This window comes from Pseudomonas sp. ATCC PTA-122608 (genome assembly GCF_001952855.1).
Taxonomy (GTDB): domain Bacteria; phylum Pseudomonadota; class Gammaproteobacteria; order Pseudomonadales; family Pseudomonadaceae; genus Aquipseudomonas.
The window spans coordinates 228,309-419,422 of the sequence record NZ_LPNO01000052.1 but is presented as its reverse complement, the minus strand read 5'-3'; the positions used below and the strand labels follow the sequence as shown (position 1 = coordinate 419,422).

Genomic DNA, 191,114 nt, shown 5'->3' with positions numbered 1-191,114 from the left:
AACACCGCCATAGCGCCTTGAAGTACGTGACGCCGGACGAGCGCCACGAGGGTAAGGCGCTGGCCTTGCTGCTAGCCCGCAAGGATCTGTACGAGTCCGCTAAAGCGGCTAATCCCAGCCGCTGGAGCGGGAACACACGTAACTGGCAGCTTGCAGAAGCTGTTTATCTGAACCCGGAGCGACCGGATGCTAGGGCCGCAATGGCTTGCTAAAACAGTAGTAAGGCGACAGATACATTGACACGTACCGTCTTTTCAAAAGTGACCCGCCGTAAGGGCGGAACCCATACAAGCCATCACTCAAATAACGGATATGTACTCACCCCAAGGCCCCGCCAATCATCCCCCAGCCTTATCGCGCACCATTCACCCCCAACCGTATTTATTGTGACCACAAGCCCCGTGCCTGACACTCAACCCATCCACCCCTAACCACCCCTGGAGTCCCCAATGAGTGAGCCTGTGCAGTTCCAAGACAAGGTCGTGATCGTCACCGGTGCCGGCGGCGGACTGGGCCGCGCCCATGCACTCCTGTTCGCCAAACACGGCGCCAAAGTGCTGGTCAACGATCTTGGCGGCTCAACCCAGGGCGAAGGCGCCAACGCCTCAGCGGCGGACCGCGTCGTAGCCGAAATCCGTGAAGCAGGCGGTATAGCCGAAGCCAACCACGACTCCGTCACCGACGGCGACAAAATCGTCCAGAACGCCCTCGACGCCTTCGGCCGCATCGACGTCGTCGTCAACAACGCCGGCATCCTACGGGACAAAACCTTCCATAAAATGGAAGACAGCGACTGGGACCTGGTCTACCGCGTTCACGTCGAAGGCGCCTACAAAGTCACCCGCGCCGCCTGGCCACACCTGCGCGAACAAGCCTACGGCCGAGTGATCTTCACCGCCTCGACCTCGGGCATCTACGGTAACTTCGGCCAGTCCAACTACGGCATGGCCAAGCTCGGCCTGTACGGCCTGACCCGCACCCTGGCGCTGGAAGGCCGCAAGAACAACATCCTGGTCAACGCCATCGCGCCTACCGGCGGCACACGCATGACCGAAGGCCTGATCCCGCCGCAAGTCTTCGAACGCCTCAAGCCGGAATTGATCAGCCCGCTGGTGGTGTACCTGGGCAGCGAGGCATGCCAGGAAACCTCCGGGCTGTTCGAGGTGGGCGGTGGCTGGATCGGCAAGACCCGCTGGGAGCGCAGCCTGGGTGTTGGGTTCGACCCTGAGGCAGGGTTCTCGCCGGATGACGTCGCCGCCCACTGGCAGCAAATCTGCGACTTCGACGGGGCCGCTCACCCCAAGGACAACATCGAAGCCTTGAAAGAGATGATGGCCAATCTGCAGAAATACAGCCTGTGATCGTTGCATGAAAAAGTTTTAATCAGTCGGGGCGCCATGGCGCCCCGGTTTATTTCAGGCATAAAAAAAGCCGCTGCAAAGGCAGCGGCTGAAGTAAGACGTTTGATCAAGGAGCAATAAATCAACGTCAGTGAACGCGGGTAACAGATTGAAAATAGTGATCAATCCATAAAAACTTGCTGTTCTTCCAGGTTCTGGAAGCGGGCGGTTTGCCCTGAAAGCCAAACAAGAATAGGCTTTTGTTACAGAATGAAAAATAGCGATTCGAGACAAGGACTGTTACCAAACTAGCAACAGTGGCAATAACTCCCTATCCATCCTCCTGATAATCCTCCATCCATCTCGTCCATACCCTCGCCAATACCCCGGCCAGAGCGCCCTTTCATCCTTTCGAGCGACAACACGAATACCTCCTTGGTGCGCTTATCGCTCCTGATCGCGGGCAGTAGGGTGGGGCCTTCTGTCACACCACCGGGGAAGACGCATGACAAGAACAACAATGCGCGCCATCTTCAGGCCACAGGCGCTGGCCGCTGCGGTTGCTTTGGGTTGCTGTGCCCAGGCGCAGGCTGTTTCGTTCAACATCGGCGAGATCGAAGGGCAATTCGATTCCTCGCTGTCGGTCGGTGCCAGCTGGGGCATGCGCGACGCCGACAAAAAGCTGGTGGGCGTTCCCAACGGCGGAACGGGCCAGGCTTCCACCGGCGATGACGGTCGCCTGAACTTCAAGAAGGGCGAGACCTTCTCCAAGATCTTCAAGGGCATCCACGACCTGGAGCTCAAGTACGGCGACAGCGGCGTGTTCGTGCGCGGCAAGTACTGGTACGACTTCGAACTGCAGGACGAAGACCGCGAATTCAAGCAGATCAGCAATAACCACCGGGACGAGGGCGCACGCTCTTCCGGCTACGAATTACTCGACGCGTTTGTCTATCACAACTACTCCATCGGCGATTTGCCGGGCAACGTGCGCGTCGGCAAGCAGGTGGTCAGTTGGGGTGAAAGTACGTTCATCGGCAACTCCATCAACAGCATCAACCCCATCGACGTTTCCGCCTTCCGCCGGCCCGGCGCCGAGATCAAGGAAGGGCTGATTCCGGTCAACATGGTGTTTGCATCCCAAAGCCTCACCAACCAGTTGAGCGTTGAAGGTTTCTACCAGTTGAACTGGGAAAACACCGTGGTGGACAACTGCGGCACCTTCTTCGGCAACGACGTGGTGGCCCACGGCTGCAACGGCAACTACACCGTCGGCAGCCCGGCAATTGCGCCGTTGCAACCGGTGGCGGCGGCGTTCGGCCAGGGCTTCCAGGTCACGAACGAGGGCGTGGTGGTGCAGCGTGCAAAAGACCGCGAGGCGCGCGATGGTGGCCAGTTCGGGATGGCGCTGCGCTGGCTGGGGGATGACACGGAGTACGGCCTGTACTTCATGAACTACCACAGCCGCACGCCCACCGTCGGTACCATCACCGCCAACACCAACCTGGCAACCATTGGCCGCATCGTCAGTACCGCCAACGGGATCGCCCCGGGGTCCGGCTCCGGCCTGGCGCAAAGCACGATGCTCGGTCGCGGCCAGTATTACCTCGACTACCCGGAAAACATCCGCCTGTTCGGTGCCAGCTTCTCCACCACCTTGCCCACCGGCACGGCCTGGACCGGCGAAATCAGCTACCGCCCGAATGCCCCCGTACAACTCAACACCACCGACCTGACGCTGGCCTTGGTCAACCCTATTGCCGGTAACGCCGCGTCACCGATCGCCAGTTCCTTCGGTTCCGATAACGCTGGCTATCGCCGCAAGGAAATCACCCAGATCCAGAGCACCATGACCCAGTTCTTCGACCAGGTACTGGGCGCCGAACGACTGACCCTGGTGGGTGAAGCGGCTTTCGTGCACGTCGGCGGGCTGGAGGCGAAATCCAAGCTGCGCTATGGCCGCGATTCGGTCTACGGCCAATACGGCTTCGGTGGCGACACCGACGGTTTTGTCACGGCCAACTCCTGGGGTTATCGCGCCCGGGCCATCCTCGATTACAACAACGTGTTCGCCGGGGTCAACCTCAAGCCCAACGTGTCGTGGTCCCAGGACGTCAGCGGCTACGGCCCCAACGGCCTGTTCAACGAAGGCGCCAAGGCCCTCAGCGTTGGCGTGGACGCGGACTACCGCAACACCTACACCGCGAGCCTGAGCTACACCGACTTTTTTGGCGGTGACTACAACACCCTCACCGACCGCGACTTCATCGCCCTCAGCTTTGGCGTGAACTTCTGATTTGGCTTAAAGAAGGACAAAAGACTATGCGCAAGATGATTCTGCAATGCGGCGTGTTGGCACTGAGCCTGTTGGCGGCCAACGTGATGGCCGCGGTGTCGCCGGAAGAAGCGGCCAAACTTGGCACCACCCTGACCCCGGTGGGTGCCGAAAAGGCCGGTAACGCTGACGGCTCGATCCCGGCATGGACCGGTGGTATCCCGAAAAACGCCGGAGCTGTGGACAGCAAAGGTTTCCTCGCCGACCCGTTTGCCAATGAAAAACCACTGTTCGTGATCACCGCCGCCACGGTCGACAAGTACAAGGACAAACTGTCCGAAGGCCAGGTGGCGATGTTCAAGCGCTACCCGCAAACCTACAAGATCCCGGTGTACCCAACCCACCGCACGGTCAACCTGCCGCCGGAGATCTACGAGTCGATCAAGCGCAGCGCGTTGAACGTGCATGCGATCAACGACGGCAATGGCCTGGAAAACTTCACCGGTAACCGCTACTACGCCTTCCCGATTCCGAAAAGTGGCGTGGAAGTGCTGTGGAACCACATCACCCGTTATCACGGCGGCAATCTGCGCCGCATCATCACCCAGGCCACGCCGCAGACCAACGGCAGCTACACGCCGATCCGTTTCGAAGAAGAAGTGGCCGTGCCGCAGTTGATACCGGACATGGACCCGGTCAAGGGCGCCAACGTGCTGACCTTCTTCAAGCAATCGGTGACTGCCCCGGCGCGCTTGGCCGGCAACGTACTGCTGGTGCATGAAACCCTCGACCAGGTGAAGGAGCCGCGCCTGGCCTGGGTCTACAACGCCGGCCAGCGCCGGGTGCGCCGTGCGCCGCAAGTGGCCTACGACGGGCCGGGCACCGCGGCCGACGGCCTGCGCACCTCGGACAACTTCGACATGTTCTCCGGCGCCCCGGACCGCTATGACTGGAAGCTGGTGGGCAAGAAGGAGATGTACATCCCCTACAACAGCTACAAGCTCGACTCGCCGACCCTCAAGTACGATGACATCATCAAGGCCGGCCACATCAACCAGGATTTGACCCGCTACGAGCTGCACCGGGTCTGGGAAGTGATCGGTACCGTAAAACCGAGCGAGCGGCACATCTACGCCAAGCGCCACATGTACATCGACGAAGACAGCTGGCAAGTGGCGCTGGTGGACCACTACGACGGCCGTGGCCAACTGTGGCGTGTCGCTGAAGGTCACGCGCAGTTCTACTACGACCACCAGGTGCCGGCCTACACCGTCGAGACCCTGTACGACATCATCGCCGGACGCTACATCGCCTTGGGGATGAAGAACGAAGAGAAGAGCAGCTTTGTGTTCGGCTTTGCGGCGAAGGCGGCGGACTACACGCCGGCGGCATTGCGTTCTGAAGGCGTGCGCTAAAACCTGATTGGAACAGGGTCAAACTGTGGGAGCGGGCTTGCTCGCGAAAGCGGTGTATCAGTCAATATATCCGGTGACTGACACTCCGCCTTCGCGAGCAAGCCCGCTCCCACATTTACGGTGTTCCACCTTTGGAACATATGCCCGGTAATCAGCCTGCTGAATACTCCTCAACAACCGCCAGACACAGGACTAGGGTAGGGCGCACGCCGCCTAATAATAAAAAACAGGGACGCAGTAATGACCGCCATGACCCGTTGTCTGGATCGTCCTGGATTCATGCCACGCTTGTCTCCCCATCATCTGTTGCGCCCGCGTTTGTCCGGGCCGTTGCTCAACGCCTCGGCGCGGGTGAAGCTGCTCTGCGCCCCGGCCGGCAGTGGCAAGAGCGCGTTGCTTGCCGAATGCGCATTGCAGGCACCTGCGGATTGCCAGGTGTATTGGTTGCCGCTGAATGGGGCGGCCCTGGATTTGTGTCAGCGTCTGGCCCAAACCCTCGGCCTGGTGTTTGTCGATGAACCCACGCTGCTGCTGGCCCTCAACCGCTGGCAAGCGCCGGCCTGGCTGTTTCTCGATGACTTCTGCCGGGTGCCGGCACCTGAACTGGACGCGCTGCTCGATCGCATTCTGGCGGCCAGCAGTCCCGTTTTAACCTGGTGGATTGGCGCGCGGCGGCGGCCGGCGTGCAACTGGCCACGGCTGTTGCTCGACGATGAGTTGTGGGAGTGCAACGCAGCCGAGTTGGCGTTTGATCACACCGAGATTCAGCACTTGGCCGGGCCCTGCGCCGACAAGGTGCTGAAGTTCAGCGCCGGCTGGTGCGCCGGCGTGCGCATCGCATTGCTTGAGAGCGACGGGCACCCCGAAAAAACCTTGCTCGACTACCTGCAACACGAGCTGTTCAGCGGCCTGGCGCCGGAGCTGGCCGAAGCCTGGCGCGTGCTTGCGCACTTGCCACGTTTCAACCCGAGCCTGTGTGATCACCTGTTCGGCTTCGGTGATTATCTGCGTGACTTGCAGACGTTGGGCGCCTTTATCGAACCCTGGGAAGACTCCACCGACTGGCTGCAAATCTTCCCGCCGCTGGCGCAACTGTTACTCGACGAACCGTGGCCGGCCAAGCGCTCCTGGCACCGTCGCGCCTGCCAGTGGTTTACCGCCGCCGAGGACTGGCAAGCCGCGTTTGAGCAGGCGCTGCTGGCCGAAGAGTACGAAGTGGCCGTGAGCCTGTTGCAGCACTTCAGTTTTGAAGACCTGTTCCGCCAGCAAAATGCGGTGCTTTTGTTGCGCCTGCATGAGCAGCATGGCGATGAATTGATGCTGGGTTCGGCGCAGCTGGTGGGCCTGGTAACGGCGGCGTTGCTGTTTGCCGGGCGCTTTGACCAGGCGGCGTTATGCATCGATCAACTGGCGCGTTTCACCCCGCAACCGACTGCGCATTCGCAGCGCTATCTAGTGGCCCGCTGGCAGGCGCAATGGGGTTGGTTGTTGCACCTGGGAGGCGAAGCCGTACGCGCCCGGGAACATTTTCTGGAAGCCCTGCAAGACTTGCCCGAGAGTGCCTGGACGTCGCGCTTGATGTGCCTGTCGGGCCTGACCCAGCAAGCCTTGCTGCGTGGCGAGTTGGACGTCGCCCAGTCGTTGAACCGTGAAGCACTTTGCCTGGCGCGCTCCCATGGCTCGTTGCTGCTGGAGGCGTTGCTGGAACTCGATCATGCGCAGTTGCTGGAGCAGCGCGGCGCGCCGTATCGGGCCCAGAGCCTGCTGGAAAACGTGCAGCGCATGCTGGTGCAACAGCGGCTTAAAGCCGGGCCGTTGATGGGGCGGATTTCCTTGCGACGTGGGCATCTGGCCTTGCGCCAGGGGCACGACGCCGTGGCCGCCGAATGCTTCGAATCCGGCCTGGGCATGTGCCTGCATAGCCAGGACAAACGCGTGCTCTACGGCTACCTCGGTCTGGCTTTATTGGCCGCCAACAAAGGCGATTACGCCGAGGCGTTTATCCAGTTGCGGGACGCCGAGCGCCTGATGCAGCAACGCCAGGTGCCTGACACTGTGTACCGCGCCGTTTTGCTGTTGCTCAGCGGGCATTTCTGGCTGCAACAGGGCCGCCCCGAACTGACCCTGGAAGCGGTGACCCGCGTGCTGCGGCACTACCGCGGCCCGAAGGCCAAACAAGCACCGCCGGCCACCCTTGAATTGATCCCGCGCCTCGAGTATTTGCAGGTGCTGGCGGAAGTGAAATTACGTCGCGCCGAAGAGCCTGTCGCCCGCCTGAGAGCATTGCTGGAGACCGCCCGTCAGCGCGGCATGCTGTGCCTGGAAGCGGAATTGCAGTTGGTGTTGGGAGAAGTGGCCTGGCAAGTCGGCGATCGACCGTTGGCCGTGCGCTCACTGGAAGCCGGGTTGGAACTGGCGGGGCGTTGCCAGGTGCAACAGGCGATTCGCGAGTTGCGCCTCAGGCAGCCGGGGTTGTTGAGTGCGTTGGGGCTGGAGCCGCAAGAGTGTCTGGCGACGGCGGGGGAAAACCCTCTGAGCCAGCGCGAGCTTGAGGTGCTGCAATTGATTGCCCAAGGTAATTCCAATCTGGAAATTGCCGGGCAGTTGTTTATCTCGCTGCACACGGTGAAAACCCATGCGCGGAGGATTCATAGCAAGTTGGGGGTGGAGCGGCGTACCCAGGCGGTGGCCAAGGCTAAAACCTTGGGATTGATGGCCTGAAGCCAAGCGCCCTTTCTCAAACAATGAAGATCAAATGTGGGAGCGGGCTTGCTCGCGAATGCGGTGTATCAGTCACTGATGCTTTAACTGACAGACCGCATTCGCGAGCAAGCCCGCTCCCACATTTTGCTTTGTTGTGTGCCTGATACTGGGAGTCAGGGCTGATAACCCATGCGCCAACTCACCGCCTGAGTTGCCGCCAACAAGCGCTTCGCCGCCGGGCCGTCTTCGTCGGCATGGAACAGCGACGTCGGCCCAACCACGGTCAATACCGCCGCCACCTGCCCGACCGCGTTGAACACCGGGGCCGACAATGCGTCCACACCCGGCATCAGCAAGCCGTGCACAAAGTGCAGGCCACGCTGGCGGATCTGCTCGCAGGTGGTGGCGTAGGCCTGATCATCCGCCAACGCATGGGCGATACCCGCCTGAATTTCCCGCTTGCGCAAGTCCACGGTTTCCCGCGACGGCAGAAACGCGCTGAACACCAGCCCGGTGGATGAACTGAGCAGCGGCAACACCGAGCCCAATTGCGTCACCACCGTTACCGCGCGTACCGCCGGCTCGATGTGCACCACGGTCGCGCCCTGGTTGCCCCAAACGGCCAGGAAGCAGGTTTCATTCAACTCGTCCCGCAGTTCCGCCAGGGGCAGGGCGGCGACTTTCAGCACGTCCATGCTGCCCAGCGCGGCCAGGCCCACGCGCAAGGCTTCGCGGCCCAGGCCGTAATGGTTGGTGGCGGTGTTCTGTTCGGCAAAACCGGAGGCAATCAGCGCCTGCAAATAGCGGTGGACCTTGCTCGCCGGCATTTGCACGTGTTCGGCCAGACGCGACAACGAGGTGGCCGGCGACAGTTCGGCCAGGGCTTTGAGGATGTCGGTGCCCACTTCAGCCGAGCGGACTTTCTGTTTACCGGTGTCGCGGGGGGCGGGCGGCTTTTCCATGGAAGGCATGAATCCGAAAGACGAATGGGCGTCTTTATAGCTTGACGGTCAACAGGTATCAAATTACGTTATGCGTAACTGGATTACGATAAAAACAACTTCCGCTCAGAGGACGATCCATGACCCTCGAATACCAATCAGGCTTCGGCAATGAATTTGCCAGCGAAACCTTGCCCGGCGCACTGCCGGTCGGCCAGAACGCTCCGCAAAAAGCGCCCTACGGGCTGTACACCGAACTCTTCTCCGGCACCGCCTTCACCATGGCCCGCAGCGAAGCCCGGCGCACCTGGTTGTACCGCATCCAGCCGTCGGCCAATCACCCGGCGTTCGTCAAGCTGGAACGGCAATTGGCCGGTGGCCCGCTTGGGGCTGTGACGCCTAATCGCCTGCGTTGGAACCCGTTGGATATTCCCGCTGAGCCGACAGATTTCATCGATGGGCTTGTAGGCATGGTCGCCAACTCGGGGTCGGAAAAGCCCTCAGGCATCAGCATCTACAACTACCGCGCCAACCGTTCCATGGACCGGGTGTTCTTCAACGCTGACGGAGAGCTGTTGATCGTTCCCGAGCAGGGCCGCCTGCGTATCGCCACCGAACTGGGTGTGCTGGACGTCGAGCCGCTGGAAATTGTCGTGCTGCCACGCGGCCTGAAATTCCGCGTCGAGTTGCTGGATGCACAAGCCCGCGGCTACGTCGCTGAAAACCACGGCGCGCCACTGCGCCTGCCGGACCTCGGGCCGATCGGTAGCAATGGCCTGGCCAACCCACGGGATTTCCTCACCCCCGTCGCCCATTACGAAGACCTCAAGCAACCGACCACGCTGGTGCAGAAATTCCTCGGTGAACTCTGGGGCTGCGAGCTGGACCATTCGCCGCTGAACGTGGTGGCGTGGCACGGCAACAACGTGCCGTACAAATACGACCTGCGCCGCTTCAACACCATCGGCACCGTGAGTTTTGATCACCCGGACCCGTCGATCTTCACCGTATTGACCTCGCCCACCAGCGTGCACGGCCTGGCCAACCTCGACTTCGTGATCTTCCCGCCCCGCTGGATGGTCGCCGAAAACACCTTCCGGCCACCGTGGTTCCACCGCAACCTGATGAACGAATACATGGGCCTGATCCAGGGCGCCTACGATGCCAAGGCCGAAGGCTTCGTGCCCGGCGGCGCGTCGTTGCACAGCTGCATGAGCGCCCATGGCCCCGATGGCGAGACCTGCACCAAGGCCATCAACGCGACGCTTGAGCCCCACAAGATTGATAACACCATGGCCTTCATGTTCGAGACCAGCCAGGTGCTGCGCCCTACACAATTCGCGCTGGAATGCTCACAGCTGCAACCTTCTTACGACGCTTGCTGGGCCTCGCTCCCTGCAACCTTCAACCCGAATCGGAGATAACCCATGACTCAGCCTAATCTCACCCGCAGTTGGGTGGCTTCCGCCAACGGTCACCGGGATTTCCCGCTGCAAAACCTACCCTTGGGTGTGTTCAGCGTTAACGGCGCTGAACCGCGCAGTGGCGTGGCGATCGGCGATCATGTTTTCGATCTGCATGCCGCGTTGGAATTTTTTGACGGTGAGGCTCGCCGTGCGGTTGAAGCCACCGCTGGCGGTCAACTGAACGCGTTTTTTGAACTGGGCCGTGGCCCGCGTGTGGCCCTGCGCGAGCGCCTGCTGGAACTGCTGGCGGAAGGCAGCGACCTGCAAGGCAAACTGCAATCAGCGCTGCACCCGGCTGCCGATTGCCAGATGCACCTGCCGGCCAAAATCAATGATTACACCGACTTCTACGTCGGCATCGAGCACGCGCAAAACGTCGGCAAACTGTTCCGTCCCGATAACCCGCTGCTGCCCAACTACAAATACGTGCCGATCGGTTATCACGGCCGCGCGTCGACGATTCGTCCGTCGGGCACCGACGTTCGCCGCCCTAAAGGCCAGACTCTGCCAGCCGGTCAAACCGAGCCGACCTTCGGCTCCTGCGCCCGCCTGGATTACGAGCTGGAACTGGGCATCTGGATCGGCCAGGGCAATGCCATGGGCGACTCGATTGCCATTGGTGACGCCGCTGATCACATCGCCGGTTTCTGCCTGCTCAACGACTGGTCGGCGCGGGATATCCAGGCTTGGGAATACCAGCCGCTGGGCCCGTTTCTGTCGAAGAGTTTTATCACCAGCATTTCGCCATGGGTGGTGACGGCTGAAGCCCTGGAACCATTCCGTAAGGCACAACCGGCGCGCCCTCAAGGCGACCCGCAACCCCTGCCGTACCTGCTGGACAAGCGCGACCAGGCCGCCGGTAGTTTTGATATCGAACTGGAAGTACTGCTGACCACCGCCTCGATGCGTGAGCAGAACCTGCCGGCCCATCGCTTGACCCTGAGCAACACCCAACACATGTACTGGACCGTCGCACAAATGGTTGCGCACCACAGCGTCAACGGCTGCCAGTTGCAGGCCGGCGACCTGTTTGGTTCGGGCACCTTGTCGGGGCCGGAAGCCGGTCAGTTCGGCAGCCTGCTGGAAATCACCGAGGGCGGTAAAAAGCCGATCGAATTGGCCTCCGGCGAAGTACGTAAATTCCTCGAAGACGGCGACGAAATCATCCTGCGCGCGCGCTGCAGCCGCGACGGTTTTGCCTCCATCGGCTTCGGCGAATGCCGGGGTACCGTGGTCGCAGCGCGCTGAGAGGGCAGGGCCATGGAACTCTATACCTACTACCGCTCCACTTCGTCGTACCGGGTGCGGATCGCGCTGGCCCTCAAGGGCCTGGACTTCACCGCGGTGCCGGTCAACCTGCTGGTGCCCAAGGGCGGCGCCAACCATCAGCCGGAGTACCTGGCGATCAATCCGCAAGGTCGTGTACCGGCCTTGCGCACCGATGATGGGGATGTGTTGATTCAGTCGCCAGCGATCATCGAATACCTGGAGGAACGTTATCCACAGGTGCCGTTGCTCTCCAGGGATCTGGCAACCCGCGCCCATGAGCGCGCGGTGGCGTCGATCATCGGTTGCGACATTCACCCGCTGCACAACTCCAGTACCCAGAATCTGCTCAAGCAGTGGGGGCACGATGAAGCGCAGGTGCTGGAGTGGATCGGGCACTGGATCAGCCAGGGTCTGGCGGCGGTTGAGCAGTTGATTGGTGATCAGGGTTATTGCTTTGGCGACCAGCCGGGGATAGCGGATACGTTCTTGATTCCACAGTTGTATGCGGCGCAGCGGTTCAAGGTCTCGTTGGCGGCGTATCCGCGCATTCAGCGGGTGGCGGGATTGGCGGCGCAGCATCCGGCGTTCATGGCGGCTCACCCCGCCAACCAACCTGATACGCCATAAGTCTCCAGGCTCACACCGGCCAAATGTGGGAGCGGGCTTGCTCGCGAATACGGTGTATCAGTCAGCAGATGTATTAACTGGCATACCGCTTTCGCGAGCAAGCCCGCTCCCACATGTGATCTTCAGCGTTTCCCAAATATATAAAAACAATACAGGTCCCTTGCCATGCACAATCAGATTGCCAGCTTTCGTGCGGCACTCGACGCCCGCCCGGTGTCGCGCTACCAGTGGTTGATTCTCCTGTTGCTTGCGCTGTTACTGGTCACCGACGGCTACGATGCCCAGGTCCTGGGCTACGTAGTACCGGCGCTGGCCAAGGACTGGGGCCTGGAGAAAGCCGCGTTTGGCCCGGTGTTCAGCGCCAACCTGCTGGGGCTGACCCTCGGCTCCCTGGCCGTCACACCGCTGGCGGATCGCTTCGGGGTGCGGCGCATCCTGCTGTGCTGCGTGCTGATCTACGCCAGCCTCACGGTGCTGATGGTGTTCGCCAATTCCCTGAATACCCTGATGGCCGCGCGCTTTATCTGCGGCATCGGCATGGGCGGTGCAATGCCCAGCGCCATGGCCTTGATGTCGGAGTATTCGCCGCCACGCTTGCGAACGTTGATGGTGACGCTGGCGGCCTGTGGCTTCTCTTTCGGCGGTGCGGCCGGTGGTTTTGTCGCGGCCGGGTTTATCGACAGTTTCGGCTGGCAGGCGGTGTTCCTCGCCGGGGGTGTGACGCCGTTGCTGTTGTTCCCGTTTCTCGCCTGGATGTTGCCTGAATCGCTGCCGCGCTTGCTGCGTGATGCACCGCCCTATGCGCGCCTGCAGAAAGTCACCGCGCGGATGCTGCCCGGCTGGCAACCACCGGCGGCGAGCGAGGAACAAAACCGCCAGGAGCAAGGCAGCAAATTGACGGTGGTGGAGCTGTTCCGCCATGGCTACGCGCGCCCGACCTTGCTGCTATGGGCGACGTTTTTTGTCAGCCTGATCCTGTTGTATTTCATGATCAGCTGGTTGCCTTCGCTGTTGCTGGAAAGCGGCTTGGGCCTGAACGAAGCCAATCTGGTGACCTCGATGTTCCTGTTCGCCGGGACACTGGGTGCCATCGGCATGGCCTGGTTTGCCGACCGGTTGAAAAGCAAAGTCCGCCTTTTGTCCGGTGTGCTGGCAGCGGCGGCGGTGTGCACCATTTTGCTGGGACTGAACCACGACAACCCGCGTTATCTGGTGGCCTGCGTGTTTGCGGCGGGCTTCTGCATCATCGGTGGCCAACTGACCCTGAACGCGTTCGCCAGTAACTTCTATCCGGCTCACGTGCGAGCAACCGGTACTGGCTGGGCGTTGGGAGTCGGGCGGTTCGGCTCGATCCTCGGCCCACTGTTCGGCAGCATGCTGCTGGCGATGCACATACCGGTGCAGCAGATTTTCTTTTTCTGCGCGATTCCGGCGGTGATAGCGGCGTTGCTGATTATTCAGGTGCGTTCGCCCAAGGGCGCAGCGCCAACAGGCCCTGATACGTTATTGGCGCCTGGCGCTGATCACGCGTAATCCCCAGCCGGTGGACACGCTGCCATCGTTCTGCCGAAGGTGAGCGATGGCGGCCAGGAAGCGTTCTTTCAGGCGGGCCTTGGCAGGGATTGTCAGCCGGTCGATATCGTAGGTTTCTTTCAATGACGTCCACAGTGCCGCTGGCTGAGGCTGCCAGTGGACGTCGATGTCTTCGAAGCGGATGTCAGTGAAATGATCTGCCAGCAAGGCTCGCCAGCCGTCTTCGTCGCGCGTGCGCGGGTCGCCCATTGGCAAGTGCGGCAGTTGGTCTTCCTTGGCGATTGGACGAAAGGCGTCCAGAAACGCATCGCCGACAGGGCCCAGTAGAAAACTCCTGCCGATCAGCACCGCCAATGTGCCGCCACTGCGCAGTACCCGCTGTACCTCTTGCAGTACCTGTTCAAGATCATCCATCAGCATGATCGCCATGTGCGACAGCAATACGTCGACGCTGGCCGTGGCCACGCTCAATGCCTGGGCGCGTTCCTTGAGCAGGGTGACCTCAACTGGAAGACGCTCGCGGGCGGCGTCGAGTTCGGCCTGGCTCATGTCGACACCGATCAATTGCAGCCCGGGTTGCTGGCGGTCAGCCAGCAGCTTGAGCAGATAACCATCACCGCAGGCCAGGTCCAGCACGTTCAACGGGCTTTGCGCGGTGGGCACGTGCGCAGTCAAGGCAGCATAGGAGGAGCTGTATTTCACCGCCGGCAGTTCGGCGAATGCCGCGCTGGTGGTGCCGGGCTGGCGCTGGTGAAAATCTTCGAGGTAACGTTCGGCGGGGGAGCGCAGGGGCATGACAACCTCATCCATGGGGCGGTACAGCTTACGCCATGCGGATCAATGCACCACAGAGTTGGGCGGCAAGTGCCCCAGCCGTTCGGTCAGGCGCAGGCGCTGGATCGGGTCTTCGCTGAGCATCAAGGCATGCTCAAGATCAAAACGCTCAGCATTCGGGCAATCCAGACGCTGATACAAACTGGCCCGGGCCAGGTAATCGGCGGCGCTGGCATTGCCCAGCTCCAGCACCCGTTCGGCATCTACCAGAGCGGCCAGGTGGTCGTCGTTGGACAGGTGCAACTGGCGCAGATTGCGCGACAGTCGCTGCAGGATCGAACGCGGCTCGGCAGTGTGCAGGTGGTCGGCCTGCAACTTGAGATTGGGCCCGTACTGGCGAGTCAGCAGGTCGCGGCAATCATTGGGGTACAGGCGTCGGCCGCCGCAGGGGTCGAGTAGATGATCGGCGCCCGGTACCCGCAACAGGAAGTGTCCCGGAAAGTTGACGCCGACCAGCGGAATGTCCAGGCACCGCGCCAGCTCCAGGGCAATCAGCCCCAACGCCAGCGGCTGCCCGCGCTTGCGCTTCAACACCTTGTCCAGCAGCGCGGCGGCGGGGCGCAGCGGGGTATGGTCATCCTGGGCGAACCCCAGGTCATTCATGCGCCGCAGCAAGGGTTGCCCGAGCTCATCCGCCGGCAGCATCGGCATGCTGAGGCTGACCAACTGTTGCAACACCTTGAAGTCCTGCAGGATGGCCGCCGGGTCCACCGCCGGGTCGTGCTCGGCCGCCATCCACAGCGCGGCTTCAAACAGCGCGGGCGGTGACCGTTCAAGGCAGGCAAAAAAGGCGTCGCGGGGCTTCATTGGGTTCTCCGGCGGATGTCTCGTTTTAGCCTTGCTGCGAACTTTCGTCCAGTACCTTAAGACGTGTCCTACCTGTTTATGTCGCAAACCCTTTAAAACCGGTGGCCTTATTCCTGCACGCTCGGGCAGGGTTTCGCTGGCAGTCCTATACTTGGCGCCTACCAGAAGTGATTCGGGAGCTCGACGATGTTTGCGCTCATGCACAGCACCCGCCTTGAATCGCTGCACCTGAGCGTTGACCCGGCCACCGGGTTAAAGGCGGTCATTGCCATCCATAACAGCCGCCTGGGCCCCGCCCTTGGAGGTTGCCGTTACCTCTCTTACCCCGACGATGAAAGTGCCGTGGAGGATGCCGCGCGCCTGGCCCAAGGCATGAGCTACAAGGCCGCACTGGCGGGGTTGCCGGTGGGCGGCGGCAACGCGGTGATCATCCGCCCCGCCCATGTGGAAAGCCGCGCCGCGCTGTTTGAGGCCTTTGGTCGCTGCATCGAGCAGCTCGACGGTCGCTACATCACCGCCATCGACAGCGGCACCTCGGTGGCCGACATGGATTGCATCGCCCAGCAGACCCGCTATGTCACCAGCACCACGGCGGCTGGCGATCCGTCGCCCCACGCGGCGATGGGCGTGTTCGCCGGCATCCGCACCACCGCCATGGCCCGTCTGGGCAGCGATAATCTGGAAGGTTTGCGCGTGGCGATCCAGGGCCTGGGCAACGTCGGTTATGCACTGGCCGAGCAACTGCACGCCGCCGGCGCGGAATTGCTGGTGAGCGACATTGACCATGGCAAAGTGCAACTGGCCATGGAACAGCTGGGCGCGCACCCGATTGCCAACGAAGCCCTGCTCAGCACCCCGTGCGATATCCTCGCGCCGTGCGGCGTGGGCGCGGTGTTCAACCGCTACACGGTCGCGCAGTTGCGGTGCGCGGCGGTGGCCGGCTCCGCGAGTGCGCAGCTGACCAACCTGCAAGTGGCCGATCAACTGGAAGGGCGTGGGATTCTTTACGCGCCGGACTACGTGATCAACTCCGGCGGGCTGATCTACGTTGCCCTCAAGCACGGCGGCGCGGAGCTGGAAACCATCACCGCGCACCTGTCGAACATCGGCACCCGCCTGACCGAAATCTTCGCCCATGCCCAGGCTGAAAAACGCTCACCCGCGCGGGTGGCGGATGAGCTGGCGGAGCGGTTGCTGTACCGCTGAAGATAATCGCCCCTTAACGGTCGACGTGTAACTGTCAGGCGCCCTGCGTGGGAAATAGATGGTTACATCCGCACGCCCGCGCACTTTACTATTGTGGTTGAACGCTTGGTTTCTCACATCCCGAGACAGAGGTTTGAATGTCCAAACAAACAGCAGGGCGCTCCAGCGGGCGCATGATCACCTTCAAACGCCCGGATGGCGCAGACGTTAACGGCTACTTGGCCAGCCCGGCGGTGCTCGAAGGTGCGCCGGCGATTGTGGTGATTCAGGAATGGTGGGGCCTCAACGATCAGATCAAGGGCGTTGCCAATCGACTGGCCGAATGCGGCTACCGGGTGCTGGTGCCGGATCTTTATCGCGGCGCGTCCACGGTGGAAGAGGAAGAAGCTCATCACCTGATGGATGGCTTGGATTTTGGTGATGCGGTTTCCCAGGACATCAAGGGTGCCGTGCAGTACTTGCAGGCGGACTCGACAAAAGTCGGCGTGACGGGTTACTGCATGGGCGGGGCGTTGACTTTGCTGGCGCTGAACGCGATTCCGGAAGTGGCGGCGGGCGTGGTGTGGTACGGCTTCCCGCCGCTGGAATACCTGGATCCGTCGAAGATCAAGGCGCCGCTGATTGGGCACTGGGGCACACAGGATGCCTTCTTCAACATCGACACCGTGGCGGAGCTGGAGTCAAAACTGCACGCAGCCGGTGTGGACGCGACCTTCCATCGTTACCTGGCGCGCCATGCGTTTGCCAATGAGACTGCGATTGGCGATGGGCGTATTGCGGACACGCAATACGATGCTGCCTGGTCGCAACTGGCGTGGGATCGCACGTTGACGTTCTTCGGCAAGACCTTGTGGCAGGCATGACACAGGTAAAAGGCATCAACGCATAACCTGTGGCGAGGGAGCTTGCTCCCSCTGGGCTGCGCAGCAGACCCAAAAGCTTGGGAGCGCTGCGCACTCCAGCGGGAGCAAGCTCCCTCGCCACAGCAAGCGCCCTCGGCCACAACAAGCCCTTTCGCCACTACCGGCAATGCATCACTCAGCCGCTGGCTGCCCAATCTCCGCCAACGCACTCGCATTGTTCTTGAACGCCGCCGCAAACGCCGCGCGGTTCTTGGCCATGAAAATACCGGCATCTTCTGCCTGCTTCTCGCTCAAGCCTTCGACGTTTTTCAACAGCACTTCCATCAGGGACTCTGCCAGTTCAAGCATCTGGTCGTGTGCGTCGGCAAGTTTGCGATCCACGAATGTAGTCTCCAGGTCACGGGTACTGCGATACAGGGTTTCAACAGCCATTTTTCGGCCTCGTCATCGGTGCAGTATTGAAGGGAGTTGCCCTTGGTTCGGGTGTCGCCAAGCGTTCTCGCGACTACTGTATTTATATACAGCTAAAAGCATAAGCCAATCCATGGGCTTTGGGTAGTGGCTTTTCAATGTAGTTGGAATCCGGGGGTTTGCAGCAAGAGAAATTTCTGACAACTTGCCGGGGTTGCGCCGGTTTCGTCCGTTCGCTTACCTTCCTCGGGCGCTGCAAATGCAGCGAACGGGCTTGGCGGCTCGGTAACGAAAGGCGTAACAACGTCCCAACAAGATTGCAGACGCTTCCTGGCGTTTGTATTCCTGTGTCATGACGGGTTGCGCATGGACCCTTCGGGGTGCCGGTTTTCTTCTTTCGTACCGGTCCGCCAACCTTGTGCAATCCGTCACCCAATCTGCTTGGCGGCAGATGGGGACGGCCCTTAATACGAAAGAGTCTGTGCCATGAAAAAGCTTACCCCAAGTCCCCCTTACGATTCACACACTGACACCCGTCTTCAAGCCGCAGCCAACCGCGCCATTGATCACTATCTGCGCCCTGAAACACCTGAACCACCTCCCGAATCCTCCTCGATTCTTTTCAGCGTTACGCCCAATGCCGACACGGAAACGTTACTCGCCAACGCCAGCGAAACCTTGAACAGTGCCCGTGAAATGGCCTGTAGCCTGGCTTTTGAGCTTGAGGGCCCACAGCGAAGTTTGCTTCTGGCGATCCACCAACTGCTCGAAATGAGTGGGTTATTGGTCGATCAAGCGTTGGATCAAGTCGCCCCGACCTGACCTAAATCACCCGGTCACCTGGATCATTCCCACGCTCTGCGTGGGAATGCATACCGCGACGCTCCGCGTCACCTCTACTCGAAACCATTGGGCATGGGACGCGGAGCGTCCGGGGCGGTATTCCCACGCAGAGCGTGGGAACGATCATCAAGCAGCAAGATAAGTGCCTCATATCACCCCGCCACCATCTCACTCCCTGTTCCCTGGCCTTTTTTCTGCATGCAGGGAAACCGTCACGTCCAACCCGCATTATCCGGTCGAGCCGACCTAAGGAAGTATCATCGTGAAAATCAACTGGGCTGAAAACCTGCGCAAGACCGTGCACCAACTGGCCGAGTCCTTGGGAAATCTGTTCGTCGAGACGTTCCACTACCTGGCGCTGTTCGCCATTGGTGCGGTGACCGCCTATGCAGCGGTTATGGAGTTTCTGGGGATGCTGGAAACGGGGCACATCAAGATCGATGACATCTTGCTGCTGTTCATCTACCTGGAACTGGGGGCGATGGTCGGGATTTACTTCAAGACGAAGATCAACGTTTCTAACAATTTATTTGAGTCGCTGAAAAACCGTGCAAGCCCCGTATCTGCTGGGTTATGGTCTGCCTGACCGATTTTCTGGCTGAAAAACCGTCTACCAAATTTGGTTATTTTCTATACAAGGTGCTGTGAGCATGTCAGAAGTCAAATGGGCGGATTCCCTGCGCAAAAAAATCCACGGCGGGGCTGATTCTGTCGGTAATTTATTCGTTGAAAGCTTTCATTATTTAGCACTTTTCGGAATTGGTGCTGTTACCGTTTATGCGGGTGTATCGTCATTCTTGGGAATGCTCCAACAACCAAAAATTTCTGTTGATGATATTTTATTGTTGTTTATTTATCTTGAATTACTGGCGATGACGGGCATTTATTTTAAAACAAACCATATGCCTCTGAGATTTTTGCTTTATATCGGCGTAACGGCTTTGATTCGTTTGCTGATTAGTGATGTTTCTCATCACAATGCGCCAGACATGGGAATCATCTATGTTTGCGGTGGTGTTTTGCTATTGGCAATTTCAATTCTTGTCGTTCGATATTCTTCCTCAAAATACCCAAGCATAAAAGAAAAATCAGAAAACTAAGTCAGTATATATGGAGTCCGTATGAAATCTTCAAAGGAATTCTTGCTAAATTTTCTTGATTTGTACCGCGAACAACGTGTTATGCATGTTGAAGCAAAACTTGTAGATAAAAAACCTTTGATTAAAAAGTCAGAAAGTGTTCTGGTTTGGGATAATCGCGGGATTTCAGAAAATTTAGCTATAGCCATTCTCTGTAGTGATTCATCCTTCAAAATAACACTGCATGAAAAAGATAATGAATTGTTGATTTCAACATCTAGCTTTACTGATGGTCATGACCTGCACAATCATTTATTTGAAAGTAAAGAAATACGATTTGAAGAAAGTGATGGTGAATTTGTATTTTTACTGGATAACAATAAGTTTGTTGTGAAAATGGTTGTAAAAAAATGGAAGGAATCGTTAGAGGAAAGCAGGAATACCAGAATTGAACGATTCAATGGTGATGAATATAACAATAGACATTTTGTTCATCATTTGTCCCTTCTTGAAGATCTGAAATGGAAGCTGAATTACCATTTTGTTGATGTTAAATTCACTAATAAGAAAACGAGTGAATCACAGATTTTTGAAAATCTCAAAATTGGGTCTACCTCTCGAAATTTTCAAGACATGCATGCAATTGGCATGGACAATATTGACGAAGGTACTTGTCTCGGACAAAAAATCAGGATTTCGACAGTCCCTTATTCTATGGTGCAGGATGGTGACTATTTAATTGATGATTTGCATAAAATGCATGTTCGATTCTTCACAGTCGTAGAGCGCGATAAAGCACCAGTCATAGGTCCAGTTGTTCTTAACAAATATTATAGTGAAAAAATTGGAAAAGATGATGCTCAATTTACGATTGAAGACGATGATTTCAAGGTTGATTTTGTCATAAACTATAATAAGCCCATAGATGAGTCTTGGGGTAATATGTTTAATAATCGTTATACCAAGGCAGATAGTTAATGAGTCAGTCAAATATATTTCTTGAAGAACTTGTCAGATCTTACAAGTTAGAAAGAATTTTGTCTGTTGAGATTCAGCATTCCGGTCTTGACACCTATAAATCAATACATCATAAAATTCAGTATTTTGATAATTCTGGAATTTCAGAAAATCTATCTGTATCAATACAAGACCTAGAAGGATTTTTTGGTGTAATTCTTCATCAGCAAGATTGCGCGATAAAGCTGGTTTATAAGAACAAAAACAAAGTGAAAGAAAAATGGGATGATGAAACTGACGATACTGCTCGGTTTATCATTCCTGATGGTACATACCGCTCCTATGATTTTGAAGAGGACGATGAGATTTATAGAGTTTTTGAAATTCCTTGTGAGGCTTGCACTATTAGGATTTACGTCAAGGTAAACAGTGAAAGCGCTTATAACACTGCATTTACAAGGTTCCGTGGAAAACTCAAAGACCTACATCACCACATGGAATTTTACCCGATAGAAGCGTCATTTAAAAATAAGCTGAGTGGCGAAACCGTGTCAATGCATGGAATGCGAGATAATGGATTTATGGGGCGTGACATTCCATATATTTATTACACGAACCAAATTTATGAACTCGATGATTCTGAAGAATATCTTGATCCTGAACGGCAATATGTTCATATTCGTGCTGAATCCTCGGACACACGAAAAGATATTTCTTTTAGATACAAGATATCAGTAATTCCTGAATTTCATTTCCCTAACGACGAATCGGCAAAAAAATACAGTTTCGTGGTACATGACTTTGAAGAAGCTTTTGACGAAGCTGGCTGCTGGGTTGTATTTGAAGATGAAAATTACAGCCTGACCTTTTCCATAAGGTTTGATGCGCCTCTGCAAGATCGAATCGAAGATATTGCAGAAAGATTTAAAGAGTAGAACTAGTAATTTGTAATTATCAAGTGTTGCACGCCTTGTTGATTTCTGTTTTTAAGATTCACGCTATAATTTTTATCGAACCGTACTACGTTGAATCTTTCTGAATAGAGGCTGAAAATTATATCAGTCTCTTTCACTAACACCATCACGTTAGCTTTGTATTTCAAAAGCGTGTCTCGCAACCTGATCTGATCTTCTCTCGTAAAATCTCTATCTGAATTGTATTTACTGAATCCATCATCGTAAGGTGGGTCAATAAATACAAAATCATTCTCGGCAAAATAATCAAAGTGCTTGAAAAACTCTTCGAAATCACTTGTATTGAAGTGGGTGTTTTGGAAAAATTGCGAATTGTGAGCGGATTCCATAGCGTCTAGGTTGTGAATCAATGAGCGGGAATCGTATGAGATACCAGCATAAGGCACGTTGAAATTGCCGGATTCTGAGTAGCGTGTCATGCCTGAGAAGGCAAATTGCTTCACTGCGTACCAGTGAGCGATGTGATTCACGTCAAGTGCGTTCGCGTGGTGGGCTTCGTTGTATATCTCACGCCAGACATAGTACAACGCGCCTGTGACGCTCGTTCTGTACTGAACAGCCACTTCATCGTATGAGAGTGGCGAATCGTTCACAGAGGCTCTGGCGAGATTCAGCTTGTCGATACGTGCAAGCTTCGACTTGAATTCACGGTTTAGATATTTCTTGAAAGAATGGTGTTGGTTGATTTTAGATGCAACGTCTAAAAAAGTATCATTTACCTCCAAATTTAAAGCTTTGAGCCTTTCATTGTGTAATTGAGTGAGAATTGACTTAAATTGCTCAAATTCGCTTGATTTGATGATTTCGTAAAATCTGATTAATTCACGGTTGAAATCATTCAGGATTGACTGATTCGATTCTAATGCTAGAAATACTGCGCCACCACCCACGAATGGTTCTATTACTCTGTCGAATTTTTTTGGTATGTGTTTTTTGATGATTTGTAGCTCTGAAGTCTTACCTCCTGCCCATTTTATAAGTGTTCTCAATTTGGTTGTGGATTGTTATTCCACAATTATACCACACGAGAATGCTCATATTTACTCTTTAGCTAAATCATTCTAAAAACTAATAAGCATTTAATCGCTTTTGCTTTAATCTTGAAAGAGTCAGCTGGGCGGGTAGGGTTATGGGTTTTAACTAATTTAGCATGACTTGTTCTCCCTTGCCGCGTAGCGAGTGGTTTCTAATAAGTAGTATTTCTAAATCAAACAATATTTTCTTTTGGAAAGTCTGCTTTCCAGTTCCCATTTTTTTGTTCCCTATATCAAGTTTTCATATTTGAATAAAAGTGCCATTACATTTCCACGGTCCTAATGTTTTTAAGATGTTGGCTTTTTCTTTAGCGCGTGATGCGTGCGCCCGCGTATATCAAGCACCCCCCTGAATTTAAAGGGCTGGACTATCGGTCAAAGTAACGAAAATTATGTTCAAAGTTTTTTTGCCTTAATTATGAACATTATAAATTTGACGTTGAAAGGGCATTTAAATCACAAATTTGAGGTTTGCTGTTTTTTTGAGCATAATAATAATGATGTTCAAAGTCACTTTATGTGTTCGGTTTGCACAGATTAATAAGGCTCTGTTATTTAATTAATAAAATATTTTCATTAATACACAGAAATGAGGATTTAATATGTTATATTTTTAAGACAGTCACAAGAAAGGTAAATAAATGAACTGCATAAAAATAAAAATGGACCTGAGTACACAAACGGCTTTGGCGGATTTAGCTAAAGAAAGTCAGAATGCCTATGTATTGCTAATGTATATTTGCATGAATTCAGAAGCTGCTAAGCGAACTGATGTAAAGATTACGCAATTCATTACATATGTGACTGCCGTTGAAATGGCTGAGTACATAGGTAAGTCAGAAGAAACGGTAAGAAGGGCTTTGGTTATACTTAAAAAAAGAAATCTAATAAATTGCGATATTCATGTCAAAGGGACTGAGATTAGTCCCTTGGTTTACATCGTAGAAGCTAAAATCAATAGATATTAAAAAAGACTGCTTGTAACAGTCTTTAAGAATAACTCAACGAGAAAAGAAAATGAGAAATCCTTTTATTAGTGTAGCAAATAAAAAAAGCAAATCAAGGTTCTATTTAAAAACCTATGATACTGCAACCGATGTATTGTCGGCGGTAGCTTTATGTAATGGATTATCCAGAGCAATTTTAGATATGGCAACCGTAGCTATGAATGTTAAGAATGAGTGTGAAGTAGATTTGCAGGATTTGGATAAAGCTCTTGGAATAAAAAGTGCAGTAACAAGGACGAAGGCACTTAATATTTTAAGGTTGATGAATTTAATTGAAACGTCAACCGGCAATCGAAGCGGCATTACAAAATTCAGAATTAATTTTCGTGCTTTTACAACTGATGTGGAATCGGACTTGGCGAAAGGCAAGGGTTTTAACGAGCCTTTGAATTTTGATGCATTGGACGCCGATGGCTTCATCAAAGAAAAAGCTATCAAATCCTATAAGGCTAGAAAGCCAGCGAAAGTAGATATTTTCTCTGATTTGGATGATTTTGCTGTAGATGTATCAAACTATATCTGAACACCAGTTTTATAGCGTTCAATCATAATCATAAATTATTAAAATAATAATTGTCTTTTATGCGTAATGGGTCTTATTTTTAATTATCAATATGGTATTATTAGTTAATAACCAAATAAATAATTATGAATACCATAAATCGATATTTAGATTGTCTAACAAAACTCTACAAGCTTCCGTCTTATTCCCCTGCATTGATTGAAGAATTCCTAAAGCTGGTTGATGCTGACGGTATCATTGAGCTTACCAAGTGGAGAAAGGAAAATATTGCTGAGGCAATTGGTATAAACGTTTACACTATAAACAATGCCTTGCAAGTTTATAAAGCCAAAAAAATAGTTAATTGGGAAGCTGTCAGTGTTTTTACTCTAAATAAAGAGCTTTTCGGCTCGATCTTTAATAACGCCTACGATGATGGTTTTCCTGAATTTGAAGTTGTGTTTTGCAGAATTATTGCGTGCAATAATTCGATAGATAAGGTTGTGATTAGAAAAGTGGGTGCAATATGAATCTCTCAATCAACGAAATTAAAGATGGGGAATTCGATTCTTACATAAAAGTTTTTGGCTATGCTTATAGAATGATTGCGGCGGTAAATATGGCTAATCGATTATCAGGCGTGATTCTGATGATAGTGACTCATAAGATGGATGCCAACAACGAGCTGATGTTAAGCACTGCTGAATTAGATAAAGCATTGGGTATTGGCGATGCTTCAACAAGAACGAAAGCAATGAATATTTTGCGTTTATCAAACCTCGTTGAGATCAAATACGATAATAGGTTTGGTATTTATAGAGTTAGGGTCAACACAAAAGCGTACCAGCGTGGCAGAAAAAAACGCACACCTAATAAAAATAAGCTTTTCAGTGAAGATTTAAATTTTGATATTTTGGGAAATGACGGGTTAATCAAACAGTCAGCTATTGATGGATACAAGGTCAATCCAGCAAGGAAAGTCAAAAACGTAGGTGCTGTATGACCTTCGTCAGACTCTCAAATACAGAGCTTGAGACCAAGCGTATGAGTGAGGCTACTAATCAGCTTCACGCTCTCCAAGCAGATCGCTACATCGTCATCCTAACACCTTCCAAAGCGCTCAAAGCGAAGGGTAGGAGTGCTTATACGTTCGGGATACCCGGCAACCTAGGCAATAGGGCCAAAGGCTACACACGCTCAGAGCTTCTTGACCATAGTGTGTTGTCTTCCTTGGCGCAAAGGAATGCCAATGGTTATTCAGTCGGGATCAAGTGCAAATCCACGCGCTACCACTACGCGAGCCTCTATGACGTGTCACACGATGAGCTATTGAGGCTGAAAGACAATGACGTGCAAGCTTGCCTTGTGTCTGTCGTGCGTAAGAATGTGCATTGTGAACGCTTCTTCGCTGTTGTCATGCGCTTCGAGAAAACAGACGCTGCTGGTGATGTGTTGTATGCGGCTAAGGTTAGCGGGTCATACCAACTCGCTTATGGCGAAAAGACTCAAAAAGACTTGGAATGCTGTATCCCTTTGTGTGGTTTCAAGGACTTGAAAAGTGGCATGTTCGTGAATGCCAATTGCTTCAAAGATAGGAACTGCCCTACGTCGAAGGAGCGCTACCAGACGTTCGCAAGGATTGGCTATGCCAGTCAACTCCAGGGTGATGCCCCAGCGTTGATTCGTGAATGCGGTAATGATTTATATTTTGAATCCTGTCGTGAATTGATTATTTTCAAAGCCTCAAAAGCTGGTGACAGAATTTATCCGATTGAAATTGATAAACGTTTGGTAAATCAGCTTGTGAAAGAAAAATATGATTTTGCTGAAATTCAAAATTTCATGGCGAACCGTCTAAAACCAAAGGTCTTGGAGTCGGTTGATTTTTGATCAATTGATCTCTTGCACTGCGTTACGGATCGATCAATAATTTGCTCATACCCGAGGGAATGAGCCAAATGAACCTTCCAGAAAACGTTTTTGAAAACCCCTACAAAGCTGGTCAATACCTCCAATTCACGATGGATGTGCAAACCATCGTCCCCCATCTGATTGCTACCCTCGCTTTCTACCAAACCTTTGTGATTTCCGAAGATCTGGCTATGACCAATCATGAATTGGCTTTGAAAGAATTGATTTATGAAGAAACGGCGTTGGCTGAATTCTTTGCCATTCATGACGTTTTGGCTTGCTATTTTGGTCAGTATGGTGATCTCGACATCGAAGCAGTGTGGCTTGATTACGTGAAGGACTTCACTGAACAAATCACTGATGCCGATGTACAGGACGCTGGTCAGGTTATTTTCAAGTCCTTCTGTTTTCGCGCTTACAAGGAAGAATCTGTTCGTTCTGAATGGAGCGATGCAGAAATAATTTAAATATTTCCCTTAAATGTCTTGTTTTCTTTTCCGAAATGCTATTATAGATAAGTAGGCAGATAAAATAGTTATTTGGTTATAGATTTTCGATTCTGCCTATTATTTTCATATATATTGTAAATAAACTTCTCCGAGTTTTGAAACCGCCACCCGTAGGCGGTTTTTTTTATTTCTTGTTTTTATCAATCACAAAATTCGTTTTATCCTATTGCTTAAGCTGGTTGATCGATCAATCATTACCCATAGCGAATTCATAGAGGCCAAACCTAATGGCTTGGACATTCAAAGACCGATACAAACCAACGCGCACTGTGACTGTCGATTCTGACGTTCCAGCCAAACTGAAACGGCTTGCTGAAACCTTTGAGGCTTTCCGTCAATTCAACGGATTCACGCCTTCTGAACAAAAGCAGGCAATGGAATCTATTGGTGGTGATTACTCAACGCTAATCAAGATGCATACCACCATTTCTTTCTGTCTTGGCACTTACGATGTCGAAGATGATTTCTACTACTCGTATTATTGCAATGCAGTGCAAACGCATTTAATAGATGTACATCCAGCCTTTGCTGCAAAGAAGTTTTCAGAATATATCTGCTTCATGCGTCATCAAAACGAACTTTTGGAGGAGTGTCAATTTCTGAAAGACAATGTAGAAATGCCGTCGTTTGACCTAATTATAAAGGAGTGTACAGATTCCTTCGACAAGCAATAAACGTACTATAATATTTATTTAAAATAGTTTGCTTATTGCATCGTTTTACTATTTCGAAATGATATAATTTCGATATAACCAAATAAAAGAGACAAAATGAAAAAAATTATCGCAGCAACAATCATGATTTTAGCTTCATCAGTAGCAGTAAACGCAGTAGCCGGTAATGGTAGCGGCAATCCGAAGAACGATGATTACTATTACGTTAAGCCAGATCCTACGCCTGTGATGATTTGGAAAGATGGCAGCCTTGTGCGTAATCCTGCTTACTTCGACAAAGATTCCTTGTACATGAAAAAATAAAATTACCTTTAGGAAGCCACACTTTTGTGGGGCTTTTTTATGAGCTTTATTTGAGTAGGTTGATTGCGGTTGTTATTTTCGTTGTGTTAGCGAAGAAAAATATAGGGGTAAAATGGTATAATTAGCACATGACTACATAACAATTAACATGAATAAAATAGCAATAATAAGTGCGTTGGGATTTTTTGCTTTTTCTGAACAAGCGTTGGCTGGAATCAATTCTTCTACCACAAACATCGTGAGCCTTGCTTGTAAAACCGGCTTCACCACCGATCCTGCTGGATACGAATTTGGAGGAGTTGACCGAGGATATGCTTATTATCACGAATATTACGATAGATTTGTAACGCCCCCTCATTACCTTATTTTAGATTCCGTGTCGGGTGATTATTCTGACGCGCCCGGACTCACACTCGAAGGCAAAACGACCGAGGAATTAACAGATTTCGTCACTCGTTTTGGTTATGAAGATCCTGCCGCTCCATTGCTTGCCTGCTACCCAAAGGTTACTGCGCCCGTGGTGCCTGTTGATCCAGTGGCTCCTACGTTTTCCTTTGACAATACGATTCTTGCGGCATGCCCACTCGGTATGACCGTAGGTGGTGTTGCCGGGGCTTCGACCTATCGAACTGGGACTATTCCTTTCTACACAAAGTATGACTACAACACAGGCAAAGGCTCGTATTTCTTGAAGAGCTTTAACGGCGTGTTTTCACCTATTCCTGAGACTGACAATGGCGATGGAACGACCTCATTTCCTTCATTCGGAGCAAATGATGTTGATCTGTATGGGAAGTGGAATGAAGGCTCTGTTGAAGCCTGTGTGACTCCTCCTGCGCCGGTTGATCCTACGCCTCCAACTGAGCCTGTTACGCCCACAAATCCGACTAACCCTGACAAAGGATACGAAGCGGTTTCGGCATTGGAATTCCGTGAGTATTGCCCTGTTGGTTACTCGGTTGGTGGTGGCGCCGGGGCAAGCCTTCTTCGCCTCGGAACCATCCCGATTTTCACAAATTATGTAGGTGAGACAAACACCACGTACTGGTCGATGCGTAGCAACAAATCGGGTGCGTACACCACGTTTTACTCTGCTCAATCCGCTGTGGGAATCATCCCTTATCCAGAGGCTACACAGTCCTTGGTGAACATCTATGGTTCTATGAATCCGGGTAGCGAGCAACCTTGCTTGCCAGTCTTTGAGACTCCTGCAGTTCCCACGTACAGCTTCGATTTGCCGTACAACGAATACTGCTCGTTTGGTGAAACGGTGGGTGGAATCGCGGGTGGTAGCACGTCGAGAACAGGCAAGGTTCCTGTCTATTATCTCTTCGATTCTGTGACCTTCACGTCAAAGAATTATTTCTTCGACGGCTCTGATTACGTGCCTATCAAGATGGTTGAAATGAACGGATTTTCTACGTTCCCGACTATCACCAAAGAAATGGTTCAGAAATATGGTGCGATGGACACGAACAGCATTGAGATATGCAAAGCCGTTCCTGCGCCTCCTGTTGAGCCGATTCCGCCACAAGCTGGATGGACTGAATATGGCGATGAAACCTGCGCCGTGGGATCGACTTCTGGCGGGATAGAAGGTGGTGCGACAACACGTTGGGGCGAGGTAGCCGTTTGGGTTTCTACTGACCAGTACAGCAAGACCCACTACTTTTTCAAGGCTGCTTCCAGTGGTGCCTTGACTGAGTTCAGGTATGAGGATTTTCCGAATTATTATGTGAATTACAGCTTTGGTCCAAGCGTTATAGACCAGTACGGCGTGTGGGATTCAGACAGCGTTCTGACGTGTTCGCCAGTGCGTACATCAACTGACCAGATTGAAGTCGAGACAGTGGCTTGTGAGGCTCCGTTGACCGGCTTCATCACACACGAAAGAACCTACAAATCATGGTCGGATGGTGTGAAGGATTCTTACTCTGAATGGAAGACGACAGCCAATCATTGCATAGCGCCTACACAGCCTCCCGTGGAGCCACCTGTAACTAAGCCTACGGAGCCGGAAGAACCGCCAGTAGTGACGCCACCAGTCACTGAGCCTGTGGAACCCATAGATCCTGTTGAACCTATCGATCCTCCTGTGACTGAGCCAGTGCCGCCAGTGGACGATAAATTCACTCACTTATCTGATTTCAGAAGCTCGTCCAAGGCTTGTGATGAGGCTCAAACTGGCTCGATTCAGTACAACGAACACAGATCATACGACTTCTATCCAAACCCACTGCCAGACGGAACCATCAAGAATGACACTGGCTGGGTGATGACTGTTGTGAACACATGCAAAGACATCGAAGACGATGTGATTGACGTTGAGGAGGGTGAGCAAAACGAAGAGTGCCCTGCCGGTGCTGTCGGTCAAATCGTCGTAAAAGGTCAGTGGATAACCAAGGCTTTGAGTGGCAAAACGTGGCATGAAACGAGTCGCTTGGACTACTGCGTTTTTGACATCGATAACTTCATCACTGAATCGATTTCTGAGGATTGCCCGGATGGTCAGACTGGTACGATTACTAAGGTCCGCTACCTTGCGATTAAAACGGATGGGACGACCTCGTATCCCTATGGAGAAGACTACAAAAGGGCGAGTGACACATGTGTAATGGCTGGCTCGTCTGACGATTCTGCTACGCCTGCCGATCAGTCAAAGCCCGTGGGATTGTTGAGAAATCAAACTGTCCGTGCAGAAGACACAGCTCAAATTCAGAAAATGACTGATTACATTGATTCTGTGAGTATTAATGCAGATGGTGCGTATAAGCTCAGTATTGTAGCGAGCAAAATTGGTACGAAAGGCATTGATGCTGCACGAATTGGAACGTTGATTAATTCTTGGTATGGAAAGACAAAAGGCACTGTCAGTTTTGTATTGATGACTCCTGCGTCAGATTTTGTAGGATTTGGCGATATAACATCTGCAAATGCAAAATCCATTATCTTACTGAATTCCACATTCAATCAAAAAAATGGCGCACTGGTAGTCAGCTATAAAGAGACACAGAAAAGCCTGAAATCTCAGGATGTGAAAAGTTTTGAAATCCCATTCATAGACCTTTCGAAAACCGGAAAGTCGCTCAAATACATTCGACTGGGAGACAAGCAACTGGATTAAAAAGAGCCTCGTATGAGGCTTTTATGTTAATTGATTATCAGGTCTGGTGGGTATCCAAGCATTTGTGTTTCTGGTTCTGGAACGTCAAACTCTTCAATCAGTCCGCCTTCCTCCATCATTTTTCGAAGAAATGGGATTTCATCGCGTATCTCTTGCTCGATTTGTTCGTGTGATTTTTTCATTGGTTATCTCTTGTAGGTTGATTTTTTGTAGGTTTTCTTCACTGCCTCGTTTGAGGCTTCTTGTTTTTCCGGTTCAGCTTTGGCTATCAGCCTTTCCTTTACTAATTCACTGATCTTCAAATCAGGGTTGGCTTTGAGCTTGAGTATCAAATTTTGCTCGATCAGGTGGATGATGCTCGACGCCGTTCTGTCAGCGTCATTTGCAGCCTTAAAAACCTGAGTCGTGTCCTTGCTGTACGCCCGTTTAGCCCAACCGGCGTCATACGTGGTGTGGTTCTTCATGAACCCTGCATCAAGGTCTTTTTGGGTCGATGGGTCTATGTGCAGGTCGAAATACTTGACCACTGCCTGTGCTGACAGATTGGCTACCAGCTCTTCATACGCTCGATGCTCGATCCCTTCTGAGTAGTGACGTAGAGAAGGGCGGTTCTTGCGTGTTTCATGCCCGTAGGAGTGCGAGGTTTCGTGTAGGAGGGTGTTCGTTTCGTGGAGACGGCTCTTGAAGTGGGAGCTTGGATTCATGTAAATCGTGTCTTCTCCGGGACGATAGTGATTCGTGCCAGCCAAGCGCTTCAAGGGTGTTGGTATAGTCTCTAAAAGGGCTTGATAGACGGTTTCTAGCTCTTCTGGTGTGGCTTTCTGCTGATACTGGCTCATCAGTTTATGAACAGCTTCTGGACGTTCGCCGGTAAATTGGCCGAGGTTGAAGACTGGGGTCAGTTTCGAAGCCCTGCGGTAGATGACCTTACCTTTCGAGTCTCCGACACCGAGCAGATCTGGCTCCTTGGATTTTTCATCTTTGAAGAAGCCAATGGGTGCTCCAAATCGATTCACTATGAAGTCACTTTTCTCTCCCTTGTTGCTGAGTCCAGCGGTGAAGCCTTGCTTAGCAGTGAGGTAAAAAGGCAGTTCATAACCCTTGTCGTTGGCAAGCTGGGTCAGGAGAATTGTGTTTTCGAGGTTGTAAACGGTCTTGGTGATGGGGTTCATGTATTTTATTTTAAAGGTTGGGCTATTCCAAATCAGATCTTCGTCACTTGCCATTGCATCCGCAATTTTTTCGACCTGAGATTTAAGAAAGTCATCGGTTCTGATATTCCCAGCTTCAATGAAATCGGTTTTTTCTTTTGGTTCTAACGCTTTTGTCATTTTATTATAGTATTTGTTTGTACTCTGATTTTACCATTTCAGTAAGCTCGTATCTGGTAATACAAATACTCTTCATTGAAAAAGTCGCTTAGCATGAAGTCAACAAAGGTAGTCGATTCAGGTTCATCAATGGATGAATAGGTAGCAATGGCTTCGTCAAACTCATATTCATGACCATTAAGGTAAAATTTGAAAGAGACTGATTCGTGAAATGCTTTACCATTCAAGGGAAATAGTTGTCCTGAATTCGGTTCGTATAGAAAATCGTAATTGGTTATTGGTGTTTCGTCATGCTCATCAAAAACATTTGAAGAAATTGAAAAGATGTGTCGGTCGTGGATTTGAAAGCCGGTTAACCTGCCTAGGTAGAAGGAAGTATAATCAGCGCTTTCTTTTTTGTATTTGCGGTGTAGATCGTAGGTGGCGCGCTTTGTCAGTGTGTCGGTGGGCAATGGATGGTCTGTTAGTAAATAAAAGTCTTTACCCAATTCAACGCCATTTTCCAAAAATGCTTTTTCGCTTGTGTATAATTTCATGGTTCTCTCTGATCTGATTATTTCCCTTCACTCCTGCAAAGCAGGGGAGTGGCTGTTTAGTATTTTAAAAGTGCGTGTAAGGCTACGGCTTCTTCAAAGGCTGGATGATGAGCGAAATCATAAAAGCATTTACAGTCCAAATCTTCTGAACCAAAGCAATAAGCGCTGATAGCGTCTCTATAATCAACATTCCCAATCCTCCTAGTCGTATCCTTTGAGCCATCTTTTAGGTTGAAGTACCTTATCAAAAGTTCTTTCTCTGCCTTGTCTTCGTAAACTGCATGCACAACCACTGAACCATCAGGGTCTGTCCTACCTTTATAGCTTGCAAGGAAATAGAATTCTTGAGTTTCTTCATTCATTGTGACGCTGTGTAAAAATATTAGCTCCGTTGGTATGTTATTGGTGTATTCATTTTGTGCGTAGAATTGTAGGTAGCTGCGCGTAGTATTTTCTGCTTTGTTTTCTCCATCATGTATTTCGAAGGGGTCGAGTTTGCACGCTGTATTACCAAGTGTTCCAACGATGGGATTTTCTGCAAAAGCATTCTTTAAGCGGATTTGCTCAGTGATGAATTTCATTTCAACACCTCCGCGCCTTCCTTTAAGGTATCTTTCACTTCCTGAATTTTATCCCTGGCTCTTTCTTTGATCGTCTTGCCGAATTTCACATCACCGTTTGAAAGGAGATAATTTCTGATATTTCTGTTGATTCGTTTAACAAGTACGAAGTGAACTTTACTGACGATAAACGTAACGATGAGCATTAGGATGATTGAGCAGAAATAAGCGACATGGATGATTGCTGTTGAACCAGTGCCGCTTGCTGTCATTTCGATGTTTACGTACAGCAAGATTCCTTGCCAGATACTCTCTATCGTCATGATGGTGATAGGTAAAGCCATAGCGTTTTTCAGAAATGGATTTCTACGTATGTATATTTCAATGATGTAAAACCAAGCAAGCCAGCCGATTGGAGCTGCAACGGCACCAAAGAAAAGCAGGGCGTAAATTTTTGGAATGCTTTTAGTCTGTTCTACCCATTTCTTAAATTTGGCTATCGTATTAGCTTTTTGTTCATCGTATTCGTATTCCATGTTGTTCGTAGTTTGTTTCCTTAATTATATCATTTGAAGATACAGAAAAAGGGCGCTAAGCCCTATTATCTTTATACGCCTTTCGAAGCGTCGATTTCTACATCGTTCTCGTAAAGTGGCGCTCTTGATTTTGCTCCGTAAATCCATGCTCTTGTCATTCCAGTTAATCCATATGCTCCAAATTTCATAATTGCAGCGATGACGAATGAAACGAAGACAAGGTACAGACACAGCATGATTATCGTGTCCACGGCATTGGCAATGGTGCTTGCATTGGCAGATGCGATGTACGTATTAGAATAAGCTGAGAAGGGAATCGCTTGATACATGAACAGTGTATTCACAAAGTAAACACCCAATAATACGACTGGCCCAAACAAAGCCCAACTGGTGATGTAGACAATCAGTGACTCGAAAGGCTTCCATGTGTCGGTTTCAGGGTCTACTGCGTTTTTGCTTTTACCCAACATTAAGATAAAATGTGGAATAGAAGCAATGTTTGACGCTGTTAATTTGGTCCATAGGTTCATGAAGAACGATATTATTATCATGACGAATGCTATGCCGATTGAGAATTTCAAGTACATCCCCATCAACCAAAGGTATTTGGCTGATTCATTGGCAAATGCTGCAACGTCTTCATTTGCGTAAACCGCTGCTATCAAATACGCCGCTTCGGGACCAAAATCCGTACCGTACTCGCTGAAAACATCACTAGCCTGCGCATTGACCGTGGAAGCGATGGCAAACGCTACCATCGTGTCAGTACCGCCATACATCTTCGCTGAGGCTTTCATTGTGGCTTCTGCCAGTTCAACACCGGCTTTTGCCTTGGCTTTTTCGGTCGGGGAGACGTACATGATTTTGGCTGCTTTCGTCCCGGCGCGTAACTCTGCGGATGCTGCCAACAAGCGATTTCCCAGCATGTCCAATTCTTTGAACACGCCTGCGCACACTCTGCCCGATGGTGATTTCTGGCTTGGGTAACTGATGCATTCGATGGTTCTGTGAATGCTGAAAGGACCGTCATTGCCGTTTGTGAAATACTTATCCAATAGGCCAAAGAAATCGAGGTTCATCGACGCTTCTGCTTGATATGCGCCCATGATTTGGGCACTGGTCCAACGTCTTTCCTGATTGGTTGTGCCCTTCGTATAAGGCACTGTGAAAGCTGGTGTACCTTGCATTAGGGGCCGCTGATATTCGTTGCTCTGGTAGCTGTCGATTTTGGTTGAGTTCACCAATGCTTTGCCCGGATCTGCGAAGTTTGAAGAGGCGTATTGGCTCTGTACGAACCATCCCATCAACGTCAGGTAAGAAGGATTGGTGACGTAGCGGTTGCCAAGCAATCGGCTGTAATTATTGATCTGTGCGCTGCACATGAATGGACTGGAATCACTGGCACACATTTGTGCAGCACATTCTCTTTGAGTGTTCTCCAAATCAGCCATGTTCGAATTGGTTTTGCACACCTGAACCCATCTGTCCTTGGCATCAACAAGGCTCTGTTCACTCACTCCCGGCGCTCTGGTTAAGCGCTGTAGAAAGGCTTCTCCCATGCAGTTTGCGGCGGCGTAAACGTAGGCTTGCATGCCCGTAGGGTCAGTACGTCCGAGGTCATAGTTCTTGATGGCTTCACACGTCATATCCTTGTTGAATTCTGTTGCCGTTGCGCCTTCCGGAAGCTCTTCATGGTTGCTGAGTTTCGCGGCTATTTGTGCAGCATCGACAAGTGCGACTGTGTAAGCGTCTGTGAGTGCTTCTACCTCTAACTGATAAAGGTCAGGCAGTCCGTTTGAGGATGCTGCGAGGATCGTTCCCTCATCTATTTCATGGTCGATAGTGAGTACACAATTCCCTACCTGAGCGAATGCCGACAGGTGTCCTTCATAGCGATTGAAGGTTAGGTTCTGCTGGGATTTACCCGGTTGCTGATTGACACACATCATGAAGTCGATGAGGTTTAGGGATTCCCTTGTGATCTGATTTTTAGCCTTTGGAATCGCCACGAATGGTTGCTCAATCGACTGCTTCGAGAGAATAGCTTGAAGGTTGAAATTGCCTGCCTGTAACGCCCATGCCACTGCGGTGTAGCTCATGACCATGAGCATGTTGGTGTCGTTTTTCTCAGCTTCTGGATCTGACTTGTAGATCGGTATGAGGCACATGACGACGAAGGCAATCAGAATGACATGTCCGATAAAATCGCTTGGCTTCTGTCTGCTTTTTTCATCCTCAGATTCTCCGGTGCTTATCATTGCCTCAAATATCCCCATCAGCGGCATACGTATGACCAATCCGCCGAAGATAGAAGAGAAGAAAATCACTATTAAATAAACTGGTCCTGTGTACATACGCCATGAATCTGAGTTGAACAGATTGGACGCGCCAAGGCATTTGTATTCCCCTGTGAAAAACCAGTGATAATCTAATGGCCCGTTGCGAATGATTTGGACCATGTTGCAGCCAAGCACAGATTCAAGCATTGGGAAAACCAACGCCTGTGTACGTTCATAATCGTTGTAGCTCACTTCTAGATTTTTGCTGGCTGTGTTGTAGCCTAATGGGGAAGAGACTCCCCATGCTTTCACATCAGTGGTTTGCGCAAAGGCTGGTGAAACGGCGCTAAATGAAAGCAGTAGAAGAAGTGAGTAAAGAAAACGTTTCATATGTAGTTTGTGTTTTTTTATTCACTTATTATACCATTGTGAGCGTTCCTTATTTACGGTTACGTCTCAATTTGCGTCCAAGTTTCCCGAATAGGTTATACACGCCTTTCGCCGTTTTTCTGTCGATTATTTTACTAACGACGAAGTAAATGCCACCAGTTGCTGCAACACACATTGCCTCGATTCTGCTTAGGAAGGTTATTCCGTACTGAAGGTATGGCATTGGAATACCCATTACATGTGCGGTTTCTTGAAGCGCCTTCAACGCGTAATTCGTGCATGAGATATTTACGATGAAGAAAATTATGGCGGTTACGAAAATCTCCATCATTTTTTGAAGAATGATATTCGTGTTTTGTCCAATTTCTGCTCCAAGACCATTGGTAGCGTGTTCAGTGATGATCCTGTTGAAGATTCCAGCTAGCTCCCAATTCGTAATGTAGAAAAAGGTAATCAATGGTCCACAAACGAGTGCGCTACAAAGAATTCCCAGCATCGTTGCACCAATCCTTTTGAGGTTGTTCAGGTCGTTTAATTTAGCGAAGGCTAAAATAGCAAACGGCATGGTCACTAGTAGCAACATGAGATACATGATGTTCAGAACGTACAAAAGGTAAAATGGTCCAGTCATGATTGAGATAACCAAGAATTTGAAGGCGGTTGCAAGCATGTATCCTTTCAAAGCCCATCCAAACATTATCGTAGACAATCCGCCTGTAATAGCTCCCACAACCTGCATGAAATTAGGGCTTGATTTCATCGCTTTCTTTTTCTTGCTTATGCCGGATTTTGAAACGCCTGCCTTTTCTTCTGCCTTTGCCTGTTCAGTGGTTACACGGTCTTTCTTCTTGTCTCCGTAGGACGTGGCTGCATAACTGATTAGTTTGGTAGTGGCTGCGAGCATCATGATTTGAGTCATGGTTTCAGAAATCTGCTGACCATATTTCTGCATGCATGTGACAGGGTATTTGGAAGACTTTATGCAAGCGTCCATATCTGTTTTGGGGCTTTCTAGACCTACTCCTACGGCTTGGTAGAAATCGGCTTGTTGGGCTGATGCAGTAGCGTTCGTGCTGTATGCTTTCTGCATGATTGCAGAGCTGTCAGAAAGGCTTGGGGTGCCGTCAGAGTTAGGGATTAGGTTCAGTTCTCTGACGATTTCGCCCATGTTCAAATCGTTGTCGTTAGAGTCGCCATAGCCATGCGCCACCGCCCAATCATCAACGATGTAGCTGCCTAACGCCTGAGTCTGCAATGTTCCCATTGGAGAGGATGTGCCGAACTGATTCTGCGTCGTAGCTGCGAAATTCGCATCGTCCATGATTCCCGGCATAACCCACACAAGGTGCAAGAATCCTTTCTGATAGGCTTCAAGCATTCTTTCAACCAGTTTCTGATTAATCATTGAATTGTGGAACTGAGTGTTTATTTTCAAACGAACATTATAGTATTCCTGAATCAATGCATCGCTTTGTTCCTTGATTTGGGTAGCGTACTGCTCTGTTTTGCCTAAGCCCATTATTTTCCAATCGTTGCTTACGCATGAAGCGTTGCCTGTACTGGCGTTACCTTTTCCACTGTGAGCGTCTATGAATAACTGGGCTGACATTCTAGGCGAGACTGATTTAGAGCAAGCGTAATTGACTATTAAATCCGCAATGGCATCTGATTTAACCATCCAAGGCAAAAAATTCTTACGCATGATGTTTGCTTGTGCGTCCTTGAAGAAAAGTGACAAAGCACTTTGCTTGATTTCAAGGAATCCAGCTGGATTGTCATAGAAGGAAGAGGTTTCAATGTCTGTCATCAATTTCGCGGCTTGGTTTGTAAGTCCTTCGATGTCATCGAAATCACGGTACGATTTGTTGTAATTTATCGCTTTGAGGTACGGTAGAGTTTCGCCTATGTCGGTAGGGTTCTTGGCAAAAGTTACGGCATCCGTCGCCCACATGATCTGGTTAGGGTCTTCTGAAAATCTTTTTTCGAAAATAATATCTTGGTCGCTGTTCGGTTGCCATACATCTGCCGTAGCGTCTCTTATCTTCCAGTCCTGTGAAGGCTTATTAAGGTTGTCGATTGTGTTGTTGAATGCTGATGTGTTTGAGATAACCAGTGACGTAGCGATTAGACCAGCTACGGTGGCTTGTGCTGAGTAGTACGTGTGACTATTTTCTTTCTTTGCTCTGTAATCTGCTAAAGATTCATTCTGAGGCTGTGTTTCCATGTTGCCGGAAATAATGTCGTTGATAAAACGTCCTATAATTGACGCTTCTACTTCTGCACTGCCGTTTGAGGCTGAAAGCAAAGCGTAAGCACCAGTGCTCAAAGAATTGTTAACGCCAAATAATCCCGGCATTAGCCCACCCAAGGCTACGACTGAGATACCTATTGATTGCAAGCCATACGCTCTGTAACGAATTGGCTCATTACCCTTTTCGTGAAATTCACCAGCGAGGACAGCTTTGAACATCGTTACAATCATTGGATAAAGCAAGAAGCAAACAATGCATAATGCGATTCCGTAAGAGAGGAGCATTATGGTGCTGAACATTTCCTGATTTGATGCATTTATGTTTTTCTGGCCTTCCGACAATTCGTCTTCAATTGCCGTCGATTTTGTCACTACACCTTCGCTGTTATTGATCTGACCAAAAATGGCATTGCCTAAAAAACTGTATTTTATCTTTTGGGCGATGTTCTGCGGGCAAACCATGAATTTTGTGTCTATTGATTTACCGTCTTGGGATAAGCCGCATTTTGATGAGTCTGAATCAGCAAAGGCTGAACCTGCAAAAAGGACGGAAAAGAATAGAAGAAAGGGAATTAAACGTTTCATTTGGTTTGTTGTAGTTTGCTCATATTATAGCATTTGGGAATTGAGATTCCGGGGGTTAACGCTAGGCAGTCACAACCACTCCCCAAATCAGAGATTTGGAGTGAAAGGTGTCCTCTGTGGGTGGGATGTTCCTTGGCGGTGTGCGGATTCCTGGAGATCGTGGATCTGCGTTAGGTAGAGCAGGTAGGAGCGTCTTACAATCCAGTCCTTCGACTCTCTTCCAGCATTACTGAGCCTTCCTGCCTATGAGCCACCTCGATCCCATCACTCTCTTCACACTGGGTGACTTTAAGAACGACCTCTTGAAGATCCTGAACACGTTCCCTTCTATCTATATGTGCGAGCAGTCACCAGAGGGCGTGTACGTCGTCCAGCTCGACAAGGTGAACAACCTCGTCGTAGACGACAGACAGCCGTGAATATCCGGTTTGGTGACTTCAAGGCATCAGTGAAGCCGTCGAGAGACGGCGGGATACTCGAAATCCGCTACCGTGCGGTTGAGTTGGACGTGTATGGCGTGCATGACAAGGCTTCTGTTGTGCTACCAGAGGGTGAGGGCATCGTGTTCAGAGAGAGTCAGAAGGTCGTCATGGTGTTCGGCTCACATGCTCCTATTGAATCTGGCGTAACTGATGTGTTGAAAAAAGGGATTGGGAAGGTCGCAAAATGGCGAAAAGGAGAGATGATATTCAAGTCCAACTGATAGCGTTTAATGATTCAAGGTTGGGTTTTGATGCAATATCAAGCGATAACCCAATTATTTTCATGAATTGAATAGATCGATTGGCGCAAGCTGATCGATTTAATCTATCGATTTTGCGCCGTTTCAGTGCGTGTCTCTCCCTCGTTTTTACAAAAAACTCTAAAAAGCTAAATTTCAATTACGCCTATTTTCTTTAAATTGGTTTGCCGATGACCTTCAAGCTCAAGCGGAATAAGGCTTGTAGCCATTTAGCGAATCCTCTCTGAGCTTATAAAATAAACGAAAATTCAATTTAAAGATTTTAACCTAAAATAAAATTCGATTTTTAACGTTGACTTTTGAAGTTTAGGGTGCCTTGACAAATAATTTAGATTTGATATCTTTTGTCTCGTCGAAAGCAAATACGCAATTGATTATGTGCATTACCTAAACCGCGTTTATGTATTTGCATATAGTGTACAAGTGGTTAAGTAGCAAATGTAACACCGCAACACCTTAACAGGCGAAAGCCTCCTTATACGAGAATAGGAAATTATGAATGGTTTAGAAATTATCAAAGCAGCACGCACAGAGTTTGGCATCATTGAAAGCTTTAACTTTTACCCTGAAAAGAAAGCTTTATTGGAAAGCACGTTGAGCTATGCAGTTACTGAATTGCTTGAAGAAATTGATATTGATGAGGATGATTATTTTACAAGATCCCCATATCTTATTCATGACGCTATAAGTAAAAGCTTTAATCCATATGCTTGCTTTCTTTATTTTACACTCACTGGTCGACACAAAATACTCAAACCTATCCCTCATGTCGAAGGCGATGAGCTTGTGTATATCTACAATGATATTTTGAAATCTTTTAAAAAAATATCCAATAAGCAGATTATGAACGCTGCAGATGCTGCATTAGATCATGGTTTGATTAAAAAGGTTTTTTGTAAATAAGATACGATAGTTATTGCTTCACCCTACGTGCATTAACTGAAACGCTTTCACGTTTCTAAAAGCAGTTTTAAACAATACTGCAATGCACACCAAAATAGTTAAAGTCTATTTCTATACATCGAAAGAACATTAACCATCGATGTTGTAGCACTGCTTCGTGTGTTTTTTGAGTATTAAATACCTAGGATCTAAAACAAAACTTTTGGGATTCATTGATTCAGTCGTAACTGATTGCCAAGTCAAAATTAACAAACCATCCGATGAGATCGTTTTATGTGATTTATTCTCTGGTTCAGGGAAAGTCGCTAACCATTTCAAAAACCGGTTTAAAGTCGTTGCAAATGACTTGGAATATTACAGCTACGCTATCTTGAGTAATCTGTTGAACAATGATTCATCCACTGCTTATGAATGCCAGCCGATTATTGACTGGATGAATTATGCGATGGATGCCCATGAAGGTTTTATTTTTGAGAATTACAGTGAGGCTGGTGGTCGCAAGTATTTCACTAACGACAATGCTTTGATGATCGACGCGGGAATTGAACTGATTTACGGCATGTATGCTCGTAAGGAACTGACTGACAATCAGTTCTACTACTGCCTTTGCTCGGTCCTCGAAGCGGCTGACCGTGTGAGCAATACGACTGGGTTTTACTCTGCGTACCTCAAAGAATTCAACAAGGTTTCGCTCAAACCAATTGAGTTCAAAGGGTTCGATTTGAAAGATTCCGTTGCGAGTAATGACGTGTACTTAGGAGACGCCAACGACCTGCTGCAGGAAGTGAGCGGTGACATCCTGTACCTCGATCCGCCTTACACGAACATGCAGTACAGCAACGTGTATCACGTACTCAACACGATTGCGCAGAACGAGAAGCCTGTGATTGCTGGCATTACTGGTCGCCCGGAAGGTCGCAACGTCTCTCCGTGGTCGCACAAAAAGAAAGTGGAAGCTGAATTCAGAACATTGGTTGAATCTGCGAAATTTGAGTTCTTAATTATGAGCTATTCGAACGAAAGCATTATGTCGTCAGAGCTGATTGCTGACGTTATGAGTTCTTATGGCAAATATGAGAGCAGAGAAATACCGCATAAGAGGTTCAACCTTGGAACAAACGTTTCAGATAACAAACAGGTTGTTGAATATCTGCATGTGCTTCACAAGGCTGGATGAGTAAAAAGTAATATCGCAACATCTTAACTTAACAGGCGAAAGTCTATAAATCGGAGAAGGCACCATGAACAAGAAAATGAACAAGAAAATTAAAGAAGTAAATGAATTTTGGGCGAAGGTTTGCCAGATGTACGATGAATCTACAAGGGAAAAAAGCCTATTCATTTTTCAAGACAATTATCACGCCGAAGAAATCGTGAGTATTGAGTATTGAGAATTGGGATATTGATGAAGATGAAGGGTTGAATTTTATCACCAAATTGCAATGGTGTTCATTCGATCATGGATGCACTGCTTGGGAATACGATCTTTCAGAAATTGTCGATGTAGATTGCGAGAAAATGGTAATGATTATGGATAATGGTGCGAGATATAAATTTCGAGTTGAAGACGAGCATTACAGCTTCAGTCATGAGTTTAATAATCGCAACTACTACCCGTTCTAACTGATTACCCATTCGGTAATTATGTTGGTGACTATCGGACATTTTTGTTTTACATAGAAGAAGTACAATAATTTAATAGGCGAACGCTTAAAGACGGAGACGAATAACATGAATAGTGGAATGAGCGATAAAATTAAGAGTGTAAACGAATTCTGGGCGAAGGTTTGTCAGTTATTCGACGAAACAGAAATCGGCGTAAAAAGGCTTTTTATATTTCAAGAGAACTATGATTGTGAAGAAGTGTGGCATATCGATAGTCGAGAAATCTCCGAAGATGAAGGGGTGAGATTTACAACCAAGCTTCAGTTCTGTTCTGTCAAGCATGGATGTACGTCTTGGGTTCTCGACCTTTCTGAGATTGTCGATGTGGATTGTGAAAGTCTGATTATGACGATAGCCGATGATGGAAGATATAAATTCAGGGTAGAAGATGAAGATTATGATTTTGGACATGAATATATGAACAAGGATTATTTTCCATTCTGAATAATTTCGAAGTAAGCCCCTGCCAGCAATTCTGCTGTTCAGGATAATAATAATGGTGATTTATGTTACAAGTGCAACTAAGATTTGAAGGGCAGCAAGAGATTATTAATAAGTTTGTCGCGGATAATTTTCCAGAATGGGATGATGAATCTGACATAAATGATTATGGGGGTGAGCTTTCTGACTTTTTTGATGAATTAGGACTTATCTATCACATAGATAATTATAACGAAAAATCGTTTGGCATCTGTTTTGTTAATCACGGCATTGATGATGAGTGGTCGCAAGATATTTTTGAGTATCTGACCGCATTAGGTATGAATGAAATTTGCATCGATTACGCTGATGAAGACGGTGAATATGCAGGTTATCAAGATTTTAGTACTGGGGTAAGGGAAGGAGAGGAATTTCACGGTGGGGACTTGAATGAAGTAAGCGAGTATTTGCTTGGTGTTATTGAGTCGTGGGATTCCATGCACCATTTATTTGAAAACGAAGAATAATACCTTTCAGTAATTCTGCTGTTCAGGATATTAAGAAGAGTGATTTATTTTTCGATTTTTGAAAAATGGTATAATAATTGGAATGAAGCAATTCAGCTTCATAACGGAAGGTAAATATATATGAGTACACCATTCACAAAAGATAATCTTGATGACATAGTAATAGAATCAATAGCTGATACATTGGATTTCAATAACCAGCAAGCTGTGCTGACGGTTAGGGGCGGTGCTGGTCAGTTAGACCAAACCTATTTTGAAAGATATTCGAATAATAAGGATAAAATACTGAAAAGCGCTGGAGTTACAGAATCATCAATTCCTAAAAGCATAAATGTCGAGAATTTATTGATTGCAAAACAGATAGCTGATTTAGTGAATTTGGATTCTGGTTTGAAAGAAATTAAACGCCATTTCTCAAATGGTCACGTTAAGATCGATACATCAAGCACTGTCACAACTCTTAAATTGGCTAACGAAGATATGATAAAAAATGCTGCTAGTGAAGTGTTGTTGCGTGTAAGCGCTATTCAACATGAGCCAATTGGCAAAGGATACTCAGTAACAATCCCTGCTGTTCACGGTGGTGCTGTTTCAGCCCGTAATTTAGTAGACGGTTTGAAGATTGCTGGTGAGTATGTTACTGAATCATTATCAGCGGTGAAGAACAAGGTTGACTTGAAGCAAAATGAAAAGCCAACGGCAAAAACCAAACTCAAAATGTGAGAAATCCCATGCGATACAAACAGACCGCCCCCAAAGGCGGTTTTTTATGGCTAAAAATAAAGCCCTTATGTGGGCTTTATTTTGATGGTTCAGCCTTTCGACTTCGTTGGGTCAGCGCTTCGCGGATACGTCCGTTCTTCCTGAATCGTACCATCCTCCTTGTGTATTTTCAGGGAAGCAGTTTTGCCTTCAAGGAATTCAGTCGCAAGCTTGATGATTTCCGCCTTGGTATCAGCAGTCTTGGAGGCTCGTTCAGCACCCTGCTTTTTGAAAATCCAATGGTCGCCAGATTTGGTGATATGGTAATTATCCATGTCGATCTCCTATTTTTTGAGTCCAATTCTTCGACGCATTTCAGTCGTAATAGTTTGTTTTGTTTTCTTATAATCCTTCCAAGGATCGTCTCCAAGCTGACCTAGACGCTCATGAAGGTTGTGGATGTTCCAGACATTCGCGCCTTTGATTTCGTGAATTTCTTCTTTAAAAATCGGCACTGAAACCGGCAAATCTTCGCGTGTACGCACGGCATAAGCATTGATTGTTGTTGCGCCTTTACCGTTGCGAAGGTAGTCGATGAAGATCTTGCCAATGCGATTCTTCGGACCTAGCACCGACGAGAAGCGGTCAGGAATCAGCTTTGCCATGTACTGGACAATTGCCTGACTGAATCGCTTCACAGTATCCCAATCGTCCTTTGGAGTCAGGGGTACAACTACATGGATTCCCTTACCGCCACTAGTCTTGATGAACGACTTCAAGCCAAGCTCATCCAGAATCGTGAGAGTCAGTGTGGTGGCTTCTACCATCGATTTCCACGGTAGGGCAGGATCAGGGTCAAGGTCCAACACAAACCGGTCTGGACGGTCCAGATCCGGCGCTTGGGCATTCCAAGAATGGAACTCAATGGTGCTCATTTGCACTGCTCCAACGAGTGCTTCGGCGTTGTTGATGAGCATTACTGATTCACCTTCGACTGTCTCAATGCCGGGTATCGGTAGACGTTCAACGTTCTTCTGAAAGAACAGTTCACCAGCGATGCCTTCGGGCGCACGTACCAAGGTAATGGGACGGTCTTTGAGGGTAGGAAGAATCCAGTCAGCGACACTCACATAATATTCAGCCAACTGCATTTTGGTTGAGCCACTGGACGCATCTATGACACGTTCCGGGTGAGTGATTCGGATCTTGCCGGACGAAGGAGAGGGTGCCTTTTTGACAGATTTTTTCTTCGATGCAGGTTCAGGTTTCTCCGCTTCAACTTCTTTTGCCGGCACTGGTGTTTCTTCTGTGATTTCTTTGGCTGGTTTGTCGTTCCTCAAACCGTGGAAAACCGAGTGACGTACAGATCCATCCTTGGTGATTTCGGCATACGCTACTTCTGCCAGTAGCTCAGGTTTGAGCCAATGGACTCCTTTTGCGTCAACGCCTTTCGGTGGGTTCACGACCGCTGGCTTTTCTATCTCCAACGGTTGGAGTTGAGCAAGGATGGTTCGTAGGGTCTTGTCATTGAAGCCTGTGCCGACTTTCCCAGCATATCGAAGCTCGCCACTGTCCTTATCGTGTAATCCCAGCAGGAGCGCCCCAAACGACGTTCTAGAGCCTTTTGGCTCGGAGTAGCCGACCACTACGAACTCTTGGCGATGTTTGCATTTGAGCTTGATCCAGTCATCACTGCGCCGGGATACATATGTACTCCCCGCACGTTTTCCTATCAAACCTTCCATGTTCATCTGGCAAACGCTGGTGAGAAGGTCGCTTGCTTCCTCGCCAAAGTCCTCTGAGAACCTGATTATTTCGTCCTCCGACCGCTCCAGAACCTTTGCCAATGCTGACCGGCGTTCTTCGACTGGAACATCTCTGAGGTCCACGCCGTTCAGGTAGGGCATGTCAAAAAGGTAGAAAACTATTGATCCGCTTTTGCCACTCTCAAAGGCATTTTGGAGCATCTGAAAGCTGGGTACGCCGTTCTCGTCAGCCGCAATCATTTCACCATCGAGCCACGCCGATTCGAGTGCCAGGCTAGCTAACGCTTCCGCCTGTTTTGGCATTTTGGCAGTCCAGTCATGACCGTTTCTGGTGAACAGTTTCACGTCACCATTCTCGATTCGAGCCATCATCCGATAGCCGTCAATCTTGATTTCGTACCGCCAGTCACCAGACGGTGCAGTCTCCACCAGCTTAGCGAGCTGGGGTTTTATAATATCGGGAATCGATAAAGGTTTCGCACCAGTGAGCTTGGTGGATTTGGCTCGTTTGCGAGGTTCAGGAACCGTCTCTACTGGCTTGGGTTCTGCTGCTTTACCACGCTTTTTCGGGATGATGGTTCGGTCACTGATGACGGAATCGGGCAACTCTTTCACTACGTCATAATCAGCTTGTGGCTTCGCTGCTGAATCCTGATGCTTGATAAGGAACCAAGGCTTCGATTTCCCTTCCTGATGGGTGCGAACAAGGTTCCACAACCCTCCGAGTTTTTCACCTTCTAGCTCGAATTTCAGCTTCCCTTTTTTATAAGACTCAACTGGATCGCCAATGCATTTCCAGATCCCACGGTCCCACACAATTACATCCCCGGCACCATAGTGACCTTCTGGAATGTGGCCTTCAAACGTGGCGTAATCCAAGGGGTGGTCTTCAACCTCCATCGCCAAGCGCTTCACCTGTGGATCTAGACTCGGACCCTTGGGAACCGCCCAACTCTTCAACGTACCTTCGATCTCAATCCGAAAATCGTAGTGAAGCCTTGAAGCATCATGCTTCTGAATGCAGAACTGCAGAGCATGGTCTTCAAACTTCTTCTTGCGAGTCGTTTTCCTCGCTCCAGAAGGCTCTGGCGTTGCGTCGAAGTCACGTTTCTTGTTGTACTCGTCCAGTGCGTCAGTCATCACTATTTTCCTCTCAACTCTTCGTTTAAGAGGAATGCGGAGCGGTAGTAGTTCCTGCCAACGATGACGAAGGAATGGGTGAAGCCAAACGGTCTGAATTTCTGCTCCGTGGTGGCATCAGAATACTGTCATCTACGGAAGGTCTGACCCATGAGCAAAGACAGCAAAGCCCTTGTAGCCGGGATTTTTGACCAGCTTCGCACGCTGCGTGAAACCGTTACTGACCTCGAAACGGTTGACGAAAAAGAAGTGATTTCTCTACGTGGTGCGCAGACTGTCGATGTGGATGGTGCTGTTCATTTATCGTTCATGAAGCTTCAAGACCAGATCGCTGCGATGGAAGAAACCTTGGCGACGATTGCCGAGGCTACCGGCGAAATCCCCAAGCTCTAGGAGAAGGCTATGTGCGGTCGATTTGTGATGTTCAGGTCTATGGATGAGTACGTTCAGGAACTCGACCCGCAAGGCGATCTGTTCGCCAAAGTCGATAGGACTCCCATCGCTCGATATAATATTGCGCCTTCCACTGACGTTCAGGTCATGCACGTTGAGCCTGATGGACCTCAGATCCATGCAGTGCATTGGGGCTGGAAACGCGAGGTTCAGTATCCGAAACCCAAGGTCGTTCAACCGATAAATGCGCGTATAGAAACCATTGCTCGCGGTCGGTTTTACAAGACGCTGTTCCCGGATCACAGGGCTTTGATCCCGGCAGATGGATGGTACGAGTGGGTGAAGGAACCCGGTGATGAGAAGAAGCAACCGTTCTTCATACGGTTGAAGTCTCACAAGCCAATGTTCTTTGCTGGTCTGGCTCAAATTGAGGACGGTCCCACTGCTGATGAGCCTGCAGGGATGGTGATAATCACTGCTGATGCTGCGGGTGGTCTGCTCGACGTACACGACAGAAGACCGGTAGTCCTTTCCCCGGAGCTTGCTCGGGAGTGGCTTTCGCCTGACATGACCAAAGATCGCGCCAAGGAAATCGCGAGGGATTGTGGTCTGCCACCTGACGAATTTGAGTGGTATCCAGTGTCAAAGGATGTGGGTAATGTGCGTAATAAAGGTGAGTATCTAATCAAGTCGATAACGTGAATAAGCGACAAGGGGGTGAAGGGTTTACTGATGCAGTCATGATGGGTTTTGATCTTGTGGGTTCCTTCCATTCCGAAAGAAGAAATGTCCATAACTGTTTGATGGGAAAGAATGCTTGAGGGGAAATATGAGTGTAAAATTATAAGGTCTACCGTCTAACAAAAACTAGAGAGATAGGTTCCTAACAGTTAAGACTCTAATCCCATTTCAATAGATTACCGGAGGGCTCGTTGCGTCGAGTATCTACTCGTATCAATTTGTCGTTGATAAAAAGCATGTACTGATATGCCCCGCCGTTTGGACCGTAGACTAAAACCTCTGTTTTCTGCGCCCCTTTTCGTGGCACTCCATTATTTCGCATTACAGGCCCATCACTATCCTGTGCGACAGGCTGCCCGCATGTCTGAAGAACGTTTTCAAGCGTGTCACCTGAATTTACCAGCTTTGCTCCACAGCGAGAAGCCGCACTCGCTTCATTTAAAATAGAGCAAAGCAGAACAATTGCCGCTAATCGCTGGGCTAACATAATTTGAATCGCCCTTAGTTTGGTAGATATTCATTTCCGGCTTACAATAGACATCTTTAGAAAGCACGTTAGGCAGCTTGTAGGCAATCTTGGTATTGAGCTTGATGAACGGGTTATACGTGCTGGGCAGTCAGCTTCACGCCAAGAGCATTCATAACCTTCAAAACCGTGTCATACCGAGGCTTCGCGCCCGGTGCCAGAGCCTTGTAGAGCGATTCCCGGTTGATGCCCGCATCCTTCGCTAGCTGGCTCATTCCACGCGCTTTAGCGGCTTCTTTAAGCGCCTGCAGGAACACGTCAGGGTTTGGGTCTTCCAAGGAAATGCTCAGAAATTCTGCAATTTCTGCATCGTTGTTCAGGTAGTCAGAAGCCTCAAAAACCTTCAACTCTCTCATTTTCTTTCTTCCTTCTCGATCTCATCGAGGATGGATTTCGCTAGCTTAATGTCACGCTTCTGAGAACCCTTGCTACCGCCGCATAGTAGCAGATAGACGACTTCACCACGGCGCGTGTAGTACACACGGTAGCCCGGACCTACGAAGATACGCATTTCGCTGATGCCGTCTCCTACTGGCTTACAGTCACCAAAATTGCCGTTTTGTGCCTGCAAGATGCGGTTCGTGATTCGCAGACGTGCAGTCACGTCCTTCAAGGCTTTCAGCCAGTTGTCGAATTCGTGGGTTCTGATGAATGTGTTCATGGATCAAGTGTAGCCGAACGGCTACACTCTAGCAACTGATGACCGACGGTATGAAAAAGGCTATTAGAACCTTTGTAGAAAGACGTTTTGGTATCTGATTATGATTTCATCAATTCGAGCTAAGTCATTTGATTTGTGAGTTCGGTTTGGAGTGCTGAAATGTTCAATCAGAAATTTCTTAGATAGTCCTCTTTCGAACAAACCCTTGGCAATCTTTTTTGCAATGTGGATTGTCATGTCTAGGTTTTCACGTTCTGCGATTGTTTTGAGTGAATCGACTTTGTACATTGCGTAAAGGTGGCGAACTAATGCTGATTTTTTTGCTGCGTCAGATGCCCTTTCTGATGATGCTGAATAATGTGCCATGATAATTAATGATTGTTTGATATTATAATTATAGCATTCACAAATATAATATTACCGCATAAGGACATGTCCTTTTTCTATGTTATTGCTTTTCTGGTTCGCCAAACTTCAAGCGTATCATTTCTTCAAGGTCACTCTTGAGCTGATTGAGTTCATTTAACTCTTTATTCATTTCCTCCGTGGCTATTTCGTGGGTCATTGAAAGGACAATCGCCACGGCTAAACTCGTTTCGACACAAGCCAAAAGCGACCTTTCATATTCAAAGCTGTTGGTATTATATAAAGCCAAAGATTCAAATAGGGTCATGCCTGACATTTCATCGTCAGTGATTCTGGTATGAAGCGTGACCGTTTTCGCGTTTGGATGAGCGCCAAAGTCGATTGATGCAAGGTAGAGAGCGTACATCCACGATCCAAGCTGGTTGGGATGTAGCAGGTCAATCTTGTCCCTAGCATCAGCAATGGGTTGTTTGAACGCTTTCTTACAGGCTCTAAGGTGATCTGATGAAACGTCGCGTTGCATCCACACGTCAGACAGTGCTTCATCCTTACTCATCAGGTATGCATAACAAGCGGTTTCCAAGGCTGTGCGTAACGTAGGAAAGACGCCAGCCGCATGACCAGTCAGGCCAATCCTGAACCCTGTCATCAGTAGGTAGCGAGCATTGAGGCGCAGTGTGTGAACAACCAGATCATCAGGAACGTTTTCGGGTCCGGTGATGTGCTTGCGAAGGTATGAATCTAAAGCATCCATCATCGCTACGTAAGGCGAATCTCCTGCCAAAATCTCGTCTTGGTTCTCGTTGCAGGCAGTCAGGAACGACCGAAACGAGTCATCGCCATTGCTCTTGAACATGGAAATTCCTGGGTGTAGGTTCTGAAAAATTTATGAAGTATGTCAGAACAGGATCTGAACAACGTCAGAAGGAGGTCAGAAAGGGTTCGGATGTGCGTCTGACGTAGAAATGCTGCCAGTTAGGTAGCGCGTAACGTAGATTCAGATTTCGCGTGGAGCTGGGTAGTGGTGGTCAAAAAGTGAGCTATAACTGCCGAAAAGAGCATTGTAATTTTCCCAAGCAGTTGCTCCGCTGGACTCATAGAAGGTGAGGGTGGTTTCTTTGCCCATTGCTTTCGGCTTCGTCAGCACCTTGTTAGCGAGCTTCCAATATTCACCTAGCTTCTGGTCGTCCGCTTTTCTAGGAATTGGGTAGCGTCCCGCCCACACGACTGATTCTTGATAGAACCTGAGAATCCGCTTCTCGTTCACGTTTCGCTTCATGCCTACCAGTGTTGCTAGCTCATTCAGATCGTGGATCTCAGGTGCTGGTTCGCCCCGGCTCACAATAACGGCTTTCATGATGACTTCCAGAGCTAGTCCACAAAGCATGTGATAGACCGGGAAGCAAGCTGTGGACATGCTGAAGCCATCACTGAACCCAAGCGTTTCAGTGATTTCACGATGATTCCCACCGTGCATCGAGTACCAGATTGCGCCTGCAGATGCGTTAAGGTCGCTGGCACGATTCAGCCAGTGGTTTCGGTGGTTCCTATCCTCAACGAGCGAAGGACGTTCATAGAAATCTTCGTAATCATCAATTTCATCATTCATCGAAAATCCTCTTATTATATGCCGAACACAAAAAAGCCCCTGTGACGGGGCTTCTTGTTTGTAGCGTGTATCAGGAATGCAGGGTGAAATCCGAAAGACCAGTTTTCTCGCTCAGAGCTTTAATGATGTTGACGCGAGTGGCTGGAACCTCAGTGTTGTCATTGAGGGTGATGGTTGAAGGGTTCAAAACGTCCTTCCCATCTTCTTTCTCAATTTTGAAGCCAAGGAACTCAAAGGCTTCGCGGTCTTGTTCAAGGTTCGGAATGGCACGACCGGCACGACCGGCGAACGTGATTTTCTCGCCTTTGTTGTTGCCGATTACGTGGTCAACTACAGGACGGGATGCGCGTGTCCCTTTTGTTGTTTCGCCCGACTCGCCAGCATTCTTGGATTTGCGGGTTTTGACGCTCTTCAGGGCGCTGTCAGTACCTTTGATGACTTCGGCTGCAATGCTATGAGCCAAATCACGGAACTCATCGCCGTAGGCAAGAAGAATCGTTTCAAACGTGTTGCTACCGCGAATGGCTTTGTACTGATCTTTGATGTTCTTTTGATCGTTGCGAGCTTTTTTCAACTCGGAGTACAGAGTGTCAACCAATGCTTCGTCTTCTGAAGAACCCGAAACTGCTGCCGATGCTGAGGCTTTCGACAATTTCAGTTGCAGTTCAGAAAGCGCATTGTTGTTGCTGCGGGAAGTGATTTTTTGGAAAATCGCATTACCAAGCGATTTTGCTGGCTCTGCAAAATTGCCAGCCAGTGCTTCATCAAAGCTGGTTTTGGCTGCGCTTGGAGCTTTTTCGGTGTTAGCCATGTTGTGAATCCTTCCGTTTTAAATTGCGAAATTTGGTTTTGAATTGCTTGGTGCTGAAGCTAATTCAAGACAAAACCTTTGTCAATTCCATTTCTTTGGAAATCCAAAAATTTCATAATCAGAAAGAAAATAAAGCCCCAAAACGGGGTTTTCATGAAGATTCCGCTTTATTCGACAGCTTCTTTAGGAACGATTGAATACCCATCGAAAGCTGTTTTTTCTATGATAGCCCTAACGATGGAGGAACGTGCTGCTCCGTGTTCAGCGCCCACTTTATCTGTAAATGTTGGTGGTACAAGCACTTCCTTTCCATCTTCATCGGCAATGGTAAAGCCCAAGAATGCAAAAGTCTCAGCATCTTGTCTGAGATTTGTTGCACCACGTCCCATACGCAAGGTTAACTCAATCGACTCATCGCCTTTCGATATTATATAAGCATTTGCCAATCTTGGACCTTTATCGCTTGGCGCCTTGTCAGTCTTGTTGCGTGGGGTTTTAGTCTTGGTTGGATTGGCTAGCGCTTGCTGGGTCTTGTTCAAAACTTGCAATGCGAGACTGTAAGCAATCTCCTCAAATGCTGGGTCTTTCGAGTAAGAAGCAAGGATTTGAGAGATAGAAAACTTCTGAGAAATTTCGGCTAACGCAGCGGTGTTTTTTTTCTCTTCATCTTTGATAGTTTTGAGTTCAACCATCAGTGAATGTGCTGTGTCGTCGTCAGCATTGCTGATGGCTGTTTTGATTTCTTCGCGTAGCTCACGAATTTTTTGACTTTCGCCAGAAGAATTTATAAGTGCGTCAAGCACGAATTCTCCCACTACTTTTGCGGCTGGAAGATGGTCAGACTTTTCAATAACAAGTGAATATTGTTCTTTCGCTGAAAGGTTTTCTTCTGTGTTAACTGTCGAGTCAGTCATTATTTATCCGCTTAAAGAGCATGAAATTTTGGTGCGACAATGTACCAAAATAAAGGGTTCTGTTCAATTGAAGAATGCATGACGCAAATTTTGAGCCCTAAAAATGGTAAAATACGGGTATAACAAAATTACATTAAACATGGCAAAGCTAAATTCACTCGCGTCCTCAATGGCAAATTTATTTAAAAAAGTCTACAACCCTCCGGTTGATCATATTTCATTTGGTGATGTTGAAGATGAGTTGCCGGAAAACGGTATGAGTTCAGAAAATGACCCAATGAATGAGTGGGGGAGTATTTCTGGTCATCGCATTACGGCGGGTATTTCTAAGTTGAAAAAACAATCGGAGGAAGCGTTAACAGAAGAGGAAGATAAAAAATTAAGACAGAAGTTACAGGAATACTGTACTGAATATAATCTGACTCTACATCCTGTATTTATGACGGGTAATTACGTGTTGAAAAACGCTCAAGGTGTAGAGACCTTCAATTTCAAACCAAGTGGCTCTTTTACTCACAATGGCTATGACTTGGTAGGTCAACACTATAAGGACATGTTGATTATCTCTGCTGGTCAATTCAAAGGTAACTCCAAGATTGTCTTTCCATTCGTGGCAGAAGATGACCCGAAAATCCCTAAGGAATTGCAGGAAGCAAATCTTCGATTGGCGATAGTCACCATGCTCGAAGAAGGCATAGAGATAGACAGAATAAAAATAAAAAGCAAAACTTGGGCGCATTTGGTTGGCGAGTATAGAAAAGAAGATGTTAAGAACGTCTCTGCCAATGAATCAGGTGTGCAGGCTGGTGAGGATTATAATAAACCTGAATCGCAAGCCCCACCAAAAGTGCTAGAACAGTCTGCATCAGAGGTAAAGACAAAACCTAACTCAAACGAGTTAAGCGGTAAGCAAGCTGAAAAACATATTGACTCATTGCTGGATGTTAATTCGCTTGTGAATATGGAATACGCAAATCAAACTAAAACAGTTCAAATTCCTGAAGATTTTAAAGCGTTGTCAGATGAGCCAGTTTTGAAAAGCGATGCTTCTAAATTCAGCGTTGAAGGAGAAAAGTCGAGGCTGGAAAAAGAGTTGCGTTGGGCATTAGAGACTGCAGGAGGAGATGCATCTATGCTCATGAACCAAAATCATAGTTTTGCAAAACGAAATTATGAAATAGCTTTTGAATTAGATGGAGAGACAGTAACGATTACAAACGATGTTCCTGCAAAGGATGGAAATATACATAACGTCATTCTGCAAACAAAAGACTTGAACGATGGAAAGCTTTATAGAGAAAAGGCTATTGAGTATGCTCAGGATAAAAAGTTAATTGGTAAGAGGATGGGAGGTGATGTGCAAATCGCAGTGGAAAATATCCTTGCTGAGTCTAATGGAGACTATGCAATTTTCAACAAGGATATCGAAAGATTTTCTAATTCATACAGGGATAAAGAAGGCAAGGATTATTCGAGCGGGTTCACGCCAGACGGAAAGCATTACATAGTCAGCACAGAAGTGGACTATCACAGGGCTGAAACAAAGGTTTCACTGGATAACGAAATAGGGCGCGCATTGGTGAAAAGCAAAGCGGCTAGTGAAAATCCAACCGTGAGGGCGGAATCTCCGGCTGCGAAAAATCAAGATAGTTTTGACTCGATGTTTGAGCCAAGCGTTCATGCAGCGCCAAAAAAAGAAGCCGCAGCAAACGAGCAGGAAGCGGATAAGAAAAAATCTGCGAAATTCAAAATATGATGAGCCTGTTCAGAAAATCGGGTAAGCCCGAGAGGGTGATTGATGAGAGTGTCTTGACTGATGCTTTCACCAAAGCTGCGAAAGACAAGCTCGTAAAATGCCTTTCAGTCGCTACTCAGAGAATTCCCATCGTAGTGGCGGTATCAGAAAMTCACTCGCCAAACGGGCGGGAGTGGCTTTTAGCGTCAGGTGAGAACTACCACATCCGAGACATTTCCCATCTACAAGCACGCCTTCTGAAAGCAATGCAGATCAATCTTGCTGAGGAATTTTCAATCAGTGCCACTGATGAAGGTCAGTTTGCTCTGTCAGTGTTGCTCGATGAGGCTCCAAGCCTCATAGGGACGTTGATTGGGATTGTTGATGAGGTAGTGGGCGATTTGCCCGAAGATCTTGCCAGCGGAGCCTTGGAGCCGTTGCAAAAAGCCTATACGGATATGCTTGGACGCTACCTTGCGAAAGACCTGAGTGACTTCTTCATAGAGAATCCTCGCCTTGTAGAAGCGGTGGCTCGACTGGAAGGCTCGAAAGGTCCGCACCTTGTCAGCGTTCAAGGAAGCCTGAAAAGCATGCTGGACCGGACACTGCAGAAGGACAAGCCTGTCCTGTTCGATGACCTATACATCCGAGACACGTCTACCACATTCAAAAAAGAAGCCCTGTAAGGGGCTTTTTTCATAACTGCACGATTTCATCACTCTGAGCAACGGATGGAAGCCGATCAGCAATCAAGTCGTCCAATAGTGCTGCAAGGTGATGCTTTCTGATGTTCCTACCACTGAATAGCTCAAGAACGTGGAATGGCGTCAGATAACTCAATTTGACGATTGAGTAACCTGTTCCTACATATGCTCTATCCAGAGCCAGCAAATTATTACCGTAGTGCGGGTTTACGTCATTTGGTTGTAAGAGCGTGTGCTTGAAAAGGCTATATCGTGCATCCAATAATTCTAGATATGCTCTGATAAGTACCTCTGCATCTGCGGTTTGACTTCGATTGAATTCGGGGTTTTTTCGTAGGGTACGCATGATTTCTGCTATTTTGCTACTGGATATGGATTGCTCGACTGGCAGAAACGAGAATTGGTTATTGAAGTGCTTACATATAGTGTCGTCATAAACGTCGATTTGACTGGTAATAACCAACTGCTTTTTCTCGAATTCAGTCTGATGACGATTTGGCGTTACTATAAGCTTATTTTTTAACTGGGTAATTTGCTCTTGAATGGCTAATCGTTCTGCGTCTGCTAAATTCAGTGCGTCATACGTGTCGATGTCAGGCGCATCATCGAAAGAAAATGCATCAGCGCTGAGTTGAACCAAAGTTTTAGAAGTCTCTCCATTATCTGCCATTATATTTCCTCCCTTTTGAAGCGTGTTAATGTCTTCGAGATTGCTATCCCAGCGCCGATAGGTAAGACGATGTAAGCCAACATTCCTAGAATTACCATTGGCATTTGGGAATTGAGCTGTGTGAAAGTCACAAGCCAATCTACGAATGAGAAATTATAGGCGTGTTGAAAGAACTGGCTGATGCATATCAATGAGCAAAATGAGAAAAAGGCTATCTTCAAAACCTTGTCTGTTTCGACGTTCATCATCAGATGGTAGATGATGTTTGCGATTAAGATGAGTAACCCTACTTGAATCAATCCATTACGGTTCATGTCCATCCCCTTTGTTAGGTAGAAGAAAAGGATGGCATTGGCAATAGTAGGATAGAGAAAATCAGCTCTGGTGAATAAATCTCTTGCTCGTAGAAATGTGGTTTTGATGCTGTTTAATAAAATCATTTTATGTAGTTTATTGGTTATACTTGCAATTATATCATTTTATTTTGGTAATCCATGTCTTCCGCATTTAATACGTACAAAAAGTATTTTCGTTCGGGACAGTTATCTGACGTGAATACCCCAACTGGTTTCTGAGTGACGGAATCCATAATGAGGAAATAACTCAACCGTTCATCCTCAGATTCAGCAATCGCTATGAGAAAATGTGGTCGCCTAGTCATTCTCATTCCAGCGATGAGAGGTAAAAACTCAGTGCCTTCTTCATTACAAATTTCAATTTTTGGGTTTATGACCTGAGACGTATAGATTTTGATTTTCTCGAGTATGTCAGAGGTGTAGAGAGCGGCTGGTTCGGTTAAGGTTGGCTTATAGGCTGAATCGTAGCGTGAGGCTGAGTCAAAGTTTTCGCTGTACCACTGATTGCCCGTATCCAAATCCACGATTTTGGAGAAGAACTGACTGAATCCTTCGCGTAGAAAAAGCTCTGTATCGCACGGTATGCATCCGTTCCAGTTTCTTTGGAAATGCCATTGGCTATGACCGTTGGTCTTGACTCTGTACCCAATGTCCAATCGGTCAAGGTGAGCGTCTAGAATTTCATCGCAGAGAAAATGACAGACAATAGTTTCATTTTCTGCGATTAGCGGATTTCGAAAGCGCTTGAAAAGTAACAAGGTCTTGGGATTGCATTTGTAATTGCTGAATTTCGAAACTTGGATAATTCTTTCTGCTGCCTTTGGTTTCGGTCTTGCCCCCGGCTTGTGTGTCGAGAAATGCCTAAAAGATATGTCAGCAGTTTCGTAAATATCATCATTTATGTTCGTCATGTTCAATATATTTTTGGTTTAGCATATTATAGCATTTTCAAATGCTATAATTAAATGAAACAAGCTAGTAAAACTATGAATGATAACGAACCAAGATCTTTGCCCGATATGATTTTTCAAGACTATGACAGTGGTGTCCCAATCAAGAAGCTTGATTTTGGAAATCCTGAACCTAAGGTTGAAGAAAAACAACAGGCTGAAATCCCTCGAATTGATACCAAAACCAGCCAAATAATCGACAAGTTAAACTCCTTCATATTGAGAAGTGGTTTCGCTTCCCAGTTGAAAATAAGTTCCAGTATCAGCCCTCGCGGTGAGTACGTGGAAGGCGATTTGCTGTCGAATCATGAGCCAGTGGATGAAGTCCTTACCCTTGCAGAGCATGAAGCACTGAACGCGCCGGAGGCTCGTTTTGAAGGGTATACGGCTGGCATTGTTGGCTCTGACGATGATGAAGAGCAGGAAGAGCAATTTGAGGAGGTGGTAGCAGAGACTGATGTGGTTGATGAGCCAGATGACTTTTTTGATGAAGAGGAAGAAGCCCCACAGACCAACGACGTTCACACAGCGGTTGAAGCCGATGCAGATGAGTACGTGTTTGAAGATGAGCCCTACGAGTCGTTGAGTGGCGTAGGGGTGGTGTCAGAGCCAGTGGCTGTTGAATCCGTTCAGGCTGGGTCTGAGCAAGTGGCTGAGATCAAGGCAGAAGAGGTCGTAGATGATGAGCCTGAGGTTTTCGTTCCCGTAGAGGATCTGACTGTACCCGGCGTTCAGGATGGTGAGACTGAGTATGAGTCGTTCATGCCAGCCAGTGACATCACAGTCCCTCCACACGTTGAGGACCAATTCCATGAAATTTTGCCTTTCCTTGCACCACCCGAACAGGAAGAGGTTCAAGAACCTGGAGTAGAAGCTTCTGAGGTCTTTGAAGCTCTTGTGTTTGCTCCTACGCCTATACGTAAGCCAGTGCCTACACAGCTCGAAAGACACATCAGAACGGTCGAGAAAGCACGTCAAGCGCGCCTTACCATCGAGAACAAGCCTGAACATCTATCAGTAACTGCTTTAGAGCGTTTGAGGGTGCTAAGCGACAAGTCCTATCAGGGTAAAATCGGAAAACTCTATGCGATTAAAGAAGCTCTTCCATACGCAGAGGATTTTAGGCATATGCTCGAAACCTGTGATTTTGAAGGATTGAGAGAAATTCAGCGCTTACTCAACAAAACCTTCGATTTGAAAAAGCAGGAAGAAAATTCTGAAATTGCGAAAGAGAAGCTTTGGTATGGTAGTTACAAGAAATTCTACAAGGACTGAAAAGTCAGTTAAAAAGAAACCCCGTCACTGGGGTTTTTCTTATTATATTGATACGCCAAGCTTTTGGAGCGTCGTGATGAAAACGGTTGCGGTGTGAGGTAGATCGATGATGAGCGCTGAGAAAGCCATAACTACTAAGGGTTTTGCCCACGATTCTCTACTGTTCCCATCTGCAAATTTCTTTATCCCGTTTAATCCAATGAAGAAATAAACAAATCCAATACCTTGACATAGTAATAAAAACGTTTTTAGGTTTTCCAGAAATTTGGCTTTTGCGTCACTGTCGGTATCCATCAACCTATCTTTAAGCGCTCCTGATATTTCGCTTGACGCAGTGTCCCAGCATCCGCTGTTGCTCGCGAATTTATCAACCAACTGGCTTTCTGTTAACAGGCACATCTCTGTGCTATCGCCACGTATTGTGTGTAATGCGGTGTTTACTGTCTGTGATGCCGACAGCATGAATACACCAACAAAAATGAATATCAATGGTCCTTTCTTCGATTTTCTTGGTTCGTCTGCGATGAGTTTTAGGTTGTAAAGACCGCTTAGCAATGTGCCTAAGCCAATCAGAACGACACCGGCATGCACTGCAAAGATGAGTGAAGAGATTAAGGCTTCCTGAGCATCCCTTGCGGATTGGGTGGTTGGAGTTGTGCTGTCTGCTCCATCCAGACCACCTGAGTGTTCTATGGGTGCAGGGTCTGAGACTGGAAAGGTAATTACGCCTGAATCATCGGCTTTTACCGCTATTGAGAATAGAAGCAGACAAGCCATTATTGCAATGAATGCAATTGTTTTTATTTGTATGTATGTCATTGTAGTTTGTATTTATTTGTACATATTATAGCATTTGGCCTTGTCTAATATGCTAAAATATGGCTTATAACAAACAGCACACATAATGTACGTATTGAGCGAAAGCGAAGAACTTAAAAAAACGAAAGAAAAAGCATTGGTTGAACTGAATAAAAAGGGAGTCTTTGAAGCGGATGTAGTCCGTGCAGGGTTTTCATTGTGGGTAAAATTCCTACCATCACTAGATAAGAAGAATTATCCAAGACTTGCGGCAAAGTTAAAGTCAATTACCAAAATGCACAGCATAAGCCCGAAATTCCATGACGGATTCAAGGTGGATAACGACATGTCGAGCTTGAGCAAGCTGAATGAAGTGAGCGATGAATTAATAAGAAAAGAACTGGTGGATTGATGATTACTAAATTAGAAAGCCTAGCCTTGGAGAAGGTTGAACGTGAAAAGCTTCTAGAAGCCGAAAGAGAAAAGAGGGCTTTGAGGGAAAAGATGAAGCAGAATGACAATACACCTATTCACATAGATCAACGTTGGAGAGCGAACAAGGCTGAATTCGAGTCCCTGAAACCCTATATCAGAACCTTGCGTAAAAAGAAGACGTGGAACGAAATGCACAAGGACGTACCGGTCTAAAATTTATTGGGTGAATTAATTTTGTTAAGTTAAATTCTGGTAGCCCAAAATGCTATAATTCGATTATAAAACCAGATAAAGTAAATCGAAATGAAATATAAAATAAGAATGGAAGAAGTAGATGCAAGTGAATTGAAGAAAAATAAGCCTGTTTACAATGGCATTTCTCTGCTGAACGAAACCGGTAAAAAGCGCATTAAAGATATGAAGGGTTCAAGGCTGGACATGGTTGATAAAGCCTTGCTCTACGCTTATGCATTTGAAAAGCATTATCTCAATGAAGATGGCGAATTTGATTTGAGACTCGATGGGACGCTAGCCCTTGAACCCCCATCAAAAATTGAGTGCTTTAAATACGCAAAATCTCAGATGAAAGAATTTCATGGAATCGTATTTGCCGACTTTGAAATCAGCGAAATAAAAATGATTTTCTTCGGAAGATAAAATAAAGGCCTTAAATGGCTTTTTCTTCGTTTATTAAATGCTACTATTTGTAAGCAACATAAATAATGTAGTTATGTAGTTTGCAAACACAGAGTCGAAAGGCTCTGTTTTTGTTTCCGCCATTTGGCAAATGGTATGATTACTTCATAAAAAACAAAACACTATGGCAGATCTAAAAACCAAGTACGGTATTTGCATTGCCACTAACCACTCAGTTGATTCGTACTGACGGTCCGGCTGCTTTCGACTGGACCAGCGCTTACCACAATGACGACCGACTAAAAATGGTCAGAAATAGTCTCCGCGCCTAACGTTTGGTCAGCGAACCTTGCGTACCTCACGCTCTCGGAAAGCACGGACCTTGGCTATCGTTCCGCAGGCGCGCCCTTGTGGCCCCCCTTTAGACATGCCGCACCAACGCTTACTGGCGCTGCGTGTGTGATCGTAAAATGCCCACTGGCAATCGCCACAAGTTTTTAGCCGCGACCATTGAGCGCAGTTGATGGCATTCGCGACGATGGCGAGGATGTACGCCACGTAAGTGTTTTGCGACGGTTTCAGTTGGGTAGCCGTGCCGCCATCGGTGGACCTCACAAGGGCAATCAGAGGTGTCTGCTCAAACCATGGGTTTAGTGCATCGCGGTCTTCGCTATGGCCTGCACAGGTCCTACGAAGGTCTGTGCGCAGTGCCAGAAGTGTCTCAAGGCTATCTCCGGATTGGAGGGGGCACACTGATACTTCGCGTTCCCACGCAATTGGATCGGAAACCAATGGCGGCAATAGGTCTGTTTCGATGCGGGTTTGGTTGGGTATGGACCATGTATTGATGAAGCGTCTGACCTCTTCGAGCTTACCGGGGGCTGCTTGGTTATGGATCTGCACAGTGTAACCCTTGATTGCAATCGCTAAGGATCTGAGTAACCATCAAACTATCATTGATGGTTACGGAGCCGCAACATGCTCAATCCCCCGATTGCCTCATCACAAGCATTGCCCGCCGCCATTCGCAGGTTGTTGGTGATGCAGGGGATGATGAACACCTCGCACTTCATGACCATTCCATTGCTGGCCATCTATATGTCTGCACAGCTCCAATTCGGCGCTGCTGCTCTGGCTGCGGTGATGTCGGCGAACCTAATATGCGCGCAGTTTCTTCCGCTATTGACGGGGGTCATTGCTGATCGTTTAGGCTCGCATGGGCTCGTTACAGTTGGGCTCGGTCTGCGCGGCATAGGATTTCTAGGCTTTTGCATCTTCGACTCCGTAGTCGGGTGGGTAGGCTCCGCGATGCTGGCAGGAACCGGTGTCGCGTGCTACGAAGGCGGGGTATACGCTGTGTTTGGCAAGCAGCCCAAGGGACTACTCTCTCGGGTTTTTGCGGCCAATAACCAGATGCTGAATATTGGTGCGGCAGCGGGGCCTATCATCGGTGGCCTTGCGGGAATGCTGGATATTCGCTGGGCTTTTGCGATAAGTGCGGCGTTGTTCATAGGACTAGCGTCCGTTTCAGCGTTAACCAAACCTGCATCCACCATTTCGTTTGAATCTCAACCGATCTTGAAGGCATTGAAGGCTGCAGGTAGTCATCGAGGCTTATGGAGATTGATGCTGGCCGCTCTACCGTGGTTTTTTCTATTTCCACAGCTGTATGTCGCTTTTCCCGTTTACGCCGCAAAGATGGCGGGGCCTCACGCAGCGTCAGCGTTGTATGTGATTAACGGGGTAGTCGGGCTAATCTTCCTAACTGCTCTCAAGCGACAATTGGTGGAATCAAGACCGGTATCGCTAGTGATGGGTGCCTATCTGGCCGCCGCTGTTGCGTTCGCAAGCGTGTCGATGCTGCCAGGAATTATTTGGTTTCTGATGTTTATGGTCGTCTATACGATGATCGAGACGATCCTGCTTCCTGCATTTGAGACAATGACTGCATCGCTAGCCCCAGAAGGGAGTCAGGGCGCTTGCTTCGGCGTATTGAACGCGGCGGGAGCGCTGGGAGGCAGTGCGGGGTACTACGTGGGAAGCTGGCTGGTGTTAAATCGAAGTCCTGCTGAGACATGGTTGTCTTTCGGGGCAATAGGCCTGCTTGGATTAATACTTTCTTTATTTCTACTGCGGTCGCACGGCGTGTTGGATGCTCGAACAAGTCTTGCTGAAAGTCGAGATGGGATCTAAGTCAGGGTTTCAACGTAACGCTCCGGTTTTTAGCTTTAAGAACGAATTCATCGTGCAAAACAGATTTGCTGATTTTGAGAACTCCTACGCCAAGCGTGTGATGGACGTTTTTGCTGAGCCAGCGCTGGTCGAGAAGAACCAGATAGGCCAAAAATGAAAATGTGATAAATGATTCGCTTTAACGGCGAATTTTGCATTCTTCGTTTGGTATAATTTATTTCATAACCAAATAATTTACCCATGATAAAAATGACATTCAAGTCTGACTCAGACTACGAACAACGCTTTGTACCAATCCTTAATATACTTACCGAAATCGCTACTGAATACGGCTACCAATGCGATGGCGATTTCTGGAAGGATTGTGCAGGTGAAGTGGTGATGATGCTGGAAGGATTCAACGTAAAGGTTTGGGGTGGAGTCAGTAGATTGATGATTATCGATCTTGGAGTTAAATTACGTAAACTGAAAAATAGACAGATTCAGATTTTCTACGGTGGTGAAATCATTACTCCTAAGCAAATAAAATCGTTGATTGAAACAGAAATTGTAGCCTCCTAACGGGGAGGCTTTTTGGTACCTGTGATAGCTCTATGCCAGATTCATTGTCTCCTGTACCCTTGCGCAATTCGTCACTGCATACAGGGAAAGACGCTTTGAAACCTACTCATCCGATTCAACGAATTTTGGCGCAAGGTCACTTTGACGGTCTGTGCCTGATTTACTCGTTGTTCAATGCTTACAAGGCACTCAGAAGCCCAAGCGAAAAAGCATCAGATTTTGTGTTCAGGAACATGAATTTTTGGAGGAGGGTGATTGGCAATACCCCTTCTCTTCACAATTTCGTGCTGGGCGAAGGTAGCGATTTTGGCAAGCTGAGACACGTGACAGATGCAAAGGTGAAGCAAGTGTTTGTCTCTACCAGCTTTGAGGTCATGACTGATGGTTCAGGTGTGTCACCAGTGGTGATTCCATCTGACATCCAGTCGCTCGCTACGTTGAATTTCGCTGAGTCTGTTGCGATTCTCTGTGTTAAGGAAAAGGCTGAATTCGAAGAAGGCGGGATGGGAGATCATTGGGTAGCAATTGTCGGTCGTGATGACAAGGCTGGTACGTACCTTGTTGCCTGCTCCTACACGAATCACCAGTACGGCTTTCATGAGAGACAGGATGATAAGACCGGGCGGTTTTTTAACACGACCATCCCAGTGTCTGGCATCACCAAAAACACTGTCTACCCGGACAACATCAACGTGGTTAGTTTCGTCCCACGACCATAAAAAAGCCCCGGTAATGGGGCTGTGGAAAATTGCATTCCACTTGACCACCCGTTTGCAATGACAATGACCAGTCTCTTGCATTCGACCTGACTAGACGTTTGCGTCGGATTTGACCCGCACACTTCGTGTCCTTGACCGCCTGCGGTCGAACCAAGGCAACCACCACTTTAGGAATATCACATGGATGCAATCGGCATGTTCCCCGCATTGTCAGGGAAAAGGAGGTGGGAGAGCAGACTGCCACTATACTCTATATGACATATTCCTAGATGGTCTAGGGCAAGTTGAGGCGCTAATGCCTAACAAACCGCACAAATTAATACCTTTGTCTCGGGATATCTTCGCGCTCAGCTCCGAATCTTAAGAGGGTATGTCCATGGCTGTTTGATTGGGGAAGAATAATTAAGAGTAAAAGTGCAGCGTAAAAAAGATAAGGCCTACCATCTAATAAAAACTAGAGTGATAGGCTCCTAACAGTTAGCGGTCTAATCCCATTTCAATAGATTCCCGGAGGGCTCGTTGCGTCGAGTATCTACTCTTATCAATTTGTCGTTGATAAAAAGCATGTACTGATAGGCTCCACCGTTCGGACCGTAAACTAAAACATCTGTTTTCTGCGCCCCTTTTCGTGGCACTCCATTATTTCGCATTACAGGCCCATCACTATCCTGTGCGACAGGTTGGCCACAAGTTTGGAGAACATTTTCAAGCGTGTCACCTGAATTAACCAGCCTTGTTCCGCAGCGAGTAGTCGCACTCGCTTCATTTAGGATAGAACATATCAAAAGCATTGCTGCTAATGGCTTGACAAACATATAGACCTTCTTGAAAGACGTTGAGTATCATCCCGCCGCACTTAGAATTTTAAGGTAGTTATCAATAGAGTAGCTACCATCCCCGACAGATGTCACGGTGATTATGGTTGTCGCAGCGGCAACCTCAATTCCACGCACCACTACGTTACCATTCGCATCTGTATCAGAAAGCTGACCGCCATTGTATGCGACAATCAAATTGGTATTGCTTGAGTTCTGAATGATAGGTAGCAAGTAACTTAGGGGTGGGTACTGGGCTGTATTGACAGTGATTGTGGTTAGCATATCGGATGCTGCTACCGCCTGCTGAAGCTTGTCTCCGTTGACAGGATCGACTCCCAGTTGTCGGCCATTGAACTCTAGCGACAGCCTTTTTCCGGATGTAAGTTGTCTAACCTGTGTAAGTTCGGCGGTAGTGAATGTATGGGCCGAAGCTATCGAGACGTCAGTGTTTACCCCAGCGACGCCTAGCACTGCAAGGATGCCAGTGGGGTTAAGATCTAGTACGTCAAGTGCAAGTGATGCCTTCCTGATACCTACTGAGCTCAAAACTTGAGAAAGGGTTGAAACTGACAAAGAACCCCCGTTGGTAATCGATAATTCAAGATTGATAGCCGTGAGCTTAGTCACACAATCGATAATCGCTGCTGGGGTTGATAGTTTTCCGTCAAGGGTAATGGTGTATGGCTTAGTGCCGATAGCCGCTATTACATCGTTCACCCCTTCGGCCGTCAGTGCATTAAGTCCAACAACTGTGCACGACGTGCTAGGATCCGTAAACATATTAATTATAGCAACCGCACTAGCGGAGCTAGCCGTAGCGCAATCTATAGAAATAGACCTTTCTTTCCCAGCCAACAAGGCGGCAACCTGTGGAAGCGTGGAAAGCGGCAGACTGTTAATGGAACTAATGTCAGCCGTGGTGGCAGGGCCAACCGCAGCACTTAGCAATGCGATTAGCTGAGCCGTGTTCGCGGTTAGACCAGAAAATTGAAGCGAAAGTTTCTTCGGGCCGGCTGACATCAACAAGTTCTGGAGTTCAGCCTGAGGGAGCGCCTCGGGCATAGTTAAAGATGTATTCGTATTAGTGCCAGCTGCGGAAAAAATAGACGAGAAGTTATTGAATGATATTGTACTGCCAACACGCATCATGTTTAGTTCTTTCATTTCCTACCTCCAAGCTATGAGTTATCAGACTAGTCCTTCATCTATGTGAATGCAAATGCTTTGGGTTCATTGGTCAGTGGCCCACCTTAATGGCTTGTGTCCAATGTCTAATGCCTCACGATTCTTATTGAATTTGTATTTGTCCCTCGCTCCCGGAAGACACGATTCCAAGTGGTTAATTACTAACGATTAATCAAGTTCACGCTGCAGGAAACTGACAAAAAGGGATTAACGCCTTAAACCTTATCGAAAATAAGTTCACGGGCTTGCTTGAAGCTTGTACCTTGTACACTGCGACTTAAGGGAGTAAAGGAAACGTAGTGTGTTAGTCAAATCCGATGCCAATGCCCGGTCAAATCATGCAATTACGCAGCTTGTCTCATATCTTGTTTTTGCCAAGTGGCTTGGCTCCATCCGAAGGTGGTATGACCTTCTCAGGCTCAGTCTTCGTGGTGGTTGTCGCATGTTCCTTGGCAGGCTCGGTCCTGAGCGGCTTGAAGTCAGGGTTGATGACTGATTCAGGCTCACTGATGACATCCGTGACAGGGCTTGTTCTGATGTGAAGGTTAGTCGTTGTCGTCGAAGGCGATAGAGGCTGTGATGGCTTCTGAGGTTCTTTAAGCATTGGTTCCCCATCTGTATCGATACCTAGCAGGCGCAAGATTCTTCTCAACTCGACAGGGTTCACCTCTTCCGCGCTAGCGAAGTGTTCAATGACCTTTGTTTTTTCCTCCTTGGTAATGGTGATCTTGTCGATGTGAGCAAAGTCGTCAGGCACAAAGCCTTTGTGCAAGCCGTACATCAATCCATAGAATTTTGGGCGTTCATCCACGTCCACATCGAGCTTGCGGTTCGTGCGTAGGTAAAGAAGGTTCTGCTTTTCGCGGGTGGTAGCGTTCGGATTTCTGAGCTTCACATGAGCATTGATCTTCACTTTGTTGGCTTCAATCAGCTTGTCACGCTCGGCATCGAGCATGGCTTGCGCTTCTGCTTTCAGTTCTGCCGATGGTATGTAGTTCGTGATTTTCACGTTATGCAGAACGGACTGGATGTACATCATGCGTTGGATTTTAGCGTTGCTGACTCCCTTGAATTCCATCTCGCAAAATCCCTGCGCGACGATTGCCTGAATCGCTGCCTTGGCTGACGACATATTTTCTTGATAGACCTTCACCGTACCGTCTGGATCAATGTCGAGCTGCCTGCCGTTGTTCCACTTGCTGTTGAGTGAGTCGCCGGAAGCGATTCCACTGGTTAGGGTCTGCTTGTAGGCACCAGCGTTGTTCAAGCGGCTGATGAAATTCTGAAGCGTCTCTTGTTGCAGGAATCTGAATTTGGGGATGATCTTCCTATCCTTGTGGATGTACTCCTTCGTTCCCTTGGCACGTTGGACCTCGCGGCTGATGTTGATGAGAGTCTGAACCTCATCGTGCATTGCTTGGCTTTCTTCTGGTGTAGCAATGAGGTTTTCAGGGTTCTTCACTCCTGCTTTCAAAGCAGGGAAGGTGATGTTGTCTCTCGTTGAATAGAAGGACCAGCTACCCACATATTTCCTGCCATTTGAGTCCTTTTTGTAGACTGGTGTAAGCAACACGCCAAGATGTTGGTATAGGATTTTGTTGAGTTCCTTCACGTTCGTTACGGTTGTTGAGTTCGTCAACTGCACGGCATTGGAAATGATTTTGGACACGTCACGACTGATTTTCAGATCCAGCTTGAAGCGCTGGTAGGTCTGGAAATTTTCAAGTACACGCTTGTCATACGCAGGAAGATTTGCGAACGAACGGAATTCTTCGCCAGCGTCTTTGTGAAAGATCTGTATGTCCTGAAATTTCGATCCTGACTTTGCTTTCGTATAGCGAAACTCAAAGCCAGCCGCTTCCAATTCTTCTGAAATTTTTGGGTGTGAGTAGTGTTCCCCAAGGTGTGCGGTCAGGATCGAATGAAGCTTGTTGTAGACCTCGGCATGATCTCCAGCGGCTACCTTCGTGACCTTATCAACCTCAACCTGCAGCCTCTGGTTCAGGCGCTTGTCATGCTCCATACGAAGAAGGGTAGGGTGTTTCTTTTCCAGTTCGTATTTCACATCGTCAAACATTTTTATCAAGCCGTGGTCCTGCTTGCCACGATAAAACTCGAAATATTGACCATCGATGGTGTAGCTGCTCATCATGATATGGATGTGAGGGTTGCCATCCTTCAAGTGAGGAACCATGTCGTAATAGAAATTGATGTCGGCGCTTGCAGACATTTTCTGTAAGACAGATTGGCCCATGAGGATCAGGAATTTGGCTTGCTCTTCATCCGTTTTACAGTGGGATAATTCTTCTGGCTTGCATGAAATGATGAAGCGAAAAGCATCCATCTGCTTACCCTTGGATCTCGGGCGGTTATTGTTTCCATCAGCGGCGTGGTTGTGAAAAAACTCAGAACGACCTACTGAGAATTCTTTTCGGTAGACAATGATTTCCTCTGGTGACATCAACCTTTCAGCTTGAGAAGGGTGTGGCGTGTCGGAAGGAATATTGGTGACTGCCCACTGGCGACCGTAGTGAACGTCTTGTCCGGTCTTCTTGGAAATCTTAGGCTCAATCAGGTACTCAGAATGTTTCTGCAGGTTTTTCTTGCCTCGAATTTCTGGCGAACCTTTGCTGGTCTTCGCTGGTTGTGCATCTGTCAGTTTGGTGGATTGGGTGGTCTCCTTGTTCGTAATGTCGATGATCATTTATGTCTCGGTTATTATAATTATTTCAATCCGCGAATCTTTTTAACGAGCGCTATCGCTTCGTTTTTTCTTTGTGAAATGGCCTTGTATAAATCAAAGACAGGTGATTTATTTTCCTTAATGGCAAGGTGAGCTGCACCAATATTTTTGTTCAGTCTTTGATAGATCTGCAAGGCTTCAATAATTTGTGGGTCATTAATTGGCGCGCCTTCCTTCTTCACTTCGGTAGTCTTCATTAGCTGTCTAAGCGCCGGTTTTATCTCTGACCCATCCTCTCTCAATTTTTGCTCAGTCTCTAAATTTGTAACGAAGGTCACTCTATCTTTCAGTAATTCCGTATCGTTACTTGAACCAAAATCCCTCATGGCTTTTATGAGAGGACCATCATTGACATCGTTAAGAGTTTTCTTTTCGAGAATTTTATTAACTTCCTTTCCTAGCTCGACCCTAACTTTAAAAAAATCATCGCATAGAGCTTCTAGGCTATACGTCTTTCCTTTATGTTCGAAAGATTTTCCCTCTGATAAATCTCTGAGTTGGGACATATTCGAATTGGTTTGATTGAATTTCCTTTCCAAATCTCTCATGTCTGATTTGTCTGCGCCGTTGATTTTTAGATACTCATTTGCATAAATACTCATAATCATTTCGCTCACGCCTTGCTTCCTTTCAAGCATGGAGAATCTTTCCAGCGGTTCAAGAGTTGACGCCTCGATTTGAAATCCGTCCTTGCCCACTCTTTCAGTTTTCACTTTCTTCACGTACCCCGAAAGGTACGCGATGTCAGTGAGCTGTCTTCTGAATTCAGACGTACAGCGAATGTTGAATTGGACTTTGTTGTTTGACTTAATCATTACTTACCCCCCTTATTCGAACGAGGTAAATTTCTTTTTAACGTCAGTGATGAAGTCTTGGAAATTATCCGTGTTGGTGATTTGCAATAGGTAAACGATGCCTTTCTCAACGTCAGAGATTTTAGTTTTTGTGATGGTCTCGATGTTGATTGCGTACATGCCTTTGCTATCGTTTATCACTTCTTCTTTGAGACGATTGATTTGTCTCATGAGAGATGCGTTAGCGGTGGTTTTGGTTTTTATCGAAACGGAATTTTCATGAATAGTTTTTTTCAAGGTCTCACGTTCAGCTTTTGCTTTCTCAACCTCGACAGGAGACCCATCGAGAATAACTGTCGCAAGACGGTCAATTTTTGACTGGTCATTTAATATCTTTGTTTCTTGGTTTGAAATGGTTTTGCTAACGGCGTCGTACTCACTTTGTTTTTTTAATACGAGCTTTTCTTTATCGCCAAGAATTCTTTCTTGTGTCGAATTTGCTGGTTTTGAATTTATGTCAGTCATTTTAATGAATGGTTGTTGGTGATTTTATTATAGCATTATGAGTAATTCAGATTTCTGATTAGCCAAAATACGCTGAATTTTGATTGTGATTTTATGCCGTGAATGCCTTTAAAATAAAGACTTTAACAAGCGGAGCACGTAGCCTTAGTAATTAACGTGCGCGCACTGTTAATACTCCGTCCTTGCTTGCTTTAAATTTTTTAAAAAATAGCCTTTGAAAACGCTAACAGTGCAGCCAGATTTGGTTCTTCGACCCCCTGACAGTGCAGCGCTTTTTCGTTTTTCGCACCCCTAACAGTGCAGAGGAATGTCCCTCCCAAAAAGCTTAACAGTGCAGAGGTTTTTGTTCCTTGGGTCTGACGCTTGCTGTAAAAATGGATCAATGCTTTTCGATTTTTCTAATTTGTAATTATTTCGGTTATGAGGAAATCTGATATACCCATAATGCTATAATTAGGAAACAAACAAACACATTTATCATGAGCAATTACAAATTACCGAACGAACCTGAGCAGGAATCCGAAGCGTCCAAAAAAATAATGAAGGATCTTGAAGAGCATTGGAAAATAGAAGATGAGAAATCACCAATCGAGGAAATTCCTCTGAGCAAGAAATTAATTTGCCATAATTTTGTAAATGGTCTTCCCATTAATGTGCTTCGTCATTTGATCCTACCTTCGGCTTTGGGCTTTCTCCTGTACAGGAATCTTCTTGCACTCCTCGGTGATCCCTCGGTAGCCGTGATCCTGCTGGCTGTGATTTCTTCGCTCTTTTTTTCATCCGTCGCTGTGTACGCTTCCTTTAATTTTCTAAAAGCACAAATTGCTTTTAAAGTCAGTAGCAGAGAATTCAAATTAAGAATTACGCACATGACGCTTCAATCAGTTTTGTTTAATCACTCCGAAGCTGGCACGCCATATTTTCTAAAACGCCAGTGGTTCATCATCGATCTGTTGATGGGGCTGGTCGTCCCTACGGGTGTCTTCATGCTCGTCTTCATGCTGATGTCCATAGGTGGTGTGTTCGCTACCAAGATCGTCTACGTCATCCTTCCACTCATCATCGTCATGGGCTTCTTGAATGAGCCGGTGAACAACATGAGAGACAGAGCAGGGGAGGTGGTGAAGCGTCTTGGGTGATACCTAGGAATCGGAGGAAGCCAGATCATGTGTCTGGTTTTTTTGCGCCTGGGGATTTCTTGGCCGTCTCGATCTCTAGGTTCTTGGAAGCGCTATGTTGACGTGTGGGTTGTGTCGCTGGTTGAGCCTGCTGGTAGGATGCCGGTCACAGAATTCAGACTGAGACGTGAACCCGTGAGCTACGACAACAAGGATGACAAGCTGCAGTGGATTTGGATCTTGATGGGCTTCGTCATCTTGATTGTTGGGTGTGTGCTGTTCAAATTGTACGGTCACTACCTCGGACCTATCTCAAACGACCACGCTGCATGGAGTAGCTTCGGATCTCTGTTGAGTGGCTTCTTCACACTGACTGGTTCGGTCGCCACGATTGCCACACTTCTGTTCCTTTCAAAGCAGAACAAGGACCAGCAGAAGGTCACAGCCGCTCAACTCTCTGCCATGACGTTTGAGCAGTACATCAACCATCGTCGCCTCTTCATGGATCGTCTAGCAGAGCTTCAAGCAACCCTTGGGCAGACCTTTGTGTTCGATGATGGCGATAAGCTGTACAGCAAAATCTTTCCGAACAATAGGCCTACCAATCTTGAGTTCACTGCTGTCCCTGACAGTGATGAGGCTTCTGAAAATCTCCTTGGTCGAATGCACGCACACCTGACAAGCCTTGATGAAATGCTTTGGAAGCCACAGTGGAAGGAGGAGGATAGTCATGACCTAGCCAATCTCTTGATAAGAGTTTACGACGATCTTCACATCAAGTGGATTGGCGAAGCCTTCGATGGTGATATTCAGTTCTTCGGAAAAAACACAGGCATCAATATTTACTCTGTTGATGAATTCACTCATCGTGCAAAATCTATTTTCAACTCATTGCTTTTCTATACTGGAAATTCTCAGTTCGAAGGTTTCAATAAAGGTAACTCTCGATTCGCTCGTGAAGCTCTGATGAATCTGTTCAATGGTAATCACAGATTGAGGGAAGCCTTCAAGGTGGTGAAGATAATTCCCTGTCTTGAAATAATGGAGCGGTTATTTTTTATCACCGATGACATTCGTGGCCCTGACCATAACTGGATTATGCAGCACACTTTCAGAACTCTTGAGTCGGCTTTCGCCAGCCGTGAGGATGTGATGACGCTACGTGATGGTTTGTATGTGAAGGAATTTTCAAAATTTGGTTTGGAAACAGCTCTCAACGCGATCCGCAATGCCGATGAGGGTGATAGTTATGTTGAATTTCTAAAACTGTGTGCTACTGAACTTGACACTCTGCATTCGAACTATCGTTAGAGTATGCTCCCATTCTTTATATGAAAGCAATCTTTGTTGGCTTTTATTCTGACTACGATAAATTATTGCTAACTACATTTTGAAAACCTATTGACGAATATATTGACAGCGCTGAACGATTGAAATTGATTTTGCTTAACGTACAAATTGAGAAATACTGTGTGATATAATACAGGTATAATAAACTACATTTAAAATGAAAATAACAAAAACTGCTTTAAGTATTATTTCCATCGCAATCTCTTCATCTGCATTCGCTGCACCCTCTCCTGATGGTCAACCGTCGTATGACATAGTTGCAAACGCGGCTGGTCAAAATATTTATGAAGGTGCAAGGGGTGAAAGCGCAAGACAAGCTTTAAGGTCAGTAGATGAAGCATTTTATGCTGGAATACAAAAATCAATCAATGATTATGAGGCCAGCAAAGTTCTTGCGAATCAATTGGCAATTACTGAGCCACCCGCAAATATTATATTTGGTACAAAGGGTGATCCTGTATTAATCTCTGAAGTAATGAATCACCTTATCGAAAGAAACAATGCGGAAAGCTTGAAGTCTTCTTTAGTATTTGCCTTGTCTGAAAAAGCAAAGCAGGGTTTTCTAGGAGCTAGGTCGGCTGACTTGGATATATCCACATATTCGAACGCGAAAGAATCGACTGCAAGAGCCTTGAATGGCACTCTGTTTTTCAAAGATCCAAAAATCAGCTTTTCAGAGCATTTGTTCGGCGTAGATTTATCCACAGCAAATAATGAGTTCTCAAAACTGTATAATTATGCGGGTAGTCTTCAAGACAGAGAAGGTTCTGCTGCAATGGTTGGGAATATGTATGGAAAGCTTGTGCTTGGTGAAATTTCATTGAGTGAACTACATAATGTCTTTTCCGCATTAAGCCAGAAAGAAGCTTATGACGCATCAGTAAGAAAAAATATTATTGCTAGGGTATCATTATCTAATAAGGTAAAACTTGAGGATAATTTAAACCTAGGCGAATCAACTATAGGAACATCTGATTTCAAAACAAAAGAAAACGCTGATGCAATTTCTGAATTTAACGCCTTGCAAGAATTAGCATTGAAGCAATCTGATCCTCAGGTGAAGACTTTGATAAAGCAAGCGGCTGATTTGAAAATGGAAACCTATCGTGTGGCTGCAGCAAAAAACTAAAATGTACTATAATAAGTGACCGGCTCCTGTGCCGGTTTTTTATTTCCTTAACGTGCTGGTTTAGAAAATGATAATGGTATAATCTGAGAATAACAAACTACATCTAATATGAAAATTACCAAATTAGCCTCATGCCTTATCTTCTCAATGTTTTCCATTTCATCTATACAAGCCTACGCTACTGAAAACAATGCGCAATCGTCTGATTCCAATGCTCCTGTGGATCAATCTGTGCTGGTTGAAGAGAAAGGTGTCTACGATGGTTTAAGACACGCAATCAGCGGCAAGATAGCAAGCCACGTCGTTTCCGAAAATGCTGAGACTGGCGTGACGGTTTATGCCGTACCTGACACTGCGCCAATCCAGATAAATCTGTAAAACGAAACGTAAATTGGCCGACAATTGAGTCGGCTTTTTGCTGTCTGGTCAGTGGTGAAGGGTGTGCTCGATGGCTTTACTGTTGAAGTCTTCAAGTACGCCTCGAACCAGATCCATCGCATCAAAGCTGAAATTGAGAGTCCTGCACGAATGCACGTACTGAACGTCAAGGCTGCGAATTTTGACTCGTTTCCCTGAAGGCAGGACGATGAAAGTGTTTGGCGGTGAAAGCGTGATGGTCAGCGGTATGTTGATCTGAGTTTTATCGAAAGGTACGTTTCGGTCGAGCCATGTGACTGCTGGTACAGGGGAATCGGTGCCTTCTTGGAAAATCATTTCCAGCGAGTTCACAGAGACAGTTTTGTCTTCCCCCATGGTCACGACTGACTCTTCATCCTTGCCATCAATCTTGAGACTAAAATCGACATACTCCGTGCGGTGTAGGGTGCCTTCGATCTCAACCTTCTGTATGAACCCATCCCAGTCAGAACCTTGGGGATCGCGCAGTCGCTTGAGGCTTATCCCGTAGAAGTTGCACAGGTTCACTACGCCTCTTTGGAAGCCTTTAGTGGTGAGCAATACGCCTTGGCTGTTAGGAATGTCATTGAGCAAGCCTAGGAGGTTCCGGGCGTGAATGAGGTCGATGGTGGTTTTGTAGTATTTACACTCCACCAGTACCTGATGCTCTATACCGTATTTAAGATAGCGCCAATACACGTCGATCTGATGAGCCACACCTGAACGCCCGGTGATTTGGACGTTGTGCAGTACTTCAATCGTCTCAACCGCATCAGTCGCTAGAATCGCTTGGTAGACCTGCTGGGCAACCTTCTCGTATTCGGTACTGTTCTTCACGTCGAGCATTGCGATTGTCCTTATCAAGAATGGCAGTGAGATGACGCCGGAATTCATCTCCCATGACATGCCTTGTATTTCTTCCCGGAATTGCAGGCGCACAGTTCGTTTCTACCTTGCTTAGGATGGTCTGTGATGATGCCTAGTGAACTCAAATGTCCTGAGGTATTTCTGCCTGCTCTGTGGGATTTGGAAATGTCCATGATCATTGCCTGACGTTCAGCCCTGCTCCTGTATGGGTAGCCTTGGTCATCATAATAAGCCGAGACTATGATTACCGACTCTATCAGTTCGGGTCTGCTGGCCAGCTTGGGAATTGACTGACGTATCTCTGTGATAGTCCTCCTGCCAAGCGTGACAGATTCCTTGGAAAGCCCTGAATGTGCTGGTTCACTCTCAAAGCATTCTTGGAACATCAGTGCTGCGCCAATCATTCCTTGAAGACCCGGCTCAAACTCCAGCAGAAATTTGGCATAGGCAACCTTCGCTTCGTTTTGAAGGTCAGGGACGTGCATACACAGGTTCAAGTATTTCTTGGCGTCTTCGATTTTGAAAGCCGTTGTTTTCCTGCTGATGATGGCGTGGGCGAGAATAAACATCGCTTTGGGATGGAGCTGCTCTGCTGACTTGGCAAGCCACTCGGCGGCAAGTACCTCGTCTTTTTCAACACCCGTTCCTTCGGCGTAGCATTTTGAAAGGTTGAACTGTCCGTCTGGATAGCCTGCCTCTGCTGAGCGAACTGAGCAATCAAAAGCCTTGTTTTTATCCACCGGCGTTCCCAAGCCATTCGCATACATATCTGCCAGTTCTGCTAGTGCTCTCGGGTGATCAAGTTGAGCCGCTTCTGTGAAGTTCCGTAGAGCATCGGGAAGGTCTACGTCGAAGTTATTCGACCCGTAACGTAGGTAGATACCAAGCTGAACCTGAGCCTCGGCATAGCCCATTCCGGCTGATCGAGCGATGCAACCTTGACCCATGGCGATCATTGACTTGTCACGACCGTTGGCGAGCGTCATACCATACTCATAGAGGCTTTCACGGTGGTCCTGATGCTGGGCGAGCTTGAACCAAATCTGGGCCTGTTCTAGGTACGAATGATATTCCTGACCGAGATAGCCTTGTCCTGCTTTCCTGATGTCGTCATCGTATTTTGCTGCTCTGCCTTGGAAATACTTTCCCGCTAGGTACTGAGACTCTGCATCACCTTCTACCATCGCCTTGTAGCTCATGATTTGTAGAAAATCACCGACAGGCTCAGTCACTCCGTATGTAGGGACAGAGGCTGTCCCATGCATGAGCTGGTAGGTGTAATCGAGCAGGCTCAAACATTCCTTGATAGCCGAGTTAGCAATTTCCAGATATTCTGAATCGGTTAGTTTGTATTCGTCAGGATGAGCGCCTTTGTTCCCGTTTTTCCTGACTATGGAAAGGGAATCGGCAATGTCGAAATTAATCAGGTTGGACTTTTTTAGCTTGGAAATTTTGTAGTCAAGGTCTTCTCGAAGATCGATTTCCGCTGAGGTGCAATTTATTATAATGTTGCAGATGATCACAGCCAGCGAGCGCTGACTAATCAGCGAATGATCAGGGAGGCTAATGAGTCGGGATTTTGCCTTTCCGTAAAATTTCCCAACCTCTGCTGAAATACTTTCAGCGAATTCGAAGTCGTTCATTTCTTAATCCTATTAATCTGAAAAAACATCAGTTGCCGTTCAAGCCACTGTCACGGGTGAGGAGGCGGCGTTTCCAGTGGATTTCTTTAAGCTTCATTTCGTCTTTGCCAGTGTGCTTATCTGCGATTTCGAGGATGCTGAACCTGAAATTTTCCGCGAAGGCTTCACCGCGTTTCTTGTGGAGATCGCTAATTCGGGTGTTATCACCATGCCCATTCTTCGAGTACGTAACCCACCGATCCCACAAACCACCTGTCCCTGTGGCTGAGCCAACGTATAGCTGTTCTTCACCTTTGGTACGGTCTGAGATTAGGTACACGCCAGCAACACTGGACAGGGCTGTCTGCCACGATTCCAGTCCTTCACGAACGATGGTTTTCAGTTCCTTGTGGCTAATGTCTACTTCCTTGTAGCCGGGGAATTTGCCGACTGTCATTGGCTGTTCAAGGATTGATGATACGACCATCGTTGGTAAGCAGGTTCTGAGGAAAAGGTAGTTCCCGCGAGGCTTCTTGTAGGCAAGCACCAAACGACCTTCAAGCTCTGAAAACTCAGGTACGCGCCTGTACTCGTACACGATGTCTCGATTGGCTTTTTCACCCTTTACTTCGATGGCTTTGAGCGAGTCGTATACGCCTGCTAATAGCCATTTCTTGGTGCCGGGAATCTCGACAAGACCTATGACGTACTGACACTCAAAATTGCGCTTGGACTGCCACGATTGCCACTCATCAAACTCGCCGGACAGGTACACGTCCATGGGGTGTTCCAAGCCGTTGTGTTGGGCTAGGTGGACCTTTGTGTTCTGAGGCGTGATAGCAGGGAGAAGGCTGGTCAGAAGCTGGATTAGCATGGGGTATCCATTCTTCTGTTGGTGTGAATTTCTAGAGACGCAATGCCTTGAAGCTCAATCAGTCCTTTGTTCATCGCTACTACTCATGTGGGTCCATAAAGCGCATCAGTCTAATGCTTATGGAAAAGGTCCATGAAGCCATTTTGCAAAGGCGTGGGTATGTGAAATCTGGTGTGTTGATGGACACAGAGAGCCACACAATTGGTCTGAGCGCGCAGAGCTTCTAAGTCGTTATTCAGGGATGGCTGGTTGACTGTCTCGAATGTCAGGCTAGCGATCTGGTTGATGGTCTGGTGATTGGCCTTGCTGGTGATGGCCGTCTGGATGGCAAGAGCCAGGTCTTGCTGTGATGAGAAGGTGTGGACGTGTGTCTGTGCAGGGCGAAGCCGCAGGATGTTCCGTGGCGTGTGCGTCTCTATGGTGTACGGGTTAGAGAACACTCGCCTGTGCAGGCGGTAGGCGCTACTCACCAGTATATCTGCTGTCGCCTCCGGGAATCGCCTGATCAGTCTGTTGGTGTGTATATGAAGAGCATCAAACCCAGTCTTCACAGCTTGATCTGATGGGTAGAACCTCAGGTAGAGGAGGTACATCGCGTCTTCGAGGTCTATCAGTCCATTGCTCATAGTGCTTTGCCTTCCTATGCGTGAAACGTCCTACACTCATGGTAGCCCATCCTCTGCCGCTTGGCAGAAGTGTTCCTTTTCATTTCTGCTTAGCGGTAAATCAGAGATATGCGATTTGATATAATATGAGCATTAACCAAATAAACTCACATGAAAAACAAATCTGCATTTCTCTTTCTCGTCGGTAGCGTAATCATCGTTCCGCAAGTCGTACCTTATTTAATCAGCGTAAAGCTTTTCCAAGCAATGGGCGCTTCCGAAACCGTAGCCAAAATCTTCTACCTTTCGCTTTCGTTCTTCGTGATTACGGTCATGATTTTCCTGTTATTCGTTTTAGGTGCGAAAATATCTAAAGGTCTGAACAAGCGAAAATCTGCTGCAAGCATTCTTGAACGAGTGGAGCCACAATTGCCAGTGACGGGTAGGAAAATAGAATTATCCAAAAAAGGTGATGCACCAATCAATCTTTCAAAACGTGGTGATTCACGCAAATCCGCAACCTCTGACAGCAGTAACGATTCCATCCATCCTGTAACGAGCTATGCCTTGTTATCAAGCTCGAATTCATGTGGTTCAAGTGGTTATAGCGATAGCGGTTCATCGTCTGGCTGTGACAGTGGTAGCAGTGGTGGCGGGGGAGATTGTGGCGGTGGTGACTAAGAATTGATAGCCGGTTTATCGCCGGTTTTTACTGCCTGATTATTTTGTCATAATGGTAAATTGGCTTGATGTAATTTGGTATAATTCGACTATAACCAAATAATACTACTATGAAATACTCAAGATTTATAATTTCTGCGCTAGCGGCCCTCTTAATAACAGCTTTTTACCTTATTAATTACAAGTATCAGTTGTCTCTTGATATTGTTGAAAATTCAGACCTCAATAAAAATTTCGATGCGGGATTTTTTTCTTACCTTCTATATTTTTTATCGATGGGTGCAGAGCTTCTAGCCTTGTTTTCATTGTTGTATCTGCTCGGGTTTGTTTCTGAAGAAATTAAGTCAAACAGAATTAAGTGCCGTGTAGATGAAAGAGCTTTTTGCGATAAATATTTCTTGCATTTGTACGCGACTTTACTTTTTGTTGGTACGGTTGCATGGATGACAGCATTGACGATTACCGACACCAGATTTGTTATGTCTGCACAAGAATTGTTTATACGCCTAGCGTCAGTTCCAGTTGATATTTTCAGTGGTGCAATATCCGTAGGTATATATGTAATTTCATTTCTTTTGCCACTTGTTTACGTAGTCGCAAGCCTTTTATGCGTTGTGGTGTTTTGGATGTGTTTTGTGCAAGTCATAAATTTAATCGAATTTACGCATGACAAAATTGAGGATTATCCTGTGATGATTCGCAAAATAAAATGCGTCATGTGCGTATCAGTAATTGTTATTCTTTTTGCCATTACACTCTATTTCCCTTTGAGAATTATCTTCGGGTGATTTAGGCTTAACCAATAAACCGACCTAAAAGGTCGGTTTTATTTGTCTAACGATTAGCGTTTCCTAATTCATTTGGTATAATCTGCTCATAACCAACTATTTACACAATGACAAATTCTATAATCATGGAAACGCCTTCCAATCAAGATCCACATACCTCACATACCATTGTCTTCGCCTTCTTTGTGGCTGTCTTCCTGTACACAGGGATGGTCCATTTCTTCACATCCGCTGTGTTCAACCATGCACCTGATACCCATAGTGCGTATGAGCGGTTTAACGAGCTGTGTCCGCTTCCAGTCCACTCAGTCAGCCAACCCTTAGCATCTGATGCCGAAGCCTCCGCAATCGCGTTCTAGTGCGCAACGTGGCTCGATAACTCTCAGGTCATCCGCTTCTGAACGATGGGTTTCCTTGCCATGCTGGTGAACTGCACCTTGCCCTGTTTGAGAAGAGTGCGAGTCGATTTGAAAATACGCGTGTGGTTCTCTCGGGAATCGGTGTTGGTGCGTACTCGTGGCTGTATGAAGCGATGCCGACTGTGGCTGAACGTGTGGCAACCATCCAAGGAATCCAGAGCGGTGCGATTGCGGTTCAGAATCACCCTGCGCACATGAACCTTGAGTGGTGCTTCCCTCTGTATCCAGCGGCTGGATTTTTGGGTGCTGACGATTCTGGTTTTCAAGCTGATGAAAATCACGGCAAATTGATTCACTTCGTCGCCTGCTGCCGAAGGTTGTTTTTGGCTACAGGCGATCTGCTAAGTGCTACCGAGTGTTCTTAAACCTTATATTTAACTTCGAATACAGCAACTGCCATATGCTTTTCCTCGTGTTTGGCATCATCCTTAGCCCAATGTGGCACTGTCTCGTATCTCTTCAGCTCGTAGCTGGTTCTACCTCGCGCACGGGGGAACTCTGCGCGATGCTCTGCTTCCTGACTAGCAAGCATGTTACGCAAGCCACCTTCTGTCTTCTTTGTGGTAAATACAAGATAATTGGTGACTAGCCGTTGATCGTCTCGGACTGTATTGCTCACATATGAAAGACGTACCAAATCTTTGTACAGGTGAGAATTGCGCGAGCCACGCTTAAACTCTACTACATGAGCAGGCACACCTCTGCGACCAGTGCGGAGGACTAGATCGAATCGACCATTGCCACGCAATCTTTCATTTTCTAACAAGTCATTTATATCGCCCTCGCTAACGCCTGCATCTAGCAAGGTATCTTTGACAGAAGCCTCCAAGCGATAACCAAAGTTGCTGAATGAGTCAGCAAAATGATTGGCAACATGCACCGCCATAAAATATTCAGGCATCCGGCTTAATGGCATATCGGAGTGTTCGACTGCCATATCGCTTGCACGGGTTAATGCCTGCATGATTGCATCAAGACGGTTGTTCGATGAAGATTTTAGCAATGTTCCTGTCAATTGAGTCTCCTTTTGATATGTTGGGTTGCCGACTGCAATGTGAGTGGAATGGCTTTGCCTCATATAGATCGGCAGCCATAACAATTTCTTGAGACGCCGTTCAAAAGATCTGTCAATTTAGTTTCCATTTTTACGAGTGATTCTGATCCGTAGCTTAAAGTAATGATTGGCTACTTTATTAGTAGGTCTCCAGTCTAAATGCCCGATCCAAAATGCTATAATAAGTAGCACATAACTACAAACAACAAAAATGCGTAAAATAACCCATTTAATACTCTTCGCAGTGCTTATGTGCGGCGGTGTACAAGCAAACGCTGCATCTGGTTTATGGTGGGGAATGGGGGTAAACCCTATCTGTGATTTACAGCCCGGATTAAAGAACACAGATAATTTTGACTCTTCAAAATACGCTAACAGCAATGGATTCATTTGTGATGAAGATTCGATCATGAATAACATTGCGGCCATGTTTGGCACGGAAAGCGCAGACCTTGCGCCGCTCAAACCCATGCTTGCGGATGCTGGATTTAAGGTCAGTACACCAGCTAATAACGCATGGTCATCGCTGATGAACACCATATTGCTGCTTCTTTCCGCCGTCTTGGTTCCCGCCGGGTTTTGGGTTCTCATCAAATTCGTATTCGAAGGTGTGAAGACCGGAGAATACCTAGCGACTGTTGGCAAATATCCAGCACGTTTGCTGGCTGTCATTCTTGTGGTGATTTTTCTTCTGTATGGTGGGGCAATAATTCTCTATTTCCCCATTTTGGGCATTTTCTTGGGCAACGGTCAGTTCGCTGAAAAATTAGAAATGACCTTCGAGGCAGGAAAGCTCAAAAATACGTTAGAGAAAAATGAGTTATTCATGATAAGCGCGAATACTGCCTCTCAGGTGAAGATGGCGGCTGAGGAAAGCATTACTACCCAAGCGCTTTTCCAAATGAACAAATACTTTATGACTTCAACGGAAGGTGTGGTTTATGGGTCGAATAAAATTACCAAAGATGAAGCCTTGGAAGAAGCCGTAAAGCAAGGGCGTTTAACCGTCGAGCTAAACTCAGAATCTAACCTTAATTTCGATGTTACTAAAAATATCAGTAATATCATCAATGCCTATAAATTGGGCCGTCGTTACACGCTTACGAAAACCGCTCCATACAGTGCCGAGTATCGAAATGTCTATGGTCATGAAACAGTTTATGGAACCGTGGAAGTCGGTTCAAACGGTAACAACGTTGAGCAACAAGCTGGTGGCGAATCGTTAAATGACGGTACTATGCAGAATATGTTGCGTGCGGCACAGCAACAAGCGGCTGACACATTGGGTCCAAAATATGTTCCATATTTAGAAGGAAAATACACAACCATATTGAGTCAGTTGGAAAAAGGCTCTTACGTAACCTCTGACGTTACCATTGATGAAGCCATTCGTAAGTCTTCGAGAGAATCTGCAAATACAATTCGTTCTAATACAATCCGTACTGAAGAGTTGAATATTTCAAGCCCTGCGACTTACGACATTATTGCCGGTGTTGGTGCTGCAAATATTTATGCTGGTGCGCGTGGGCATGACATGACGAAAAATGGTGTCTCCATTCGTGAACAACAAGATTGGTTCGTGAAAAGAGTGGTTGTGCCTATGAGAAGCGCGGTGTGTACTGAAAACTGGCAGGCATACAGAGGAGAAAAAATTGAGATAGATAAATTCAACGGCATTCCCGGCGAAACTCCTATGGATGATTTCACCAGAAATAATAAAATCAGTGGCCTTACCCTTGGCTGCGGAATGATAGACGAAAAGGCACACAAGATAAATTCCTTAGGGACCGAAAATCTTGCTGATTTGGAGTTGTACAAAAAGCAAGCATTGGCTGCAAAGCTGGCGAAAGACACAGTTGATGCGAGTATTTATCTCGGCATCAAGGATTCCTTGGCTGATGATAAAACCCACGAAGGTGCGTTGAAATATTCCGTTTATCTTAAAGCAAAAGAAGGGCTATTGGGTCTTGGTTTAGCCGATGTTGAGGTGTCGAATTATCTGAATGCTCAACAAGTGAAAACCAGATCATTGAATAGCAGTTTGTATTTCACCTTCAAAAACGGTGGAATTCCAGACTACAATTTCGTAAATATGGACATGCTTTTTGGTGCCAAAGACATCGACCTTTCTTCCGACCAGTATCAAAGAGTCGCTGACGGTTTCCCAATTATCCCATTCAACATGCTTATGATTTCATCCATCACGAACGTTGCTCCGTCTTCGTTGACCAGTGACCATTCTGCTGCCAGTGCTTTCAGTGTGGCTAAGGTGATTGGTGATTTACTGGCTGTTGAGAGTAATGCGATCAAGCTAATGGGCGGAATGGATCAGGATAAATCGATGCTTGATGGGGCTACGGAATGTAAGAACGATCCATCCGTCTGTGAAGGCAATCCAACTGTCAATTACGAAACTGGTATGAGATTAATGGGGCAGGAATCCATGGATTACGCTAACAAAGTAATCGGTTTGTACATGGTTTCGAAGACTTTGAAAGAAGCGAAGGATATGGTTCCTACCGTTCTCGAAACGGTTACGTCTGGAATTGGTTCTTCGAAGGTAGCAACATTCTTCAAATTCGCTTGGTCTGCTGGCACAGCATTATTCACCGCTGCAGTTTACGGTGGGCTTGTGATTTCCAGTGCGCTTCTGCCAGTGGCTTATTTAAATTACGGCATTGGCTTGTTCTGTATCTACTTCCTTCCCATCGTTAAGATTTTCATTATGATTGGTGTGATTATTGGATTTGGTTGGGAAGTAGCTGTGTTGAAATGCTTCCATGCGCCTTGGTTGTTATTCAGAGCATTGATTGCGAACGATGACAAAGAATGTATTGATCACCTAAAAATGTTAGGCATGAGAGTATTCAGGGTAGCAGTCATGATTCCTACCTTCGTAATGGTTTATAATTTCCTTGGATTTATGCTTGAAGCCTTTGTGCCAAGAAGAATTGTTTGGAGCATCTTGACGATGGGCGATGGTAGCTTGATTTCTCAAATTGTCCTCTCTGGAATGGTTGCAATAGCGTTACTTTGGATTTATTTCTCATTCGTGAAAGCAATGAAAACGTATAACGACGAAATCATGAAGGCATTGACTCAACAAGAAAGCGCAAGAGACGACAATACCTATAATAAAATAGTGCAGATTATGAACAACTCTCATGTTATTTCTGCTGTTCAACAAGCTCAACATCTGATTGTTAATTCCCCTAGCCAAGGATTGAGGTCGATGAATGAGGTTCAGAAACGTAATGCGAGAAGCCAGTTCAATTACGACAGACCTCCTGTAGTGCCACAAGATGCTGGTGGTACGAAGAAAAAGACGTAATTGGTGAGATTAATTGCAAGCCCCGAAAGGGGTTTTGTTTTGTCCCTTAGGCTCATAAATTGAAGGGGTAAAATGATATAATATAGAAAACAAACTACTACATATCATGATTAATATTGAAGAAGATCCTTATGGTAAGCAGGACAAATATCCGATTCAGCGTTTTGTCCCTCTCGCTTTGGTTTTCCCCATTACCATTATTTTTCTCCTTCGCAGCGTTGGATGGAAAAGCGCACTCGCTTACGCGGGAGTAGTTGCACTGGCTTTGGTGGTTATTTTCTGTTTATTAAAATTGAAAGGCATTGCAAAGGTTAGGATTGGAGAAACACGCGCTAGATTGGATAAGGAAAAATCTGACAAAAAAACAAAAGAGGATTTGGCAAAGATTCGTAAAGCAGTCTCGACTGGTAAGGAGGAGGTGAATCTATGATCCAGCTCAGTCCTATCAGAGCCTCAAGGTTGGCAGTGGCGTGTCTAGCGTTGTTCTGTCTCACAGGGGCGACCAGCGCCAAGATTTTGAAAGACGATGCTCCTACGCGAGATCTGAGCGTTTCTGTGGCTCTACCCTCACTGGATTTGGCTGTGTGTACAAATCCTTTCGTCATGCAGGAATCTGAGAAGACGAACGTCCTCAGAGCGCTTCTTGGTGAAGACGTTGAGTCTTTACGTTTAGCGGGGCGCTGATATGAACCTAATCCAACAAATCAAAGCTTTTGGGAGGTTCGGCGTAAGGATCTCCAGGTTCTCTGGTAACTCTGAATACCAGTGCCTGTCGTCACAGGTTGTCACCCTAGGTGGCTCGATCAAGATTCCCCTCGGTGCCAATGACGCGCTAGACGTGATGCCGGACGGCTTGGGCTTCTACTTCTGCCTGTCCATGGGTGAGATCGATCCACATGGCGCTGGACGCTATGAATTTGGTGAAACCAAGGCTCGATATTTTGCATACAAATTTAGCGATACGCTCGTTGAGTTCTTGAAAGTAGAGGGTGGGGCTGGTGATGTCGTGATGGCGCTACCAGATCCGCTGAAGCCTGATGACGCTCCTAGCCGTCAATGGAGTGGGGATTACAGTGATGAATGGCGCTATGACCAACGATGTGCTGGTAATGGGTATACGCGAGCGGCACATACCCACAAGAATTGAAGACACAAAAAATCCCTGATGGGCTATTTTGTTCTTTTGGGATTTCAATGCGTAGCGGTAAAGGCTTCTAGCTGAGATTTCGTGCATGTGAAACGTTTGCTGAAATAGTTTTCGATGTTTCTTATGCCTTTGTGCGTGTGTTCCATTGTGTAAGCGATTTCGCCTGAGTCAGTCAGGATTTCGATTTTCCCAACTGACATGATGATTTGGTAGATTTCTTGGTTATTGATTTGCAATGTGTTCATATTTTTATTATCCGTTTTGTTATTTTGTGGAGTGATTGGTTTCACTCCTAAGATTTAAATTTCGAGTTACGCTAAACTTTCTTTTGCTGCACTTTTCCACACTGCTCTGTGACCTTCTACCAGTTCAGCAAGACATTCCTGCCAATCATTGCTTTGTTCCTCGGTGGTCGCTATCACTTGCCCGCACCAGTCGTAATATTCGTTTCCTCTGTCGTTAAGGTCTACAAACCATTCCTCTCTTTCAGAGTCATACTCCGCTGCTGCGTTGAACGAAACCACTCCTTCGTTTTTATAGATTAATTCAATTTTAAGAATTGCATAATTGTCTTGTGTTATTGTTTCTTCTATTACTACTGTTGCTATTTGGTTTTTTAGATTGTTGAATGTTGTCATGTTTTAATCTCCGGTTTCGATTTTTGGAATGAATTATTTCTTTCCATATATTAATAATACCATTTAATTTTAAAATACAAGTGATAAGCGAAAGAAAATCACATTTATTTTAAATATATTTTATTTGTTCGTTAATTCAATTAGGTTACGCTCAAATGACTTATTAAGTTCTTCTGTTTTTTTCCATTCAACAAACTTCTTGTACAGATTGTTTATAGCTTTGTTGGCACTGCCGTTGGTGCTTCTTGGAAAACGAAGGCTTTCAAGGAATCCAGTTTCTGCGCAATAGTCCTCAAAAATTGGCTCCTTTTTCAGAATGAGTTTAGTTTTTGTTCCGTCCATTCTGCTGTAATAGCCAATTCTTTCGTTTTGTTCGTTGATAATGTAAACGCGATTCTTATTTGAGTGTGAGCGCATTTCCTCAATTTTGTAGCCTTGTTTTAGAATTTCTTCGTATAGATTCATGATGTTTATTTAACGTTGTTTTTAACATTTTACCATTTATATTAATTTTGCAAGTGATTAGCCTAAATTAATCACTTATTTGCACAATTTTTTTTCTGTCAGTGCATTGAAGCACCTGATTCGGTTTTGGTTTTCGAATATTATATTCGTGTGAGCTATTCGAACCCTCTCAAAAAGCTTCTCAGGCGTCTTGATGACTACCATTGATTTGCTGTGAGGCTTCGTTTCTGTGAGTGTATTTGAGCAAGTGACACGTAGCTGATGAAGGTCTTGCTCATGCACGACAATGCTTGCCACGAACTGCAGGGCTGCTGCGCAACACATGGATGGATCTATGTCATTAATTTCGAGATTGATGAGTCTGGTTTTCTCTCTTCCTTTCCCTGCTTCGATAGCGACTCTTGGTAGCTGGAGGCTACCTGCTCCGCATGTAGAGTCGTAGAACGTCCATGCATCTGTTCCTGTGGTTCTCTTCTGGCTTTCCAGTGTGTGGAGCAAAGAACCTATAAGGCTGGAAAGGTCACTTGGTGTGAGAAACTGACCCAAACCATCACCAGATCTGCGAGCTAACGCTACCTCTTCGATGAGCATTGTCAGCACGTCTGAGAACGGCGGTAGGGCTTCTACAACCTCTTTATAGAGACGGACTGACTTTGCTAGCGCTTCGACGTTGAGCGTGCTGAATAGCTTCTCATCAAGCGCAAAATGGGTGTCATCGATGAAGATGTGTTCTTGTAGCTCCAGGTCCGTGATTCCGTAGTGGCGATACCGGGCAACGAGCTGGTTCAGCATCACGCCAAGGCTGAATTTCAGGAAGACTAACAATGCTAGATCCTGCTTCGCTCGCTCGCCACCAGTGTGGTGGCTGGTGATCTGGAAGATGGATGATTTCAGGGCTTTGATTTTGAGATCGATTGAATGGCTCATTTTGCTTTCACCATTTCACAAACGGTCTTTTCAGGACGTGGAATCAAGCGGTTTATTTCTATTTTTTCCTTGTCTCGCAATTTCCCTGAATACCCTGATTCTTTCCGCTTATCGATTCGAGCAATGGCTACTGCTTCAAAAACCGAGTGTGGTGTAACGATATTCAGGACCAGAGGTTTTTCGTGGTTGTACTGGGTTATTGCATGCGAGCAGGTAATACAATATTCGTATACGTCTACGTTATGCTGGTTCAGATTGGTTAACACTTGAAGCGTTGTGATATTGCACATGAAAGGGTCAATGTCGTTAACCCAAATCCTCATCAGCTGTGTACGGTTTCTGTCTATTTTGAATTCATATGATAACTGGGCAAGTAGAAGTGCGCCATTTCCTACTGCTGGGTCATGGAAATAATATGGTGCAACGAAGTTTTTTTCCATGTTTACAAATTTGGCTGCACCTTCAGCAAGCCGTTTTGGCGTCATGAACTGACCTAGTTTTTCGCCACGGCGTCTTGTTAGAAATATTTCTTCCATAAGCATTGATAGCGCATCAGTGAATGCCGGTGCTTCTTTGACGATTTGAGAATATATTTCTACTGCTTCCTCCAGTGCTTCAAGGTTAAGCGTCTTCAATATCTTTTCAGCATTGTCGAATTTTGAAAATTCTGGACCGATCTGTATTGCGCTTCTCACTTCATCATTTGACGAGGCATAGTGCTTAAACCGTGCTACGAAAATAGTGAGGTGACATTGAAGCGCAAGATGAACGAAGGCTTCAAAGGCAAGCTGCTTGTTGGCGCTTTCGGAATTCCTGCAATTTTCGGTTATTTTGAATATCGAAGATTTCAGCGCTTTGATTTTGAGATCGATAGGCTGGCTCATACGGCACCTACCGATTCACTGATGGGATAGGCAGACCGGGCTTCAATCATGCTCGATGGTTTGATGGTTTCAGGTTCGTCAACAATGTCGTAGTAGCCACATGCTCGAAGCTCTTCCTCGCGAATTTTGGCGCGTGCTTCGAATACCTTTGCCGGGGTTTTGAACCTGATGACGTAGGGATTCCCTTCTGTCCATTCTGTAATCACGTTGGAGCAATGCTGAGTGAATTCACAAAGGTCTATATCGTGAACCACTGTGTTTGTGATGATCTGTAGGGCAGTTGTGCAACACATGATGGGGTCAATGTCGTTCGCCATGACCGTGGCATTCTTTGCGTGATGTGGATTCCTGCTCATCATCAGCGCCAGTGGTGCCAACAACAACGTTCCTGCTCCACAACAAAATTCACCCACTATGAAGGGTTTGTCTGTGTTCTGCATTGGCATGAGTTCAGCGAGAAATCCAGCAAGCCAAGGCGGCGTAAGGAACTGTTCAAGCCTATTCTCTCGTTTGCCAGCGATCATTATGCTTTCGAGCAGATATGAAAGAACGTCTGTGTACGGGGGATTAGTGGTGACTATTTCGACGTATTGCAGCAATGCATTGGTAAGCGCGTTAGTGTCGCAATCATCAATCTGTTTTTGAGTGATTTCGAAGATTTGATGGCGTATCACTATGCATTGAACGGTTTCAGCCTCTGACAAACCGTAGCGTTTATAACGAGCAATGAATAGCTGTAGCTGACAGTTGAGCGATGCCTTAACGAAAAGCTTGAAGGAATCTTCTTGATTTGAACTGTAGCCGTCTGGACGATTTTCGTAAATCTTAAATATTGTTTTTCTAAGAATTTCGATTTGGTTTTTTAGATCATTCATTTTTCACCTATTCAGTAATGAGGTGCCAAATGTAGATCGAATTAAATACGTTTGTCAAGGATATTATTATAATGTCACGCCAAAAAATAAAGCCCATAAAATGGACTTTTTATTTCTAAGGAAAATCTTTAAATTTATTTAAATAAATCAATGGTAAAGGTTTTGTCTTTTCCTTGCGTTAAGCCTTTGGTCAAATCTGTATAAGTCACAACGGCTTGATTTGAACTGTTCAGCTCTGCGCTTTTCAGAATCTTATCTTTGTTGTTCGCTGCCGTAATATCTCCGTTACCAATGTATTTATCTAGGCTTTGTGGCAACGTAATGATTGGATTTGCACCTGTTACAGATTTGAAAGAATTGACGGTTTTAATGACATTCGCTTTGTTGTACATACCCTTGCTTAGGTCGTCTACGATTAGGTATAACTTGTAATTCGAGTCTCTATTCATTGTGGATTTATCCAGCGTTTTTATAAATGTGTCCATGTCGGTTTTTGTAGATAGTGAGGTTGTCTTGATTGTGTTGTTTTCCAGCAAACCTTGTGGCGCAGAGGGTTTGACAATAGCAGTTTCTTCAATTGCAGCAACTATATCGGCTGCACAAGTATTGCTCACTTGATACCATGAATTGGCACCATTAGGATAGGTTTTAGTGGTTGTCGGATTTTTATTAGCGTCAAATGTCGTAATATTTTTCACGTTAATAAATGAAACAATTGAACCAGAAATTCCATTTGGGCAAGCTTCGTTTTTTGATTCTGTGTTTTCTGTGTTGATTGCACATGTGCTGTTATACGAAACGGGAACGTTTGACTGAAAAGAAGCAGTGGTCTTCTTTGTAGCACTGCTGTACGAATAAACATTTGTTCCGGTTTCGATTATCTGACCGATAAAAGATGAAACGTCACCACCGTAAACCGAGCTACATGTTAATATTCGGGTTCCCGGCTCTTTAATAATCGTATCAGGAAAATCTTTGCACGTATTTGAAACGACGATCAATGTCCACACTGTTGAGTATTGTTCATTCAGTGCTGCATTTTCAGCGGGGGTTTTCGTTGAGTCTATGCTGTACTCTTTGTGAGTTCTTCTTAATTCAGTAACTATTTTGCCTGTTTGACCTTCTGCACAGATATTATCTCTGGTGTCCTTAACGTCAGCAACAGTTTTAAAACATGAATTAGAAACTGTTACCCAAGGCGTCCAGCTTCTTGCTCCATCTGACCAAATTTCTCTAGAACTGCTTTGTCCTATTCCATTGCCACCTTCCGCATAAGGAGCAAAACAAGCTACGTTTTGAGAGCGTGATTCATTTCCTTGAAATGCTGCGCTGCAATTATTTGAAATTGCTGACCATGCCGAATAATTTCTAATGGAGCCATCAGACCAAACCTCATAGCTCTGTTGTAGATTAATGACTCCGTTTGGCTGTGTTGAAGGGCAAGCTGAGGTTGTGTTGTTATAGCCTGTGTACGAATAAATAACTGCAGGTGGCGCAGGTGGTGGTGGCGGAGGCGGCGGAGTAACAGCAATTGGTGAACAAGAACCTCCAGTGATTTGGGCGAATTTGTTAGTCCATGGGTCAATTCTTCCGTTATTTACAGCTTCTTGAACCTCCTTGCAGCCGTTAAATGCTGCTCCGGTTGCTGAGTAAGACAAAATCACGGAACCTGTCTGACCGGCTGGGCATGAAGCTGTTAGGTTTTTACAGGATATTCCGCTTCCTCCATCTGCGAAGACAGTTGGTGTCAAGAGAAGCATTGATGCTAATGCTAAACTGCTAAGTGATATTTTTGTTTTTATGTTCATCAGATGTGTCGAATGTTAATACCTTAATTATAGCATTTTGTTTCAGAATTCCTTGGTTTCGGTAATCGATAATTTAGTATAATTACTTAGGTGAATATAAAAGTGCCCTTGGAAGGGCTTTCAATTTCTTTACAGTTTTACACCAAAGGGTTTCAGGATATCAAAGTATTTCAATAGGCAGAAAATAGCTATCAATACCAATGCACTAATTGTATACGCCTTTTCTCTAAATCTAGGCATCGTTGTGAAGAAGAATTTGTAGCCTAAAATTAGCACGAAGACGGCTGGGAGAATGAAACCTAGCCCAGTCATTACAGAGCCACCCTTAAACCACATTAAGCCCATTCCAACCAAAAACACTTCAAGGCAAAACCAAATTAGTAAGCCAAAGCCGTCTACCTTCGTGAGTGTATTCACGCCTTCGAATTCACGGTCCTGAATTTCTTTCTGCAGCGAGAATTCGGCGTGGGCTTCTGAATTATGTGAACCACCCACTGTGTCTTTCCATTTCCCATCTTGTTTAAATACAGGGTTCCCGCCTGAGACCACCTTTTTGACTTTGCTCATCATTTGTACTCGGTAAAATAATAGCCGTCGCGTTGGAGGATTTTATTCGTGGAGAAAATGTATTGTGGCGTCACCATCTGGTCAATTCCTTTTCTGACGATGAATACCTTGATCGCTGACACCGTTCCATCTTCTAATTCCGTGGTGACTGCGCTGTACGTTCTTCGGTCCTTTTGCTCACGCTCAGTGATTGCCATTGTGTCGATTTTGGAACCCGGCACTGCGCCGTTGGGAAGCCTGATAGTGAGGTTAGGATAAAGGGGCTTCTTAATCTTCTTCCAAGCATCAGGTTCCACTATGTAGTTGAAGTACACGGAAACGTTGTGGCGCAAGCCCTTTTCAGGCTCTGAGCAAGCGTAGTGCATCATCACAAAATCTTGGATCTCTTTTGAGGTCGGCAAGCTGAGATCTTGATAGACGTTCCAGTCCTTGATTTTCAGGACGGTGGGCTTGGCTTGGTAATAGTAGTAGCGGTCTGCGCACCCGGCGTTTGCCTGTGAAGCCAAGCAAGCGAGGAGGGCGGTAGCAAGTAGTCGTTTCATCGTCATGGATTCCGTATCTGTAGACGCAAAAAAGCCCCATTACTGAGGCTTGTAGTGACTATGTAGGTTCGCCGGTTAGCGGCTGAACAACCCACGAACTGTGGACCGAACGCCTGACGTTGCTTCTGATTTCAGGGAATCAGTGGCTGACTTCACCATATCGCCCATGAAGCTCGGTTCTTCTGCGTTTGCGTTGGCTTGATAGCTGGTTCCGGCGCGTGTCGTCGTTACGTTTTTCCCTGTACCAGTGCCCGGTATGTACTGAACTGGTTGACCACCTTCAACCGCTACCTGCGCTGGTTGTTGGCTAGTTGAGCCGGGTAGGTAGGTGCTGGCTTGCTTTTGCATATCTGCACAGCCAGTGAGGCTCAGAACAATTGCTACTGCGGCAAAGCTGATTGCACGTTTCATGTCCATTTTCTCGCGTGAAAAACATCAGAAGGAAGCCAGACAGGCGGCTGAGTTTTTGATTCTACGTATCGCGTAGAATTACTCAAGCGGAGTCTACGTTGTGCGTTGTTACGAGCGAACGAGAAAAGGAGTTAACTGCTTGTTTCGTTTAAGAAATGTGACAGATGAGAAATTTACAATTGGGGCAAACAATTAAGCGTTTGCGCGGGGCTTCTGGATTGAGCCAAGGCGAATTGGGTCTGCGGGCTGGATTTGATCCAAATACGATCTCTCGCTTCGAGCTTGGAACCGTCACGCCAAGCGTTGATGCTCTGTACAAATTGGCTGTGCAACTGGATTGTGAGGTTCGGGATTTCTTCGTGGATTTCGATGATGATTCAGAGAAGAGGGCATTTCTGTTCAACGTCATTTGCAATGCAAAATCTGATGAACTCAACCGTCTAGTGGATCTGGTGAGCCAGCCGGTCAAAAAGCCCTGACCATAAAACTCAGGTCTGACATCGGTCGGACCTTCGTCTGACGTGTGTCCTACCTCAGTCAGAACCTCCCTCGGTCGGCGTCCTCTTGCCCGATCCCCGTCTCTACTCAATACTGTCCAAACGTACAGTAGTTGAGTAACAGGCATGTTCGACATCCTTGGTCCCGTAGCCCCTTCTCCAGATCCAGTCAGGAAGCCTATTACTGGGCGCGTGAGCTGTGGATTCCCGTCTCCGGCACTCGAATATTCTGAGCCACCACTAAGCATCGATGAGCTTGTGTCATTGCGTGAACCAAGCCGTTGGTTGCTGCGGGCGGATGGTGATTCACTGAAAAATATCGGGATCTATGACGGTGATGTTCTTGTCGTGGACAAGGCTTTGGAGCCGTTAGACGGTGACATTGTGGTAGTGGTCATTGGTGCTGATTTTTGTTGCAAGGAATTCCGTGAAAGGTGTGGTCAGTCGCCATTACTGATTGCTCATAATCCTGCCAATGCTGATGTTGAAGTAGGTGAGTGGGAAGACATCCATTTGTGGGGCGTGGTGCTCTGGAATCTGCATCGAGTCTCACGATGAAAACCGTCTTCTGTCTGGTTGATTGCGACTGCTTCTATGTAAGCGCTGAAAGGCTATTCGACCCAACGCTGATTGGTGTTCCAGTCGTAGCTTTAAGTAACTCGGATGGCTGTGTCGTTTCGAGGTGTCCGATAGCGAAATCAAAGGATACGGGTGCTGGTGGATTGGGCATAAAGATGGGTGCGCCATTCTTCGAAATAAAGCATCTGATGAAAAGTCATGGGCTTCGAGTGGTGTCCTCAAATTACGCTTTATATCAAGAAGTCAGTAACCGTGTAATGCGCGTCCTAGAAGGGTTTTCGCCTCGAATTGAAGTGTATTCGATTGACGAAAGTTGGTTGGATTTCAGCGGAATTACAGGTGATCTCGAAGCGCTTGGCCGTGAGATTCAGACCGCCGTGAGACGCCAGACTGGCATTGGAGTTGGTGTAGGTTTTGGGCCTACCAAAACGCTCGCTAAGACTGCTAATTTCAGCGCAAAAAAATGGCGATCTCAGACTGGTGGCGTCGTCGTTTTGATGGACGAAATTCGTCGGGATAAGCTTCTGCAATGGATGCCGGTTGATGAGATTTGGGGCATTGGCAGGAAGCTCTCAAAGCGGCTCGAACTGATGGGCGTGAAGAAGGCCATCGATCTTCAAAGGTACGACAGAAAATCGTTGAGGAAGCTCTTCAATGTGAACGTTGAGAAGACCTCCATGGAGCTTGAAGGTGTGTCGTGCTATGCGCTTTCTGAGGGTGCTGAACCGAAGCAAACAATCGCGTCTACAAGGTCATTTGGTGAACGAGTCACAGAACTCCAGGGTTTACGTGAAGCGGTTGCCACATACGCCAGTCGAGCATGCGCCAAGCTTCGTTCAGAGGGTCAGTTGGCTTCGTGCCTGCAAGTGTTTATCCAAACGTCGAGGTTCGATGACAAGCCGTATTCACGCGCTGTGATCTGCGGTCTGGTGGCTCCAAGCAATGACACAAGATTGTTTGTCGCGGCTGCTCTTGAAGGTCTGAGTAAGATTTTCGTACCGGGATACAGGTACGCCAAAGCGGGAATCGTGTTGAGTCAATTTGTCTCCGGCGAAGGCTACCAGCCAGACCTATTTGCACCTGAGCCACGCCGAAATTCTGAGGTGTTAATGAGCGTTCTGGACGGCATCAATGCACGATATGGGAGAGGCTGCATCAGGCTTGCAGTAGTGCCACCCATTCCCCAATGGGGAATGAAAAGGGATTACCTCTCAGATAGTTTCTGCACTGATTGGAAACAACTCAAACGGGTGAAAATGACGTGAAGGAAAAGCGGTTAAAGTCATTTCAGTTTAGGCATTATGATAAATCGAACTTCTAGATTCATCTGAGCATAAGGACATGAAACCGATGGATGATTTTATCGACCGTTCTGATGAGCTTCACATCGAAATACTGAGCCTGCTGGAAGGGGTCCAAGCGTTCACAGGTATCAGGTTTGAGGTCGCCTTAGTCGCCTGTGGCATGGCTCTGGAACACGCTCTAAGCCTGCGCCTGCTGGTCAGAACCTCTTGCTATACGACTGCGTTATCACTGATGCGCTTGCAGTACGAAGCACTCACAAGGGGCGTGTGGCTACTGTACGGCGCTACCGATCTGCAGGTCGAAACTCTGGCTTCTCCACTCACATTGGAGACTGAGAAATCTGCGAAGAAAATGCCGATGTTCAAGGATATGCTCGATCAGATTGTGAAGACGGCTCCTCCTCAGGCGTCGAGGATGCTCATGGGCTTCAAGGACGTGAATTACCATGCAATGAACTCATACGTTCACAGTGGAATCCATCCCCTCAGAAGGCACGTAGAAGGCTATCCTGCTGGGTTGATTGAGGATGTGCTGAGGAACAGCAATGGGCTGAACGTGATGACGCTTCAGCTTGGTGTGGTACTGACTGGCGTTCAGCGTTATGCCGGGGCTGTGAAAGCCATTCAGGAAAAATACCATCAGATCCTCCCCGGTCTGATTTCACCACTCAATTGATAAGGAAGAATCATGGGTAGCACCAAAGAATGGATGATGGATCAAGAAAATCAAAGTATGCGCAAATGGATGAGTGAGGCATTTGATGTGTCTGAGGATGTTGATGAGGAAACCCCGGAGTGGGAATACATGGCTAACGCTTATCAGAATAAAATAGATGCCGAAGATTATGAGGCGGAAATGCAGTGGTTTGCAGAGCATCCATACCACGAAATTTACGAATCATATAATATCAAAATGCATCAATTGCAGGGCATGTTATCCAATGATTCTGACTCGTATGTAGATCAGATGAAGCATCAAATGATGTACTCTCATGCCGTCACACTTTTCGAAGCAATGGTAGGAGATATTATCAAGGCATCTGTAAAAACGTTTCCTCACATGATGACTCTTCTCACGCAAGGGCATGCTGATATTGAAACAGAGAAGTACACGCTGAAAGATATAATTAAGCATAATGGTGTTGAAGGTATCGCCATGCTAAAGCTAAACGATTTGACATTTCATAACATTAAGAATGTCGAGCAATACGTTAATATTCTCAGTGCGAATAAGCTAAGCAGTGTGCATAAATCTGACATGTTTAAAATCACATCAATGCGTCATGATTTTGTTCACAGAAATGGTGCAACCAAAGATGGCGTGGTTCACAAGATCAACGGCAAGACAGTGGATTCAACAATTGAAAAAATACTTTTGTACTCAGTCGATGTTTTCAAAGCCATAAGCGATGCGGCAGAAAAAAGAACTGATAAATTTTGAATTGATAGACAAATCCTTCGGACAAGGGCTTAGCACGATTAATTTCGAAATTATTATAGTGTCTGAAAGTAAACTGCAAAATGCTATAATAAGAGCAATACTACATACCCCAAAATGAATTACATAAAGCCTTTCCTCCTTTTCATGTTGCTTTCAATATGTGCAAATACAGCATTTGCGGATGATTTTAAAGACTGTTACAGACCTGATTCTAAGAAGACAACAAACGATTGCATGAACGAATCTATGGCTAATGCACCGTATGTCGGTCCGTTGATGAATACGCTAAAAACAAAAAACTCGGTGATGGTCGTAAACTTCGCTGGCAACAAGCTGGCGAATTTTAGAGAAGATTCTCAATTCACCATTACCTATGATGAAACCGCATCTGATTACATGTCGAAAAACCGCGACAAAATGATTTGGGGCGGGTCATTTGCTTTCCTTTTTATCTACACCACCTTCGCTTGCTACATGATTTTCAAAGGTCAGAACGCTGGCTTCATCGGTAAAGATCGTAAGGACGTTGTGTACTTCGCGCTCACGTCCTGTGGTGTGTTGATCCTGTTGGGGTTCGGTGTCCTATTCGATCTCTACGCTGGTGCCACGCTTACTGGGCTTGTGGTGGGGATCTCGTTCGTTGTGAGCATGTGCCTGAAGCTCTGGACCTACACGCTTGTTGACATGGGTTTCTCGACTACCCACGCGAACGTCGTAGCAAGGGAGGAATCCACTCCCATCATCATGAAGATGGTTCAGCAGAAGGCTGAGGAATTGCTTTTTGTGAGCAAGCAGCTCAACACCTACAACTACGACGCGAACGAGAAAGGCGTAAGGATCTTTAAGGAGACGGCTTATTCGACCTGCATGAATCAGGAGGCAGAGCCTTCTAGGTTCTTGGCTACTCTCCTGCTCGATGGCTACACACAGAAAAATCAGAAGTGCTTAAAGGAAGCCGGATTCTCGATGTTCAGTCTAGGGAATGTGAGCTATTTCGGTAAAGACGAATCGACAAGACAAGCACTATTGGAAATGAACGACATGGCTCAGATGGTTGCTCTCGATGCTATCAAGCTCATGTGCGGCAATGCCCTGAACGTTGAGAACCGTCGCTTCGATTGGGCACCATCCGCCAAGGTCTATGACCAATGCTTGAACAGGATTGCGAGTGGTGGCGTTCAGAATGGTCCAGAGGGAGAGATTCAATTCTTTCCGCAAAACGATGGGATAACAAAGGCTTCAATACAGGCTCAGATTGAGCAGATGCGTCAGGTCTACATCAAGGCGGCTGGTCAGTTTGTCGTGAATCACGCCAAGGAAGCCAAAGAGACTGTGAAGCGTCCCCTTGCTGATATGGCTAGCTTCATGCTGGCGTTCACAACCGTTAACCGTGTGGCCGGTGATCTGGAAGCACAGATCAACACTGAGTTCAAAACTAACGTTCAGGCTGTGTATGAGCCAGTGATTTTGGGACATAACACGATGGCAAGCTTGGCTCAGAATTCGAATCTTGATGATGAGAGGATCGTTGCTGAGGCACTGAAAACGGTGAACGTCTTTGACATTAATAGAACCATTTCAATTCTCGTTCTGCCTACAAATGCAGAGGCGCATAGGCTAAAACTTAAAAATTCAATGGAGTATACCGCCAATGCTTTGTTTGGAAATCTTTACATCACGTCAGGTTTTACGTTCGAGGATTGCACCAAAGAAATCAATACGTGTGTTGCACCGGTCCTTAATCAGAGCGCTGCCATGTTTTCAAACGGCATGTCTGTGCTGCAAAGGTATTGGACGGCATACATTGTATTTAAAACTGGTGAATTGACATACGACCAAATAGAAACACCAAAAGCGAAAGTGATCGCTCGTTCGCTGGGATGGGTTGCTAGCGTGATTTCAGGAGCAATTGCTTTCCTCGTAATTTCCTTGATTATGCAGGCATTGGTGAGCACCTTATTTTTCTTAGGGCTTTACGCTGCCAGCATATTCAGCCTTATCAGTGATTTCATCATTATGTACATTAAGCTGTTTAAATTAATTATTCCGAGCGCCCAAAATAGGAATCAAGAAAAATCCTTTCATGTGTTCCTAGACCTTATCCTTTCTTTGATTTGGCGTATGTTGCTCCCGCTCATACTGCTAACCTTATTCGTGGTGAACATCGCGCTTGAGGGGATACTGATAGTTTTTGTGAGTAGCGCAACATATTTTCTTGTCATGCCGCTGGTGAAGAATGGTGGAATGATTGAGACGGCAGTTGGAATCATTTTCATGTTGATGGTCTTTTCAATGATTACAATTTATGTGAAATTCAAATTATCAGTAAGCAGTATGAATACCATCAAAGCCATTCAGAAAATATTCAAAGCAGAAAGCGTTTCGGATTATGCAAGAGATGTTCAGGAGAAATACCAAGAAATCGAAAGCAAGGTAAGAGAGATTCATAGCAAACTGATTAGGTGATAAATACAATCAGATGGGCGGATCTTGTATTTATTCTTTACTGGAGTTATAAAATATTATAAATGATATAATTGCAGTAAGGATGCTTTCCCCGGAGAATTTTATGAATCAGGATTTAAAAGAGTCAACAAATCGTTATTTGAATATGTCACTAATTATGGTTTTGTACGGAATGCTGTCTGTCTTTCAGGTCGGATTTTACGGCACATTCACCAATGCCAAATACCTATTGAAATACGTCGTCCCAGCAATGGCATTTCCAATGGCGATGGTGATTGCTATCGGTCTCACACTCTTAGCCTTCACGAAGATTGACAATGCGTGCAATAGAAACCGCGCTGGGAAAAGCACAACTGCTGAATTGAACGTCTATCGCCTGATGGGCTTATACAAGGGTGCTTTGGCGTTGATAGCGCTATGTGTGACGTACCGCTTCGCAATCGTCCATTTCTACGGCGTGAATTTCTTCGACTTCGCCATTGAGCAGAGTTGGACTGAACAGGCTTACACACGGGATACCGTTCGTGACGCACGTAGAGCATTCTTCTCTTCTAGCCAAAACGCCATGTACATCAGTCTTTACTCGTTCCTGTTGGTGTATGTGGTCGGTGGAACCCTTGGGTATGCATGGCTCAAAGGCAAGGCTGATGAGGCTCGCAGAGTGGTAAGCAGCGGTATTGTGGCTCGCACAGCCTACTAAGACAGTATACAGATGCTTATCATCGTGAAACATCAATGCTGACTAGTTTGCCGTCTATGAACTTGAGCTTGTAATAAGCGCCATTTCTGGGACCGTAAACCCAGTTTTCAACCGTCACAGCATTGGATTTTTCACCGCGAGGTGCTGCTGCAGCCGGAATGATTTGCCGGTCAGACGGAGCGCCACATTGTCTTTCTACATCGGACGAGGTGTCGCCTTCCGAAATTAGACTGGTGCTACACCGCATGTCAGCGAATGCGGAGGATTGACCGGCCATCATCGCTAAGGCCAATGAGAATGCTAGATAAAGTCCTTTGCCCGAGTGGCGATTACTCATTTCATTTCGCTTCTGTAAAAAGTCATGTCTAGGATTGGTTGCAATTAAGCCTATCACCAACTGACAAAGCCAGTGTAAGCGTGTTTTTCGGACGGCTACAATTGAGTGTATTTTTACGCCTGCGTTTTTATTGAAAATTGGGCATTGAAAGGACAAAAAGAACACTCCCGCATGAAGCGGGGAAAGGATACTCAGTGAGGTTTTTGTTCGGTCAGTTTTTTGAGCGTTTCTGGTGAAATGCTGGTGCAGTAAAAATCGGCTAAAAGATTAATCGGTTTTAGGAATGGTTGAGGAATTCCTGGTTTTGTAGGTGCTTGGGTAGATTTGTTCATGATTAGTATTAGTTGGTTATACCCATAATTATACCAAATCAGATAGGCTGAATTTACTGATAAGGGCATTAAGTCTGACGAATATAGGATTTATTTCCTACGCACGTAGGACTTTATTCTGACGCTCGTCCTACCTCAAATAGGAGCCTTTCAAGCGCGCTGTGTTGAATTCTAGACGGCTAACCCTCTGTGAGTTCTGCGGATTTCATGAGAGAGCGTCGGACGTAGAGCGGTATGAAGGTCAGATAGGCGTAGGACATTCGTCTGACATGGATCAGAAAATAATATGACGATGATAGGACGTAAGTGGTAGCTGCGTCGTATTTTTCTTGGATCTGCAATTGTTCAAAAAACAGGCACAAAAAAAGCCCGATTAGGGCTGTTCTGTATTTCTAAATAATCATGGAAGAATGCTGCAAACCTCAACAAATCGGCTCTGTGCGTTTTCTGCGGTAATCACCGTGTCAATCATCAAACCCATGTTTATCTGAAATTCCAATTTTTCGATAATCTGAGACTTGCTGTAGTTGCTCGTTTTTCCAGACTGTGCGTTTTTCAAAATGAAAGCCTTGTCGTTTACTGCGTGAATGGTTCTGTCTTGGAATGGTTTAATATCGTTCTTGAAATTCCCAAGGTCGTTTAAATATTTTTCTGCTAAGGATTTTTTTGTAGTGTTCATAATATAATCTCCGGTTAATTTTGGTTATAGTTGAAGTTTTTCTTCTATACCTAAATTATATCATTCTGTAAACTGTCAATTTCCAGTTAAATGAAATATTTCTGACTTTTTTCTGATTATTTTCTGATTTACGTAAGACGAACGTCAGACGTAGGTAATACAAGGGTGTGCGGGATATTTTGGTAAGGTCTGATGTTCAGATCACGTAAGTCAGACGAATGTAGGACCTAAATTCTAGGCAACAAAAAGCCCCGGTTAAGGGGCTTTGAATGGTGGATCAATTTCTCTTCTGTTTCTCAGTAAATGTCTTGATTACACGGTCTCCTTTATTGAACGAATCTTCGACTTCAAGGATGGCTTCTAAGACGCTCAGGTGGGGCTTGGCGATAGCCAACAAGCGGATTCTGTTGAGCATGTCTACGTCTGTGCCGAATGCGTCAAAGCGAGAGGTTTGGTAGCGAGTAGTGCCGGTCAGCTTGATCACTGAGTCTCTTGCAAGCTCGCAGTGGCTGGTGAACTTCAAGGTTTCGCGTCTGTTGGTGTTACCTGCTTCCAGTACGTTCAGTTCGTGCAAGGCTTCATCCGCCAAGGATTCCGGTGACTGGGCTTCAGTTGCCAATGCGAAGGCACCAAGCTGGTTAGCTTGGCTGTCAAGCTGTGTGTTGAGGATACGGGTGTTGAGTTCGTTAAAATCGATTAATTTTGACATGGGGTATTCTCCGTTTTGGTTAGTTGAGTGTGTTGATGATTTGTTGAACTACTGCGTCGAATTCTTGCTGAGCCGTTTTAGCCTCAACTGATTCAGAGCTGTAGATTGAACGCGCTTCGCTGATTTTGTTCGGGTAGAGGGAACGGAATATCATGGGTGCAAGAAGCGGTGGAATCGTATTACTGAAAGTATTGGCAAACCCCACCATTGTGTCAGTAATTTTGGTTAAACCTTTTCCGCCTCTATATTTCGATGACTCGAAGCAAAGCATGGAACGAAATTTCGTGTTAATGGGAATATTCTTTGATTGGCAAAACTGAATCAAATTGGCTACGTAGTTACCAAGCTTCGGCGCGGTCTTCAATTCCTGTGGCTCTGCTTTGACAGGAAAAATCACAAGGTCTGAATCTACGAACAATTTGCTGATTTCAGGCTTGATTTCATCAGCGCTTGTGTAAAGGTTTGCTGGAATGTCGATCAAGATGTAATCGATAGTGGGGTTCGTGTCTTTAACAGTTTGTAGCGAGAAGGCTGACAACGAAGAACCGTAGATATTGAGAGTGAGCTTCTTGTTCCAAGCACTAATGCTGTTGGTGTAGCGCTTTACATCGCCAAGTCTGTTGTCTTTGAGGCTTTCCGTTACGAGGTTGGTCAGGTTGTTGATACGGCTCTTAACGTTCATTTCGTTGAGCTTGTAGAAATCTTCTGCTGCACGGATAGGGTCCAAATCTACAATCATTACCGTCTTGCCTTCTGCCATTAGCTTCGAAGCAAGGTTCAGTGCGAAAGTCGTTTTGCCGCTGCTTTTGTGCTGGGCGAATGTTATTACTTGGGTTTTTGCCAAAGAGGTTTGATTGAAATTGAAGGTTGGTAATTTTGCGTTCATGCGATTATCCCTATTAATTATTTGGTTATACTTAAAGTTATACCATTTGATTTTACGAAAATAATACGTAAGTCAGAAATAAATAGGATTATTTTCTGATTTTTGTAGGACGCCTGTATTACCTACGTCTGACGTTCGTAAGACGTGCGTCAGAACTGAAATGGATCATGAATTAATGCCAACCTTTAGTAAAAGCATTGATCGAGTGTTTTTAGACTGAAGGGATATCAGAAATGAGGAATCTTGAATAAAAGGATATCAAAGAATGAATTTGCTTTAGTCAATAAAAAAGCACCTTAAGGTGCCTTTATTACGGTCTGAGGGATTTTCGTTTAGGTTTTTCCACGGAATCGCTTGCAGTATCAGAATTCGCTGCAACCGCTGGGTATGCATGACGAAGCCAGCTATAAAGGCTACGGTCTGCTTTTGCTAAGGCTAGATTGTCATACCCATTCATAACCCCGTTCTTTTGACTTAGGTCGCTTGCTTGATGCACGCCAAGGCTATATTCCTTCACGGCTTTATAGAAGGTTGGGGCTACGTTTCTGACGCTCACAGCAATGCTCAGAGCATTGATATGGGCTTGGGTTAGGTGGTCGCTGCCATTTTCCATTTTTCGATAGATTAGCGATGCAATATTGTTTGAGTAAAATTCCTTAGACTCCGGTGCAAGCATTTGCTTTGCAACGGATTCCCCGCCGATGATTTTTAGGGCTTCAATCAGATGGTCAGGGAAAAGGCTTGTTCTTGCATCATTTGGATTTATAGATGAAGCAATTGCTGAGGTAACGTACTCGATTTCGTTTTTCATAAATTAATGGTTTGTTTTTATAATATTACCATTTTGCTATTGATTGATTTTCACACTGGAGCTATTTTGCTGGCTCATTGAGATCATTGGGTAGTGCGTCATGAAAGGGATTCTGAGCGGTTTGGTAGCTGTTGCGTGCTTCGCTGGTGCAATGGGTGCAGGTGCTGATGAGAGATACAAATTTGAGGCTTATCCAGCGTCTGCTGTGGCTACGAAGGCAGTGAGCAAGATCGATTGGAAGTCGAACAAGGATCTGGCGAGCTACTGGAAAGCGAAAGAAGCTGTTGAAGCGACGGTGGGTAAGAATCCTGACTTTGCCGGTCATTTCGTCGTGACAAGCTACGGCTGTGGATCTGGCTGTACTGCCTCTGCATTCGTTGATGCAAATGACGGTAAGGTCTACAAAGCACCGATGAACGAGACAAGCACTCAGGACGGAGCGCACAAGGTAACGAGCAACATCATCTTCATGAGTGACTATCGATACGTGAATGGCGGTCCTCAGATGATGGAAACGCCTGGTGTTGTGGCGTGGAACGAGAAGTCTTCGAAATTTGAGATCCTTCACAAAGACAAGCCCGTGAAAGTCGAAATGGAATAATGATGGTAGGGTGGCTTCTGGATGATGCAATGTCTTTTAGAAGCCACTCCGCTTCGCGGGAATTCATACCATTTTTTGTGACAAATCTTTGAATTTCAAAAAAGCGAATAAAGCTTAAATCGTTTTGGCAATTAACATATCAAACCATTAATTTGAATTCTTCCCCGAGATTCCCAAACCCATACTGTTGCAATGCATCAATATCTGTCTTCATGTTGTAAGTCGCCATTACTTCTTTATGGACAGCCACATTGGTTTTAAGATTTTTTGTTGATTTTTCAAATTCGAAGAAGAAGGTCATTCCGTTTGATGCTAAGAAATTGATAATCTCAAGTCGTCCATGTTCCGTTTTGAACAGGTCTATAAAATCATCAACGGTTTTGACTGCAAGCTTTGCCGATGTATCTACTGAATTCACGGTCAATATTTCTAGTTCTTCCTTAGCCTTTGCTACGTCTTCTTCTGCTTTCATAAGCATTTTCATAATTAAAGCGGGTACTGTTCCATCAGTGATAGATTCTACTGACTTTTCTAAGTTCTCCAATGTCATTTTCTTTTTAGAATAAATTATTTCCTTTTCTACTTTTTCTTTGTGAGTTATCTTATTCTCGTTATTTCCTTCAAGGAATTTCATAAACTGCTGCCCAAGTCTTGAGTAATTATCCATTTCTTGGGGGGATTCTTTTTTCCAGCCTTCCGCATTTGAGACATAAAAATCTGCTTTCTTTGCGGCTTCAAATAGAGCGGGTTTCTTTGAGAGATAATCCCAAAAGAACGTCGAACCTATTATGTGCAGTAAAACAGCTACTGCTGAATCATACCTAAAACGATTTTTGCATTTATTCTCTTGTTCGAAATTGCTTCGGCAACTCATGTAGAAATAACGCTTCGTTTTGTTGCCGAAATTATTCATGAAAAACATAGATTCCCCACAAATTCCACAACGCGCTGTGTGGCGGAAAATGTTTGAGTTATCTTGACTTGCACGTCCTACACGTCGATTTACCTTGCGGCTTTTCATTGCTTGCCGTGCTTGCTCGAAAAGCTCAAAGCTAATTATTTGCGGATAATAGTTTTCTATGTATTTATCAAAAACCATTTTTCCGTCTTTTTTCACCTGTGAATACATATAGCCAAGCGGGTATTTCTTCTCAAGAATATCTTTGACTCGATTTTGAGTCCATTTCACAGATGAGGTCTTGTTGATTTCTTTGATTGTTGCTGTCACACCTTGCAGGCGCAACGACTCAAAAACCCGGTTCAGTTCTGCGGCTTGTTCAGGATGTGGCTCGAACCGGTCAGTGATAGGATTATATTGAACCCCAAACGGTGGGCGGTTTTTATTGAAGATCTTTTGTGTTTCATCAGCTGAGTTTTTGGCTTTTGCCCAAGCTGATTTTCTACGTATGGATTTAGTTCTTGATTCTTCGTGTGCACGTTTGGAGATCACGCTAAGCAAAATATCTTGGGAAAGATCATCGATCCCGTTGATATCAGACGCTTTTTCATAACGCTGATTGTCGATGGTCGTGACAAGGATGATGCCTTTTTCGAGGATTCCATTGACCAATTCCTTCGCCTGCAAGAGTCTCTGACGTGACAGGCGGTCGATGGATTCAACGAACACGTAATCACCCGGACGAATACGAAGACTAGCTATCTGGTCAATCAGATCCTTGAGCTTGCCGTGTGTGAGGTTCTTACCGCTGTATGCAGACACGCCATTTTCATAAAAGAAATTTTCGTCAGGTATCTCTACTTTGTGATGCTCTGCAAGGGCACGAATAGACTCCTTCTGACGGGTCACGGAGTCCTTGTCATCGCCACCTTGCCGCTTTGTCGAATGGCGGATATAAGCATAGCCTGCGGGGGTTTGGGTCGTCATGACACACCTCTAACGGGAATGTTAGAAATAGTACCATTGTTCAAGACCAACCACATGCCGGTGCGCTTCCTGATCTACGTGGCGATCACCGCGCTGACCCGCTTGCTGATCTCCAACGTCTCCCACCACAACCCGCCAGACATCGGCATCATCTACCTGTGCGGCGGGATTTTGCTGTTGGCATTCGCGATTCTGGTGGTGCGGTATGCGTCGTCGGCGTTTCCGTCGGTGAAGGTCGAAGGCCCGCGCCGCAAGGGCGAAGCGAGCCTTGAAACAGAGAAAGGCGAGGTTTAGAACCCGACGTTCAGCGGCGGCCGGGTGACGGGCGGCCGCTGCAACACTTTGTGACTGTCCCCATCGGTCATCACCGCCAATATCTCGATCGCGCTGTGCCCCTGCTCGATCGCAATCCCGAATTGCACACTTTGCACCAGGCGTTTCAGGCGCTGTGGGTCGTTGCGTTGTTCGGCGCTGATCATGCGTTTGGCCACGACGCCGTCTTCATCGGACAGGGTCAGCATGATGCTGCCGTCCAGCCGCTGGATGCTTAAATTGACCCGGTATTTCGGGGCGAAGGTGTCGGTGATGATCTGAAAAGGGTTGTCCATGGTGCGTTACCGCCTGATAAGAACATGCAGTCATTGACGACCGGTGTCGGGATTAGTTCGCGTTTCCTGACCACCGGCCATTCGCTCGCTGAGGCTTTCACAAGGTCCGTTTTCCTCAGTAGCTGTACAGCAAAGGGCGTGCCGTACAGCAATCTGCCTGCCATCGAATGACCCCTGTGGGAGCGGGCTTGCTCGCGAATGCGGTGTGTCAGCCAATGAATCCTCAGCTGAACGACCGCTTTCGCGAGCAAGCCCGCTCCCACATAGGGTTGGCGGTGTTTTTGCGCGCGGTGATCCGTTTCAGGGCATCACGGAAAAAACGATCGCAGACAGCGCAATCAAGCCGACCAACACCACAAACACGTTGGACGCCTGGCCCGAGTACTGGCGCAAAGATGGCACCCGGCGGATGGCGTACATCGGCATCAGGAACAACAGGCAGGCTATGATCGGCCCGCCCATGGTTTCGATCATGCCGAGGATGCTCGGGTTGAAGGTGGCCACGGCCCAGCAGGTGAGCACCATGAACAGCGCGGTGCAGCGCTCCAGCCACTTGGCGGACATCGAACGGTTACGTCCGCGCAGGGATTTGACGATCAGGCCCTGGAAGCCTTCGCTCGCGCCGATGTAGTGGCCCAGGAAGGATTTGGTGATTGCCACCAGCGCGATCAACGGCGCGGCGTAGGCGATCACCGGGGTCTGGAAGTGGTTGGCCAGGTACGACAGGATCGAGATGTTCTGCGCCTTCGCGGCAGCGAGGTCAGCCGGCGACAGGGCCAGCACGCAACTGAAGCAGAAGAACATCACCGTCAGCACCATCATGCTGTGGGCCATGGCCAGGATGCCGCTGCTTTTGCGCTCGGCTTGCGGGCCGTACACGCGTTTCTGGTCGACGGCGAAGGCGGAGATGATCGGCGAGTGGTTGAAGGAAAACACCATCACCGGGATAGCCAGCCACAAGGTCTTGAAGAACGCCGGCAGCGGCATGCCTTCGCTGGCGGAGGCGAAGAACGCGCCGTTCCAGTTGGGGATCAGGCTCACCGCCAACAGCAGCAGGGCGGCGACGAACGGGTACACCAACACGCTCATGGCCTTGACGATCACGCCCTGGCCGCAACGCACAATGGCCATCAGGCCGAGGATCAACACCAGCGACAGGATCGCCCTGGGCGGCGGCGCCATGTGCAGTTGGTGTTCCATGAAGCTGGTCAGGGTGTTGGTCAGCGCCACGCTGTACACCAGCAAAATAGGGAAGATCGCGAAGAAGTACAGCAAGGTGATCAGCTTGCCGGCGCCGATGCCGAAGTGTTCTTCCACCACGTCGGTGATGTCGCCGGATTTGCCCGACAACACAAAGCGCGTCAGCCCACGGTGGGCGAAGAAGGTCATTGGGAAGGCCAGCAGCGCCAGCACGATCAACGGCCAGAAGCCGCCTACGCCAGCGTTGATCGGCAGGAACAGGGTGCCGGCACCGATGGCGGTGCCGTAGAGGCCGAGCATCCAGGTGGTGTCGTGTTTGTTCCAGCCTTGTGTAACGGTGGTCGGCGTCAGGTCTACAGCGGGATTTTCGGCAGCAGGTGTACGTACATCGGTCATCGTTATTGCCTCGTTATTGTTTTTGCGCGGGCTCACGTTGGGGCGATCAGGGAATGCTCCTCAGCACTCCACCCAGCTGACCGCCAGGCCGCCCCGTGAAGTTTCTTTGTATTTGTCGTGCATGTCGGCGCCGGTGTCGCGCATGGTGCGGATCACCCGGTCCAGGGAGATGAAGTGCTTGCCGTCGCCGCGCAGGGCCATTTGCGTGGCGTTGATCGCCTTGACCGCGGCGATGGCGTTGCGCTCGATGCACGGCACCTGGACCAGCCCGCCAACCGGGTCGCAGGTCAGGCCGAGGTTGTGTTCCAGGCCGATTTCGGCGGCGTTTTCCAGTTGTTCCGGGGATGCACCGAGTATGTCGGCCAAACCTGCGGCGGCCATGGCGCAGGCCGAACCGACTTCGCCCTGGCAGCCGACTTCGGCGCCGGAGATTGAGGCGTTTTTCTTGCAGAGGATGCCGACGGCGGCCGCGGCGAGGAAGAAATTCACCACGTCATCGTCGGACGCGTCCGGGTTGAACTTCATGTAGTAGTGCAGCACCGCCGGGATGATTCCCGCCGCGCCATTGGTCGGCGCGGTGACCATGCGACCACCGGCAGCGTTTTCTTCGTTGACGGCGAGGGCGAACAGGTTGACCCATTCCATCGCCGACAAGGTCGACGTGATGACGTTGGGTTTGCCGATTTCCAGCAGGCTGCGGTGCAATTTCGCCGCGCGCCGTGGCACATCCAGGCCACCGGGCAAGATGCCCTCGTGGCGCAGGCCTTGTTCGACGCATTCGCGCATCACCGACCAGATATGCAGCAGGCCGCTGCGGATCTCGGCGTCACTGCGCCAGGCCCGTTCGTTGGCCATCATCAGTTCGGAAACCCGCAGGCCGTGCTTGTTGCACAAGGCCAGCAGTTCGACGGCGCTGGAGAAGTCGTAAGGCAATTGCACTTCGCTGGTCGGCGCGATGCCGGATTCGGCTTCCGCTGCTTCGATGATGAAACCGCCACCCACCGAGTAGTACGTCTGCTCGCTCAACAGGCCGTTTTCTCCGTAGGCGTGCAGGGACATGGCGTTGGGGTGGTAGGGCAGGCTTTCGTCCAGCAGCAGGAGGTCGTGCTGCCAGTTAAAGGCAATCGGCGTGCGGCCGGCGAGCAGCAATTGGCCGGACTCGCGCAATTGCTGGATGCGAGGGCCAATGCTGGTGGGGTCGATACTGTCTGGCCATTCGCCCATCAGGCCCATCACGCAGGCGCGGTCGGTGGCGTGGCCAACACCGGTGGCGGACAGCGAGCCGTATAAACGCACTTCTACGCGACGGGTTTCGTCGAGCAATTGCTGGTCGATCAGCGCCTGAACGAAGGTCGCCGCCGCCCGCATCGGGCCCACGGTATGGGAGCTGGAAGGACCAATGCCTACCTTGAATAGATCGAAAACACTGATAGCCATGCTAAACCCTTACAAGCAATGGAGTAGGAATCGCTGCCATCTTTTGTAGGACAAGCGGAATTCGCGCGATACTGAGCCTCTGGATCGGCAGTGACCAACGAATTATCCTAAGACACCCTTTAGCAGGACTAAACCCTATGGCTCGCCCGCTTCATGGCCAGACTTACGTCTGGTTGCACGTTTTTTCCTGCGCGGCACGGCATTTGTCGTTCACCCGTTGCGCCGAAGAACTGCACATCACCCCGGGCGCGGTCAGCCAGCAAATTCGCCAGTTGGAGGAGCGTTTGGGCTTCCGGCTGTTCCATCGACGGGCACGCGGGGTTGAGCTGAGTGCAGAAGGCCAGCGGCTGGCGATTACCGTGGGTGAGGCCTATGGCAGCATTGATGCCGAGTTGCAGCGCCTGGACGCCGGGATGATCAGCGGCACCTTGCGCTTGCGTTCGATCCCGTCGTTTCTCGGTAAATGGCTGACGCCGCGTTTGCCGCGTTTGCAGCAGCGCTTCCCGGACATCCAATTGCGCATGGTCGCCGAAGACAGCAGCATCGCCTTGCACGAGGGCGACTTCGACCTGGCCATTGACCTTAACGACGGCAGCTACCCCGGATTGTTATCCACAGCCCTGCTGGATGAGCAGATCTTCCCGGTGTGCGCACCGAGCCTGCTGCGCGGGCGGCCGCCGCTGCATGGCCCCGCCGACCTGGTGCATTTCCCGCTGCTGCACGACATTACCGCGTGGCGTGGGAGTTATGAGTACGCGGAGTGGGAGTTCTACCTGAACGCCATCGGCTACGACGCTGCCGACGTACGGCGCGGGCATACCTTTAACCGCAACCACCTGACCATCGAGGCGGCCATTGCCGGCATGGGCGTGGCGATTGCCCGGCGAACCTTGCTCAATGACGAACTGGAACGTGGCACGTTGATCGTGCCGTTCGGCCTCGCTGTACCCAATCACAAACGTTACGTGCTGCTGTATGCCCCAGGCGCGCTGAGCCATCCGGGTGTGCGGGCGGTGCATGACTGGCTGGTAGAGGAAGCGGGGATTTTTCGCGGATTGCACCCGTTGGGAGAGGGGCAATTGTAAGGAAGTTGGCGGTAAGAAGATGTAACCAACTCCCCACCCTAACAGCGTTTTTGGTTGTAGTCAGGGTTAATTTGTAATGTGGGATTTATCTTTGCAAAGGGCTTGAAATGTTCCTCCGTCTGCTCAATTGTGTAATCAGAAGGTCATGGTTTTCACCCATCCGGTGAAGCAGGAATGGCCTTCGGCGAGCTAGCTGAAATAAGGGAAAACTATGCAAATCCAAGTCAATAGCGATAACCATATTGAAAGCAGCATCCGACTGGAGGAGTGGGTACGTACCACCATTGAGAGCACGCTCGAACGTTATGAAGAGGATCTGACCCGCGTCGAGGTTTACCTGCGGGACGAGAACGGTGACAAGCCCGGTCCACATGACCTGAGTTGCCGACTGGAAGCACGGCCAAAAGGCCATCAACCGATTTCGGTCCTCCATAAAGCCGATACGCTGGAACAAGCGATCGATGGCGCAGCTACCAAGCTGGAGCATGCCCTGGAGCATCTGTACGGCAAACTGCGCGGCAAACCACGCGCCGCGGGTCAAAGCCTGCCTAATACCAAGGCCGACGAGGCCGAGCTTGAAGAGGAATTTCTGGAAAACGAACAGGCTGCGCTTAACGGCTGATAGCTGATACTTTTTCAACCCCACTGAAAACGGGCCTGCAGATGCAGGCCCGTTTTTCGTTTAAAGCGTCAGCGCGGGCTGCGCCGGAAAAAACAGGCGCTCAAAACTGCCAGTGCGCAAGCGCCCAAGCCTGCATACAACATGGCCCAACCGGCACCGTTGCGTAGCGCGGCCTGGGCAATCAACGAGCCCTGCGGCAACACGTCCAGCTTGCCGGCGGCGATGTCCTGGCTGAGGGTGGCCAACTGCGCCGTGTCGGGCAATGCGTTAGCCAGGTGGTGAGCGATCCCGAGTATCAACACCAAGCCCATCAACGCGATATTGAGCGCCAGGGTAATCAGCCGTGCACTGAAGTCGATGCCCGACGCCATCCCCGCGCGGTCGGATGAGACTGAGCCAGTGGTGGTGTTGGTGGTGGGCGAGTTGGTAAACGCCAAGCCGCTGCCGGCAATCCCACAGGCGATCAGGATCAACACCACACTGGGCTGGTCGCTATGGTTGATCGCGGCCATGGCCACAAAACCCACGCCCATCAGGCCCAGGCCCAACGGAATGATGCGTTCGGCGCCGTAGCGCAGCGCCAGGCGTTCGGCCAGGGGCGGTACCACCAGCGTGGGCAGGGTATAGGCGAGCAGGGCGAGCCCGGTGAGCATGGTGTCGTAGCCCAGGCCGGCCTGGAAATACAGCGGCAGGTAGATCATGAAGGGCCAGAAGCTGAAGTTCATGCCGATCGAACCCATCAACGCGCCGTTGAAGCGCGGGATGCGGAACACCGAGAAGTCGAACATTGGATGCGGGCTGCGCCGCTCGACAACCACGAACAACAGCAGGCTGGCCACTGATAACCCGGCCCAACCGAGCATCGCCGGGGTGGCAAAGCCGCTCTCGGTGCCCTGGGTGATGAAGTAAACCAGGGCGAACACCGCCAGGGTCAGGGTGGCCATGCCGGCGATATCAAGGCGATGGGCCGCCGGGTCGCGGGACTCCTGCACGCTGATGCGCAGCAATACCAGGGTGAACACGGTCAGCGGCGCATGCACCAGGAACACCCAGCGCCAATCCGCGACTGCCAGGATCAACGCCCCCACCATCGGCCCGAAGCCCAGGCCCACACCGGCAATCACACCCCAGATGGCAAAGGCTCGCGCCCGGGCCGCCGGTTCGCGGAACTGGTGCGACAGAATCGCGAACTGGCAGATCATCATCGCCCCGCCACCCACGCCTTGGACAAAACGCGCCGCGATCAGCGTAGACGCATCGTTGGCCAGCCCACAGGCCAGCGATGCCAGCCCGAATACCCACAGGCACAGCACCAGCATGCGCCGCCGGCCAAAGCGATCGGCCAGTGTGCCCGCCGCCATCAGCACGCTGGTGCAGGCCAGGGTGTAGGCATTCATGATCCATTGGGCGTCCTGGAAGCCGGTGCCCAATTGCTGTTCGAGGGTGGGCAGGATGACCGGCACGCTGGAAATCTCCAGGCCGAACATCAGCGCCACCAGGCACACGGCGGTGAGCGCCAGGCTGTCTCTGGCGGTACGCGGCGGGTGGATGGCGGATACAACGGCGTCGGATGACATGGCCTCTTCCTTTCGATGGGGGAAGCTGTCATTTTCACGGGAATGCAGTTCTTTATTAGTGATACTTATTCCATGGATAAGGGATCTAAAGGCGACAATCGATCATGGCCACTCCGCGTTTTGATGGTGTTGAACTGTTTTTACAAATCGTCGAGAGCGGCAATCTGACCGAGGCCGCCGAACGGCTGAACCTCACGCGCTCAGCGGTGGGCAAGGGGTTGGCGCGCCTGGAAGCGAGGCTGGGGACGTCCCTGTTGCAACGCTCTACCCGGCGCCAGCGTCTGACCGAGGACGGGCAGGCTTATTACGAGCATTGCCTGCGTGCGCTGGCGGAACTGGAAGCCGCCGAATCCGTGCTGGAAAGTGGCCGCCAGCAGCCTCGTGGACGGTTAAGGGCCAGCTTGCCTTTGGCGTTCGGTCACCACTATGCGGCGCCAGCGTTGTGGGGACTGATGGACCATTTTCCGCAACTGGAGATCGAGATTTCTTTCTCCGACCGGCTGATAGACCTGGCCCAGGAAGGCTTCGACCTGGCGGTGCGCATCGGCGCATTGCCCGACACCGACCGCTTGAGCGCAAGGCGCCTTGGCGAGCAGGCGATTGCCCTGGCGGCGTCACCCGCGTACCTGCAGCGCACCTGTCGAATCGAATCCATCGCGGACCTGGCCGGGCATCGAGGCATTGCCTATCGCAGCAATGCCCCGCACCGCGAGCGTGTGGCCTCGCCGTTGATCCTGGACGACCTGCAGGCCGTGGCCGATGCCGCAATCGCCGGAGTCGGCCTGGCCTGGTTGCCCAGTTGGCTGATCGCCCACTACGTACTGCGCGGGCAACTGCAGGCGGTACTGCCGGACCACCGCGAGCAACCGATGCCGATCCATGTCATCTGGCCCACGGCGACGCACATGCCGGCCAAAACCCGGTGTGCCATCGACGCGTTGGTGGCCGGCACACCGTCGTGCCTGGCGGGTAGCTGATCAGAACGCGATGGACGTCTGCACGTACAGCGTGCGCGGCTCGCCGACGTATTTGCCCTTGTTGTTATCGTCAAACGAGCGGGTGTAGTACTGCTTGTTGAAGATGTTTTTAACACCGACCGCCACGTTCAAATCCGACAGCTGCGGGCCAAAGTCATACGCCGCGCGGCTGCTGAACAACATGTAGCCGGGGATGCGTCCGGTGCTGCCATCGGCGCTTTCCGCTTCAGTGTTGGCGTTGTCGGCGAACTGGCTGCTCTGGTAGCTGCTGTCCACATTCAACTTCCAGCGACCTTCGGTGTAACCCACGCCCAGGGTGCCTTTGTGCTTGGATGAGAAGGGCACGCGGTTGCCTTTGTTCGGGCCGTCTTCACGAATGGTGGCGTCGACGTAGGCGTAAGTGGCGTACACATCAAAACCGGCGAGCGCCGGGCTCAAGCCGTCGAGGGCATAGTTGATGCTGGACTCGATGCCCTGGTGACGGGTCTCGCCACGGGCGATCACCGTGTCGTTGGTCTGGTTGCTGTCGTACTGATTGTCAAAGTTGATCAGGAACGCGCCGATTTCGGCCCGCAGGGTGCCGTTGTCGTAACGGGTGCCGAGCTCCCAGGTGCGGGCTTTTTCCGGCTTCACTTCGCCGCTGGTCACACGGTTGGGCATCTGGCTGTACTGCACGCTGCCGAACGAACCTTCGGTGTTGGCGTAGAGGTTCCAGTCGTCCGTCAGGTGGTAGAGCACGTTCAACGCCGGCAGGGCGGTGTTGTAGTCACCCTTGTATTTGACGTTGCTGAGGTTGTTGGTCTGCTGGGACTCGATCATCTCGTAGCGGATGCCTGGGGTGATGGTCCATTTGCCGATATCAATCCGGTCATCGACGAAGAATGCATTGGCCTCGGTGCTGCCCCGGGTGTCGCGGTCGTTGCGGCTGTCGGTGGTGGGCAGTTGCTGGTTGGCGGTAATTGGCGTGCGGTAGCGCATTTCGTGGCCGGCTTCGTTGATGTAGCGATAGCCCACGCCCACTTCGTGGCTGGTCGGGCCGAGGTCGAAGCCTTGGGCGAAACGGGTCTCCAGGCCGCGCACCCAGTACTCGCGAGGCGACAGCGAGAGGAAGTTGCCCTGGTCGAGGTAGCCGCTACGCAGGGTGGTGGTGAAGAAGCTGTTGACGGTGAATTCCCGGCGATCTTCCTGGTAGCGGTAGCCTGCGTTGAACATGGTGCGGCGCCCCCAGAACTGGTCATAGGGGCGGGTGGACTGGTACGGGTCGGCCTTGTAGGCCGCGGTGCTCAAGCCGCCGGGCATATCGGCCTTGCCTTCGTAGTACTGCGCCATGGCGTTGAAGCTGTTGGCGTCGTCCAACTGGTATTTGCCCTTGAGGATCAGGTCGTCGATGCGGGTGTCGCTGTTCTCGCGCCAGTCACCACCACGGGTGCCGGAATACAGGATCGCGCCGCCCAAACCGTTGTCTGCGGTGCCGCCCGCCAGCAGGTTGCCGGTGGTCTTGAAGCCATCGTGGCTGGAAGACGGGCTGGTTTCGGTCTGCAGGCCGCCTTTCACCGTTGGGGCGTCGGGAATCGCGCGGGTGACGAAGTTGACGATGCCGCCGACGTTCTGCGGGCCATAACGCACCGCGCCGCCGCCGCGCACCACGTCCACCGCGTCCATGTTGCCCATGCTGATGGGCGCGAACGACAACTGCGGCTGGCCATACGGTGCAAACGGCACCGGGATACCGTCCATCAATACTGTGGAGCGCGAGGCCAGGCGTGGGTTGAGCCCGCGAATGCCGAAGTTCAGCGCCATGTCGTGGCTGCCGGTGCCGTTGTTTTCCGGAGCGTTGACCCCGGGAATGCGGTTGAGCACATCGCGAGCCTGGGTGGCGCCCTGGCGTTCGAATTCTTCGCGACGGATCACGTCCCGCGCGCCCGGGTGTTCGAAGACGTTGGTTTGCGCCGCGTCCCCCAGCCAGTCGCCGACCACGTTGGAAGTGCCCAATTCGAGGGTGGCCGGAGCATTCGCCGGTTGCAGGCTGAAGGCGTTGTTGCCCTCGGCGCGGGCTTGCAGGCCGGTGCCTTTGAGCAACGCATTCAAGCCTTCTTCAGCGGTGTAGTTGCCCGACAGGCCGTGGCTTTGCACGCCGGCGGTCACATCGGAGCCAAACGAAATCAGCACGCCGGCTTCACGGCCAAACTGGTTCAACGCCGCTTCAAGTGACGTAGGGGCGATGCGGTAGGGCTTGGCATCGGCCGCCATCACGTAGGGCACGGCGCTGAAACTGAGGCTGGCCCCCAGCAACAAGTGGCGCAGGGTGCGGGCGAGGGGCGTCAGGCGAGTCGGTTGCTGGGGCATGAAGTGCGGTCCTGAGAAGGAAGGATCAAGGTGGCTTTCCTTCTCTGTCACGCGAGGTGCGGAAAACGGCTCACGGTTTTTGAAAATAATTCAGACGCGGGCTTCGACGGTCACCCAGTAGCGGGTAAACCGCCGAACCTTCACCGGCAGGCTGACTTGCAGCAGGTCCAGGATCCGCTCGCTGTCGTCCAGCGGGTAGCTGCCGGAAATCAGCAGGTTGGCCACTTGCGGGTCGCAGTTGAGCTGGCCGCGACGATAACGGCTCAGTTCGGCGAGGAAATCTGCCAGGCGCATGTGGGCCGCCACCAGCATGCCGTCGGCCCAGGCACCGCTGCCGGCATCGGTGGGGCGTGCAGTGTCCCAGCCTTTGCGGGTGAAATTGACCTGATGGGCTTTTTCGACGGTCAGCGGCAAACCGCTATAGGTGTTGGGCATCACGTCAACGTGCCCGTCAAACACCGCCAACTGCGTGTGATCATTGAACTGCCGTACGTTGAGCCGTGCCGCCTGGGCGCTGAGCAAGCCCTGGGCGGTGACGATCCGCAGCGGGGCGTTGCCGGTTTTGGCGGTCAGCTGGATTTCGCCTTCGAGCAGGCGGATCAAGCGTTGTTGACCCTCAAAATGCACGTCCACTGCACTGCCGGTGTTGAGCTGCAACTGGCTGCCATCGGCCAGCTGGAACTTGCGCCGCTGGCCGATGGGGCTGCGGTAGTCGGCGCTCAACGGCGGCAGGATATGTTGCTGGCGCAAACCCCAGGCCGCTGCCGACCCGGCGCCAAGTATCAGCAACAACTTCAGGGCCTGGCGGCGACTGTTGGATTTCGGTGCATTCAAGGCGGCGTGGGCCAACGGTGATGGCATCCCGCGCAGCCGCTGGTTCACTCGCTGGATGTGCTCCCAGGCCCGCTGATGTTCGCTGTGGGCGTCCAGCCAGTGTTGCCAGGCCGCCTGTTTGCGCGGGTTGAGCGGGCCCTGCTGCATTTCCATCAGCCAGTGCACCGCTTGTTCGGCGACTTGCGTTGAGAAACTCATAGGGCGAAGTAGCAGCGCATCGCCGCTTTATGCAGGTGACGCTTGACCGTGGCGATGGAGATCCCCAGTTCCGCGCCGATTTGCGCGTAGGTCAAGCCGTCGAGCTGGGCCAGCAGGAACGCGCGTTTAACCTGGGGCGCCAAGCCATCCAGCAACTGGTCCAGCTCCATCAGGGTTTGCAGGATGATCGCCCGCTCTTCTTCCGACGGCGCCACGTGTTCGGGCATCTGCGCCAGGGCGTCGAGGTAGGCGCGCTCCAGGTCCTGGCGGCGGTAATGGTTGAACAGCACACGCTTGGCGATGGTGGTAAGAAAGGCGCGGGGTTCGATCAGCGTCGGGGTTTCACGCGCGGTCAGCACGCGAATGAAGGTGTCCTGGGCCAGGTCGGCGGCGCTTTCCGGGCAGCCGAGCTTGCGTCGCAACCAGCCGGTGAGCCAGTGGTGATGGTCGTGGTACAGCACTTCGACGGTGTTGGACGGCTGCAACGCGCACACTCCGCAAGCATGGGCATGCTTTAGAGAACAAGAATTGTTCGCATTGTAGGGCGCGTAGGCGGGTTCGGCAATTACCAGTGATGCGTTCTCTTTTGCTTATGAGAACCTTTATCATTAATATTGCGTGCTGACGAACCTGGCGCCCTGTGCATGAAACGCAAAACCTCACTTCCCGTTTCCTACCGTCTTGCCGTGACTTCGCGCGTGCTGGCGGCTGTGGTCGGCGGTTACTTGCTGGCGTCCCTGGCCAGCGTGTGCATGACCTTGTGGCTGCCCACCAGCCGCGCTGATGCGGTGATCAGCGGCATGCTGAGTTCGTTTGTGTTCTATCTGTTGGCGGTGATCTGGTGTTTCGCCTGCCGTACCGCCTGGCGCGCCTGGTTTGGCGTGTTGCTGCCCAGCGCGATGCTGGCCACGTTCGCCGGGTTGACGTACTGGATGACACGCACATGAAAGACGGCTTCCGCCAGGCTATGGCCTGGTTGCACACCTGGGCTGGGCTGATCTTTGGCTGGCTGCTGTTTGCGATTTTCCTGACGGGCACCTTGTCCTATTTCAAGGACGAAATTACCCACTGGATGCAGCCTGAAGTGCAGGCGCATCCCGTGGACGACGCCCGTAGCCTGGCCGTCGCCCAAGCGTATTTGCAGCAACAGGCACCCAACGCAGCGCGCTGGTTTATCAACGTGCCGAGCCCCCGTGAACCCGGCCTGTCGGTGATGTGGCAAGACAAGGTCGACCCGGGCAAGCGCGGCAATTTCGTCGAGAAACTCCTCGATCCCGTCAGCGGCCAGCCGGTCCACGCCCGGGAAAGCAGGGGCGGCGAATTCTTCTATCGCTTCCACTTCCAGCTGCAAATGCCGTATCCGTGGGGGCGCTGGCTGTCGACCATCGCCGCGATGGTGATGTTCGTGGCCCTGATCACCGGGATCATCACCCACAAGAAAATCTTCAAGGACTTCTTCACCTTCCGCCCGCGTAAAGGCCAGCGCTCCTGGCTCGACGGGCACAACGCCGTGGGCGTGCTGGTGTTGCCCTTTCACTTGATGATCACCTACAGCAGCCTGGTGATTTTCATGAGCATGGTGATGCCGGCGAGCATCCTCGCCTCTTACGGCAACGACACCCGTGCGTTTTTCAACGATGTGTTCCCGGCCACCGACAACGCGCCGGCCCTTGGCCAACCCGGGCAGCTGTTGCCGCTGGGGCCGATGTACGAGCAGGCGCGCGAGCAGTGGGCGGGCGGGCATGTCGGGCGACTGGTGGTGAATAATCCAAGCGATGTGAACGCCTCGGTCAATGTCTTCCGCGCCGGGTCGGATCGAGTGGTGCACGACTTTGGCAGCACCGTCTCATTCAACGGCACCACCGGCGAACTGCTGCGGGTGAGCGGTGAGCAGTCGCTGCCGGCGGCGATAGGTGGCAGCTTCTACGGTTTGCACATGGGCCATTTCGCCGGTCCGGTATTGCGCTGGCTGTATTTCATCTGCGGCCTCGCAGGCACCGCGATGATCGGCACCGGGCTGGTGATGTGGCTGGGCAAGCGTCAGCTCAAGCACACCAAAACCGGGGTGATGCCCTTTGAACTGCGGTTGGTGGAAGTGCTGAATATCGCCAGCATGTCCGGCTTGATGATCGCCATCGCCGCGTTCTTCTGGGCCAACCGCCTGTTGCCGGCAAGCTTTGCCGGGCGCTCGGACTGGGAAGTACAAGCCTTCTTTATTGCCTGGGGCTTGAGCGTTGTGCACGCGATTGTCCGCCAGGGTCGACGCGGCTGGGTTGAGCAATTGGGCGTGGGCGCGCTGCTGTTTATCGGCGTGCCGGTGCTCAACGCGCTGACCACGTCGCAGCATTTGGGCGTGTCCCTGGCCAACGGCGATTGGGCCATGGCCGGCTTCGACCTGACGTGCCTGGGCAGCGGCGTGTTCCTGGCCTGGGCTGCGTGGAAAATGCAGCACCGCCGCGTCCCTCAACCCAAGGCCGAACGCGCCCGGCCGTTGACCCTCAAGGGCGAGGTGAACTGAATGTTCCTGGCGCTGCTGCTGTGTTACGCAGGGTTTACCGCGTTGTGCCTGTCCATGGACAGGCACCATGGCGAACTGCTGCGCAGTAAACCCTCACCCCGCCGGCGCCTGGGTTTGCGCGTGGGCGGCTGGCTGCTGTTGATCGTCTCGATCTGGCCGGCGGTGCTCGCGACCGGTTGGAGCCAGGGCCTGGTGGAATGGTGCGCGGTGTTGATGCTCAGTGGATTGCTGCTGGTGTTGCTGTTGCCGTATCGGCCAAGGCTGGCTTTGATTCTGGCGGGCGTCGGCCTGCTGGCCAGCCCGGTTGCGGCCTTCGCGACCCTTTGAGTCCACCGTTGATGATCATCACGCCTCCCGAATCCAAAGAGCAGCACGCAGACGCGGCAGGCGGACGGGCGCATTTCCTGCAAGTGTTCCTGTCCCAGCGCTCGCAGATGGAAGCGCTGGTCAGCCGCCGCGTGGGTTGCCGTGCGACGGCGGCGGACCTGGTGCAGGATTTGTTCCTGCGCTTCTGGCGCCGGCCACTGGTGCAGGTCGAGGAGCTCAGCACCTACCTGCTGCGTTGTGCCGGCAATATCGCCATCGATCACCTGCGCAGCGAAGGCGCCCGGGTGCGCAGCAGTGAAGGCTGGCTGCCGGAACAACAGGATAACCAGGGCTCCGAGCCCCAGGCTGCGCTGGAGGCGGGCAATGATCTGCGCCATGTCGAAGCGGCCCTGCGCAGCTTGCCGGAGCGCACCCGACAGATTTTCCTGCTCAACCGCATCCATGGCCGCAAGTACGCGGAAATCGCCAAGGCCATGGGCCTGTCCCAAAGTGCCGTGGAAAAACATATGATGCGCGCGCTCGAAGCCTGTAAGGCCAGCCTTCGTGAACCATCGCCAAGGAAAGCCCCGTGAACGCCACTGCCCGCGTCACCCCGACGCCCGACCAGGAACAGGCCGCATTGGCCTGGCTGAGCTTGTTGCACGACCAGCCCAGCAGTGGCGACCAGTCCACGTTCAGCCATTGGCTGCGGGCCGACCCGGCGCATGTCGAGGCCTATGCCCAGGCCCAGGTGCTGTGGGAATTGAGTGAAGTACCGGCCAGAACGTTGGCGGATGAGGATGCCCTGGCGCTGCAGGGTTACTTGAACGCGATGAATACCTCAAAGCGCTCCAGCGTGCGGCGCTGGTCTGGCGCCCTGGCCATGGCCGCCTGCCTGCTGGTGATGATCTCGATGGGCGCCGGCTGGCAGCCGTCACGCTGGGTCGATGACTTCGGCGCGGATTACGTCACCGCGCCGGGTGAGGTGAAGACCGTGACCCTGGCCGATAAAAGCCTGGTTACCCTGGACGCCGACAGCGCGATCTCCGTGGATTTCAAGCATGGCGAGCGCCATATCCAGCTACGCCGTGGCGCCGGTTTTTTCAGTGTGACCCACACGGGCGAATCCTTCGTGGTCGAGGCCGGCAGCGGCGAAGCGCGGGTGCTCGGCACGCAGTTTGAAGTGCGCCTGCAACCGGCGGGTGCGCAGGTGACGGTGTTGTCCGGTCGGGTTGGGGTAACGCCGTCGAAGTATGCTCAGCAACAGATTCTGGCGGCCGGCCAACAAGTGGCCTACGCCGATGGTGTCGCCGATGAGCTGCACGCAGTCGACAGCGAGTCGCGCCTGGCTTGGCGCGACGGTTGGCTCAACTACTACAAGACGCCCCTGGCCGAAGTGGTGCAAGACCTCGGCCGCTACTATCCCGGTCGTATTCTCCTGCTCAATGACGACCTTGCCGCTCGGCGTGTCAGTGGCAGTTTCCCGAGCAAGGATCCCCAGGCGGTGCTCAATGCGCTGCAGGCGGTTTTGGGGTTCGAACAACACGCTCTGCTCGGTCGAATGATCGTACTGCGCTAGATACAGAGGGCTACGCTGCAATGGCGTAGCGCTGTCATTACTTGCACCCATCTCCCTTGAATACCCCAATGCCTTGGCACATCGGCGTCTGTGGGCCTTTCATTTAACCTTCATCGCAATCGCCAAAACCTGTAACCAAACCGTTACGTGATGCACGGATGATCCTCGGATTCCTGAGCAGGTGGTCAGGAAGATTGGCGGCGCTGTTCACCCAGCCCAAATCGCCAATACCTCCCCCATAACAACAGATGGATGCATGTAAGGGATCTACTCGTGACCTACAACAAACTCTATGCCCTGCTTTTAGCATCGGGCCTGGGCGGCTTTGCGCCGCTGGTTCTGGCAGACGACTCCCAGGATGTCGGTTCGGTGCACGTCGCCGGCGAACGTACCCTGGGCACCGGCCACATGATTCAGGAAGAAAGCGCCAAGGCCCGGTCCACCGTGACCAAGGAAGCCATGGACGAAATGTCCCCGACGGCCAACGCCATCGACAAGCTCAAGTACACCCCGGGCATCAACGTATCCAACGATGACGCCAGCGGCATGAGCGGCACCAGTTTCACCATGCGCGGCATGAACTCCGACCAGGTCGGGGTTTCCATGGACGGCGTGCCGATCAACGACTCCGGCAGCTATGGCGTGTACGCCAACCAGTTGGGCGATCCGGAAAACGTCGGCGAAGTGTTTGTTACCCAGGGCTCCTCCGAAGCGGACGGCCCACACATTGGTTCCAGCGGCGGCAATATCGGCATGGTCACGATCCGGCCGACCAAAGAGCCAGGCTTGTTCGTCAAACAATCCATCGGCTCGAACCACCTGACAAAGTCCTTCGCACGGCTCAACACCGGCGACCTGGGCGGCTTCAAGAGCTGGGTCTCGGCCTCTCACACCGAAGGCGACAAGTGGCGCGGCAAGGGCACTGTGCGCGGTGACAAGGTGGAGTGGAGCACGCTGTTCGAAGACGACAACGGCAACTCCAGCAACTTCACCATGAAGTACAACAAGCAGGAAAACTACAACTACAACACCCTGAGCAAGGCCCAGTTCCAACAACAGGGGCGGCGCCTGGATTACTCGGAAACCCCGGTCTACAAAAACGGCTTGCTGTCGTCCTCCTACAAGCTCAACCGCAACCCTTTCGAAAGTGTCATGACCACCTTCACCCAGCGCTGGCGCCTGCGTGATGACCTGGCCCTGACAGTTGCGCCTTACTACTACTGGGGCAACGGCGGCAGTTTCAGCGGCCAGACCGCGACCAACCTGGGGCCGAAGTCCGACAAGGCCGGTAACTACGACCTGGGTAACCTCCAGTCGGCCAACTACTACCGGCCGTCGTGGACCGAAACCTGGCGCCCTGGCGTCACGGTCAAAATGAAATGGGACATCAACGAGGAGCACAGCCTGGATTACGGTTACTGGTACGAGCGCGCTCGCCAGCGCCAGACCCAGCCGTATATCGGGATCAACAGCGAAGGTGCACCGGACGACATCTGGGGTGATTACAACAGCGGCGGCCAGGTGGTCGACAAGAACGGCAAGACCGTCCAGGGCCGTCACCAGTACACCGTGACCCCGGCCCAGAAACTATGGGTGCAGGACAGCTGGCAAGCCACCCCAGACCTGAGTTTTGTCGGCGGGCTGGCGTACCAGTACGTCGAGCGTGACGGCGACAATCTGGGCAGCCTGTACGACAAGCCGGAAAAGCGGAACGCCCGCTACCATCAGTTCCTGCCGAACTTCAGTGCCAAGTACCAGGTCGACGAGAGCAACCAGGCGTTCTACAACGTCACCCGCAACATGCGCACCCCGCAGAACTACGTGCTGTACAACAAGGGTGACTCCCTCAACCTCAACCCCGAGCTGAGCTGGAACCAGGAACTGGGCTGGCGCTACACCGAAGAAAAAATGGCCTTGAGCGCCACCCTGTTCTACATCACCTTCAAGGATCGCCAGCTGTCGACCACCGACTTGAACGGTGACTACGTGATGGCCAACGTCGGTGACGTGACCAACAAAGGCCTGGAGCTGGAATGGAGCGGCCTGCTGCCATACAACTTCAACTACTACGCGTCGTACACCTATACCAAGTCGGAGCAGCAGGACGATTTTGTCAGCAAGAACGTGCTGTTGCCGACCAAGGGCAACCAGTTGGCCAACGTGCCGGAAAACATGCTCAACCTGGTGTTCGGGTATGACGACAAACGCTACTACGGCAACATTGCCGGCAAGTATGTCGGGGCGTTCTACGGCGATTTGACCAACAACGAGAAAATCTCCGGGCGCACCGTGTTTGACCTCAACGCCGGTATCTACTTGCCGGTGGACAAGAAGGTCTTCAAGTCGGCCGCGCTGCGCTTCTCGATGCTCAACGTGTTTGATAAGGAATACTTGAGCTCGGCGCGCACCGTGTCGTTCAACTCGGCGCCGGTGAATGGCCTGGCGGCCAGCTCGGCGTATTACAACGTGGGTGAAGAGCGTACGGCGATGGTTTCCCTGGAAGCCAATTTCTAAGGCGTACGCAAACCCAATGTGGGAGCGGGCTTGCTCGCGAAAGCGGTGGGTCAGTCGCCAGATGTATTGACTGAMCCCGCGCCTTCGCGAGCAAGCCCGCCCCCACATTTGATCGGCGGTGTTTTACAGAGTGAGTTACTTCAGCGCGGCCATGATCGCTTCAGGGTTGTAGTCGCGAATCAGCGTGCCATTCACGTCCACAAATGGAATCCCGCCGCCGCCCAGTGCCTCGTACGCCTTGCGCGCCTGGGCGTCCTTCTCGATATCAAACGCCTGGTAGGGAATCCCCTTGGAATCCAGAAAGCGCCGGATCTGTTTGCAGTAGCCACACCACTCGGTGGAATACAGCACCACGCGCGCCGCCGTGCGTGTCTGCTCCGGCACCACCTGGGAGGGGTTGAACAGCCGCTCGATCTTGCCCCAGTTCTGGAAAACCACCACCACCAGCAACACCAGCAGGACTTTCTTCAGAACCCCGCCCAGCATCAGTTGCGACGCTTGAGCTGGTCGGTCAACTGGGTCGGCAGGCCCTTGATGATCAAGGTGCCGGCGGCTTCGTCGTATTCGATCTTGTCGCCCAACAGGTGCGCTTCAAAGCTGATGGACAAGCCTTCGGCGCGGCCGGTGAAACGGCGGAACTGGTTGAGGGTGCGTTTATCCGCCGGGATTTCCGGCGACAGGCCGTAGTCCTTGTTGCGGATGTGATCGTAGAAAGCTTTTGGCCGATCTTCATCGATCAACCCGGACAGCTCTTCCAGGCCCATTGGCTCGCCGAGCTTGGCCTGGCTGCTGGCGTAGTCCACCAGGGTCTTGGTTTTCTCGCGGGCGGACTCGTCCGGCAGATCCTCGCTTTCAACGAAGTCGCTGAAGGCCTTGAGCAGGGTGCGGGTCTCGCCCGGGCCGTCGACGCCTTCCTGGCAGCCGATAAAGTCGCGGAAGTACTCCGAGACCTTCTTGCCGTTCTTGCCCTTGATAAAGGAGATGTACTGCTTGGACTGCTTGTTGTTCTGCCACTCGGACACGTTGATCCGCGCCGCGAGGTGCAGTTGGCCAAGGTCGAGGTGGCGCGACGGCGTCACGTCCAGTTGGTCGGTCACTGCCACGCCTTCACTGTGGTGCAGCAGGGCGATCGCCAGGTAATCGGTCATGCCCTGTTGATAATGGGCAAACAGCACGTGGCCGCCGGTGGAGAGGTTGGATTCTTCCATCAGCTTTTGCAGGTGTTCCACGGCAATGCGGCTGAACGCGGTGAAATCCTTCCCGCCGTCAAAATATTCCTTCAACCAGCCGCTGAACGGGTGCGCGCCGGACTCGGCATGGAAAAAGCCCCAGGCCTTGCCTTGTTTGGCGTTGTAGCTCTCGTTGAGGTCGGCAAGCATGTTCTCGATCGCGGCCGACTCGGCAAGCTCGGAGTCGCGGGCGTGGAGAACTGCGGGTGTGCCGTCGGGTTTTTTGTCGATCAGGTGGACGATGCAATGACGGATCGGCATGGGCTTCTCGGCAGGTGAAGGGGAGTGGTTGAGCTCCCGGAAAAAGTCGCCAGTGTACCGCACCCGCTAGGGATGGCGTTGTTCGGAGGGCATTTTGAGAGCCCTCCGACGGGCCATATGCCTTTTTTTCACGGTTTAGAGCGATAAAGCTGACCAAATGGGTATGTTGAGGCGGATATTTCCCCGTCTCTGTGCTAGTTTTGCCCCGTCTTACGCGCAGTCTGGGCGTTAAGCGTGCATTCAGCATTTGTCAGGTCGAACCAAACCCGGTTTCAGGTATCTATAACCCCGATCTTCGTGGTTATAGCCCTTGGGTGCCAGGCCTTGATGGCAGGGCTCGATGGCTGACACTGCACTCTGCAATCCAAATGAATTTGATAGGGAAGGAACACCACAATGGCTATTACTAAAGACCAACTGATCGCTGATCTGGCTGAATCCACTGGCGCCACCAAAGTTCAAGTGCGTGCGGTGATTGAACAACTGAGCCAGATCGTTGCTGATCAGCTGGAAAACGGCGGCGAAATCACTCTGCCAGGCGTTGGCAAACTGAAAGTGACCGAGCGTCCTGCCCGTACTGGCCGTAACCCTTCGACTGGCGCTGCCATCGAAATCGCTGCCAAGAAAGTTATCAAGCTGGTTGTGGCAAAAAGCCTGACCGACGCTGTTAACAAGTAAGACGCAGCAAAAAAAACCGTGCTCCGGAGCGATCCGGGCACGGTTTTTTGTTGCCTGCGGTTTTTAATCCTTGCGCGCCCAACGCTGGCGCCACACCTGTTGCTCGCTCGGGGTCTGGAAGGTCCAGGCGACAAAGCGACTCTGCTTCTGGCCCTGGGACATCTCCACCACCTGGCTTTCCAATACACCGGCCTTTTTCAGCGCAGTCTGAATCGCCGGCAGGTTTGACGCTTTCGACACCAGGGTGCTGAACCACAGTACTTTATGTTGGAAATGCGCGCTTTCAGCGATCAACTGCGTCACAAACCGCGCTTCACCGCCTTCACACCACAATTCCGCCGACTGGCCACCGAAGTTCAGTACCGGCAACTTGCGCTTCGGATCAGCCTTGCCCAGTGCTCGCCATTTACGCTCGCTGCCCTTGGTTGCTTCATCCATGGACGCGTGGAAGGGCGGGTTGCACATGGTCAGGTCAAACCGCTCACCCGGCTCCAGCAGGCCCAGCAGGATCTGTTTGGGATTGGTTTGCTGGCGCAGCTGGATGGCCTTGTTCAGCCCGTTGGACTGTACGATCGCCTTGGCGGCCGCCACGGCCGTCGGGTCGACTTCCGAGCCGAGGAAATTCCAGCGGTATTCGCTGTAGCCGATCAACGGATAGACGCAGTTGGCGCCCATGCCGATGTCCAGCACCTTCACCGGCGCGCCACGGGGGATCACGCCTTCGTTGACGCTGGCCAGCAGGTCGGCGAGGAAGTGCACGTAGTCGGCACGGCCCGGGACCGGCGGGCACAGGTAATCAGCCGGGATGTCCCAGTGATTGATGCCGTAGAACGCCTTAAGCAACGCCCGGTTAAACACCCGCACCGCGTCGGGGCTGGCGAAGTCGATGCTTTCCTTGCCGTACGGGTTGATGATCACGAATTGCGCCAGTTCCGGCGTGGTCTTGATCAGCGCCTGGAAGTCGTAACGGCCCTGGTGGCGGTTACGCGGGTGCAAGGTGGCCTCTTTGCGCGGAACGACGGGCTTGGCCGGCGTAGTGGATTTAGGCTTCTTGCGCGGTGCTTTGGGTGTGCTGGGGGCGGTCATGGGCTGCGTCGATTCTGGAATTTGGCTCAAAGTGGCGGGCATTGTCCCACATTCTTGAGTCGAACTCGGTCAAATGTGGGAGCTGGCTTGCCTGCGATGGCATCGCCTCCGTCTGACAGATACACCGAGTCGCCTGCATCGCAGGCAAGCCAGCTCCCACATTGATCGGGTTTGCAAAGAGATATGTCATTGCTTTCCTGGGCAAAAAAAAGAGACCCGAAGGTCTCTTTTTACACACGGGCTGCACCTTACAGGCTGGAAATCCGCGCATGTTGCTCGGCCAGTTTGCCCAAAGCCTGTTCAGCTTCGGCCAATTTGGCGCGTTCTTTCTCGATGACTTCAGCCGGAGCCTTGTCGACGAACGCCGCGTTGGACAGCTTGCCGCCCACCCGCTGCACTTCGCCTTGCAGACGCAGGATTTCCTTATCCAGGCGCGCCAGTTCGGCACCTTTGTCGATCAGGCCGGCCATCGGCACCAGCACTTCCATCTCGCCAACCAGTGCGGTGGCGGACAGCGGCGCTTCGGCGCCGGCGGCCAATACGGTGATCGACTCCAGCTTCGCCAGCTTCTTGAGCAGCGCGTCGTTCTCGGTGAGGCGACGCTGATCTTCAGCGCTGGCGTTCTTCACGAACACGGCCAGTGGCTTGCCCGGGCCGATGTTCATCTCGGCGCGGATGTTGCGCGTGCCCATCATCAGGGTCTTGAGCCATTCGATGTCGCTTTCGGCCGCCTCATCAATGCGGGCTTCGTTGGCCACCGGCCAAGGTTGCAGCATGATGGTCTTGCCGTCTTTGCCGGCCAGCGGCGCGAGGCGCTGCCAGATTTCTTCGGTGATGAACGGCATGAACGGATGCGCCAGGCGCAACGCCACTTCCAGCACGCGCACCAGGGTGTGACGGGTGCCGCGCTGACGTTCGATCGGCGAGTTCTCGTCCCACAGCACGGGCTTGGACAATTCCAGGTACCAGTCGCAATACTGGTTCCAGATGAACTCGTACAAGGCCTGCGCCGCCAGGTCGAAGCGGAACTGGTCGAGTTGACGGGTCACTTCGGCTTCGGTGCGCTGCAGCTGGGAGATGATCCAGCGGTCCGCCAGGGACAGCTCGATGGCCTCGCCGTTCTGGCCGCAGTCTTCGCCTTTATCCAGCACGTAGCGCGCGGCGTTCCAGATCTTGTTGCAGAAGTTGCGATAGCCTTCGACGCGGCCCATGTCGAACTTGATGTCGCGACCTGTCGACGCCAGCGAGCAGAAGGTGAAGCGCATGGCATCGGTGCCGTAGCTGGCGATACCTTCCGGGAATTCTTCGCGGGTCTGCTTTTCGATCTTTTTCAGCAGTTTTGGCGTGGGTTGCATCAGGCCGGTAGTGCGTTTCTGCACCAGGGTTTCCAGGTCGATGCCGTCGATGATGTCCAGTGGGTCCAGGACGTTGCCCTTGGACTTGGACATCTTCTGGCCCTGGCCATCACGTACCAGGCCGTGCACGTACACGGTCTTGAACGGTACCTGCGGGGTGCCGTCTTCGTTTTTCACCAAGTGCATGGTGAGCATGATCATCCGGGCAACCCAGAAGAAAATGATGTCGAAGCCGGTGACCAGCACGTCGGTGGAGTGGAATTTCTTCAGGAACTCGGTCTGTTGCGGCCAGCCGAGGGTGGAGAAGGTCCACAGGCCCGAGCTGAACCAGGTGTCCAGTACGTCGTTGTCCTGTTGCAGCGCCACGTCCGGGCCGAGGTTGTGCTTGGCACGTACTTCGGCTTCGTCGCGGCCAACGTAGACCTTGCCCGACTCGTCGTACCAGGCCGGAATCCGGTGGCCCCACCACAGCTGGCGGCTGATGCACCAATCCTGGATGTCACGCATCCACGAGAAGTACATGTTTTCGTACTGCTTAGGCACGAACGCGATACGACCGTCTTCCACGGCAGCAATCGCCGGCTCGGCCAGCGGCTTGGTAGACACGTACCACTGGTCGGTCAGCCAAGGCTCGATGACGGTGCCGGAACGGTCGCCTTTCGGCACCTTCAGGGCGTGGTCATCAACGCTGACCAGCAGGCCGGCAGCGTCGAAGGCCGCAACGATCTGCTTGCGCGCTTCAAAACGGTCGAGGCCGGCGTATTCAGCCGGGATCTTGCCGTCGATGCTCTCGTTCAGCGTGCCGTCGAGGTTGAATACCTGGCAGGCCGGCAGAACAGCGGCGTTTTTGTCGAAAATGTTCAGCAGCGGCAGGTTGTGGCGCTTGCCGACTTCGTAGTCATTGAAATCGTGGGCCGGGGTGATTTTCACGCAGCCGGTGCCGAATTCAGGGTCGCAGTAGTCGTCCGCGATGATCGGGATGCGACGGCCAACCAGCGGCAGCTCAACGAACTTGCCGATCAGCGCCTGGTAGCGTTCGTCGTTCGGGTTAACCGCGACGGCGGCGTCGCCAAGCATGGTTTCCGGACGAGTGGTGGCGACGATCAGGTAGTCGTTGCCTTCGGCGGTCTTGGCGCCGTCAGCCAGCGGGTACTTGAGGTTCCACAGGAAACCTTTCTCGTCGTGGTTTTCCACTTCAAGGTCGGAAATCGCCGTGTGCAGCTTGGTGTCCCAGTTGACCAGGCGCTTGCCGCGATAGATCAGGCCGTCTTCGTGCAGGCGCACAAAGGCTTCCTTCACGGCTTCCGACAGGCCGTCGTCCATGGTGAAGCGCTCGCGGCTCCAGTCGACGGACGAACCCAGGCGTCGGATCTGACGGCTGATGTTGCCGCCGGACTGATCCTTCCATTCCCAGATTTTATCCAGGAATTTTTCGCGACCCAGGTCGTGACGGTTCTGGCCGGTGGCTTCCAGTTGGCGTTCCACCAACATCTGGGTGGCGATGCCGGCGTGGTCGGTACCTGGCTGCCACAGGGTGTTGCGACCCTGCATGCGGCGGAAACGAATCAGGGCATCCATGATCGCGTTGTTGAAGCCATGGCCCATGTGCAGGCTGCCCGTGACGTTCGGTGGCGGAATCATGATGGTGTAGGCATCGCCCGCGCCTTGCGGAGCGAAATAATTCTCGGACTCCCAGGTCTGGTACCAGGAAGTTTCAATAGCGTGCGGCTGGTAGGTCTTATCCATGCGCGGCGGGACCCTAGTTGGCATTAATTCAGGAAAGCCGACAAGTATAGCGGGGGATAGGGGAGAGGGGTAGGAGCGAGCTTGCTCACGAAAAACCTGAGGGCGGCGCGTTCATTCTGGATGCACGCGTTATCGTTCACGCCCTTCGCGAGCAAGCCCGCTCCCACACGGGATATGTGTCAGCCTTAGTTCTGGTACTGGCTCAACAACCGCTCCATGCGCGCATCCAGTCGGCGCTTGATCTCGGTTTCGATATGCGGAGCAAAATCGTCGATCACGTCTTGCATGATCAGTTGCGCAGCGGCGCGCAGTTCGTTGTCCAGGTGCAGCAGCAGGGCGTCGGGCGCTTTCTCTGCGGCAGGCACGGCAACTGCCGGCGCGGGTGCGGTTTGTTCTGCGGGCGTTTCGACAGGTTCCGGCGCAACAGGCTTGCCGCCGACCATATCGAACAGCAAAGGAATTTGTACGTCACCGTTGACCGCATCGGTCAGCAGCGGCGGTTGCAGGTCATCATCACCGAGCAGCTTGCGGATCGACTCAAGGTCATCCAGCAGGTGGTCAGAGTCTTTTAGCGGGTTTGGAGTGTCCATCATGTGCTCAAAGTCGTTGTAGCCGGTGATCTTGCAGAGAATAGCCCTGTTCGCGGTAGAAACGGAAACTCTCCCGCGCGGCCTGACGAATAGCCGGGTCTTCCACCACCACTTCCGCCACGCGGGCAAAACCTTTGGCGAAGGCCGGTACTTTCAGGTCGAGGTTGACCAGCAGGTCTGTGTGATCGCCGCAGCTGTCGCCCAAACCCAGCACCACCAGGCCTTTCGGCTCTGATTCGGCAGGGCCGTGTGGTACGAAGCTTTCGCCCTTGAAGCGCCAGAGGCGGGCGTCGAGGTCGTCACGTTGGGCGGCATCGCTGCAATGCAGGTAGATGCGGTGGCCCATGCGCCAGGCTTTTTCGGTGAGCTTGCAGGCAAAGTCCAGGCGCGCGGAAGGATCGGCGCTGGGCAATATATAGAAGTCGACTTGGGTCATTGCGATTCCTGAGCCCAGGGTGGCGTTGCGGCCGCCCCGGGGTTTGTAGGAGCGAGCTTGCTCGCGAAAAACCTGAGAACGACGCGTTCATCCAGAATGAGCGCGTTATCGTTAACGACCTTCGCGAACCAGCTCGCTCCTACAGGGTTAGGCTTTGGCGCGGTCCAGCAGGTACTGGGTCAGCAATGGAACCGGACGGCCAGTGGCGCCCTTGTCCTTGCCGCCGCTGGTCCAGGCAGTGCCGGCGATGTCCAGGTGCGCCCAGTTGAAGTTCTTGGCGAAACGCGACAGGAAACACGCAGCGGTGATGGTGCCGGCTTTCGGGCCACCAATGTTGGCGATGTCGGCGAACGGGCTGTCCAGCTGTTCCTGGTACTCATCGAACAGCGGCAGTTGCCAGGCGCGGTCGTCTGCAGCCTGGCCGGCGCTGAGCAGTTGGCCGATCAGTTCATCGTTGTTGCCCAGCAGGCCCGATGTGTGGGCGCCCAGGGCAACCACGCAGGCCCCGGTCAGGGTGGCGATGTCGATCACGGCTTGCGGCTTGAAGCGTTCGGCGTAGGTCAGGGCGTCGCACAGCACCAGGCGGCCTTCGGCGTCGGTGTTGAGGATTTCCACGGTCTGGCCGCTGAGGGTGGTAACGATGTCGCCCGGACGCGCCGCGCCGCCGCTCGGCATGTTCTCGGCGCAGGCCAGGATGCACACCAGGTTGATCGGCAGCTTCAGTTCCAGCACGGCACGCAGGGTACCGAATACGCTGGCGGCGCCGCCCATGTCGTACTTCATCTCGTCCATGCCCAGGCCCGGCTTGAGGCTGATGCCGCCGGTGTCGAAGGTGATGCCTTTGCCGACCAGGGCGTATGGCTTCTCGGACTTCTTGCCGCCGTTGTATTGCATCACGATCAGGCGCGGCGGCTGGTCGCTGCCCTGGCCCACGGCATAGAACGAGCCCATGCCGAGTTCCTTGATCTTCTTCTCGTCCAGGACTTCGACTTTCAAACCCTTGAATTCTTTACCCAGCGCCTTGGCTTGCTCGCCCAGGTAGGTTGGGTGGCAGATATTCGGTGGCAGGTTGCCCAAATCACGGGTGAAAGCCATGCCGCCGGCGATGGCCTGGGCGTGGGTCACGGCGCGTTCCACTTCAGCCTGGGCCGCCTTGATGGTCAGCAAGGTGACTTTCTTCAGGGCGCGGGGTTCGGCCTTGGTGCTCTTGAACTGGTCGAAGACGTAGCCGCCATCCAGCAGGCTTTCGGCCAGCAGGCGGGTCTTGCCGTAGCTGTCGCGGCCCTTGACCACGATTTCGTCCAGCGCCAGGGCTGCATCGGTGCCGCCCAGGCCCTTGAGGGTAGTGAGGATGCTGCTGATGATCTTGCGGAACGGACGGTCGCCCAGTTCGGCGTCCTTGCCCACGCCCACCAGCAATACGCGCTCGGCTTTAAGGTTGGGCAGGCTTTGCAGCAGCAGGCTCTGCCCCACTTTACCGGCCAGGTCGCCGCGCTTGAGGACCGCGCTGATGGCGCCGCCGCTCAGTTCGTCCAGTTGCTTGGCGGCAACGCTCAGCTTGCGGCCTTCGCCGACAGCGACCACGAGGGTGGCGGTTTTCAACGTTTCGGGGCTAACGCTTTTTACAACCAGTTCCATTTTCGGGTCCCTTATAAAGGTCAGTGAGCCAGGAGTCTGTACTCCGGCTTGTAAGCTTGGCAGCCTGTAGGCCGCCCGCGACAAAGGCCGCAGTTTGAACCTCGCCGCCCGAGCCTGACAACCCTTGTGGGCAGCTTTGTGCACGCGTATGAGCAAGCTCCGTGACAGGTGCGGTCAATCACAGGATAATGCGCCATCTTTTTAGCCGGCCTGCAGCAATGGGTCGTCTCGATATGCTTGCTTGTTTGGCCGCCTTAGCCTGACAACCCTGGAGTGTCTGGTTTGATCGTCTTCCGTTATCTGTCCCGCGAAGTCCTGTTGACCCTGAGTGCCGTGAGTGCGGTATTGCTGGTCATCATCATGAGTGGTCGCTTCGTCAAATACCTCGCCCAGGCTGCCTCGGGTGCCCTGGATCCGGGTTCGCTGTTCCTGATCATGGGCTTTCGCCTGCCGGGCTTCCTGCAGCTGATCCTGCCATTGGGCCTGTTTCTCGGGATCTTGCTGGCCTACGGCCGCTTGTACCTCGAAAGCGAAATGACCGTGCTGTCGGCCACCGGCATGAGTCAGCAGCGCTTGCTGGCCATGACCATGGTCCCGGCCACCGGTATCGCGCTGATCGTGGCCTGGCTGAGCCTGAGCCTGGCGCCCCAGGGAGCCTTGCAGTTCCAGCTGGTGCTCAACAAACAGGACGCCATGACCGAATTCGACACCCTGGAGCCGGGCCGCTTTCAAGCGCTCAACGACGGCACCCGGGTGACCTACACCGAACAACTGTCGGATGACCGTGCCAACCTGGGCGGTGTGTTCATCTCCCAGAAGAACCTCGGCCAGAACCAGAAAGACCGTGGTATTTCCATATTGGTGGCCGACAGCGGGCGCCAGGAAGTGCGTCCGGACGGCAGTCGCTATCTGATCCTGGAGAACGGTTATCGCTATGACGGCAGCCCCGGGCAGGCGGATTACCGGGCAATCAAGTACGACACTTACGGTGTAATGCTTGCCCGTCCGGATGTCAGCGACGAAGTGACCGACCGCGACGCGATCCCGACGCCGGACCTGATCGGCAGCAAGGAATTGCGCTCGATTGCTGAACTGCAATGGCGGATTTCCCTGCCGCTGCTGGTGTTTATCGTGACCTTGATGGCGGTACCGCTGTCCCGGGTCAACCCGCGCCAGGGCCGCTTCCTCAAACTGTTGCCGGCCATCCTGCTTTATATGGCTTACCTGACCATCCTGATTTCCGCCCGCGGCTCCCTGGAGAAGGGCAAGCTGCCGCCGGCTCTTGGGTTGTGGTGGGTCCACGGGATCTTCCTGATGATTGGCCTGGGCCTGCTTTATTGGGAGCCGATGCGTTTGAAGATGCGGAGTCGTCGCAGCATGAAGGAGATGGCTCGTGGTTAAGCTCGACCGCTACATTGGTAGCAGCGTCCTGGTCGCAATCCTTGCGGTATTGGGCATTATTCTGGGCCTGGCCTCGTTGTTCGCCTTCATTGATGAAGTCGGCAACGTCAGCGATACCTACACCGTTACCAACGTTCTGAGCTACGTGGCGCTGACAGCGCCACGTCGTCTCTACGACATGATGCCGATGGCTGCGCTGATCGGGTGCCTGATTGGCCTTGGCAGCCTGGCCAGCAACAGCGAACTGACCATCATGCGTGCGGCGGGTGTTTCCATTGGCCGCATCGTGTGGGCGGTCATGAAGCCCATGCTGTTGCTGATGGCGGTCAGCGTGCTGATCGGTGAATACGTGGCGCCTCCGGCCGAATCCACAGCCCAGGCCAATCGTGCCCTGGCCCAGGGGTCCGGTGATGCTCAAAGCTCCAAGCATGGCCTGTGGCACCGGCAGGGTGAGGAGTTTATCCACATCAACGCCGTACAACCGGGTGGCCTGTTGATCGGTGTCACCCGTTATCACTTCGATAAAGAACGTCACCTGTTGTCGTCCAGCTTCGCCAAACGTGCGCAGTACGCCGAAGAAAAGTGGCAACTCAGCGATGTGACCACCACCTATTTCCGAGATATCGGCAAGGGCGCGGCGTCGACCACCGAAGTGATCAACGTTCCGACGGAGCAGTGGGATATTTCCCTCAAGCCCGAATTGCTGAATACCGTGGTGATGATCCCGGAAAGCCTGCCTATCTCCGGCCTGTGGGGTTATATCCACTACCTCAAGGACCAGGGCTTGAACAATGGCCGTTACTGGCTGGCGTTTTGGGTCAAGGTGTTGCAGCCGGTAGTAACCGCTGCGCTGGTGCTGATGGCAATCTCGTTCATCTTCGGTCCGCTGCGCTCCGTAACCCTCGGTCAGCGAGTGTTCACCGGCGTGCTGGTGGGCTTTACCTTCCGTATCGCCCAAGACCTGCTGGGGCCGTCCAGCCTGGTATTCGGCTTCTCGCCGTTGTTTGCGGTGCTGGTGCCCACGGCTATTTGCGCCGTGGCCGGCTTCTGGCTGTTGCGTCGGGCCGGTTGAACCCGCGCTTATGAACAAAAAATGCCCCGTTCGAACGATCGGGGCATTTTTGTTCTTGGTCACCATGGATGACGTCAGGTCTGCGCATCAGGTACAATTCCCGGCTATTTTTCAGCGGGCAGTCTGCCTGCAGCCTTTTTGAGTGTTGATCCGTGAGTGATTTGAGTCATATCCGCAATTTCTCCATCATCGCCCACATTGACCATGGCAAGTCGACGCTGGCCGATCGATTTATCCAGATGTGCGGCGGCCTTGCCGAGCGTGAAATGGAAGCCCAGGTGCTGGACTCCATGGACCTCGAGCGCGAGCGCGGGATCACCATCAAGGCCCACAGCGTTACTCTGTATTACACCGCCAAAGACGGTATCAAGTACCAGCTCAACTTCATTGACACCCCGGGCCACGTCGACTTCACCTATGAAGTCAGCCGTTCCCTGGCGGCCTGTGAAGGTGCGTTGCTGGTAGTGGACGCGGGCCAGGGCGTTGAAGCCCAGTCCGTCGCGAACTGCTACACCGCCATCGAGCAAGGCCTGGAAGTGATGCCGGTGCTGAACAAGATCGACCTGCCACAGGCCGATCCGGACCGCGTCAAGGAAGAGATCGAGAAGATCATCGGCATTGACGCCACCGACGCCGTCGAGTGCAGCGCCAAGACCGGCCTGGGTGTCGACGAAGTGCTCGAGCGCCTGGTCAAGACCATTCCCGCGCCTACCGGCAACTACGAAGATCCGCTGCAAGCGTTGATCATCGACTCCTGGTTCGACAACTACCTGGGCGTTGTATCCCTGGTACGCGTGCGCCACGGCCGTGTGAAGAAGGGCGACAAGATCCTGGTCAAATCCACCGGCAAGATCCACCTGGTGGACAGCGTGGGTGTGTTCAACCCCAAGCACACTGCAACCGTTGATCTGAAAGCCGGTGAAGTGGGCTTCATCATCGCCGGCATCAAGGACATCCACGGCGCACCGGTGGGTGACACACTGACCTTGAGCGCCACCCCTGACGTCGACGTGCTGCCGGGCTTCAAACGCATCCAGCCGCAGGTTTACGCCGGCCTGTTCCCGGTCAGCTCCGACGACTTCGAGGACTTCCGCGAAGCCCTGCAGAAGCTGACCCTCAACGACTCGTCGTTGCAGTACACCCCGGAAAGCTCCGACGCATTGGGCTTCGGCTTCCGCTGCGGTTTCCTGGGCATGCTGCACATGGAAATCATCCAGGAGCGCCTCGAGCGCGAATACGACCTGGACCTGATCACCACCGCACCGACAGTTATTTTTGAACTGTTATTGAAAACCGGTGAAACGATTTACGTCGACAACCCGTCGAAGCTTCCGGATCTGTCTTCCATCGAAGACATGCGCGAACCGATCGTGCGGGCCAATATTCTTGTGCCGCAAGAGCACCTGGGCAACGTCATTACCCTGTGTATCGAGAAGCGTGGCGTACAGCACGACATGCTGTTCCTCGGTACCCAGGTGCAAGTGACCTACGATTTGCCGATGAACGAAGTGGTCCTGGACTTCTTCGACCGTCTCAAATCCACCAGCCGCGGCTATGCTTCGCTGGATTACCATTTTGATCGTTACCAATCAGCTAATCTGGTGAAGCTGGATGTGCTGATCAACGGCGACAAGGTCGATGCCCTGGCGCTGATCGTGCACAAGGACAACGCGCACTACAAAGGTCGCCAGTTGACCGAAAAGATGAAAGAACTGATTCCGCGCCAGATGTTCGACGTCGCGATCCAGGCCGCCATTGGCGGGCAGATCATTGCACGGACCTCCGTCAAGGCACTCAGAAAGAACGTACTGGCCAAATGCTATGGCGGCGACGTCAGCCGTAAGCGCAAGCTGCTCGAGAAGCAAAAGGCCGGTAAAAAACGCATGAAGCAAGTGGGCAACGTGGAAATTCCACAAGAAGCCTTCCTTGCGGTGCTCAGGTTGGATAGTTAGGTCCTATGTCACTAAATTTCCCGCTGTTGCTGGTCATTGCCGTTGCCGTTTGCGGTCTCCTGGCGTTGCTCGATCTGATGTTCTTCGCCCCGCGTCGCCGGGCTGCCATCGCGTCCTATCAGGGCAGCGTCAGCCAGCCCGATGTGGCGGTGGTCGAGAAACTGAACAAAGAGCCAATGCTGGTTGAATACGGCAAGTCGTTCTTCCCGGTGTTGTTCATCGTGCTGGTGCTGCGTTCGTTCCTGGTGGAACCGTTTCAGATCCCTTCGGGATCGATGAAACCTACCCTGGACGTGGGCGACTTCATCCTGGTGAACAAGTTTTCCTACGGGATTCGCTTGCCGGTGATCGACAAGAAAGTCATCGAGATCGGTGACCCGCAGCGCGGCGATGTGATGGTGTTCCGCTACCCAAGCGACCCGAACGTCAACTACATCAAGCGTGTAGTGGGCTTGCCGGGCGATGTGATTCGCTACACCAGCGACAAGCGCCTGTTCGTCAATGGCGAGTCGGTGGCAGAAAAACTGATCGGTTCCGAGCCGAACACCCTGGGCAGCGCCGAGCTGTACCAGGAAAAACTCGGAGCGGTAGAGCACGAAATCCGCAAGGAAATGAGCCGCTACCGTTCGCCGCCTGACAACCAATGGACAGTGCCTGCCGGGCATTACTTCATGATGGGCGACAACCGCGACAACTCCAATGACAGCCGCTACTGGGATGATCCCAATATTCCCAAAGAGCTGCTGGGCATGGTCCCCGACCAGAATATCGTCGGCAAGGCCTTCGCGGTCTGGATGAGTTGGCCGGAACCCAAGCTCAGCCACCTGCCGAACTTCTCGCGGGTCGGGCTGATCAAGTAATCCATGCGGCGCTGTGAACACAGCGCCGAATGCTTTTCTGGGGCTTGGACAAAGTCCGGCTCCATGCAGCAACCACCAGGATTTGAATTTGAACACAGCGTTAATCGTCGCAGGCCACCGGTGCCTCGAACTGAATGTGGGTAAACCGTGAGCGTTTCTCTAAGCCGTCTCGAGCGTCAGCTCGGCTACACCTTCAAGGATCAGGAATTGATGATCCTTGCCCTGACACACCGCAGTTTTGCCGGGCGTAACAACGAGCGCCTGGAATTCCTCGGTGATGCCATCCTCAATTTCGTCGCAGGCGAAGCCTTGTTCGATCGCTTCCCGCTGGCCCGTGAAGGCCAGTTGTCGCGCTTGCGTGCGCGCCTGGTAAAAGGCGAGACCCTGGCCGTACTGGCCCGTGGTTTCGACTTGGGTGATTACCTGCGCCTGGGTTCCGGCGAGCTGAAGAGCGGCGGTTTCCGTCGCGAGTCGATCCTGGCTGACGCCCTTGAAGCACTGATCGGCGCGATCTACCTTGATGCAGGCATGGAAGCAGCCAAGGAGCGCGTTGTCGCCTGGCTGGCGACCGAGATCGAAAGCCTGACGCTGGTAGACACCAACAAAGATCCGAAGACCCGCCTGCAGGAATTCCTGCAGTCCCGGGGTTGCGACCTGCCGCGTTACGAAGTGGTGGATATCCAGGGTGAGCCGCATTGCCGAGTTTTCTTCGTCGAATGCGAAATCACCTTACTGAATGAAAAAAGCCGAGGTCAGGGTGTGAGCCGTCGTATTGCCGAACAGGTAGCGGCCGCTGCAGCACTGATTGCCCTGGGCGTGGAGAATGGCCATGACTGATTCAACCGCAACTCGCTGTGGCTATGTTGCCATCGTCGGCCGTCCGAACGTGGGCAAGTCCACGTTGCTGAACCACATCCTGGGACAGAAGCTGGCGATCACCTCGCGCAAGCCTCAGACCACCCGCCACAACATGCTGGGCATCAAGACCGAAGGCGCCGTACAGGCGGTCTACGTTGATACCCCGGGCATGCACAAAGGCGGCGAAAAGGCCCTTAACCGCTACATGAACAAAACCGCTTCGGCGGCGTTGAAAGACGTCGACGTGGTGATCTTCGTGGTCGACCGCACCAAGTGGACCGACGAAGACCAGATGGTTCTGGAGCGCGTGCAGTACGTCACTGGCCCGTTGATCGTCGCGTTGAACAAGACCGACCGCATCGAAGACAAAGCCGAGCTGATGCCGCACCTGAGCTGGCTGCAGGAACAACTGCCGAACGCCCAGATCATGCCGATCTCGGCCCAGCACGGGCACAACCTCGAAGCCCTGGAGCGTGTGATCGCCGGTTATCTGCCGGAGAACGAGCACTTCTTCCCGGAAGACCAGATCACCGACCGCAGCAGCCGCTTCCTCGCCGCCGAACTGGTACGCGAGAAAATCATGCGCCAGATGGGCGCCGAGCTGCCGTACCAGATCACCGTCGAAATCGAAGAGTTCAAGCAGCAGGGCAAGACCCTGCATATCCACGCGTTGATCCTCGTTGAACGTGACGGCCAGAAGAAAATCATCATTGGCGACAAGGGCGAGCGCATCAAGCGCATCGGCACCGAAGCGCGCAAGGACATGGAATTGCTGTTTGATTCCAAGATCATGCTCAACCTGTGGGTGAAGGTTAAGGGTGGTTGGTCTGATGATGAGCGCGCGTTGCGTTCGTTGGGTTACGGCGACCTGTAATAGGTCTCCGGAACACCGCAGGACAAATGTGGGAGCGGGCTTGCTCGCGAATGCAGTGGATCAGTCACCAGATGTGTTGACTGACACCCTGCATTCGCGAGCAAGCCCGCTCCCACATTGGATAGTCGTTGTTTTCCAGACCGTGTTCCCGCAGCGAGAACCCAATGTCCCAAACCCCACCCACCGGCCAACCCGCCTACGTCTTGCACAGCCGCGCCTACCGCGAGACCAGCGCCCTGGTGGACTTCCTCACACCCCAAGGCCGGCTGCGCGCAGTCTTGCGCAGCGCCCGTGGCAAGGCCGGCACCCTGGCGCGGCCTTTCGTGGCGTTGGAAGTGGAGTTTCGCGGACGTGGCGAGCTGAAGAACGTCGGCCGCATGGAAGCCGCGGGCGTCTCCAACTGGCTCAACGGCGAGGCGCTGTTCAGCGGCCTCTACCTCAACGAATTGCTGATCCGTCTGCTCCCCGCCGAAGACCCACACCCCGGCGTCTTCGATCACTACGCCGCCACCTTGCTTGCCCTCGCCGAAGGCCGCCCCCTCGAACCGCTGCTACGCGCATTCGAATGGCGCCTGCTGGATGACTTGGGCTACGGCTTCGAACTGAGCCAGGACTTGCACGGCGATCCCATCGCCGCCGACGGCATGTACCGCCTGCAAGTGGACGCAGGCCTGGAGCGGGTCTACCTGCTGCAACCCGGCCTGTTCCAGGGCACTGAGCTGCTGGCCATGAGCGAAGCCGACTGGACGGCCCCCGGCGCCTTGTCCGCGGCCAAGCGCTTGATGCGCCAGGCCCTGGCCGTGCATTTGGGCGGTCGGCCACTGGTCAGCCGCGAGTTGTTTCGAAAGCCCTGACATCCCCGTGTATGCTGTGCAGCGATTCCTTCCCTCTTCAGGAGCGCTTTTCGTGACCACCAGCAATCGCATTCTTCTCGGCGTGAACATCGACCACGTAGCCACCCTGCGCCAGGCCCGGGGCACCCGTTACCCGGATCCGGTCAAGGCCGCGCTGGACGCCGAAGAAGCGGGCGCCGACGGCATCACCGTGCACCTGCGCGAAGACCGCCGCCACATCCAGGAGCGCGACGTGCTGCTGCTCAAGGACGTGCTGCAAACCCGAATGAACTTCGAAATGGGCGTCACCGAAGAAATGATGGCGTTCGCCGAGCGCATCCGCCCGGCGCATATCTGCCTGGTGCCGGAAACCCGCCAGGAACTCACCACCGAAGGCGGCCTCGATGTGGCCGGCCAGGAAGCGCGGATCAAGGCTGCCGTGGAGCGTCTGTCGAAGATCGGCAGTGAAGTCTCGCTGTTCATCGACGCCGACGAGCGCCAGATCGAAGCGTCGCGCCGTGTGGGCGCACCGGCCATCGAACTGCACACCGGCCGTTACGCCGACGCCACTACGCCGACTGAAGTTGCCGATGAATTGCAGCGCATCATCGATGGCGTTAACTGCGGCCTGGGCGAAGGCCTGATCGTCAACGCCGGCCACGGCCTGCATTACCACAACGTCGAAGCGGTGGCTGCGATCAAGGGCATCAACGAGCTGAACATCGGCCATGCGCTGGTGGCTCACGCGCTGTTCGTCGGCTTCAAAGGCGCCGTCGCCGAGATGAAAGCCTTGATTCTGGCCGCCGCCAAACATTAAAAGAGCGCCGAAGATCCAATGTGGGAGCGGGCTTGCTCGCGAAGGCGGCGTGTCAGCCGATGCATGAGTAACAGACCCACCGCTTTCGCGAGCAAGCCCGCTCCCACACAAGCCTGCTCCCACATGTGGCAATGCGAACCCTTACTGTTTAGGTGATGCCGGTGTATGGTATCTGCCCTTTGCGGGTCTCGGACCCGCGGCAGATACGTGAGGTTGTTGTGTCCCAATCGTTTTCCCGTCGACAAATCCTGGGTGGTCTTGCCGGTCTCGCGGTAGTGGGCGTTGGTGCCGGTGGTGCCTACCGCTATTGGCTGGGCAAGGTCGCCGAGGCCGAGGCGGGGCACGATTACGAGTTGATCGCCGCGCCGCTGGAGGTGGAGCTGGTACCGGGACACAAGACCGAAGCCTGGGCGTTCGGCCCTTCGGCCCCCGGCACCGAGTTGCGGGTGCGTCAGGGTGAATGGCTGCGGGTGCGCTTTATCAACCACCTGCCCGTCGCCACCACCATCCACTGGCACGGCATTCGCCTGCCGCTGGAAATGGACGGCGTGCCGTATGTCTCGCAATTGCCGGTACTGCCGGGCGAATACTTCGACTACAAATTCCGCGTGCCCGATGCCGGCAGCTACTGGTACCACCCTCATGTGAACAGCAGCGAAGAACTCGGCCGTGGCCTGGTGGGCCCGCTGATTGTCGAAGAACGCGAACCCACCGGTTTCAAACACGAACGCACCTTGAGCCTGAAAAGCTGGCACGTGGACGAAGAGGGCGCCTTTGTGGCCTTCAGTATCCCGCGTGAAGCGGCCCGTGGCGGTACCGCCGGGCGCCTGTCGACCATCAACGGTGTGTCTCAGGCGGTGATCGATCTGCCGGCCGGCCAGATCACCCGCGTGCGCCTGCTCAACCTCGATAACACCCTGACCTATCGCATTAACATCCCCGACGTTGAAGCGCAGATCTATGCCCTGGACGGCAATCCCGTCGAACCACGCCCGCTGGGCAAGGAGTACTGGCTGGGCCCCGGCATGCGTATCTGCCTGGCGATCAAGGCGCCTCCCGCCGGTGAAGAACTGTCGATCCGTAACGGGCCGGTACGCCTGGGCACCTTCCGCTCGGTCGCCAGCACCGACGCACCTACCGAATGGCCGCCTGCGTTGCCCGCCAACCCGGTCGCCGAGCCGGACCTGGCGAATGCCGAGAAACTCAACTTCAATTTCGAATGGGTTGGATCGGTTTCGGTGAACGTGGACAATAAGCCGCCGAGCCTGTGGCAGATCAACGGCCAGGCCTGGGACATCACCGACAAGACCTGCGCCGACCGCCCGATTGCCAAGCTGGAAAAGGGCAAGAGCTACATTTTTGAATTGAAGAACATGACCCAGTACCAACACCCGATCCACCTGCACGGTATGAGTTTCAAGGTCATCGCCTCGAACCGCCACAAGGTGATTCCGTACTTCACCGACACCTACCTGCTGGGCAAGAACGAACGTGCCCGCGTAGCGTTGGTGGCGGATAACCCGGGTGTCTGGATGTTCCATTGCCATGTGATCGACCACATGGAAACCGGCCTGATGGCCGCCATCGAGGTGGCGTGATGCGCCAGTTTCGCCCCACGGCGATTATCGACCGCAGCCGCGACCAGGACTTCATGCGTGAAGCGCTGACCCTGGCCGCCCAAGGCGCCGCGCTGGGTGAGGTGCCGGTGGGCGCGGTGCTGGTGCAGGATGGAGAAATCATCGGGCGTGGCTTCAACTGCCCCATCAGCGGCAACGACCCCAGTGCGCATGCCGAGATGGTCGCGATCCGGGCCGCCGCCCAGGCTGTCAGTAATTACCGGCTGCCGGGCAGTACACTCTACGTCACGCTGGAGCCGTGCAGCATGTGCGCCGGGCTGATCGTCCACTCGCGGATCGCCCGGGTGGTGTACGGCGCGCTCGAACCAAAAGCCGGGATCGTGCAAAGCCAAGGGCAGTTTTTTACCCAGGGCTTTCTCAATCATCGGGTGCTGTATGAAGGCGGGGTGTTGGCCGAAGAGTGCGGGACAGTGTTGAGCGAGTTCTTCAAGGCGCGTCGCGCCAAAGGCTGACGCGATACCCTGTGGCGAGGGAGCTTGCTCCCGCTGGAGTGCGCAGCGCTCCCCAGATTTTGGGGCCGCTACGCAGCCCAGCGGGAGCAAGCTCCCTCGCCACAACAGCAGTCTTATTTCTTCAACACAACAGCAGTCTTATTTCTTCGCGACAATCACCGCCCGCATCGGCGCCGGCAGCCCTTCGATGGTCTTGCTGTGATCCTCAGGGTCCAGGAAGTCGCTGAGGGACTGATACTTCATCCACTCCGTGCCGCGCTGTTCCTCAATCGTCGTCACGCTCACATCCACACAGCGCACGTCGGTGAAGCCCGCGCGGCGCAGCCACAGCATCAGCGCCGGCACCGACGGCAGGAACCACACGTTGCGCATCTGCGCGTAACGGTCTTCCGGCACCAGCACCTGCTGCTGATCGCCTTCAACCACCAGCGTCTCCAGCACCAACTCACCGCCCTTGACCAGGCAATCCTTCAACGCCAGCAAATGCTCGATCGGCGAACGGCGGTGGTAAAACACGCCCATGGAAAATACGGTATCGAAGCCTTCCATATTCGGCGGCAGGTCTTCAAACGGGAACGGCAGGTGCCAGGCCTTTGGCTCAGGCAAGTAGCGCTGCACCGCCTGGAACTGGCAGAAGAACAGCCAGTTGGGGTCGACGCCAATCACGCTGTCCGCCCCGGCGCCGAGCATGCGCCACATGTAATAGCCGTTACCGCAGCCCACATCGAGGATGCGTTTGCCCTTCAGATCCAGGTGTGGCGCGACTCGCGACCACTTCCAGTCCGAGCGCCATTCGGTGTCGACGTGCACGCCGAACAGATCAAACGGGCCTTTGCGCCACGGGCATAAGCCCAGCAAGGCCGTAAGCATTTGCGCACGGGTTTCGTCGTCGCAATCGGTGTCGAGCACCAGGCCATTGAGCAGGTCGATTTCGCTGGGCATGATTTTCGGCAGCGCATCCAGTGCGCTCTGCCAGCGCTCCAGGTCGCCATGACCTTTTTCCATCTTCGCATCGAGTTGCGCTTGCAGGCCCTGGGCCCAAACGGCCAGGGGAGTGCCGACCAGATGGCGGGCGAGGGGAGACAGATCAATCATGGCAAGGCAATCAACGAGGCAAAGTTAAGACACTGGAACCACGGCACGACTTTCGAGAATCCGGCCGCCAGCAGGCGTTCACGGTGTTCTTCAAGGCTGTCGGGCTTCATGACGTTTTCGATGGCGCTGCGCTTCTGGGCGATTTCCAGTTCGCTGTAGCCGTTGGCGCGCTTGAAGGCGATGTGCAAATCGGTGAGCAGCGCGTGTTCTTCAGGATCATTGAAGCGCAGCTTTTCCGAAAGGATCAGCGCGCCGCCCGGCAGCAGCGATTGGCGAATGCGCGAGAGCAAGGCCAGGCGTTGTTCGGGGGCGATAAATTGCAGGGTGAAGTTCAGCGCCACCACCGAAGCCGGCTGGAATTGCAGCGCGAGGATATCGCCCTCGATCACCTCCACTGGCAGCAACTCCTGGAACATCGAGTCCTGGCCGTTGAGGTATTCGCGGCAACGCTCGACCATCGCCGCCGAGTTGTCCACAGCAATCACCCGGCAACCGTCGGTGCGCACGTGACGGCGCAGGGCCTGGGTCACCGCGCCGAGGGATGAACCGAGGTCGTAGAGCACGCTATTGGGCTGGGAAAACTGCGCCGCGAGTACGCCGAGGTTCTCGACGATGGTCGGGTAGCCGGGCACCGAGCGCTTGATCATGTCCGGGAAAACCCGCACCACGTCTTCGTTGAAGGCGAAGTCCGGCACCTGGGGCAGGGGCTGGGCGAATAGGCGATCGGGTTCTTTGCTCACGGCTGTTCCGGCGACGAAGGGGGAAAGCCCGGCATTTTAGCGTAGGAGCTGGCTTGCCGGCGATGTTCGTTAACGATGACGCGGACTTTCTGGATGAGCGCGGCAACTGTGGGTTTTTTCGCTGGCAAGCCAGCTCCTACAGGTTGACGGGTTTTTTCTGAGGAAAGGAAGAGGCCGTAATCCCCCACTGCCCCAGCCAATAACTGACGATCAGCAAATACGGCGCCGCTTCAAACGAAACCACAAACCGATTGATCCCAATCAGCGTGTCGGAAAACACGAACGACGCTGCGCCCGCCGCCGCCAGGTACGCCGAACGCTTGGGCACTTCGCTACCCAATCGTGCCAGTGCTCGCCACAACATAGCGCTGATCACCAGCGCATAAACCACCACCGGCGCCAGCAATGGGCCCAGGCCATGGGAAATCAGGATGCTCAGCAAGATCGCGCCCACCACCAGCGCCAACACCAGCGGCAAAATCGCCGGGCGGCGGCAGTCGCTCAAGTAGGCTTTCAGGTACGCCAGGTGCGCGAACAAAAATGCCCCCAGGCCGAAGATGAACAAGTCGCCAGGCCAGGCCAGCAGCACATCACCTACCAGAGAAAAAATCAGCCCCAGGCTGACCCAGCGTCGATAGTCGGTAGGCGGCGCATCATGCAGCCAGCCCAGCAACGCCAGTACCGGCAACGGCTTTACCAACAGGCAGAGCAGGGTGGCGTGGGTGCTCAGGCCGTAGATAAAGGTCACCGCACCCATCAACGCAAGGATCATCCATGGCATATCAGTTCACCGTAATGGCGCAGTCGAAGGTTTCGGCCGGTTCTGCTTCCGGCTCCCAAGGTTGTTGTGAGGTGAGACGCAAACGGCCCTGGCCGGCGTTGAAGGCCTGGAAGCGCCAGGTGGATTGACCGCCGCTGCCGACCACGCCGGTGTCTTCAGTGTTGCTGTAGACCTCGGGGCTCAGGCTGCGCAGCACACCGCCGGCCGAGTCCTGGATGGCCCAGCGATAACCGGTGGTGGGATTGCTGGGCAGGGTCAGGATCAGGTTTTGCCCGGTCCTGAGTTGCAGTGGGCAAGCGCTCTGTTTTTCCACGGTGACGTTTTGCTTCGGCGCACTGGCGCAGGCGGCGAGCAGGCAAAGGCTCAGGGGGAGAAGCAGGCGGGCAGCGGTCATGGGGGCTCCGTTGTTTGACGACGAAGGGCGAGCATAACCGAAGATGAGACAGGGTGTTACAGCGGCACAACACATGCCGTTTTACCGTTAACGAAGCACAATCACCAGCCATACATCAAAGGTGGCCGCGATCCGCAATGTTTCCCCGTCTCGCGCCTCGACTGTCATGTCGAGTGTTCCGCTGTAGTGGTTATTGTTTTCGGAGATTTTCAGCTTCAGCGTTCCCTGCTTGGTAACGGTGTGTCTGTGCATAAAGCCGAAGCCGTCCAACTCCATGTTGGAGTAAATGACTCTGACAACCGGGCCTACGGATACTTCCTCAAAGTCGTAAGTACCTGATTGAATATCCCTGTGCAGCACCATTTCAAATCTTCGCTCACTCTGCGCGCTGTATTTCTGGGCGATGGCAGTGATCCCGAACCAGTGCTCATCCGCTTGATACTCCAACTCCTGCGCGAGGAAATCCCCGCGATGAGATACGGTCGCCTTGAATAATCCAGTGGTATTGCTTGTGATTGCCGGTGCGTAGTTTGACTTTTTCATGAGGATCCTCCCAGTGAATAACGGATTCAATATAAATAGGCTGGGAATGGATCGGTACTGTAAGAACTGACAGTTTTTAATTCTGTTATGCGCTATCAGCGCAGCGTTTTAGTTATAGCAACCCTTAAATAACAATGACCAGGCATGATGCCTGGCCATTGTTATTTCACGTGCGGCTTATTACCTCAGAACAACACCTTCGCCACATCCGCAAAGCGCTTGGCAAAATGTACCGTCATGCCTTCCTTCAGATACTCCGGCAGCTCTTCAAAGCTCCCGCGGTTAGGCTCCGGCAAGATCAGTTCGTGAATCTTCTGGCGCCGCGCCGCAATAACCTTCTCGCGGACCCCACCAATCGGTAGTACATGTCCGGTCAACGTCAGTTCACCGGTCATCGCCACGCCTTTTTTCGGCGGCTGGTTACGTGCCAGGGACAGCAACGCACTGGCCATGGTTACGCCCGCGCTTGGTCCATCTTTTGGCGTCGCACCTTCCGGCACGTGCAGGTGCACGAAGGCTTCGTCGAAGAACTTCGGGTCACCGCCGAACGACTTCAGGTTGGAGCTGATGTAGCTGTAGGCAATCTCGGCCGACTCCTTCATTACATCACCCAGTTGCCCGGTGAGTTTGAAGCCACGGTTCAGTGTGTGAATACGCGTCGCCTCGATCGGCAGGGTCGCGCCGCCCATGCTGGTCCACGCCAGACCGGTGATAACACCGGTGCCCGACAGCACTTGCTCGTTACGGAACACCGGCATCCCCAAGGAGGCTTCCAAGTCCTTGTTGCCAATCTTGATCACCGAGTCCGGCTCATCCAGCAGCTTGACCACGGCTTTGCGCACCAGTTTGCCCAGCTGTTTTTCCAGCTGGCGCACACCGGCTTCCCGGGCGTAGCCATCGATCAGGGCGCGCAGGGCGCCGTCGCTGATGGACAGGCTGTTTTTCGACACGCCGGCTTTTTCCAGCTGTTTTGGCCACAGGTGACGCTTGGCAATCGCGACCTTTTCTTCGGTGATGTAGCCCGACAGGCGAATCACTTCCATGCGGTCCAGCAATGGGCCGGGGATCGAGTCCAGGGTGTTTGCGGTGCACACGAACAGCACTTTGGACAGGTCCAGGCGCAGGTCCAGGTAGTGGTCGAGGAATTCGACGTTCTGTTCCGGATCCAGGGTTTCGAGCAGGGCCGAGGCGGGGTCGCCCTGGTAGCTCTGGCCCATCTTGTCGATCTCGTCGAGCATGATCACCGGGTTCATCACTTCCACATCTTTGAGGGCTTGCACCAGCTTGCCCGGCATCGCGCCGATGTAGGTGCGGCGATGGCCCTTGATCTCGGCCTCGTCGCGCATGCCACCGACGCTGAAGCGGTAGAACGGCCGGCCGAGGGATTCGGCAATCGATTTGCCGACGCTGGTCTTGCCCACGCCCGGCGGGCCCACCAGCAACACGATAGAGCCGGCGACTTCGCCTTTATAGGCGCCCACCGCGAGGAATTCGAGGATGCGACTCTTGATGTCGTCCAGGCCGGCGTGGTGCTTGTCGAGCACTTTGCGGGCGTGTTTCAGGTCGAGTTTGTCCTCACCGTACACACCCCATGGCACCGAGGTGGCCCAGTCCAGGTAGTTGCGGGTAACCGCGTACTCCGGCGAACCGGTTTCCAGGATCGACAACTTGTTCATTTCTTCGCTGATGCGTTTTTGCGCCTGGGCCGGCAGCACCTTGTCCACCAGGCGTTGTTCGAACTGCTCGACGTCGGCGCTGCGATCGTCCTTGGTGAGCCCCAGTTCCTGCTGGATGACCTTGAGTTGCTCCTTGAGGAAGAACTCGCGCTGGTGCTCGCCGATCTTGCGGTTCACTTCGGCGGAGATTTCTTTTTGCAGGCGCGCGACTTCGACCTCCTTGCGCAGCATCGGCAAGACTTTTTCCATGCGCTTGAGCATGGGCACGCAGTCCAGCACTTGCTGCAGCTCATTGCCGGTGGCCGAGGTGAGGGCGGCGGCGAAGTCGGTCAGCGGCGACGGATCGTTGGGGCTGAAGCGGTTGAGGTAGTTCTTCAGTTCTTCGCTGTACAGCGGGTTGAGCGGCAGCAGTTCCTTGATCGCATTGATCAGCGCCATGCCGTAGGCCTTGACCTCATCGGTCGGCTGGGTCGGCTGGTGCGGGTATTCGACTTCCACCAGGTACGGTGGGCGGTGGTGCTTGAGCCAGGTCTTGATCCGCACGCGGGTCAGGCCCTGGGCGACGAATTGCAGCTTGCCGTTTTCGCGGCTGGCGTGATGCACCTTCACCAGGGTGCCGTATAGCGGCAGGCTGGAGGTGTCGAAGTGGCGTGGATCTTCGGGCGGGGTTTCCATGAAGAACAGGGCAAGGGAGTGGTGGTCGGATTTGCTCACCAGCTCCAGGGTTTCGGCCCACGGCTCTTCATTGACGATCACCGGCAACACTTGCGCCGGGAAGAACGGCCGATTGTGGATCGGGATGATGTAGACCTTGTCGGGCAGGTTTTGCCCTGGCAGGGCCAGGCCAGTGTTGGCGGAAGTGTGTTCAGCGTTTTCCGGATCGGCGTAGTCGTTGAGGTCGATGTCCGGGAATTCTTGCTGGTCGCTCATGGGGCACCTGCATAAGGAAGTATGCAGGTTAGATGGGGCAGGTCGGCCGTGGTTTCAATGGGTGGGGTGAGATAGCAACATATTGCACAATATTTTCAAAAGCGCCGCTGAACAAGTGTGGGAGCGGGCTTGCTCGCGAATGCGCTCTGTCAGTCAATGCATCTGTGACTGATGCGCCGCATTCGCGAGCAAGCCCGCTCCCACATTTTCGATTGCATTTCGTCAACTGAGTTTGTGCAAGTAGGCCGGTAAAGGCTGTTCAGGCAGCACCGACAGCACCTTCAAACGCTGCAACATCCGCTGCCTGGCCCGTTGCAGGTGCTCGCGCAGGTTCAGTGCGGCGGCGTCGAATGCGCCATGCAGCAACAGCTCAAGGATCAGCCGGTGCTCGGCCAGCATCGCCGGATCGGCACCAATGCCCAGCAGGCGGTAGAAAATTCGGCTGATGATCATCGGGCTCTGGCCCTGGCGAATCAGCGCGGCGATCTTGCGGTTTTGCAGGCCCGCCAGGCAGTGCTGGTGCAGGTCTTCCTCGATTTGCTCGATTTCTTCCAGGCTGCAATGGGCGCTGTCCTGGGCATCGAGCACCCGCTGCAACATGGCTTGCAGCAGGTCGCGGTCGAGGTTTGGCGCGCTCTGGCGCAGGGCTTCCGGCTCCAGGCAGGCGCGCAGTTCGTAGTCTTCGGTGACTTCCCGGGCGGTCAGCGGCCCGGCCAGCCATTGGGAATAGGGTTCTTTTTCCACCAGGCCACGGTCCCGCAGGCGCATCAGTGCTTCGCGCACCACCGCGCGGCTGACGTTGTAGTGCTCGGCGGCAGCCTGCTCATCCAGGCGGTAATGCCCGAAGGCGATGCAGGTCGAGAGCGCTGCGCCGATTTCCTCGACGATTCGCTCCCCCAGTGGCCGGGTGTCCACCAATTCATCTTCACCGTTGAGGCCCAGGTGCGCATGGCTCAGGGGCAGGCGCAGCGGCTCCATGTCCAGGCCCTCGGGGTTGATCAGGTAACCCCGGCCATCAAAGCGGCAGATCAGCCCTTCGTCATGCAGCAGGTTCAGGGCTTTGCGCACCGGCACCCGGCTGGTGCCGAACAGTTCGGCCAGCGGCGCTTCCAGCAACACCAGGCCATGGCGCGCGGTGCCGTGGGTGATGGCATCGCGCAAAACCTGGTGAATCATCGCGTAACGGGAAGCCGAGGCTGACACTGCTTTCATCGGGTTCTCTGGAGCAAACGGGTCGGTGGCCGGGGATTCTCTCATAGTTGCGCCTGTCACTCTGCGCCACGTCGGTGGCACTTTTTTGGGGCCTGCAGAGGGAGTTGTTACTTTTCTGCACCAAAATGTACTTATTAATAAAAGATACATTATTTCATTGTGGACGAGTGTTAAACGCCCGCCGATATTTCTTTTGATGTCTGAAACCCATCTAGGCCGTGTATCTGCTTCAAGCTGCCCGACATGCCCAACGCGGTGTCAACGAGACTGGCACGAAAGCTGCCTTTGTAAAATGTACATTTTATTAATATGTACGTTTTTAAAAGGTCATTCCCATGTCAGACGCCACTTCACTGGCCGAGGATTTCGCCAGCGGTCGCAGCGACCCGGTGCAGGCACTTGAACAGGCACTTGCCGACGCGAGCAAGGTCCCGAGCGTATTCATTTCCCTGACCGCCGAGCGCGCCCGCCGTGAGGCCGAAGCGTCCGCTGCCCGTTGGCGTGCCGGCCAGCCGTTGAGCGTGTTCGACGGCGTGCCCCTGGCCTGGAAAGATTTGTTTGATGTGGCCGGCAGCATTACCACAGCGGGCGCCCTCTATCGCACCCAGGCACCGGCCGCCTTGCTGGATGCGCCGAGCGTAGGCCTGTTGTGCCGCGCCGGCATGGTCAGCGTGGGCAAGACCAACCTCAGCGAGCTGGCGTATTCCGGCCTGGGCCTGAACCCGCATTTCGGCACGCCGCACAACCCGAGCAGCGTTGATCAGCCACGGATTCCTGGCGGCTCATCGTCCGGTTCAGCCGTCGCCGTGGCGGCCGGCATCGTACCGATCGCCATGGGCACCGACACTGCCGGCTCCATCCGTATCCCCGCAGCACTGAATGGCGTAGTGGGTTATCGCAGCAGTTGCCGGCGCTACAGCCGCGACGGCGTTTTCCCGCTGGCCCACACCCTCGACAGCCTCGGCCCGCTGACCCGCAGCGTGCGCGATGCGCTGGCCATCGACGACCTGCTCAACGCTCGCGACCAGCGCCCGCCACGCCAGGCCCGAAGCCTCAATGGCCAGCGTTTTTGGGTCGAACAAAATGTGCTCGACGACGCCCGCGTCGAACCCGCGGTGCGCGATAACCTGCAGCGTTGCCTGGACCGTTTGAAAGCCGAAGGTGCGCTGATTGATGTGCGCCCCTCGAAGACCTTCCAGGCCACCCTCGACCTGATCCAGCAACAAGGCTGGCTTGGCTCCTTCGAAGCCTTCGCCCTCCACGAAGCCCTGCTCGACAGCCCTGATGCCGAGCAACTCGACCCCCGCGTACGCCGTCGCCTTGAAGCGGCCCGCACGCTGCCGGCCAGCCAACTGCTGGCGCTCTACGAAGCCCGTCGCCGCCTGCAACAGCAGCTTATCGACGAACTCGACGGCGCGATCCTCATCACCCCCACCGTGGCCCATGTGGCCCCGGCCCTGGCGCCACTGGAAGCCGACGATCAACTGTTCGTCAGCACCAACCTCGCCACCCTGCGCCTGACCATGCCCGGCAGCCTGCTGGACATGCCCGGCGTCAGCCTGCCCAGCGGCCGCGACGCCCTGGGTCTGCCCACTGGTTTGCTGCTCAGCGCCCCCAGCGGCGAAGACGCGCGCCTGCTTCGGGCCGCGCTGTCAGTCGAAACCACACTCACTTTTTAAGGAGACACATCATGGCTAAAGACATCCTCTGTGCATTTGGCGTCGACGTCGACGCGGTCGCCGGTTGGCTCGGTTCCTATGGCGGCGAAGACTCCCCGGACGACATTTCCCGTGGCCTGTTCGCCGGTGAAATCGGCGCACCACGCCTGCTCAAATTGTTCGAGCGCTATGGCCTGCGCACCACCTGGTTTATTCCCGGCCACTCGATGGAAACCTTCCCCGAGCAGATGAAAGCGGTGGCCGACGCCGGCCACGAAATCGGTGTTCACGGCTACAGCCACGAAAACCCGATTGCGATGACGGCCGAGCAGGAAGAAATCGTCCTCGACAAGTCCATCGAGCTGATCACCCAAGTCACCGGCAAACGCCCCACCGGCTACGTCGCGCCGTGGTGGGAGTTCAGCAAAGTCACCAACGAACTGCTGTTGAAAAAAGGCATCAAGTACGACCACAGCTTGATGCACAACGACTTCCACCCGTACTACGTCCGCAAGGGTGACACCTGGACCAAGATCGACTACAGCCAGCACCCCGACACCTGGATGAAACCCCTGGTGCGTGGTGAAGAAACCGACCTGGTGGAGATCCCGGCCAACTGGTACCTCGATGACCTGCCGCCAATGATGTTCATCAAGAAAGCCCCCAACAGCCACGGCTTCGTCAACCCGCGTCACCTCGAAGAAATGTGGCGCGACCAGTTCGACTGGGTCTACCGCGAGCACGAACACGCGGTGTTCACCATGACCATCCACCCCGACGTTTCCGGCCGCCCGCAAGTGCTGCTGATGCTTGAGCGGCTGATCGAACATATCCAGAGCCATGCCGGCGTGCGCTTCGTCACCTTCGACGAAATCGCCGATGATTTTATCCGCCGCCAACCGCGTACCTGACACCCGTACCTAAACCCTGGCCAACCTCCCGAGGCGCGATTCATGTCTATCTACAACAAGCTTGATCTGACTGGCTGGAAACCCCGGCAACTGACGCCCAAGGAAGTGCGTTTCGCCACCTGGATCGCGTTTTTCGCCTGGGTGTTTGCGGTGTATGACTTCATTCTTTTCGGCACTTTGCTGCCGGAAATCGGGCGGCACTTTAATTGGGGTGAAGTGGAGCAAGCGCAGATAGCGACATGGGTGGCGGTAGGCACCGCCGTGGTCGCGCTGGCCATCGGTCCGATCGTGGACAAGCTGGGTCGGCGCAAAGGGATTATTTTCACCGTGGCCGGTTCGGCAATCTGCTCGGCGCTGACCGCCATTGGCGGCGCGTGGGGCAAGTCTTCGCTGATCCTGATCCGTTCGCTGGGCGGCCTGGGTTATGCCGAGGAAACTGTCAACGCCACCTACCTGAGCGAGCTGTACGCTGCTTCCGATGACCCGAAACTGGCCAAGCGTCGCGGCTTTATCTACAGCCTGGTCCAAGGCGGCTGGCCGGTGGGCGCGTTGATCGCGGCAGGTTTGACCGCGCTGTTGCTGCCGGTGATTGGCTGGCAGGGCTGCTTCGTGTTTGCGGCGATCCCGGCGATTGTGATTGCGGTCATGGCGCGCAAGCTCAAGGAGAGCCCGCAGTTCCAGATTCACCAACGCATCAGCGAGCTGCGCAAAAGCGGCTCGGTGAAAGAAGCACAAAACGTCGCCGTGACCTACGGCGTGGACTATGACGAACACAGCAAGGCCGGCCTCAAGGCTGCATTCCGTGGCCCGGCCCGCCGTGCAACGTTGGTGATTGGTGCGGCGCTGTTGCTCAACTGGGCCGCGATCCAGGTGTTCAGCGTGTTGGGTACGTCGGTGATCGTCAGCGTGCACCACATCTCGTTCGAGAACTCGCTGATCATCCTCGTGCTGTCGAACCTGGTGGGTTACTGCGGCTACCTCAGCCACGGCTGGATGGGCGACAAGATCGGCCGGCGCAACGTGATCGGCCTGGGCTGGATGCTCGGCGGGCTGTCGTTTGCCGGGATGCTGTTTGGCCCGAGCAACATGGCGATGGTGGTTGGGCTCTACAGCCTGGGCCTGTTCTTCCTGATCGGGCCGTACTCGGCGGCACTGTTTTTCATCAGCGAAAGTTTCCCCACCAGCATCCGTGCCACCGGTGGCGCGATCATCCATGCCATGGGACCGATTGGGGCCGTAGTCGCCGGGTTTGGCGCGACCCAAGTGTTGTCGGCCGGCAGCGACTGGCAGACCGCTGCGCTGTGGTTCGGCGCGCTGCCGTGCTTCCTGTCCGGTGCGTTGATGTTTGCCGCACGCCATGTGCGTCCGGAAACCGTTCAGTAAGGAGTTATTTGATGAGTCGTAAAGTTGCATTGATTACCGGTGCCGCCAGCGGCATCGGCCAGGCCCTCGCGGTGGCGTATGCCCGCAGTGGCGTGGCGGTGGTGGGTGGGTATTACCCGGCCGATCCCCATGACCCGCATCACACAGTTGCGCTGGTGGAAGAGGCCGGCGGTGAATGCCTGATGCTGCCATTGGACGTGGGCGATACCGCGTCGGTGGATAACCTGGCGGCGCAGGCGGTCCAGCACTTCGGTCGCCTCGATTACGCAGTGGCCAACGCCGGATTGCTGCGCCGTGCGCCACTGCTGGAGATGACTGACGAGTTGTGGAACGAGATGCTCAACGTCGATCTGACCGGGGTGATGCGCACCTTCCGCGCGGCGACCCGCCACATGAGTGAAGGCGGTGCGTTGGTGGCGATTTCGTCGATTGCCGGTGGCGTGTATGGCTGGCAGGAGCATGCGCACTATGCGGCCGCCAAGGCCGGCGTGCCGGGGTTGTGTCGGTCGCTGGCGGTGGAATTGGCGCCGTTGGGGATTCGTTGCAACGCGGTGATTCCGGGGTTGATCGAGACGCCCCAGTCGCTGGACGCGAAGAACTCCCTGGGGCCGGAAGGCCTGGCGAAAGCGGCGCGTGCAATCCCGCTGGGTCGGGTAGGGCGGGCGGATGAAGTCGCGTCTCTGGTGCGGTTTTTGACCAGTGAGGAATCGAGTTACCTCACCGGGCAGAGCATCGTGATTGATGGTGGCCTGACCGTGCGCTGGCCGGATTAACCCCGGTTTTAAGCCGGGCTCGCTCCAAATGTGGGAGCGGGCTTGCTCGCGAATGCGGTGGATCAGTTCCGCATGTATTGGCTGGCACTCCGCTTTCGCGAGCAAGCCCGCTCCCACATTTTTGACCGCGTTCGCCGTTTGATTATTTGAGGAGTTCACCATGCCCCAACTCTCTAACCGCCGCGCCGTGATCACCGGCGCCGGCAGCGGCATCGGTGCTGCCATCGCCCGTGCCTACGCCGTCGAAGGCGCACGCCTGTTGCTGGCCGACCGCGACGCCGCAACCCTCGCCGAAACTGCCATCACCTGCCGCAACCTCGGTGCCGAAGTCCTCGAGTGCGTGGCCGATATCGGTACTGTCGACGGCGCCCAGGCCAGCGTCGATGCCTGTGTCACCCACTACGGCGGCATCGATATCCTGGTCAACAACGCCGGCATGCTGACCCAGGCCCGGTGCGTCGACCTGACCATCGACATGTGGAACGACATGCTGCGCGTCGACCTCACCAGCGTGTTCGTCGCCAGCCAGCGCGCCTTGCCCCACATGATTGGCCAGCGCTGGGGCCGGATCATCAACATCGCCTCGCAACTGGGGATCAAGGGCGGTGCCGAGTTGACGCACTATGCAGCGGCGAAAGCTGGCGTGATCGGCTTCACCAAATCCCTCGCGCTGGAAGTGGCCAAGGACAACGTTCTGGTCAACGCCATTGCGCCCGGGCCGATTGAGACGCCGTTGGTAGGCGGCATCAGCGACACCTGGAAACGCGCCAAGGCTGCCGAGTTGCCCTTGGGTCGTTTCGGCCTGGCGGATGAAGTTGCGCCCACCGCGGTGCTGCTGGCCAGCGAGCCCGGCGGCAACCTGTTCGTCGGCCAGACCCTGGGCCCGAACTCCGGCGATGTCATGCCATGAGCGGGCACTAAGCATGTGCGGACTTTGCGGCCTGCTGGGCGAAGACCTGCACTGGAGCGATCCCTTGGGCGATGAGCTGCCCCGTCGCCGCGAACGCCTGCGCCGCATCGCGGCGATCAACCAGGTGCTGGCGGTGTTCCGGCTCAAGGTCGAAGACTTCCAGGGCGCGTCCTATCTACTGCTGGGCGCCACCGGCAAACAGGAACTGGCCAGCGGCCTGGATCAGCTATGGCGGGCGGCAGAGACCATGCTCGGTCGGCCGCTGGATCCTCTTGACCCCAAATTACTCGACCACTTGGAACAGGGTCTTCTGTAGGAGCGAGCTTGCTCGCGAAAAACGTCAACGATAACGCGCCGTCTCTGGTTGAACGCGGCGTTCTCAGGTTTTTCGCGAGCAAGCTCGCTCCTACAGGGGGCCAGCAACGAGGTAGAAAGATGAGCATCGCTCTAAATGTCATCACCGGTTTCCTCGGCAGCGGCAAGACCACCTTGCTCAAGCGCCTGCTGCAAGGCGAAAGCCTCGGCGACACAGCGTTGCTGATCAATGAATTCGGCGACGTCGGCATCGACCATTTGCTGGTGGAAGAAGTCGCGCCGGACACCGTGCTGCTGCCCAGCGGTTGCGTCTGCTGTTCGATTCGCGGCGAGTTGAAAGACGCCTTGCTCGGCCTGTTGCAGCGCCGTGAGCGCGGCGAGATTCCAGCCTTCAAACGGGTGATCCTGGAAACCACCGGCCTGGCGGATCCGGCGCCGATCCTCGCCACCTTGAATAACGACGTGCAGCTTCGCGGGCGCTTTCATATCGGCCTGGTCGTGACGTTGGTAGACGCCAGCCACGCCGTCTTGCAAGAACGCCTGCACCCCGAATGGCTGGCGCAAGTGGCCGCCGCCGATCGCCTGCTGTTGAGCAAGACCGACCTCGTCGAAGACTGCGGACCGTTGCGCGCGCACTTGCAGGCACTGAACGCCGGTACACCGATCCTCAATACCTGTGACGTCGACAGCGGTGAACAACTGCTGCTTGGCGAAGGCCTGCACAGCGCCGAACCTGCGGCCGAAGTCAGTCGCTGGAAACTCCATCAAACCACCGCCGCCAACCACGGCGCCGCGCAAGTCTGTTGCCTGACCTTCGACCAGCCGCTGGATTGGGTGGGGTTCGGGGTCTGGTTATCGATGCTGTTAAGATGCCACGGCGAACGTATTCTTCGCGTCAAAGGACTGCTCAACGTGAACGCAAGCTCGGCCCCCATCGTTATCCACGGCGTGCAGCATTGCCTGCATGCCCCGGTTCACCTGCCTGCCTGGCCGGGGACCGATCGGCAATCACGCCTGGTGTTTATTCTGCGCGGTCTCGACCCGGCGTTGCTGCGTCGTTCCTTTGAAGTGTTCTCCAGAAGGTTCGCCGCATGATCACGCTGCGCGTCCTCGGTACCTCGGTGACCTTGCTCGAATGCCTGCGTGTGCGAGCGGAAAAAGAGCTGGGCATTCGCCTGGTGTATCAGGTGCACGATGTCGAGCAGGCCCAGCGGATTGCGGTGATGCAGCCGGACAGCTACGACCTCTACGACCAGTGGTTTCACAACGTCGATTTCGTGTGGCCGGCCCGGGCGATCCAGCCGATCGACACCCGGCGCATCGCGCTGTGGCATGAGATCAACGACCTGCCCAAGCGCGGACGTTTGTCCGCCAACGACCGCCTCGGCAGCGGCAGTGTGCCCAGCGAGCGCCTGTTCGTGCAGCACGATGGCAGCCTCGGCAGCACCGTGACCGAACGCATCAGCATGTTGCCCCTGACCCACAACGCCGACAGTTTCGCCTACCGCCCCGAGCGCTTGCCCGAAGGGTTCAACCGCGCCAATGAGAGCTGGGGCTGGCTGCTCGACCCGGCCTGGGGCGCACGCACCGCGCTGCAGAGTGACGCCGCCATCGGCGCCCTCGACGCGGCACTGGCGGTGCAAGGCGCGGGGCTCGCGAGCTTCAAGGACATCGGCAACATGAGCATCGAAGAGATCGATGTGCTGGCGGATATCCTGGTACGCAAGCAGAAGGAAGGGCACTTCGCGGCGTTCTGGTCGGATGACGAAGAGGCGGCGCAACTGATGCTCAGCCCGAGCATCGACATCCAGAGTTTGTGGTCACCGACCCTGATGCGCCTGCACCGGGCCGGGGTCAAGTATCGCCTGGCGGTGCCCCGTGAAGGTTATCGCGCCTGGTTCGGCGGGTTGTCGTTGTCGCGCCATGCCAAGGGCCCGGTGCTGGATGCGGCCTATGCCTACCTCAACTGGTGGCTGTCCGGCTGGCCAGGTGCGGTAATGGCGCGCCAGGGTTATTACATCGGCAACCCGGCTCGTAGCCGTGATCACATGAGCAGCGCCGAGTGGGATTACTGGTACGCCGGCCAGCCCGCGCGGGAAGAGCTGCTGGGCAGCGATGGCTTACCGTTGATTGATGTGGGCGAAGTCCGCGACGGTGGCTCCTATGAGCAACGCATGGGGCATATCGCGGTGTGGAACTCGGTGATGGACGAGCACAACTACCTGGTGCGGCGCTGGGGCGATTTCATGCGGGCGCGGATGTAGGAATGGCGGTATGCCGCCAAATTAATGACGTGAAACTCCCGTATTTATTGGGTGCACATCTTCTCTTGCGCAGCTAGTCTGGATAGTTCGAATGTCCTTTTAAAAAAGGAAATTTATTTGACGCCAGTTCAGCTGTCGCGAGGGACGCGTATGACGAAGGGACGTTTCGACTGGAGGGGACAGGCGTTGCCAGAGGGCAACAAAATGCGGTGGCGCCATACGTTTCAAACCCGGATCGCCGGGGTGCTGGCGCTGCTGTTACTGGTGGTCGTGGCGGCGGTGTATTTCGCGGTGAAGACCGCGACCAATCACGCCGTCGAAAACCAGGCCCAAGTGCAATTGGAAACCGGCAGCCAGGTGTTCGAACGCCTGCTCGACCTGCGTGGCCGGCGTTTGCAATACGGCTTGAACTGGCTCACGGCAGACCTGCCCTTCCGCCAGTCTGTCGCCGAGGGTGAGCCCGCCGAGATTCTCGCCGCCCTGCGCCGGCATGGCACCGGCCTGACGTCCAGTGAAGTATTTGTGCTGGGCCTCGACGGCAAGGTGATGGTCAGCACGTTACAGGCGCTGACCCCGGGCCAGCCTTTTCCCTACAACGATGCCTTGCGCCAGGCCCGGCGCAGCGGCCTGCAAATGTTGATCGTAGCCCTGGATGGCCGGCCTTTTCTGCTGGTGCAACAGGACGTCGTCGACCTCACACCGATTGCCCGTGTCGCCATGGGCTTCCCCATGGACGAAATCTTCGCCAGTGAATTGCGCTCCATGAGCAACCTTGAGGTGTCGTTCCTCAGTGCGCAGCACGGCCAGCCCGGCGAACTGTTCAGCACTCAGCCCGAGGCACTGCAGGCATCAATTGCCGCTGACTTGCAGGCGCCGTACATCAATTCCAAGGCGCAACTGAACCTGTTTCACGGCCAGCGTTACCTCAGCCAGGTGTTGCCGCTGGGTAACACCGCAGACGGCGGTGAGGTGCGGGTGCTGCTGCAAAGCCCGCTGGACCACGCCCTTGAATCCTTCGCGCCGCTGGACCGGCAATTTCTCGCAATCGCCTTGGTGGTGCTGCTGGTGTCGCTGGCGGGCGCTTTGTTCCTGGCGCGTAGGGTTTCGCGCCCACTCAATGCGCTGGTGCAGGCCGCCGAACGCATCGGTGCCGGTGATTACCGTACGCCAGTGCGGGTGCGCAGCCATGATGAGTTCGGCCTGCTGGCCCAGGCTTTTAACGCCATGCAAACCGGGATCGCCGTGCGCGAACGGCAACTGGCCCACAACGCCCTGCACGATCCGCTCACCGGCCTGCCCAACCGGGCGCTGGCCATGGAGCGCCTGGGCAGTGCCATCAGCGCCGGCCGGCCCGTGGTGTTGCTGTACCTGGGGATTGAAAACTACCGGGTGATCAATGAAAGCTATGGGCCGGAAGGTGTGGAAGAAATGCTCCGCGAAGCCAGCCGCTGCCTGTTGTCGAGCCTCTCGGCCAGTGACACCGCCGCGCGCATCACCGGCAGCGAGTTTTTACTGCTGCTGGAAAACACCGAGATCGACCGTGTCGTGGCCTTGGCTGACCGCCTGTATGGGCTGCTGACCGAGCCCCAGCGCATCGGCGGCGATGAACTGCGCCACGAGGTGAGCATCGGCATCGCCGCGTACCCGGCCGACGGCCAGCAGGTTGAAGAGCTGATCAGCCGCGCCGCGCTTGCCCGCCACGATGCGGCCGCGTTACCGGGTTATTTACAGATCTACCAACAAGACCGCGACCTCGCCCACCAACGCCAGATCACGCTGATCCGCGACCTGCGCCGAGCGGCGGCGGAGGGCGAGTTGCACCTGTGTTATCAGCCCAAGCTCGACTTGCACCATGGCCATGTGCGCCAGGCCGAAGCGCTGTTGCGCTGGCAGCATCCGACCCTTGGGCTGGTATCGCCCGCCGAGTTCATTCCCCTGGCCGAGCGCACCGGCAGCATGGGTAGCCTTACCCACTGGGTGATCGAAGAAGCCATTCGGCAATTGGCCGAGTGGGAGGTGCGCGGGCTGCAAGTGCAGTTATCGGTGAACATCTCGGTGGATGACCTGGCCGATGACAGCCTGGCCCTGCGCGTTACCGAGCTGTTGGCGCGCTACCGCGTATCGGCCCGGCAACTGATTTTTGAAATCACCGAAAGCGCGATCATGCACAACCCGGCCCAGGCCCTCAGCGTGCTGGAGCAATTGCGCGGTTGTGGCATCAGCCTGTCGGTGGACGATTTCGGCACCGGCTACTCATCCCTGGCGCAACTGCAACGCTTGCCGGTACAGGAACTGAAGATCGACCAGTCGTTCGTGCGCAATCTCGACAGCACCTCCGGCGACGGCGTGATCGTGCGCTCGACCATCGAAATGAGCCACAACCTCGGGCTCAAAGTGGTGGCTGAAGGTGTGGAGTTCGAGCCCAGCCTCAAGCTGCTCAAACTCTGGAAGTGCGACACGGCCCAAGGCTATCTGATCAGCCGGCCACTGAACGCCATGGCGTTCGAAATGTGGATGCGCCGCGAACGTGTGCCGGTGTGAACACAAAAAAAGGCGGCTACCCATGAGGTAGCCGCCTTTGTCTTGCTGCCGCTGTTACTTAGTCCGGCAGTTTGAACGCCATCACATAGTCGCCCTGCTTGGTACCCAGGGAACCATGACCGCCGGCCATGACCAGCACGTACTGCTTGCCGTCCTTGCCGGTGTAGGTCATCGGTGTGGTTTGCGCGCCTGCTGGCAGGCGGCCTTCCCACAGTTGCTTGCCGTTTTTCACGTCATAGGCACGCAGGTACTGGTCAAGGGTACCGCTGAGGAAAGACACGCCACCGGCCGTGGTGAAGGTCCCGCCCAGGCTTGGTACGCCCATGGTCAGTGGAATCGGAACCGGCGAGCTGTCACGCACGGTGCCGTTCTTGTGCATCCAGATGGTCTGGTGGTTGGTCAGGTCGACCGCGGCCACATAACCCCATGCTGGCGCCTGGCACGGCAGGCCCAGTGGCGACAGCATGGCTTCGAGGATCACGCCGTACGGCGCGCCTTTGTTCGGCTGCACGCCTTCGGTTTCGCTGACCCGTGGGCCTTGCTTGGCGATGTCGGCGGCCGGGATCAGTTTCGATTTGAACGCCATGTAGCTCGGGTTCACGAAAGCAATCTGGCGAACCGGGTCGACGGAAATGCCACCCCAGTCGAACACGCCAAAGTTACCCGGGTAAACGATCGAGCCTTGCAGCGATGGCGGGGTGAACGGACCGTCGTAGCGCATGGATTTGAAATCAATCCGGCACAGCATCTGGTCGAACGGCGTCACGCCCCACATGTCACGCTCCTTGAGGGGCGGTGGCATGAAGTTCAGGTCCGATTTCGGTTGGGTCGGTGCGGTGTGATCGCCGGCCACTGCGCCTTGCGGTACAGGGATTTCATTGATCGGCACCACTGGCTGACCGTTGGTGCGGTCCAGGGTGTAGATGCTGCCTTGCTTGGTCGACGCCATTACCGCTTGCTTCACGCCATCAGCGGTCTTGATGTCGACCAGCGAAGGCTGGCCGCCCACGTCCATGTCCCACAGGTCATGGTGAGTGAACTGGAAGGTCCACTTCACGTGGCCGCTGTCGATGTCCAGGGCGGTCAGGCCGGCGCTGTACTTCTCGGAGTCCGGAGTCCGGTCGCCGCCGTACTGGTCGGGCATCTGGTTACCCATCGGCAGGTAGAGCATGCCGAGTTTTTCGTCCACCGCGAACATCGACCACATGTTTGGCGAATTGCGGGTGTAAGTCTTGCCCTCGGCCAACGGGGTGGTGTCGTCCGGGTTGCCGCTGTCCCAGTTCCACACCAGCTTGCCGGTGTGCACGTCGAACGCACGGATCACGCCGCTTGGCTCGTCGGTGGAGACGTTGTCGGTCACGTGACCGCCGATCACTACCAGGTTCTTGGTAACGGCCGGTGGCGAGGTGGAGTAGTAACCGCCCGGGGCGAAGGTGCCGATGTTGGCACGCAGGTCGACCTGGCCTTTGTCACCAAAGTCTTCGCACATCTTGCCGGTGTCGGCGTTCAGGGCGATCAGACGGGTGTCGGCGGTAGGTACGAAGATGCGTTTCGGGCAGGCATTCGGCGCGGCGGCCGGGCTGGCGCTGCCAGTCGGGCTCTGCTCGGAAGCGTAGACCGCGTCATCGTGATACGACACGCCACGGCAGGTCATGTGCGCCCAACCCTTGAAGTTGGCAGCACCCTCGCTGCTGATCTTCGGGTCGAAACGCCAGATTTCCTTGCCGGTGTCCGGGTCCAGGGCAATGACCTGGCTGTGTGGTGTACACACGTAGAGCATGCCGTTGACTTTCAGCGGGGTGTTTTCCGCGGTGGTTTCACCGGGATCGCCTGGGCCAGGAATATCGCCAGTGCGATACGTCCAGGCTGGCACCAGCTTGTGGGCGTTTTCCGGGGTGATCTGCGCCAGTGGCGAGTAACGGTCACCAAAGGCCGAGCGGCCATAGGAATTCCAGTCACCATCCGCCTGAGCTGGCGCGGCGCTGGCCATGCCTGGCACCGCATCGCGGTCCAGTTGGCCTTTTTTGACCATGGCACCCGGGTCGGTGAATTGGCTGGCCAAGGCAGCAGCACCGGCCAGCACGACGGCGACGCTCAGGGCGCCAGTGCCCAGCGGCGCGGCTTGGCCACGCAGCAATGGACGGCGGAACCACGGGAGCAGCATGACGATGCCGAGGGCGAACAGCAGCGCCAGGCGCGGCACCAGTTGCCACCAGTCCAGGCCGACTTCCCACAGCGCCCAGACGGTGCTGGCAAACAGCACCAGTGCGTACAAGCCCAGCGCCGCGCGGCGTGTTGCCAGCAGCAACAGACCGGTGACGGTGATGCCGAGACCGGCCAGCAGGTAATACAGCGACCCGCCGAGCATGCTCAGCTTGATCCCCCCGGCCAACAAGGCCAGGCCCATTATCAGCAGCAAGATCCCCAGTAGCCTGGGCAGCAGGCGACTTGGACTTGAAGCACCATCAGTGCTCATAGTGTGGTTCTCCGTTACGTTTTGAATTGATTGCGCACAGTTCACTGTAGATGACGTTCCGGCGCAGGCTTGGTTCAGGGCAAATTAGCTTTATTCAGAATCAGAACGAGCTTTGCAGCTTGATCCCGCCGATCAGCGCGTCATCCACCTGGGCCACGGCTCCGGGGTGACGGATGTATTGCAGGTTCGGGCGTACGGTCAGCCAGTGGGTGATGTGGATGCCGTAATAGAGTTCGGCGCTGTATTCGGTGTGTTGAATCGGCATATAGGCCGGGTCATCGAAGTCGTACACCGCACGGGCCTGGTTGCTCGCCTCGGCGTTCTTGCGATAGGCCGGGTTGACGTGCACCCGGGCCACGGCAAAGCCGATATCGTCCTTGGCGCGGGCGTCAAACGGGCCCTTGTAGACCACGCCGGCCTGCACGTAGTTATCCACAGCGTTGGTTTTCTTGTCGTGCATCGTGCCGTTGGCGAACACGCTCAAGCCTCGCGAATGGTCGCTAGCCAGGCTGGTGACTTGCTGTTGCACACCCAGCCACACCCCGTGTTTGCTGGAGGCGCTGCGATAGGCCTCGCCGCTGAGGGCTGCCGGCTGGTCGTTGCGGTCTTTATAGACGTCGCTGGCCTTGGCGCTGCTGTAGTAGTAACCGGCGCGGTATTCGCCGGGCAGGCCGTTGAGCGTGGGTGTCCACACCAGTTCCACCGGGAGCAGGGCGCCTTGTGTGCCGCTGCCACTGAGCTTGAAGCCATTGCCGCGATCCAGGTTGGACGGGTTCTGTTCATAGGCGCCGACCTGGGCGTACAGCTCGGGCGTCAGGTGATACTTGACCCGCAGCGCCCACTGGCTCACCGGCCAGTTGTACCAGATGCTGCCCACCCAGTTGCCGACCTGCGAGCCGCAGAACGCCAGGTTCTGGAAGTCGCAGGGGAAGCTGTTGAAGTCCTCGCCTTCGCCAAAACGGCCGGCCTTGATGTCGAGCTTCTGGTCGAAGAACTTCTGCTGGTACCACATCTGCGTCAGGCGCCAGGTCTGGCCACGGCCCCAGACTTCCTGGGAGGAAGTGAACCCGCCCACACGCGGATCGTTGACGCGGTCGTTGGTGATGTTGTTGCCGCTGCGCTCGGTCACCGTCAACTGGAACTCGGCGTCGTGCCAGCCGAGGATCTTCTGCAGATCCAGGTGCGTGCCCAGGCCGAACTGATCGCTGTAGCGCGCGGTGCGGTCGTGGTCTGAGCCGCCGTGCAGGTTGCTGCCCATCTCGCCGGTGTAGTCGAACTTGAAGTCGTAGCCTTTTTGAGACAGCGCTGTCCGAGCTCCGCCGAAATCACCCAGCATCCACGGTGATTCAGCGTCAAAGGCAGGAGCGGCTTGGGCACAGGTGGCCAGACCGAAAGGCAGCAGCGCAGCGCACAGGCGCAGGTTTGGGAAAGCAGGCATAGGCAAAATGGGGTCTTAATATTTTATGGTTTTGAAACGCCAACAGCGACCTGGCGCGTTCGCACAAAGGCGTTGAACACGGGCGGACGATGTTTTATGGAATGATGAAACGTTTCAGTTTGTTGCCGACAAGGATAAAGCCCCGACGCGGGGAGAGAAAGGGCTAAACGGAAGATGGATTCTTTCGGATTTGGTAATAGTGGCGTCGCTGGGTCATTGTGCGCCTTTGGACAACTTGAAGGCGGGGCTCATTTCGTCCTGCTCACGTCTTGAGATGCCCACTGCATTGGCCAGCGTTGGCCACTGATTCACAACGCCCCTGAAACGTTCGATAAGCGTGTCGGCCTCCGGGAGTGGCACCCTGAAGATCCCGGCGACTGATCGCACCAACTCCAGATCCATAGCGTTGTCATGTTCGCTGATATTGAGTTTCAGGCCATGACCGTAACGGTCGGGATTCATATCGTAGGCAGGAGAGAGCCGCCATCCCCGTCCCGGTTCCAGCAGGAAGCCGTGGTTACGCAAGTGATCATCGGTATTGGAAACCAACACGTTAAACAGAATTCGACACCACAGTTCGCGCAAGTCAGCTTGGGTATCGGCGCCTTGCGTGATCAACACCCGCGCAAGTTCCAGGTAGCTGACGCCAGTCGAGGCATCGTCACCATCGGTATGCCCGGTCAAGGTCATGGCGGAGGCGAAATGCAAACGTCGCCCCTGAGCAGACCGGTCAAAACGTTTAACCCTGAAGCAGTGATGCTCGCTGGCATAGCGTTCTGCATCCATGGGGGCGACGCGCAGACCGCAGCCCTCGGCGAGAGACCCAACGATGTATTCCCAGGCTCCCACATCGTGCTCATCGCGCAGGCTCGGAAACTTGGCAATCCAGAGATGCCCATCGGGGTCGACCACGCTGGCTTTAGGGCGTGCGCCACCCAGCGAGCCGCCGGGTGCGATCAACATCCGCAGCCAGTCGGTGCCTTCGACGGCGGTATTGTCGGTATCGTTTTCCAGGGCGCGGCTGGCTGCTTCCAGTTCCCGCAGTTTGATCAGTGGCGGCGCCGCCAGGCTGTCCTGATTGTCCAGAAAGGGGCCGTTCTCATCTTGCTTGAAACGCAACGCGCCGACGCGGAAGGTATCGTGTACACCCAACAGGAAGTCTGACTCCATAAGCCGAGTGTGGGGTGCAACTCTTGCCGTTCGTTTATCGCGTTCCAGCCGACGCTTCATCAGCATGCGCCCCCATCGGTCGGGGCTGGAGTCGGCAAATACACCGAAGGTATCGCGACCTTGCGGGGGGAACTGCGGGCCTTCGAACAAGCCTAGGCGCGGGTCAAGTTGAGTCAGGCCCAACTGCGGATCAGCCAGCGCCTCACGGTCGTATTCAAACTCAAACAACTCACTTGGACCGCCTTGGCGCGCATGCAGTACGCCAAGGCGACGGGCATGATCGAGCCCATCCCAGTCGGCATAAACGAGAATACGGGTCATGGCTTGGATGACTCGTCACTGGAACGGCTGACGGGGTTGACGATCAGGGCCGAAAGTTTCGAGGCCGTTTGTGCCTGGGGGGAGACTGGGGGCGCGATGCTGACAGAAGACGTGTGTGCAGCCTTCTTCACGCGAGGCTTGGTTGCCCCCTGCTTTTTGTTTGTAAGCGCGGCGTCTTGCAGATGGCGTCCTACTGTGTCGGTTTCAGCGATCGAGGCTACATCCTGTTCGAGCCCGAGCACTTGCAATACGGACAGGTAGGCGCCGATGGTCACTCCCGTAGAGCCTCGCTCCAATGCACGCAGGGTCATGAGTGACATACCGGCACGCTCCGCCACTTGTTTGGCGGTGAGCTTGCGACGCAAGCGCGCCAAGCGCAGGCGTTCGCCCAAGTCCGCCAGCAATTGCTGGGTCATAGGGAGTAGCGGAGCGGTTTTGTTGGCCATGGGTGCAATTATTCCGGCGCTTTCGAGAAGAATATGCAGGAATAATAGCACTATTGGTGAGCAATGGATCTGCAATTATTTTGGCTGTTTTGTAGTGTTACAGCTAAAATAATTGCAGTTTTGTTGTCGTGGGTTGACCTAAGCCAACTTCACCAAACACTCCTCAAGAATATCCAACCCTTCCTCCAGCACCGCTGCCTCAATCGTCAACGGCGCCAGCAGGCGGATAATGTGCCGTGATTTGCCGCTGGGCATCAGCAGCAAACCAGCGTCGCGGGCCAGGGCCAGCAGTTGGGTCAGTTGTTGTGGTGCCGGGCTGCCGTCGGCGTTGGCCAGTTCGATACCACGCATGGCGCCCACGCCGGTCAAGCGGCCGAGGTACGGCGAGAGCTTTTTCGAACGCCATGATTCATAGCGGCTGAGGATGGCTTCTTCCTGCTGCGTGCCCCAACTTTTCAGGTGTTCATCCGTCATTTCATCCAGGGTCGCCAACGCCGCCGCGCAGGCAATCGGGTTGCCGGAATAGGTGCCGCCCAGGCCGCCTTTGGGCAGGTTGTCGAGCAACGTTTTGCGACCCACTACTGCGCCGAGCGGCACACCGCCGGCGATGCTTTTGCCCAGCAGTATCAGGTCAGGCTCGATGCCCAAGCGTGAGAACGCAAAACGCTGGCCGGTACGGCCGAAGCCGGACTGGATTTCATCGGCAATCAGCAGGATGTTTTTCTCGTCGCAAAAGCGGCGCAGTGCCTGGGCGAATTCCACGTCCAGCGTCAGGAAGCCCCCTTCGCCCTGCACCGGTTCGATGATGAAACAGGCCACGTCGTCGACGTCGATTTCCACGCTGAACAGGCGGTCCATTGCCTTCAGCGCTTCGCCGCAGGTTACGCCGTTGTCGCGACTGGGGAATGGCAGGTGGAACACCGGCCCCGGCAGTACGCCGACTTTTTGTTTGTACGGCGCGACCTTGCCATTGAGGTTCAAGGTGGCCAGGGTGCGTCCGTGAAAGGCACCGTCAAAGGCAATGACAGCCGTGCGGCCCGTCGCGCCCCGGACAATTTTCAAGGCGTTTTCCGCCGCCTCCGCACCACTGTTGGTGAGCATGCCACTGACCGGATAATCCACCGGGATGAACGCGGTGAGGCGGTCCATCAGTTCGATGTAGGGCGCGTGAGGCGCGGCGTTGAAGGCGTAGTGGGTGAGCTTTGTCGCCTGCTCGCGGATCGCCTCGACCACGCGCGGGTGGCAATGGCCCAGGTTGAGTACGCCAATGCCACCGACGAAATCGATGTAGCGCTTGCCCGTGGTGTCCCAGACTTCGGCGTTCTTGCCATGGCTGAGGCTGATGGGGTGGACGATGGAAATCGACTGGCTGATGGTTTCGCGGCTCATGGATCCGGGACTCAAGAATAGGATGCGTCCTTTTATCTAAGCCGTGAGCCGCCTTGCCCCGCAAACGAAATAAAGTCGCCGGGTCATTATTAAAAGTCGGGATGTGCTGTGGTGTACTCCACCATCCAGCTCAAAAACGCCTGCACTTTTGGAATCCCCCCGGCATGTTCGGCATGGGCGATAAAGTGCGCGCCGGCGCTGGGCATCGCGTAATCCCAAGGGATCATCAGGCTGCCGTTCGCCAATTCCTCGGCCACCAGATACTGCGGCACTAACGCCACGCCGTACCCCGATTGCGCCGCGCGAATGCACATGTAGAACGTGTCGAAGCGCGGCCCGTGGTAGCTGTTTTGTGAATGCAGGCCTTGTTCCAGAAACCACTCGTGCCAGGCTTCGGGACGCGAGGTGCATTGCAGCAACGTGTGGCGGGACGAGGCGTCGCTGCCTGCGGCAACAAACCCGGGTGCGCACACCGGTACCACGGCTTCGCGAAACAACTCGATGCAGGTCGCTCCCGGCCACGATCCCTGGCCGAAGAAGAACGCGATGTCGGCCTTGGCCTGCAACACGTCGAACGGCTCCAGTTCGTTGCGCACGTCCAGGTGGATATTGGGATGGCGCGCGGCAAAATCCTTGAGTTTGGGCACCAGCCAGCGGTCACCGAAGGTTGGCTGGGTGGCGATGCGCAGCACTTCGGTTTCGCCGCCGTAGGTCAGGATGTAGCGGCTGGAAATATCCACCTGGTTGAGGATCTTGCGCACTTCCTCCAGGTACAGCGAGCCTGCCGGCGACAGGTACAAACGCTGGCGCACCCGCTGGAATAACGGGTGGCAGAGCATCTCTTCCAGCTGCGCCACTTGCTTGCTCACCGCACTCTGGGTCAGGTGCAGCTCTTCGGCGGCGCGGGTGAAGCTCAAGTGGCGGGCGGCTGCTTCGAAGCACTGCAGGGCAGTCATCGAAGGGGTCAAGCGTTTCGAAATCACGGGATCGCAGATCCTTTCAAATAGCCGAGTTCATTCCAAATCGGAAGGAGCCTTTGCCTAAACGTCGTTTGTGGCCAAGGTGTAAAGCCGTTGATACTGAACGGCAACACTATAAACGGCGCGGGTTTTTGGCGCCGAATAATAAAGACCGACAGGGAGCGCCTTGCATGAAGAATATGAAGTCCACGTTGGCGGCATTCACCGCCGCCGCAGTATTGGGGTTGGCCGGGAGCGCGCAGGCGGGGGCGACCCTGGATGCGATCCAGAAGAAGGGTTTTATCCAGTGTGGGGTCAGCGATGGTTTACCGGGTTTTGGCGTGCCGGACGCCAACGGCAAGATGACCGGCATCGATGTGGATGTGTGCCACGCCGTCGCCGCCGCGCTGTTTGGTGACGCGTCGAAAGTGAAGTTCAGCCAGTTGACCGCCAAGGAACGCTTCACCGCGTTGCAGTCTGGCGAGATCGACCTGATTTCCCGCAACACCACCTGGACCAGTTCCCGCGACGCCGGCATGGGCATGGTGTTCACCGGCGTGACCTACTACGACGGCATCGGCTTTCTGGTGAACACCAAGCTCGGTGTGAAGAGCGCCAAAGACCTGGACGGCGCGACCATCTGCATCCAGGCCGGCACCACCACCGAGCTGAACGTCTCGGACTACTTCCGCTCCAACGGCCTGAAGTACACGCCGATCACCTTCGACACCGCCGACGAAAGCGCCAAGGGCCTGGAGGCCGGCCGCTGCGACGTGCTGACCACCGACCAGTCGGGCCTGTACGCCCAGCGAATCAAGATGGCTCACCCGGATGAATTCGTGGTGTTACCGGAAGTCATTTCCAAGGAGCCGCTGGGCCCGTTGGTGCGCAAGGGCGACGACGAGTGGTTCAGCATCGTCAAGTGGACGTTGTTCGCCATGCTCAACGCCGAGGAAATGGGCATCACCTCGCAGAACGTCGAAGAGCAGGCCAAGTCCACCAAGAACCCGGACGTCGCCCGTCTGCTGGGCGCAGACGGTGACTACGGCAAGGACTTGAAACTGCGCAAGGACTGGGTGGTGCAGATCGTCAAGCAAGTGGGCAACTACAGCGAAGTGTTCGAGCGCAACATCGGCCAGGGCAGTGTGCTGAAGATCAAGCGTGGCCTGAATGCGCTGTGGAGCAACGGCGGCATCCAGTACGCGCCGCCGGTTCGCTGAAGGTTTACTCAGACACGGTGTCCTTGCCCGCCGCCTTGGAGCGATACAACGCCTGATCGGCCCTGGCCATCAGGCTTGTGGGTGATTCTTCGTTGCGCCGCTCCACCACGCCCAGGCTCAGCGTTACTTTGAAATTGCCCACGGCGGGCAGCTCCTTGAGCACACAGCGCATCCGCTCGGCCAGTTCCCGCGCGGTTTCCAACGTGCTTTTGGGCACAATCACCATGAACTCATCACCGCCCCAGCGGGCCAGCAAGTCGCCGTGGCGCAAGCAGGCTTCCAGGCATTGCACCACATGCACCAGGGTTTCATCACCGACGGCGTGGCCGTGCTGGTCGTTGATCGGCTTAAAGTCATCAACGTCCATGGCAATCAGCGACAGCGGCAGGCGAAATCGTTGGGCGCGATCGCATTCTTCCAGCAGGGCACGCTCCAGGCGGTAACGATTGGCCACGTGGGTCAACGCGTCGCGTTCGGCCAGGGAGCGATTCTCATCCAGTTGCAATTGCAGTTGTTGATTGACCCGCGACAGCTCGCGGGTGCGTTCGGCCACCAGGGCTTCGAGGGATTGATTGCGCCGTTCCAACTGTTCGATGGACTGTTTGCGTGCCTGGATGCTGCGGTGGGCGCCGACCATGCGTGCTACCGAGCCGTCGTCGTTCCGTGAGATCACGTAGCCACGGTCTTCGATCCACAAGTAGGAGCCGTCTTTCTTGCGGCAGCGGTATTCGGCTTGATAGTGAGTGGTGCGGCGGTTGATGTAGTTATCGAACAGCACCATCACCTGAGGGTAGTCCTCGGGATGAATCACGTTTTCCCAGGTGAATACGCTGTTTTCCAGGGAGTGATGGGCGTACCCGAGCATTTCGTACCAGCCGGGGTTGCGGTAGACGAACCCGCTGTTGGCGTTCCAGTCCCAGATCCCATCGCTGACCAGCTCCATGATGGCGTGCAGCATGTCGGCGTTGAGGTCGGTAAAGTCGCTCCTTGAGGGTTCTTGGCCGGATGTATCGTCCATTGCGCACTCCTTGCGTGGGGCTGGCTCTCATGGCCAGTTACTGTTGACGCCGATACTCCGTGGCTGACGGTACTGTACAACGGCGCTTTGGCGCTTAGAAAGGGGTGCTTTGGTCTAGTCGAGGGTGTGGCTCAAGGCCACTACTTGTTAGGAGGCAGCCTTTAATTTGGCGGCACCATCCTCGTCTTCGGCGCACCATTGGCATTGTGTTGATAGATCGCCTCAGGCTGCCCTTGCTGGTTAAAAAACACCTGCCCGATCCCTGCAGAGTTCCACAGCCGCTCACCCGCCTCGGCGTGTTCCGGAATATGCGGCACTACCTGCATGGGTCTGCGTCGTGTCAGCCAGTTCAACGGCGAGCTGGGCGAGTAGAGCCAGCGATTGAGGCGGTCGAACCATTCCAGCAGACGCGGTGGGAATTCGTTCTTGATGCCGCTGCTGGTGATCTGCCAGATCTTCGGGCCGGCGTTGCGGTGGCGGATCAGCACTTCGTAGACGAACGAGTAGTGCACGTCTCCGGACAGGATCACGTAATTGCCCGGGGTGCGGGAATGGCGAAAGATGTTGAGGATCACCTGCGCCGCGCCGCGATGGGCCATCCAGTTTTCCGCGTCTACCAGCAGCGGGTAGCCGCACCAGCTGAAGGCTTTCTGCACGGTCTCAATCAGCTTGACGCCGAAGATCGGCGCCGGTGACACGATGATCGCCGAAGGGTGGTCCAGCAGTTCCTGTTGCAGTTCGCTCAAGGCTTCCCAGTCCAGCAGGCCGGACGGTTGCTTGAGGTTGAACTCACTGCGCCAGCGTCGGGTGCGGGTGTCGAGTACTACCAGCGCGGGCGTGGTGGGCAGCACGTAATGCCATTGCTGGAATTTCAGCAGTTCGTCTACCAGCTCATCCTGCGCATCAGCATCCAGGTAGTTGCCATGGGTTTGCGTGGTCAGGGCCAGGGTTTTGCCTATTACTGTGTGAAACACATCCGGGTTATTGCCCCAGCCCTGGCACAGCATGTAAGCCAGCAGCGCGTTGCCGATGATGCGCTTGGAGAACGGATGGCCGTAGGCCGTTTCTTCCCATTGGGCGCTGAGGTTCCAGTCGTCGGTGATGTCATGATCATCGAAGATCATCAGGCACGAAAGGTGGGCCATAACCCTGGCCACGCCACCCAGGCCGTCCCGAAACTTGTCGATCTGCACTTGCTCGTGGGCGTAGCGTACGTGCCCTTCGGCGCGCAGTTGCGGCGCTTGCGGGTTGATCAGGCCCCATGACACGGGTGACCAGGCGAGCAAGTACATCGCCATGACTTCGGCGAAGGTTACAAGGTGGTTGTCGGCGCTGCTGCTGGTGAAAATCGGCTTCTTCACGCCACCAAAAAACCGCTCGCGCAGGGTCTCGTTGCTCTCCAGGGCGGGCAACAGATCGGCTCGATGGTAGTAGCTGGCGGCATGCTCATAGAGTGCAGCGCTGTTGTCGACGACGGCACCGTCGAGGTGTTCGTCGAACAGGCCGAGGCGTGTGATCAGCGCATGAATGGCGCGCAACATTGGCCCGGCGACATCGTCGGCATAGACCTGGTCGCCGCTCATCATCAACAAGGCTGGGCGTTCTTCGACCGTGGTCGACTCGGCCAGCAGTCGGTCAACACACAGCAAACCTTCTTCGGCACGGTGGTGGGGCTTACGGCATGAGCCGTGTACCAATTGGTGGATGCGGCTGTGCAGGACGAAGTTCGGGGTTTGGGCGCCCGGGTAGAGCAGGTGCGGTGCCCACTCGGCGATGCCGGCTCCGTTTACCAGCAGGTCGTAGCCGATGCTCACGTCCTGGGGCAGGGCGTCGGCCAGCGGCACGTCGATCAAGTGGATAAAGGCCTGGCGCCCGACAGGCACGACCTGGCAACGGCTGGCGTCCAGTTCGATATCCAGCCTCTCGCCTTGGGCGGGTTGCAGCCTCAGGGTCAATGCCAGGGCACGACTTCCCACCAGCCACATCAGCAGGCGCCGGGGCTCCAGGCGTCGCAGCAACGGGCCGGCGAGTACAGCAGGAAGTGTGTCGGGGTGAGGCATCAAGGCAGCGGCTCAGGGCAAGGTTAAAGCGCGAAGGGTAGCGCAGTGGATGTCAGTGTTTTGTTAAGGAGAAACAACGTGAGAGGGCGGCGGTGCCGCCCTCCGGCCAGGTCTAATTAAAGCAGGTTGCCGCGGCCTAGGCTGTCCAGGCCTCCGGAGTTATTACGACCCCGGTCGCTGGCAGAGGCGCCGATGTGGTCAAGGGTGTTTCTCTCTTCGGCAAATGGCTCAAGGCTTCGCTTGTTGCGCACCGGTGCAGGTTGTTCGGTTTGTGCAGGAAGTGTGTGCAATTGTGCGAAGGGGCCGTTCATAGCATTGATCATGGCAATTTTCCTTTTTTCAAAATAGAGGGGTCTCCCTTGATAACCAGCGCTATCAAGGAGAGCGAGAAACTACCCATCCCCCGGTTGCCTCGCTATAAACGTCTCACGTCAAATTATGACGTTATCAGGTCCACCGTCTTACGGGGTTCATGGGTCGTGACTGATGTTTCTCCCAAGGTAATCAGCCAGCGCATGACGTCGGCCAGCGCCACGCTGTGTTGGCGCTCAACCCAGCGCATGCCTTGTGGGCTGTAGTGTTCGACATAGCGACTGAGGATCAGCCGATTCTGGTCACCAGAGAGTTGCAAGCGTGTTTCCCGGCAGAGCAGGGCGTTGGTCCCGCGTTTACGTACATGGTGCTTTAGCACCAGTGAGCCTGAATCAGAAATCATCGCCGGCTCCCTTCGCGCACTCATCGGCACGGGGTGACGTCGCCCCCTGCTTGCCCTCCAGCACAAAGGCCGCGCGGTGTTCGGCCACCACATTACGCAAGGCGCTGTAGTAGTCCGGCAACTTTTGCAGGCTGTCGGTCAACGGCAGCAACGAAGCGCGCGTATCCACGGTGCCGCCCACCAGGCTGATGGTGCCCAGGGTTTGCACGGTATCGCTGTCGCCCAGCGGTGCCACCAGGAAGCTCAAGACTTTGCCCGCCGCATCGCGGCTGTTGCCGGTGCCCAGCAATGGCAGTTCGACGATCGGCCCGTTGCCAATCCCCCACACGCCAAAGGTCTGGCCGAAGTCGGCGGTGTGGCGAGGAATGCCCAGCGGGTCCGAAACATCAATCAACCCGACGATCCCCACGGTGGTGTTCACCGCAAACCGTCCCAGGGTGTTAATCGAGCGCCGGGGGTTGCCTTGCAGCAGGTCGTTGATGAACACCTTGGGCTCGCTGAAGTTGCTGGCGAAGTTATGCACACCCTGCTGGAAAAAATCCGGCATGTATCGGTAGCCGCGGGCTACAGGTGCCAGGGCGAAGTCATCCACCGCGCGGTTGAAGGCGAAGACGCCCCGGTTGACCGGCTCGGCAGGGTCATACACCGGGTAGGAAACCTGTGCGCAGCGTGTGGTACTCGCCACGTTGGCCGGGCTTGCGCAGCCTGTCAGGTAAGACACGGTCAGCAACAGCACGGCCTGGCGAGCCAGGTGCTGGGGATACGTCAGCGAGCGCATAAGCACAGTCTCCGGAAAAAGGAGGCCGATGCTGGCATTCGGGGCTTGCGCAAAGATGTCTGCTTTATTGCGCCGTTGACGCTTTATTGCACGATTGAAATATATGACGAGCCGCCTCGAATGGTTTTAGATGGCGCATCGACAAGACCAAGTGATGCCCACCGGTGAGCCATCTTTTAATCGTGGACGATGACCTTGAGGTCCTCGCCCTGCTGAAGAAATTTTTTCTGCAACATGGCTACACGGTCGAGACCGCCGCCAATGGCTCCGACCTGTGGGCGGCCATGGAGCGCATGCCTGCCGACCTGATCATCCTGGACCTGATGCTGCCAGGGGATAACGGCCTGTTGCTGTGCCAACGCCTGCGCCAGCAATACGCAACACCGGTGATCATGCTGACCGCCATGGGCGAGTTGAGTGATCGCGTGGTGGGCCTGGAAATGGGCGCCGATGACTACCTGAGCAAACCGTTCGACGCCCGTGAATTACTCGCTCGGGTGCGCGCCGTGCTGCGTAGGGCGGGTGAGAGCCGGCCGATGTTGGGTGATGCGTCTCGCCCGCTGATTCGCTTCGCCGGTTGGCAACTGGACCTGACACGCCGGGAGTTGCGTTCGCCGGACCAGGTGATGATCCCGTTGTCGTCCGGGGAGTTCGACCTGCTGCTGGTGTTCGTCGAACACCCTCAGCGCGTACTGACCCGCGAGCAATTACTGAACCTGGCGCGGGGCCATAGCCACGACGCGTTCGACCGCAGCATCGACGTGCAGGTCAGCCGCCTGCGACGCAAGCTGGAGTTCGACACCAAGCGCCCGGCGATGATTCGCACGGTGCGTAACGGTGGTTACCAGTTCACCGTCGCGGTGACCCGCTCATGACGCGCTTCAAACCCCGGGACACCGTGGCCCGCTGGATTGCCCTGACTATCCTGATTGCGATGCTCACCGCACTGGCCTTCAACGCGCTGTTTGTACAACTGGCGGGCGTTTGGGCCAGGCCGCCGTTGGGTGAAACCGGCCTGTTGGAAAAAGTCGCGGTGATCGTGCGGATGATCGAAGCCGCAGAGCCTTCCCAGCGGCCACAACTGACGCAGGCGGTGGGCGACGACAGTTTCAACGTGAGTTGGTCGGCCACCCGTGGGGGGATTGATGCGCCGATTCTGGATGACCCGGGTTTTCATTCCGATCAGGTGTTCAAACAGCTGCTCAAGGGGCCGGAACGGCGAATGGAGGCCTATGAGCCATCTGATTGGCCAGGCCCCGGCGGGCACTATGCCCTGGTGGTGCAACTGGTTGACCAGTCCTGGCTGATGTTCAGCGCGCCGTCCCGCAGTTGGGGCCTGGCGGAAGGCCCGCGAAGCCTTGTGGTGCTGATGCTGGTGCTGATCTCCACCGCGCTGGTCACGTTGATTGCCACCCGGCGTTTGGCCCGTCCGCTGCAACATTTTGCCCAGGGTGTACGACGTTTCGGCGCCGACTTTCGTGCGCCACCCATCGAACCGGTCGGGCCACATGAAATCCGCCAGGCGATTCTCGCGTTCAACGGCATGCAGGCGCAGTTGCAGCACTTCATCCAGGACCGCACCCAGATGCTCGCGGCGATTTCCCACGACCTGCGTGCACCGCTGACCCGCCTGCGCCTGCGGGGCGAATTTATCGAGGATGCCGACCAGCAGCACCGCCTGTTCCGGGATGTCGACGAGATGCAGGCGATGATCAACACCGCTCTGGAGTTTTTTCGCGACGACGCGCGCCTGGAGCAGGCGACCCAACTGGACTTGGCCGAGTTGCTGCAAACGCTGATCGACGACTACCGCGACCAGTCCATCGACATCACCTTCAACGGCCCGCCGCGGCTGGTTTATTTCGGCCGGCCGCTGGGGCTTAAACGGGTGATGACCAATCTGATGGACAATGCGATCCACTATGGGCTCGCACCGGAAATCGAACTGCAACACAGCCCTGGACAGGTGACGGTGCGGGTGCTCGACCGTGGCCCCGGCATTCCGCAGGAGCAGCACGAACAGGTGTTCCTGCCGTTTTTTCGCCTGGAAGGTTCACGCAACAAAAGTACGGGCGGGGTCGGTTTGGGGCTCTCCACTGCACGGGCGATTGTGCTGGAACACGGTGGGACGCTGACCCTGGAAAATCGCCCGTGCGGCGGGTTGGCCGCCGTGGTGGTATTGCCGGTTTAGGAAGGCTTAAACGGTCATGGCAGATAGCCTTTTCCCAGGCCGGTCAGATTACCGTCATTCGACTTGGAATTTTGTTGGTTGGAGCTATTACGCGAGGGCTCATCGTTTGGTTTGGGGGCCGGCTGAACAGGCTGAACGGGTTGAGTGGGTTGAGGCGATTGAGTGGGTTGATGGATGGTTTGGATATGGAAAGCGCCGCCAATGGTTGGAAAGATCATGGGTTTTTCTCTCACTGGATAGGGTGTGAAGTGTGTGCATTCAACTCCCGCTGAGTGCGTCCTGATCAGTGGCCTTGGCCCGGTCCAACGTTCCGGGCCATCGGGTTTCCATTTGCTTCGCCATCTCAATTGATGGGTGGTTTCAAGCCGGCTTGGGCACCGTAAACCGAAACTCACTGCCTCGGCCCAACTCACTTTCAGCCTCGATCCGCCCGCCATGCGCCTGGACGATGCCCTGGGTGATGTACAGCCCAAGGCCGCTGCCGGTGGGATTGTTTTCGGCTTGGGTCCAGTAGCGATCAAACACATGAGGCAACTCATCCGGGGCAATCCCTTCGCCGGAATCACGCACCGAAAACACAATCTCTTCGCTGGTACTCATGGCGCTGATGCCGATATTGCCCTGGCGTGGTGTGAACTTGATGGCGTTGCCGATCAGGTTCGACAGCACCTGGAACAGGCGCTCCGGGTCGGCGTTGATTTGCAGTCCGGGCTCGGCGTTGAAGGACAAGTCGATACCCTTTTCCATCGCCAGGGGCGCCAGCAATGAATAGGCCTCTTCGAACATCTGGCTCACGTCCAGGGCCACCGGCTTGACGGTATAACGCCCGGCTTCGATCTTCGAGGTGTCGAGCAAATCCTCCAGCAGCACATTCATACGCGCTGCGGCTTGCTGCATGGTGTCGATGGCCGAGGAAATCCGCCGCGAGGTGTGTGGGCCATCGGAGCTGAAGGCTTTTTGCATCATGCCGCAGAGCATCGAAATGACCGTCATCGGGTTGCGCAGGTCGTGGGAAACCACCGCCACCAGTTCATCCCGGGCGCGCACGGCTTGCTGTTCGCGCAGCACCTGGCGGGCCAGGTCATTTTCCAGGGCCGAGCGGCGCAGGTCGTTGGCGGCGAAGCGGTCGCCATGGCTCCACTTGGTGGAAATGCCTGCCATTTCCACCTTCCAGATTTCAAACGAGGTACGTGGGCGAAGGTGCAGGCCAGCGTCGGTGCTTTCCAGGTCCAATGGCTTATTCGGGTCGCCACTCCAGTTGATGTTTTCCTTCACTTCAGGGCGAAACCACAGCACGCCGTTGTCCACCGGTTTGGGCAAACTCATGGCCAGCACGCCACTGGCGACGTGCTGATAGTCAGCCGCTGGCGGGTACACCGAGGCCAGGTTATGGCTGGCGAATACCGGCTGCCCAGTCTCTTGCAGCCACTTGTGCAGGGCGCGAATTTGTCCGGGTTCCGGGCAGTTACCGTAGCGGTGCAGTTGTTTGTCTTCGATGATCGCCACGCCGCCCGCCAGGGTCAGGTCCATCAGCAGTTGCGGACGTTGCGCCAGGCCGTCGAAGACGTTCGCCGGCGACGCCTGCATGGCCTGGTTGAGCAGGGCCAGGGCCGCGACCTTTTCTTCGCGCTGGCGGCTCAGGTCCAGGGCCTCCATGGCGCTGATCTGCAAGGACAGCACCTGGCCAATGGTCTGGCAGGCGGTGCGCAAATCATTCGGTACCAACAGTGGCTGGCGATTGCCACAACTGATCAAGCCCCACAGTTTGTCGCCGGCCATCAGGGAAATGCTCATGGACGACAGCACGCCCATGTTCTGCATGTACTGGCAGTGGATCGGCGACACGCTGCGCAGGGTAGCGAAGCTCAGGTCCAAAGGTTGGCCGGTGTCCGGGCGCAACCTGGGCACCAGGGGCACCGCTTCATAATCGGCATTCGGGATGATCCGCAGCCAGTTGGTGCGGTACAGCTCCCGGGCTTGTTCGGGGATGTCGGAGGCGGGGAAGAACAGGCCGTTGAACAGTTCCATGGACGGTGCGGACGCTTCGGCGATCACCTGGCCGTGGCCTTCTTCCTCGAAGCGATAAATCAGCACCCGGTCGTAGCCGGTCATGGCCTGGATTTCGTTGACGCTGATTTCATACAAGGCTTGCAGGGTTTTCGCCGACTGCAGGCGTTGCAGCATCTTGCCCAGGTTGCTGGTTCGGCCATTGAGTGCCCGTGGCTGGAAGTCCTTGAGCCGTGGCTCGAACTCCAGCACCAGCACCTCCTGATGGCGGTGCAGCAACCCTTCGAACTCGCCACCGTTGAGGTTCATGTGCAGCGGCGGAGCGTCGAAGAAGCTGTTTTGCGTAACCATCGCCTGGACCGCTTCGGCATGTTCTGTGCCGATCAATGTGTGCAGTGGCTGGCCCAGCAGGGATTCCGGCGAATGATTGAACAGCTCGGCCACGTTGGCACTGACCTGCATGATATGCAGGTCGGGCTCGGACAAGGTCAGCAGCGCCCCGTGAGGCTGGATGGCCCCCGGGAAGCGGATGGGTTCGTCGGCACAGTTGGCAAGCAGTTCTTCAAAATCTTCGGGTTTCATAGCAGTACCTCCTGGCTGTCGAGCCATTGCTCGAAGCAGCTGAATGTTGAGCGGGCAGCATTCACCGCGCGCAGTTTGGCGTGCGCGTCGAGGGGCACATGGTTCAGGTAGTCGAGAAAATCTTTCCAGCGCCGACCGGTTTCGGCGCCATACACATTGAGAAACGCGCCACCGTTGTCGGCGTCCAGTCCTAGGCGCTGGGCCATTTCCCTGCGCAGGATTTGCCCGCCCAGGGTGGCGCCTTCCACCACATACAGCGCGCCGAGGCAGGCAGCAGGCGTGTCCAGAGGCGGTAGCGACGAGCAGTGGGGAAGGGCGGCGATGGCCGGTTCATCCAGGCCAAGGGCGTGGAGATCGGTCAACAAGGTGGGCGTTTTCAGGCGCAGCACCTGATCGAATCCCTCGGGGATCAGGCCACTGTCGTACAACGCTGCTTCCAGAGGGCTGTAGAACCCGTAGTACGCCTGAAGCAGGCGTCTGTAGCCATTATCATCCAGTTGCGGAGAGAAAAACGGCAAGCGTTTTTCCAGGGCGACGTGCAGTAAAGCTGTACCCGAGCGCAAGGCTTCAAGTACGGGGGGCGCACCAACGTCATGGACCTGTGAATGCATTCAGTAAACTCGAACTGGGGGCCTGCTGGCCATGTAGGGTTGCGTAACAACTGACCGCAGGAGCTGCCGCGAAGTTCGCTGCAGTTGATATCGCGACGCTATCAGTGCAAGGGCGGGCCCTTTAGCAAAGCCGATTGCACGCAGTCGAGCAGGCGCTCCGCACTCCACGGTTTGGGCAAGAACCGCACGGTGCTGCCCAGCTGTGACGCCATGGCGGTGTTACCCGAGGTCAGCAGCACGGGCAGTGACGGCCAGCGATGGGCGACCACCTTGCTCAAGTCGTAGCCATTGAGCAGGCCGGGCATCTGGATATCGCTGACAATCAGGTCCACCGGGTCACTGGTGCGCTCAAGAAAAATCATCCCTTCGTCTGCTGAGGGAAATGACGTCACGACTGCACCGAAATCCTCCAGTACATCCACCATCAACGAGCGAATGATTTCGTCGTCTTCCAGCACCAATATCGATGGCTGAGCCATGATCCTTACTCCACCATCCGGGTTAAGTAAGGTGGAGTGAGGCGCCGTTGATTAGGTTCGATTGAATGTATTTTTTGCGATGGGTGGTCATTTGGTTAGCTTTAAGTTGCGACAGGGCAGGGCGCCCCGCTTGCTAACCGTGTGAGGCATCCGCCACGATGCGCTGCGCGATGAAGCCGTGATGAGTGAGGCATGATTGCGCCAGTTGCGGGCAGTCACCTTGACCACATTTGGCGATGTGCCCTGGAATGCCCCGTTTTACCAGTGGCTGGGATTTCAGCAAGCGCTTGCCCTGGCGCCGGGTCACCGTTTGGCAGAGGCTCTGCGTGAGGAGTATCGTCACGGTTTTGCGCCGGGCAGTCGCTGTGCCATGTCGTGGCAAGTTGTCGCGTGTTAAGTAAAAGCCACCCCAAGGATTCTCATGTTTATCCGAAACCCCCTCGTCCCCGAACTCATCGTGACGGCCCTCACGAGCAGCCTCGACTTCTGGGTCACTCAGTTGGGATTCGACATCGCCTATCAGCGCCCCGAAGAAGGCTTTGCCTACCTCGACCTGCAAGGCGCGCAAATCATGCTGGAGCAATACGATCCGGATGCCGGCCAGTGGTTGACCGCACCGCTGGAAAAACCTCTGGGACGAGGCATCAACCTGCAAATCGATGTGCCTGCCGTGGCGCCTGTCTTGCAGCGTCTGGCTGCCATCTGCTGGCCGCTGTTCCGCGAGGTCGAAGACGTCTGGTATCGGGCGGGTGACGTGGAGGCGGGCCAACGGCAATTCATCGTGCAAGACCCGGATGGCTATCTGGTGCGTCTGGTGCAGCGGTTGGGCGAACGACCTGTGGGGAGCCATTCATGAAATACGCCGCGTTACTGGCCATTGCCTTCATCGGTGGGGCCTTCAGTCTCCAGGCCGTCGCAGAAGGCGATGCCGAAGCCGGTGGAAAGCTGTTCAGCAAAACCTGCGGCGGTTGCCATAGCGTCGGTGAGAACGCCCGGGGCGGTTTCGGGCCGCAGCTCAACGGCATTATTGGCCGGCCGGCTGGCACCACCACTGATTACCAGTATTCAGATGCGATGAGGAATTCAGGCGTGGTCTGGACGCGGGACAAGCTGGCCGCCTATATCGAGGCACCGAAAAAGGTGGTGAGCGGCACCCGGATGATTTTCTGGGGGATCAGCGATCAGGAGAAGATCGACAACTTGCTGGCGTACCTTGCGACCTTTCAGGCGCAATAAACACCGATCCCAAGACAAGGATTTCACTCCATGGTCGCACCGCATATCCGGGCGCTCGCGCTCTGCATCTTCCACCGCAACGGCCGAATTCTGGTTCACGAATTCCAGGATGCGGTGAAACAGCAGACAGTATTTCGTCCCATCGGTGGCGGCATCGAATTCGGTGAACACAGCGCCGAGGCGATCGTACGAGAAGTGCAGGAAGAACTGGCGCAGCCTATTCACAGCCTGCGGCTGCTCGGCACGCTTGAAAGTATCTTCACCTACGACGGCAACCCCGGGCACGAGATCGTCCAGGTCTACGATGGCCAATTTGCGGACCAGAGCCTGTACGAGCAACCGTACCTCGACGGTGCCGAAAGCAACGGTTTTGCGTTCAAGGTGAGTTGGAAGGACAGTTCAAGCTTTACTGCGCAGTCGCCATTGGTGCCGGAAGGGCTCTACGCGTTGCTCAAAGATGCAGCGTTACTGGATTGACGGGACGCACCCCGATAATGGTGGTCGTCCCCAGCCTGCGAAATCAATCAGGATTTCTGTCGTTTTCCCACCGCGCTCACTGCCAGGAATGGCTGGTCGTGATAAAGCTTCAGTTCTACGGTGTTGACGGATTGTGGCTTGCCGAAAAACTCCCCTCGTTTACCGGTGTATGCCTCTTCAAACCTGAATGGCGTCGTAATTACGTTGATGATTTCTTTGTCGAACTGGTCCTGGTGTTCGCGTATCCAGGCTTTGCTTTGTGCTTGCTCCTTGGCTGTAGCTTTTTGAGCGCTGCGGTTATCGCCTATAAAAGCCACAGGTGCAAAAGAGTGCGCGGAATCGAAGTCAAACCGCATATAGACGCAACAAAGCCCTTTGTCTTGTGCGTTGCAGATGTTCAGCATCAAGTTGGATTGCCCATTTTTGTACCGGCGTGCCTTGGGTTTGGCCGACACATGAATCTTCCAGTCCGGGCGTAGCGGGAAATCTCCGACGTCCAGTACCACGTCATCGGCGACGAAAGTAATTCGTGTCTTATTGATCCTTGCCCACCCAAGTTTCTGGCTGTCTAGCACGCAAAAATAGCGTTGCTTGGGTTCGAGCGAATAGGGTTCTGAATCGATTTTCCACTCCAGGAAACTCTGGTCCTTAGGCGGATAGAGCGACAGTTTTGCTTTACCTTCATCGTTGAAGTTAACGACTTTCACTTGGGCAGAAAGGGGCGCCGAACTGCGAAGTTTTGCGATGGACTTGACGATGACACTGCTGATGTCGTCTTTGGCGGACTGCGCGTTGTCGGTCTTTTCAAAAGCATCGGCGACGTCAGCGCAGGCTTTTTTATAGTCCTGGTATTTGGCCTTCAGGCTTACCACCGCGGCTTCCATCGCCTTGATTCGCTCTTTTGTCACAGGCGTTGCGCCGACCTGCCATTGGTCGATTTGCTTCTTGATGGCGGTTATCTTGGTTCGTTGCTCGGTGGAAATGCTCAGCTCTTTGTTTCTCTGGCCGTTTGTCGTGAAGTTTTGGCTGCCCAGCGTCGCCATTCTGTTGCCCACCACGATTACCTTCGCGTGCAGTTGGGCGACCTGATAGATCTCATGCTGGTCTGTCAAAAGGCCTTTGAGGGTTTTCAGGTCGGAGCTGTTGCTTGCAAACAGCTCCGGGTGAAACAGGGTGTAAATTTTTGCTGGCCCTCTATTCTTTAGAAAGCTGCGCAGCGTTTTCCCGGTGATGTAAGGCGACATGACTGCCACAGGCTCGTTGTCAACAAGGGCGCAGTCGGTAAGGGCGTTGAAAACATCAGTTTGGAGATTCATTGCATTTATTCCATGAAATCAATGAAAGACAGGGCTGGAATGGTTGGCAACCCTGTGGTGCCCAATGATGGCATAATGACTTCTTTGTTGTTTGCGGATATCTCTTCCCGCTCAATTCTCAAGGATGACTATGCGAACGCTTTTTCGAATCTGGCTCACCCTCACCATTATTTCGATGGTGTTCTACCTGCCGTTTTACGTGTTCTCCAACAACGCTATCAATGCCGTTGAAGAACTGACTCCTGACGAAATCATCCCCTTCACCGGTATCCGCGGGCAGGATCCCGAGCGTGTGCACAACCTGTTGGCCCGCACCGATATCGATATGTCGATGGAACTTGAAGACGCGCTCGAAGACAACAAGAGCCTTTCCAACATCAAGTTCGAGTACTTGCAAACGCCAGAAGCCACGCGTGTTGAACAGGCAACCGGGCTGAAGTTGGTTGAAGCTTCGGCCGATGCGGGCAACGGTCGGCAACTCAAGCTGGTGTTCACGGTCATTCCGAAGCGGTTCTTGCGCAGCACCGCACAGGTCAACGGTTTGCTCGCACTGCAGATCACCGACGGCAAACACACACTCACAATGAACGATGGTCCGAATGACGAGCTTCATCTTTGGGCGCTGTTCGAGAAGTCGGGTAAAGCCGGTCGTGAGTCAGTGCAGCGCATGAATGGCCGGTTCGACGTGATGGTTGCTGAAATCGATGCTCGCGAGAAGGCTCGCAACGCACCGGCCGCCGTGACCCCATCCGCACCTGCTCGTCAGTTTGCGAGCAACACCGTCGCCGGTAACCCAGGTACGGATCAGGTCATCATTTTCCAGTTTGATGGTAAGCCTGCGTATTGCGCAGACGAAGGCGCGGACGGAGCCAACTGCCATGGCGACAGTGCCGCATTTATCGGCCAAGGCTCCTACAAGGACTACATGGACCCCGACAGCAGCTTATGCATCGCAGGCGAGAATGACTGCACGTTGCCGCAATTTTTTCCTGCCGATATACGGGGTTAATCCCAGCGCCGTTGTCGCGCCCCGTTGCCTCTTCAAGAACCCTGCGGTGTTTCCCCGCGCGCCAGACGCGCATTGATGTCTTCGATCACCGCGGGCAGTTCGACAATGGTGTCGATCAGGTAATGTGGCCGTGAGCCTTCGAACATCCGGGTAATACGTGCACGCTCCAGCACCAGCTCATCAGCGGGCAGGGCCTTGTATTGCTCGTAGGTCAAACCCAGCGCATTGCCGGAGCAGGTCAGCGCGACTGTCCACATGCCTGCGCTGCGGCCTTCCAGAATCCCGGGCCAGGTGTCGTCGACTTTCACGCACGCGGCCACATCATTGATGCCCAACGCAATCACGTTGGCCAAGGCCTGCGCCGGATGTGGACGCCCATTGGGCACCTCATCGGTCGCCACCACGTGGTCGGCGACGTAGCCATTCTGCCGCGCCAGCTCGACCACCTTGGCCATCACCACCGCCGGGTACCCGGAGCAGGAGCCAATCTTCAAACCCTGGCCGCGCAGGGTGTTGATCGCCTCAAGGGCCCCGGGAATGACTGCCGAATGCAACGCGATTTTCTCGATCTGCAACGGCATGAAGCGTTCATACAGTGCGGTGACATCCGCGTCTGTCGGCAAGCGATCGAACACCGCCCGATAACGCTCGGCAATCTGCGGCAGGTTGCACAAGGTGCGGATGTGGTCCCACTTGCCCATGCCCATCGGGCCGCGCGCTTCTTCCAGGGATACGGCGACGCCGAATTCGCCGAATGCCTCGACAAAAATCTGCGTGGGGGCGAAGGAGCCGAAATCGACGACGGTTCCGGCCCAATCCAGGACCACGGCTTGCAGCTGGGAAGGTTGTTGGTAGTTCATGGCAAGTCTCCATTTTTCAGGTGTGAGCAGGCCGTCCCTCTGTAGAAGAAGAGGTAAGTACCTGGTGAGGGTTTAAACGGGTAAGGCGATCAGGTGACCGGGATTGGACTGGCCTCGAACAACTCCGCGATCATCGGTCGGTTGCGCCGGATGCCCAGGCAACACAGGTGGTAGTCGATGAAAAACGGGTGGTCGACGAAGGTGATTGGCGTGGTGCCCGGGGTTTCGGCGTATTCCACAGCGGACACAAAACCGATGCCGATGCCCTTGGTGATCGCATGCACGATGGCTTCGCGACTGTTCAACTGCATTACGCAGTTCACGGCGACGCCCTGGCGCTTGCAGCTTTCTTCCACCAGTTGCCGGGTGCGTGAGCTTTTCTCGCGCATCACCCACTTTTCGCGGCTGATCTGTTCCACGTGCACCTCTTTCTGTTGGGCCCATGGATGGTCATCGCGTACCACTGCAATGATCGGATAGCGCCGGTAAAGCTGGGTATCGAAGCGCTGGTCGAATTCCGAGAGGGCCAGGATCGCCACGTCGATATCGAAGTTGAAGAGTCGGTCCAGGGTTTCCTTTTCCGGGGAAAACGAGGTCTCCAGTTCGATGTCCGGGTGGCGCTGCATAAGCTCGTAGGTCAGGTTCATCGCGATCGGCGGCGACACTGCGCCCAGGCGCAGCAGCCCGGTCTTGCGCTGCTTGAAACTCTGCAACAGTTGCATGGCTTCATCCTCCTGGCCGAACAGCCCTTGGGTGATTCCATAAAGGGCGTGCCCGGCCGCGCTCATCTCGATAAACCGCCCGCGACGGTGGAACAGCTCCACCGAGAACTGCTTCTCCAGCCCATTGACCTGCTCGCTGACCGTCGGCTGGCCGACGCTCAGGTACTCGGCGGCGAGGGTGAAACTGCCGGTCTTCGCCACTGCATGAAACGAGCGCAGCCACTTGTGGTACTGGTACATAAAAAGTCCTGTTCCTGAGGTCCGCCGGGCCGGTCATCAACGTCGGATAAACAACGCCACCACCGCGCTGCACAGGCAGGCCGAGGTCACGACGATGAAGATCAGCGAGGTATTGCCGGTACTGTCGAGCATACTGCCGATCAGCGGTTCCGCCAGGCCGGCGAACAGATAGGATGAGAAGTTCATCACGCCCGTGGCCGTACCCGCACGCTTGGCGCCCACCAGATCCGGGCACAGCGCCCAGAAACTCGAGGCCGGGCCGTACACGAAGAACCCGCAAAGGAACAATGCGACCAGGCCGATTGCGCTGTGGGGCGGCAGGCTCCACATCCACAGGCTGGTGGCGGCGCCGAGGAACATGTACAGCATGATCGCCAGGTAGCGTTTGGAGCCGAACAACTTGTCCGAGACCCAGCCGTTGCTCAGGGCGCCGATGGCCATGCCCACCGGCAGGGCCACGGTGATCCACTTGGGGTCGATCATGCTGTCGCCGCTTTTCCAGTTGGCGCCCAGGAAATGCACCGGCACCCAGACGATCAGGCCGTAGCGGGCGGCGTTCTGGAAGCCCAGGGAGAGGGCGGCGATGATCAGTCGGGGGTTTTTCAGTACCGCCTTGTAGCGCTGCGCCGAGGTTTCGACTTCGCCGTGGGCCACTTCATGATTCTTGTCTTCGGCATTGGCCACGCCGGTATCGGCCAACGGTTCAAAGCCCAGGTCCTGAGGCCGTTCGCGGGCGACCAGGTAGAAAATGATGCCGCCCGCCAACATCAACAGCACCGGCAGGCGGAAGATCCAGCGCCATTCCAGTTGGAACACTTCCAGCACCACGATCGAGGTCACGTACGACAGGACTGAGGCGCATCCGGCGGCGAATACATAAAAGCCATACACCTTGCCGCGTTCGCCGGCGCTCCACCAATTGGAAATCAGCCGGCTGCCGGGTGCCCAACCGAGGGCCTGGAAGTAACCGTTGATGCCCCATGGCAGGATCAACCCGGCAAAGCCGCTGGCGAAACTGGTGACCCAGTTGGCCCCGCAGGACAGCACCGCGCCGAGGGTCATGATGCGGCGCCCGCCGAATTTGTCGGCGAGGTTGCCGTTGATGGCCTGGCCAATCGCATAGGCCCAGAGCATCGCGGCCGAGGCCCAGCCGAGGGTTTCCTTGGTCAGGCCGAACTCGGCCTGGATCCCGGGGATCGCAAACCCGAAAGTCTGGCGACCGGTGTAGAAAAACAGATAACAAAACATCGCGGCCAGCAGCATGCGCCACTGGGCAACGCGGAACGATGAGGTACGGACGGCAGGAACAGGCAGCACGTGTGCACGATTCATGATGTTTTCCTTATTGTTATTCGCCCCGGCGACCGCAGCCGCAGGGGGGCACTCTTGATAGGTGCAACAGGAAACGACTGAATTACGATGAGTCTAGGCCGCTTGCGCACCGATGAAGTTCTTGCCGCGTGCGCCTTGCAGGGCGAAGCGGATCATCGCCTCGGCCTCGCTGGCATTCACGCCGTAGTCGGCGAACTCGGTCTTTACGTCCAGGCTGTGGAGGAAGTCGCGCAACTGCGCCTGGGCCTGATGCAGGTCGGTACCGAATACCCGTTGCAGGGTGCGGTCCCGCGCGGCGTCATGTCCCCATGCCAGGCCGAGCACCAGCGGTAAGGTGAAGGAGCAGGCGATGCCGTGGGGCAAGCCGTGGTGCAAGGTCATTTCGTAGGAGATGGAGTGGGCGAGGGCGGTCTTGGTATTGGAAAAGGCCAGGCCGGCTTTCAGGGCCGCCAGCGCCATCCGCGAACGAAGTTCTTGATTGCCGAGGTCTCGCCGCAAGCGCGGCAGGCATTCCAGGATGTCTTCGATGGCGGAGATGGCGAAGGTGTCCGAGACCGGGTTGGCGTTGATGTTCCAGATCGACTCCAGCGCATGGGACAAGGCATCCAGCCCGGTGGACACCGTGACTCCGGCCGGCACCGTCAGCATCAACTGCGGGTCGATGATCGCCACTTTCGGCCAGGTGCAGTCCAGGTGCAGCGAATACTTCTTGAGGCTCGCGGAATCCCAGATCGTCGCCCATGGCGTGACTTCGCTGCCGGTGCCGGCGGTGGTCGGTGCGGCAATCAGTTGCTTGTGACGCGCCGGTACGAAAGGTTTTCCGGTGGCCAGCAACGCCAGCAACTCGTCGAAATCCCCCGATTCGGTGCCGACGATCAACGCCTTGGCCGTATCAATCGCGCTGCCACCGCCGACGGCGACCACCACCTGGCAATCACCGGCCTGCTGCCAGAAACGCTCGTAGGTGTCGCGCAGTTGAGCCACGTCGGGGTTGGGCTGCACGTCTTCGATCACGTACACCAGGCGTTCACCCAGCAGGTCCTGGATGCGGTCAACCAAGCCGAGCCCGCGTGCTTCGGGGAAGGTCACGAGGGCGACGCTCTGGCCTTCGGTAAGGGCGGCGAGTTCTTGCAGGCAGCCCCAGCCGAAGCGGGTGTCTACCGGGTTGTGGAATCGGGCAGTCATGGCGGGTTCCTGGTTTTTGTTATTGGAAGTGCCGCCATAGTCGGGGAGGGTGAGGTTGACCTCAAATCGATAGATTGGGGGGATGGATTGGCTGGGCCGATAGTAAGGCCCAGCCGCCAAGTGCCTTCAGCGAACGTTGCGGAACAACATCAACCGCGCACTCTCATGCAGCCCGCGCGTCAGTCCCTGCAAACGCTGGAACTCTTCCGGGTATTCCTGGGCCACATCTTCCCTTGGTGTTTGCGACGCCAGGTCATGCAGGGTGGGCGAGCTGCCGTCGTGTTCCATTTGCAGCAGGAAGTCCTTGGTCACGCCACCGATCAGCGGGAAGGTGCCTTCGCGTAATACCAACGGCACCACACGCTCACCTTCTGGTGCAGGTTGCTGGATATCCCGGCCCATTGCGCCATTGCGAAACGGAATGCCCGCCATGCCGGCGACGGTCGGCAGCAGGTCTGCCAGGCCGACGGCTTCTTCGATCACTTTGGGTTGCAGCCCGGGCGCGTGGATCATCATCGGCACGTTGTTGCTTTCCAGGCCAAGCTGCTCGAACGCCGGCGCCATGTGCGGGATCTGGCTGATGCGGGTGTTGTGGTCACCGAAGAACACGAAGATGGTGTTGTCGTAGTAACCGCCGGCCTTGGCGATTTCCATCAGGCGGCCAATGTTGAAGTCCAGCAGGCGTACGGCGTTGTATTGCTCGACGCTGCGACTGCCCGCGGCCTGGACTTGTTCCACGGTCAGGTCATGCACCACGAAGCCGTCGTTGTTCTTGGGGATGGTGAACGGGCGGTGGTTGCCGGAGGTTTGCAGGTAGGCGAAGAACGGTTGGTCCTTGGGGATGGCGCGCAGCAGTTCGTCGCCTTCCTTGAACAGGTCCAGGTCGGAAACGCCCCACACATCCACCCGTGGCGAGCGCCAGTGGCTTTCGTCATAGAGCTTCACGCCGTCGATGCTCTGGCGGATCAGCGCGTTGATGTTCGCCCAACCGGCATT

Annotated in this window: 187 protein-coding genes and 3 pseudogenes (1 of these 190 only partly in view); 97 read left to right on the top strand and 93 right to left on the bottom strand. The window is 53.1% G+C overall.

Translation table 11 applies throughout. From position 1 onward, the window contains the following. The 5 genes and pseudogenes from AU074_RS34280 to AU074_RS29625 all read left to right on the top strand — a co-directional run. A pseudogene (locus AU074_RS34280) lies at positions 1-212 on the top strand (IS3 family transposase); the annotation flags it as partial. Positions 213-449: 237 nt separating this feature from the next. Beyond that, positions 450-1,361 (top strand): SDR family oxidoreductase, encoded by a 912-nt coding sequence (locus AU074_RS29640; protein ID WP_076017726.1) that lies wholly within the window; start codon positions 450-452, stop codon positions 1,359-1,361. A gap of 484 nt (positions 1,362-1,845) precedes the next feature. Next, positions 1,846-3,636: a DUF1302 domain-containing protein gene (locus tag AU074_RS29635; protein ID WP_076017725.1), complete on the top strand. Its 1,791-nt coding sequence runs from the start codon at positions 1,846-1,848 to the stop codon at positions 3,634-3,636. A 26-nt stretch (positions 3,637-3,662) separates the two neighbouring features. Next, the gene (locus AU074_RS29630) at positions 3,663-5,030 is read left to right on the top strand and encodes a DUF1329 domain-containing protein (RefSeq protein WP_076017724.1); all 1,368 of its coding nucleotides are present in this window, start codon (positions 3,663-3,665) and stop codon (positions 5,028-5,030) included. Positions 5,031-5,270: 240 nt separating this feature from the next. Next, the gene (locus tag AU074_RS29625; protein ID WP_076017723.1) at positions 5,271-7,751 is read left to right on the top strand and encodes a LuxR C-terminal-related transcriptional regulator; all 2,481 of its coding nucleotides are present in this window, start codon (positions 5,271-5,273) and stop codon (positions 7,749-7,751) included. A 155-nt stretch (positions 7,752-7,906) separates the two neighbouring features. Here AU074_RS29625 and AU074_RS29620 read toward each other — a convergent pair whose 3' ends face one another. Beyond that, on the bottom strand, positions 7,907-8,695 hold the full coding sequence (locus AU074_RS29620; RefSeq protein ID WP_076017722.1) for an IclR family transcriptional regulator: 789 nt from the start codon (positions 8,693-8,695) through the stop codon (positions 7,907-7,909). A gap of 119 nt (positions 8,696-8,814) precedes the next feature. On the opposite strand from AU074_RS29620, the gene hmgA reads away from it, so the two are divergent. The 4 genes from hmgA (at position 8,815) to AU074_RS29600 (ending at position 13,569) form a co-directional block, all read left to right on the top strand. Further along, entirely contained in the window at positions 8,815-10,098 is a 1,284-nt protein-coding gene (gene hmgA, locus AU074_RS29615) for a homogentisate 1,2-dioxygenase (protein ID WP_076017721.1), read from the top strand. A 3-nt stretch (positions 10,099-10,101) separates the two neighbouring features. After that, positions 10,102-11,388 (top strand): fumarylacetoacetase, encoded by a 1,287-nt coding sequence (gene fahA / locus AU074_RS29610; RefSeq protein ID WP_076017720.1) that lies wholly within the window; start codon positions 10,102-10,104, stop codon positions 11,386-11,388. Between the two features lie 12 nt (positions 11,389-11,400). Then, positions 11,401-12,036 carry a maleylacetoacetate isomerase gene (maiA, locus tag AU074_RS29605; RefSeq protein WP_076017719.1) on the top strand — a complete coding sequence of 212 codons (636 nt, stop codon included), beginning with the start codon at positions 11,401-11,403 and terminating at the stop codon, positions 12,034-12,036. A gap of 165 nt (positions 12,037-12,201) precedes the next feature. Next, positions 12,202-13,569, top strand: a complete 1,368-nt coding sequence (locus tag AU074_RS29600; protein WP_076017718.1) for an aromatic acid/H+ symport family MFS transporter — start codon at positions 12,202-12,204, stop codon at positions 13,567-13,569. Here the strand turns inward: AU074_RS29600 and AU074_RS29595 are convergent. Next, positions 13,540-14,364: a methyltransferase domain-containing protein gene (locus AU074_RS29595; protein ID WP_076017717.1), complete on the bottom strand. Its 825-nt coding sequence runs from the start codon at positions 14,362-14,364 to the stop codon at positions 13,540-13,542. The genes AU074_RS29600 and AU074_RS29595 overlap by 30 nt on opposite strands. A gap of 42 nt (positions 14,365-14,406) precedes the next feature. Then, entirely contained in the window at positions 14,407-15,210 is an 804-nt protein-coding gene (locus AU074_RS29590) for a SirB1 family protein (RefSeq protein WP_076017716.1), read from the bottom strand. Positions 15,211-15,396: 186 nt separating this feature from the next. On the opposite strand from AU074_RS29590, the gene AU074_RS29585 reads away from it, so the two are divergent. Together AU074_RS29585 and AU074_RS29580 are read left to right on the top strand one after the other, a co-directional pair. Then, a complete protein-coding gene (locus AU074_RS29585; RefSeq protein ID WP_076017715.1) occupies positions 15,397-16,416 on the top strand; it encodes a Glu/Leu/Phe/Val dehydrogenase dimerization domain-containing protein in 1,020 nt (339 codons plus the stop codon). 137 nt (positions 16,417-16,553) lie between these two features. After that, complete coding sequence (locus tag AU074_RS29580; protein ID WP_076017714.1) at positions 16,554-17,279, top strand: dienelactone hydrolase family protein; 726 nt, start codon at positions 16,554-16,556, stop codon at positions 17,277-17,279. A 171-nt stretch (positions 17,280-17,450) separates the two neighbouring features. Here the strand turns inward: AU074_RS29580 and AU074_RS29575 are convergent, their stop codons facing one another. Continuing rightward, positions 17,451-17,711 (bottom strand): YebG family protein, encoded by a 261-nt coding sequence (locus tag AU074_RS29575; RefSeq protein WP_003212789.1) that lies wholly within the window; start codon positions 17,709-17,711, stop codon positions 17,451-17,453. A gap of 465 nt (positions 17,712-18,176) precedes the next feature. Here AU074_RS29575 and AU074_RS29570 point away from each other — a divergent pair, with 465 nt between their 5' ends. The 5 genes and pseudogenes from AU074_RS29570 to AU074_RS29550 all read left to right on the top strand — a co-directional run bounded on the left by AU074_RS29570 (position 18,177) and on the right by AU074_RS29550 (position 21,504). Beyond that, the gene (locus AU074_RS29570; RefSeq protein ID WP_076017713.1) at positions 18,177-18,512 is read left to right on the top strand and encodes a DUF6124 family protein; all 336 of its coding nucleotides are present in this window, start codon (positions 18,177-18,179) and stop codon (positions 18,510-18,512) included. A gap of 283 nt (positions 18,513-18,795) precedes the next feature. Further along, a pseudogene (locus AU074_RS29565) lies at positions 18,796-19,038 on the top strand (phosphate-starvation-inducible PsiE family protein); the annotation flags it as partial. 145 nt (positions 19,039-19,183) lie between these two features. Next, positions 19,184-19,633 carry a phosphate-starvation-inducible protein PsiE gene (locus AU074_RS29560; protein WP_076017711.1) on the top strand — a complete coding sequence of 150 codons (450 nt, stop codon included), beginning with the start codon at positions 19,184-19,186 and terminating at the stop codon, positions 19,631-19,633. A gap of 21 nt (positions 19,634-19,654) precedes the next feature. Then, entirely contained in the window at positions 19,655-20,590 is a 936-nt protein-coding gene (locus tag AU074_RS29555; RefSeq protein ID WP_076017710.1) for a hypothetical protein, read from the top strand. Further along, positions 20,590-21,504 (top strand): hypothetical protein, encoded by a 915-nt coding sequence (locus tag AU074_RS29550; protein ID WP_076017709.1) that lies wholly within the window; start codon positions 20,590-20,592, stop codon positions 21,502-21,504. Before AU074_RS29555 ends, AU074_RS29550 begins: the two co-directional genes overlap by 1 nt. A 2-nt stretch (positions 21,505-21,506) precedes the next feature. Here the strand turns inward: AU074_RS29550 and AU074_RS29545 are convergent, their stop codons facing one another. After that, a complete protein-coding gene (locus tag AU074_RS29545; RefSeq protein ID WP_076017708.1) occupies positions 21,507-22,532 on the bottom strand; it encodes a DNA adenine methylase in 1,026 nt (341 codons plus the stop codon). Positions 22,533-23,218: 686 nt separating this feature from the next. Between AU074_RS29545 and AU074_RS29540 the strand changes: the two genes are divergently transcribed. The 9 genes from AU074_RS29540 (at position 23,219) to AU074_RS34095 (ending at position 30,607) form a co-directional block, all read left to right on the top strand. Next, the gene (locus AU074_RS29540; RefSeq protein ID WP_076017707.1) at positions 23,219-23,545 is read left to right on the top strand and encodes a hypothetical protein; all 327 of its coding nucleotides are present in this window, start codon (positions 23,219-23,221) and stop codon (positions 23,543-23,545) included. Between the two features lie 49 nt (positions 23,546-23,594). Next, a complete protein-coding gene (locus tag AU074_RS29535) occupies positions 23,595-24,107 on the top strand; it encodes a hypothetical protein (RefSeq protein ID WP_143503743.1) in 513 nt (170 codons plus the stop codon). Positions 24,108-24,232: 125 nt separating this feature from the next. Further along, on the top strand, positions 24,233-24,616 hold the full coding sequence (locus tag AU074_RS29530; protein ID WP_076017705.1) for a hypothetical protein: 384 nt from the start codon (positions 24,233-24,235) through the stop codon (positions 24,614-24,616). Then, positions 24,613-25,089 carry a hypothetical protein gene (locus AU074_RS29525; protein ID WP_076017704.1) on the top strand — a complete coding sequence of 159 codons (477 nt, stop codon included), beginning with the start codon at positions 24,613-24,615 and terminating at the stop codon, positions 25,087-25,089. The genes AU074_RS29530 and AU074_RS29525 overlap by 4 nt, the downstream gene beginning before the upstream one ends. Continuing rightward, the gene (locus AU074_RS29520; protein ID WP_076017703.1) at positions 25,086-25,976 is read left to right on the top strand and encodes a hypothetical protein; all 891 of its coding nucleotides are present in this window, start codon (positions 25,086-25,088) and stop codon (positions 25,974-25,976) included. The genes AU074_RS29525 and AU074_RS29520 overlap by 4 nt, the downstream gene beginning before the upstream one ends. A 68-nt stretch (positions 25,977-26,044) precedes the next feature. After that, a complete protein-coding gene (locus tag AU074_RS29515; RefSeq protein ID WP_076017702.1) occupies positions 26,045-26,464 on the top strand; it encodes a hypothetical protein in 420 nt (139 codons plus the stop codon). 269 nt (positions 26,465-26,733) lie between these two features. Further along, positions 26,734-27,180 carry a hypothetical protein gene (locus tag AU074_RS29510; RefSeq protein WP_076017701.1) on the top strand — a complete coding sequence of 149 codons (447 nt, stop codon included), beginning with the start codon at positions 26,734-26,736 and terminating at the stop codon, positions 27,178-27,180. 96 nt (positions 27,181-27,276) lie between these two features. Further along, a complete protein-coding gene (locus AU074_RS33900) occupies positions 27,277-27,483 on the top strand; it encodes a hypothetical protein (RefSeq protein WP_143503742.1) in 207 nt (68 codons plus the stop codon). 148 nt (positions 27,484-27,631) lie between these two features. Next, complete coding sequence (locus tag AU074_RS34095) at positions 27,632-30,607, top strand: hypothetical protein (protein WP_159442645.1); 2,976 nt, start codon at positions 27,632-27,634, stop codon at positions 30,605-30,607. 26 nt (positions 30,608-30,633) lie between these two features. Here AU074_RS34095 and AU074_RS34090 read toward each other — a convergent pair whose 3' ends face one another. The 7 genes from AU074_RS34090 to AU074_RS29475 form a co-directional block, all read right to left on the bottom strand. Next, entirely contained in the window at positions 30,634-30,789 is a 156-nt protein-coding gene (locus AU074_RS34090) for a hypothetical protein (RefSeq protein WP_159442644.1), read from the bottom strand. A 3-nt stretch (positions 30,790-30,792) separates the two neighbouring features. After that, complete coding sequence (locus AU074_RS29500; protein WP_076017699.1) at positions 30,793-31,938, bottom strand: zincin-like metallopeptidase domain-containing protein; 1,146 nt, start codon at positions 31,936-31,938, stop codon at positions 30,793-30,795. A 38-nt stretch (positions 31,939-31,976) separates the two neighbouring features. Continuing rightward, positions 31,977-32,474: a hypothetical protein gene (locus AU074_RS29495; RefSeq protein ID WP_076017698.1), complete on the bottom strand. Its 498-nt coding sequence runs from the start codon at positions 32,472-32,474 to the stop codon at positions 31,977-31,979. A 56-nt stretch (positions 32,475-32,530) separates the two neighbouring features. Next, positions 32,531-33,055, bottom strand: coding sequence for a hypothetical protein (locus AU074_RS29490; RefSeq protein ID WP_076017697.1), 525 nt, complete (start codon positions 33,053-33,055; stop codon positions 32,531-32,533). Then, the gene (locus AU074_RS29485) at positions 33,052-33,570 is read right to left on the bottom strand and encodes a hypothetical protein (RefSeq protein WP_076017696.1); all 519 of its coding nucleotides are present in this window, start codon (positions 33,568-33,570) and stop codon (positions 33,052-33,054) included. Before AU074_RS29485 ends, AU074_RS29490 begins: the two co-directional genes overlap by 4 nt. Before the next feature lie 71 nt (positions 33,571-33,641). Further along, entirely contained in the window at positions 33,642-36,239 is a 2,598-nt protein-coding gene (locus tag AU074_RS29480; protein ID WP_143503740.1) for a hypothetical protein, read from the bottom strand. Between the two features lie 49 nt (positions 36,240-36,288). Then, positions 36,289-39,075, bottom strand: a complete 2,787-nt coding sequence (locus AU074_RS29475) for a hypothetical protein (protein WP_143503739.1) — start codon at positions 39,073-39,075, stop codon at positions 36,289-36,291. 415 nt (positions 39,076-39,490) lie between these two features. Here AU074_RS29475 and AU074_RS32860 point away from each other — a divergent pair, with 415 nt between their 5' ends. The 6 genes from AU074_RS32860 (at position 39,491) to AU074_RS33890 (ending at position 44,055) form a co-directional block, all read left to right on the top strand. After that, positions 39,491-39,778 carry a hypothetical protein gene (locus AU074_RS32860; RefSeq protein WP_083676742.1) on the top strand — a complete coding sequence of 96 codons (288 nt, stop codon included), beginning with the start codon at positions 39,491-39,493 and terminating at the stop codon, positions 39,776-39,778. Between the two features lie 534 nt (positions 39,779-40,312). Beyond that, positions 40,313-40,720, top strand: a complete 408-nt coding sequence (locus AU074_RS29465; RefSeq protein ID WP_076017693.1) for a hypothetical protein — start codon at positions 40,313-40,315, stop codon at positions 40,718-40,720. Between the two features lie 166 nt (positions 40,721-40,886). Further along, positions 40,887-41,897 carry a DNA adenine methylase gene (locus AU074_RS29460; protein WP_256576985.1) on the top strand — a complete coding sequence of 337 codons (1,011 nt, stop codon included), beginning with the start codon at positions 40,887-40,889 and terminating at the stop codon, positions 41,895-41,897. A 554-nt stretch (positions 41,898-42,451) separates the two neighbouring features. Continuing rightward, positions 42,452-42,829, top strand: a complete 378-nt coding sequence (locus AU074_RS29455) for a hypothetical protein (RefSeq protein ID WP_143503738.1) — start codon at positions 42,452-42,454, stop codon at positions 42,827-42,829. 62 nt (positions 42,830-42,891) lie between these two features. After that, positions 42,892-43,332: a hypothetical protein gene (locus tag AU074_RS29450; protein ID WP_076017691.1), complete on the top strand. Its 441-nt coding sequence runs from the start codon at positions 42,892-42,894 to the stop codon at positions 43,330-43,332. Between the two features lie 120 nt (positions 43,333-43,452). Next, on the top strand, positions 43,453-44,055 hold the full coding sequence (locus tag AU074_RS33890; protein ID WP_143503737.1) for a hypothetical protein: 603 nt from the start codon (positions 43,453-43,455) through the stop codon (positions 44,053-44,055). An 89-nt stretch (positions 44,056-44,144) separates the two neighbouring features. Here AU074_RS33890 and AU074_RS29445 read toward each other — a convergent pair whose 3' ends face one another. Next, a complete protein-coding gene (locus tag AU074_RS29445) occupies positions 44,145-44,369 on the bottom strand; it encodes a DUF2188 domain-containing protein (protein ID WP_076017690.1) in 225 nt (74 codons plus the stop codon). Positions 44,370-44,378: 9 nt separating this feature from the next. After that, positions 44,379-46,940: a DNA ligase D gene (gene ligD / locus AU074_RS29440; protein ID WP_076017689.1), complete on the bottom strand. Its 2,562-nt coding sequence runs from the start codon at positions 46,938-46,940 to the stop codon at positions 44,379-44,381. 150 nt (positions 46,941-47,090) lie between these two features. Here ligD and AU074_RS29435 point away from each other — a divergent pair, with 150 nt between their 5' ends. Both AU074_RS29435 and AU074_RS29430 read left to right on the top strand, forming a co-directional pair. Further along, positions 47,091-47,333, top strand: coding sequence for a hypothetical protein (locus AU074_RS29435; RefSeq protein WP_076017688.1), 243 nt, complete (start codon positions 47,091-47,093; stop codon positions 47,331-47,333). 9 nt (positions 47,334-47,342) lie between these two features. After that, a complete protein-coding gene (locus AU074_RS29430; RefSeq protein ID WP_076017687.1) occupies positions 47,343-48,035 on the top strand; it encodes an SOS response-associated peptidase in 693 nt (230 codons plus the stop codon). Positions 48,036-48,231: 196 nt separating this feature from the next. On the opposite strand, the gene AU074_RS35030 is transcribed toward AU074_RS29430, so the two are convergent. The 7 genes from AU074_RS35030 to AU074_RS29395 all read right to left on the bottom strand — a co-directional run bounded on the left by AU074_RS35030 (position 48,232) and on the right by AU074_RS29395 (position 52,961). Continuing rightward, positions 48,232-48,561 (bottom strand): DUF2845 domain-containing protein, encoded by a 330-nt coding sequence (locus AU074_RS35030; RefSeq protein WP_076017686.1) that lies wholly within the window; start codon positions 48,559-48,561, stop codon positions 48,232-48,234. Positions 48,562-48,674: 113 nt separating this feature from the next. Next, positions 48,675-48,956 carry an addiction module antidote protein gene (locus AU074_RS29420; RefSeq protein WP_076017685.1) on the bottom strand — a complete coding sequence of 94 codons (282 nt, stop codon included), beginning with the start codon at positions 48,954-48,956 and terminating at the stop codon, positions 48,675-48,677. Further along, positions 48,953-49,261 (bottom strand): type II toxin-antitoxin system RelE/ParE family toxin, encoded by a 309-nt coding sequence (locus AU074_RS29415; RefSeq protein WP_076017684.1) that lies wholly within the window; start codon positions 49,259-49,261, stop codon positions 48,953-48,955. Before AU074_RS29415 ends, AU074_RS29420 begins: the two co-directional genes overlap by 4 nt. A gap of 448 nt (positions 49,262-49,709) precedes the next feature. After that, on the bottom strand, positions 49,710-50,483 hold the full coding sequence (locus AU074_RS29410; protein WP_076017683.1) for a hypothetical protein: 774 nt from the start codon (positions 50,481-50,483) through the stop codon (positions 49,710-49,712). Positions 50,484-50,624: 141 nt separating this feature from the next. Further along, positions 50,625-51,236, bottom strand: a complete 612-nt coding sequence (locus AU074_RS29405) for a hypothetical protein (protein ID WP_076017682.1) — start codon at positions 51,234-51,236, stop codon at positions 50,625-50,627. A gap of 70 nt (positions 51,237-51,306) precedes the next feature. Beyond that, positions 51,307-52,047 (bottom strand): hypothetical protein, encoded by a 741-nt coding sequence (locus AU074_RS29400; RefSeq protein WP_256576984.1) that lies wholly within the window; start codon positions 52,045-52,047, stop codon positions 51,307-51,309. A gap of 167 nt (positions 52,048-52,214) precedes the next feature. Then, positions 52,215-52,961 (bottom strand): hypothetical protein, encoded by a 747-nt coding sequence (locus AU074_RS29395; RefSeq protein ID WP_076017681.1) that lies wholly within the window; start codon positions 52,959-52,961, stop codon positions 52,215-52,217. Between the two features lie 169 nt (positions 52,962-53,130). Here AU074_RS29395 and AU074_RS29390 point away from each other — a divergent pair, with 169 nt between their 5' ends. Beyond that, positions 53,131-54,717 (top strand): hypothetical protein, encoded by a 1,587-nt coding sequence (locus tag AU074_RS29390; RefSeq protein ID WP_143503736.1) that lies wholly within the window; start codon positions 53,131-53,133, stop codon positions 54,715-54,717. Next, complete coding sequence (locus tag AU074_RS29385; protein ID WP_076017679.1) at positions 54,714-55,382, top strand: hypothetical protein; 669 nt, start codon at positions 54,714-54,716, stop codon at positions 55,380-55,382. Before AU074_RS29390 ends, AU074_RS29385 begins: the two co-directional genes overlap by 4 nt. A 10-nt stretch (positions 55,383-55,392) precedes the next feature. On the opposite strand, the gene AU074_RS29380 is transcribed toward AU074_RS29385, so the two are convergent. Next, positions 55,393-56,070, bottom strand: a complete 678-nt coding sequence (locus AU074_RS29380) for a hypothetical protein (RefSeq protein ID WP_076017678.1) — start codon at positions 56,068-56,070, stop codon at positions 55,393-55,395. 469 nt (positions 56,071-56,539) lie between these two features. Continuing rightward, complete coding sequence (locus tag AU074_RS29370) at positions 56,540-57,337, bottom strand: hypothetical protein (RefSeq protein WP_076017676.1); 798 nt, start codon at positions 57,335-57,337, stop codon at positions 56,540-56,542. Between the two features lie 75 nt (positions 57,338-57,412). On the opposite strand from AU074_RS29370, the gene AU074_RS29365 reads away from it, so the two are divergent. Further along, positions 57,413-58,651, top strand: coding sequence for a hypothetical protein (locus AU074_RS29365; RefSeq protein ID WP_143503735.1), 1,239 nt, complete (start codon positions 57,413-57,415; stop codon positions 58,649-58,651). A 42-nt stretch (positions 58,652-58,693) separates the two neighbouring features. Here the strand turns inward: AU074_RS29365 and AU074_RS29360 are convergent, their stop codons facing one another. Next, on the bottom strand, positions 58,694-59,470 hold the full coding sequence (locus AU074_RS29360) for a hypothetical protein (protein WP_143503734.1): 777 nt from the start codon (positions 59,468-59,470) through the stop codon (positions 58,694-58,696). A gap of 85 nt (positions 59,471-59,555) precedes the next feature. Between AU074_RS29360 and AU074_RS29355 the strand changes: the two genes are divergently transcribed. From AU074_RS29355 to AU074_RS29345, 3 genes are all read left to right on the top strand, one after another. Continuing rightward, positions 59,556-59,861: a hypothetical protein gene (locus tag AU074_RS29355; RefSeq protein WP_076017673.1), complete on the top strand. Its 306-nt coding sequence runs from the start codon at positions 59,556-59,558 to the stop codon at positions 59,859-59,861. Beyond that, entirely contained in the window at positions 59,861-60,097 is a 237-nt protein-coding gene (locus AU074_RS29350) for a hypothetical protein (protein ID WP_076017672.1), read from the top strand. The genes AU074_RS29355 and AU074_RS29350 overlap by 1 nt, the downstream gene beginning before the upstream one ends. A gap of 90 nt (positions 60,098-60,187) precedes the next feature. Beyond that, complete coding sequence (locus AU074_RS29345) at positions 60,188-60,541, top strand: hypothetical protein (RefSeq protein WP_143503733.1); 354 nt, start codon at positions 60,188-60,190, stop codon at positions 60,539-60,541. 318 nt (positions 60,542-60,859) lie between these two features. Here AU074_RS29345 and AU074_RS35025 read toward each other — a convergent pair whose 3' ends face one another. Next, positions 60,860-61,078, bottom strand: a complete 219-nt coding sequence (locus tag AU074_RS35025; protein ID WP_371916672.1) for a CGNR zinc finger domain-containing protein — start codon at positions 61,076-61,078, stop codon at positions 60,860-60,862. A gap of 420 nt (positions 61,079-61,498) precedes the next feature. Between AU074_RS35025 and AU074_RS29335 the strand changes: the two genes are divergently transcribed. From AU074_RS29335 to AU074_RS29325, 4 genes are all read left to right on the top strand, one after another. After that, on the top strand, positions 61,499-62,713 hold the full coding sequence (locus tag AU074_RS29335; protein ID WP_076017670.1) for an MFS transporter: 1,215 nt from the start codon (positions 61,499-61,501) through the stop codon (positions 62,711-62,713). Next, positions 62,673-62,870, top strand: a complete 198-nt coding sequence (locus AU074_RS33885) for a hypothetical protein (RefSeq protein ID WP_143503732.1) — start codon at positions 62,673-62,675, stop codon at positions 62,868-62,870. Before AU074_RS29335 ends, AU074_RS33885 begins: the two co-directional genes overlap by 41 nt. Positions 62,871-62,962: 92 nt before the next feature. After that, complete coding sequence (locus AU074_RS29330; RefSeq protein ID WP_143503731.1) at positions 62,963-63,274, top strand: hypothetical protein; 312 nt, start codon at positions 62,963-62,965, stop codon at positions 63,272-63,274. A gap of 32 nt (positions 63,275-63,306) precedes the next feature. Then, positions 63,307-63,993, top strand: a complete 687-nt coding sequence (locus AU074_RS29325; protein WP_143503730.1) for a hypothetical protein — start codon at positions 63,307-63,309, stop codon at positions 63,991-63,993. Positions 63,994-64,478: 485 nt separating this feature from the next. Here AU074_RS29325 and AU074_RS35020 read toward each other — a convergent pair whose 3' ends face one another. The 5 genes from AU074_RS35020 to AU074_RS29300 form a co-directional block, all read right to left on the bottom strand. Then, a complete protein-coding gene (locus AU074_RS35020; RefSeq protein WP_371916671.1) occupies positions 64,479-64,784 on the bottom strand; it encodes a DUF2845 domain-containing protein in 306 nt (101 codons plus the stop codon). Positions 64,785-64,835: 51 nt separating this feature from the next. Next, a complete protein-coding gene (locus AU074_RS29315) occupies positions 64,836-65,975 on the bottom strand; it encodes a hypothetical protein (protein WP_076017666.1) in 1,140 nt (379 codons plus the stop codon). A gap of 379 nt (positions 65,976-66,354) precedes the next feature. Next, on the bottom strand, positions 66,355-68,700 hold the full coding sequence (locus tag AU074_RS29310; RefSeq protein ID WP_076017665.1) for a hypothetical protein: 2,346 nt from the start codon (positions 68,698-68,700) through the stop codon (positions 66,355-66,357). Positions 68,701-68,720: 20 nt separating this feature from the next. Further along, complete coding sequence (locus tag AU074_RS29305; RefSeq protein WP_143503729.1) at positions 68,721-69,452, bottom strand: hypothetical protein; 732 nt, start codon at positions 69,450-69,452, stop codon at positions 68,721-68,723. Positions 69,453-69,566: 114 nt separating this feature from the next. Further along, positions 69,567-70,058 (bottom strand): hypothetical protein, encoded by a 492-nt coding sequence (locus AU074_RS29300; RefSeq protein ID WP_076017663.1) that lies wholly within the window; start codon positions 70,056-70,058, stop codon positions 69,567-69,569. Between the two features lie 479 nt (positions 70,059-70,537). Between AU074_RS29300 and AU074_RS29295 the strand changes: the two genes are divergently transcribed. From AU074_RS29295 to AU074_RS33875, 4 genes are all read left to right on the top strand, one after another. After that, positions 70,538-71,197, top strand: coding sequence for a hypothetical protein (locus AU074_RS29295; RefSeq protein ID WP_076017662.1), 660 nt, complete (start codon positions 70,538-70,540; stop codon positions 71,195-71,197). Positions 71,198-71,224: 27 nt separating this feature from the next. Continuing rightward, positions 71,225-72,487 (top strand): hypothetical protein, encoded by a 1,263-nt coding sequence (locus tag AU074_RS29290; protein WP_076017661.1) that lies wholly within the window; start codon positions 71,225-71,227, stop codon positions 72,485-72,487. Between the two features lie 196 nt (positions 72,488-72,683). Next, entirely contained in the window at positions 72,684-73,655 is a 972-nt protein-coding gene (locus AU074_RS33880) for a hypothetical protein (protein WP_143503728.1), read from the top strand. A 108-nt stretch (positions 73,656-73,763) separates the two neighbouring features. Further along, on the top strand, positions 73,764-74,033 hold the full coding sequence (locus AU074_RS33875) for a hypothetical protein (RefSeq protein ID WP_143503727.1): 270 nt from the start codon (positions 73,764-73,766) through the stop codon (positions 74,031-74,033). Between the two features lie 48 nt (positions 74,034-74,081). On the opposite strand, the gene AU074_RS29285 is transcribed toward AU074_RS33875, so the two are convergent. From AU074_RS29285 to AU074_RS29270, 4 genes are all read right to left on the bottom strand, one after another. Further along, complete coding sequence (locus AU074_RS29285; RefSeq protein ID WP_076017660.1) at positions 74,082-74,897, bottom strand: restriction endonuclease; 816 nt, start codon at positions 74,895-74,897, stop codon at positions 74,082-74,084. Between the two features lie 44 nt (positions 74,898-74,941). Then, on the bottom strand, positions 74,942-76,561 hold the full coding sequence (locus AU074_RS29280; protein WP_076017659.1) for an SEC-C metal-binding domain-containing protein: 1,620 nt from the start codon (positions 76,559-76,561) through the stop codon (positions 74,942-74,944). Positions 76,562-76,589: 28 nt separating this feature from the next. Further along, on the bottom strand, positions 76,590-77,321 hold the full coding sequence (locus AU074_RS29275; RefSeq protein WP_256576983.1) for a GIY-YIG nuclease family protein: 732 nt from the start codon (positions 77,319-77,321) through the stop codon (positions 76,590-76,592). A gap of 203 nt (positions 77,322-77,524) precedes the next feature. Further along, the gene (locus AU074_RS29270) at positions 77,525-78,040 is read right to left on the bottom strand and encodes a hypothetical protein (RefSeq protein ID WP_076017657.1); all 516 of its coding nucleotides are present in this window, start codon (positions 78,038-78,040) and stop codon (positions 77,525-77,527) included. Between the two features lie 150 nt (positions 78,041-78,190). On the opposite strand from AU074_RS29270, the gene AU074_RS34240 reads away from it, so the two are divergent. Beyond that, positions 78,191-78,700 carry a hypothetical protein gene (locus tag AU074_RS34240; protein WP_178106617.1) on the top strand — a complete coding sequence of 170 codons (510 nt, stop codon included), beginning with the start codon at positions 78,191-78,193 and terminating at the stop codon, positions 78,698-78,700. 110 nt (positions 78,701-78,810) lie between these two features. Further along, entirely contained in the window at positions 78,811-79,488 is a 678-nt protein-coding gene (locus AU074_RS29265) for a hypothetical protein (RefSeq protein WP_076017656.1), read from the top strand. A gap of 382 nt (positions 79,489-79,870) precedes the next feature. Here AU074_RS29265 and AU074_RS29260 read toward each other — a convergent pair whose 3' ends face one another. Together AU074_RS29260 and AU074_RS29255 are read right to left on the bottom strand one after the other, a co-directional pair. Continuing rightward, positions 79,871-80,203 carry a hypothetical protein gene (locus AU074_RS29260; protein ID WP_076017655.1) on the bottom strand — a complete coding sequence of 111 codons (333 nt, stop codon included), beginning with the start codon at positions 80,201-80,203 and terminating at the stop codon, positions 79,871-79,873. Between the two features lie 65 nt (positions 80,204-80,268). Then, the gene (locus AU074_RS29255; RefSeq protein WP_143503725.1) at positions 80,269-80,922 is read right to left on the bottom strand and encodes a hypothetical protein; all 654 of its coding nucleotides are present in this window, start codon (positions 80,920-80,922) and stop codon (positions 80,269-80,271) included. Between the two features lie 250 nt (positions 80,923-81,172). Here AU074_RS29255 and AU074_RS29250 point away from each other — a divergent pair, with 250 nt between their 5' ends. From AU074_RS29250 to AU074_RS29235, 3 genes are all read left to right on the top strand, one after another. Beyond that, positions 81,173-84,292: a hypothetical protein gene (locus AU074_RS29250; RefSeq protein ID WP_143503724.1), complete on the top strand. Its 3,120-nt coding sequence runs from the start codon at positions 81,173-81,175 to the stop codon at positions 84,290-84,292. Positions 84,293-84,398: 106 nt separating this feature from the next. After that, complete coding sequence (locus tag AU074_RS29245) at positions 84,399-84,722, top strand: hypothetical protein (protein WP_076017652.1); 324 nt, start codon at positions 84,399-84,401, stop codon at positions 84,720-84,722. Positions 84,723-84,977: 255 nt separating this feature from the next. Next, complete coding sequence (locus AU074_RS29235) at positions 84,978-85,439, top strand: hypothetical protein (RefSeq protein ID WP_076017650.1); 462 nt, start codon at positions 84,978-84,980, stop codon at positions 85,437-85,439. A 44-nt stretch (positions 85,440-85,483) separates the two neighbouring features. Here AU074_RS29235 and AU074_RS29230 read toward each other — a convergent pair whose 3' ends face one another. From AU074_RS29230 to AU074_RS33860, 10 genes are all read right to left on the bottom strand, one after another. Then, a complete protein-coding gene (locus AU074_RS29230; protein ID WP_076017649.1) occupies positions 85,484-85,684 on the bottom strand; it encodes a hypothetical protein in 201 nt (66 codons plus the stop codon). 66 nt (positions 85,685-85,750) lie between these two features. Beyond that, the gene (locus AU074_RS29225) at positions 85,751-86,077 is read right to left on the bottom strand and encodes a hypothetical protein (protein WP_076017648.1); all 327 of its coding nucleotides are present in this window, start codon (positions 86,075-86,077) and stop codon (positions 85,751-85,753) included. A gap of 120 nt (positions 86,078-86,197) precedes the next feature. Then, entirely contained in the window at positions 86,198-86,542 is a 345-nt protein-coding gene (locus AU074_RS29220) for a hypothetical protein (protein WP_076017647.1), read from the bottom strand. 75 nt (positions 86,543-86,617) lie between these two features. Then, a complete protein-coding gene (locus tag AU074_RS29215) occupies positions 86,618-87,469 on the bottom strand; it encodes an N-6 DNA methylase (protein ID WP_076017646.1) in 852 nt (283 codons plus the stop codon). Further along, complete coding sequence (locus AU074_RS29210; RefSeq protein WP_076017645.1) at positions 87,466-88,353, bottom strand: N-6 DNA methylase; 888 nt, start codon at positions 88,351-88,353, stop codon at positions 87,466-87,468. Before AU074_RS29210 ends, AU074_RS29215 begins: the two co-directional genes overlap by 4 nt. Then, positions 88,350-89,228, bottom strand: a complete 879-nt coding sequence (locus AU074_RS29205; RefSeq protein ID WP_076017644.1) for a hypothetical protein — start codon at positions 89,226-89,228, stop codon at positions 88,350-88,352. Before AU074_RS29205 ends, AU074_RS29210 begins: the two co-directional genes overlap by 4 nt. Before the next feature lie 134 nt (positions 89,229-89,362). Next, positions 89,363-91,036: a hypothetical protein gene (locus AU074_RS33865; RefSeq protein WP_143503723.1), complete on the bottom strand. Its 1,674-nt coding sequence runs from the start codon at positions 91,034-91,036 to the stop codon at positions 89,363-89,365. Between the two features lie 129 nt (positions 91,037-91,165). After that, positions 91,166-91,603, bottom strand: coding sequence for a hypothetical protein (locus AU074_RS29195; protein ID WP_143503722.1), 438 nt, complete (start codon positions 91,601-91,603; stop codon positions 91,166-91,168). After that, positions 91,603-92,145, bottom strand: coding sequence for a hypothetical protein (locus tag AU074_RS29190; RefSeq protein ID WP_076017641.1), 543 nt, complete (start codon positions 92,143-92,145; stop codon positions 91,603-91,605). The genes AU074_RS29195 and AU074_RS29190 overlap by 1 nt, the downstream gene beginning before the upstream one ends. 75 nt (positions 92,146-92,220) lie before the next feature. Then, a complete protein-coding gene (locus AU074_RS33860) occupies positions 92,221-92,556 on the bottom strand; it encodes a hypothetical protein (protein ID WP_143503721.1) in 336 nt (111 codons plus the stop codon). A 164-nt stretch (positions 92,557-92,720) separates the two neighbouring features. Between AU074_RS33860 and AU074_RS29185 the strand changes: the two genes are divergently transcribed. The 7 genes from AU074_RS29185 to AU074_RS29155 all read left to right on the top strand — a co-directional run bounded on the left by AU074_RS29185 (position 92,721) and on the right by AU074_RS29155 (position 99,543). Then, positions 92,721-93,035 carry a helix-turn-helix domain-containing protein gene (locus AU074_RS29185; protein WP_076017640.1) on the top strand — a complete coding sequence of 105 codons (315 nt, stop codon included), beginning with the start codon at positions 92,721-92,723 and terminating at the stop codon, positions 93,033-93,035. A 144-nt stretch (positions 93,036-93,179) separates the two neighbouring features. Next, on the top strand, positions 93,180-93,611 hold the full coding sequence (locus AU074_RS29180; RefSeq protein ID WP_076017639.1) for a LexA family transcriptional regulator: 432 nt from the start codon (positions 93,180-93,182) through the stop codon (positions 93,609-93,611). Beyond that, positions 93,608-94,897: a Y-family DNA polymerase gene (locus AU074_RS29175; RefSeq protein WP_076017638.1), complete on the top strand. Its 1,290-nt coding sequence runs from the start codon at positions 93,608-93,610 to the stop codon at positions 94,895-94,897. Before AU074_RS29180 ends, AU074_RS29175 begins: the two co-directional genes overlap by 4 nt. An 85-nt stretch (positions 94,898-94,982) precedes the next feature. Next, positions 94,983-95,612: a hypothetical protein gene (locus tag AU074_RS34695; protein ID WP_076017637.1), complete on the top strand. Its 630-nt coding sequence runs from the start codon at positions 94,983-94,985 to the stop codon at positions 95,610-95,612. 12 nt (positions 95,613-95,624) lie between these two features. Then, the gene (locus AU074_RS29165; protein WP_076017636.1) at positions 95,625-96,377 is read left to right on the top strand and encodes a hypothetical protein; all 753 of its coding nucleotides are present in this window, start codon (positions 95,625-95,627) and stop codon (positions 96,375-96,377) included. Positions 96,378-96,623: 246 nt separating this feature from the next. Continuing rightward, complete coding sequence (locus tag AU074_RS29160) at positions 96,624-98,843, top strand: hypothetical protein (RefSeq protein ID WP_076017635.1); 2,220 nt, start codon at positions 96,624-96,626, stop codon at positions 98,841-98,843. Positions 98,844-98,946: 103 nt separating this feature from the next. Then, complete coding sequence (locus tag AU074_RS29155) at positions 98,947-99,543, top strand: hypothetical protein (RefSeq protein WP_076017634.1); 597 nt, start codon at positions 98,947-98,949, stop codon at positions 99,541-99,543. Between the two features lie 19 nt (positions 99,544-99,562). On the opposite strand, the gene AU074_RS29150 is transcribed toward AU074_RS29155, so the two are convergent. From AU074_RS29150 to AU074_RS33855, 5 genes are all read right to left on the bottom strand, one after another. After that, positions 99,563-99,880 (bottom strand): DUF2845 domain-containing protein, encoded by a 318-nt coding sequence (locus tag AU074_RS29150; RefSeq protein ID WP_076017633.1) that lies wholly within the window; start codon positions 99,878-99,880, stop codon positions 99,563-99,565. 732 nt (positions 99,881-100,612) lie between these two features. Next, on the bottom strand, positions 100,613-100,891 hold the full coding sequence (locus tag AU074_RS29145) for a hypothetical protein (protein ID WP_076017632.1): 279 nt from the start codon (positions 100,889-100,891) through the stop codon (positions 100,613-100,615). A 277-nt stretch (positions 100,892-101,168) separates the two neighbouring features. Next, on the bottom strand, positions 101,169-101,600 hold the full coding sequence (locus AU074_RS29140; RefSeq protein ID WP_076017631.1) for a hypothetical protein: 432 nt from the start codon (positions 101,598-101,600) through the stop codon (positions 101,169-101,171). A gap of 19 nt (positions 101,601-101,619) precedes the next feature. Beyond that, positions 101,620-102,486 carry an AAA family ATPase gene (locus AU074_RS29135; RefSeq protein WP_076017630.1) on the bottom strand — a complete coding sequence of 289 codons (867 nt, stop codon included), beginning with the start codon at positions 102,484-102,486 and terminating at the stop codon, positions 101,620-101,622. A 310-nt stretch (positions 102,487-102,796) separates the two neighbouring features. Then, the gene (locus tag AU074_RS33855) at positions 102,797-103,297 is read right to left on the bottom strand and encodes a hypothetical protein (protein ID WP_143503719.1); all 501 of its coding nucleotides are present in this window, start codon (positions 103,295-103,297) and stop codon (positions 102,797-102,799) included. A gap of 100 nt (positions 103,298-103,397) precedes the next feature. Between AU074_RS33855 and AU074_RS29130 the strand changes: the two genes are divergently transcribed. Continuing rightward, entirely contained in the window at positions 103,398-103,898 is a 501-nt protein-coding gene (locus AU074_RS29130; protein WP_076017629.1) for a hypothetical protein, read from the top strand. A 139-nt stretch (positions 103,899-104,037) separates the two neighbouring features. On the opposite strand, the gene AU074_RS29125 is transcribed toward AU074_RS29130, so the two are convergent. After that, the gene (locus AU074_RS29125) at positions 104,038-105,783 is read right to left on the bottom strand and encodes a recombinase family protein (RefSeq protein ID WP_076017628.1); all 1,746 of its coding nucleotides are present in this window, start codon (positions 105,781-105,783) and stop codon (positions 104,038-104,040) included. A gap of 39 nt (positions 105,784-105,822) precedes the next feature. Between AU074_RS29125 and AU074_RS29120 the strand changes: the two are divergent. After that, positions 105,823-106,077, top strand: a pseudogene (locus AU074_RS29120) (phosphate-starvation-inducible PsiE family protein); the annotation flags it as partial. Here AU074_RS29120 and AU074_RS29115 read toward each other — a convergent pair. The 3 genes from AU074_RS29115 to AU074_RS29105 all read right to left on the bottom strand — a co-directional run bounded on the left by AU074_RS29115 (position 106,074) and on the right by AU074_RS29105 (position 109,424). Beyond that, positions 106,074-106,391 carry a DUF3509 domain-containing protein gene (locus AU074_RS29115; protein WP_076017627.1) on the bottom strand — a complete coding sequence of 106 codons (318 nt, stop codon included), beginning with the start codon at positions 106,389-106,391 and terminating at the stop codon, positions 106,074-106,076. The pseudogene AU074_RS29120 and the gene AU074_RS29115 overlap by 4 nt on opposite strands. 300 nt (positions 106,392-106,691) lie before the next feature. Then, entirely contained in the window at positions 106,692-107,987 is a 1,296-nt protein-coding gene (locus AU074_RS29110) for a serine/threonine transporter (RefSeq protein WP_076017626.1), read from the bottom strand. A 60-nt stretch (positions 107,988-108,047) separates the two neighbouring features. Beyond that, positions 108,048-109,424: an L-serine ammonia-lyase gene (locus AU074_RS29105; protein ID WP_076017625.1), complete on the bottom strand. Its 1,377-nt coding sequence runs from the start codon at positions 109,422-109,424 to the stop codon at positions 108,048-108,050. Between the two features lie 137 nt (positions 109,425-109,561). Between AU074_RS29105 and AU074_RS29100 the strand changes: the two genes are divergently transcribed. Both AU074_RS29100 and AU074_RS29095 read left to right on the top strand, forming a co-directional pair. After that, positions 109,562-110,509 (top strand): LysR substrate-binding domain-containing protein, encoded by a 948-nt coding sequence (locus AU074_RS29100; RefSeq protein ID WP_010176953.1) that lies wholly within the window; start codon positions 109,562-109,564, stop codon positions 110,507-110,509. Between the two features lie 211 nt (positions 110,510-110,720). Next, positions 110,721-111,131: an HPF/RaiA family ribosome-associated protein gene (locus tag AU074_RS29095; protein ID WP_010176952.1), complete on the top strand. Its 411-nt coding sequence runs from the start codon at positions 110,721-110,723 to the stop codon at positions 111,129-111,131. Positions 111,132-111,199: 68 nt separating this feature from the next. Here AU074_RS29095 and AU074_RS29090 read toward each other — a convergent pair whose 3' ends face one another. Next, the gene (locus AU074_RS29090) at positions 111,200-112,708 is read right to left on the bottom strand and encodes an MFS transporter (protein WP_076017624.1); all 1,509 of its coding nucleotides are present in this window, start codon (positions 112,706-112,708) and stop codon (positions 111,200-111,202) included. Between the two features lie 104 nt (positions 112,709-112,812). Between AU074_RS29090 and AU074_RS29085 the strand changes: the two genes are divergently transcribed. Beyond that, positions 112,813-113,685, top strand: a complete 873-nt coding sequence (locus tag AU074_RS29085; RefSeq protein ID WP_076017623.1) for a LysR family transcriptional regulator — start codon at positions 112,813-112,815, stop codon at positions 113,683-113,685. Here the strand turns inward: AU074_RS29085 and fecA are convergent, their stop codons facing one another. The 3 genes from fecA to AU074_RS29070 form a co-directional block, all read right to left on the bottom strand. Beyond that, the gene (fecA, locus tag AU074_RS29080) at positions 113,686-116,031 is read right to left on the bottom strand and encodes a TonB-dependent Fe(3+) dicitrate receptor FecA (protein ID WP_063033068.1); all 2,346 of its coding nucleotides are present in this window, start codon (positions 116,029-116,031) and stop codon (positions 113,686-113,688) included. 90 nt (positions 116,032-116,121) lie between these two features. After that, on the bottom strand, positions 116,122-117,063 hold the full coding sequence (locus tag AU074_RS29075) for a FecR domain-containing protein (RefSeq protein WP_076017622.1): 942 nt from the start codon (positions 117,061-117,063) through the stop codon (positions 116,122-116,124). Next, the gene (locus tag AU074_RS29070) at positions 117,060-117,548 is read right to left on the bottom strand and encodes a sigma-70 family RNA polymerase sigma factor (RefSeq protein WP_076017621.1); all 489 of its coding nucleotides are present in this window, start codon (positions 117,546-117,548) and stop codon (positions 117,060-117,062) included. Before AU074_RS29070 ends, AU074_RS29075 begins: the two co-directional genes overlap by 4 nt. A 159-nt stretch (positions 117,549-117,707) precedes the next feature. Between AU074_RS29070 and AU074_RS29065 the strand changes: the two genes are divergently transcribed. The 6 genes from AU074_RS29065 to AU074_RS29040 all read left to right on the top strand — a co-directional run bounded on the left by AU074_RS29065 (position 117,708) and on the right by AU074_RS29040 (position 123,980). Next, positions 117,708-118,010 (top strand): DUF3649 domain-containing protein, encoded by a 303-nt coding sequence (locus tag AU074_RS29065; RefSeq protein WP_076017620.1) that lies wholly within the window; start codon positions 117,708-117,710, stop codon positions 118,008-118,010. Next, positions 118,007-119,581: a PepSY domain-containing protein gene (locus AU074_RS29060; protein WP_076017619.1), complete on the top strand. Its 1,575-nt coding sequence runs from the start codon at positions 118,007-118,009 to the stop codon at positions 119,579-119,581. The genes AU074_RS29065 and AU074_RS29060 overlap by 4 nt, the downstream gene beginning before the upstream one ends. Further along, positions 119,582-119,908, top strand: a complete 327-nt coding sequence (locus AU074_RS29055) for a DUF3325 domain-containing protein (RefSeq protein ID WP_076017618.1) — start codon at positions 119,582-119,584, stop codon at positions 119,906-119,908. A gap of 11 nt (positions 119,909-119,919) precedes the next feature. Next, a complete protein-coding gene (locus AU074_RS29050; RefSeq protein ID WP_076017617.1) occupies positions 119,920-120,480 on the top strand; it encodes an RNA polymerase sigma factor in 561 nt (186 codons plus the stop codon). After that, positions 120,477-121,466, top strand: a complete 990-nt coding sequence (locus tag AU074_RS29045; protein WP_076017616.1) for a FecR family protein — start codon at positions 120,477-120,479, stop codon at positions 121,464-121,466. Before AU074_RS29050 ends, AU074_RS29045 begins: the two co-directional genes overlap by 4 nt. Positions 121,467-121,739: 273 nt before the next feature. Beyond that, positions 121,740-123,980 (top strand): TonB-dependent receptor, encoded by a 2,241-nt coding sequence (locus AU074_RS29040; protein ID WP_143503717.1) that lies wholly within the window; start codon positions 121,740-121,742, stop codon positions 123,978-123,980. Positions 123,981-124,115: 135 nt separating this feature from the next. On the opposite strand, the gene AU074_RS29035 is transcribed toward AU074_RS29040, so the two are convergent. Then, positions 124,116-124,466, bottom strand: a complete 351-nt coding sequence (locus tag AU074_RS29035) for a glutaredoxin family protein (protein WP_076017614.1) — start codon at positions 124,464-124,466, stop codon at positions 124,116-124,118. Next, positions 124,466-125,470, bottom strand: a complete 1,005-nt coding sequence (gene yejK, locus AU074_RS29030; protein ID WP_003212745.1) for a nucleoid-associated protein YejK — start codon at positions 125,468-125,470, stop codon at positions 124,466-124,468. The genes AU074_RS29035 and yejK overlap by 1 nt, the downstream gene beginning before the upstream one ends. 396 nt (positions 125,471-125,866) lie before the next feature. Here yejK and AU074_RS29025 point away from each other — a divergent pair, with 396 nt between their 5' ends. Continuing rightward, positions 125,867-126,148 carry an HU family DNA-binding protein gene (locus AU074_RS29025; protein WP_017476062.1) on the top strand — a complete coding sequence of 94 codons (282 nt, stop codon included), beginning with the start codon at positions 125,867-125,869 and terminating at the stop codon, positions 126,146-126,148. 63 nt (positions 126,149-126,211) lie between these two features. On the opposite strand, the gene rlmF is transcribed toward AU074_RS29025, so the two are convergent. The 5 genes from rlmF to AU074_RS29000 all read right to left on the bottom strand — a co-directional run bounded on the left by rlmF (position 126,212) and on the right by AU074_RS29000 (position 132,999). Continuing rightward, positions 126,212-127,234, bottom strand: coding sequence for a 23S rRNA (adenine(1618)-N(6))-methyltransferase RlmF (gene rlmF / locus AU074_RS29020; protein WP_076017736.1), 1,023 nt, complete (start codon positions 127,232-127,234; stop codon positions 126,212-126,214). 248 nt (positions 127,235-127,482) lie between these two features. Next, entirely contained in the window at positions 127,483-130,335 is a 2,853-nt protein-coding gene (locus AU074_RS29015; protein ID WP_076017613.1) for a valine--tRNA ligase, read from the bottom strand. A gap of 185 nt (positions 130,336-130,520) precedes the next feature. Next, positions 130,521-130,925 (bottom strand): DNA polymerase III subunit chi, encoded by a 405-nt coding sequence (locus tag AU074_RS29010; protein WP_076017612.1) that lies wholly within the window; start codon positions 130,923-130,925, stop codon positions 130,521-130,523. A gap of 7 nt (positions 130,926-130,932) precedes the next feature. Beyond that, positions 130,933-131,361, bottom strand: coding sequence for a DNA polymerase III subunit chi (locus tag AU074_RS29005; protein WP_076017611.1), 429 nt, complete (start codon positions 131,359-131,361; stop codon positions 130,933-130,935). Positions 131,362-131,508: 147 nt separating this feature from the next. Beyond that, entirely contained in the window at positions 131,509-132,999 is a 1,491-nt protein-coding gene (locus AU074_RS29000) for a leucyl aminopeptidase (RefSeq protein WP_076017610.1), read from the bottom strand. A gap of 282 nt (positions 133,000-133,281) precedes the next feature. On the opposite strand from AU074_RS29000, the gene lptF reads away from it, so the two are divergent. The 10 genes from lptF (at position 133,282) to tadA (ending at position 143,755) form a co-directional block, all read left to right on the top strand. Beyond that, positions 133,282-134,400, top strand: coding sequence for an LPS export ABC transporter permease LptF (gene lptF / locus AU074_RS28995; protein ID WP_076017609.1), 1,119 nt, complete (start codon positions 133,282-133,284; stop codon positions 134,398-134,400). Next, the gene (gene lptG, locus AU074_RS28990; RefSeq protein ID WP_076017608.1) at positions 134,393-135,472 is read left to right on the top strand and encodes an LPS export ABC transporter permease LptG; all 1,080 of its coding nucleotides are present in this window, start codon (positions 134,393-134,395) and stop codon (positions 135,470-135,472) included. Before lptF ends, lptG begins: the two co-directional genes overlap by 8 nt. A gap of 152 nt (positions 135,473-135,624) precedes the next feature. Continuing rightward, positions 135,625-137,424 (top strand): translation elongation factor 4, encoded by a 1,800-nt coding sequence (gene lepA, locus AU074_RS28985; protein ID WP_076017607.1) that lies wholly within the window; start codon positions 135,625-135,627, stop codon positions 137,422-137,424. A 5-nt stretch (positions 137,425-137,429) separates the two neighbouring features. Further along, on the top strand, positions 137,430-138,284 hold the full coding sequence (lepB, locus tag AU074_RS28980) for a signal peptidase I (protein ID WP_076017606.1): 855 nt from the start codon (positions 137,430-137,432) through the stop codon (positions 138,282-138,284). A 147-nt stretch (positions 138,285-138,431) separates the two neighbouring features. Then, a complete protein-coding gene (rnc, locus tag AU074_RS28975) occupies positions 138,432-139,121 on the top strand; it encodes a ribonuclease III (protein WP_076017605.1) in 690 nt (229 codons plus the stop codon). Beyond that, the gene (gene era, locus AU074_RS28970) at positions 139,114-140,016 is read left to right on the top strand and encodes a GTPase Era (RefSeq protein WP_003210432.1); all 903 of its coding nucleotides are present in this window, start codon (positions 139,114-139,116) and stop codon (positions 140,014-140,016) included. The genes rnc and era overlap by 8 nt, the downstream gene beginning before the upstream one ends. 164 nt (positions 140,017-140,180) lie before the next feature. Then, positions 140,181-140,870: a DNA repair protein RecO gene (gene recO / locus AU074_RS28965; protein WP_076017604.1), complete on the top strand. Its 690-nt coding sequence runs from the start codon at positions 140,181-140,183 to the stop codon at positions 140,868-140,870. Between the two features lie 52 nt (positions 140,871-140,922). After that, positions 140,923-141,666: a pyridoxine 5'-phosphate synthase gene (gene pdxJ, locus AU074_RS28960; protein ID WP_003210427.1), complete on the top strand. Its 744-nt coding sequence runs from the start codon at positions 140,923-140,925 to the stop codon at positions 141,664-141,666. 218 nt (positions 141,667-141,884) lie between these two features. Next, complete coding sequence (locus AU074_RS28955) at positions 141,885-143,264, top strand: multicopper oxidase family protein (protein WP_076017603.1); 1,380 nt, start codon at positions 141,885-141,887, stop codon at positions 143,262-143,264. Next, the gene (gene tadA / locus AU074_RS28950; protein WP_076017602.1) at positions 143,264-143,755 is read left to right on the top strand and encodes a tRNA adenosine(34) deaminase TadA; all 492 of its coding nucleotides are present in this window, start codon (positions 143,264-143,266) and stop codon (positions 143,753-143,755) included. The genes AU074_RS28955 and tadA overlap by 1 nt, the downstream gene beginning before the upstream one ends. Positions 143,756-143,893: 138 nt before the next feature. Here tadA and cmoB read toward each other — a convergent pair whose 3' ends face one another. From cmoB to AU074_RS28915, 7 genes are all read right to left on the bottom strand, one after another. Further along, positions 143,894-144,850: a tRNA 5-methoxyuridine(34)/uridine 5-oxyacetic acid(34) synthase CmoB gene (cmoB, locus tag AU074_RS28945; RefSeq protein WP_076017601.1), complete on the bottom strand. Its 957-nt coding sequence runs from the start codon at positions 144,848-144,850 to the stop codon at positions 143,894-143,896. After that, positions 144,847-145,590 carry a carboxy-S-adenosyl-L-methionine synthase CmoA gene (gene cmoA, locus AU074_RS28940; RefSeq protein ID WP_076017600.1) on the bottom strand — a complete coding sequence of 248 codons (744 nt, stop codon included), beginning with the start codon at positions 145,588-145,590 and terminating at the stop codon, positions 144,847-144,849. Before cmoA ends, cmoB begins: the two co-directional genes overlap by 4 nt. Before the next feature lie 136 nt (positions 145,591-145,726). Next, positions 145,727-146,371 (bottom strand): lysoplasmalogenase, encoded by a 645-nt coding sequence (locus AU074_RS28935; RefSeq protein ID WP_076017599.1) that lies wholly within the window; start codon positions 146,369-146,371, stop codon positions 145,727-145,729. Position 146,372: 1 nt separating this feature from the next. Continuing rightward, positions 146,373-146,765, bottom strand: coding sequence for a protease inhibitor I42 family protein (locus AU074_RS28930; protein ID WP_076017598.1), 393 nt, complete (start codon positions 146,763-146,765; stop codon positions 146,373-146,375). An 87-nt stretch (positions 146,766-146,852) separates the two neighbouring features. Next, complete coding sequence (locus AU074_RS28925; RefSeq protein WP_076017597.1) at positions 146,853-147,308, bottom strand: hypothetical protein; 456 nt, start codon at positions 147,306-147,308, stop codon at positions 146,853-146,855. A gap of 185 nt (positions 147,309-147,493) precedes the next feature. Then, complete coding sequence (gene lon / locus AU074_RS28920; protein ID WP_076017596.1) at positions 147,494-149,914, bottom strand: endopeptidase La; 2,421 nt, start codon at positions 149,912-149,914, stop codon at positions 147,494-147,496. A 222-nt stretch (positions 149,915-150,136) separates the two neighbouring features. Next, positions 150,137-151,126: a GntR family transcriptional regulator gene (locus AU074_RS28915; RefSeq protein WP_076017595.1), complete on the bottom strand. Its 990-nt coding sequence runs from the start codon at positions 151,124-151,126 to the stop codon at positions 150,137-150,139. A 335-nt stretch (positions 151,127-151,461) separates the two neighbouring features. Here AU074_RS28915 and AU074_RS28910 point away from each other — a divergent pair, with 335 nt between their 5' ends. The 9 genes from AU074_RS28910 to AU074_RS28870 all read left to right on the top strand — a co-directional run bounded on the left by AU074_RS28910 (position 151,462) and on the right by AU074_RS28870 (position 161,881). Beyond that, positions 151,462-152,805 (top strand): amidase, encoded by a 1,344-nt coding sequence (locus AU074_RS28910; RefSeq protein ID WP_076017594.1) that lies wholly within the window; start codon positions 151,462-151,464, stop codon positions 152,803-152,805. Positions 152,806-152,816: 11 nt separating this feature from the next. Then, entirely contained in the window at positions 152,817-153,695 is an 879-nt protein-coding gene (locus AU074_RS28905; protein ID WP_003210406.1) for a polysaccharide deacetylase, read from the top strand. A 42-nt stretch (positions 153,696-153,737) separates the two neighbouring features. Next, positions 153,738-155,078, top strand: a complete 1,341-nt coding sequence (locus AU074_RS28900) for an MFS transporter (protein ID WP_017476084.1) — start codon at positions 153,738-153,740, stop codon at positions 155,076-155,078. An 11-nt stretch (positions 155,079-155,089) separates the two neighbouring features. Next, positions 155,090-155,851, top strand: coding sequence for an SDR family NAD(P)-dependent oxidoreductase (locus tag AU074_RS28895; RefSeq protein WP_076017593.1), 762 nt, complete (start codon positions 155,090-155,092; stop codon positions 155,849-155,851). Positions 155,852-156,011: 160 nt separating this feature from the next. Further along, a complete protein-coding gene (locus AU074_RS28890) occupies positions 156,012-156,761 on the top strand; it encodes an SDR family NAD(P)-dependent oxidoreductase (protein WP_076017592.1) in 750 nt (249 codons plus the stop codon). A 13-nt stretch (positions 156,762-156,774) separates the two neighbouring features. Further along, entirely contained in the window at positions 156,775-157,077 is a 303-nt protein-coding gene (locus tag AU074_RS28885; protein WP_076017591.1) for a hypothetical protein, read from the top strand. Positions 157,078-157,196: 119 nt separating this feature from the next. Next, entirely contained in the window at positions 157,197-158,171 is a 975-nt protein-coding gene (locus tag AU074_RS28880) for a GTP-binding protein (RefSeq protein WP_076017590.1), read from the top strand. Continuing rightward, positions 158,168-159,340, top strand: coding sequence for a PotD/PotF family extracellular solute-binding protein (locus AU074_RS28875; protein WP_076017589.1), 1,173 nt, complete (start codon positions 158,168-158,170; stop codon positions 159,338-159,340). The genes AU074_RS28880 and AU074_RS28875 overlap by 4 nt, the downstream gene beginning before the upstream one ends. Positions 159,341-159,544: 204 nt before the next feature. Further along, on the top strand, positions 159,545-161,881 hold the full coding sequence (locus AU074_RS28870; protein WP_076017588.1) for a bifunctional diguanylate cyclase/phosphodiesterase: 2,337 nt from the start codon (positions 159,545-159,547) through the stop codon (positions 161,879-161,881). A gap of 58 nt (positions 161,882-161,939) precedes the next feature. On the opposite strand, the gene AU074_RS28865 is transcribed toward AU074_RS28870, so the two are convergent. From AU074_RS28865 to AU074_RS28840, 6 genes are all read right to left on the bottom strand, one after another. Further along, complete coding sequence (locus tag AU074_RS28865; RefSeq protein WP_076017587.1) at positions 161,940-164,357, bottom strand: glucose/quinate/shikimate family membrane-bound PQQ-dependent dehydrogenase; 2,418 nt, start codon at positions 164,355-164,357, stop codon at positions 161,940-161,942. Between the two features lie 100 nt (positions 164,358-164,457). Then, positions 164,458-165,795, bottom strand: a complete 1,338-nt coding sequence (locus tag AU074_RS28860) for a carbohydrate porin (protein ID WP_076017586.1) — start codon at positions 165,793-165,795, stop codon at positions 164,458-164,460. A 213-nt stretch (positions 165,796-166,008) separates the two neighbouring features. Next, entirely contained in the window at positions 166,009-167,286 is a 1,278-nt protein-coding gene (locus AU074_RS28855) for a type II toxin-antitoxin system HipA family toxin (protein ID WP_076017585.1), read from the bottom strand. Continuing rightward, positions 167,283-167,732 (bottom strand): helix-turn-helix domain-containing protein, encoded by a 450-nt coding sequence (locus AU074_RS28850; RefSeq protein ID WP_076017584.1) that lies wholly within the window; start codon positions 167,730-167,732, stop codon positions 167,283-167,285. The genes AU074_RS28855 and AU074_RS28850 overlap by 4 nt, the downstream gene beginning before the upstream one ends. 138 nt (positions 167,733-167,870) lie before the next feature. After that, positions 167,871-169,121, bottom strand: a complete 1,251-nt coding sequence (locus AU074_RS28845; protein WP_076017583.1) for an aspartate aminotransferase family protein — start codon at positions 169,119-169,121, stop codon at positions 167,871-167,873. Positions 169,122-169,210: 89 nt separating this feature from the next. After that, positions 169,211-170,077: a LysR substrate-binding domain-containing protein gene (locus AU074_RS28840; RefSeq protein ID WP_218585910.1), complete on the bottom strand. Its 867-nt coding sequence runs from the start codon at positions 170,075-170,077 to the stop codon at positions 169,211-169,213. Positions 170,078-170,271: 194 nt separating this feature from the next. Between AU074_RS28840 and AU074_RS28835 the strand changes: the two genes are divergently transcribed. Further along, the gene (locus tag AU074_RS28835) at positions 170,272-171,300 is read left to right on the top strand and encodes an amino acid ABC transporter substrate-binding protein (protein WP_076017582.1); all 1,029 of its coding nucleotides are present in this window, start codon (positions 170,272-170,274) and stop codon (positions 171,298-171,300) included. Positions 171,301-171,304: 4 nt separating this feature from the next. On the opposite strand, the gene AU074_RS28830 is transcribed toward AU074_RS28835, so the two are convergent. The 5 genes from AU074_RS28830 to AU074_RS28810 all read right to left on the bottom strand — a co-directional run bounded on the left by AU074_RS28830 (position 171,305) and on the right by AU074_RS28810 (position 175,871). Beyond that, positions 171,305-172,318, bottom strand: a complete 1,014-nt coding sequence (locus tag AU074_RS28830) for a sensor domain-containing diguanylate cyclase (protein WP_076017581.1) — start codon at positions 172,316-172,318, stop codon at positions 171,305-171,307. Between the two features lie 161 nt (positions 172,319-172,479). Then, complete coding sequence (locus tag AU074_RS28825; protein WP_076017580.1) at positions 172,480-174,378, bottom strand: alkaline phosphatase D family protein; 1,899 nt, start codon at positions 174,376-174,378, stop codon at positions 172,480-172,482. Positions 174,379-174,494: 116 nt separating this feature from the next. Next, complete coding sequence (locus AU074_RS28820) at positions 174,495-174,701, bottom strand: hypothetical protein (RefSeq protein WP_076017579.1); 207 nt, start codon at positions 174,699-174,701, stop codon at positions 174,495-174,497. A gap of 113 nt (positions 174,702-174,814) precedes the next feature. Beyond that, positions 174,815-175,093: a hypothetical protein gene (locus AU074_RS28815; RefSeq protein ID WP_076017578.1), complete on the bottom strand. Its 279-nt coding sequence runs from the start codon at positions 175,091-175,093 to the stop codon at positions 174,815-174,817. Further along, entirely contained in the window at positions 175,083-175,871 is a 789-nt protein-coding gene (locus AU074_RS28810) for a VacJ family lipoprotein (protein WP_076017577.1), read from the bottom strand. Before AU074_RS28810 ends, AU074_RS28815 begins: the two co-directional genes overlap by 11 nt. Positions 175,872-176,035: 164 nt before the next feature. On the opposite strand from AU074_RS28810, the gene AU074_RS28805 reads away from it, so the two are divergent. Further along, on the top strand, positions 176,036-176,746 hold the full coding sequence (locus tag AU074_RS28805; protein ID WP_076017576.1) for a response regulator: 711 nt from the start codon (positions 176,036-176,038) through the stop codon (positions 176,744-176,746). Then, a complete protein-coding gene (locus tag AU074_RS28800) occupies positions 176,743-178,062 on the top strand; it encodes an ATP-binding protein (protein WP_076017575.1) in 1,320 nt (439 codons plus the stop codon). Before AU074_RS28805 ends, AU074_RS28800 begins: the two co-directional genes overlap by 4 nt. Positions 178,063-178,422: 360 nt before the next feature. Here the strand turns inward: AU074_RS28800 and AU074_RS28795 are convergent, their stop codons facing one another. The 3 genes from AU074_RS28795 to AU074_RS28785 all read right to left on the bottom strand — a co-directional run bounded on the left by AU074_RS28795 (position 178,423) and on the right by AU074_RS28785 (position 181,741). Further along, positions 178,423-180,651 carry an ATP-binding protein gene (locus AU074_RS28795; RefSeq protein WP_076017574.1) on the bottom strand — a complete coding sequence of 743 codons (2,229 nt, stop codon included), beginning with the start codon at positions 180,649-180,651 and terminating at the stop codon, positions 178,423-178,425. Next, complete coding sequence (locus AU074_RS28790) at positions 180,648-181,262, bottom strand: biliverdin-producing heme oxygenase (protein ID WP_076017573.1); 615 nt, start codon at positions 181,260-181,262, stop codon at positions 180,648-180,650. Before AU074_RS28790 ends, AU074_RS28795 begins: the two co-directional genes overlap by 4 nt. A 101-nt stretch (positions 181,263-181,363) precedes the next feature. Then, positions 181,364-181,741, bottom strand: coding sequence for a response regulator (locus AU074_RS28785; protein WP_076017572.1), 378 nt, complete (start codon positions 181,739-181,741; stop codon positions 181,364-181,366). A gap of 421 nt (positions 181,742-182,162) precedes the next feature. Here AU074_RS28785 and AU074_RS28775 point away from each other — a divergent pair, with 421 nt between their 5' ends. From AU074_RS28775 to AU074_RS28765, 3 genes are read left to right on the top strand one after another with little or no spacing between them, the layout of a single operon-like run. After that, a complete protein-coding gene (locus AU074_RS28775) occupies positions 182,163-182,597 on the top strand; it encodes a VOC family protein (RefSeq protein WP_076017571.1) in 435 nt (144 codons plus the stop codon). Next, positions 182,594-182,977 carry a cytochrome c family protein gene (locus AU074_RS28770; RefSeq protein WP_076017570.1) on the top strand — a complete coding sequence of 128 codons (384 nt, stop codon included), beginning with the start codon at positions 182,594-182,596 and terminating at the stop codon, positions 182,975-182,977. Before AU074_RS28775 ends, AU074_RS28770 begins: the two co-directional genes overlap by 4 nt. Before the next feature lie 30 nt (positions 182,978-183,007). Then, complete coding sequence (locus AU074_RS28765; RefSeq protein WP_076017569.1) at positions 183,008-183,454, top strand: NUDIX hydrolase; 447 nt, start codon at positions 183,008-183,010, stop codon at positions 183,452-183,454. A gap of 47 nt (positions 183,455-183,501) precedes the next feature. On the opposite strand, the gene AU074_RS28760 is transcribed toward AU074_RS28765, so the two are convergent. Then, positions 183,502-184,770, bottom strand: a complete 1,269-nt coding sequence (locus AU074_RS28760) for a phospholipase D-like domain-containing protein (protein WP_076017568.1) — start codon at positions 184,768-184,770, stop codon at positions 183,502-183,504. Between the two features lie 130 nt (positions 184,771-184,900). Between AU074_RS28760 and AU074_RS28755 the strand changes: the two genes are divergently transcribed. After that, the gene (locus tag AU074_RS28755) at positions 184,901-185,779 is read left to right on the top strand and encodes a hypothetical protein (protein ID WP_076017567.1); all 879 of its coding nucleotides are present in this window, start codon (positions 184,901-184,903) and stop codon (positions 185,777-185,779) included. A 32-nt stretch (positions 185,780-185,811) separates the two neighbouring features. Here the strand turns inward: AU074_RS28755 and phnX are convergent, their stop codons facing one another. The 5 genes from phnX to AU074_RS28730 all read right to left on the bottom strand — a co-directional run. Continuing rightward, the gene (gene phnX, locus AU074_RS28750) at positions 185,812-186,639 is read right to left on the bottom strand and encodes a phosphonoacetaldehyde hydrolase (protein ID WP_076017566.1); all 828 of its coding nucleotides are present in this window, start codon (positions 186,637-186,639) and stop codon (positions 185,812-185,814) included. Between the two features lie 89 nt (positions 186,640-186,728). Next, positions 186,729-187,601, bottom strand: coding sequence for a LysR substrate-binding domain-containing protein (locus AU074_RS28745; protein ID WP_017476113.1), 873 nt, complete (start codon positions 187,599-187,601; stop codon positions 186,729-186,731). Positions 187,602-187,637: 36 nt separating this feature from the next. After that, positions 187,638-188,933, bottom strand: coding sequence for an MFS transporter (locus tag AU074_RS28740; RefSeq protein WP_076017565.1), 1,296 nt, complete (start codon positions 188,931-188,933; stop codon positions 187,638-187,640). A gap of 93 nt (positions 188,934-189,026) precedes the next feature. Further along, positions 189,027-190,118 carry an iron-containing alcohol dehydrogenase PsrA gene (psrA, locus tag AU074_RS28735; protein WP_076017564.1) on the bottom strand — a complete coding sequence of 364 codons (1,092 nt, stop codon included), beginning with the start codon at positions 190,116-190,118 and terminating at the stop codon, positions 189,027-189,029. A 126-nt stretch (positions 190,119-190,244) separates the two neighbouring features. Continuing rightward, positions 190,245-191,114, bottom strand: the end of a protein-coding gene (locus tag AU074_RS28730; protein ID WP_076017563.1) for an LTA synthase family protein. The gene runs 1,149 nt beyond the window's last position; only the last 870 of its 2,019 coding nucleotides appear in the window; its start codon lies off the right edge, out of view; it ends in the stop codon at positions 190,245-190,247.

Excerpts from the sequence above, each read along its gene's own strand:
- AU074_RS28880 (WP_076017590.1), top strand. The coding sequence starts at position 157,197 with ATGAGCATCGCTCTAAATGTCATCACCGGTTTCCTCGGCAGCGGCAAG.
- AU074_RS29430 (WP_076017687.1), top strand. The coding sequence starts at position 47,343 with ATGTGCGGTCGATTTGTGATGTTCAGGTCTATGGATGAGTACGTTCAG.
- AU074_RS29140 (WP_076017631.1), bottom strand. The coding sequence starts at position 101,600 with ATGTCAAAATTAATCGATTTTAACGAACTCAACACCCGTATCCTCAAC.
- AU074_RS29235 (WP_076017650.1), top strand. The coding sequence starts at position 84,978 with ATGAACCTAATCCAACAAATCAAAGCTTTTGGGAGGTTCGGCGTAAGG.
- era (WP_003210432.1), top strand. The coding sequence starts at position 139,114 with ATGACTGATTCAACCGCAACTCGCTGTGGCTATGTTGCCATCGTCGGC.
- AU074_RS29195 (WP_143503722.1), bottom strand. The coding sequence starts at position 91,603 with ATGAGCAAAGTCAAAAAGGTGGTCTCAGGCGGGAACCCTGTATTTAAA.
- AU074_RS29110 (WP_076017626.1), bottom strand. The coding sequence starts at position 107,987 with ATGACCGATGTACGTACACCTGCTGCCGAAAATCCCGCTGTAGACCTG.
- AU074_RS29300 (WP_076017663.1), bottom strand. The coding sequence starts at position 70,058 with ATGACTGACATAAATTCAAAACCAGCAAATTCGACACAAGAAAGAATT.
- AU074_RS29165 (WP_076017636.1), top strand. The coding sequence starts at position 95,625 with ATGGGTAGCACCAAAGAATGGATGATGGATCAAGAAAATCAAAGTATG.
- fahA (WP_076017720.1), top strand. The coding sequence starts at position 10,102 with ATGACTCAGCCTAATCTCACCCGCAGTTGGGTGGCTTCCGCCAACGGT.
- AU074_RS34695 (WP_076017637.1), top strand. The coding sequence starts at position 94,983 with ATGGATGATTTTATCGACCGTTCTGATGAGCTTCACATCGAAATACTG.
- AU074_RS29190 (WP_076017641.1), bottom strand. The coding sequence starts at position 92,145 with ATGAAACGACTACTTGCTACCGCCCTCCTCGCTTGCTTGGCTTCACAG.
- AU074_RS29285 (WP_076017660.1), bottom strand. The coding sequence starts at position 74,897 with ATGCTCGACGTGAAGAACAGTACCGAATACGAGAAGGTTGCCCAGCAG.
- AU074_RS29310 (WP_076017665.1), bottom strand. The coding sequence starts at position 68,700 with ATGATCATCGACATTACGAACAAGGAGACCACCCAATCCACCAAACTG.
- phnX (WP_076017566.1), bottom strand. The coding sequence starts at position 186,639 with ATGAACTACCAACAACCTTCCCAGCTGCAAGCCGTGGTCCTGGATTGG.
- AU074_RS29325 (WP_143503730.1), top strand. The coding sequence starts at position 63,307 with ATGCCAGATTCATTGTCTCCTGTACCCTTGCGCAATTCGTCACTGCAT.
- AU074_RS29445 (WP_076017690.1), bottom strand. The coding sequence starts at position 44,369 with ATGGATAATTACCATATCACCAAATCTGGCGACCATTGGATTTTCAAA.
- AU074_RS29005 (WP_076017611.1), bottom strand. The coding sequence starts at position 131,361 with ATGACCCAAGTCGACTTCTATATATTGCCCAGCGCCGATCCTTCCGCG.
- AU074_RS29415 (WP_076017684.1), bottom strand. The coding sequence starts at position 49,261 with ATGAACACATTCATCAGAACCCACGAATTCGACAACTGGCTGAAAGCC.
- AU074_RS29270 (WP_076017657.1), bottom strand. The coding sequence starts at position 78,040 with ATGAGCAATGGACTGATAGACCTCGAAGACGCGATGTACCTCCTCTAC.
- AU074_RS29365 (WP_143503735.1), top strand. The coding sequence starts at position 57,413 with ATGAATGATAACGAACCAAGATCTTTGCCCGATATGATTTTTCAAGAC.
- AU074_RS29555 (WP_076017710.1), top strand. The coding sequence starts at position 19,655 with ATGAAATCTTCAAAGGAATTCTTGCTAAATTTTCTTGATTTGTACCGC.
- AU074_RS33880 (WP_143503728.1), top strand. The coding sequence starts at position 72,684 with ATGAAAATAACAAAAACTGCTTTAAGTATTATTTCCATCGCAATCTCT.
- AU074_RS29530 (WP_076017705.1), top strand. The coding sequence starts at position 24,233 with ATGAATACCATAAATCGATATTTAGATTGTCTAACAAAACTCTACAAG.
- AU074_RS28895 (WP_076017593.1), top strand. The coding sequence starts at position 155,090 with ATGAGTCGTAAAGTTGCATTGATTACCGGTGCCGCCAGCGGCATCGGC.
- AU074_RS29350 (WP_076017672.1), top strand. The coding sequence starts at position 59,861 with ATGATTACTAAATTAGAAAGCCTAGCCTTGGAGAAGGTTGAACGTGAA.
- AU074_RS29185 (WP_076017640.1), top strand. The coding sequence starts at position 92,721 with ATGAGAAATTTACAATTGGGGCAAACAATTAAGCGTTTGCGCGGGGCT.
- AU074_RS28830 (WP_076017581.1), bottom strand. The coding sequence starts at position 172,318 with ATGGACGATACATCCGGCCAAGAACCCTCAAGGAGCGACTTTACCGAC.
- AU074_RS29480 (WP_143503740.1), bottom strand. The coding sequence starts at position 36,239 with ATGAAACGTTTTCTTTACTCACTTCTTCTACTGCTTTCATTTAGCGCC.
- psrA (WP_076017564.1), bottom strand. The coding sequence starts at position 190,118 with ATGACTGCCCGATTCCACAACCCGGTAGACACCCGCTTCGGCTGGGGC.
- tadA (WP_076017602.1), top strand. The coding sequence starts at position 143,264 with ATGCGCCAGTTTCGCCCCACGGCGATTATCGACCGCAGCCGCGACCAG.
- AU074_RS29130 (WP_076017629.1), top strand. The coding sequence starts at position 103,398 with ATGAAAGGGATTCTGAGCGGTTTGGTAGCTGTTGCGTGCTTCGCTGGT.
- yejK (WP_003212745.1), bottom strand. The coding sequence starts at position 125,470 with ATGCCGATCCGTCATTGCATCGTCCACCTGATCGACAAAAAACCCGAC.
- AU074_RS29580 (WP_076017714.1), top strand. The coding sequence starts at position 16,554 with ATGTCCAAACAAACAGCAGGGCGCTCCAGCGGGCGCATGATCACCTTC.
- maiA (WP_076017719.1), top strand. The coding sequence starts at position 11,401 with ATGGAACTCTATACCTACTACCGCTCCACTTCGTCGTACCGGGTGCGG.
- AU074_RS28820 (WP_076017579.1), bottom strand. The coding sequence starts at position 174,701 with ATGATCAATGCTATGAACGGCCCCTTCGCACAATTGCACACACTTCCT.
- AU074_RS29635 (WP_076017725.1), top strand. The coding sequence starts at position 1,846 with ATGACAAGAACAACAATGCGCGCCATCTTCAGGCCACAGGCGCTGGCC.
- AU074_RS29390 (WP_143503736.1), top strand. The coding sequence starts at position 53,131 with ATGGCAAATTTATTTAAAAAAGTCTACAACCCTCCGGTTGATCATATT.
- AU074_RS29225 (WP_076017648.1), bottom strand. The coding sequence starts at position 86,077 with ATGACAACATTCAACAATCTAAAAAACCAAATAGCAACAGTAGTAATA.
- AU074_RS33855 (WP_143503719.1), bottom strand. The coding sequence starts at position 103,297 with ATGAAAAACGAAATCGAGTACGTTACCTCAGCAATTGCTTCATCTATA.
- AU074_RS29370 (WP_076017676.1), bottom strand. The coding sequence starts at position 57,337 with ATGACGAACATAAATGATGATATTTACGAAACTGCTGACATATCTTTT.
- AU074_RS29345 (WP_143503733.1), top strand. The coding sequence starts at position 60,188 with ATGAAATATAAAATAAGAATGGAAGAAGTAGATGCAAGTGAATTGAAG.
- AU074_RS29570 (WP_076017713.1), top strand. The coding sequence starts at position 18,177 with ATGAAAAAGCTTACCCCAAGTCCCCCTTACGATTCACACACTGACACC.
- hmgA (WP_076017721.1), top strand. The coding sequence starts at position 8,815 with ATGACCCTCGAATACCAATCAGGCTTCGGCAATGAATTTGCCAGCGAA.
- AU074_RS29125 (WP_076017628.1), bottom strand. The coding sequence starts at position 105,783 with ATGACGACCCAAACCCCCGCAGGCTATGCTTATATCCGCCATTCGACA.
- AU074_RS29000 (WP_076017610.1), bottom strand. The coding sequence starts at position 132,999 with ATGGAACTGGTTGTAAAAAGCGTTAGCCCCGAAACGTTGAAAACCGCC.
- AU074_RS29475 (WP_143503739.1), bottom strand. The coding sequence starts at position 39,075 with ATGAAACGTTTAATTCCCTTTCTTCTATTCTTTTCCGTCCTTTTTGCA.
- AU074_RS29215 (WP_076017646.1), bottom strand. The coding sequence starts at position 87,469 with ATGAGCCATTCAATCGATCTCAAAATCAAAGCCCTGAAATCATCCATC.
- AU074_RS28915 (WP_076017595.1), bottom strand. The coding sequence starts at position 151,126 with ATGAAAGCAGTGTCAGCCTCGGCTTCCCGTTACGCGATGATTCACCAG.
- AU074_RS28825 (WP_076017580.1), bottom strand. The coding sequence starts at position 174,378 with ATGCCTCACCCCGACACACTTCCTGCTGTACTCGCCGGCCCGTTGCTG.
- AU074_RS28885 (WP_076017591.1), top strand. The coding sequence starts at position 156,775 with ATGTGCGGACTTTGCGGCCTGCTGGGCGAAGACCTGCACTGGAGCGAT.
- AU074_RS29575 (WP_003212789.1), bottom strand. The coding sequence starts at position 17,711 with ATGGCTGTTGAAACCCTGTATCGCAGTACCCGTGACCTGGAGACTACA.
- AU074_RS29315 (WP_076017666.1), bottom strand. The coding sequence starts at position 65,975 with ATGAAAGAACTAAACATGATGCGTGTTGGCAGTACAATATCATTCAAT.
- AU074_RS29055 (WP_076017618.1), top strand. The coding sequence starts at position 119,582 with ATGTTCCTGGCGCTGCTGCTGTGTTACGCAGGGTTTACCGCGTTGTGC.
- AU074_RS28860 (WP_076017586.1), bottom strand. The coding sequence starts at position 165,795 with ATGCCTGCTTTCCCAAACCTGCGCCTGTGCGCTGCGCTGCTGCCTTTC.
- AU074_RS29640 (WP_076017726.1), top strand. The coding sequence starts at position 450 with ATGAGTGAGCCTGTGCAGTTCCAAGACAAGGTCGTGATCGTCACCGGT.
- AU074_RS29175 (WP_076017638.1), top strand. The coding sequence starts at position 93,608 with ATGAAAACCGTCTTCTGTCTGGTTGATTGCGACTGCTTCTATGTAAGC.
- AU074_RS35030 (WP_076017686.1), bottom strand. The coding sequence starts at position 48,561 with ATGTTAGCCCAGCGATTAGCGGCAATTGTTCTGCTTTGCTCTATTTTA.
- AU074_RS29490 (WP_076017697.1), bottom strand. The coding sequence starts at position 33,055 with ATGAAATTCATCACTGAGCAAATCCGCTTAAAGAATGCTTTTGCAGAA.
- AU074_RS29155 (WP_076017634.1), top strand. The coding sequence starts at position 98,947 with ATGAATCAGGATTTAAAAGAGTCAACAAATCGTTATTTGAATATGTCA.
- AU074_RS29630 (WP_076017724.1), top strand. The coding sequence starts at position 3,663 with ATGCGCAAGATGATTCTGCAATGCGGCGTGTTGGCACTGAGCCTGTTG.
- ligD (WP_076017689.1), bottom strand. The coding sequence starts at position 46,940 with ATGACTGACGCACTGGACGAGTACAACAAGAAACGTGACTTCGACGCA.
- rlmF (WP_076017736.1), bottom strand. The coding sequence starts at position 127,234 with ATGACCGCCCCCAGCACACCCAAAGCACCGCGCAAGAAGCCTAAATCC.
- AU074_RS28935 (WP_076017599.1), bottom strand. The coding sequence starts at position 146,371 with ATGCCATGGATGATCCTTGCGTTGATGGGTGCGGTGACCTTTATCTAC.
- AU074_RS29115 (WP_076017627.1), bottom strand. The coding sequence starts at position 106,391 with ATGGACAACCCTTTTCAGATCATCACCGACACCTTCGCCCCGAAATAC.
- AU074_RS28745 (WP_017476113.1), bottom strand. The coding sequence starts at position 187,601 with ATGTACCAGTACCACAAGTGGCTGCGCTCGTTTCATGCAGTGGCGAAG.
- AU074_RS28855 (WP_076017585.1), bottom strand. The coding sequence starts at position 167,286 with ATGACCCGTATTCTCGTTTATGCCGACTGGGATGGGCTCGATCATGCC.
- AU074_RS28845 (WP_076017583.1), bottom strand. The coding sequence starts at position 169,121 with ATGAGCCGCGAAACCATCAGCCAGTCGATTTCCATCGTCCACCCCATC.
- recO (WP_076017604.1), top strand. The coding sequence starts at position 140,181 with ATGTCCCAAACCCCACCCACCGGCCAACCCGCCTACGTCTTGCACAGC.
- AU074_RS29410 (WP_076017683.1), bottom strand. The coding sequence starts at position 50,483 with ATGTTCAAGAGCAATGGCGATGACTCGTTTCGGTCGTTCCTGACTGCC.
- AU074_RS33890 (WP_143503737.1), top strand. The coding sequence starts at position 43,453 with ATGAGTACACCATTCACAAAAGATAATCTTGATGACATAGTAATAGAA.
- AU074_RS29335 (WP_076017670.1), top strand. The coding sequence starts at position 61,499 with ATGCTCAATCCCCCGATTGCCTCATCACAAGCATTGCCCGCCGCCATT.
- AU074_RS34095 (WP_159442645.1), top strand. The coding sequence starts at position 27,632 with ATGAATAAAATAGCAATAATAAGTGCGTTGGGATTTTTTGCTTTTTCT.
- AU074_RS29620 (WP_076017722.1), bottom strand. The coding sequence starts at position 8,695 with ATGGAAAAGCCGCCCGCCCCCCGCGACACCGGTAAACAGAAAGTCCGC.
- AU074_RS29400 (WP_256576984.1), bottom strand. The coding sequence starts at position 52,047 with ATGGCTAACACCGAAAAAGCTCCAAGCGCAGCCAAAACCAGCTTTGAT.
- AU074_RS29450 (WP_076017691.1), top strand. The coding sequence starts at position 42,892 with ATGTTACAAGTGCAACTAAGATTTGAAGGGCAGCAAGAGATTATTAAT.
- AU074_RS28905 (WP_003210406.1), top strand. The coding sequence starts at position 152,817 with ATGGCTAAAGACATCCTCTGTGCATTTGGCGTCGACGTCGACGCGGTC.
- AU074_RS29145 (WP_076017632.1), bottom strand. The coding sequence starts at position 100,891 with ATGAACACTACAAAAAAATCCTTAGCAGAAAAATATTTAAACGACCTT.
- AU074_RS29060 (WP_076017619.1), top strand. The coding sequence starts at position 118,007 with ATGAAAGACGGCTTCCGCCAGGCTATGGCCTGGTTGCACACCTGGGCT.
- AU074_RS29250 (WP_143503724.1), top strand. The coding sequence starts at position 81,173 with ATGCGTAAAATAACCCATTTAATACTCTTCGCAGTGCTTATGTGCGGC.
- AU074_RS29160 (WP_076017635.1), top strand. The coding sequence starts at position 96,624 with ATGGCTAATGCACCGTATGTCGGTCCGTTGATGAATACGCTAAAAACA.
- AU074_RS34240 (WP_178106617.1), top strand. The coding sequence starts at position 78,191 with ATGAAAAACAAATCTGCATTTCTCTTTCTCGTCGGTAGCGTAATCATC.
- AU074_RS29485 (WP_076017696.1), bottom strand. The coding sequence starts at position 33,570 with ATGGAATACGAATACGATGAACAAAAAGCTAATACGATAGCCAAATTT.
- AU074_RS29035 (WP_076017614.1), bottom strand. The coding sequence starts at position 124,466 with ATGCTGGGCGGGGTTCTGAAGAAAGTCCTGCTGGTGTTGCTGGTGGTG.
- AU074_RS29395 (WP_076017681.1), bottom strand. The coding sequence starts at position 52,961 with ATGACTGACTCGACAGTTAACACAGAAGAAAACCTTTCAGCGAAAGAA.
- AU074_RS28870 (WP_076017588.1), top strand. The coding sequence starts at position 159,545 with ATGCGGTGGCGCCATACGTTTCAAACCCGGATCGCCGGGGTGCTGGCG.
- AU074_RS28795 (WP_076017574.1), bottom strand. The coding sequence starts at position 180,651 with ATGAAACCCGAAGATTTTGAAGAACTGCTTGCCAACTGTGCCGACGAA.
- AU074_RS29290 (WP_076017661.1), top strand. The coding sequence starts at position 71,225 with ATGTGTCTGGTTTTTTTGCGCCTGGGGATTTCTTGGCCGTCTCGATCT.
- AU074_RS29515 (WP_076017702.1), top strand. The coding sequence starts at position 26,045 with ATGAACCTTCCAGAAAACGTTTTTGAAAACCCCTACAAAGCTGGTCAA.
- fecA (WP_063033068.1), bottom strand. The coding sequence starts at position 116,031 with ATGCCCCAGCAACCGACTCGCCTGACGCCCCTCGCCCGCACCCTGCGC.
- AU074_RS28785 (WP_076017572.1), bottom strand. The coding sequence starts at position 181,741 with ATGGCTCAGCCATCGATATTGGTGCTGGAAGACGACGAAATCATTCGC.
- AU074_RS29585 (WP_076017715.1), top strand. The coding sequence starts at position 15,397 with ATGTTTGCGCTCATGCACAGCACCCGCCTTGAATCGCTGCACCTGAGC.
- AU074_RS29355 (WP_076017673.1), top strand. The coding sequence starts at position 59,556 with ATGTACGTATTGAGCGAAAGCGAAGAACTTAAAAAAACGAAAGAAAAA.
- AU074_RS35020 (WP_371916671.1), bottom strand. The coding sequence starts at position 64,784 with ATGCTTTTGATATGTTCTATCCTAAATGAAGCGAGTGCGACTACTCGC.
- AU074_RS28770 (WP_076017570.1), top strand. The coding sequence starts at position 182,594 with ATGAAATACGCCGCGTTACTGGCCATTGCCTTCATCGGTGGGGCCTTC.
- AU074_RS29010 (WP_076017612.1), bottom strand. The coding sequence starts at position 130,925 with ATGGACACTCCAAACCCGCTAAAAGACTCTGACCACCTGCTGGATGAC.
- AU074_RS29520 (WP_076017703.1), top strand. The coding sequence starts at position 25,086 with ATGACCTTCGTCAGACTCTCAAATACAGAGCTTGAGACCAAGCGTATG.
- AU074_RS29230 (WP_076017649.1), bottom strand. The coding sequence starts at position 85,684 with ATGAACACATTGCAAATCAATAACCAAGAAATCTACCAAATCATCATG.
- AU074_RS29210 (WP_076017645.1), bottom strand. The coding sequence starts at position 88,353 with ATGAGCCAGCCTATCGATCTCAAAATCAAAGCGCTGAAATCTTCGATA.
- AU074_RS29090 (WP_076017624.1), bottom strand. The coding sequence starts at position 112,708 with ATGTCATCCGACGCCGTTGTATCCGCCATCCACCCGCCGCGTACCGCC.
- AU074_RS29085 (WP_076017623.1), top strand. The coding sequence starts at position 112,813 with ATGGCCACTCCGCGTTTTGATGGTGTTGAACTGTTTTTACAAATCGTC.
- AU074_RS28765 (WP_076017569.1), top strand. The coding sequence starts at position 183,008 with ATGGTCGCACCGCATATCCGGGCGCTCGCGCTCTGCATCTTCCACCGC.
- AU074_RS29150 (WP_076017633.1), bottom strand. The coding sequence starts at position 99,880 with ATGAGTAATCGCCACTCGGGCAAAGGACTTTATCTAGCATTCTCATTG.
- AU074_RS28840 (WP_218585910.1), bottom strand. The coding sequence starts at position 170,077 with ATGACTGCCCTGCAGTGCTTCGAAGCAGCCGCCCGCCACTTGAGCTTC.
- AU074_RS33875 (WP_143503727.1), top strand. The coding sequence starts at position 73,764 with ATGAAAATTACCAAATTAGCCTCATGCCTTATCTTCTCAATGTTTTCC.
- AU074_RS33865 (WP_143503723.1), bottom strand. The coding sequence starts at position 91,036 with ATGAACATAAAAACAAAAATATCACTTAGCAGTTTAGCATTAGCATCA.
- AU074_RS29590 (WP_076017716.1), bottom strand. The coding sequence starts at position 15,210 with ATGAAGCCCCGCGACGCCTTTTTTGCCTGCCTTGAACGGTCACCGCCC.
- AU074_RS28760 (WP_076017568.1), bottom strand. The coding sequence starts at position 184,770 with ATGAATCTCCAAACTGATGTTTTCAACGCCCTTACCGACTGCGCCCTT.
- AU074_RS29600 (WP_076017718.1), top strand. The coding sequence starts at position 12,202 with ATGCACAATCAGATTGCCAGCTTTCGTGCGGCACTCGACGCCCGCCCG.
- AU074_RS29540 (WP_076017707.1), top strand. The coding sequence starts at position 23,219 with ATGAACTGCATAAAAATAAAAATGGACCTGAGTACACAAACGGCTTTG.
- AU074_RS28800 (WP_076017575.1), top strand. The coding sequence starts at position 176,743 with ATGACGCGCTTCAAACCCCGGGACACCGTGGCCCGCTGGATTGCCCTG.
- AU074_RS29105 (WP_076017625.1), bottom strand. The coding sequence starts at position 109,424 with ATGGCTATCAGTGTTTTCGATCTATTCAAGGTAGGCATTGGTCCTTCC.
- AU074_RS29065 (WP_076017620.1), top strand. The coding sequence starts at position 117,708 with ATGAAACGCAAAACCTCACTTCCCGTTTCCTACCGTCTTGCCGTGACT.
- AU074_RS29510 (WP_076017701.1), top strand. The coding sequence starts at position 26,734 with ATGGCTTGGACATTCAAAGACCGATACAAACCAACGCGCACTGTGACT.
- AU074_RS29015 (WP_076017613.1), bottom strand. The coding sequence starts at position 130,335 with ATGGATAAGACCTACCAGCCGCACGCTATTGAAACTTCCTGGTACCAG.
- AU074_RS28910 (WP_076017594.1), top strand. The coding sequence starts at position 151,462 with ATGTCAGACGCCACTTCACTGGCCGAGGATTTCGCCAGCGGTCGCAGC.
- AU074_RS34090 (WP_159442644.1), bottom strand. The coding sequence starts at position 30,789 with ATGAAAAAATCACACGAACAAATCGAGCAAGAGATACGCGATGAAATC.
- AU074_RS29500 (WP_076017699.1), bottom strand. The coding sequence starts at position 31,938 with ATGACAAAAGCGTTAGAACCAAAAGAAAAAACCGATTTCATTGAAGCT.
- AU074_RS29280 (WP_076017659.1), bottom strand. The coding sequence starts at position 76,561 with ATGAACGACTTCGAATTCGCTGAAAGTATTTCAGCAGAGGTTGGGAAA.
- AU074_RS29435 (WP_076017688.1), top strand. The coding sequence starts at position 47,091 with ATGAGCAAAGACAGCAAAGCCCTTGTAGCCGGGATTTTTGACCAGCTT.
- AU074_RS29095 (WP_010176952.1), top strand. The coding sequence starts at position 110,721 with ATGCAAATCCAAGTCAATAGCGATAACCATATTGAAAGCAGCATCCGA.
- AU074_RS28865 (WP_076017587.1), bottom strand. The coding sequence starts at position 164,357 with ATGAGCACTGATGGTGCTTCAAGTCCAAGTCGCCTGCTGCCCAGGCTA.
- AU074_RS29550 (WP_076017709.1), top strand. The coding sequence starts at position 20,590 with ATGAGTCAGTCAAATATATTTCTTGAAGAACTTGTCAGATCTTACAAG.
- AU074_RS28930 (WP_076017598.1), bottom strand. The coding sequence starts at position 146,765 with ATGACCGCTGCCCGCCTGCTTCTCCCCCTGAGCCTTTGCCTGCTCGCC.
- AU074_RS29455 (WP_143503738.1), top strand. The coding sequence starts at position 42,452 with ATGAATAGTGGAATGAGCGATAAAATTAAGAGTGTAAACGAATTCTGG.
- AU074_RS29025 (WP_017476062.1), top strand. The coding sequence starts at position 125,867 with ATGGCTATTACTAAAGACCAACTGATCGCTGATCTGGCTGAATCCACT.
- AU074_RS28815 (WP_076017578.1), bottom strand. The coding sequence starts at position 175,093 with ATGATTTCTGATTCAGGCTCACTGGTGCTAAAGCACCATGTACGTAAA.
- AU074_RS29560 (WP_076017711.1), top strand. The coding sequence starts at position 19,184 with ATGTCAGAAGTCAAATGGGCGGATTCCCTGCGCAAAAAAATCCACGGC.
- AU074_RS29275 (WP_256576983.1), bottom strand. The coding sequence starts at position 77,321 with ATGGACGTGTACCTGTCCGGCGAGTTTGATGAGTGGCAATCGTGGCAG.
- cmoB (WP_076017601.1), bottom strand. The coding sequence starts at position 144,850 with ATGATTGATCTGTCTCCCCTCGCCCGCCATCTGGTCGGCACTCCCCTG.
- AU074_RS29265 (WP_076017656.1), top strand. The coding sequence starts at position 78,811 with ATGAAATACTCAAGATTTATAATTTCTGCGCTAGCGGCCCTCTTAATA.
- AU074_RS28875 (WP_076017589.1), top strand. The coding sequence starts at position 158,168 with ATGATCACGCTGCGCGTCCTCGGTACCTCGGTGACCTTGCTCGAATGC.
- AU074_RS28925 (WP_076017597.1), bottom strand. The coding sequence starts at position 147,308 with ATGAAAAAGTCAAACTACGCACCGGCAATCACAAGCAATACCACTGGA.
- AU074_RS29180 (WP_076017639.1), top strand. The coding sequence starts at position 93,180 with ATGTTCGACATCCTTGGTCCCGTAGCCCCTTCTCCAGATCCAGTCAGG.
- AU074_RS33860 (WP_143503721.1), bottom strand. The coding sequence starts at position 92,556 with ATGAAACGTGCAATCAGCTTTGCCGCAGTAGCAATTGTTCTGAGCCTC.
- AU074_RS29525 (WP_076017704.1), top strand. The coding sequence starts at position 24,613 with ATGAATCTCTCAATCAACGAAATTAAAGATGGGGAATTCGATTCTTAC.
- AU074_RS33900 (WP_143503742.1), top strand. The coding sequence starts at position 27,277 with ATGAAAAAAATTATCGCAGCAACAATCATGATTTTAGCTTCATCAGTA.
- AU074_RS29495 (WP_076017698.1), bottom strand. The coding sequence starts at position 32,474 with ATGAAATTATACACAAGCGAAAAAGCATTTTTGGAAAATGGCGTTGAA.
- AU074_RS29330 (WP_143503731.1), top strand. The coding sequence starts at position 62,963 with ATGACATTCAAGTCTGACTCAGACTACGAACAACGCTTTGTACCAATC.
- AU074_RS28900 (WP_017476084.1), top strand. The coding sequence starts at position 153,738 with ATGTCTATCTACAACAAGCTTGATCTGACTGGCTGGAAACCCCGGCAA.
- AU074_RS29135 (WP_076017630.1), bottom strand. The coding sequence starts at position 102,486 with ATGAACGCAAAATTACCAACCTTCAATTTCAATCAAACCTCTTTGGCA.
- AU074_RS29245 (WP_076017652.1), top strand. The coding sequence starts at position 84,399 with ATGATTAATATTGAAGAAGATCCTTATGGTAAGCAGGACAAATATCCG.
- AU074_RS28775 (WP_076017571.1), top strand. The coding sequence starts at position 182,163 with ATGTTTATCCGAAACCCCCTCGTCCCCGAACTCATCGTGACGGCCCTC.
- AU074_RS29625 (WP_076017723.1), top strand. The coding sequence starts at position 5,271 with ATGACCGCCATGACCCGTTGTCTGGATCGTCCTGGATTCATGCCACGC.
- AU074_RS29595 (WP_076017717.1), bottom strand. The coding sequence starts at position 14,364 with ATGCCCCTGCGCTCCCCCGCCGAACGTTACCTCGAAGATTTTCACCAG.
- AU074_RS29535 (WP_143503743.1), top strand. The coding sequence starts at position 23,595 with ATGAGAAATCCTTTTATTAGTGTAGCAAATAAAAAAAGCAAATCAAGG.
- AU074_RS29295 (WP_076017662.1), top strand. The coding sequence starts at position 70,538 with ATGAGCAATTACAAATTACCGAACGAACCTGAGCAGGAATCCGAAGCG.
- AU074_RS29075 (WP_076017622.1), bottom strand. The coding sequence starts at position 117,063 with ATGAGTTTCTCAACGCAAGTCGCCGAACAAGCGGTGCACTGGCTGATG.
- AU074_RS28810 (WP_076017577.1), bottom strand. The coding sequence starts at position 175,871 with ATGCGCTCGCTGACGTATCCCCAGCACCTGGCTCGCCAGGCCGTGCTG.
- AU074_RS29220 (WP_076017647.1), bottom strand. The coding sequence starts at position 86,542 with ATGAATCTATACGAAGAAATTCTAAAACAAGGCTACAAAATTGAGGAA.
- AU074_RS29050 (WP_076017617.1), top strand. The coding sequence starts at position 119,920 with ATGATCATCACGCCTCCCGAATCCAAAGAGCAGCACGCAGACGCGGCA.
- AU074_RS28755 (WP_076017567.1), top strand. The coding sequence starts at position 184,901 with ATGCGAACGCTTTTTCGAATCTGGCTCACCCTCACCATTATTTCGATG.
- AU074_RS29205 (WP_076017644.1), bottom strand. The coding sequence starts at position 89,228 with ATGAATGATCTAAAAAACCAAATCGAAATTCTTAGAAAAACAATATTT.
- AU074_RS29360 (WP_143503734.1), bottom strand. The coding sequence starts at position 59,470 with ATGACATACATACAAATAAAAACAATTGCATTCATTGCAATAATGGCT.
- AU074_RS28740 (WP_076017565.1), bottom strand. The coding sequence starts at position 188,933 with ATGAATCGTGCACACGTGCTGCCTGTTCCTGCCGTCCGTACCTCATCG.
- AU074_RS28835 (WP_076017582.1), top strand. The coding sequence starts at position 170,272 with ATGAAGAATATGAAGTCCACGTTGGCGGCATTCACCGCCGCCGCAGTA.
- AU074_RS29405 (WP_076017682.1), bottom strand. The coding sequence starts at position 51,236 with ATGAATGATGAAATTGATGATTACGAAGATTTCTATGAACGTCCTTCG.
- AU074_RS29380 (WP_076017678.1), bottom strand. The coding sequence starts at position 56,070 with ATGGCAGATAATGGAGAGACTTCTAAAACTTTGGTTCAACTCAGCGCT.
- AU074_RS28790 (WP_076017573.1), bottom strand. The coding sequence starts at position 181,262 with ATGCATTCACAGGTCCATGACGTTGGTGCGCCCCCCGTACTTGAAGCC.
- lepB (WP_076017606.1), top strand. The coding sequence starts at position 137,430 with ATGTCACTAAATTTCCCGCTGTTGCTGGTCATTGCCGTTGCCGTTTGC.
- AU074_RS29100 (WP_010176953.1), top strand. The coding sequence starts at position 109,562 with ATGGCTCGCCCGCTTCATGGCCAGACTTACGTCTGGTTGCACGTTTTT.
- AU074_RS28890 (WP_076017592.1), top strand. The coding sequence starts at position 156,012 with ATGCCCCAACTCTCTAACCGCCGCGCCGTGATCACCGGCGCCGGCAGC.
- lon (WP_076017596.1), bottom strand. The coding sequence starts at position 149,914 with ATGAGCGACCAGCAAGAATTCCCGGACATCGACCTCAACGACTACGCC.
- AU074_RS29465 (WP_076017693.1), top strand. The coding sequence starts at position 40,313 with ATGAATGGTTTAGAAATTATCAAAGCAGCACGCACAGAGTTTGGCATC.
- AU074_RS29420 (WP_076017685.1), bottom strand. The coding sequence starts at position 48,956 with ATGAGAGAGTTGAAGGTTTTTGAGGCTTCTGACTACCTGAACAACGAT.
- AU074_RS33885 (WP_143503732.1), top strand. The coding sequence starts at position 62,673 with ATGCTCGAACAAGTCTTGCTGAAAGTCGAGATGGGATCTAAGTCAGGG.
- AU074_RS28850 (WP_076017584.1), bottom strand. The coding sequence starts at position 167,732 with ATGGCCAACAAAACCGCTCCGCTACTCCCTATGACCCAGCAATTGCTG.